The 230,686-nt window shown below is 36.7% G+C and carries 225 protein-coding genes, 2 tRNA genes, 1 other RNA gene and 7 pseudogenes (2 of these 235 only partly in view); 114 read left to right on the forward strand and 121 right to left on the reverse strand.

Translation table 11 applies throughout. The features are described 5' to 3' along the window. The 5 genes from pstS to ndhD1 form a co-directional block, all read left to right on the forward strand. On the forward strand, positions 1-695 hold the 3' portion of the coding sequence (gene pstS, locus EZY12_04425) for a phosphate ABC transporter substrate-binding protein PstS (protein ID QSX68933.1). The gene continues 463 nt to the left of window position 1, outside the view; only the last 695 of its 1,158 coding nucleotides appear in the window; its start codon lies beyond the left edge, outside the window; the stop codon is at positions 693-695. 115 nt (positions 696-810) lie between these two features. Next, entirely contained in the window at positions 811-1,761 is a 951-nt protein-coding gene (gene pstC, locus EZY12_04430; protein QSX68934.1) for a phosphate ABC transporter permease subunit PstC, read from the forward strand. 20 nt (positions 1,762-1,781) lie between these two features. Further along, positions 1,782-2,663 carry a phosphate ABC transporter permease PstA gene (gene pstA / locus EZY12_04435; protein QSX68935.1) on the forward strand — a complete coding sequence of 294 codons (882 nt, stop codon included), beginning with the start codon at positions 1,782-1,784 and terminating at the stop codon, positions 2,661-2,663. Positions 2,664-3,076: 413 nt separating this feature from the next. Next, the gene (gene pstB, locus EZY12_04440) at positions 3,077-3,883 is read left to right on the forward strand and encodes a phosphate ABC transporter ATP-binding protein (GenBank protein QSX68936.1); all 807 of its coding nucleotides are present in this window, start codon (positions 3,077-3,079) and stop codon (positions 3,881-3,883) included. Positions 3,884-3,967: 84 nt separating this feature from the next. Beyond that, on the forward strand, positions 3,968-5,542 hold the full coding sequence (gene ndhD1, locus EZY12_04445; GenBank protein ID QSX68937.1) for a photosynthetic/respiratory NAD(P)H-quinone oxidoreductase subunit D1: 1,575 nt from the start codon (positions 3,968-3,970) through the stop codon (positions 5,540-5,542). Between the two features lie 353 nt (positions 5,543-5,895). Here ndhD1 and EZY12_04450 read toward each other — a convergent pair. The 3 genes and pseudogenes from EZY12_04450 to EZY12_04460 all read right to left on the reverse strand — a co-directional run bounded on the left by EZY12_04450 (position 5,896) and on the right by EZY12_04460 (position 7,516). Further along, positions 5,896-5,966 (reverse strand) — tRNA-Gly (locus tag EZY12_04450). A gap of 604 nt (positions 5,967-6,570) precedes the next feature. Beyond that, positions 6,571-6,807, reverse strand: a complete 237-nt coding sequence (locus EZY12_04455) for a pentapeptide repeat-containing protein (GenBank protein ID QSX70510.1) — start codon at positions 6,805-6,807, stop codon at positions 6,571-6,573. A 475-nt stretch (positions 6,808-7,282) separates the two neighbouring features. After that, positions 7,283-7,516, reverse strand: a pseudogene (locus EZY12_04460) (adenylate/guanylate cyclase domain-containing protein). A 175-nt stretch (positions 7,517-7,691) separates the two neighbouring features. Between EZY12_04460 and EZY12_04465 the strand changes: the two are divergent. Then, a complete protein-coding gene (locus EZY12_04465; GenBank protein QSX68938.1) occupies positions 7,692-8,288 on the forward strand; it encodes a GNAT family N-acetyltransferase in 597 nt (198 codons plus the stop codon). Between the two features lie 330 nt (positions 8,289-8,618). Continuing rightward, entirely contained in the window at positions 8,619-9,170 is a 552-nt protein-coding gene (locus tag EZY12_04470; GenBank protein ID QSX68939.1) for a hypothetical protein, read from the forward strand. A gap of 13 nt (positions 9,171-9,183) precedes the next feature. Here the strand turns inward: EZY12_04470 and EZY12_04475 are convergent, their stop codons facing one another. The 4 genes from EZY12_04475 to dcm all read right to left on the reverse strand — a co-directional run bounded on the left by EZY12_04475 (position 9,184) and on the right by dcm (position 12,458). After that, a complete protein-coding gene (locus EZY12_04475) occupies positions 9,184-10,317 on the reverse strand; it encodes a histidinol-phosphate transaminase (GenBank protein QSX68940.1) in 1,134 nt (377 codons plus the stop codon). Positions 10,318-10,362: 45 nt separating this feature from the next. Beyond that, positions 10,363-10,995, reverse strand: a complete 633-nt coding sequence (locus tag EZY12_04480; GenBank protein ID QSX68941.1) for an alpha/beta hydrolase — start codon at positions 10,993-10,995, stop codon at positions 10,363-10,365. A 131-nt stretch (positions 10,996-11,126) separates the two neighbouring features. Continuing rightward, positions 11,127-11,324, reverse strand: a complete 198-nt coding sequence (locus tag EZY12_04485; protein ID QSX68942.1) for a type II toxin-antitoxin system HicB family antitoxin — start codon at positions 11,322-11,324, stop codon at positions 11,127-11,129. 195 nt (positions 11,325-11,519) lie between these two features. Continuing rightward, positions 11,520-12,458: a DNA (cytosine-5-)-methyltransferase gene (gene dcm, locus EZY12_04490; GenBank protein ID QSX68943.1), complete on the reverse strand. Its 939-nt coding sequence runs from the start codon at positions 12,456-12,458 to the stop codon at positions 11,520-11,522. Positions 12,459-12,749: 291 nt separating this feature from the next. Here dcm and EZY12_04495 point away from each other — a divergent pair, with 291 nt between their 5' ends. Further along, positions 12,750-13,193: a hypothetical protein gene (locus EZY12_04495; protein ID QSX68944.1), complete on the forward strand. Its 444-nt coding sequence runs from the start codon at positions 12,750-12,752 to the stop codon at positions 13,191-13,193. Beyond that, positions 13,190-13,795, forward strand: coding sequence for a DUF4935 domain-containing protein (locus EZY12_04500; GenBank protein QSX68945.1), 606 nt, complete (start codon positions 13,190-13,192; stop codon positions 13,793-13,795). The genes EZY12_04495 and EZY12_04500 overlap by 4 nt, the downstream gene beginning before the upstream one ends. 66 nt (positions 13,796-13,861) lie before the next feature. On the opposite strand, the gene gor is transcribed toward EZY12_04500, so the two are convergent. Both gor and EZY12_04510 read right to left on the reverse strand, forming a co-directional pair. After that, a complete protein-coding gene (gene gor, locus EZY12_04505) occupies positions 13,862-15,241 on the reverse strand; it encodes a glutathione-disulfide reductase (protein QSX68946.1) in 1,380 nt (459 codons plus the stop codon). Between the two features lie 79 nt (positions 15,242-15,320). Continuing rightward, on the reverse strand, positions 15,321-16,136 hold the full coding sequence (locus tag EZY12_04510; GenBank protein QSX68947.1) for a sulfurtransferase: 816 nt from the start codon (positions 16,134-16,136) through the stop codon (positions 15,321-15,323). Positions 16,137-16,202: 66 nt separating this feature from the next. On the opposite strand from EZY12_04510, the gene EZY12_04515 reads away from it, so the two are divergent. The 3 genes from EZY12_04515 (at position 16,203) to glmU (ending at position 19,595) form a co-directional block, all read left to right on the forward strand. After that, positions 16,203-17,087, forward strand: coding sequence for a hypothetical protein (locus EZY12_04515; protein ID QSX68948.1), 885 nt, complete (start codon positions 16,203-16,205; stop codon positions 17,085-17,087). A gap of 350 nt (positions 17,088-17,437) precedes the next feature. Continuing rightward, positions 17,438-18,121: an HD domain-containing protein gene (locus tag EZY12_04520; GenBank protein QSX70511.1), complete on the forward strand. Its 684-nt coding sequence runs from the start codon at positions 17,438-17,440 to the stop codon at positions 18,119-18,121. Between the two features lie 118 nt (positions 18,122-18,239). Beyond that, positions 18,240-19,595, forward strand: coding sequence for a bifunctional UDP-N-acetylglucosamine diphosphorylase/glucosamine-1-phosphate N-acetyltransferase GlmU (glmU, locus tag EZY12_04525; protein ID QSX68949.1), 1,356 nt, complete (start codon positions 18,240-18,242; stop codon positions 19,593-19,595). Between the two features lie 53 nt (positions 19,596-19,648). On the opposite strand, the gene EZY12_04530 is transcribed toward glmU, so the two are convergent. From EZY12_04530 to EZY12_04545, 4 genes and pseudogenes are all read right to left on the reverse strand, one after another. Then, complete coding sequence (locus EZY12_04530; GenBank protein QSX68950.1) at positions 19,649-19,984, reverse strand: DUF5615 family PIN-like protein; 336 nt, start codon at positions 19,982-19,984, stop codon at positions 19,649-19,651. Beyond that, positions 19,977-20,291, reverse strand: coding sequence for a DUF433 domain-containing protein (locus tag EZY12_04535; GenBank protein QSX68951.1), 315 nt, complete (start codon positions 20,289-20,291; stop codon positions 19,977-19,979). The genes EZY12_04530 and EZY12_04535 overlap by 8 nt, the downstream gene beginning before the upstream one ends. A 224-nt stretch (positions 20,292-20,515) precedes the next feature. Next, on the reverse strand, positions 20,516-21,022 hold the full coding sequence (locus EZY12_04540) for a hypothetical protein (GenBank protein ID QSX68952.1): 507 nt from the start codon (positions 21,020-21,022) through the stop codon (positions 20,516-20,518). 14 nt (positions 21,023-21,036) lie between these two features. Further along, a pseudogene (locus EZY12_04545) lies at positions 21,037-21,303 on the reverse strand (GNAT family N-acetyltransferase). 143 nt (positions 21,304-21,446) lie between these two features. Here EZY12_04545 and EZY12_04550 point away from each other — a divergent pair. The 3 genes from EZY12_04550 (at position 21,447) to EZY12_04560 (ending at position 24,420) form a co-directional block, all read left to right on the forward strand. Then, a complete protein-coding gene (locus tag EZY12_04550) occupies positions 21,447-22,382 on the forward strand; it encodes an AccI family restriction endonuclease (GenBank protein ID QSX68953.1) in 936 nt (311 codons plus the stop codon). Between the two features lie 6 nt (positions 22,383-22,388). Beyond that, positions 22,389-23,882 carry an N-6 DNA methylase gene (locus EZY12_04555; GenBank protein QSX68954.1) on the forward strand — a complete coding sequence of 498 codons (1,494 nt, stop codon included), beginning with the start codon at positions 22,389-22,391 and terminating at the stop codon, positions 23,880-23,882. 115 nt (positions 23,883-23,997) lie between these two features. Continuing rightward, a complete protein-coding gene (locus EZY12_04560; protein QSX68955.1) occupies positions 23,998-24,420 on the forward strand; it encodes a DUF29 family protein in 423 nt (140 codons plus the stop codon). Positions 24,421-24,449: 29 nt separating this feature from the next. On the opposite strand, the gene EZY12_04565 is transcribed toward EZY12_04560, so the two are convergent. The 4 genes from EZY12_04565 to EZY12_04580 form a co-directional block, all read right to left on the reverse strand. Then, a complete protein-coding gene (locus tag EZY12_04565) occupies positions 24,450-26,042 on the reverse strand; it encodes a 2-isopropylmalate synthase (GenBank protein QSX68956.1) in 1,593 nt (530 codons plus the stop codon). Positions 26,043-26,247: 205 nt separating this feature from the next. Then, a complete protein-coding gene (locus EZY12_04570; protein ID QSX68957.1) occupies positions 26,248-26,769 on the reverse strand; it encodes an NYN domain-containing protein in 522 nt (173 codons plus the stop codon). 1,171 nt (positions 26,770-27,940) lie between these two features. Continuing rightward, positions 27,941-28,729: a rod shape-determining protein MreC gene (mreC, locus tag EZY12_04575; protein ID QSX68958.1), complete on the reverse strand. Its 789-nt coding sequence runs from the start codon at positions 28,727-28,729 to the stop codon at positions 27,941-27,943. A gap of 341 nt (positions 28,730-29,070) precedes the next feature. Further along, positions 29,071-30,078: a rod shape-determining protein gene (locus tag EZY12_04580; protein ID QSX68959.1), complete on the reverse strand. Its 1,008-nt coding sequence runs from the start codon at positions 30,076-30,078 to the stop codon at positions 29,071-29,073. 370 nt (positions 30,079-30,448) lie between these two features. Between EZY12_04580 and EZY12_04585 the strand changes: the two genes are divergently transcribed. Continuing rightward, positions 30,449-30,811, forward strand: coding sequence for a single-stranded DNA-binding protein (locus EZY12_04585; GenBank protein ID QSX68960.1), 363 nt, complete (start codon positions 30,449-30,451; stop codon positions 30,809-30,811). A gap of 193 nt (positions 30,812-31,004) precedes the next feature. Here the strand turns inward: EZY12_04585 and EZY12_04590 are convergent, their stop codons facing one another. Together EZY12_04590 and EZY12_04595 are read right to left on the reverse strand one after the other, a co-directional pair. Further along, positions 31,005-32,435: a DUF4335 domain-containing protein gene (locus tag EZY12_04590; protein ID QSX68961.1), complete on the reverse strand. Its 1,431-nt coding sequence runs from the start codon at positions 32,433-32,435 to the stop codon at positions 31,005-31,007. A gap of 14 nt (positions 32,436-32,449) precedes the next feature. Continuing rightward, positions 32,450-33,076: a DUF3038 domain-containing protein gene (locus EZY12_04595; GenBank protein QSX68962.1), complete on the reverse strand. Its 627-nt coding sequence runs from the start codon at positions 33,074-33,076 to the stop codon at positions 32,450-32,452. Between the two features lie 723 nt (positions 33,077-33,799). Between EZY12_04595 and EZY12_04600 the strand changes: the two genes are divergently transcribed. The 8 genes from EZY12_04600 (at position 33,800) to EZY12_04635 (ending at position 43,437) form a co-directional block, all read left to right on the forward strand. Continuing rightward, positions 33,800-34,318 (forward strand): adenine phosphoribosyltransferase, encoded by a 519-nt coding sequence (locus EZY12_04600; protein QSX68963.1) that lies wholly within the window; start codon positions 33,800-33,802, stop codon positions 34,316-34,318. Between the two features lie 155 nt (positions 34,319-34,473). Next, positions 34,474-35,520, forward strand: coding sequence for an ABC transporter permease (locus tag EZY12_04605; protein QSX68964.1), 1,047 nt, complete (start codon positions 34,474-34,476; stop codon positions 35,518-35,520). A gap of 154 nt (positions 35,521-35,674) precedes the next feature. Then, the gene (locus EZY12_04610) at positions 35,675-35,950 is read left to right on the forward strand and encodes a hypothetical protein (protein ID QSX68965.1); all 276 of its coding nucleotides are present in this window, start codon (positions 35,675-35,677) and stop codon (positions 35,948-35,950) included. 29 nt (positions 35,951-35,979) lie between these two features. Then, the gene (locus EZY12_04615; GenBank protein QSX70512.1) at positions 35,980-36,405 is read left to right on the forward strand and encodes a hypothetical protein; all 426 of its coding nucleotides are present in this window, start codon (positions 35,980-35,982) and stop codon (positions 36,403-36,405) included. Between the two features lie 21 nt (positions 36,406-36,426). Next, complete coding sequence (locus tag EZY12_04620) at positions 36,427-39,012, forward strand: GAF domain-containing protein (protein ID QSX68966.1); 2,586 nt, start codon at positions 36,427-36,429, stop codon at positions 39,010-39,012. Between the two features lie 392 nt (positions 39,013-39,404). After that, positions 39,405-41,264, forward strand: a complete 1,860-nt coding sequence (locus EZY12_04625) for an AIPR family protein (GenBank protein ID QSX68967.1) — start codon at positions 39,405-39,407, stop codon at positions 41,262-41,264. Positions 41,265-41,478: 214 nt separating this feature from the next. Further along, complete coding sequence (locus tag EZY12_04630; GenBank protein QSX68968.1) at positions 41,479-41,964, forward strand: DUF4149 domain-containing protein; 486 nt, start codon at positions 41,479-41,481, stop codon at positions 41,962-41,964. A 366-nt stretch (positions 41,965-42,330) separates the two neighbouring features. Further along, a complete protein-coding gene (locus EZY12_04635) occupies positions 42,331-43,437 on the forward strand; it encodes a fatty acid desaturase (GenBank protein ID QSX70513.1) in 1,107 nt (368 codons plus the stop codon). Between the two features lie 34 nt (positions 43,438-43,471). On the opposite strand, the gene EZY12_04640 is transcribed toward EZY12_04635, so the two are convergent. Together EZY12_04640 and EZY12_04645 are read right to left on the reverse strand one after the other, a co-directional pair. Further along, a complete protein-coding gene (locus EZY12_04640) occupies positions 43,472-43,753 on the reverse strand; it encodes a TMEM165/GDT1 family protein (GenBank protein ID QSX68969.1) in 282 nt (93 codons plus the stop codon). A gap of 29 nt (positions 43,754-43,782) precedes the next feature. Beyond that, on the reverse strand, positions 43,783-44,154 hold the full coding sequence (locus tag EZY12_04645; protein QSX68970.1) for a TMEM165/GDT1 family protein: 372 nt from the start codon (positions 44,152-44,154) through the stop codon (positions 43,783-43,785). A 366-nt stretch (positions 44,155-44,520) separates the two neighbouring features. Between EZY12_04645 and EZY12_04650 the strand changes: the two genes are divergently transcribed. After that, complete coding sequence (locus EZY12_04650) at positions 44,521-45,702, forward strand: ATP-binding protein (protein QSX70514.1); 1,182 nt, start codon at positions 44,521-44,523, stop codon at positions 45,700-45,702. After that, positions 45,699-46,430: a hypothetical protein gene (locus EZY12_04655; protein QSX68971.1), complete on the forward strand. Its 732-nt coding sequence runs from the start codon at positions 45,699-45,701 to the stop codon at positions 46,428-46,430. Before EZY12_04650 ends, EZY12_04655 begins: the two co-directional genes overlap by 4 nt. An 89-nt stretch (positions 46,431-46,519) precedes the next feature. Here the strand turns inward: EZY12_04655 and EZY12_04660 are convergent, their stop codons facing one another. After that, on the reverse strand, positions 46,520-46,870 hold the full coding sequence (locus tag EZY12_04660) for a YkgJ family cysteine cluster protein (protein QSX68972.1): 351 nt from the start codon (positions 46,868-46,870) through the stop codon (positions 46,520-46,522). 167 nt (positions 46,871-47,037) lie between these two features. Between EZY12_04660 and EZY12_04665 the strand changes: the two genes are divergently transcribed. Then, the gene (locus EZY12_04665) at positions 47,038-47,157 is read left to right on the forward strand and encodes a photosystem II reaction center protein Ycf12 (protein ID QSX68973.1); all 120 of its coding nucleotides are present in this window, start codon (positions 47,038-47,040) and stop codon (positions 47,155-47,157) included. 131 nt (positions 47,158-47,288) lie between these two features. On the opposite strand, the gene recJ is transcribed toward EZY12_04665, so the two are convergent. After that, a complete protein-coding gene (recJ, locus tag EZY12_04670; GenBank protein ID QSX68974.1) occupies positions 47,289-49,322 on the reverse strand; it encodes a single-stranded-DNA-specific exonuclease RecJ in 2,034 nt (677 codons plus the stop codon). Positions 49,323-49,586: 264 nt separating this feature from the next. On the opposite strand from recJ, the gene EZY12_04675 reads away from it, so the two are divergent. Next, the gene (locus tag EZY12_04675) at positions 49,587-50,474 is read left to right on the forward strand and encodes a hypothetical protein (protein ID QSX68975.1); all 888 of its coding nucleotides are present in this window, start codon (positions 49,587-49,589) and stop codon (positions 50,472-50,474) included. A gap of 325 nt (positions 50,475-50,799) precedes the next feature. Here the strand turns inward: EZY12_04675 and EZY12_04680 are convergent, their stop codons facing one another. Next, positions 50,800-56,505, reverse strand: coding sequence for an alpha-2-macroglobulin family protein (locus EZY12_04680; GenBank protein QSX68976.1), 5,706 nt, complete (start codon positions 56,503-56,505; stop codon positions 50,800-50,802). Positions 56,506-56,617: 112 nt separating this feature from the next. Here EZY12_04680 and pbpC point away from each other — a divergent pair, with 112 nt between their 5' ends. Both pbpC and EZY12_04690 read left to right on the forward strand, forming a co-directional pair. Continuing rightward, on the forward strand, positions 56,618-58,948 hold the full coding sequence (pbpC, locus tag EZY12_04685; protein QSX68977.1) for a penicillin-binding protein 1C: 2,331 nt from the start codon (positions 56,618-56,620) through the stop codon (positions 58,946-58,948). 114 nt (positions 58,949-59,062) lie between these two features. Continuing rightward, positions 59,063-59,209, forward strand: a complete 147-nt coding sequence (locus EZY12_04690) for a hypothetical protein (GenBank protein ID QSX68978.1) — start codon at positions 59,063-59,065, stop codon at positions 59,207-59,209. Positions 59,210-59,275: 66 nt separating this feature from the next. Here the strand turns inward: EZY12_04690 and EZY12_04695 are convergent, their stop codons facing one another. From EZY12_04695 to EZY12_04705, 3 genes are all read right to left on the reverse strand, one after another. After that, a complete protein-coding gene (locus tag EZY12_04695; protein QSX68979.1) occupies positions 59,276-59,977 on the reverse strand; it encodes a DUF1345 domain-containing protein in 702 nt (233 codons plus the stop codon). 104 nt (positions 59,978-60,081) lie between these two features. After that, on the reverse strand, positions 60,082-60,354 hold the full coding sequence (locus tag EZY12_04700) for a hypothetical protein (GenBank protein QSX68980.1): 273 nt from the start codon (positions 60,352-60,354) through the stop codon (positions 60,082-60,084). Positions 60,355-60,514: 160 nt separating this feature from the next. Next, the gene (locus EZY12_04705; protein QSX68981.1) at positions 60,515-60,670 is read right to left on the reverse strand and encodes a lmo0937 family membrane protein; all 156 of its coding nucleotides are present in this window, start codon (positions 60,668-60,670) and stop codon (positions 60,515-60,517) included. 370 nt (positions 60,671-61,040) lie between these two features. On the opposite strand from EZY12_04705, the gene EZY12_04710 reads away from it, so the two are divergent. The 7 genes from EZY12_04710 (at position 61,041) to EZY12_04740 (ending at position 67,994) form a co-directional block, all read left to right on the forward strand. Next, on the forward strand, positions 61,041-61,439 hold the full coding sequence (locus tag EZY12_04710) for a GxxExxY protein (protein ID QSX68982.1): 399 nt from the start codon (positions 61,041-61,043) through the stop codon (positions 61,437-61,439). 1,725 nt (positions 61,440-63,164) lie between these two features. Further along, entirely contained in the window at positions 63,165-63,875 is a 711-nt protein-coding gene (locus EZY12_04715) for a hypothetical protein (protein ID QSX68983.1), read from the forward strand. 50 nt (positions 63,876-63,925) lie between these two features. Further along, positions 63,926-64,300: RNase P RNA component class A (gene rnpB, locus EZY12_04720), an RNA gene on the forward strand. Positions 64,301-64,312: 12 nt separating this feature from the next. Continuing rightward, positions 64,313-65,077, forward strand: a complete 765-nt coding sequence (locus tag EZY12_04725; GenBank protein ID QSX68984.1) for a hypothetical protein — start codon at positions 64,313-64,315, stop codon at positions 65,075-65,077. 104 nt (positions 65,078-65,181) lie between these two features. Further along, positions 65,182-65,907, forward strand: coding sequence for a ribonuclease III (rnc, locus tag EZY12_04730; protein ID QSX68985.1), 726 nt, complete (start codon positions 65,182-65,184; stop codon positions 65,905-65,907). A gap of 624 nt (positions 65,908-66,531) precedes the next feature. Beyond that, positions 66,532-67,830, forward strand: a complete 1,299-nt coding sequence (locus EZY12_04735; GenBank protein QSX70515.1) for a hypothetical protein — start codon at positions 66,532-66,534, stop codon at positions 67,828-67,830. Further along, positions 67,824-67,994 carry a hypothetical protein gene (locus EZY12_04740; protein QSX68986.1) on the forward strand — a complete coding sequence of 57 codons (171 nt, stop codon included), beginning with the start codon at positions 67,824-67,826 and terminating at the stop codon, positions 67,992-67,994. Before EZY12_04735 ends, EZY12_04740 begins: the two co-directional genes overlap by 7 nt. 285 nt (positions 67,995-68,279) lie before the next feature. Here the strand turns inward: EZY12_04740 and EZY12_04745 are convergent, their stop codons facing one another. Together EZY12_04745 and EZY12_04750 are read right to left on the reverse strand one after the other, a co-directional pair. Further along, positions 68,280-68,594 carry an RNA-binding protein gene (locus EZY12_04745; protein ID QSX68987.1) on the reverse strand — a complete coding sequence of 105 codons (315 nt, stop codon included), beginning with the start codon at positions 68,592-68,594 and terminating at the stop codon, positions 68,280-68,282. Between the two features lie 153 nt (positions 68,595-68,747). Continuing rightward, positions 68,748-69,617 carry a PD-(D/E)XK nuclease family protein gene (locus EZY12_04750; GenBank protein ID QSX68988.1) on the reverse strand — a complete coding sequence of 290 codons (870 nt, stop codon included), beginning with the start codon at positions 69,615-69,617 and terminating at the stop codon, positions 68,748-68,750. A 122-nt stretch (positions 69,618-69,739) separates the two neighbouring features. Between EZY12_04750 and EZY12_04755 the strand changes: the two genes are divergently transcribed. Both EZY12_04755 and EZY12_04760 read left to right on the forward strand, forming a co-directional pair. Then, entirely contained in the window at positions 69,740-71,167 is a 1,428-nt protein-coding gene (locus EZY12_04755) for a phosphoglucomutase/phosphomannomutase family protein (protein QSX68989.1), read from the forward strand. Between the two features lie 292 nt (positions 71,168-71,459). Then, entirely contained in the window at positions 71,460-71,735 is a 276-nt protein-coding gene (locus EZY12_04760; protein QSX68990.1) for a DUF1049 domain-containing protein, read from the forward strand. A 184-nt stretch (positions 71,736-71,919) separates the two neighbouring features. Here EZY12_04760 and EZY12_04765 read toward each other — a convergent pair whose 3' ends face one another. Next, on the reverse strand, positions 71,920-72,822 hold the full coding sequence (locus EZY12_04765) for a hypothetical protein (GenBank protein QSX68991.1): 903 nt from the start codon (positions 72,820-72,822) through the stop codon (positions 71,920-71,922). Between the two features lie 344 nt (positions 72,823-73,166). Between EZY12_04765 and EZY12_04770 the strand changes: the two genes are divergently transcribed. After that, positions 73,167-73,493, forward strand: a complete 327-nt coding sequence (locus tag EZY12_04770; protein QSX68992.1) for a DUF433 domain-containing protein — start codon at positions 73,167-73,169, stop codon at positions 73,491-73,493. Positions 73,494-73,496: 3 nt separating this feature from the next. Beyond that, positions 73,497-73,838, forward strand: a pseudogene (locus EZY12_04775) (DUF5615 family PIN-like protein). 166 nt (positions 73,839-74,004) lie between these two features. Here the strand turns inward: EZY12_04775 and EZY12_04780 are convergent. The 4 genes from EZY12_04780 to EZY12_04795 all read right to left on the reverse strand — a co-directional run bounded on the left by EZY12_04780 (position 74,005) and on the right by EZY12_04795 (position 77,217). Further along, a complete protein-coding gene (locus tag EZY12_04780) occupies positions 74,005-75,051 on the reverse strand; it encodes a Type 1 glutamine amidotransferase-like domain-containing protein (protein ID QSX68993.1) in 1,047 nt (348 codons plus the stop codon). A 164-nt stretch (positions 75,052-75,215) separates the two neighbouring features. Further along, entirely contained in the window at positions 75,216-76,403 is a 1,188-nt protein-coding gene (locus EZY12_04785) for a glycosyltransferase family 4 protein (protein ID QSX68994.1), read from the reverse strand. 221 nt (positions 76,404-76,624) lie between these two features. After that, positions 76,625-77,026, reverse strand: coding sequence for a type II toxin-antitoxin system VapC family toxin (locus EZY12_04790; GenBank protein QSX68995.1), 402 nt, complete (start codon positions 77,024-77,026; stop codon positions 76,625-76,627). Beyond that, a complete protein-coding gene (locus tag EZY12_04795) occupies positions 77,017-77,217 on the reverse strand; it encodes a hypothetical protein (GenBank protein ID QSX68996.1) in 201 nt (66 codons plus the stop codon). Before EZY12_04795 ends, EZY12_04790 begins: the two co-directional genes overlap by 10 nt. A 1,298-nt stretch (positions 77,218-78,515) precedes the next feature. Here EZY12_04795 and EZY12_04800 point away from each other — a divergent pair. Next, positions 78,516-85,547, forward strand: a complete 7,032-nt coding sequence (locus EZY12_04800; GenBank protein ID QSX68997.1) for an amino acid adenylation domain-containing protein — start codon at positions 78,516-78,518, stop codon at positions 85,545-85,547. A 259-nt stretch (positions 85,548-85,806) separates the two neighbouring features. On the opposite strand, the gene lepA is transcribed toward EZY12_04800, so the two are convergent. Next, positions 85,807-87,618, reverse strand: a complete 1,812-nt coding sequence (lepA, locus tag EZY12_04805) for an elongation factor 4 (GenBank protein QSX68998.1) — start codon at positions 87,616-87,618, stop codon at positions 85,807-85,809. A 532-nt stretch (positions 87,619-88,150) separates the two neighbouring features. Here lepA and EZY12_04810 point away from each other — a divergent pair. Together EZY12_04810 and EZY12_04815 are read left to right on the forward strand one after the other, a co-directional pair. Next, complete coding sequence (locus tag EZY12_04810; protein ID QSX68999.1) at positions 88,151-88,387, forward strand: hypothetical protein; 237 nt, start codon at positions 88,151-88,153, stop codon at positions 88,385-88,387. A 166-nt stretch (positions 88,388-88,553) separates the two neighbouring features. Beyond that, on the forward strand, positions 88,554-89,018 hold the full coding sequence (locus EZY12_04815) for a hypothetical protein (GenBank protein QSX69000.1): 465 nt from the start codon (positions 88,554-88,556) through the stop codon (positions 89,016-89,018). A 23-nt stretch (positions 89,019-89,041) separates the two neighbouring features. Here EZY12_04815 and EZY12_04820 read toward each other — a convergent pair whose 3' ends face one another. After that, on the reverse strand, positions 89,042-90,217 hold the full coding sequence (locus EZY12_04820; protein ID QSX70516.1) for a transposase: 1,176 nt from the start codon (positions 90,215-90,217) through the stop codon (positions 89,042-89,044). A gap of 76 nt (positions 90,218-90,293) precedes the next feature. Between EZY12_04820 and tnpA the strand changes: the two are divergent. After that, positions 90,294-90,708, forward strand: a pseudogene (gene tnpA / locus EZY12_04825) (IS200/IS605 family transposase). 107 nt (positions 90,709-90,815) lie between these two features. Beyond that, positions 90,816-91,451, forward strand: a complete 636-nt coding sequence (locus tag EZY12_04830) for a GAF domain-containing protein (GenBank protein ID QSX69001.1) — start codon at positions 90,816-90,818, stop codon at positions 91,449-91,451. A 19-nt stretch (positions 91,452-91,470) separates the two neighbouring features. Here EZY12_04830 and EZY12_04835 read toward each other — a convergent pair whose 3' ends face one another. Beyond that, positions 91,471-91,719 carry a TIGR02450 family Trp-rich protein gene (locus EZY12_04835; GenBank protein QSX69002.1) on the reverse strand — a complete coding sequence of 83 codons (249 nt, stop codon included), beginning with the start codon at positions 91,717-91,719 and terminating at the stop codon, positions 91,471-91,473. Between the two features lie 643 nt (positions 91,720-92,362). On the opposite strand from EZY12_04835, the gene bchL reads away from it, so the two are divergent. The 4 genes from bchL to EZY12_04855 all read left to right on the forward strand — a co-directional run bounded on the left by bchL (position 92,363) and on the right by EZY12_04855 (position 96,887). Then, entirely contained in the window at positions 92,363-93,229 is an 867-nt protein-coding gene (gene bchL, locus EZY12_04840) for a ferredoxin:protochlorophyllide reductase (ATP-dependent) iron-sulfur ATP-binding protein (GenBank protein ID QSX69003.1), read from the forward strand. A gap of 26 nt (positions 93,230-93,255) precedes the next feature. Then, positions 93,256-94,089 (forward strand): DUF5331 domain-containing protein, encoded by an 834-nt coding sequence (locus EZY12_04845; GenBank protein ID QSX69004.1) that lies wholly within the window; start codon positions 93,256-93,258, stop codon positions 94,087-94,089. Positions 94,090-94,454: 365 nt separating this feature from the next. Then, positions 94,455-95,858 (forward strand): ferredoxin:protochlorophyllide reductase (ATP-dependent) subunit N, encoded by a 1,404-nt coding sequence (locus tag EZY12_04850; protein ID QSX69005.1) that lies wholly within the window; start codon positions 94,455-94,457, stop codon positions 95,856-95,858. A gap of 552 nt (positions 95,859-96,410) precedes the next feature. Beyond that, complete coding sequence (locus EZY12_04855; GenBank protein ID QSX69006.1) at positions 96,411-96,887, forward strand: DUF29 domain-containing protein; 477 nt, start codon at positions 96,411-96,413, stop codon at positions 96,885-96,887. A 51-nt stretch (positions 96,888-96,938) separates the two neighbouring features. Here the strand turns inward: EZY12_04855 and EZY12_04860 are convergent, their stop codons facing one another. Continuing rightward, complete coding sequence (locus tag EZY12_04860) at positions 96,939-97,766, reverse strand: hypothetical protein (protein ID QSX69007.1); 828 nt, start codon at positions 97,764-97,766, stop codon at positions 96,939-96,941. Between the two features lie 505 nt (positions 97,767-98,271). On the opposite strand from EZY12_04860, the gene EZY12_04865 reads away from it, so the two are divergent. Both EZY12_04865 and EZY12_04870 read left to right on the forward strand, forming a co-directional pair. After that, positions 98,272-98,634: a hypothetical protein gene (locus tag EZY12_04865; GenBank protein ID QSX69008.1), complete on the forward strand. Its 363-nt coding sequence runs from the start codon at positions 98,272-98,274 to the stop codon at positions 98,632-98,634. 5 nt (positions 98,635-98,639) lie between these two features. Continuing rightward, positions 98,640-98,774 (forward strand): annotated as a pseudogene (locus EZY12_04870) (HNH endonuclease). Between the two features lie 103 nt (positions 98,775-98,877). Here EZY12_04870 and EZY12_04875 read toward each other — a convergent pair. The 11 genes from EZY12_04875 to EZY12_04925 all read right to left on the reverse strand — a co-directional run bounded on the left by EZY12_04875 (position 98,878) and on the right by EZY12_04925 (position 110,482). Continuing rightward, complete coding sequence (locus EZY12_04875; protein ID QSX69009.1) at positions 98,878-100,047, reverse strand: IscS subfamily cysteine desulfurase; 1,170 nt, start codon at positions 100,045-100,047, stop codon at positions 98,878-98,880. A gap of 13 nt (positions 100,048-100,060) precedes the next feature. Then, positions 100,061-100,687 carry a restriction endonuclease subunit R gene (locus EZY12_04880; GenBank protein QSX69010.1) on the reverse strand — a complete coding sequence of 209 codons (627 nt, stop codon included), beginning with the start codon at positions 100,685-100,687 and terminating at the stop codon, positions 100,061-100,063. Between the two features lie 781 nt (positions 100,688-101,468). After that, positions 101,469-101,945, reverse strand: a complete 477-nt coding sequence (locus tag EZY12_04885) for a peroxiredoxin (GenBank protein QSX69011.1) — start codon at positions 101,943-101,945, stop codon at positions 101,469-101,471. Between the two features lie 46 nt (positions 101,946-101,991). Beyond that, positions 101,992-102,948 carry a ribonuclease Z gene (locus EZY12_04890; GenBank protein QSX69012.1) on the reverse strand — a complete coding sequence of 319 codons (957 nt, stop codon included), beginning with the start codon at positions 102,946-102,948 and terminating at the stop codon, positions 101,992-101,994. 198 nt (positions 102,949-103,146) lie between these two features. Continuing rightward, on the reverse strand, positions 103,147-104,046 hold the full coding sequence (locus EZY12_04895) for a sensor histidine kinase (protein ID QSX69013.1): 900 nt from the start codon (positions 104,044-104,046) through the stop codon (positions 103,147-103,149). A 61-nt stretch (positions 104,047-104,107) separates the two neighbouring features. Beyond that, entirely contained in the window at positions 104,108-104,785 is a 678-nt protein-coding gene (locus EZY12_04900) for a response regulator transcription factor (protein QSX69014.1), read from the reverse strand. Between the two features lie 426 nt (positions 104,786-105,211). Next, positions 105,212-105,859 carry a hypothetical protein gene (locus tag EZY12_04905; GenBank protein ID QSX69015.1) on the reverse strand — a complete coding sequence of 216 codons (648 nt, stop codon included), beginning with the start codon at positions 105,857-105,859 and terminating at the stop codon, positions 105,212-105,214. Positions 105,860-105,925: 66 nt separating this feature from the next. Then, on the reverse strand, positions 105,926-107,323 hold the full coding sequence (locus tag EZY12_04910) for an HlyD family efflux transporter periplasmic adaptor subunit (protein ID QSX69016.1): 1,398 nt from the start codon (positions 107,321-107,323) through the stop codon (positions 105,926-105,928). A gap of 74 nt (positions 107,324-107,397) precedes the next feature. Continuing rightward, complete coding sequence (locus tag EZY12_04915) at positions 107,398-109,548, reverse strand: peptidase domain-containing ABC transporter (GenBank protein QSX69017.1); 2,151 nt, start codon at positions 109,546-109,548, stop codon at positions 107,398-107,400. A 148-nt stretch (positions 109,549-109,696) separates the two neighbouring features. Next, the gene (locus EZY12_04920; GenBank protein ID QSX69018.1) at positions 109,697-110,023 is read right to left on the reverse strand and encodes a hypothetical protein; all 327 of its coding nucleotides are present in this window, start codon (positions 110,021-110,023) and stop codon (positions 109,697-109,699) included. A 204-nt stretch (positions 110,024-110,227) separates the two neighbouring features. After that, the gene (locus EZY12_04925) at positions 110,228-110,482 is read right to left on the reverse strand and encodes a CTB family bacteriocin (GenBank protein ID QSX69019.1); all 255 of its coding nucleotides are present in this window, start codon (positions 110,480-110,482) and stop codon (positions 110,228-110,230) included. Positions 110,483-111,538: 1,056 nt separating this feature from the next. On the opposite strand from EZY12_04925, the gene EZY12_04930 reads away from it, so the two are divergent. The 6 genes from EZY12_04930 (at position 111,539) to EZY12_04955 (ending at position 117,731) form a co-directional block, all read left to right on the forward strand. Further along, positions 111,539-112,471, forward strand: a complete 933-nt coding sequence (locus EZY12_04930) for a DnaJ domain-containing protein (GenBank protein QSX69020.1) — start codon at positions 111,539-111,541, stop codon at positions 112,469-112,471. Then, positions 112,471-113,676 (forward strand): ATP phosphoribosyltransferase regulatory subunit, encoded by a 1,206-nt coding sequence (locus EZY12_04935; GenBank protein ID QSX69021.1) that lies wholly within the window; start codon positions 112,471-112,473, stop codon positions 113,674-113,676. The genes EZY12_04930 and EZY12_04935 overlap by 1 nt, the downstream gene beginning before the upstream one ends. A 609-nt stretch (positions 113,677-114,285) precedes the next feature. Continuing rightward, the gene (locus EZY12_04940; GenBank protein QSX69022.1) at positions 114,286-115,860 is read left to right on the forward strand and encodes a reverse transcriptase N-terminal domain-containing protein; all 1,575 of its coding nucleotides are present in this window, start codon (positions 114,286-114,288) and stop codon (positions 115,858-115,860) included. Between the two features lie 109 nt (positions 115,861-115,969). Beyond that, on the forward strand, positions 115,970-116,197 hold the full coding sequence (locus EZY12_04945) for a ferredoxin family protein (GenBank protein QSX69023.1): 228 nt from the start codon (positions 115,970-115,972) through the stop codon (positions 116,195-116,197). 81 nt (positions 116,198-116,278) lie between these two features. Further along, entirely contained in the window at positions 116,279-117,007 is a 729-nt protein-coding gene (locus tag EZY12_04950; GenBank protein QSX69024.1) for an ABC transporter ATP-binding protein, read from the forward strand. A gap of 67 nt (positions 117,008-117,074) precedes the next feature. Continuing rightward, entirely contained in the window at positions 117,075-117,731 is a 657-nt protein-coding gene (locus tag EZY12_04955; GenBank protein ID QSX69025.1) for a DUF2301 domain-containing membrane protein, read from the forward strand. Between the two features lie 46 nt (positions 117,732-117,777). Here the strand turns inward: EZY12_04955 and EZY12_04960 are convergent, their stop codons facing one another. The 4 genes from EZY12_04960 to EZY12_04975 form a co-directional block, all read right to left on the reverse strand. Beyond that, a complete protein-coding gene (locus EZY12_04960) occupies positions 117,778-118,158 on the reverse strand; it encodes a PIN domain-containing protein (protein QSX69026.1) in 381 nt (126 codons plus the stop codon). Between the two features lie 9 nt (positions 118,159-118,167). Further along, the gene (locus tag EZY12_04965) at positions 118,168-118,428 is read right to left on the reverse strand and encodes a hypothetical protein (protein QSX69027.1); all 261 of its coding nucleotides are present in this window, start codon (positions 118,426-118,428) and stop codon (positions 118,168-118,170) included. Between the two features lie 272 nt (positions 118,429-118,700). After that, the gene (locus EZY12_04970; GenBank protein QSX69028.1) at positions 118,701-119,141 is read right to left on the reverse strand and encodes a DUF29 domain-containing protein; all 441 of its coding nucleotides are present in this window, start codon (positions 119,139-119,141) and stop codon (positions 118,701-118,703) included. Positions 119,142-119,170: 29 nt separating this feature from the next. Then, entirely contained in the window at positions 119,171-119,380 is a 210-nt protein-coding gene (locus EZY12_04975; protein QSX69029.1) for a hypothetical protein, read from the reverse strand. 35 nt (positions 119,381-119,415) lie between these two features. Between EZY12_04975 and EZY12_04980 the strand changes: the two genes are divergently transcribed. The 3 genes from EZY12_04980 to dprA all read left to right on the forward strand — a co-directional run bounded on the left by EZY12_04980 (position 119,416) and on the right by dprA (position 121,050). Beyond that, positions 119,416-119,619, forward strand: a complete 204-nt coding sequence (locus EZY12_04980) for a hypothetical protein (protein QSX69030.1) — start codon at positions 119,416-119,418, stop codon at positions 119,617-119,619. Continuing rightward, positions 119,609-119,869: a type II toxin-antitoxin system RelE/ParE family toxin gene (locus tag EZY12_04985; protein QSX69031.1), complete on the forward strand. Its 261-nt coding sequence runs from the start codon at positions 119,609-119,611 to the stop codon at positions 119,867-119,869. The genes EZY12_04980 and EZY12_04985 overlap by 11 nt, the downstream gene beginning before the upstream one ends. Before the next feature lie 62 nt (positions 119,870-119,931). Then, on the forward strand, positions 119,932-121,050 hold the full coding sequence (dprA, locus tag EZY12_04990; GenBank protein ID QSX69032.1) for a DNA-processing protein DprA: 1,119 nt from the start codon (positions 119,932-119,934) through the stop codon (positions 121,048-121,050). Positions 121,051-121,075: 25 nt separating this feature from the next. Here the strand turns inward: dprA and EZY12_04995 are convergent, their stop codons facing one another. From EZY12_04995 to EZY12_05010, 4 genes are all read right to left on the reverse strand, one after another. Continuing rightward, positions 121,076-121,381 (reverse strand): type II toxin-antitoxin system RelE/ParE family toxin, encoded by a 306-nt coding sequence (locus tag EZY12_04995; protein ID QSX69033.1) that lies wholly within the window; start codon positions 121,379-121,381, stop codon positions 121,076-121,078. Between the two features lie 53 nt (positions 121,382-121,434). Further along, the gene (locus EZY12_05000) at positions 121,435-121,575 is read right to left on the reverse strand and encodes a hypothetical protein (protein QSX69034.1); all 141 of its coding nucleotides are present in this window, start codon (positions 121,573-121,575) and stop codon (positions 121,435-121,437) included. Then, positions 121,568-121,828 carry a type II toxin-antitoxin system ParD family antitoxin gene (locus tag EZY12_05005; protein ID QSX69035.1) on the reverse strand — a complete coding sequence of 87 codons (261 nt, stop codon included), beginning with the start codon at positions 121,826-121,828 and terminating at the stop codon, positions 121,568-121,570. Before EZY12_05005 ends, EZY12_05000 begins: the two co-directional genes overlap by 8 nt. 411 nt (positions 121,829-122,239) lie before the next feature. Further along, entirely contained in the window at positions 122,240-123,778 is a 1,539-nt protein-coding gene (locus tag EZY12_05010) for a serine hydrolase (protein ID QSX69036.1), read from the reverse strand. 645 nt (positions 123,779-124,423) lie between these two features. Between EZY12_05010 and EZY12_05015 the strand changes: the two genes are divergently transcribed. The 9 genes from EZY12_05015 (at position 124,424) to EZY12_05055 (ending at position 136,857) form a co-directional block, all read left to right on the forward strand. Then, entirely contained in the window at positions 124,424-125,341 is a 918-nt protein-coding gene (locus EZY12_05015; protein ID QSX70517.1) for a DMT family transporter, read from the forward strand. A gap of 258 nt (positions 125,342-125,599) precedes the next feature. Beyond that, positions 125,600-127,369: an alpha/beta hydrolase gene (locus EZY12_05020; protein ID QSX69037.1), complete on the forward strand. Its 1,770-nt coding sequence runs from the start codon at positions 125,600-125,602 to the stop codon at positions 127,367-127,369. 52 nt (positions 127,370-127,421) lie between these two features. Further along, the gene (gene truB, locus EZY12_05025; protein QSX69038.1) at positions 127,422-128,303 is read left to right on the forward strand and encodes a tRNA pseudouridine(55) synthase TruB; all 882 of its coding nucleotides are present in this window, start codon (positions 127,422-127,424) and stop codon (positions 128,301-128,303) included. A gap of 734 nt (positions 128,304-129,037) precedes the next feature. After that, positions 129,038-130,114, forward strand: coding sequence for a hypothetical protein (locus EZY12_05030; protein QSX69039.1), 1,077 nt, complete (start codon positions 129,038-129,040; stop codon positions 130,112-130,114). A 25-nt stretch (positions 130,115-130,139) separates the two neighbouring features. Next, complete coding sequence (locus EZY12_05035) at positions 130,140-131,000, forward strand: hypothetical protein (protein ID QSX69040.1); 861 nt, start codon at positions 130,140-130,142, stop codon at positions 130,998-131,000. Positions 131,001-131,930: 930 nt separating this feature from the next. Further along, positions 131,931-133,361: a dihydrolipoyl dehydrogenase gene (lpdA, locus tag EZY12_05040; GenBank protein ID QSX69041.1), complete on the forward strand. Its 1,431-nt coding sequence runs from the start codon at positions 131,931-131,933 to the stop codon at positions 133,359-133,361. Between the two features lie 146 nt (positions 133,362-133,507). Further along, positions 133,508-134,407: an indole-3-glycerol phosphate synthase TrpC gene (trpC, locus tag EZY12_05045; protein ID QSX69042.1), complete on the forward strand. Its 900-nt coding sequence runs from the start codon at positions 133,508-133,510 to the stop codon at positions 134,405-134,407. Between the two features lie 918 nt (positions 134,408-135,325). Next, positions 135,326-135,568, forward strand: coding sequence for a DUF5340 domain-containing protein (locus EZY12_05050; protein QSX69043.1), 243 nt, complete (start codon positions 135,326-135,328; stop codon positions 135,566-135,568). Positions 135,569-135,708: 140 nt separating this feature from the next. Continuing rightward, the gene (locus tag EZY12_05055; GenBank protein ID QSX69044.1) at positions 135,709-136,857 is read left to right on the forward strand and encodes an alanine--glyoxylate aminotransferase family protein; all 1,149 of its coding nucleotides are present in this window, start codon (positions 135,709-135,711) and stop codon (positions 136,855-136,857) included. Positions 136,858-136,951: 94 nt separating this feature from the next. Here the strand turns inward: EZY12_05055 and EZY12_05060 are convergent, their stop codons facing one another. From EZY12_05060 to EZY12_05100, 9 genes are all read right to left on the reverse strand, one after another. Beyond that, on the reverse strand, positions 136,952-137,143 hold the full coding sequence (locus EZY12_05060; protein ID QSX69045.1) for a DUF2949 domain-containing protein: 192 nt from the start codon (positions 137,141-137,143) through the stop codon (positions 136,952-136,954). A gap of 693 nt (positions 137,144-137,836) precedes the next feature. Further along, positions 137,837-138,364, reverse strand: a complete 528-nt coding sequence (locus EZY12_05065; protein QSX69046.1) for a DUF192 domain-containing protein — start codon at positions 138,362-138,364, stop codon at positions 137,837-137,839. Between the two features lie 175 nt (positions 138,365-138,539). Further along, positions 138,540-139,253, reverse strand: a complete 714-nt coding sequence (locus tag EZY12_05070; GenBank protein ID QSX69047.1) for a response regulator transcription factor — start codon at positions 139,251-139,253, stop codon at positions 138,540-138,542. Positions 139,254-139,387: 134 nt separating this feature from the next. After that, positions 139,388-140,050, reverse strand: coding sequence for a response regulator transcription factor (locus tag EZY12_05075; GenBank protein ID QSX69048.1), 663 nt, complete (start codon positions 140,048-140,050; stop codon positions 139,388-139,390). 113 nt (positions 140,051-140,163) lie between these two features. Next, on the reverse strand, positions 140,164-140,487 hold the full coding sequence (locus EZY12_05080; GenBank protein QSX69049.1) for an XRE family transcriptional regulator: 324 nt from the start codon (positions 140,485-140,487) through the stop codon (positions 140,164-140,166). A 4-nt stretch (positions 140,488-140,491) separates the two neighbouring features. Further along, a complete protein-coding gene (locus EZY12_05085; protein ID QSX69050.1) occupies positions 140,492-140,869 on the reverse strand; it encodes a type II toxin-antitoxin system RelE/ParE family toxin in 378 nt (125 codons plus the stop codon). 201 nt (positions 140,870-141,070) lie between these two features. Continuing rightward, complete coding sequence (locus EZY12_05090; protein QSX69051.1) at positions 141,071-141,514, reverse strand: type II toxin-antitoxin system VapC family toxin; 444 nt, start codon at positions 141,512-141,514, stop codon at positions 141,071-141,073. Continuing rightward, positions 141,511-141,747 carry a type II toxin-antitoxin system Phd/YefM family antitoxin gene (locus EZY12_05095; protein QSX69052.1) on the reverse strand — a complete coding sequence of 79 codons (237 nt, stop codon included), beginning with the start codon at positions 141,745-141,747 and terminating at the stop codon, positions 141,511-141,513. The genes EZY12_05090 and EZY12_05095 overlap by 4 nt, the downstream gene beginning before the upstream one ends. Before the next feature lie 321 nt (positions 141,748-142,068). Further along, positions 142,069-143,373, reverse strand: coding sequence for a transposase (locus tag EZY12_05100; GenBank protein ID QSX70518.1), 1,305 nt, complete (start codon positions 143,371-143,373; stop codon positions 142,069-142,071). An 830-nt stretch (positions 143,374-144,203) separates the two neighbouring features. Between EZY12_05100 and EZY12_05105 the strand changes: the two are divergent. Then, positions 144,204-144,461 (forward strand): annotated as a pseudogene (locus EZY12_05105) (hypothetical protein). A gap of 38 nt (positions 144,462-144,499) precedes the next feature. Beyond that, positions 144,500-145,150: a hypothetical protein gene (locus EZY12_05110; GenBank protein ID QSX69053.1), complete on the forward strand. Its 651-nt coding sequence runs from the start codon at positions 144,500-144,502 to the stop codon at positions 145,148-145,150. 145 nt (positions 145,151-145,295) lie between these two features. On the opposite strand, the gene EZY12_05115 is transcribed toward EZY12_05110, so the two are convergent. The 5 genes from EZY12_05115 to petM form a co-directional block, all read right to left on the reverse strand. Continuing rightward, positions 145,296-145,460, reverse strand: coding sequence for a hypothetical protein (locus EZY12_05115; protein QSX69054.1), 165 nt, complete (start codon positions 145,458-145,460; stop codon positions 145,296-145,298). A 20-nt stretch (positions 145,461-145,480) separates the two neighbouring features. Continuing rightward, positions 145,481-146,398 (reverse strand): NAD(+) kinase, encoded by a 918-nt coding sequence (locus tag EZY12_05120; protein ID QSX70519.1) that lies wholly within the window; start codon positions 146,396-146,398, stop codon positions 145,481-145,483. Positions 146,399-146,481: 83 nt separating this feature from the next. After that, complete coding sequence (locus EZY12_05125) at positions 146,482-147,483, reverse strand: SDR family oxidoreductase (GenBank protein ID QSX69055.1); 1,002 nt, start codon at positions 147,481-147,483, stop codon at positions 146,482-146,484. A gap of 78 nt (positions 147,484-147,561) precedes the next feature. After that, a complete protein-coding gene (locus EZY12_05130; protein ID QSX69056.1) occupies positions 147,562-147,756 on the reverse strand; it encodes a hypothetical protein in 195 nt (64 codons plus the stop codon). 31 nt (positions 147,757-147,787) lie between these two features. After that, the gene (gene petM / locus EZY12_05135) at positions 147,788-147,892 is read right to left on the reverse strand and encodes a cytochrome b6-f complex subunit PetM (protein ID QSX69057.1); all 105 of its coding nucleotides are present in this window, start codon (positions 147,890-147,892) and stop codon (positions 147,788-147,790) included. Between the two features lie 153 nt (positions 147,893-148,045). Between petM and pdxA the strand changes: the two genes are divergently transcribed. From pdxA to EZY12_05150, 3 genes are all read left to right on the forward strand, one after another. Beyond that, positions 148,046-149,080 carry a 4-hydroxythreonine-4-phosphate dehydrogenase PdxA gene (pdxA, locus tag EZY12_05140; protein ID QSX69058.1) on the forward strand — a complete coding sequence of 345 codons (1,035 nt, stop codon included), beginning with the start codon at positions 148,046-148,048 and terminating at the stop codon, positions 149,078-149,080. A 568-nt stretch (positions 149,081-149,648) separates the two neighbouring features. After that, entirely contained in the window at positions 149,649-149,939 is a 291-nt protein-coding gene (locus EZY12_05145; GenBank protein ID QSX69059.1) for a nucleotidyltransferase family protein, read from the forward strand. Further along, positions 149,936-150,271: a DUF86 domain-containing protein gene (locus EZY12_05150; protein ID QSX69060.1), complete on the forward strand. Its 336-nt coding sequence runs from the start codon at positions 149,936-149,938 to the stop codon at positions 150,269-150,271. The genes EZY12_05145 and EZY12_05150 overlap by 4 nt, the downstream gene beginning before the upstream one ends. A gap of 241 nt (positions 150,272-150,512) precedes the next feature. Here EZY12_05150 and EZY12_05155 read toward each other — a convergent pair whose 3' ends face one another. The 10 genes from EZY12_05155 to EZY12_05200 all read right to left on the reverse strand — a co-directional run bounded on the left by EZY12_05155 (position 150,513) and on the right by EZY12_05200 (position 161,536). After that, the gene (locus EZY12_05155) at positions 150,513-151,292 is read right to left on the reverse strand and encodes an endonuclease/exonuclease/phosphatase family protein (GenBank protein QSX69061.1); all 780 of its coding nucleotides are present in this window, start codon (positions 151,290-151,292) and stop codon (positions 150,513-150,515) included. A gap of 237 nt (positions 151,293-151,529) precedes the next feature. Further along, complete coding sequence (locus EZY12_05160; protein QSX70520.1) at positions 151,530-152,246, reverse strand: response regulator transcription factor; 717 nt, start codon at positions 152,244-152,246, stop codon at positions 151,530-151,532. Between the two features lie 478 nt (positions 152,247-152,724). Continuing rightward, on the reverse strand, positions 152,725-153,897 hold the full coding sequence (moeB, locus tag EZY12_05165) for a molybdopterin-synthase adenylyltransferase MoeB (GenBank protein QSX69062.1): 1,173 nt from the start codon (positions 153,895-153,897) through the stop codon (positions 152,725-152,727). 252 nt (positions 153,898-154,149) lie between these two features. Further along, positions 154,150-154,788: a TIGR02646 family protein gene (locus EZY12_05170; protein QSX69063.1), complete on the reverse strand. Its 639-nt coding sequence runs from the start codon at positions 154,786-154,788 to the stop codon at positions 154,150-154,152. Further along, complete coding sequence (locus EZY12_05175) at positions 154,785-156,155, reverse strand: AAA family ATPase (GenBank protein ID QSX69064.1); 1,371 nt, start codon at positions 156,153-156,155, stop codon at positions 154,785-154,787. Before EZY12_05175 ends, EZY12_05170 begins: the two co-directional genes overlap by 4 nt. 73 nt (positions 156,156-156,228) lie before the next feature. After that, positions 156,229-156,801, reverse strand: coding sequence for a 5-formyltetrahydrofolate cyclo-ligase (locus tag EZY12_05180; GenBank protein QSX69065.1), 573 nt, complete (start codon positions 156,799-156,801; stop codon positions 156,229-156,231). Positions 156,802-157,072: 271 nt separating this feature from the next. Then, positions 157,073-158,017, reverse strand: a complete 945-nt coding sequence (locus EZY12_05185) for a GDP-L-fucose synthase (GenBank protein QSX69066.1) — start codon at positions 158,015-158,017, stop codon at positions 157,073-157,075. Positions 158,018-158,037: 20 nt separating this feature from the next. Next, positions 158,038-159,117: a GDP-mannose 4,6-dehydratase gene (gmd, locus tag EZY12_05190; protein ID QSX69067.1), complete on the reverse strand. Its 1,080-nt coding sequence runs from the start codon at positions 159,115-159,117 to the stop codon at positions 158,038-158,040. Between the two features lie 405 nt (positions 159,118-159,522). Then, positions 159,523-160,281, reverse strand: a complete 759-nt coding sequence (locus tag EZY12_05195) for a sugar transferase (protein QSX70521.1) — start codon at positions 160,279-160,281, stop codon at positions 159,523-159,525. Positions 160,282-160,393: 112 nt separating this feature from the next. After that, positions 160,394-161,536, reverse strand: a complete 1,143-nt coding sequence (locus EZY12_05200; protein QSX69068.1) for a glycosyltransferase — start codon at positions 161,534-161,536, stop codon at positions 160,394-160,396. Positions 161,537-161,781: 245 nt separating this feature from the next. Between EZY12_05200 and EZY12_05205 the strand changes: the two genes are divergently transcribed. After that, positions 161,782-162,714, forward strand: a complete 933-nt coding sequence (locus tag EZY12_05205) for an NAD-dependent epimerase/dehydratase family protein (protein QSX69069.1) — start codon at positions 161,782-161,784, stop codon at positions 162,712-162,714. A 480-nt stretch (positions 162,715-163,194) separates the two neighbouring features. Here EZY12_05205 and EZY12_05210 read toward each other — a convergent pair whose 3' ends face one another. Together EZY12_05210 and EZY12_05215 are read right to left on the reverse strand one after the other, a co-directional pair. Continuing rightward, positions 163,195-164,580: a DUF3370 domain-containing protein gene (locus EZY12_05210; GenBank protein ID QSX69070.1), complete on the reverse strand. Its 1,386-nt coding sequence runs from the start codon at positions 164,578-164,580 to the stop codon at positions 163,195-163,197. Positions 164,581-164,618: 38 nt separating this feature from the next. After that, a complete protein-coding gene (locus EZY12_05215) occupies positions 164,619-165,401 on the reverse strand; it encodes a hypothetical protein (GenBank protein QSX69071.1) in 783 nt (260 codons plus the stop codon). A gap of 66 nt (positions 165,402-165,467) precedes the next feature. Here EZY12_05215 and hisH point away from each other — a divergent pair, with 66 nt between their 5' ends. Beyond that, positions 165,468-166,103, forward strand: a complete 636-nt coding sequence (gene hisH / locus EZY12_05220; protein ID QSX69072.1) for an imidazole glycerol phosphate synthase subunit HisH — start codon at positions 165,468-165,470, stop codon at positions 166,101-166,103. A 66-nt stretch (positions 166,104-166,169) separates the two neighbouring features. Further along, on the forward strand, positions 166,170-166,730 hold the full coding sequence (rsmD, locus tag EZY12_05225) for a 16S rRNA (guanine(966)-N(2))-methyltransferase RsmD (protein ID QSX69073.1): 561 nt from the start codon (positions 166,170-166,172) through the stop codon (positions 166,728-166,730). Positions 166,731-166,871: 141 nt separating this feature from the next. Here the strand turns inward: rsmD and petG are convergent, their stop codons facing one another. Then, complete coding sequence (petG, locus tag EZY12_05230) at positions 166,872-166,985, reverse strand: cytochrome b6-f complex subunit PetG (protein ID QSX69074.1); 114 nt, start codon at positions 166,983-166,985, stop codon at positions 166,872-166,874. 199 nt (positions 166,986-167,184) lie between these two features. On the opposite strand from petG, the gene EZY12_05235 reads away from it, so the two are divergent. From EZY12_05235 to EZY12_05260, 6 genes are all read left to right on the forward strand, one after another. After that, positions 167,185-167,559: a cytochrome c gene (locus EZY12_05235; protein ID QSX70522.1), complete on the forward strand. Its 375-nt coding sequence runs from the start codon at positions 167,185-167,187 to the stop codon at positions 167,557-167,559. 133 nt (positions 167,560-167,692) lie between these two features. Beyond that, the gene (locus EZY12_05240) at positions 167,693-167,920 is read left to right on the forward strand and encodes a hypothetical protein (protein ID QSX69075.1); all 228 of its coding nucleotides are present in this window, start codon (positions 167,693-167,695) and stop codon (positions 167,918-167,920) included. Between the two features lie 307 nt (positions 167,921-168,227). Next, positions 168,228-171,008, forward strand: coding sequence for a preprotein translocase subunit SecA (secA, locus tag EZY12_05245; protein QSX69076.1), 2,781 nt, complete (start codon positions 168,228-168,230; stop codon positions 171,006-171,008). 339 nt (positions 171,009-171,347) lie between these two features. Continuing rightward, positions 171,348-171,590: a type II toxin-antitoxin system Phd/YefM family antitoxin gene (locus EZY12_05250; protein QSX69077.1), complete on the forward strand. Its 243-nt coding sequence runs from the start codon at positions 171,348-171,350 to the stop codon at positions 171,588-171,590. A gap of 8 nt (positions 171,591-171,598) precedes the next feature. After that, entirely contained in the window at positions 171,599-171,838 is a 240-nt protein-coding gene (locus EZY12_05255; protein ID QSX70523.1) for a UPF0175 family protein, read from the forward strand. A gap of 5 nt (positions 171,839-171,843) precedes the next feature. Continuing rightward, entirely contained in the window at positions 171,844-172,329 is a 486-nt protein-coding gene (locus EZY12_05260; GenBank protein QSX69078.1) for a DUF3368 domain-containing protein, read from the forward strand. Between the two features lie 44 nt (positions 172,330-172,373). Here the strand turns inward: EZY12_05260 and EZY12_05265 are convergent, their stop codons facing one another. Then, entirely contained in the window at positions 172,374-172,634 is a 261-nt protein-coding gene (locus tag EZY12_05265; protein QSX69079.1) for an AbrB/MazE/SpoVT family DNA-binding domain-containing protein, read from the reverse strand. Positions 172,635-172,829: 195 nt separating this feature from the next. On the opposite strand from EZY12_05265, the gene EZY12_05270 reads away from it, so the two are divergent. Together EZY12_05270 and EZY12_05275 are read left to right on the forward strand one after the other, a co-directional pair. Then, a complete protein-coding gene (locus tag EZY12_05270; protein ID QSX69080.1) occupies positions 172,830-173,492 on the forward strand; it encodes a hypothetical protein in 663 nt (220 codons plus the stop codon). 135 nt (positions 173,493-173,627) lie between these two features. After that, positions 173,628-173,825, forward strand: coding sequence for a hypothetical protein (locus EZY12_05275; GenBank protein QSX69081.1), 198 nt, complete (start codon positions 173,628-173,630; stop codon positions 173,823-173,825). A gap of 9 nt (positions 173,826-173,834) precedes the next feature. Here the strand turns inward: EZY12_05275 and EZY12_05280 are convergent, their stop codons facing one another. Next, entirely contained in the window at positions 173,835-174,965 is a 1,131-nt protein-coding gene (locus tag EZY12_05280; protein QSX69082.1) for a radical SAM protein, read from the reverse strand. An 87-nt stretch (positions 174,966-175,052) separates the two neighbouring features. Beyond that, positions 175,053-175,706, reverse strand: coding sequence for a hypothetical protein (locus EZY12_05285; GenBank protein ID QSX69083.1), 654 nt, complete (start codon positions 175,704-175,706; stop codon positions 175,053-175,055). A gap of 436 nt (positions 175,707-176,142) precedes the next feature. Here EZY12_05285 and EZY12_05290 point away from each other — a divergent pair, with 436 nt between their 5' ends. Continuing rightward, positions 176,143-176,913: an RNA methyltransferase gene (locus EZY12_05290; GenBank protein ID QSX69084.1), complete on the forward strand. Its 771-nt coding sequence runs from the start codon at positions 176,143-176,145 to the stop codon at positions 176,911-176,913. A gap of 12 nt (positions 176,914-176,925) precedes the next feature. On the opposite strand, the gene EZY12_05295 is transcribed toward EZY12_05290, so the two are convergent. Continuing rightward, positions 176,926-176,998, reverse strand: a tRNA-Ile gene (locus EZY12_05295). Between the two features lie 562 nt (positions 176,999-177,560). Here EZY12_05295 and EZY12_05300 point away from each other — a divergent pair. Together EZY12_05300 and EZY12_05305 are read left to right on the forward strand one after the other, a co-directional pair. Continuing rightward, on the forward strand, positions 177,561-178,256 hold the full coding sequence (locus tag EZY12_05300; protein ID QSX69085.1) for a hypothetical protein: 696 nt from the start codon (positions 177,561-177,563) through the stop codon (positions 178,254-178,256). 54 nt (positions 178,257-178,310) lie between these two features. Then, positions 178,311-179,657, forward strand: coding sequence for an HlyC/CorC family transporter (locus EZY12_05305; GenBank protein QSX69086.1), 1,347 nt, complete (start codon positions 178,311-178,313; stop codon positions 179,655-179,657). A 117-nt stretch (positions 179,658-179,774) separates the two neighbouring features. Here EZY12_05305 and EZY12_05310 read toward each other — a convergent pair whose 3' ends face one another. The 9 genes from EZY12_05310 to queC all read right to left on the reverse strand — a co-directional run bounded on the left by EZY12_05310 (position 179,775) and on the right by queC (position 188,706). After that, on the reverse strand, positions 179,775-180,725 hold the full coding sequence (locus EZY12_05310) for a DUF4351 domain-containing protein (GenBank protein QSX69087.1): 951 nt from the start codon (positions 180,723-180,725) through the stop codon (positions 179,775-179,777). A 311-nt stretch (positions 180,726-181,036) separates the two neighbouring features. Further along, positions 181,037-181,459, reverse strand: a complete 423-nt coding sequence (locus tag EZY12_05315) for a type II toxin-antitoxin system VapC family toxin (GenBank protein QSX69088.1) — start codon at positions 181,457-181,459, stop codon at positions 181,037-181,039. Continuing rightward, positions 181,456-181,677: a hypothetical protein gene (locus EZY12_05320; protein ID QSX69089.1), complete on the reverse strand. Its 222-nt coding sequence runs from the start codon at positions 181,675-181,677 to the stop codon at positions 181,456-181,458. The genes EZY12_05315 and EZY12_05320 overlap by 4 nt, the downstream gene beginning before the upstream one ends. Positions 181,678-182,039: 362 nt before the next feature. Further along, complete coding sequence (locus EZY12_05325; protein QSX69090.1) at positions 182,040-182,966, reverse strand: DUF4351 domain-containing protein; 927 nt, start codon at positions 182,964-182,966, stop codon at positions 182,040-182,042. Positions 182,967-183,046: 80 nt separating this feature from the next. After that, positions 183,047-184,033, reverse strand: coding sequence for a DUF4351 domain-containing protein (locus tag EZY12_05330; GenBank protein QSX69091.1), 987 nt, complete (start codon positions 184,031-184,033; stop codon positions 183,047-183,049). Positions 184,034-184,098: 65 nt separating this feature from the next. Beyond that, entirely contained in the window at positions 184,099-184,656 is a 558-nt protein-coding gene (locus EZY12_05335) for a hypothetical protein (GenBank protein ID QSX70524.1), read from the reverse strand. A 27-nt stretch (positions 184,657-184,683) separates the two neighbouring features. Continuing rightward, a complete protein-coding gene (locus tag EZY12_05340; GenBank protein ID QSX69092.1) occupies positions 184,684-185,760 on the reverse strand; it encodes a 50S ribosome-binding GTPase in 1,077 nt (358 codons plus the stop codon). 21 nt (positions 185,761-185,781) lie between these two features. Further along, on the reverse strand, positions 185,782-187,905 hold the full coding sequence (locus EZY12_05345; protein ID QSX69093.1) for a 50S ribosome-binding GTPase: 2,124 nt from the start codon (positions 187,903-187,905) through the stop codon (positions 185,782-185,784). Positions 187,906-188,022: 117 nt separating this feature from the next. After that, the gene (gene queC / locus EZY12_05350; protein ID QSX69094.1) at positions 188,023-188,706 is read right to left on the reverse strand and encodes a 7-cyano-7-deazaguanine synthase QueC; all 684 of its coding nucleotides are present in this window, start codon (positions 188,704-188,706) and stop codon (positions 188,023-188,025) included. Positions 188,707-189,254: 548 nt separating this feature from the next. On the opposite strand from queC, the gene EZY12_05355 reads away from it, so the two are divergent. The 3 genes from EZY12_05355 (at position 189,255) to EZY12_05365 (ending at position 192,202) form a co-directional block, all read left to right on the forward strand. Next, positions 189,255-190,337: a Gfo/Idh/MocA family oxidoreductase gene (locus tag EZY12_05355; GenBank protein ID QSX69095.1), complete on the forward strand. Its 1,083-nt coding sequence runs from the start codon at positions 189,255-189,257 to the stop codon at positions 190,335-190,337. Between the two features lie 234 nt (positions 190,338-190,571). Beyond that, entirely contained in the window at positions 190,572-191,726 is a 1,155-nt protein-coding gene (locus EZY12_05360) for a ParM/StbA family protein (protein ID QSX69096.1), read from the forward strand. Positions 191,727-191,734: 8 nt separating this feature from the next. Beyond that, positions 191,735-192,202, forward strand: a complete 468-nt coding sequence (locus EZY12_05365; protein QSX69097.1) for a plasmid segregation centromere-binding protein ParR — start codon at positions 191,735-191,737, stop codon at positions 192,200-192,202. A 162-nt stretch (positions 192,203-192,364) separates the two neighbouring features. Here EZY12_05365 and EZY12_05370 read toward each other — a convergent pair whose 3' ends face one another. The 4 genes from EZY12_05370 to EZY12_05385 form a co-directional block, all read right to left on the reverse strand. Next, on the reverse strand, positions 192,365-192,946 hold the full coding sequence (locus EZY12_05370; protein QSX69098.1) for a CPBP family intramembrane metalloprotease: 582 nt from the start codon (positions 192,944-192,946) through the stop codon (positions 192,365-192,367). A gap of 57 nt (positions 192,947-193,003) precedes the next feature. Next, positions 193,004-194,044 (reverse strand): DUF3326 domain-containing protein, encoded by a 1,041-nt coding sequence (locus EZY12_05375; GenBank protein QSX70525.1) that lies wholly within the window; start codon positions 194,042-194,044, stop codon positions 193,004-193,006. Between the two features lie 48 nt (positions 194,045-194,092). Continuing rightward, entirely contained in the window at positions 194,093-194,263 is a 171-nt protein-coding gene (locus EZY12_05380; protein QSX69099.1) for a hypothetical protein, read from the reverse strand. A 75-nt stretch (positions 194,264-194,338) separates the two neighbouring features. Beyond that, complete coding sequence (locus EZY12_05385; GenBank protein ID QSX69100.1) at positions 194,339-194,656, reverse strand: 2Fe-2S iron-sulfur cluster binding domain-containing protein; 318 nt, start codon at positions 194,654-194,656, stop codon at positions 194,339-194,341. Positions 194,657-194,866: 210 nt separating this feature from the next. On the opposite strand from EZY12_05385, the gene EZY12_05390 reads away from it, so the two are divergent. The 3 genes from EZY12_05390 to EZY12_05400 are packed head-to-tail and all read left to right on the forward strand — an operon-like array spanning position 194,867 to position 195,854. Beyond that, positions 194,867-195,271, forward strand: a complete 405-nt coding sequence (locus EZY12_05390; GenBank protein ID QSX69101.1) for a hypothetical protein — start codon at positions 194,867-194,869, stop codon at positions 195,269-195,271. A gap of 48 nt (positions 195,272-195,319) precedes the next feature. Continuing rightward, complete coding sequence (locus EZY12_05395) at positions 195,320-195,589, forward strand: type II toxin-antitoxin system Phd/YefM family antitoxin (GenBank protein QSX70526.1); 270 nt, start codon at positions 195,320-195,322, stop codon at positions 195,587-195,589. Continuing rightward, entirely contained in the window at positions 195,576-195,854 is a 279-nt protein-coding gene (locus EZY12_05400) for a type II toxin-antitoxin system RelE/ParE family toxin (protein ID QSX69102.1), read from the forward strand. Before EZY12_05395 ends, EZY12_05400 begins: the two co-directional genes overlap by 14 nt. A 1,013-nt stretch (positions 195,855-196,867) precedes the next feature. On the opposite strand, the gene EZY12_05405 is transcribed toward EZY12_05400, so the two are convergent. The 6 genes from EZY12_05405 to EZY12_05430 all read right to left on the reverse strand — a co-directional run bounded on the left by EZY12_05405 (position 196,868) and on the right by EZY12_05430 (position 202,675). Beyond that, complete coding sequence (locus EZY12_05405; protein QSX70527.1) at positions 196,868-197,281, reverse strand: putative toxin-antitoxin system toxin component, PIN family; 414 nt, start codon at positions 197,279-197,281, stop codon at positions 196,868-196,870. Then, positions 197,271-197,495 carry a hypothetical protein gene (locus EZY12_05410; protein ID QSX69103.1) on the reverse strand — a complete coding sequence of 75 codons (225 nt, stop codon included), beginning with the start codon at positions 197,493-197,495 and terminating at the stop codon, positions 197,271-197,273. The genes EZY12_05405 and EZY12_05410 overlap by 11 nt, the downstream gene beginning before the upstream one ends. Before the next feature lie 194 nt (positions 197,496-197,689). Further along, a complete protein-coding gene (locus EZY12_05415; protein ID QSX69104.1) occupies positions 197,690-199,120 on the reverse strand; it encodes a deoxyribodipyrimidine photo-lyase in 1,431 nt (476 codons plus the stop codon). Between the two features lie 122 nt (positions 199,121-199,242). Further along, entirely contained in the window at positions 199,243-200,517 is a 1,275-nt protein-coding gene (locus EZY12_05420; protein QSX69105.1) for a dihydroorotase, read from the reverse strand. 205 nt (positions 200,518-200,722) lie between these two features. Then, on the reverse strand, positions 200,723-201,409 hold the full coding sequence (locus EZY12_05425; protein ID QSX69106.1) for a PHP domain-containing protein: 687 nt from the start codon (positions 201,407-201,409) through the stop codon (positions 200,723-200,725). Positions 201,410-201,649: 240 nt separating this feature from the next. Beyond that, entirely contained in the window at positions 201,650-202,675 is a 1,026-nt protein-coding gene (locus tag EZY12_05430) for a phosphoribosylformylglycinamidine cyclo-ligase (GenBank protein QSX69107.1), read from the reverse strand. A gap of 551 nt (positions 202,676-203,226) precedes the next feature. On the opposite strand from EZY12_05430, the gene EZY12_05435 reads away from it, so the two are divergent. Continuing rightward, positions 203,227-204,741, forward strand: coding sequence for a DUF4346 domain-containing protein (locus EZY12_05435; GenBank protein QSX69108.1), 1,515 nt, complete (start codon positions 203,227-203,229; stop codon positions 204,739-204,741). Positions 204,742-204,756: 15 nt separating this feature from the next. Here the strand turns inward: EZY12_05435 and EZY12_05440 are convergent, their stop codons facing one another. From EZY12_05440 to EZY12_05455, 4 genes are all read right to left on the reverse strand, one after another. Beyond that, positions 204,757-205,149, reverse strand: coding sequence for a hypothetical protein (locus EZY12_05440; GenBank protein ID QSX69109.1), 393 nt, complete (start codon positions 205,147-205,149; stop codon positions 204,757-204,759). Then, positions 205,142-205,489, reverse strand: coding sequence for a hypothetical protein (locus EZY12_05445; protein ID QSX69110.1), 348 nt, complete (start codon positions 205,487-205,489; stop codon positions 205,142-205,144). Before EZY12_05445 ends, EZY12_05440 begins: the two co-directional genes overlap by 8 nt. Positions 205,490-205,599: 110 nt before the next feature. Then, positions 205,600-206,199: a dCTP deaminase gene (locus EZY12_05450; protein ID QSX69111.1), complete on the reverse strand. Its 600-nt coding sequence runs from the start codon at positions 206,197-206,199 to the stop codon at positions 205,600-205,602. A 57-nt stretch (positions 206,200-206,256) separates the two neighbouring features. Further along, positions 206,257-206,793 (reverse strand): P-loop NTPase family protein, encoded by a 537-nt coding sequence (locus EZY12_05455; GenBank protein QSX69112.1) that lies wholly within the window; start codon positions 206,791-206,793, stop codon positions 206,257-206,259. A gap of 285 nt (positions 206,794-207,078) precedes the next feature. Between EZY12_05455 and rph the strand changes: the two genes are divergently transcribed. The 9 genes from rph (at position 207,079) to EZY12_05500 (ending at position 214,734) form a co-directional block, all read left to right on the forward strand. Continuing rightward, positions 207,079-207,822, forward strand: coding sequence for a ribonuclease PH (gene rph, locus EZY12_05460; GenBank protein QSX69113.1), 744 nt, complete (start codon positions 207,079-207,081; stop codon positions 207,820-207,822). A 46-nt stretch (positions 207,823-207,868) separates the two neighbouring features. Beyond that, entirely contained in the window at positions 207,869-208,642 is a 774-nt protein-coding gene (locus tag EZY12_05465) for an MlaE family lipid ABC transporter permease subunit (protein ID QSX70528.1), read from the forward strand. Between the two features lie 71 nt (positions 208,643-208,713). Then, the gene (locus EZY12_05470; GenBank protein QSX69114.1) at positions 208,714-209,076 is read left to right on the forward strand and encodes a type II toxin-antitoxin system RelE/ParE family toxin; all 363 of its coding nucleotides are present in this window, start codon (positions 208,714-208,716) and stop codon (positions 209,074-209,076) included. A gap of 5 nt (positions 209,077-209,081) precedes the next feature. Next, complete coding sequence (locus tag EZY12_05475; GenBank protein QSX69115.1) at positions 209,082-209,408, forward strand: transcriptional regulator; 327 nt, start codon at positions 209,082-209,084, stop codon at positions 209,406-209,408. An 815-nt stretch (positions 209,409-210,223) separates the two neighbouring features. Then, on the forward strand, positions 210,224-210,946 hold the full coding sequence (gene pgl, locus EZY12_05480; GenBank protein ID QSX70529.1) for a 6-phosphogluconolactonase: 723 nt from the start codon (positions 210,224-210,226) through the stop codon (positions 210,944-210,946). Positions 210,947-211,102: 156 nt separating this feature from the next. Next, positions 211,103-212,065 carry an FHA domain-containing protein gene (locus EZY12_05485; protein QSX69116.1) on the forward strand — a complete coding sequence of 321 codons (963 nt, stop codon included), beginning with the start codon at positions 211,103-211,105 and terminating at the stop codon, positions 212,063-212,065. Positions 212,066-212,194: 129 nt separating this feature from the next. Beyond that, positions 212,195-213,091: an acetylglutamate kinase gene (gene argB / locus EZY12_05490; protein ID QSX69117.1), complete on the forward strand. Its 897-nt coding sequence runs from the start codon at positions 212,195-212,197 to the stop codon at positions 213,089-213,091. Positions 213,092-213,411: 320 nt separating this feature from the next. Beyond that, complete coding sequence (locus EZY12_05495) at positions 213,412-213,933, forward strand: tetratricopeptide repeat protein (protein QSX69118.1); 522 nt, start codon at positions 213,412-213,414, stop codon at positions 213,931-213,933. A gap of 21 nt (positions 213,934-213,954) precedes the next feature. Next, positions 213,955-214,734: a DUF3153 domain-containing protein gene (locus tag EZY12_05500; GenBank protein ID QSX69119.1), complete on the forward strand. Its 780-nt coding sequence runs from the start codon at positions 213,955-213,957 to the stop codon at positions 214,732-214,734. Positions 214,735-214,969: 235 nt separating this feature from the next. Here EZY12_05500 and EZY12_05505 read toward each other — a convergent pair whose 3' ends face one another. From EZY12_05505 to EZY12_05540, 8 genes are all read right to left on the reverse strand, one after another. Further along, positions 214,970-215,485, reverse strand: coding sequence for an HNH endonuclease (locus EZY12_05505; protein ID QSX70530.1), 516 nt, complete (start codon positions 215,483-215,485; stop codon positions 214,970-214,972). A 399-nt stretch (positions 215,486-215,884) separates the two neighbouring features. Beyond that, entirely contained in the window at positions 215,885-216,589 is a 705-nt protein-coding gene (locus EZY12_05510; GenBank protein ID QSX69120.1) for an RloB domain-containing protein, read from the reverse strand. 2 nt (positions 216,590-216,591) lie between these two features. Then, positions 216,592-217,902, reverse strand: coding sequence for an ATP-binding protein (locus EZY12_05515; protein ID QSX69121.1), 1,311 nt, complete (start codon positions 217,900-217,902; stop codon positions 216,592-216,594). A gap of 147 nt (positions 217,903-218,049) precedes the next feature. Then, on the reverse strand, positions 218,050-218,262 hold the full coding sequence (locus tag EZY12_05520) for a hypothetical protein (GenBank protein ID QSX69122.1): 213 nt from the start codon (positions 218,260-218,262) through the stop codon (positions 218,050-218,052). A 164-nt stretch (positions 218,263-218,426) separates the two neighbouring features. Continuing rightward, complete coding sequence (locus EZY12_05525) at positions 218,427-219,188, reverse strand: HNH endonuclease (GenBank protein QSX69123.1); 762 nt, start codon at positions 219,186-219,188, stop codon at positions 218,427-218,429. A 116-nt stretch (positions 219,189-219,304) separates the two neighbouring features. Next, positions 219,305-219,520, reverse strand: coding sequence for a hypothetical protein (locus EZY12_05530; GenBank protein QSX69124.1), 216 nt, complete (start codon positions 219,518-219,520; stop codon positions 219,305-219,307). A gap of 149 nt (positions 219,521-219,669) precedes the next feature. Then, positions 219,670-220,005 (reverse strand): DUF5615 family PIN-like protein, encoded by a 336-nt coding sequence (locus EZY12_05535; GenBank protein ID QSX69125.1) that lies wholly within the window; start codon positions 220,003-220,005, stop codon positions 219,670-219,672. Further along, positions 220,002-220,226: a DUF433 domain-containing protein gene (locus EZY12_05540; GenBank protein ID QSX70531.1), complete on the reverse strand. Its 225-nt coding sequence runs from the start codon at positions 220,224-220,226 to the stop codon at positions 220,002-220,004. Before EZY12_05540 ends, EZY12_05535 begins: the two co-directional genes overlap by 4 nt. Before the next feature lie 170 nt (positions 220,227-220,396). On the opposite strand from EZY12_05540, the gene acnB reads away from it, so the two are divergent. The 8 genes and pseudogenes from acnB (at position 220,397) to EZY12_05580 (ending at position 229,114) form a co-directional block, all read left to right on the forward strand. After that, the gene (gene acnB / locus EZY12_05545) at positions 220,397-223,027 is read left to right on the forward strand and encodes a bifunctional aconitate hydratase 2/2-methylisocitrate dehydratase (GenBank protein ID QSX69126.1); all 2,631 of its coding nucleotides are present in this window, start codon (positions 220,397-220,399) and stop codon (positions 223,025-223,027) included. 329 nt (positions 223,028-223,356) lie between these two features. Next, positions 223,357-224,454, forward strand: a complete 1,098-nt coding sequence (locus EZY12_05550; protein QSX69127.1) for a DUF262 domain-containing protein — start codon at positions 223,357-223,359, stop codon at positions 224,452-224,454. After that, complete coding sequence (locus EZY12_05555; GenBank protein QSX69128.1) at positions 224,451-225,161, forward strand: hypothetical protein; 711 nt, start codon at positions 224,451-224,453, stop codon at positions 225,159-225,161. Before EZY12_05550 ends, EZY12_05555 begins: the two co-directional genes overlap by 4 nt. A 301-nt stretch (positions 225,162-225,462) precedes the next feature. Then, positions 225,463-225,606: pseudogene (locus tag EZY12_05560) on the forward strand (XisH protein). Then, on the forward strand, positions 225,594-225,935 hold the full coding sequence (locus EZY12_05565; protein QSX69129.1) for a XisI protein: 342 nt from the start codon (positions 225,594-225,596) through the stop codon (positions 225,933-225,935). The pseudogene EZY12_05560 and the gene EZY12_05565 overlap by 13 nt, the downstream one beginning before the upstream one ends. Positions 225,936-226,474: 539 nt before the next feature. Next, positions 226,475-228,088 carry a peptidoglycan-binding protein gene (locus tag EZY12_05570; protein QSX69130.1) on the forward strand — a complete coding sequence of 538 codons (1,614 nt, stop codon included), beginning with the start codon at positions 226,475-226,477 and terminating at the stop codon, positions 228,086-228,088. 236 nt (positions 228,089-228,324) lie between these two features. Beyond that, the gene (locus EZY12_05575; GenBank protein QSX69131.1) at positions 228,325-228,726 is read left to right on the forward strand and encodes a DUF559 domain-containing protein; all 402 of its coding nucleotides are present in this window, start codon (positions 228,325-228,327) and stop codon (positions 228,724-228,726) included. Between the two features lie 148 nt (positions 228,727-228,874). After that, entirely contained in the window at positions 228,875-229,114 is a 240-nt protein-coding gene (locus EZY12_05580; protein ID QSX69132.1) for a hypothetical protein, read from the forward strand. Positions 229,115-229,144: 30 nt separating this feature from the next. Here EZY12_05580 and EZY12_05585 read toward each other — a convergent pair whose 3' ends face one another. Then, complete coding sequence (locus EZY12_05585; GenBank protein ID QSX69133.1) at positions 229,145-229,351, reverse strand: hypothetical protein; 207 nt, start codon at positions 229,349-229,351, stop codon at positions 229,145-229,147. Positions 229,352-229,931: 580 nt separating this feature from the next. On the opposite strand from EZY12_05585, the gene EZY12_05590 reads away from it, so the two are divergent. Beyond that, positions 229,932-230,210 carry a hypothetical protein gene (locus EZY12_05590; protein QSX69134.1) on the forward strand — a complete coding sequence of 93 codons (279 nt, stop codon included), beginning with the start codon at positions 229,932-229,934 and terminating at the stop codon, positions 230,208-230,210. A gap of 91 nt (positions 230,211-230,301) precedes the next feature. Here the strand turns inward: EZY12_05590 and EZY12_05595 are convergent, their stop codons facing one another. Next, positions 230,302-230,686, reverse strand: the 3' end of a protein-coding gene (locus EZY12_05595; GenBank protein ID QSX69135.1) for a metallophosphoesterase. Its footprint extends 1,184 nt past the window's final position; only the last 385 of its 1,569 coding nucleotides appear in the window; the start codon falls outside the window, past its right edge — the gene reads right to left on this strand; the stop codon is at positions 230,302-230,304.

Below are 230,686 nucleotides of genomic sequence, written 5' to 3' on the forward strand. Positions count from 1 at the left end.
GAGCAGTTTACATTGATATTTTATTAGGTAAAATAAAATTTTGGGATGATCCGGCGATCGCTCAAGCTAATCCCGGTGCTAAATTGCCAAAAGAAGAAATTAAAGTTATTTATCGCGCTGATGGTAGCGGAACTACAGGCGTTTTCACCAAACACCTCAGCGCCATTAGTCCCGAATGGAAAACTAAAGTAGGTGACGGGAAAAATGTCAAATGGCCTGTAGGAATTGGTGCTAAAGGTAATGAAGGTATTACCGCCCAAATCCAACAAACTCCTGGTTCTATTGGTTATGTTGAATATGCCTACGCTAAAGAAAGTAAGCTCAAATTTGCATCTTTAGAAAATAAAGCCAAAAAGTTTGTTTCAGCTTCCCCAGAATCATCAGCTAAAACCTTAGAATCAGTAACTCTACCAGAAAATCTGCGCGCTTTTATTTCCGATCCTGAAGGTGCGGATTCTTACCCCATCGTCACTTACACTTGGATTCTGGCTTATAAAAAATATGCTGATGCTGCCAAAGCTAAAGCAATGGAAATAACCATTGAATACGGTTTGACAGATGGACAAAAGATGGCTAGTCAATTAGGGTATGTGCCTTTACCAGCTAATGTAATTGCCAAAGTCGCAGCAGCGGCTGATCAAATCAGTCCTGATTATAAAATTTCTGTTGGCACTACTCCTAAAACTGGCAACTAAATTCTTGATATTTCCTTCCTTCTTCCCTCTTCCTTCGTGTCCTTCGCTCCTATATCCCTCCGGTCTCGTAAGAGATACGTGGTTCATTAACTCCTAACTCGGTGACTCCTGATTTATGGCTACAAATTTTCCAGAAACACCATCACTGATGAAAAATCGCTCTGAAATAGATAGAAACTTAGATCGGAGCTTTATTTGGTTAACTCGAATTTTTGCCCTAGCGATCGCTGGTACTTTATTATGGATTGCTGTACAAGTTACTATTGCCGCTTGGCCTGCTATCCAAAAATTCGGGTTTAATTTCCTAATTACCAGCAGTTGGAATCCTGTCAAGAATGAATATGGGGTACTACCTGCGATTTATGGGACTCTCATGAGTTCTTTAATTGGACTAATTTTAGCAATCCCGATTGGTGTAGGAACAGCAATTTTATTGAGTGAGAATTTTCTCCCCTCTCAAGTGCAGTTAGTCCTAGTATTTTTAGTAGAGTTACTGGCTGCTATTCCCAGTGTTGTATATGGAGTCTGGGGAATTTTTGTTTTAATCCCGATTTTAACTAATTTGGGAAAATGGCTGCATAATTACCTGGGTTGGTTGCCAATTTTTAGTTCTGCACCCACAGGACCAGGAATGTTACCAGCAGGAGTGATCTTAGCAATTATGACTTTGCCAATTATCACAGCTATCTCTCGTGATGCTTTGGTTTCTCTACCTTCGAGTTTGCGTCAAGCGGCTTTGGGAGTCGGTGCAACCCGTTGGGAAACAATTTTTCAAGTTCTCATCCCCGCTGCTTTTTCCGGTATTGTCAGTGCAGTAATGTTGGCACTTGGTAGGGCAATGGGTGAAACAATGGCTGTGACAATGTTAATAGGTAATGCCAACAATATTAATATCTCTTTACTAGCGCCAGCAAATACGATTTCTTCTTTATTAGCAAATCAGTTTGCTGAAGCTAATGGTTTACAAGTTGCGGCTTTAATGTATGCAGCTTTAGTTTTATTTGTATTAACGATGATAGTCAATATTCTGGCGGAGTTTATTGTGACGCGAGTGCAGAGACTATAATTTAGTAATAGGTTAAATTTATGACTTCTTCTTTTCCTCAAAGGAGCTTAACTCATTCCCCTTCCTCTGGTCGAACATTGTTTAATACAGCAATGACTGTATTAGCTTTTATCTGTGGAGCATTGGCACTTATTCCTTTATTGGCAGTGCTTTATTATGTAGTTATTAGAGGATTTAGTAGTTTAAATCTCAATGTTTTTACCCAGTTGCCACCATCTCCTTTTGGTAAAAATGGCGGTTTTGGTAATGCCATTTTGGGAACATTATTGATGGTAGGAATTGCTGCTGTAATTAGCGTTCCTTTTGGTGTATTGGCAGCAATTTATTTAACTGAATTTAGTTCCCAAAAAATTGCTAGATGGATACGTTTTGCTACTGATGTTCTCAGTGGTGTACCCTCGATTATTGCTGGGGTGTTTGCCTACGGAATTGTGGTTTTAACCTTAGTCAAGCTGAATTTAGGCTCTTACTCAGCCCTGGGAGGTGGATTTGCCCTAGCAATTTTGATGTTACCCATTATTGTGAAAACCACAGAGGAAGCTTTGCAATTAGTATCTGAAGATTTGCGACAAGCATCTATTGGACTAGGTGCAAGTAATTTGCAAACTGTGACACTGGTGGTATTGCCGGCTGCATTACCCGCAATTGTAACTGGTTCTACTCTAGCGATCGCTCGTGCTGCTGGAGAAACAGCACCATTACTATTTACGGCTCTTTTCTCTTCTTTCTGGCCAGATAGCATTCTCAAACCGACTGCTTCTCTAGCAGTTTTAGTTTACAACTTTGCTACTTCTCCCTATCAAACCTGGCAATCTCTAGCTTGGGCTGCATCTTTAATTCTTGTACTGATGGTGTTAATTACGAGTATTATTGCTCGCTGGGTTACGAAACAAAAGGTTTAGTTAAAAACTGTCCACAAAACTGAAATTCATCCCGACAAACTTCTTCTTTAAGTAGGGTTTGCTAAAAAAATTAGTAGGGGCGTATTGCAATACGCCCCTACAAGAGTTAATGAACCACGTATCTCTTACGAGACCGGAGGGATATAGGGACGAAGGACACGAAGGAAGAAGTAAGAGAAGGGTTGGGTAATTAGTTCTCGAAGTTACGCGGTTATTTTTTGTGAAAGCTCTAAAACCCACATTCCGCACCCCCCAGTGTCACAATCGGTAATTTCGGATTTTTGAAGACCTGTGAGGATAATTTTGATACAAAATGGTCTAAATTTTAGGTAGCGATCGCCAATCTCAAATCCCCAAATGACCATTTTTCGTTGTGTGACAGTTTAGGGTGCGGAAGGTGGGCTAAAATATTTATGAATGCTGCAATTAGCACGAACAATGGGACGGAATCGGTTTTACGCACGGAAAACCTGAATATCTATTATGGCAATTTTCTGGCTCTACAAAATGTTTGGCTAGATATTCCCAAAAATCGGGTTACGGCTTTTATCGGACCTTCTGGTTGCGGTAAAAGTACATTATTGCGATGTTATAACCGTCTGAATGATTTAATTGAATCGTTTAGAGCCGAAGGTAAGGTTTATTTCTGTGACAAGAATCTCTATGCACCTGATATTGATGCTGTAGAGGTGCGAAGACGCATTGGCATGGTGTTTCAAAAGCCAAACCCATTCCCCAAGTCAATTTATGAAAATATTGCTTTTGGTGCCAGAATTAATGGCTATACAGGTGATATGAATGAGTTGGTGGAACGGAGTTTGCGACAAGCGGCTTTGTGGGATGAAGTCAAGGATAAATTAAAACAAAGTGGTTTATCTTTATCCGGTGGACAACAACAGCGTTTATGTATTGCTAGAGCGATCGCTGTCCAACCAGAAGTTATCCTCATGGATGAACCCTGTTCTGCTCTTGATCCTATCTCTACTGCGCGGGTGGAAGAACTAATTCACGAACTCAAACAGCAATATACCATCGTCATAGTTACTCACAATATGCAGCAAGCATCACGAGTATCTGACAAAACGGCATTTTTTAACGTCAAAGCCTCGGAAACAGGTGGCCGGAGTGGGTATTTAGTAGAGTACAACTCAACAGAATTAATTTTTAATCATCCTCAGCAGGAAGATACCAAAGCTTATATTAATGGTAGATTTGGTTGATGTTTTTTAAAGAATAAGTGGCAAAAATCGAACCCGCATTAAGATGGGATAGTGACTTATTGCCAAACATGATTTTAATAAAAGATGAATATAGCTAATTTCCCGTGGCTAACGACGATTATTTTATTCCCGATAGCTGCATCTCTGCTACTTCCCATCATCCCAGATAAAGACGGCAAAACGGTACGCTGGTATTCCCTTATTGTCGGGCTAATAGATTTCGCCCTGATTGTCTACGCTTTTTATACGGGTTACGATTTCTCTAATCCCGATTTGCAATTGGTGGAAAGTTATCCCTGGGTTCCCCAATTGGGTTTAAATTGGTCTTTAGGGGTTGATGGCTTATCTATGCCTCTGGTGCTTTTAACTGGATTTATTAGCACGCTGGCAATTTTAGCAGCTTGGCCTGTCACTCTCAAGCCGAAATTATTTTATTTCCTCATTTTGGCTATGTATGGTGGTCAAATTGCGGTTTTCGCTGTCCAGGATATGCTGTTATTTTTCCTGGTGTGGGAACTGGAACTTGTGCCAATCTACTTCCTGCTGTCAATTTGGGGAGGGAAAAAGCGTCAATATGCAGCGACTAAATTTATTTTATACACCGCTGGTGGTTCGCTGTTTATTTTGCTGTCTTCCTTGACAATGGGGTTCTATGGCGATACGGTAACTTTCGATATGCGATCGCTCGCCTTGAAAGACTACGGACTGAATTTACAACTTTTACTCTACGCTGGCTTCCTAATTGCCTACGCTGTTAAATTACCCATCATTCCCCTCCATACCTGGCTACCAGATGCCCACGGTGAGGCTACAGCGCCCGTGCATATGTTACTAGCAGGGATTTTGTTAAAAATGGGTGGTTATGCCTTAATTCGCATGAATGCCCAAATGCTGCCCGATGCTCACGCTTATGTTGCCCCTGCGTTGGTAGTTTTGGGGGTAGTAAATATCATCTATGCGGCTTTAACATCCTTTGCCCAGAGGAACTTAAAACGGAAAATTGCCTACTCTTCAATTTCTCACATGGGCTTTGTTCTCATTGGTATTGCCTCTTTCACTGATTTGGGGTTAAGTGGGGCAGTTTTACAAATGGTTTCTCATGGATTAATTGGGGCAAGTTTGTTCTTTTTAGTCGGTGCAACTTATGATCGCACACACACCCTGATGTTAGATGAAATGGGTGGTGTTGGTAAGAAGATGCCGAAGATTTTCGCCATGTTTACAACTTGTTCTATGGCTTCTTTAGCATTACCAGGAATGAGTGGTTTTGTGGCGGAGTTAATGGTATTTGTGGGCTTTGCCACTAGCGATGCTTATAACCCGACATTCAAAGTTATTGTCATTTTCTTAATGGCTGTTGGTGTGATTTTAACGCCAATTTATCTACTATCAATGTTGCGCGAGATTTTCTACGGACAAGAAAACGAAGAGTTAGTTTCTCACCAAGCTTTGATAGATGCTGAACCTCGTGAAGTATTTATCATTGCTTGTTTGTTGATACCTATTATTGGTGTTGGTTTTTATCCTAAGTTGCTAACGCAAATGTATGACGCGACGACTGTACAATTAACAGCCAGATTGCGTGATTCTGTAACAACTTTAGCAGCCAACAAAGCACTGCAAGATGTTTCTTTAAGTGCGCCGACAATTGGCAATTAATTCTTGATTAAGGGGTGGGTTTAATGCCTACCCTTTTTTTCGCGCAAAGATGCTAAGTAGCAAAGCCTAATCCACTAAAATAATCGTATGAGTTTTGTATTAATAAAATGTAACGCACCTTGTAGACGAACTGATAAGTCAGTGCTTACCCTATAGAACTATTCAGCATTTAAACTTTAGTAATACTATATTGCGATTAAACTAGTAGTATGCCTGTATATATTCTAACTTTTGTTTTATGTCCAGATAAGTACAATTTATTAATACTGTAGCCAAATTACGAGGGTTCAACGGCTGTAGAAGCATTATGAATAGGACCAAGACAGGTAACAGAGTAGTTTTTTTTATTCAAAAGCGGGTGGCGGGAATCGAACCCGCATGATCAGCTTGGAAGGCTGGAGTTTTACCACTAAACTACACCCGCGCTTTTGTAACTTAATCAAGATAACATAGCTTTTATAAAATTGCAAGTACCTATTGGGAATTTATTGGTTTAATTTTCAGACGTATATATAAATTGCTCAAATCAGGTTTTGAACCGTCTTGATTATATGCAGCGGCAAAACTCTCTTGTGCAAATATCTCATTAAGTGCTTGCTCATAAATATTCGTTTGGCTGTTGAGTGTGTCTGGTTCAATCGTTATGACTATTGCTTGTTGAAACTGTCCATTTTTATCAATGATTAAACTAGCCAGTATATTTGCTGGTTTAAGTACCTCGTCGCTAGGAAGTATACTAGCCTCTAATTCCTTTTCTGTACTTCCTTTGTATTCAGCTAGAACATCTGGTAAAGCATCTGCTATCAGTTGTTTTTGTTGTATTAGTTCACTAACTTCTTCTTTAAGTATAGGACTCACTGTAGCTATAGCACCCCCCCCATTGGCACTTGGAGAAGGTTCTGGGTTAGGATTTGCAGAAGCTTCTGCTGTGGGAGTCGGGGAATCAGTAGGAATATCCTGGGGGAGAAGAGTTCCTTCACCTAGTTTCACTTCTTGACGACGATTCCAGGGAAGTTCATTTTCTGGAATTATTGGTGTTGGTTCTGGTGTTGGGTTCGTGGGATAGAATTGTTGTCTAACTGGTGGTTTTTCAGGTTCAGGTTTTTCAACTTCAGATTTTCTAACTTCAGGTTTTTCAACTTCAGATTTTCTAACTTCAGGTTTTTCAACTTCAGGTTTTTCAACTTCAGGTTTTTCAACTTCAGATTTTCTAACTTCAGATTTTCTAACTTCAGGTTTTTGAGTTTTATCTTGTTCTGGTAAATTAATTCTAGAAGTTATTTCACCATCATCTTGATTGTTGGGTGTAACTGATGATGAGTTTGGTAAAGGTAAAAAAGAGGGTTCTGGTTTAATTTTTGAAGTTGTTGATTGGGGTTTAATTGTAGATTTTGGTTCAGATGGAATTTCGATAAAGTCAATGGGAATAGAACTTTGGTTAGATTGAGGAAACCAAGCCTTAAACTCATTAGATGAACGCATTAACCAAAATACTAACAAATGAAGCGACACTGAACCAATACATACAACAGTCCATAACCAAGGCGGATCAGTATGTCGTCTTAAATTATGAGATGTAATTGAATCATTATTTGAGTTATTACTTATTAGCGTTGGTATCATGTTAATTAAAAACTTAGATCTTATTCAAGAAGCAGTTTAGAAGTTTTGGGCGCAGGCCCTGCGCCCCTACGGAACTGCTGTATTCTTCTTTTTTTCCGCACCCTGATACCAAACCAATTATTTTATGGGTTCTGATGTCACCATGAAAGTTAGAACTGTTTCATCTATGCCTTTTAATTCTAAGGGACTACCTTTAGTAATTTCTGCTTCCTGTAAATAATCGGCTACAGCAGCAGAAACTAGAATAGTACCAGGAACAGCCGCGGCTTGTAAACGAGCAGCAATATTAACACTTGGACCAATGGCTGTATAGTCAGCACGCTGGGCGCTACCAAACATCCCGACAACGGCTCTCCAGATTCCCAATTAGAGAAATTTTTTAGCCCTAATCCGCTAAGATATTTTGTTTAGCTAGATTTTACTACCTTGATGATAAGTTACTCTAGCTACTTTCTAGGAATTTAGAATTTAGAATTTAGAATTTAGAATGAATACAGCTATAAATCAAATTAATCCCTAACTAGCTTTGAAATCCTGGTTTTTTAACCCTACCCAACCCCTACCCAACCCAGAAACCGGTACTTTACCTGTTGGAAAACTCCAAATTCGCGTAGCTACACCTGATGATTTTATAGATATTGCCCAAATTGTCGCTGAAAGCTTTCACTCCCAGGAAGGTTTATGGGGTTGGGCTTTCCCTTTGCTTCGTGTGGGTATTTACGAAGATATCAGGCATCGTCTCAAGTTTCCCACACCCCATCACATTTGTTTGGTTGCTGTTGATGCTACCACTGAAGATCAGAAAATTATGGGAACTATCGAAATGGGTGTCAGGGTTACTGATTCTTGGGCTATTGTCAATCCAGGTTTCCCTTATCTGTCTAATTTAGCTGTTCACCCAAGGTACCGCAGATTGGGTGTAGGTTCTAGTTTGTTGATTCGCTGTGAGCAAATCTCCCAGGACTGGGGATTTCAAGACTTGTATCTCCATGTTTTGGAAAATAATCATCATGCCCGTCAGCTTTATTTTAAGTTGGCATATCGAGTATATAAGGTTGAATCTCCTTGGGAAGCATTTTTCCTTAATCGCTCACGTCAGATATTACTACATAAACATATATAGAAGGAGTCACCGAGTCACCGAGTCACCGAGTTAAGAAGAAGGGAGGAAGGAAGGAAGGAAGATAGTGGGAGTTAAGAGTTTCTGGGTGTATGGCTTTTGACCTAATGTTTGTGCCTCATTTCAGTAGCTATCGCTATATACCAGGGAATAGGTGCTTTTTCTGGGTCAACTGCTTCATATTTTCTAGTTTATCTGCATAAAAACTTTATATAAAGATTACTCTGGGTTGAGTTAAATCCAGGCTTAATCCCATAGAATAATAGGTGTTTATTTCCTAAAATAAATTACGAAGAGTATATATTACTAAAAGCGTAAAAATTCTCACACAATATGGATAGCGCAAAGTGTAGACGCTATCAAACTACTATGGGGTCAAATTGTTACGCTTACAACAGTGTTATTAATCAAATTACCATACCAGATGGAACTGAGCAATACAATGGAGCGAAGATCCTCAAGCTGATTCATGGTGGCAAGATTTTCATGGTTAATAGTCGGAGAAAGAATGGGTTAATACTCTTTAAAGAATACTATGCGGAGTTTGCTGGACTTGGAGCAGCAATTGGTGGAGATTATGATAGTGATTGCCAAGGGGTTTTACCCATAGGCAATCTATCTTTGTTGACTCCTGAATCTCATGAAGATCGTCAAAAAGCTTACTTGATTCGAAGACAATGGATTCGCTTAATTAAGCAGATTACAGAGAGTCCAGTTGCTAAACAACGAGTACAAAAGATTCTTGATCAGTTTGACGTGTTTTTTCCTGCTGAAATAGTGGGTTATATCCCAGATGAAGCTTTTGCTATGTTGGTGGGGGTGCTAACACAAACTGTAACGATAGTTCGTCGTGCAGGTATTGAAGCAGGTGCTGATGAGTGGTAATTGCTCTCTATTCTTATAAAACTGATTGTATTCGTTCTAGAGTGCGCGTGTTTTCTGCTGGTGTACCGATAGTGATTCGTAAACCATTGGGCAGAAGTCTAATCAAAGTCCCCTGATTTCTAAGTTTTTGGTTGAGACTTGTTAAAAATGTAGCTGGTGTGTTAGAGACATCAGTTTTAATCCGCAAGTAAATAAAGTTGGTGGCACTGGGTGTGATTTCTAAGGTTGAGTGTGCTGATAAAGCTGTGATCATTTTGGTTCTTTCACTCAGGGTTTGGGCTATTGACTGGAGTAAAAGTTGCCGATTTTCTAAAGCCATGAGGGCAGCGGCAATGGAAAAGCTGGGAAGGTTATAAGGAAGACGGACTTTTTCTAAAATAGCGATCGCATCTGGATGTGCGATACAATAACCTACACGCATGGCAGCCAGACGGAAGGCTTTGGAAAAAGTCCGTAATATTATCCAGTTAGGACGTTGTAATAATTCTCCTGCTAGGGTAGTTTGACTAAATTCAAAGTAAGCTTCATCAATAACTACTAACATCTCTTCTGGTAAATTTTTTAACCATGTTAATTCTGCTGCTGTTAAACAATTGGCAGTGGGGGAATTGGGATGAACTACAAAAACAACCCGAATAGGAGGATTTTGTGTTTGTGTAATGGCAGATTTGGCTGCTTCTAAATCGGTTTCAAAGTTATTTTGATTTCTGCCTACTGTGACTACTGGAATCCCTAAAGTCTGCGCTAAAATTCCATACATGGAAAAGGTGGGATTGGCGACTAAAATAGAGCCTTCTCCTCCTAGACAGGTGGCAATTAATAGCGAACGAATTAGTTCATCTGAACCGTTACCGACGGAAATATTAGCAGCGGTGAAGGGGGAATTTGCCAGGTTTGCAGATTCATTGACATATTGGGCGATCGCATTTTTAAGACTTTCATGTCCACCATCAGGATAACGATTAGTTTCAATAACTTGTTGATATGTCCAAGCTAATTTTTCTTTAATTTCTGGTGGTAAATCTAAGGGACTTTCATTAGTATCTAATCGGTCAAATTGCATAGCTACAGGTTCGGCACTATCACTACCAGGATGAGCTTTATAAGCGTTAAGTTGAGATAAATCGGAACGAATAAATTTAAGCATTTGTTGTTAGTGGTCAGTGGTCAGTGGTCAGTGGTTAGTTGTTGGTTAAGGTAATTGACAGAATGAGGAAATTGCTTGCCAAATTTCGGGGGTGACATTGCCTAAGCTATGATCACTATTGAGTTCTATTAATTCTACCCAAGGACGGGAAATAGCGAAATGGCGACTAGCTTGGATAGGAATGACTTCATCATGTTTACCATGTAAAATTAAGGTAGGAAGGGGACGTTGTAATAAGTTTTCTGAATATTGGTGAGCATCGGTAACAAAATTATAATGTAATGGTAGTAATTGTTGATAGCCATAATGGTAAATCATCATATATTTTGTTAATTGCCATACTTTTAATCCTCTTCCTAATTTTGGCAACCAGTGGGATAAAAAACCAAAAGCGGGCGCTAGTAAGATTAAATTTTGGACTTGTAAATATTGTTGGGCTATGTGGGCTGCGGTTAGACCTCCTAAACTAGAACCAATGAGAGTAACGGGTTGAGAATCTGGAGGAAATTGAGTGGCAATTTGTTGGATTTGGCGCGTTATGGTTAAGTGAGAAAATCCGCCATTATTTAAATCAGGGACAGAAATGGGTATTTGTAATTGTGTTAATCTTTGTTGAATATCTTGGGATTTTGTTGATTTGGGACCAGAAGCGAAACCATGAAGGTAAAGGTAATTCATGATATGATTGAAAAATATAAATTATTACAGCATACTATATCTATTATTTATTGACATCAACTATATTGAAAATTGGAATTACCATCCTTCTCTAACTAATATTTCTGATAACTTTTTCCCCGATATTGCTTTCATATACTTAATTCTACTACTCTGTCAGAGGGGCTAATATTTAGGGGTTCATCATCTGCATATAAACTGATTACCTCTTTAAGGTTCTCCAATACTTCTTCAATAGTTTCTCCTTGAGTGTAACAGCCATGAAAAATTGGAACTTCAGCCCAATAACCACCTTCTTCGGCTGTATGAATTATTGCTTTTATTTTCATAAGGGTTTTCTTGAAAATATGAGTGTGATTAATATAATTATATACAAAAAATCATTTTATGTCGATAATAATTTTTATAATGTTACATGAACGCCGTTGATATAAATATTTGATTTAATTTAGGTTTTCATGGGCATTTCACACCCTAGTAGAAGCAAAACCATGAAGATAGAGATAATTCATAGTTAGAGAGTTTTATATTGCATTAATAACAGAATCAATAACAGTAGCTACACAAGGAATAGCGATCGCATTACCAGCTAATTTCCGCATGGTTTGATAACTTCCCACTATTTTATAAGATTCAGGGAAACCTTGCAATCTTAACATTTCTCTTTCAGTTAATCTTCTTTCTCCATTTACTAATAAATAATTATAAGATGCTCCTGCTCTCAATGCACAGGAATAAGGATATACACTAATATTACCAGATTTGTTTTCATGCCATATTGTTGGTTCCTCATATTTTTGCTCAGGTTTGACTTTTTGTAACCGATTCTGGCGAATTTTCTCAGACGCATAATAAAAGTCAGAAACAGACTTTTCTAATATTTCTGATAAAGGCTGCATGGGCATTTTGATTACTGGCCAATTAAAATTATGATGATGATTTTGATTTCTTAAGCCAACTATCAAAATTCTTTCTCGCTTTTGCGGTAAACCAAAATTAAGGGCATTCAGGATTTTATACTCTGTATAATATCCCAATTCTTTTAATGTATTAATAATTATTTTTAACGTTTTTCCTTCTTGATGCCCTTTTAATTGTTTGACATTTTCTAATATAAAAGCTGAAGGCTGTTTATTTTTAATAATTCTGGCAATATCAAAAAATAATGTTCCTCTTGTATCTTCAAAACCTTTAAGTTCCCCACAAATACTGAAAGGTTGACAAGGAAAACCACCTAATAATATATCATGGTCAGGAATATCATTTTCATCAATTTTCGTAATATCTCCTATGGGTGTTTCTCCAAAGTTTTCTGAATAGATTTTCTGGGCATTTATATCAATATCACTAGAAAAAACACATTGAGCCTGAATTTTATAATTATGACAAATCCTTTCAATTGCTAATCTAAATCCACCTGTACCGCTAAATAAGTCTATAAATTTTATGCTGTTATTTATCATGCTATTATTCTATTCAGGAAAATCTCATAGTATATTTTATCATTAAAGATTACTAATTTTGGAAATATTGAATATTATAAACAAACTTTACATATTGAGATAAACTTAGCCTATAAAAGTTAAAAATTACTTAATGGTATCTCCAGATTTAAAAACAAGTTTAATCAACTTTTAGTGGTGAGTTAATATCGAGACAGAACAAGATTTGAGAGTAAGCCTTATGCAAAACTAGATATTAATTGTGTTATAATAAAATAGTTTCAATTTTACTTAAATAACAGGTAAAATACCATGTTAAAAATACAACCACCAACCGTAATTGATTTTTATCCGGCAATTGTTGCTAAAGATAAAGATGATCACCCTATTTTAATGATAGATGTGAGATTTTCCGGTGTGTATTCTTCCCCGGATCTTGATATCTTAAAAATGGAAGCATATCAATATATTCCTTTCTTAATGTTTGTTAATTCTAATGTTATGAGAATCTTTAAAAGTCCAACTTTTACAGAAATAGGAAGATTTGATACCAAGCAAGTGTTATCATTCTATGATCCAGAGAGTATTGAAGCAATCATATATCAATCTACTTTAATCACTTTAATTCAAGCATGGTTACATGATTTATCATATCATTGGAAAAGTCAAAATCCTCCTTATATTGAGCAAATGAAAGAAATTGGCTTATTTGCTCTTTTGGTTGATGGAACTACAGAGGAGTTAGACTTATTATGATTATTATTTACTTAGAAACTAATTCAATTATGGCAATTGCCAAAGGAAGAAACAAAGAATTAGAAGATTTTGTTTATCATTCTTCAGACAATCTGAAATTCATTATTCCTAGTATTTGTTTAATGGAAACCTTAGTAGCAATAGAAAGAGAAGAAAAACGTAGTCAATCTTTTTCTCAAACTATTCAGATAGAAATGAATGAAGGTAAACGCAATAAAGAATTAACTAGCTCTCAATCTTTTGTTAATTATTTAGACCGCTCTTTAGTTGATCATCAAAAAATATTACGAGACTTTAGGAAACGTTTTTTGCATATTATCGAATATTTAAAAAATCATGGACAGTTAATTGAATCAAGCATTGAAATGTTAGAAACTACTTTAAATATTCCTTTACTTCCTGGGAAAAATCAAAGGAGAGATGATTTTATTTTACAGGTTATTCTAGCTCATGCTCAAAATAATTTATCACTTACCAAAGCTTTTTTTAGTGAGAATACCAAGGAATTTTGTAATACTAATATTCAACAGGTATTAGCTAGTTATCAAATTACTTATTTTAGTAAAATTTCTAATTTATCAGGATGGTTAAATGAAATATGACTACTTATTATTGATTCAGATATTCAGATCTCCGACTTCTTGAAGAAGTCGGGGATCTTGTTATTATTATCTCATCGTTACAAATTCCTCTGCTGCTGAGGGATGAATACCTACGGTTGCATCAAAGTCAGCTTTAGTTGCGCCCATTTTCACTGCAATAGCCACACCTTGAATTATCTCTGCGGCGCTATCTCCCACCATGTGAGCGCCTAAAATCTTATCAGTGTTAATATCTACTATTAACTTCATCATGGTTTTTTCTTGCTTACCTGGCAAAGTGTAGTACATGGGACGGAAGCTAGTCCGATAAATTTTGATACTATCATCACCGAATGTTGCTCTAGCTTGGGCTTCTGTCAAGCCGACTGTAGCTGCTTCTGGGGTAGTAAATACGGCTGTAGCTACGGTTTCGTGACTAAATTCGCGGCGATTGTTACCAAATTCAGTATCAGCAAAAGCCCGTCCTTCACCAATGGCGACAGGGGTTAAATTTAACCTGTCTGTGACATCACCAACGGCATAAATATGGGGTTGGCAAGTTTGACTATATTCATTGACAGATATAGCATCTGAGGTACTGTATCCTGGTTCTTCTTCAGAACTGGGAACACAATTAAGTTGGGCATTTTCTAAGCCTAATCCTTCAACATTGGGACTGCGACCGGTGGCTACTAAAAATACATCAGCAATAATTGGTTCTTGATTATCTCCAGATAAAGTTAATTTCAGTCCTTCTTCCACTTTTTCTATGGCTGTCACTTCAGTATTTTGGATAATGCGAATCCCATGATTAGTCATTCCTTCTTGGATACTGGTGCAGATATCTTGGTCAAAACCACTGAGAATTTGCTCTTTGCGGATAATTTGCGTAACTTCACAACCCAAACCGCGCATGATACAGGCAAACTCACTACCAATATAACCAGAACCAATAATAGCGATATGTTTGGGTTGGGTTTTTAGATGGAAGATTTCATTGGAGGTAATACCGTGTTCTATCCCTGGTATGTCTGGTTTAACGGGACGGCCGCCCACAGCAATTAAAATTTTCTCGGCTGTATATTTTTTGCCATCAACTTCTACGGTATGAGGGTCTATAAAAGTGGCCCGACCAGAAATTAGTGCGACTCCGGCTTTCTCTAAAAAGCTGATATGAAGTGCTGAGAGTCTGCGGACTTCGTTATCTATGGATGTAATAAAATGTTCCCAATCAAATTTTACATCGCCCACAGTCCAACCATAACCTGCGGCTTCTTGGAATTGGGCAGGAAAGTGAGAACCATAAACCATGAGTTTTTTAGGTACACAACCGCGAATTACGCAAGTACCACCTACTAAATCATATTCGGCGATCGCCACTTTTGCACCATAACTAGCCGCCCGTTTAGAAGCAGCCAAACCCCCAGAACCAGCACCAATCACAAACAGGTCGTAATCAAAAGTCATAATTTTCTACTTTTTAACTAAAAATAGGCTGTTGAACTATATATAGTCAGATTGCCCAGATTTAATCTAGCGTAACTGATTAATAACTAATCCAATCACTCCAACTACCAGCATAAAGTTTAGCGGGGGGAATTCCAGCTATGGCTAAAGAAAGTAAATTTACACAAGCTGTCACACCAGAACCACAATAAACTAAAATTTCTTTACTGGTATCTATGTTTTGCCAACGTTGAGATTGTTCTGACTGTGGAAGTACAGAACCAGAAGTATCAGTTACTTCTTGCCAAGGATAATTAACAGCACCGGGAATATGGCCAGCAATTTTATCAATTGGTTCTTTTTCGCCCCGATAGCGTTCCCCTTCCCTAGAGTCTATCAAAACTACATTTGGATTATCTTTGTGATTTTTTACATAAGTAAAATCTACAACTTGATCCTTTTGTAATTGGGGAATAAATATTCCTCTTGCAGCAGTAGGTATTACATCTGTCACAGAATAACCTGCTTTTTGCCAACCTGAAAAACCACCATTTAAAACAGCTACTTGCTTATGTCCTAAATACCGCAATAACCACCATAAACGAGATGCAAAAGCAAAGCGAGAATCATCATAAGCTACTACTAAAGTTTTTTGGGAGTTCACCCCAATGGCTGATAACTTTTCTACTAATTTTGTGGTATTTGGTAAGGGGTGTCTGCCCCCATGTTCTTCTACAGGACTAGATAAATCTTGATTTAAGTCTAAATAGTAAGCACCTGGGATATGATTAGTTTGATACTGTTGTTTTCCTAATTGAACATCAGCTAAAGAAAACCGACAATCAACAATCACAACTTGAGGATGATGAAGATTTTCAAATAGCCATTCTGAAGAAACAATAAATTGATTACTCATGGGTAATTGATAATTGGGGAAGATATTTTTCTTTCAACTGACAACTGACTACCGACAACTGACAAAATGTTTACACCTCAACAAACACAAGATGGTTCTTTTACTTTATTTTCCACAGAATTTAATGAAGCGTTTCATAGTCACTATGGAGCAAAACAGGAGAGTTTACTGAAGTTTGCTGTTCCGACTCGACTACCAATATTAGCAGAGACGGGATTTGTGCGGCTGCTAGATGTTTGTTATGGTCTAGGATACAATACAGCAGCAGCTTTACAGACAATTTGGCAAGTAAATCCTCGTTGTCATGTGGAGGTGATAGGTTTAGAACTAAATCCCGCAGTACCCATAGCAGCAATCAGTTATCATTTATTTGATAGTTGGGACGACAAGTATATAAAAATATTAACTCAAATAGCTTTTGAACATCAAATCCAAATAGATCATCTGCAAGCTACTTTACTAATTGGTGATGCTAGAAGCTTAATTTTACAAGTACATGAATCAGGCTTTCAAGCAGATGCAATTTTTCTTGATCCCTTTTCACCCCCACATTGTCCGCAATTATGGACTGTGGAATTTATCCAAAAAGTATCAGAATGTTTGCATTTAAATGGGTTGCTGGCTACTTATTCCTGTGCTGCGGCTGTACGAACTGCATTGTTAGCTGCTGGTTTGGTGGTCAGTTCAACTCCACCGATAGGAAGACGGACTTCGGGAACTATCGCTGGACATCCCCAATATACTGAAGAATCAAATATATTCTATTTGCCGCCTCTTTCCCAAGTTGAAGCAGAACATTTATTGACTCGTGCGGCTATTCCTTATCGAGATCCCAACTTAAGTGATACTGCTGAAGTGATACTCAACCGACGACAACAGGAAGCACAAGCATCTACTCTGGAATCAAGTTCACAATGGCATAAAAGATGGCATAAAAGATGGTTAAAATAGGGATTGAAGGCACATTATGTATATTTACTGAAAATTTAACGGATTGTTAAAGATAAGCTCTTTACTGAAATTAATATTGATGTAATAATTTTTAATATATTCAATATAATATGTAATCAAGATATAACAGCACAAGTCAACGAACTATTAAGTAGGTAGGCACAATTAAATATAACATGGGCAGGCAGGATGCCCACCCCACGAGAATATTATTGGGTATTTATTTCCGTCTATCTATTTATAAAGTTGACAAACTTCTTATAAAATCCGTTCTTTTAATTTTTAATTTCGCCCTGCGGTAAATTATCAAATAACTAGGAAGTAATTTCGTGACACAAGAAGTAAATTTAATGTTGGAAGTAGCAGCACTGTTATCTGCTGAAATTAAATATAATATGACTACAAATACTTACGATTCTATAAGTTCTAAAACATCAGATATTTTAGAAAAGTATCCAAATTTAGAATGTACTGATCAACTATTACTTTTCTTTGCTGTAGCTATTGGTAGTCGTGATCCTAATACAGGTAATCACTGTGAAAGGCTGGTGAAAATTGGTTCTGAATTTGGTGCATATTTGCAACTTTCACCTTTAGAAATTAGAAATTTGAATTGGGGTGCCTATCTTCATGATATTGGTAAGATAGCTACTCCTGATGCAGTTTTATTAAAAAATAGAAAACTTACTCCAGATGAATGGGAAATTATGAAGCAGCACGTTGTAATTGGGGAAAGAATTTGTCAGCCCCTGGTTAGCATAAAAGGTGTACTTCCTATTATCCGCCATCACCATGAACGCTGGGACGGTTCAGGTTATCCAGATGGAATCAAAGAACATGAAATACCCTATATAGTACAAGTATTTCAAATTATTGATATTTACGATGCTTTGATTAGTGAAAGACCTTATAAAAAAGGTTTGACTTCAGAAGTAGCAATTTCACTAATGAGGAAAGAAGCTGATGCTGGTTGGCGTAATCCTGAACTAACAGAAAAATTTGCCGCATTTATTCTTTCCAGCCAAACAATCTAATACAACATGGGAGATTTTGCCTTGACGACCAACAGTTAACGATAATTAACTGATATGATTTGACCTGGAAGGGAGTAAATCAAAAAAGTATTTATCGCAAATTTACTGATACATAATTATGGTTGTTGTAGCAATTCTCGCGGCAGGAAAAGGAACAAGAATGAAGTCTAATCTACCCAAAGTTTTACATTCTTTGGGTGGAAAATCTTTAGTTGAGCGTGTTATTGAAAGTGTCGAACCTCTTTCACCATTACGCAAATTAGTGATTGTTGGTTATCAGTCTCAGGAAGTAAAAAGGGCTATGGATTCAATTCAGGGCGTGGAGTTTGTAGAACAGACTGTACAATTAGGCACAGGTCATGCTATCCAACAATTACTTCCCCATTTAGAAGGTTACACTGGGGATTTATTGATTTTAAATGGTGATGCTCCCTTATTGCGGACAAAAACTTTAGAAAATCTCTTACAAATTCATCAAGAAAATCAAAATTCCTGTACTATTCTCACTGCACAATTAGCAAATCCTCAAGGTTACGGACGGGTTTTTCGGAACAGTGAAGGTATTGTTCAAAAAATAGTTGAGGAAAAAGATTGCACTCCTAACCAAAGAGAAAATGACCGGGTAAATGCTGGTATTTACTGTTTCCGTTGGCCAGATTTAGCGGAGTTTTTGCCTCAATTACAAGCTAATAATGCCCAAAAAGAATATTATCTGACTGACGCTGTAACTCAAGTTGGTAAAGTTATGGCTGTAGACGTGAAAGATAATCAAGAAATTTTGGGAATTAATGATAGATTGCAATTAGCGACAGCTAACGATATTTTACAAAGACGGATTAAGGAAAAATGGTTGTTAGCAGGTGTGACTTTAATTGATCCTGCTAGTATTACTATTGATGAAACGGTGGAATTGCAAGCAGATGTAATTATTGAACCGCAAACTCATTTGCGAGGAAAAACGGTGATCAAATCTGGTAGTCGGATTGGTCCGGGTAGTTTAATTGAAAATAGTGAATTAGCTGAAAATGTCACTGTTCAATATTCTGTAATTACAGATAGTTTGGTGCAAGCAGGAACTCGCATTGGTCCTTATGCACATTTGCGAGGTCATGCGAAAGTGGGTGCTAATTGTCGAATTGGTAATTTTGTGGAGTTGAAAAATACCCAATTAGGCGATCGCACTAATGTAGCACACTTATCATATTTGGGTGATACAACAACAGGAACTCAGGTCAATGTCGGTGCGGGGACAATTACCGCTAATTATGACGGTGTGAAGAAGCATAAAACAATTATAGGCGATCGCACTAAAACTGGTTCTAATAGTGTTTTAGTTGCACCTATAACGGTGGGAAATGATGTCTACATAGCCGCAGGTTCAACGGTGACGGAAGATGTCCCTGATGATTCTTTAGTAATTGCAAGAAGTCGTCAAGTAGTTAAACCTGGTTGGAAGATTAAAACTGAAAGTTAATGTTTTATGGGGTGCGTTTTTAACGCACCTTTTTACTACAGCTATTTAGTTGTTTAGAGATATTCAATTCTACCTTTCATCTCCTCAAGAGTAGCGACTTCATAAAGCAAGATCAGCATCCGAATAATGTAACCAATTGATTTTATATCTTTACGACAATAAACAATACCACTATGATCAATTCCTTGATGATTGAGAATCAGAAAATCATCATCGTGGGTAACTAGCACGCGAAACTGTTCCTTAGCAAAATTTAACTGCACTATATCACTCTTTGCTAAAAGATTTACACTCTGTGTAGTTGTCACATCAATACCAGCCTGTCTCAAAGATAAAGCAATATCAGGATCAACATTTTCATCAAGGTGAAATTGAATGCGTTTAGGCATATTTTTTCATCGCATTGAGTTTTTCCTGTAACAGCGAATGACTATTGAGACGTTCGGCTTCAGCATAAGCTTCTGCATCAGCAATTTGCTGGTCAATTTCTTGGCGATGTTCATAGTAAAATGCCATTGCTATATGAACTGATCCTAATGAAAGCTGATATTTACCAGCAATTTCTTCTAAGGAATGTCCCATGCGAAGATACATAATAGCCACATCTGCAACTGTAATTCTAGTACCAGTAATACATGGCTTACCACTACGAATCCCAGGAGTGACTTCAATATATTTATCCAAGTTGTTTTCCATAAATATCCTTATTTAGCAACTAGCTTTAGTTTAAACCAATCTTATACTTATTGCTACATTGGTTAATTTTTCGCCATTGAAAGTTTCGTGGATTAGGTTCTTAACGCACCTTTTTATAGCTATTTTCAGGTAAATGAACTACAGTTTTTGTTTCGCGCAATCTCTCTTAGAGATCCCGCAGGGTAGATGCAAAGGAGCAAAGACGCAAAGGAAGAAATACATTTTTATGCGGAAATTTGATTAATTCCTATTTGATAAAATATCTGTTCTTGTACTGAATTTGCAGCAGATACAGCTATTTCTTCCCAATCACTAGCTAATAATAAAATGCTCAAAAGTGACTTTAATAAATCCCGATTAGATATAAATTTTTCAACATTATATAATTCATCTTGCTTTAAAATATCTTGCAGTGCTGATAAAGCCACAGGTTGGGGTAATTGTAGTCTTTGAATCAAGCGTTTTTGTGCTACTTCTAAAGCCGTTTTTTCCCCTATACCCAAATTCCATTCTTTTATGAGTAACCGCAGTTCTCGGTTGAGTGATACGCGCAACTGTGTCATTCTTCCAAACATTCCAGGATTTTGTAATAAAGCGGGAATTGCTAAACCCCAATCTAATCCTGCTGTCACGTCGCAGTCGGTTTCATCTTCAATTTGAATTGCTTCTTGAAGGGATACTGGGTTAAAAAGTAAATTAATAGCTTCAGCTACATTTTGGTTATTATTCATAATTACTCCGTGGATCATTTTTGTAGTCGTAACATACCATATTCAAAATAGGTAAGATTCTCGTATTCTTCATCAATACCAAGATTGAGCATATTTTGGTTTTCATAAAATCGTTCCGCAGTTGGAAGTGAATGCAGTCCAATTCTTCCACCATAACCTAACTCTACACTTCTGAGTCGTGCATATCTCAATAATGCAGTACCTACACCTTTGTATCCTGGTGGACGTTGTATTTCTTTACGATTCCAAGGTGCAGAGGTAATGTACTGGATATATACTAAAAAATTATCTAAATTTTACAAAAGTTATTTACACAACTAAGTAAAGTATGGTAATAATCATATTTCTACTGGATTAAATTTTTATGAACAAAGATTTAGTGTAAAATCCAGTAAACATAATTTTTGAATTAAAGGTATAATTAATGCACCCCTTTGAAGAAGTTTTATCAGTATCGAAAGAAAATATTGAACTTGAATTAAAATGTATAAACGAAATTAGTTGGGCTGACTTTTGGTTAAATCCAAGACGTTTAAGGGGCAGTGATTTTTTGATGCGTTGGTCTCAAGGTGTTTGGAGTGAAAAACGCTTAACTGATGCCATTAATCAGACTAATGAGTTTTATGCAATTCCTTATGGACCAAGCGGAACAGCCCCTACAGATGACGTAAGGGCATTTGAACTTTACTTTGAAAGACTAGAAGCTGCTGGACTGGGGAAAATAAAACGTCCTGATTTATTGATTTTTAAAATAGAAGAAAAATCCTATGTTGATGATTTCTTAAAAGATATTGGTGGTAGTGAAGAATTACCTTTTATAGTTGAAAATGAACTACAACCTCTGATTAAAAAATCACTTATAGCTGTTGAATGTGAAAATTCACTTTGGGTTGCCGAAAAAATGCCTGATTATAATAAAGAAATGAAACCTCAAAAAAGACTTGGAGGTAAAATAGGATTGTCTAAAAGTGCTGTTTTACCAACAGTAATTATTAAAGAAGAAGATCGGATTCCATTACATAAATGGCAAATAGAAAATAAAATTCCTATCCACATTTGGCACGTTTTTTTTGATAAAGCTTATGGGTTATCTCTTGATCAGGCTGAACACCTTGTCAAAGAAGGTTTAATTGAGCCAACAATTCAAACCTTTCAAGCTCCAGGTGGAGCAACAACTAAAAAAGCCATTTACAAATTTTATTATCATTATGCTTATCCTCTAGGAATTTCAACAGAGCGACCCACTTTAGTACCTAATTATATCGAAGACAAAAATGGACATATTTTACCTTATGTAAAATTTGTAGGAGGATCACTTCAGATTAACGAAGATGCTTTAAAAATTCTCAATAACCTTTAATAAATTATGATTCATCAAAAACTACCTAATAACTGGCAAGAAAGAGAAAAATTACGTGATAAAGGTCAATTTTGGACACCAGAATGGGTGACAAAAGCAATGGTTTCCTATATAGTAAAAGATACAAATTTAGTGTTTGATCCCGCTGCTGGAAAAGGAGCTTTTTTAAATGCTTTATTACAAACAAATCCCTCTATTAATTATTATGGAATTGATATAGATGAATATGTTTTAGAAGATGAAATTTATCACAAAAATAATTGCTTTGTAGAAATACGTGATTTTATTAAAAATCCTCCACAGAAAAAGTTTAACGCAATTATAGCTAATCCACCTTACATCAGACATCACCGCATTGATGAAAAGATGAAACAATTTCTAAAAGAGCTTTTTATAAAAATTACAGGTTTTACAATTGATGGTAGAGCAGGTTATCATATTTACTTTTTTATCCAGGCATTAAATTTACTTGATAAAAATGGAAGATTAGCTTTTATCATGCCTGCTGATACTTGTGAAGGAATTTTTTCTCAAAAACTGTGGCAATGGATTACTAAAAATTATTGTCTTGAATGCGTTGTTACATTTCATGAAAATGCGACACCTTTTCCAAAGGTTGATACTAATGCGATTATTTTTTTTATTAAGAAATCTGAACCTGTCCAGACGATTAAATGGATAAAGGCTAATGAAGCTAATGAAGAACTTTTCAATTTTGTTAAATCGGATTTTACAGATACAAATTATATAACCCTAGAAATTGATAATCGAGATTTAAAAGAAGCATTAGCAACAGGTTTATCAAGACCTGAACACAATAATTCTAATTGTAAATATCACCTCAATGATTTTGCAAAAGTGATCCGTGGTATTGCTACAGGAGCGAATGATTTCTTTTTTTTAACAACACAACAGGTAGAAGAACTGGCAATTCCCAAAGAATTTCTTAAACTCGCAATTGGACGAACAAAAGATGTAACAGGAGATAAATTAACTATTGAAGATATCAAAAAACTACAAGAAAATAACCGTCCAACAATTTTACTTTCAATAAATAGTAATGATGATATCCCTGAATCAGTTGCTAAATATCTTCAAGAAGGTGAAAAATTAGGTCTTCCTAACCGTCCCCTGATTAAACAACGTAAATTGTGGTATAAAATGGAATATAGAGAAGTGCCACCGATATTATTTGCTTATCTTGGTAGGAGAAATTCCAGGTTTATTAAAAATGAGGCTGGTGTTGTACCATTAACAAGTTTTCTATGTATTTATCCTATTTATGATGATGAACTATATATCACTAATCTTTGTGAAGCTTTGAATGATCCTGAAACAATTCAAAATCTCAGACTTGTAGGCAAAAGCTATGGTTCTGGAGCAATTAAAGTTGAGCCTCGTAATCTTGATAAAGTTCCCATTCCAGAACACATAGTAGATAAATATAATTTAAACAGACAAAAATATAAAACTAAAAGTCAGCAACTTGAACTATTTTAATAATCGGTAAATAATGTATAATTAGAGAAATTAAATTTTGTATAAATCAAAGTTCTATAGGGTGTTTTAGGCTAGATAGATAAATCTCAATAAACCCAAAATTATCAAATTTAACATGGAAGAACTACTAGAAATTAAACAACTCCTAGAACAAGGAAAAATCAATGAAGCTTTACTGTTAGTGGATGAATTAGAAGAAATGAGCCTCAGTGATAAAATCAATAAAATTGATAGTTATGGCGTAATTCTCCTCATTCATTTAATCAAACAAAAAGCTGAAAAACGTTCCACCCGTTCTTGGGAACTTTCCATAGAAAATGCAATGCGGGAAATCAATAAAATTAACAAGCGCCGCAAATCTGGAGGTGTTTACTTGAATCAAACAGAATTAATGGAAATTCTCCAACAAGGATATCAAGTAGCACTAAAAAGAGCGGCGCTAGAAGCTTTTGAAGGACGTTATGAAACCGAAGAATTAGCAGCTATGGTTAATGAACAAGAAATTTTATCTCAGTCGCTGGAATTGATTCAAAAATAGAGACGTTTCATGAAACGTCTCTACATCCTCTATGCTGTTACTTTTTCTTTAACTTCCTTGTGCAAAGCTGCATACAATCTATTCAGTGCATTCACATAAGCCTGAGCCGATGCGACAATAATATCTGTATTGGCTGCATGACCTGAAAATACACGGGATTCATGACGTAAACGAATTGTCACTTCTCCCAAAGCATCAATTCCCCCGGTGACAGATTGCACAGAAAACTCAATCAACTCATTCGGTACATTAACTACTCGATTGATAGCTTTGTAAACTGCATCTACAGGACCTGTACCAATAGCTGCATCAGTTAATTCTTCCCCGTCGGGAGTGCGGAGTGTCACAGTAGCGGTAGGTTGGGTATTACTACCACAGGAAACCTGTACCAACTCAACTCGAAATAACTCTGGTGCTTGTTGGATTTCATCATTGACAATGGCTTCCAAATCCCAATCAGAGATTTCTTTCTTTTTATCGGCTACGTCTTTGAATTTGACAAAGGCTTTATTCAGTTCGGTTTCTGATAGTTCAAAACCCAATTCTTTCAAACGGGTACGAAAAGCATTTCTGCCAGAATGTTTACCCAATACTATTTGATTGTCTGATAAACCAATTATTTGGGCATCCATAATCTCATAAGTGAGTTTATTTTTCAAAACTCCATCTTGATGAATACCAGATTCATGTGCGAACGCATTTGCACCCACAATAGCCTTATTTGGTTGCACCAACATTCCTGTTAAATTGGAAACCAAACGGGAGGTTTTATAGATTTGTTTGGTGTCAATATTGGTGAGTGGTGCTTCCGAATTTTCAGCGCGTCCCAAGAAAGGATTGAAATATTGTCTGCGGACGTGCAAAGCCATGACTAATTCTTCTAAAGCTGCATTTCCGGCTCTTTCTCCAATCCCATTGATGGTGCATTCTAGTTGACGAGCGCCATTTTTCACAGCTTCTAAAAAGTTAGCAACTGCTAAACCCAAATCATTATGGCCGTGAACCGAAATAATGGCTTTATCAATGTTGGGGACATTGGCAATAATGCCTTTAATGATGGCCCCAAATTCGCTGGGAGTAGTGTAACCTACGGTATCAGGAATATTCACAGTTGTTGCCCCAGCCGCGATCGCTCTTTCCAAAACTTGATACAAAAATTCAGGATCAGATCGTCCGGCATCTTCAGGAGAAAATTCTACATCATCGGTGAAGGTTTTGGCATAAGCGACCATTTCTTCAGCGATCGCAATTACTTCTGGTCTGGTCTTTTTTAACTTATATTGCAGGTGAATATCAGAAGTAGCAATAAAAGTATGAATTCTGCCTTTAGCAGCAGGTTTAATGGCTGCTGCTGCGGCTTTAATATCATCATGTCTGGCTCTGGCCAAACTACAAATCACGGGACCATTTTCTGTTCCCACAGTTTGGGCAATTTTGCTAACTGCTTCAAAATCCCCAGGACTAGCGAAAGCAAATCCAGCCTCAATAATATCTACTCCTAAACGTGCTAGTTGTTTAGCAATAACTAGTTTTTCGTCTATGTTGAGAGTTGCTCCTGGACACTGTTCTCCATCACGCAATGTTGTGTCAAAGATGATAATTCTATCGGCTTGTTTGCTCATTAGCTTAACCTCGTTTAGTTTTGAGAGTGGGCTGAATAAAAGAAAATAACGGAATTAGAATTAATCAAATCTGGTTTGATTTGTCAGTCATATAAAACTTATGATCATGACTGACTGCTAATTCCTAAATTCTTTCTTGATAAAATAGTTAGAACTGTGAAGCTTATATTTTAACTTGGAGATTTGTAAATAAATACTCAGGTAATTAACCGTCAGTTTTTTCTATTCTCTCTCTAATATCGTTCAAATCTATATATCTATCAGTAGCATTACGTAATTCTCTAGCAATCATGCCTTCAGTTGATACTACCGTAATATGGGTATTTTTTGAGCGTAATAGTTCGATAGCTCTTTCAAAATCACCATCTCCGCTGAATAATACAACTCGGTCATATTGATCTACCGTATTAAACATATCAACGACAATTTCAATATCTAAATTCGCTTTTTGGGAGTAACGACCGGAAGCATCATCATAATACTCTTTGAGGATTTTGGTGCGGACTGTATATCCCAAACTGATGAGTGCATCTCGAAAACCCCTTTGGTCTTGTGGGTCTTTTAGTCCAGTGTACCAGAAAGCATTGATTAATGTAGTGTCTGACTGTTCGTATTTGAAGTATTCTAAAACGCGCCGGGGGTCAAAAAACCAACCATTTTTTTGTTGAGCATAGAACATATTGTTTCCGTCTACAAAAATAGACAGACGATTCATTGGAGAACCCATAAAAATTTACACCTAATAATAGATAAGAATGTTAGAGGGAATAATAGATTATAGCAATTATCAAGTAGTAATTTCGCTAATATCTTGAAAGTACATAATGATGTATAAACATTATCTTACCTCTTTTAAAGCCAAAATTTGGACAAAATATCCAAGTTAAGATCCGAATTATTTAACTTGTTTCACCTCCGGGACTTGTAAATATGTTGTCTGATCAAAATCTACCAATAAAATTGACCTAGTAACAGGATTCTGAAGTAGATGATATCCAATTTTACTCCTAAAGAGGTATGTATAGGATTTTGGTTAGGGAATAGGATAATCTCATCAATAGATTTTTTCATCAACTATAGGGATGATTTAAGAGAATTATCAATGCTTCAGGAGAGAGAAGACTATTGAGGATACGCATCTAGGATAGTCAAAACGAATACAGAATAGGCTTTTGGTGAGATTTGGAATGGTTAGTTTATTTACGCCGCAGTCTACTATTATTTGAATAATACTCTATTACACTAGTCTGAATAAGTTAATGACTCCAAATATAAATTTTTATGACAACTAACCTGATCTGCTATCACAGAGGCGGGTTCAGCTACATAAATATGGGGTTGTATCTGTATATAATTTTTGTCCGGCGAATATACCAGTATGAGTTGGATGGAAATTAAAAAATAGGCAAAAAACGGATAAGATGCTCATTTAAGTCATAAATTTGAAGTTTTTAGCAATCGAATAGGGTTCTGAATCAATAAAAGTATTGTACTTAAACTAATCAGTAACATAATCTTGAACAAGAGATAGTAGGGGCGTATTGCTATACGCCCCTACTTAAGTGACGGACTCCACAAACTCCCTCTCAAGTGAGTGTGGGTTTCTGGGCGACTCTTTTTTGAAGACATTTACTGAGTAGGGGCATATTGCTATACGCCCCTACTCCGTGCGCCCCAAGGTTCTTTGGTTTTAATATTTGTTTTTTCGTAGGCTGCATTTGGAGCATTTAATTGGGTTACACCTACCCTGTAATAATGACATAGAAATCAATATTTTGCACTCGCAGGGCGGGAAGCAAGCTATGCTTCGTGGTAACAGAGCTTGTCGAAGTATCGAAGTGTCGCTGTAGCCTTGATTGTTTTCGCTACAGCTTAAATACAATTCAATTCTAACTCCATTATTTAGACACAGTTGGAGTTTCTAAATCTTGTTTCTCTGGTTGAGGATAAACAGTTACCCAATCTAAATACCGAATTGGCGGAAATAACTCTATTTTCGCTATTGATGCGGGAAGTTTCTTTAAATCCAACGACTTAATTTTGCCTATGGCTAAACCAGCCGGGAACTTCTGACTATAAGTAGATGTAGATACCAAATCGCCTACTTTAACATTAGGAACTTTTTCATAAAACTCTAACACCCCTTCAGCAGAAGCATCACCTTGCAAAATTCCTTTAGCTGAGGTACGGCTGATAGTTACGCCCACTTGACTTTTTAAATCACTAATTAACAACACACTGCTAGTATTAGTGGTAACACTTTCTACTAAACCGACTAATCCACCATCAGCTTTAACAATAGAACCTTCTTGAATACCTGATGCAGTCCCCCGATTCAAAATCACCTGTTGCCACCAATGATCAGCACTACGTCCCACTACCCGGGCTATAATTGGCTTTTGTGGCAAGGTTTCTTTTTCTACGTAACTCAGTAAACTTTTTAATTTTTGGTTTTGACTTTCTAGATCGACGATGCGAGTCTGTAACTCCAAAAATCTTGCATCTCTAATACTTTGCTCAGGAATCGCTCCTGACTGTAGCATCTGTAATGGGCTGGTAATTCCTTGATAAATCTCGCGTAACAATGCCCCTTTAGTTTCTCTGAGTGTCCAAGCACTACCTAGGACTAGAGCTAATAAGCCTACTTGTAATCCTTTGTATTCCCACCAACGTTTAATAGCAAACATAATATACCTGTATATATTTTTATAAATTATTCAAGAGTTATAGAAATATAGCCTAGTACCGCAAGGCGAAAGTCAAAAGTCAAAAGTCAAAAGTCAAAAATAATATGGCGTAAGCTTTTTGGCGATTGAGAATGGTTGTTTTATTTACGCCGTGCTGTACTAGTTCCATTTTTTGCGACCTGACAAGTCAGCACTTACGCGATCTCTATCCGCAAATTTTCGACTCAACTTCCTTGTACTTCTGCTGAAAATAAAATAATGGATTCTATAGTTATCAATAAATAAAGAACCCACATATTTCTAACTTATAGCAAGGGACAAAGTGGTTAGAACAATTACTACTACATATTGCGAGAACGCCCGCTGAATACTCTCTCCAACTGCTTGAAGTTTTCTAATACACGACCTGTTCCTAACACTACACAGCTTAAAGGATCCGCCGCGATATGGGTAACAAGACCTGTCTCGTGACTAATTAATGTATCCATACCTTTAAGCAATGCACCACCCCCTGCCAACATAATACCCCGATCAATAATATCTGCTGCCAGTTCTGGTGGTGTCCGTTCTAGTGTCCGCCTCACTGCTTCGATGATTATGGCTAGAGGCTCTACCATACTTTCCCGAATTTCCGGGCCTTTGATAGTTACAGTCCTGGGTAAACCAGAAAGTAGATGCAAGCCGCGGACTTCCATTACACTATCATTATCATCTGCAGTGGGATAGGCAGAACCAATTTTAATTTTAATATCTTCGGCAGTCCGTTCACCAATGACCAGATTATGAACTTTCTTCATATACTGAGTAATCGCTTCGGTTAATTCATCTCCCGCAATGCGAACTGATTCGCTGATTACTGTACCTTGAAGACTTAATACCGCTACCTCTGTTGTTCCCCCACCGATATCAATAATCATGTTACCAGTAGGTTCGGCAACGGGCAATCCCGCACCAATTGCCGCTGCAACTGGTTCATCAATCAAAAATACTTCCCTAGCTCCGGCTTGGGTAGCTGCGTCCATGACAGCCCGTCTTTCTACTCCGGTGACACCACTGGGGATACCAATGACAATTCGGGGCGACATTAGGGATCTACCTTCGTTTACCCGGAGAATAAAGCTTTTTAGCATCAACTCAGCCGTATCAAAGTCAGCGATCACACCGTCCCGCAAGGGACGCAGGGCAACAACATTCCCTGGTGTGCGACCGAGCATTTTTTTTGCTTCTTCTCCTACTGCGATCGCCACTTTGAGATTTTGATCAATGGCCACGACGGAAGGTTCTTGCAGGACAATTCCTTTACCAGACACATAAACTAGGGTATTAGCTGTACCGAGGTCGATACCCATATCCCATGATGGACGAAAATTTAAATTGAAAAGACCCACGCTTCTCTATGCCCCTTATTTACGCTACTTATGACTAGAAAGATAAGATTTAATATTGATAGATTCTATGATGTTTGCTTGCCTGATTCGGTGTAAACTAGACTATTTTTTTAGCTAGTTTTTGTCAATCTTAATTTTAGGTTCAAGAATCTTAAGTTCTATCTTCTCAAGACAACTCAGTATAACTGTATATTTTTTTTAAATACCAAGTATTTTTTGAATTTTCGCGCGAGTTATTTGTGAGGATCATAACATATTTTTAATGCTTTCACAATTAGTTATTATAGAATTACTGAATAATACAATACAAAAATACTAAAAAATAAAAGCCATGAGCATTAATGTTGTCACTCTTGTTGGCCGTGTAGGCGGCGACCCAGATATGAAGTATTTCGAGTCTGGTACAGTTAAGTGTAGATTGACTCTAGCCGTAAATAGAAGATCAAAGAATAGGGATCAGCCCGACTGGTTTAATCTGGAACTCTGGGGCAAAACGGCCGAAGTTGCGGGTAATTATGTCCGTAAAGGCAGCTTGATTGGGGTTAAAGGTGCTTTGAAGTTTGATTCCTGGAGCGATCGCCAAAGCGGAGTAACCCGTTCTAGTCCAGTTATTCACGTAGATCAACTTGATTTACTAGGTTCTAAGCGTGATGGTGAAGGTGGGATGTCTGATATGTCTCCAGATAATTTTTAATTTAGTCAGTGGTCAGTAGTCAGTGGTCAGTGGTCAGTGGTCAGTAGTCAGTAGTCAGTGGTCAATTGTCAGTGGTCAGTAGTCAGTGGTCAGTGGTCAGTGGTCAGAAAAAAACAACGAACAACTAACAACGAACAACTAACAACTGACAACTGACAATTGACAACGAACAACTGACAACTGACAACTGACACTATTTATATCCTTTCCAAGGTGTGACTTCTAATTCACCTTTAGGGGTGAATATTACTTGAAAGTGAGCTAGAGCTTCTTTATTATCTGGTGCAGCTATATTTGAGCCATAAACTGATTGGAACATCTGGGGTAAAGGTGTTTCTCGAAAATAGTCAAAAGCAACTTGATTGAGTGGTTCATAGTCAGCAATCACACCTTCTTTATTCACAGCTACTCGATATTTCAAGTTTTTGGAAAAAGTAGGAGTAACACTCCAATTTTGACGAATTGTACTATACAGCTTTTGATTTAAATCCTTGATTTTACTGGTATCAGTAATTTTTTCGCCGGTTACTTCTGGTGTTTTAGCGTATCCTAGCCAGGGACTAATTTCTAGAACCCCTTTTTGGGTAAATACGACTTTAAATTGAGCAATAGGTTCATTCTGGACACGATTCGCCGGATTATAAAGGAGTTTAGGCAGTGGTGTTTTATCTATTGCGTCACTAGCTTTCTGATTTACCGCTTTATAACCAACGATGCTACCATCGGCAGCGATACCTAAACGATAGACTAAATCATCAGGCATTTCGGAGCGATTTGTCCAAGCTGGATGAATTTGATTATAAACTTGGCGACTTAATGCCCGTAACTTAGATGGATCTGTTATTTCTGGAACTGTCTTTAAAAGTGCCTCTAAATCACTGGTAACGGGGGTTGCTGATACTGTAGGTGTAGGTGTGCTTGTGGGAGTTACTGGGGCTGCGGGTGTAATGGAGGGTGATGCTGTGGGTGTAATTAAGGGTAGGTCAGTGCTGGACTGTGTTTCTGGTTTGACTTGAGGTGGACGAACTTGGGGTGCAGGAATTAAGCTAAAAGCTAATGCAGCTACAGCTAGGCTAGATACACCTACGGTAGCTGGTATTGCTTGTTTGAGTAAGGTTTGACTTGAACCACCATAACTGCGATTAACTGGGTGTAGTTCTAGGCATAATTCTGGTAAGGTCTGGCTATCAGCAAAAAACTGATCTACGGCTTCAACTAAATCAAATAATTGGACTGTGTTGAGGACGATTTGAATGGTTGATTGTGCTGCTTGGTTGGCGTTTCCTCCCAGGTTATCTCCTGTCATTTCGGAGCGCACTGTTAATCTGTGTTTGTTAGTATCAATTTTTTGTAATTCAACTAACTCTGAATTATGATTTTGGCTTTGGGGGTTGGGTATATTGCTTAAAACTTCTTGAGCATAGGCGCTGACTGCTCTAACTAGGCTTTCAAAAAATTCCCTTCCCCCAGCTATAGGTTGGTAACTGGATAAATAACATTCTGCATTCACTAATATAGACAGTTCGGGACGCAGTTCTTGAAAGTTAGCTGTCCTTGTCATGTCACTTAACCCTTCTAGGAGCAGGGTACAATTAGGCAAACTATATTTACGTTGGATATTCATTTTATTTTTTTAATCTACTCCACTTCACCGTCAAAAAGAGAAATCCAGTACCGCTGCATTCCTGCTGTACCTGTGCAGAATAGTAATTTTCCTAATAAGTCTATAGCTAATTCATCTAATTTTTCATCAGAAGTTAATGCTAGTACACCGGAGCGACGGGAATTCATCCGACTTTTAAAGTGCGTTCTAAACCTTTCTAGGTAATTAGCTAATCTTAAATTTTGTTCTGGGGGAATCTGCTTTTCGGCTAATTGTTGATATATGGTTAGTAGTTGCCGAATCACAACTGTTAACCGCCGAGCAATATAGCAAGCAATCACTACTAAGGCTTTGGCTTCTAAAATGTCTAAAGGTCGGCGACTATGCGCTCTCCGCATGGGGTTAGAGGCTCGCATCCGCCATAAGTTTACCCGATTTTTGATAATTCTTTGCAGGTCTAATTCTTCAGCAAAGGATAAAATGGCTTCAGAACCACCTAGTTCTAAGGCTTCAATGGCTAGTAACATTAAATCTATTTGCAATCTAGTTCTGGCTGGACATACCTGGCCAGCGATCGCTGGATCTGGTAAAGTATCCAAAATCATCGGCGTTCCCTGATCGTTGGGGATGTTTAAAGATGGGACACTAGCGGAGACATTCATTCTATAAAGTACCTTATGCGTTTCCAATAAAGTGATTGATATTAACCTCCCACTGCTAATTGCTGGGGCGACATAGCAGTTCAATTATATACATTACTTAGTTTTTCTACCCAAATGTTCCCATATACATTAAATTTTTAAATTTTTGGTAATCGTCAGCCAATTTTGGATTTGCGATTTTGGATTTTGGATTGACTCCACCCTCAAGTGTGGAGCTTGAGAATTTTAGATTGGCGTTAGCGAAGCGTACGCAGCGCAGCGAGTATTTTGGATTAATTCCGCCCTGAAGAGGCGGGGGAACCTGTACCGAAAATTCTAGGGTCCAAAATCTAAAATCCAAAATCTAAAATTTTTCGGTCAATTGATGATTCCTAGGTCGCGCTTTGCTATCAACTCAATACCCTAGTACCGCAGGGCGGAAGTCAAAAGTCAAAAGTCAAAAGTCAAAAGTAACATGGAGTAAGCTTTTTGGCGATTGAAAATGGTTCATTTACTTACGCCGCACTGTACTAGTACAGTAAGGCGTAAGTTAATTAACCATTCAGAATCTGTGAAAAGCTGATGCTGTATTCATTCTAAATTCTAAATTCTAAATTCTAAATTCATAAGAAAGCCGTACTAGTCTCCAGGGTATGACATTATAGGGTAGGATTTGGCAGGGATTGGAGAAAATTTTTGTCTCTTGTCCTTTGTTTCTTGGTTGAACACTAACTACTCACAAATATGGATTTAAAATCTCTAATTCGTGATATCCCCGATTTTCCTAAGCCGGGAATTTTATTTCGAGATGTCACTACTCTATTAAGCGACCCAGCCGGATTACGTTATACTATTGACCTTTTAGCACAAAAATGTTCGGAAATTGAACTTCAGGTGGATTATATTATCGGCATGGAGTCGCGGGGGTTTATTTTTGGTGCGCCGGTGGCTTATAAATTAGGTGCGGGTTTTATTCCTGTTCGCAAAAAAGGGAAATTACCGGCAGCAGTTCACTCAATTGAATATCAATTAGAGTATGGTACAGATACATTAGAAGTACATCAGGATGCTTTACAACCAGGTTGCAAGGTTTTAATTGTGGATGATTTGATTGCTACTGGTGGGACGGCAAGTGCTACAGCAAAGTTGGTACAAAGGATTGACTGCGAACTTGTGGGATTTGGGTTTATCATCGAACTACGGGATTTGCAAGGACGGAAAAATTTACCTGATGTCCCCATTATTTCATTGGTTGAATATTAAGTCGGAACTATGATTTGTTTGATTAATGTGATTGCCATGGGTGATAACTGATTAATTAAGTCGGAACTATGATTTATTTGATTAATGTGATTGCCATGAACGACCAATGACCAATGACCAATGACCAATGACCAATGACTAATGACTAATGACTAATGACTAATACAAAAATTTCCTTGGAGACAAGTCGAAACTGGCTGATCAGCCTAGTTACGAATGAAACTTTTATTTATGTGATGAAACGGCTATTGCAAGCGCTATTGACGATTTTTTTAGCGTCGGCTTTGTCTTTTTTTATTATGAAGTTTTCTCCGGGGGATTATGTAGATACCCTGCGGCAAAATCCGAAAATTTCCCCGGAACGAATTGAGGAAATTAGGCGACAATTTGGTTTGGATAAATCTTGGCCAAAACAGTTTGTCTTTTGGGTGCAGCAAATTGTCACCAGGGGAGATTTTGGGACAAGCTTTGTTTATCAACGTTCTGTATCATCGTTGTTGTGGGAACGAGTCCCAGCGACGTTATTGTTAGCGATCGCTTCTTTAATTATCACATGGGCGATCGCTATTCCTTTGGGTATTCTCGCTGCTGTGAAACAAAATCGCCGCACTGACCAGGTTTTACAAATAGTCAGTTATGCGGGTCAAGGTGTTCCCAGTTTTATCACCGTCTTATTTTTGCTCTTTTTTGCTCAACTGACTACTCCACTTTTTCCGGTGGGGAATATGACCAGTATTGATCATGCAGACCTGACATGGTTAGGTAAAATTCTGGATATCGCTTGGCATTCAGTTTTACCATTAATTGCTTTGAGTATTACCAGTTTTGCTGGTTTGCAACGCATTATGCGAGGTCAATTATTAGATGTCTTGCGCCAAGATTATATTCAAACTGCTCGCGCTAAAGGACTTCCAGAAAACCGGGTTATTTATGTTCATGCTTTGCGAAATGCTATTAACCCGTTAATTACTTTATTGGGTTTTGAATTAGCAGGTTTGTTAAGTGGGGCATTTATTACGGAAAATTTCTTTAATTGGCCGGGTTTAGGGAAATTAACCTTACAAGCTGTGTTAGCAAAAGACCAATATTTGGTAATGGCGAGTTTGGTAATGAGTGCAGTATTATTAATTGTTGGTAATTTAATTGCTGACTTGATTTTAAAAGCAGCCGATCCCCGAATTAAGTTGGAAGATTTGAATTAGTCAGTAGGGGCGCAGGGCCTGCGCCCAGTCATTATTCAATAAGGGCGCAAGTCCTGCACCCAGTCAGTAGGGGCGCAGGGCCTGCGCCCAGTCATTATTCAGTAGGGGCGCAGGGCCTGCGCCCAGTCATTATTCATTATTCATTAGTTATCCAATGGTTTATTATATTATTCGTTCTAGGACAGACGGTAAATATCTCACAGCCCGTGTTGATGATGATGCCACATCAGGATATCTATTATTGTTTAAAGAAGATTTTGAGGCTCTGAGTTATCTAAATACTCATGCTGCTGATTTAGCAAGCCGCTTGACTGTTGAATCTCTTGCTAGTACACAAATCGGCGGTTTGCTCAAACGTTGGGGTTTTGCTGGTGTGGGAATTGTTAATGATCCCTTATTACCGGAAATTGAATTTTTACAGCATATTTAAATAATAAACAAAAGTGCAAAAATATGAATATGAGATTTGCAATTTCTGCCACATTGTTAACTACAACTTTACTATTAATACCAATTAACTCTAAACTAACATTAGCAGGAACTTGTGCTTCCCGGTGTGGAACTGCTCCACTTCATTTTACCCCAGGACAATATATCCGGGTGAAAATTGTCAACCACAGTCATGGTGATGTGAAATTAGAACAGTTACCAGAATTGAGAAAAAAGACTTTAAGACCTGGAGAAAAATTACAATTTGACTTGCGAGGAGGAGAATTAGACGAATTTTCTCTGCTGTTTTGGGATGATGGGGGAAGATATCTCAAAGGTGTTGTGTCTAAACCTAATTTTGGGACTTTGGTTTTAGAAATTCGTCCTAATAGTCGGGATTATCCAGGAGATCGCTCTCTTTATATTCGCAATAATGGACAAGTCCATATATTTTAGTTTAAATATTGGATGATAGTTATGTCAGTGCATGAACCAAATACTGAAGTAAACACAGATATGATTATTGATGTTAATCCTCAACCAAATAATAGAGAGCAAAAAAGTTCTCCTAATGTGGTTTCTTTAACTACACAAAAAGGAACGATTTCTCAATTTCTTGCTCCCTTGACCAAAGACACTTTTAAACAAGTAGTTCAAGAAGTTGAGCAAAAATTACAGGTTGTTAACCAAACCTTATCCATGTTGGATTATCAAGGTTTTGAGACAATCCTTCAGGAAATGCTCCATTCGATTACTCTCAAAACTGCGGAATTATTGGGAGCAGATCGGACAACGATATTTTTATTAGATGAAGAGAAACAAGAACTTTGGTCTATTCTAGCTGAAGGAAAAAGTAAGCGCCCTTTAGAAATTAGGATTCCAGCCAATAAAGGTATTGCTGGTGAAGTTGCTACTTTCAAACAGGTGGTTAATATTCCCTTTGATTTTTATGATGATCCCCGATCAATATTTGCTCAAGAACAAGATAAAAGAAATGGCTACCACACTTATACAATGTTGGCATTGCCACTGTTAAATACAGAGGATAAATTGGTGGCCGTAGTACAATTACTAAATAAATTAAAACCTATTCATGATATTAATGATCCCCTCAACGAACGCATTGATACTAGAGGTTTTACTGAAGTTGATGAAAATGTATTTCTAGAATTTGCTCCTTCAATTCGCCTGATTTTAGAATCATCTCGCTCCTTCTATATTGCCACTCAAAAACAACGAGCTGCCGCTGCATTAATGAAGGCAATTAAATCCCTTAGTCAAAGTGGACTGGATTTAGAAGAAACTCTGAAAAGGGTAATGAATGAAGCGAAAAAATTGATGAATGCTGACCGGAGTACACTGTGGTTGATAGATAGAGATCGCCATGATTTATGGACAAAAATTTATCAAGATAATGGTGTTGCTAAAGAGTTGCGCGTACCTATGGGTCAAGGTTTTGTCGGTATTGTTGCCGCGTCTGGCAAAAAACTAAATATTCCCTTTGATTTATATGAGCATTCTGACTCGGGAACGGCTCAAAAAATGGATCAAAGTAATGGCTATCGCACCTGTAGTTTGCTGTGTATGCCAATATTTAATAGTGATCAAAAATTGATTGGTGTTACCCAATTAGTAAATAAAAAGAAAGTTGGGGATTACTCACCTGATAATCCAGCCTTTTGGCCTAATGCTCCTGATTGCTTCCAAGCTAGTTTTGATAGAAATGATGAAGAATTTATGGAAGCATTTAACATTCAAGCGGGTGTAGCTCTGCAAAATGCTCAGTTGTTTGCCAAACTTAAACAACAAGAAAAAATGCAGCGGGATATCTTGCGAAGTCTTTCCAATGGGGTGATTTCTACAGATAAAACTGGGATAATTATCACAGCTAATGAAAGTGCTAAACAATTATTAGGCTTTGGGGTAGAAGCAGCCTTGGAAGGTAAAATGGTGAGTGATATTGTCACTATTAAAGAGGGAGATTTTAGCAAATGGTTTCAAGATACTCTCCAGTCTAATAATGCTAAAAACAGTCAGCAATATTATCCTGATCAGACTCTATTAACTACAGGCACAGAACAACATAGCGTTAATTTATCATTAAATAGTATTTCTGATGTCGAAGACGAAAATAAAGTCTGTGGCGCATTGGTGGTCATGGAAGATATTAGTGATGAAAAGCGTCTCAAGAGTACAATGTACCGTTATATGACCCAGGAATTAGCAGAAGAATTACTGAAATTAGATGATGCTAAATTAGGGGGCGATCGCAAGGAAGTTACCATTTTATTCTCTGATATTCGCGGCTATACCACCCTCACAGAAAATATGGAAGCGGAAGAAGTGGTAAGAATGTTGAATGAATATTTTGAATCAATGGTGGAAGCAGTCTTTAAACATAAAGGCACTCTTGATAAATATATCGGTGATGCCATCATGGCTGTGTTTGGTTCTCCCTTACCTTTGGCAGAACACGCCGTTATGGCAGTACAAACAGCTTTAGAAATGCGCGATCGCTTGCTAGAATTAAATATCCTGCGTCAATCAACTAATCTTTGTGCCATTAAAATTGGGATTGGGATTAATTCTGATACCGTAATTAGTGGCAATATTGGTTCTAGTAAACGGATGGAATTTACCGCTATTGGTGATGGTGTCAATCTGGGTTCTCGATTAGAAAGCGTCAGTAAACAATATGGTTGCGATATTATTATCAGCGATAATACATATAAAATTTGCCAAGATAGTGTTTGGGCAAGAGAACTAGATTATATCCGCGTTAAAGGACGGAATGAACCAGTCGCTATTTATGAGTTAATTGGAACGCGGACGGATCACATTAATAGCGCCAAACTAGAACTAATTGAGCATTATCACAAAGGGCGTGAATATTATCTAAAACGTCAATTTACCCCAGCCCTTTCGGAGTTTGTGAAAGCTTTATCTGCTGACAATAATGATAAAGCCTCTATGTTATATATGAGTCGTTGTCAGCACTGGTTACAATCACCTCCATCTGATGCTACTTGGGATGAGGGTGTTTGGACATTTAAGGAAAAATAAGTAAGTATTTTTGGGTAATGTGGAGTTGTTTTACTGACGCTGTGTTGTCCTAGAAAGTTTCTGGATATTATTCTCTACAGGGGGAAATATACAGGAACTTTGAACTTTTTGTCCCGGAGAATTGGATAGAGAGAAAATGACGATATAATAAATAGTGAGGTTTTTCAATTTAATAGTCTAAGAGGATGTTTTAAAAGTATTAGATGAAACCGATAATCTCCAAAAACCTAACCCCCCTGCCCCCCTTCCCTCCTAGGGAAGGGGGGTTTCAAAGCCTCTCCCCGCTTCGGGGAGAGGTTTACAAGAGGGGTTTGTTTATACATTAAAAACTTTTCAAACACCCTCTAATAATTTCCCACTCAAAAATAATTTAGTTTCTATTGGTATTTTATATGCTGACACAAGAATTTTATAACGTAATTGATAGCAACCTTAATACACTTTTGGAGAAATATAAAGATGATGAATTCATAAAAAAACATAGCAAAAAAATAGAGAATCAAAAATCTTATGCCCTCTTAATTTGGTTTCTCGAATTTTACGGAAGAAAATCTAACTATAAAGATTTTATTACGGATGGTCATCAAGATCGTTCTTGTGACATTGTTTTTGATAATACAAATAATCAGGGAGAGAAAATTTTTTATGTCGTTCAGTCAAAATGGAATAATCCTAATAAATCAGGCAACGAACCTGATAAAAAGGAAATACTACAAGCACTTAATGATTTTGACACAATTTTGCGGGGAGAAAAACAAAATGTGAATGAAAAAGTAAAAGCGAAATTAGATGATCTAGATAATCACCTTAAAGCTAATGGAGAGGTTAGATTTCTATTTTTGACACTTTCTCAATATAAAGGAGGGGCGGATGAAAATATTAGTGCTTTTAAAAAAGGTGATGAAAAAATTAAATTTGAACTAATTGATATAAATCGGATAAAATTAGATTATATTGACAGAACATATAAAAAAATAGACCCTTTAAATCCTTTAGAAATTTATCATAACCCAGAAGAAAATCCTGTCACTATAGAAATAGTTCAAAAGAATGGAGTTGTTAAAATAGATAAGCCTTTTGAGGCATATATGTTTTTACTTCGCCCCAAAAGTATATATAATTTATTTGAAAAATATGGATTTGCTCTTTTTTATAAAAATGTGAGAAATCCTCTACTGCAATCACAATTTAATGAAGATATAGAAAGAACAGCACTGGACAATCCAGCCTATTTTTGGTATTACAATAATGGCATTACAGCAATTACTTATTTGTTGCCTACTATTGGAAAAAAAGCTGAACAAATAGAATTAACGGGATTGCAAATTATTAATGGCGCACAAACTGTTTATTCTATTTACCGAGCTTACAAAGATGCTACAGTAACGAAGCGCAGACAGATGGATAGTGAATCTTTGGTAACTTTACGCTTATTAAAATCAGGTGGAAAAGATTTTGATTTAAATGTTACGAGGTATACTAATTCCCAAAATCCCGTAGAGGATAGAGATTTTTGTGCTAATGATGATATACAGATAATGCTTCAAAACGCATCATATCAAACTAATATTTGGTATGAAAAAAGGCGTGATGAATTTAGAGAAACTCCAGAGAATGTAAAAAAAGTTCCAAATTATATTTTTGCAAACGTCTATTTAGCTTATCATTTGCAAGACCCTGTTAATGTTATCAAAAATTATGATCAAAGAAAAATGAATAAAAACTTGAATTTTATTTCTCATAAAGAACATAAAGATGGTCTTTATGAGAAAATATTCAATGATAAAACAACATTTGAAAATATGTTGTGTGCCTTTTATGTTTTTAACGTAATTTATAATGCTGCACCTTTTTCATATCAAGCTACTTTCAGAAGCTATTTATATCATTTATTAGCTTTATTTAAAGTAGCTTTTACAAAGTATTTAAAGGCAAAATTTAATAATGATATAAATGTAAATAAACATATCATCGAAATTTATGAAAAAAATGAAAAAGAAATTATTATCAAAACTTTCAAGTTTATTAATCAGTTTGTTAAAAACCAACTTAAAGTAAGCGACAATGAAGAAAAAACAACAGAAAAAATATTAAACTTCTTATTCAAACCTTTTCACTATGAGAAAATAAAAGAAGCCTTAGAAGATTTAGAACTTTTCGTTGAGGATATTGAAAATGTAATCATTAAAGATAATGAACAACTGATTGAGGGAGAAACCGATGAAGAAAATAATATCGAAAACAATGACTGATACACAATAGATTTGATAATTTTTAATTAACCAATACTTAATACAGTATTGGTTGGTTTGTGAAGATTTGTTAATTGAACTTCAAAGTTCTTTACAAAACCATCTGAAACCCCTTTAATAACTATATTTTCTTGTTTGTAACAGTTAGTTGATATTTGTTGTCAAAATTATTGTTTTAGTTAGACACTAGGAAGACAACAAAGCAATTATTTTTATGAACACTATTTCCAATCTGGAATTTAAACGGTCAACTTGGCAAACAGCTATTATGTTGACTTTGGGCTTCTGGCTCAGTGCTAGTCTATGTTTAGATTGGGTAATTATGCCTAGTCTTTACTTTGCTGGCATGATGAACGAAGCTAATTTTTCTACAGCAGGTTATGCTGTTTTTTGGACTTTTAATCGCTTAGAATTATTGTCTGCTGCTGTGGTTTTAACTGCTGTACTGGCCATTAGCAAGACTAAATCTAATTGGCGTTTGGGTAGTATTGCTTTATCTGGATTACTGTTAACAGTAGCATTACTAGATACTTATTTTTTAACTCCCCAAATGTGCGCTATAGGAAGTAATTTCAGCTTACTCGCTAGTCATCCAGTATCAGCAACAATGAATTTATTACACAGCGGTTATTTTTTGTTAGAAGCCTTAAAAGTATTAGCAGGAGGTATTCTTTTAAACTGGTACTGGCGAGAAGCTTAATTTTTAGAACCTAAGAGACTTCCAAATAAAAAAATATCCCAAAATTTCTTGTGGAGCAGGCATCTTGCCTGCTAATAATATCAGGAGGGAACCGGATGCCCATCCCACAAGATTGGATGACTAAAGCCATGCTCCGCGTTCACGAAGTTGACCGAATAGATACATCATGACAAGACAGGATAATTTATTTTATGACTTACTCATAGTAAAATATTATACCTGATGATTTCAATAAAATTGACAAAAAAAAGGTTACAATATTAAACATAAACATTAATATTCTTTAAGCTTTTGGCAATTCCTACAGCGTTCACGGAGGGTCTCGAAGAGAGCGTGGCGATCACTATGCAGTTAGAGACTTCCATAATGGTTAAAAAGTCAGATTTTGTCTTAGCTCCCTACATGAAGAGCAACGACTTACGTGCCACGTATCAAATCCTAAATACAGTTATTCCTTATATTCTGTTATGGATTTTAGCAGTAAAAGCAGCAAAAGTTTCCTTTTATTTGCTGCCACCGATCATGGTGATGATCACACTGTTTTCACTACGTTGTTTTTCTTTAATGCACGATTGTGGGCATTATTCACTCTTTAGATCGAAACGGGTAAATAGAGTCGTAGGATTTATTTTGGGAGTAATGAATGGAATTCCTCAATATCCTTGGTCAAGAGGTCATGCCTATCATCATAAAACAAATGGTGATTGGGAAAAATATCGAGGGCCAGTTGCATTAGTCTCCACGGAGGAATTTAGTAAACTTAGTCCTGCTGCCCAAAAGCGGTATGAATTGCTAAGGCATCCACTTATGCTTTTTCCGGGCGGTTTTTTCTACCTAGCAATTAAGCCAAGACTAGCACTAATCGCCGGATTATATGGTTTTATAGGTCATTTACTGAATTGCATACAAGAAGATCCAAGTATGGATATCAAGAAAATCATTTACTCTTATAAATCTAAAAATTGGTACACAACGGGGGAATTTTTTGATCTCCTTTTCAACAATATTTGTGTAGTTAGTAGTTGGATTTATCTGGGTTATTTACTAGGATTTGGATTCTTCTTGAGCATTTACTCAATTACCCTCACCTTTGCAGCAGCAATTTTCATCTGTGTTTTCTTTGTCCAACACAACTTTGAGGGATCTTACGCCCATAAAACCGAAGGCTGGGATTATACGCTAGGAGCATTAAAAGGCAGTAGTTACTTAGAATTACCCACTGTTTTGAAATGGTTTTCAGCAGATATAGGCTACCACAATATCCACCATCTTTCTGAAAGAATACCTAATTACAATCTGGAAGCTTGCCACAATCAAAATATTCATTTACTGACGGATTCAAAAAAGTTGAAAATGGCAGATATTCCTGATTGTTTCCAATTTATTTTGTGGGATCCCTCCACGAGTTGTCCTGTATCAATTGCCTCATTTCATCAATCAATCTCTTGTGAAATTAGTCTTATATCATCATAGATAATTGATCTAATTTTCGGTTGTTTGCTGTCTCTTATTCTTCGTCACTGTTGGGTAATAAGAGACGAATAGCCAGGATGGCAAAACCCACAGCAGCGATCGCTTTTAAAATTCTTGTAGGTAAAAATTGCGATACTGCACCACCAGCTAATGCTCCCAGGAGACTAGTTAATAATAATGCTCCGGCTGTACCAAAAAATACTGCCTTTCGAGATTGTCCCCTCCCAGAAAGAGCGATCGCTGCTAATTGACTTTTATCACCCAATTCTGATAAAAATACGGTGACAAAACTTAGTCCTAAAAGATGCCAGTCCATAATTCCCCAGTTCCAAATATTTAAAAGTATTAACCTTGGATTACATCCCATACCAACATCAGCGAAATTAGCAGCAACATGACCCCGGCTGATTTCTCGACAGTTTTAGGGCTGAGTTTTGTAGATATCCAACCACCTAATAATACTCCCAGTAAACTAGTAGTAATTAATGCTGCCCCTGAACCAGCAAAAACCACCCAAGGGGCATGGGATTCTGCACTCATTAACAGGGTAGAAAGTTGGGTTTTATCACCAATTTCTGCCAGAAAGATCGTAATAAAAGTTGTCCCAAAGACCATAAATACGGATTCTTGGGGTTTATCCTTAACTATAGGCTGATTTAAATTGGTTTCAGTTACAGACAAGTCAGAAACGCTGACAGGTGGGGTATCAAGTTTCACAGGTATTAGTTTTGTCTCTAAGTTGTTTTCATATTCTTTTCATTTTCTCATATTGTTGTCATAAATTGCAACTTTAGTGAATTAAAAACCGACAGCTTGATCAAAGCGGATAATTTCCAAACTGCGATCGCTCTGCTTGTACTCGTTAATAAACAATATCACGCAACTAGTAGTATTTATTTTTCATATAAAGATTGTTGATGAGAATATGCGCTTAATTAATGATATTAAAAAGTAATCTAAAACAAAATCTCTGATCACAACTTTGAATGCTAAAATAACCCGATATAGAGTGAATGGAAGATATTCATGTCAGAAGTTCTTTTAGATTCTCTATATAATTGCTTGTTAAGAAAAGTAAGAAATATGAAAATACAGAGTTTTAAATTCAGTAACAATAAGCAAAATTGGCATATTGAGGAAGTTAAATTTGAGAATCTAAATTTACTTGTCGGTGGTTCTGGCGTTGGAAAGACAAGAATTTTAAAGGCACTTGACTTAATTTGTGATGTTGCAAAAGGTAGAAATCGCAATTTAGATGATTTGGAATGGAGTATTAATTTCTCTCATTTAGGACAAAATTATAGGTGGGAGTTAAAAAGTTCCTCACTCAAAGACGAAGAAATTATTCTAAATGTAAATGAGTCAGAACAGACCGAGATTGTTTATGAAAAATTAGTTCGATATGATGATGATTATGAACTGGAGATAGTTCTCCGCAATGATTCAGATTCAAAATTCAATAACAAAGATTTGCCTAAATTTAAAAGAACTGAAAGTGCAATTACTCTTCTTTCAGAAGAAGATTTGATTATTCCAGTAGTTGAAGCATTTGGGCGATTAATATTTAACTTTGAAACTGCTCAGAGCCAGAAATATATATTTACAGTTGACGCTGATCATAGACTTACTACAGTGTTTAATAAACTGGAAGAACTTTATAATAAAAATATTTTAAAGCGTTTCAATAAAAAACTTTTTGTACAATATTATACTGGTACTCCATCAGTTATAAAGGCTTTTTATTTGCAGAAATTTTTTCCTGAAATTTTTAATGAAATTAAAGAGCTTTACATTGATGTTTTTCCAGAAGTGAAAGATGTGAGAGTTAGTAGAGAGAGAAATCCAGATGTTGATTTTTTGCTAGTCTTTGAAATTCAAGAGAATGGTTTAGAAAACTGGATTCCTCAACAGCAAATTTCATCGGGGATGTTTCGTACTTTAATTTTTTTGGTTGAAGTAACTGCTGCTCCTGAAGAATCCGTGATTTTAATTGATGAATTTGAGAACAGTTTAGGAATTAACTGTATGTCTGAACTAACAGACTTTATCCTTGATAAATCCCCAGATGTACAGTTTATACTTACTAGCCATCATCCATATATTATCAATAATATTCCTTGGGAAACTTGGCAGATAGTGAGTAAATATGGAAACAAAGTCAGAGTTAGAAAATCTTTAAATATTCCAGAACTTAACACAGCTTCTAGTTTGGATAAGTTTACTCAATTAGTTAATTTACTTGATAGTGAGGAAGTGTCTGAGTGAATCTTTTATTTTTAGTAGAGGGGGGAAAGACTGAACCAAAGGTATATAAAGCATGGTTAAAACATTTATTTCCTAGCTTAACTTTTGTTGTCCGTCCTGAAGATATGATAATCAATACTTGTCGTATTATCGCAGGTGACGGTTATCCAAATATGGTTAGTAAACCTAAGCAATATCCAGGAGTTTCTCGACTTGAGGCTTGTCTAATGGATATAGAAAAATTTGGCAATGTAAATCATTTTTTTATATGTATTGACTCAGAGGAAAATTCTTATATTGATCGTTTTAATGAAGTTAAAAATAAACTTGATGTTTTAAAATCAGGCTACAATATAGATAGTTCAAAAACAGAAATTCATTTAATAATTCAGCATTGCTGTTTTGAAACATGGGCATTAGGTAATGCCGAAATTCCTCACGAATATAGTTCAATTGTAAGTTCTCCAGTTTTATCGGCGTTTCAGGCATATTACGATATTTTGGTAAATGATCCTGAAGAAATGTCCTCCTTTCCACCTGGACATATTTTTAGAACAAAAGCGAAATTTCATGAACGTTATCTAAAAGAATATCTCCAACAATTTGGTTTGTCCTACAGTAAAAAAGATCCAAAGGTTGTAGAGGGTAAAAAGTATCTAGATGCGTTAAAAAAGCGATGCGAATCAATGAATCATTTATCTAGCTTGAAATTATTGTTAGATATATGGGATCGCATAGAAACTTTGTAAGCAGTAGCAAAATTTAGGTACATGAAGATGAATCTCCCATTGATTACTGCGCTCAAAAACACAATGAGAGAATACCTGTTTGAATTAAATCAAAAACCCACAGCTTGATCAAAGCGAATTTGTTCCAAACTGCGATCGCCATAAACCCCCTCAATTTGCTGACGACAGCAATCAATAGCAAAATCGTTTACGTCCTCCGCTTCAATTCCATACATCTCCTCAAAAGTCTCTGTTTCCACACGACAGAAACGGGGACGGGTAGAGTAAATTTTACATTCCCGCGTGGTTTGGTCATAATTCACACACCATCCCCCCTCGCCTACCATACTGAGATAGAGTTCTAATTCAGGTGGTGAAAGATACTCTTCTAAATCGGGACGATCTGCTGGTGTCAGGTTACAGCACGCCCCACAATTAGAGATACATTGCCAAGTAGCCATATTTTTTACCCTCTAGTCTTTCTGCTATTCTACTTTTTTATGACTTTTTCTATAATTTTGTGAACTAAATTAAATTTTAGATCCCCCGAACAGATATGATAAGTTGCAGGTTTTGCCATTGAATTATTAAATCTTTATTAAACCATTAAAATCATTAGGAGGAAAAAATGGACATTTTAGCTAACATCAATTGGGAAGTTGTCTTACAGTTGACTTGTGTGGGACTAATTGTGGTTTCAGGCCCTATAGTAATCTTCGTTCTAGCATTTCGCAACGGCAACCTGTAAATTGGGTAGTAGTAGTGGGCGAATATAATTCACACCTACACAGGCAAAACCCACCTGCGTGGGTTAAAATTTATACTAGTCCACGCAGGTGGACTTTGTTTGTGTAGTAGTGACTTCTAGTCGCCCTGTATCTAACTTGATAAGGCTTGAATTGCAGTTTGCACAATTCCCTCATATATGGGTTGAGATAAGTTTATCTGTTCAGCATTTTCACGGTTGAAACCTAACAGACCAAATTTATCTTCTGGCCGCATCACTAAAACTTTACCTTCAGAATTTTTAACTCTTAATTCCGTACTGACACCATTTTCATAGATTCCGCAAGTATATTGACGCTGTTTGTATTCAAAACTAGCGCGTGGTGTCTTTAATGAATTACTGAAAAGTTCAATAACGTGATTTGGTAATTTTGCACCGACTAACTCCATTTCAATGGTAGTTTTGCCATTAAAGTTATTTTCCCGCAATTTATACGCAATATCTAATCTTGATGGTAAGGGAAAATAATCACCCCAACGCCATGCTATCCCTTTAATTTCCTGACGCTGATTGTCTATAGTTTGGGATACAGTTAATTTAATGTGACCTTTACCAACAATTTTCTGTTCAATCACTTGAATATTAGGAGTCCAAAAAATGGGATCTGAATTATCAATACCGCAGGGGTGAAGAATATTTAACTGTTGGAAAAGATCCTGATTAATGTCATGAATATTAATTTGAGTATCAATTTTTAAAAGAGGTTTAAGGTGTTGCAGTTCTAAACACTGATTTGCAAATTCAGATAACCGCAACCGCAACGCTGGTAAGTTTTTTGATGGGAAAGAGAATCCCCCCGCAGCTTTGTGTCCTCCAAATTTACCTAATAAATCCCGACAAGCATCTAAAGCCGCAAATATATTAAATTCAGGAATTCCCCGCGCTGAACCCCGAATTATCGTTTCGTCTTCATAAGTACCAATAAAAACAGGCACACCGTAACGTTCTAATAAACGGGAAGCAACAATACCAATTACACCATGATGCCAATTATCTTTGATAACAACTAATACCCGGTCTTTTTGTAAAGAATTTACATATAAATCTTCAACAAGATCAATTGCTTCTTTTTCAATTTCCTCACACATTTGTTGACGTTGAGTATTAGTTTGTTCGCATTGGATAGCTTTAGCCAAAGCAATGCTAAAATCATCAGTTGTGAGCAAATCTATCACAATTTGTGGATCACCAATTCTACCTATGGCATTAATTCGCGGTCCTAAGCGAAAACCAATATCTTCCGGTTTTAAAGATTTGGAACTTTGAGTTTTTTCTCCTTCACTAGCTTGAACTCCAGCAATTTGAATTAATGCTTGAACACCTGGTAAAGTAGATTTTGGTAATATATTTAAACCCCGTTTTACCCACCGACGATTCACACCAGTTAAAGGTGCTAAATCGGCAATAGTTCCTAAAGTAAATAAAGCTAACAGCGGCTGAACTAAACCTTTAAGTTCCCCTAACTGTTGTGCTAAACAAACCGCTAAGATATAAGCCACACCCACACCAGCTACACCCCGATAGGGAGAAGATTCAGCTATTAGTTTGGGGTTGAGAATTGCGTTAGCTGGGGGTAATATTTGGGGAATATCATGATGATCTGTGATGATAACTTTTAAACCCAATTCTCTAGCTTTGGTAATTGGTTCAACAGCAGAAATTCCGTTATCTACAGTGAGAATCAGTTTCACCCCTTCATTGTGAAATTCTTCAACAATGCGGTTATTGATGCCATAACCATCGTGCATTCGACTAGGAATAGCATAATCAACATCAGCACCTAAAGCGCGAAGACTGCGAAGTAGTAATGCGGTGCTAGTCATACCATCTGCATCATAATCTCCACAGATAGCAATTTTATCTTTATTAGCGATCGCAATTTCTAATAATTCCACACTAGCAGCTAAATCAGGAAATTCTTCTAGGGGAGAAGGTAAATTCAGAGATTCAGGATCTAAAAATATCTTGGCATCTTCTGGGGTTTTCATGCCCCGATTAATTAACAATTGGCTGATAATGGGGGAAATCTTGATTAAATTTGCTAATGTTAAACAGGCATCTGGATTTGTTGCTGCAATTTGCCAACGTTGATTGGGTAAGCGTCTAATAGATTGGTGATTGGTCATTGCTAATTTCCTGCTTTTTCCTTCTTTCTACTTTCAAAAATCAAATATGATTCCTATATTTATAATACTTAATTAAGTATTGGTAGGGTGCGTTAGGCATAGCCGTAACGCACATTAAGTTCGATTAATGGTGCGTTAGTGCCAGCGTAACGCACCCTACGTTCTACTATATAATATTTTGTTAACAATTCTTACTAAAAAATAGATAGTATTTTCATGTAGAATCAGCTTTGGTATAAATTTCAAACTACCAAGTGATTAACCATGAAGAATTGGCAGCATAAACTATTTTTAGGCTTACTTTGTTGTGCTTTTTTAGTTTTTGGATGGCAAAATAGGGTATTAGCTGAAGGAATAATTGGTCATAATGACCCCATAGCAAAAACCCAATTAGCACAATTGGATGTAACTCCAAACGTCTATGATTATCTTTTGCAATATCAACCCGAAGTTTATAATTCTCTGACAAAGACATTAGCAGATAGTATTGAAGATGCTAAACAACCACTTGCAGATGAAGTTGTTAATAATCTTCAGGCTTTATCTCCAAATAATCCACAAGTTAAATTGAGAGAAAATAATGGCAAAATAGAATATTTGATGTCAACTTGGAAATATACAAGTAATCCAAGTGCAGATTGGCCAATAGGTGCAAAAAAACTTTTACCTTATCAAACTTGGTTTACAGCAGTTCCACAAGTTCAACAATTTTGTCAGAAATATCAAGCTGTTGATGCTAATATTCCTGATAATGTTGAACTATCTTTGCGGTTACAACAGTATTTGGGTTTAATACTAAACAAGTATTCTACTAAAACCCATTTTGTCGAAATGTGGGTAAAAGCAGAGGATTTAATGCGACCATGTATTGATGGAGAAATTAACGATTCTAGTTGTAATCTTTTACCTATTCCTGTTCCTGATAGTAGTCCTGTGGTCAAGGCAATATACACCAATTCCTACACCAATGCTAAAAAGGAATATTATCCTTGGTCTGGTTTAGGCTATACCTATGATTGGGGAAATCCTCAAAGACCTCATGTCGGACCGAGTGAGTTTATTATTAACCCGACTCCAGAAAAGCCTGTAGAAGTGGAAGTTGTTTCGGTGACACCGACGCAAGAATACTGTAAGAATCAGGTTGTCCAGTAAGGTTTTTTTGTTAATAGCAAATATGTCTTTTGTAGGTTGGGTTAAGAGGTTGTTTGATAGCGAAGCGTGGCGTTAGCCATAAAGTATTAGATGAAACCAGTAATTTCCAAGAACCTAACCCCCCTACCCCCCTTCCCTACAAGGGAATGGGGATTTTAAAGCCTCTCTCCTTATAGGGGAGAGGTTTACAAGAGGGGTTAATTTATACCTTGAAAACTTTTAAAACACCCTCTAAGCGACAGCGTAATCCGAAAAAAGGATTTATAATTTTGGTTAACATGAGCGTCAACCCAACCTACGAAATTAGTGTATTGACATATAAAACTCACTTTTCCAAGATATTTAATGTAGAATCTGCACTACGTCCGAACTCTTCCGGTGCATATTGTAGATGTACTTCTGCACCTGGCCAAATGAATGTTCCTGGAGTCACAGAACGGACTAAATAATGTAAACTATAAACTCCCGCTTCGAGATGATTTGCATAGGAAATAATCCGATCTTTATGGATAGTTTTATATCCTAATTGCCAATTATCGGCTTTTGCTTGTAATGCTGGTGTTGCAGTTTGAAAACTATCATCTACAGCTTCAAAACCTGCGGGTAAGGGGTCTTTAATGACTACATGATCTACAGGATGATCTGTAATTACTTCTAAACCAATATCAAAAACTTGTCCAGGTTGTAAAGTCAATGGTTTATCTAAAGCATACATTCCAGTTTTTTGGATAACTTTCTCTTCATTAACTTTGCTAATTTCTCGTGTTACTCGTAAACCGTTGAATCTTCCTGGTTGATTTCCTTGCAAACGATATTTGTAAGCAACTAAATAATGTAATCTGTCTCTTCCAGATTTTTGTAAGAATAAATTATGATTACCTTGAGGTAATTTATTCATCGGTATATTTATTTGAAAACTGGGATTTTGATAATCATTAAAACGAGTTTCTCCTAATTTATTATTATCTAGCTTGACTGTAGCTAGAAAATTAGGTGGTGTGGGTTGGATTTGGCTATATTCAACCAATGCTGTGAGGGCTTGGGCGTTATTATAACTAGATTCCCATGTGCCATTTTTGCGAAGATTGAGAAGACTTTGCAGTAATTTATCAATGATTTCTGGGTTAGTTTTTTGGTCAATAAATAACCGTAAAGCTAGAGCCTGATTGCTAGTATTGGAACTCATCCAACTCCAACTTTTTGGTAAGCTTACAACTGCATTACGTCCGGTTTCATAAATATTCTTTTGCAACTGCACGCGCATGATTTGTGCCTCATTTCGCCATTCAGGAAACTGATATAAATATCTGGCTAATTTGATTTGAGTAACGAGATCAAAATCATTGCGTTGTTGATAAATATCTGATAGAAAACTATTGCGTTTATCTCCTAATTGTGCTAAGGACATTAAAGCATTTAGTTGCAGTTGAGATTTGCAGAGTTTTTGTTTACAAAAGTCGTATTGTCCAGGGTTCGCAAGCACATTTTGTAAATAAGTTTTCAGATTAGAGATGATTTTACTATCCACTAAACCAGGAAAACTTTGATTAGCTGTAACTAAAGATTCCACCGCGTCACTAGAAACCCAAGGATCTGATTTTTCTTGTCCGGGAAATGCTGCAAAACCACCGTCTGCTATTTGCAGTTTTTGTAATTGTGCTATTGCTAGTTTTGCTTGTGCTTGAGGATTGAATTCTGCGAATGTCTGATTATATTTTTGGGTAAGAGTTTGCAGATTTGCAGCAATTAATAATTGACTTGCGGCTGGTTCTGCAAATGGTAAATCATGATCTTCTAAAACTTGTTTTACAGGGGCTTTAATTGCGGGAATTAAGGTACTCGCTAATTGAATATCTAAACCTCCGGCTTCACGGAAGGTATTTTTAGCAATATTCAGCGGAATTTTTACCTGTCTTTCACTCACACCAGTTTCTACAACTTGTTCTGTAATTTCTAAAGGTTTGATTTCCAAAGGTACAGTAAACGCGTCAGCGATATTATTTAACTGTGTGGTAAATGTCATTTTTCCTTCTCCCACATTTCCCGCTACCATTGGGAAGCGATAAGCTTGGGTTGCTGACTCAGCTTTTGGTTGTAATGTTGTGATTTTAGGGTTATTTTCCGCGAAGTTAAGAGAACCGCTAACTTCACCATTAATACTGAGATTTCCGGTGTTTGTGGTGGTGTTAGTAACGGATAAACCTGCCAAAATGCGATCGCCTACTCTAGCAAATTGTGGCAGAATAGCATTAGTTATTAATGGCTTTGTCGTGATAAATGTCGCGTCACTATTACCAAACCGCAAATTTCCATCTGTAGCCACCACCATTATCCGCCATGTTGTTAAATTATCGGGTAATTTAAAGGTGATTTTCGCCTTACCATTTTCATCACTAATTATAGAGCCATTGTAATAAGCTAAAGCTTGAAAATCTTCACGAATCCGAGTATTTGCTAAAGCATTTGATAAACCACCACCATAACCCCAACCCTTGGGTAAACTTGTCGGTAATGGTGCTAATCTAACGTTAGCACGATTATCAATAAACCGAGTAGAAATGGGTTGTTCTGCATAAACAGTATCTACTAAATTTGGCGGACGATAACCAGTTAGTTGTAACACCGCTTCATTTACCACCATAACAGTAAATTGTCCTGTGGTGGGATTTCCTTGATCATCTTTTAATTCTAGTTCTACAGTTTCTTCCTTTCCCGGTTCTAAAGATTTTTCAACTGGATTAACTTGTACTTTCAGATATTTATCTTCTGTATTAATTTTAAAACTTGCAAAACCAATTTTGGCTAAATTTTCTAAACTTCCTGGTTCGACTTGATTAAGTGGTTTACCTTGTCTGACTAATACTGCTTCTACTGCTGCATTAGGTAACATTTCTGGCGTAATTGTAAACTGAATTTGGGGCGCACCACCTTTAATTTTGATCACTTTTTGATAGAGAGGTTTATCTTTAATGACTGCAAAATATAATTCTCCTTCTGGGTAGGGAGATTGAATTAAAGCTGTAGCGGTTTCCCCTGGTTTAAACTCTTTTTTATTTAATTTAACTTCTAACTTATCTTTTTCCTCTCCACCCCAAAATACTTGATTTTCTCCTGTTACCCACATTTGTAAATCTGTAGCTGTAATCTCATCTCTACTATCACTAAAATTCGCCCGAATCCGATATGAACCGGATACCCTAGGTTTCAAATTCACTATTTTAGGACTATTCGCAGATGTAATTTCTGTTTGAGAAACTGTCTGATATTCAACTTGATTTTTGGGAGTTTTACTACCTTCAACAATTTTGGTGACACTACTATATTTCATCTGTTGTAATTCCAGATTTACCCGTTGATTTTCGAGAATTTTTCCAGTTGCGTCAGTGACAATCAATTCTAGAGGAAAATCCTGACCAGCGTCAGCCACAAAATTACTTTTTAAACCAATTAATCGGTTACTGGGTAAAGCGGTAAAAGTTTGGGAATTAGCAACAGATAAATTAGAAACATCACTAATTTGCACATCTACCCGGTAAGTCATAGGGTAAGGTAAATCTTTAGCAACGGTTAAAGTTTGACTACTTTTACCATTAGTATCTAATTTAGTGTTAGTTTGTAAGACATCATTAGGAACATTGGGACTTTCTTCTGGCCAAAACCATTGTCTCCCAAAATTAAATGCTTTCCAACCTTTAGGAATAAAATTAGCTTGTTGACGAGTGACAAAATATTTAGCTTCTCCCCCTTCTACAGGAGAACCAAATAAATAATTACTTCCTACTTGGGCATCAATTTTATCATCAATCAAGGCAAATTCTTTATTTAGTTTTAAATCAACTTTAAAATTAGGTGGTTTAAATTCGGCTACCCGAAACTCTCCAGAAATTTCCTGTCCATTTTTACCTTTAGCTTTGATAGTATAAAATCCTAAAGGCTGATTTTTAGAAATTGGCAACTCTAAAGAAAATGTACTAAATTCATTAGTTGTCTTTGTTCCTAAATCTGTATTTTGTTCATTAGGATTGACTAAGGTTATTTGATAAATTGAATTTTTATCCTCTTGAATTTTACCTTTATCTAAATAATCTGCAAAAGCAGTAAAAGCGGCTTTTTCTCCTGGTTGATATAACTTCCTGTCAGAAAAGATTATGCCTCTTGATTCTGGTTTATCAGTTACCCAACCTGCGTCAATTCCATAACCATAAGTGCCACTATATTCTTCCGTTCTTGCAAATGCCCAATCTTGATTTTCACTAGCAATTACTAATAATTGTGGTAGGCTGGAATTAGATTGAGGATAACATTGTTTTAATTGATTATTTTGAATTATCAAAGTTCCCTGTTCATCAGTTTTTCCGGTTGCACAAGGTACAGATTGAGGACGAGATTTTTCAGATAATTTTGATTGATAAATTTCAATATTTGCCGCTTTAACTGGGGAACCATTACTCAAATGATGAACCCGAATTAAACCTAACTCTGGAAACCATTGAGAAAAAACACCTAAATTGGTTAATTGTACCATGCCATAAGTTGTTGGTTCTCTCCATAATTGTTTACCGTCTTCTTGATATTTATGAGTCCGTGCTTGCACTCCATAAGCTAACATTCCCTGACTATTACCTAACTTTTCTTTCAGGGGAACATTGATATTGATTGACTGATTTTGCTTACCTCTAATTTGGAAATCTTGCCATTTAGCAGGTTGGGGTAATAAATCACTAGCATTATTTATATAAACTAAATCTGTAGGCTTAATAATCTGATAAGCTGCTTGGTATTTTGAATCTGGTAAATTAATTGCATCAATATTAATTTGCAAATCTTTATCCGTCGGAAAAATATTAAAATCTGATGGTGCAGAAATATTCCCAGCAATATCACCAGTATCATATTTAATTGTTATTGGTTTACCTAAAGTTTGTCCAAATTTATCTTGAAGATTTCTCTCAATATTAATTGTATAAGTAGTAGCTGGTTCTAAAGCATAAGGATTAATGCTAATAATTCTATCTGCTTCCGAAATTTGCAGGACATTATCAATATTTTTCGGTGTTGGCTTAATTTTAATATTTTCCTTAACCGAATCTGCTAATAAAATATTATTAAATTCTAATTGGGGACTACCTTTAATAAATCTGCCATAAGTACCTCCTGAATCTGGTTCTCCATAAGCTTTAATTCCCACAAATCCCAAGGGGGAATAGGTTGCTAATTTACTGATAAATTCTTTTTCACTGGGTAAATTGCCATTAGCAGGAAGAAGACCAGGAGAAAAAGTTAAACGGTAAGATGTGGCTTTTTCTAGATTTTGCCCAGGAGTAAGATTATAAACCCAATTTCGGACAGAAGCATCAAATTTTTTTAAAGGATCTAAACTTTCTGGTGTTTCTTCCTTCGCTAATTCCACCTTGAAACTTACACCTTGCTTTTTACCTTCAGGAATTAACTGTAAATGCTTTTGTACAGAATCTAAATCTAATTCTAAATTAGAGGTAAATTGTAACTTAGGTTGTAAATCAATCGGTTCAACTTCCGCTTTTTCAATCGGGTTAACACCTGGTAAATTAGTAATTTGAATAGCTTCAGTATTAAAAGTCCAAGCAAAATCTTGATTTAACCGATGATTTTTTAAATCAGCTAAACCCTTTTTAAGAGTAATCTTAACTCGCGTCGCTTTAGGTATAGCCTTATCAGCTTGAAACCCCACCATACGCGGAGTTAAAAACCGAAATTGTCCAGGCAAAGGAGGCCAAATGACAAATTTAGTTAATAAATTTTGCTGTTGGGGACTATCAAGACTTTCAACAGGAATTAAAGCCTCCTTAAAGCGAATACGAATTTGATTATTAGTTTTTGCATCTCCCAAAGGGCTAATCTGTTCTATCCAGTCTGGTAATTTTGGCGTTATTAGCGACTCCACAACTGGTAACTTTTCCTTACCTGATTGAATACCAATAAAATTACAACCTGATATTCCTAATATGAGAGTGGCAATAACAAGGAACTTAAAAACTTTTTTGATCTTCATAATATTAAATAAATGCAAAAAATATCAGCAGTAATTAGCTACTGTGTATATAGATAACCAATCTAATTTGACAATTTCCAAAAAAGTATACAATTCTTAACATTACATTGTTATGAAATTACCAACACGTCTCCTAAAATCTCTCACTCTCTGTGTCTTAGCTTCTCTGCGTCAGATAAAAGCATCTAAAATAAATAAAATTATTTTTTCTTTTATCTTGATCTCTTTCTTAGTGCGATTATGCCCTTATTTTGCACCTATTCATAGTATAGATATTGCCCAGCATCAATTAGCAATAGAGTTTACAGATCGTAATAATTTACCATTAGGAACTGTACTAACAAGTGATCAAGAAAGTACATCAGTTGTGAAATTAAATCAAGTTTCACCTCAATTTATCAAAGCAATATTAGCGGCTGAAGATGGTAGCTTTTATCAACATGGCGCATTAGATTTTAAAGCGATTTTCCGGGCTATAAAAACAGCTATTGAAACCAAAAAAATTGTTTCCGGTGCTTCCACAATTACGATGCAATTGGCGAGAATGTTAGATAATTCTCCGCGTACCGTAAATGCAAAATTAAAAGAAATTTGGTTATCTTGGCGATTAGCTGCGGGAATGACTAAAGATGAAATTCTCGCTGCTTATATTAATCGTCTCCCCATGGGGGGAAATATTTATGGAGTGGAAGCTGCGGCGCGAATTTACTTTTCTATTCCTGCAAGTGATTTAAACTTAGCTCAAGCTTCTATTTTAGCAGCAATTCCGAATAATCCCACTTATTTTAATCCTTATCAATATCAAGAAAGATTACAACAAAGACAGAAATATGTTTTAAACAGAATGGTACAAGAAAAATATATTTTTGAGGCAGACGCACAACTTATATTCAACGAGAAAATTATATTTAAACCCCGTCAACAGGGAATTATTGCTGCACCACATTTTTTATTTTGGTTAGCAACAAAAAACAATCCATTTAGCAAAGAATCATCACCTATTCGCACAACAATAAATCGCCCTTTACAGCAATTTGTGGAAGCACAAGTAAAACAAGTAATTGCTTCTTTAAAAGCTAATAATGTCCATGATGCAGCAGCGGTGATAATTGACAACTCCTCTGGGGAGGTTTTAAGTTATGTCGGTTCGCCTGATTATTTTAATGATGTGCAATTAGGAAGAAATGATGGAGTCCAAGCTTTGCGTCAACCAGGTTCTACTTTAAAGCCATTTGTTTATGAATTAGCTTTAGAAAAAGGAGTAATTAGTCCTCATAGTATTTTGCCAGATGTGCCTACTCATTATGCAATTCCAGGAGCAAAATTATATAGTCCCACAGATTATACTAACAGCTTTCTTGGTCCTGTTAGAGTCAGAGTTGCCTTAGCAAATTCTTTAAATGTACCTGCTGTAAAAGTATTAGAAAAAGTGGGTGTAGAAACTTTTCTGAATCGGTTGCATGAGTTAGGATTTGCACATCTCAATCAAGGTGCTGAATATTACGGTTTAGGTTTGATTTTGGGAAGTGGTGAAGTGAATTTATGGGAACTCGCTAGGGCTTATTTAACTATGGCTAATGTGGGAAAAAATATACCATTAGTAACTGTCTTGAATAGTTCTCAAATTTCCGGTTCTCAAATTTCAGTTTCCAGTCATTGGCAATTAATTATTGATATGTTAAGCGATCGCTATGCCAGATCAACAGCTTTTGGTGTAGACTCAGTGTTAAATTTGCCCTTTCCCGTCGCTGTTAAAACTGGCACTTCTTCAAATTATCGTGATACCTGGACAGTTGGCTTTAGCAGTGATTATACAGTAGCTACTTGGGTAGGTAATTTCAATGGTGAAGCCATGCGTCAGGTTTCCGGTGTCACAGGGGCTGCACCCTTGTGGAACAGAATCATGTTACATTTGCATGAACATCAAACACCCGCTGATTTTTTACTTCCAGAGGGCATGGTAAAATTACCAATCTGTGCGACTACAGGGTTAAAACCTACACCTAATTGTACTTCAGTAGTCCAGGAATACTTCTCTTTAAAAGATAAAAATGCTTATGGAAAATCTACGGATTTCCATTTATCACCTGTGTATGATGAATGGTTAGCAAAACAACCACAATTGCATTTTAATCCTGATAAGTTCCAAATTATATCTCCTCATGATGGGGATTTATTCCTGTTGTATCCCGGTGAAAAAGAACAGCAAAAACTAGAATTTAAAACTAGTGGAACATTAAATCAGCCTGTGGACTGGTGGCTAAATGGTCAGCATTTATCTACAAAATCAACTAATGGAATATTTTGGCATTTACGCCCTGGTAATTGGAAGTTAGAAGCTAGAAGTGGTAAGCTACACAACCAAATAAACTTTCAAGTCAAGTTAGGAAAAATTCAACCTAAAAAAACAGGCTTTTCTGTAGCAAATCCCACCAAAGAATAGAATATTATGGGTTGATGAATTTTCAATAATAACTTCAATTTTTTGTCCGGAATTTTAGAAATCAACTTCGATAATGTAAATAGGATTGAAAGTTTCAAGAAAGTGAAAATGGACATGAAGAATACACAAGAAACCAAGTCTGCTAAAAAGAAACAGTCGTTTCCTCTTGTTGATATTGGGACTGCTAAAGTACCAGTCCGCAAATCCAAAGTTAAAAATAAACAGTCTGAATCACTCAGCGACTGGGAACACGCGAGTTAATTAAATAGTAAATTGCTGTGCAATTTAACTTGAATTTTTACTAGATCTTTAATGCCTTCGTTATGGTTACTGAATTAAACCCGCAATGATATTAATACTCATGGCAACAATTACAGTATTAAAGAAAAAGGAGAGGATACTATGGAGTAAAGCTAATCTTCTCAGCGATTGCGAGGTAATTTGGACATCGGAAACTTGACTAGTCATCCCAATCACAAAAGAAAAATATAAAAAATCCCAGTAGTCAGGTTCAATATCTTCAGGAAAATCTAGTCCTCCAGCGTGAGAATTAATTTGGGTTTTGTGATCCTGATAATATTGGTAAGCATAGTGTAGGGCAAAAATAGTGTGAACTAGTAACCATGATCCAATAATCGTTATTACTACTAGAATCAGATGGGGAATTACTATATTTGCATCCTTGCCTTTTGTGTCTTTTAAGATAAAAATAATCGCTAATATGCTGGCACAAGCAGCAGCAGTAATTAAACTCAAAATTACTAAACGTCCTTGGTCTTGACTTTGAGCGTGACGGCGCATTTTTTTGGGGTTTGCTTGCACCATAAGCACCCAAGTTGAGCCTAAAAAACAGATCATTCCCGCATTCCAGATGCAAAGAATCCGAGTGAATAAATTAAGCCAAGATGGCAGCAAAAACGATAATATTAAAGCAAATATGCCAGATAAAATTAGTCGGAAGTGAACTCTCCATCGGTGAGGAAGTTTACTTTTAACCGGAGTTTGTGTAGACTTTTGAGGTGAAGTCATTATCGCTAGATTTGACAAAATGCCAGTGAAGAGTGGATATTAATCTCACACTGGTTATATAGCTATTTTCGATTTCTATTTTGAGTTTATTTATGCTTATCTACTTATTGAATTTTCCACGCCATTAGACCAAAAAGCACAAGCAGACCTAATCCTCTCCGAAAGTAATTAACGCCTTGAAATAATTCTTCCCAAGCCCAAGTGAACAAAGAACCAAAAGCTATTAGATCTAATCCTAGATTAATTCTACCTGTTGTCACAACTATCTTTAATAAACTAGCCACAATCCAGACAATGAGGGGTAGATTGGGCATCTGAGCTAGAACAATGTTGCCTTCACTATCCCGAAATGCTTGATCAAACAATGTATTTTCCATGAAATTCATCTCATCTAAAATGTGGCTAGAGACTAAGTTTATCTCTAATTTTATGATAGTTGTCTCCTAAGAGGGTTTGCAGATCACTAATTTAAGCTAAACATCGTGGCTTGTTTATGAGTTAAAGTTTTTCTGCTGACTAACTAATGCACAATCGTGATTATACGATACGTCGTCCTATAAGTAAGTTGTAGACAATGCCAATTAGTGCCAAAACCAGAAGTAGGTGAATTAAGCTACCACCAATGTGAATCGAGAATCCTAACAACCAGAGAACGAAAAGTACAACAACAGCAGTCCAAATAAGATTCAACATATTTTCCTTTTCTATTTAGATAAAATAGACTTTTTTGAAAAAGCCATTTGATTTTTAGGCTCCTCTATCAGAATAAGATAGAGGTATTAAAATATCATCTATAATTGGACATATATAAATAAATTGTAAATAATGACAAGTATGAAGATTAACCTACTTAAAGCTAATTATTTTGGCTACGCTTTACTTGTAATCACAAATTTTAATACTAGTATACATTACGAAGTAAAATTCAGTATTTTTCCAGCTATGCGTTACCCAGGTAACATTGAATAAATTATTGTCTGAACTATGATTTTAGGTGATTTTTTTGATTTTGATGATTTAATTGTAGTAAACATTTAATTAAATCAAGTAAGGTGAACAAAAGATGATAAATGAGAAGTATAAATACTCGGAACTTACCTCTAAAATTATTGGATGTGCTATGATTGTGCATAAAACATTGGGTAATGGTTTTCAAGAAGTAATTTATCAAAGAGCATTAGCAATTGAAATGCAGTTATCAGGTATTTCCTTTGCAAGAGAATTTGAAATGCCTATTTTTTACAAAAAAGAACAAATAGGAACAAGACGAGTAGATTTTTTAGTAGAAAGTATTATTTCGGTTGAATTAAAAGCAATAACTAAATTAGAAGACGTTCATTTTGCACAAGCAATTAACTATTTAGAGACATACAACCTTGAAATTGGGTTATTAATTAATTTTGGTGAAACCAGTTTGAACTTTAAAAGACTAACTCACAAGAAATATCAGTCTGAACTATGATTCTTGTGATAAAGATGATTTTGATGATTTATTTTAAAACACAATCTAATCATCTTTATCACCAAAATCAAACAAATCACAGTTCAGACAATTTCATCATCTCACTCACAAGAAATATCAGTCTGAACTATGATTCTTGTGATAAAGATGATTTTGATGATTTATTTTAAAACAAAATCTAATCATCTTTATCACCAAAATCAAACAAATCACAGTTCAGACAATTTCATCATCTCACTCACAAGAAATATCAGTCTGAACTATGATTCTTGTGATAAAGATGATTTTGATGATTTATTTTAAAACAAAATCTAATCATCTTTATCACCAAAATCAAACAAATCACAGTTCAGACAATTTCATCATCTCACTCACAAGAAATATCAGTCTGAACTATGATTCTTGTGATAAAGATGATTTTGATGATTTATTTTAAAACACAATCTAATCATCTTTATCACCAAAATCAAACAAATCACAGTTCAGACAATTTCATCATCTCACTCACAAGAAATATCAGTCTGAACTATGATTCTTGTGATAAAGATGATTTTGATGATTTATTTTAAAACAGAATCTAATCATCTTTATCACCAAAATCAAACAAATCACAGTTCAGACAATTTCATCATCTCACTCACAAGAAATATCAGTCTGAACTATGATTCTTGTGATAAAGATGATTTTGATGATTTATTTTAAAACACAATCTAATCATCTTTATCACCAAAATCAAACAAATCACAGTTCAGACAATTTCATCATCTCACTCACAAGAAATATCAGTCTGAACTATGATTCTTGTGATAAAGATGATTTTGATGATTTATTTTAAAACAAAATCTAATCATCTTTATCACCAAAATCAAACAAATCACAGTTCAGACAATTTCATCATCTCACTAATAAGAAATATCAGTCTGAACTATGATTCTTGTGATAAAGATGATTTTGATGATTTATTTTAAAACACAATCTAATCATCTTTATCACCAAAATCAAACAAATCACAGTTCAGACAATTTCATCATCTCACTCACAAGAAATATCAGTCTGAACTATGATTCTTGTGATAAAGATGATTTTGATGATTTATTTTAAAACACAATCTAATCATCTTTATCACCAAAATCAAACAAATCACAGTTCAGACAATTTCATCATCTCACTCACAAGAAATATCAGTCTGAACTATGATTCTTGTGATAAAGATGATTTTGATGATTTATTTTAAAACAGAATCTAATCATCTTTATCACCAAAATCAAACAAATCACAGTTCAGACAATTTCATCATCTCACTCACAAGAAATATCAGTCTGAACTATGATTCTTGTGATAAAGATGATTTTGATGATTTATTTTAAAACACAATCTAATCATCTTTATCACCAAAATCAAACAAATCACAGTTCAGACAATTTCATCATCTCACTCACAAGAAATATCAGTCTGAACTATGATTCTTGTGATAAAGATGATTTTGATGATTTATTTTAAAACAGAATCTAATCATCTTTATCACCAAAATCAAACAAATCACAGTTCAGACAATTTCATCATCTCACTAATAAGAAATATCAGTCTGAACTATGATTCTTGTGATAAAGATGATTTTGATGATTTATTTTAAAACAAAATCTAATCATCTTTATCACCAAAATCAAACAAATCACAGTTCAGATGTTATAATTGGCGAGTGGGTAGAAAATCAGGGTTATAAAAATGCAAAATGGCGACCAAAATCTGATTATTTTGATGATTTATATACTTGTTGTCTATTGGACAATCAATCGGATGATTGAATCTATAGACGATATAGTAAAAGTTGATTTCCAAAAAGGTGCTATTGATGATCAATTGAAAGAACAAAATCTGCAAGATACAGTAGGTATTTCTTTTAAAACAAATACTTATGGTTTGGATAAAGTGGAAGATGATCTGAAAGAATTATCAATGAGTATTGAAAATAAATCAGAGAGTATTGCTATATATGTTGACTGGGATAATAGTTCCTTCGTCGTTGAACATACCCAGCAGTCGCGTCGAGTGATTCGCAAATCTCCAGATTTAACCCGCGATTTAGCCATATCCCAAGTTCCAACAATTATTGCTCCTAAAAAGACAATTTCTGAAAATGTCACCGCAGAAGATGTTTTTCAAAGAGATAAAGATTCAGGTATTTATAAACCAGCTTCACCTTTAATTAATATTGCTGCTGTTAAAAAGGATGATAAGAAAAAGAAGTTATACAAAGACTTTATAGATGGTAAAAAAGATTTGGAATTTTCATTACAACTGGTGCTGCGAATTTCCGAAATGAGAGTCGGTATTGCGCCGGGGATAAATGTTCCCCCAGTATCAATTATTAATTGTCCTTTTACTATTAAAAAGCTCCCTTGGACCTATGCTCTACCTTGGAATAAGAAAAAGTGATTTGCACGTAACACTACACAGAATCCAATTAAAGGTAAACTAGGAAAGGAGAGAGTAGGCGTAGGCAGTTGCAGATTAGTCATTAAGACTAGTTTGAGGAAAGTCCGGGCCCCCGAAAGACCAGACTTGCTGGATAACGTCCAGTGCGAGTGATCGTGAGGATAGTGCCACAGAAAGATACCGCCAATCAATTCAGCATATTGAATGGTTTGGTAAGGGTGCAAAGGTGCGGTAAGAGCGCACCAGCAACGTCGAGAGGCGTTGGCTCGGTAAACCCCGGTTGGGAGCAAGGCCGGAGGAACTATGGTTGGTCTTTTACCAGTTCCGCTGAAAAAGAGCCGCTAGAGGTGTTTGGTAACAAGCATCCCAGATAGATAACTGCCCTCGTAAGAGAACAGAACCCGGCTTACTACCAACTCTCTCTTTTTAAACGGATTATGGATTTTTTATGTTCCATAGTTCGTTTTTTCAGTAAATATAAAACAATAGAAATTGAACCTGAAAGTCTGACTTGCATTCTACCTGCACACCCAAGACATCAAATTATTAGGGAATTACAAGAAATTCAAGATAAAATTATTTTCCACAAATATCAAGAAGCTAAAAATCAAGTTTTGACACTCCTGGGAAAAGACTTGTACAATTTTAGATCGTTAGATTTGTATTGTGAAATTATTGCTAAACTAAAACTTTCTAATGAACTTTATCATTTTCTGGAAACAAAAAAACTAGATTTTTATCTAGTTAATCCCAGCACACTCATAAATATTGCTGATATCCTAGCTTTTGATAAAGATAATATTCAATATCAAAATATAGCAAATAGAGCCTTGTCTGTGGCTATGTCAGGTAAAATTGAAGAAGGTCAAATTGCCAAAGCTGTTGTTAATCTTAACAAAATAGGCGAACCAGAAGATATGATCAAATTTGTGAGTGAATCTATAGTGAAATATCCTAATCTTGCTCAAAATTCCCCACTTTTGGAAAAACGGGCAACAGCTAAGATGGATATGGCAAAAAAGTCTATAAAGACAGCAAGAGACTACAAAAGCAAGCCAAAAACAAAAGCAAGGGCATGGGAAATGTGTCGAGAATTGTTGGTAGAAGCAGAAAGAGATTTAAATTTGGCGTTAGAAAATGCAGAAAATACTAATAAAAAATTTTTTATTGAAAAAGATATTAATTTCTGGAACGAATTATAAAATACTTCCAGAAAACCATCAAATAAATAGTTTGCCTGGTATTTATACACTATAATTTAATGCTAAGTTAAGAGTTATTAGCCCTTTTTTCCCTACTTATCCTAATGTCCAGCGTTTATCCCCGCCGTCAACGGCAGCTTGAAAGTTTAGTCCAAAAGTTCGGTTTGCCACTAGATGCACCTATAAAGTGGGAATTGTTAGATTTGGCACTGACTCATCCTACCGTCTCTGATTCTGCAAATTATGAACAACTAGAGTTTGTTGGCGATGCGGTGGTACGTCTAGTAGCGGCTGTGATATTATGGGAACATTATGCCGATTGCTCAGTTGGCGATTTCGCCGCTATTCGTTCAGTTTTAGTCAGCGATCGCATTCTTGCCCAATTAGCAAGAGAATATGGTTTAGAATTATACTTATTAGTGGCTGGTAGTGCCACCGCTGATCATGTTGGCCAAGAGTCACGATTAGCAGACTCTTTTGAAGCAGTTCTAGGGGCGCTTTACCTTAGCACTAACAACCTCAACCTAATTCGTCCTTGGTTAGATTCCCATTTTCAACAGCTAACCACAGAAATTCGGCTTGATCCTGCCAGACTAAACTATAAAGCAGCTTTACAAGAGTGGACTCAAGCGCAATTCAAAGTTCTCCCAGAATATCGAGTTTTGGAAGTCAGTCAACCCCACCGCACGCATGAACGCTTCTTTGCTGAAGTTTGGCTACATGAAAAAATGTTAGGACAAGGCAAGGGACGCTCCATTAAAGCTGCTGAACAAGCCGCTGCGAAAGTTGCCTATTTAGCAATTAACGCCCAGGTGACAGATGAGTCATAATAAACACTTAGATTGTTGTTATTAAGACATTAATAGATAACCTGTTACGCAGCTAAATTTTATAATTATAATTTAGTTTAACTCTGTGGTGCGGGCAAAATGCCCGCAACCATTATACAAACTAAATGCACAACAGCTTAAGGAAACTTTCTCCACAATAAGATTTTATTCCGCTCGGACGTTCACATCAGAAGCCTGACTAGTCACAAAATTGGCGGATACCCTGAACAGCTTATGTCAGCTTTCGCTGCTGACTCTTGAGTGCAGACTGTGGGTTATAAGGGATTGTTCAATTTATACTAGACTTTATGATTACTATTTCTTAGTGATCATAGTCACTGTTGTTTCTTCATTAAAAGTTTAAGATTACACAGTAAAGATTTATGTTCACTTCATATTTGGCTCTCCGTAAAGTCCTATCTAGTGTGGTAAAATATTTATAACAGTATTTGACTAACTCGTCCAAACTAGACAATATTCCTCAAATCGGGTTTGTATGGTTAATCATTTTCAAAAAACATATAAAAAATTACATTTACTCCAGGTTGTAGGTAATGAAAAGTGAGAAACATAATTGATCCTAACCCAGAGAAAGCAATTCTCCAAAAACATTCGACGAACATAATCGGGCGGAAATTGGACTATGATCATTGTTATCATGACTGTTATCATCAAGAACAGTTAATCTATCAGCACTTATTACACTTGGTGCAAAAAGAATCTGCTGACCAAATGCTTAATAGATTTCGGTCGCTATTTATTGAAAGAGCGAATTATCCCGAACCAGAAATTCTGTCAATTTTAGATAAAATTACCGCATCTAAGAGCGCACCTGAAGAATTTAAATTTTTCCTCAATCGCTGTTGTCATATTCTCATCAACTACTGGCACATGAACTCCCTACTTCATAGTGCAATTGCTGATTTAATCAGTTTATTTTCTGCTATACCTACTACTTATAAAGTTAATAATTTACGTTCCCGCGAAATTAACCGTCTACGTGAATTGGTTAAACAGTTTGTTGACAGTGAACAGTATTTAATTTTATTACGATTTACTCAGGTAGTAAATGAAAATCAACCTGTAGCAAAGAGGCAAGATAATCAGCCACTGATGACCTTAATTCGCCGTTATCCTTATCTATATGAACATTGTTTAATGAGCGACGACTCTACTCAGGAGCAAAAAGAAACTGTTAGACATTTTCAATCACAGGTACAGAAAAAATTTGAAATTGACTTATCACAATATGTAACTTATAAAATGCGGCGAATTCAGATGTTGAAAAACACTTCAATTGCTGAAGCCAATCGAATTTTGCGCCCTATAAATAATCCTACATTGTTAACTGATGGTGAATTATACACCACCTTAAAGCATTTTGTTGGTAAAGTCGAACATGGCAATACATATCATGAATCAGCCCAACAGTTCATAAAATATGGCGGACAAGCTGCGAATTTCCGCAATTTTAAAGATGATTTATATAAATATTTGATATCTTCTGTAGATGCACAATACGGGAAAAAACAATTTAATCAAAAACTATATAAATATTTACAAAATATTTTGCCTCAAGCCGATGAGCAAAAAGTTAATGATCTATTATTAGTGAGAACTTGTAGTAATTTATTAAACTTTCTAGTTGTTAATAATCAATCATCACCACAGCACTTTGTTTTCTTAGATTTAATTAGTAATCAAGGAACAGTACCCACAATGGGCTTATTATTAAAAATTGTCCTGATTTGTGGAAAAGTTAAACCATATCTAGAAAGAAAATTTGCAATTTTATTTAATCACTATGAAGCTTCCAATACTAATACTGTTGGCTGGTTAGTAGGAACTTTGGAACAATTGAATATTGCTTTTAGTATTAATTTTGGTGGTATTGATTTATCATTCTTTAAGAGATTTTGTTAAAAATAAACGTCAGGAGTCAGGAGAAAGAAAGGAGTCAGGAGTCAGGAGTCAGGAGAAAGAAAGAAAGAAGAAAGAAGAAAGAAGAAGGAAGGAAGGAAGAAGGAAGAAGGAAGAAGGAAGAAGGAAAGTTCGTCAATGATTACTCAAATTTACCCGGTTATTGAAGAGTAAAAATGCAAGGGTTTTCAACATTTATTGTCAATAATCTTGTACTTGTTTGTGTTTGCTGATAAAACTCTGTAAGCCTGTATCTATCAACGCTTTTGCTTTCTTTTATGCAATAGCGTAGCACTTCAACCATGGGGTCAGCTCTGTTACCAGTCAGGAATCTTCTGGAAAATTTGAGAGTCAGCACAATTTCATGAATTAAAGCGGTAATATATCCATTAAAAAAGACAGAGATTTCCTCTGTCCTAAAAATATGATAATTGGAGTCTTAATGGTAAAACTTAGTAACGGTCGCGTCCACCGCCACCACCACCATATCCACCTCGTCCACCACCACCACCACCACCACGATCTTCTTTGGGTTTAGCTTTGTTAACTTTTAAGTTACGTCCCATCCATTCAGCGCCGTCAAGGGCTTCAATTGCTACTGCCTCTTCTGCGTCTGAACCCATTTCTACAAAGGCAAAACCTCTTTTACGACCAGTTTCCCGGTCAGTAGGTAGTTGGACTCTTTTAACATTCCCATATTCTGCGAAAACCCCAGTAAGGTCGTTTTCAGCAACGTCATAGGACAAATTACCAACGTAAATTGACATTAAATAGCTCCAGAAATTAAAAAGTGAATTTTTGCAATACGAACATGAGGAACGCCTCAAGTATATAATACCCGTAATTAAGCTTTATTTTTTAATTTAGGATAAAATTTTTTTCCCAGCAGCGTAACCGCAGCCTAGATCACCAAATACGACTCACGAAGATGTTGGGGAAGGGTGAGATTTTGTAATGGGCATTGCATAAGACTTTGGTTGTTTTAACTGGGCGAATTCACAGATAGAACTAAAAGCACAAAACCGACAATGATTACCGGGATTCGGGGGAAATATTTGACTGAAGTTGCTATTTTTAGCTTCATATTGTTGCAGATCTTCTTGATGTTGATGGGCAATATTAGCCAATTGAGATTCTAAAGATTTAAACTCACTATTAGTAATAGTAATTAATTCCGATTTTTTGCAAATTTCCAAATTATAAAAAGATGCAACTGCGGTTTTCCCAGGATAAAGATAACGGGCTGCAAGTAAGTAAACAAAGGCTTGTCTGTGATCAAAGGCAGATCTACCAGTTTTAAAATCTAAAATATGTAAGGTGCTATCAGACTCGATAAATATACAGTCCATAGCTGCATATAACCGAAAGCAATAATCTTGTTTTTCAATCAAAATCGGCTTGGGAAAACCTTCATCACCCGCCGTCAATTCCAGAATCCGCTTCCCTAATAATAAAGGGGCATTTTGATATTTTCGTAAAATTTGTAATACCCGATATTTAACTGTTTCATGAGTCTGACTCAATCCCAATAACCGGGCAACTTTTTCCACACCATCAACCTGAGTTAACCATTGCAGGTGATGATGAAACTCATATACACCCTTTTGGGCAAGAATGCCAATGCGCTGCGGTGGGGTAGCGGTTGCCAACAAAGCTTTGACTTGTGGTTCATGTTGTCGCGCTTTAATAAATCCTCTTCTCATTTGGCAATGCCAATGTTCCTGTCCCCGGCTGGGGGCAAATAAAGACCAAAGGTGGTAACTAACAAAGGGTCTATCGGGGGTTGACATTGCTCATGTAGAGTGAGAGAAATTACCTTGGGGATACTTGCGGCTTAGTGGCTATTCCACGGCCTTGCGGGATGCTTCCTAATCGTAAATAGCAATAATCATGCACGGGAGAGAGTGGCAATATGAGTAACCCTAGCAATTCCGGTGAGATCAAGTTTGGTACTGATGGATGGCGCGGAATTATTGCTGATGATTTTACTTTCCCAAATGTGCGGAAAGTAACCAGGGCGATCGCTAGTTATCTGGAAACTGCCTATAGTAAAGACAAACCTGTTTTAATTGCCTACGATACGCGGTTTTTAGCTGACGAGTTTGCCCGGACATCTGCCGCTGTTTTGGCGGATTTGGGCTGGAATGTAAAAATTACTGATCGGGATTGTCCCACTCCAGTAATTGCCTACAATGCCCGGCTCCTGAATTCCGCAGGGGCTTTGATGTTTACTGCTAGTCATAATCCTGCACCTTATTGTGGGATTAAATATATTCCTGATTATGCGGGACCCGCGACTCCAGAAATTACTGATACTATTGTGGCCAATATCGAAACGTCATCGGACGAGTTACCTGGAAGTAACCCATCTGGGACAATTTCTACTTTTGATCCTAAGCCCGATTATCTGAATTTTATCTACACCTTATTGGATGTGGAAAAAATTAAAAGTGCAAATTTAAAGGTCAAGTACGATGCCCTTTATTCTACCTCGCGTGGCTATTTAGATGAAGTCTTGCAACACTGTGGTTGTCAATTAGAAAGTTTCCACGATTGGCGGGATGTGCTTTTTGGCGGTGGTATGCCTGAACCCAAAGGGGAACAGTTAGTTGAGTTGGTGGCAGCGGTGAAGGCTGATCAGGCGGATTTGGGTTTGGCTACCGATGGTGATAGCGATCGCTTTGGTATTGTTGATGAACAAGGTAATGTCCTGACTCCCAATACAGTGCTGTTAGTTCTAGCACGGCATTTGATTAAAAACAAGGGTAAGAGCGGTGCAATTGTTAGGACTGTGGCAACTACGCATTTATTAGATAATTTTGCTGCTAAGTATGGCTTGCAAATTTATGAAACTGCGGTAGGTTTTAAATACATTGGTGAGAAAATGCGGGAAACCGCTGTTTTGATTGGTGGAGAAGAATCCGGTGGTTTAAGTATCATTGGCCATATTCCTGAAAAAGATGGGGTTTTAGCAGATATGCTAGTAGCTGAGGCGATCGCTTATGAAGGTAAGCCTTTAAGTCAGTTGGTACAGGAAGCGATCACCGAAGCTGATGGGCCTTTGTATAACAATCGCTTAGATTTACACCTAACTGAAGCTCACAAGGTGGCTGTGATTAATTCCTACACCCAAAATCCACCTTCTGTCGTGGCAGGAATCAAGGTGAAAGAGGTGGGCAGGAAAGATGGTATTAAACTGTATTTAGAAGAGGGTAGCTGGGTGTTGCTGCGCCCTTCTGGAACAGAACCTTTGGTGAGAGTGTATATGGAAACTAACTCACCAGAAAAACTTAGTCAGATTGCTAAATTCATGGAAGGTGAAATTGCTAAGTTAGGATAGAACCCCACCCCTAACCCCCTGACAGGTGTAGGTTTTTTACAATTGGGTGAGGACAGGACTTGGAAGACAAGGCAGACAAGGTGACAAGGGAGGAAAACCGGACAAGAAATGGATGATTGGTCATAAAACAAACCATAAATTGGGTATTTTATGGATAAAATCTTCCTTGTCTACTATCCCTCCTTGTCTTCCTGGTCTTGCCTTTACAGAGAATATTAAAAACCTACACCTGTCAGCCCCTAACCCCTCCCCGCAAGCGAGGAGGGGAACTAAATTTTAAAATTTTAAAGTTATGGTTTTCAAAATATTGGTAAATTTCTTGATATCGCTAATTTTAGCTGTTTGGGTAGTGGCGATCGCTCTAATTTCTGTCCAAAATGCCACTCCTGTATCTTTGCGGTTTTTGGGTTTTCAATCAATCCAAATTCCCTTTGGATTAATGTTAGCTTTTAGTGTGGCTGTGGGTTTGTTAGGTACAGCAGTTTTGCAGCCGCTTTGGGGATTAGGAGAATCGCAATTTAAGGGAGATGAAGATGCAGAATTTTTTATTGATGATGAAGATTTTTAAACAAAGACGCAAAAACGCAAATTTATGACTAGTCGGTTTTAACCGACTTTTGCTATTAGACAGGGAATTTATTCCCTGGCTATTCTTTATCTCGCATTATATTATAGCGGTTATCGTTCGGATGCAATACAATTTAGGGCGGGGAAACCCCTACAGGTTTTGAAATTTAATCACTGTATCTCATTCAAGAGAATTTATTCCCTGAATACTTTTCTAAAATAATGGCGGTGCTAGGGTCTATTTTGCCTTCACTACTTAAAACTGGAGTCTCAATAATTTCTCTCAATACTTTGATTAGAAGATTACCTTGCTCCCAAATATTACTATCTAATGGCTGTGATTCAAGTTGGTTAAGTGTTGTAGTTGCACAATTATTTAATTCATTGATTAGATAAGTTAAATCTCTTATTATTTGACGCAATTGTTTCAGAAAATCCATAACTTGTTTAATTTCGTGAACTGCTTTGCTTACCTGTTCCTTATACTTTTTAGCTTGTTTTAAAGCCTTTTTTCCTTCCCCAACCAACATCAAACTACCAACTGTCAAAGCTGCGGTAATACTAATACCTCCCAGTAGTAAAGTTCCCAGTGCCATACCACCCCCTCCAGAAGCAAGAGAACCACCCCCTAGCCATGCTAAAGTTGCACTCCAACCTGCTGCACCACTGAGTTCAGAAATTGCTGTTCCTGTACTCGCTACTCCTACTGATGAAATTAAACCTGTAAGAATTTGACTAGTTGTTACTCCGGCAATTACTATTGTTAAGCTGCTAGTTACTAATTTTTCTGATTTAATATCTTGAGATTTATAATTTTTTAATGTCCCAGCCGAAATATTCACAGGTTCTAAAAAATCCATATTTTCCTGAGAAGATAGCTTAATTAAATTATTTGTTAACTTGATAAACTTACTAATTGTGTGGTTTTGGATAACAGTTTGGATTTGAGCATAGGATTCTGCTACTTTCTCAGTTTTTTCCCAATCCCTTTTTAATTCTTTGCAATAATGTTTATATCGTTGTTCAGCTTTATTCCCAATATCTTTTGCTTTATTTAAGTTAACAATATCGTCAACAATTGAAAACATAAAATACTCCTGATCTTGATTAGCTGTAGCTTGTTAAGTATTTAAATATAGGGCTACTATTTGATTTTTGAACAAGCTGTAAACCGTAAACCCCATCGAATCAACGATTGAGTCTCAGTATAATGAACAACAATCAAACCGGATTCATATATTAAATTAACATAGCCTAGCCAAAAGTCGTAACCGTAAAAATACTGTTTTGTCGCAATATTAAACTACATATAAACACGAATTTAAAGGTAACATACATCAATAGTATTGATTAAAATAGAAAAACCAACCAACCTTTAACTACAGTAAAATAATTACAAAGCCCTATTTACACCAGCTTAACATTTATCACTATGACAAACCAAGAATTAGAAACCCAACTCCTAGCATTAACCCCAACAGAAAAAGCCCAAGCCATACAAATATTAACTCAAACCTTAAATCAAAGCTCATATCGCATTACTAAAACCCCTGGTGTTTGTGGTGGTGAAGCCTGTATTGCTAATACTCGCATTCCTATTTGGTTGTTAGTAGAATCTCGGCGTTTAGGAATTAGTGAAGCACAAATTTTAGATGATTATCCTCATTTAACTGCTGCTGATTTAGTGAATGCTTGGGCTTATGCAAATGCACATCCAGAAGAAATTGAAACAGCAATTCAAAAAAATGAGGCGGCTTAAATTGTGGTACGTCTTTATGCAGATGAACAATTTCCTCGCATATTCAGCGAATTATTACGCAATTTTGGTCATGATGTGTTGACAGTGCAAGAAGCAGGAAAAGGAAATCAAGGTATTCCTGATGAAGAAGTATTAAATTTTGCTATTCAAGAATAACGAGCAATTTTAACACTAAATCGCTATGATTTTATTCAATTACACCGCTTACAACCAAATCATTCAGGTATTATTGTTTGTACAAATGATAGTAATAGAAATAGAATGTCAGAACGCCTTCATGAAGCTATTTGTAAAGAAGGAAATTTAGTAGGAAAACTCATTAGAGTGGTTCGTCCTTCTATGTAAATCCTTACTTTCCTTTTTTGTGTCTTTGCACCTTTGCGTGAAACAAAAAAAAGAGCGATTACTAGGTTGTACTTCATAACACCGGGAAGTTCTGTATCCCTATTCCTGAATATCATAAAGCCCACCTGAGTGGGCTAATGAGGATGATTTGTGCAGAGAAATGGTATTAATAAGGATCTGAATCAAATTTTCCGCGCTTCACACTCCTGAAATAATAACCTCGTGACGGTGGTTTATTTAAGTCGAATGTGTCACCTTTGGGAACTCTCCAAATTTTGTAGTCGTGATAGGTGAGAGGAATTCCCTTTTGGCAAATTTCTGGGGAATGATCTCCTAAAACAAAATAGGCTGAACCTTTACCCATAACCTTGGCAATACCGTATTTATCAACTAGTAAAGATGTCTGTTCACTAATTGCTATACCTAAGGCTTTTGTAGAGACACCATCTTGAATTTGTCGGGCAATAAAAACCATAATTCTTCCCATTCTTTTGCGTTCATCAAAGTGGGTATCAATGATAGTTCCGCGCAAATGTTTCCACTGGAAAAAGTTATAGGTAAAGGTAATATTACCGTAGGGATCATCAAGGGCTTCATGAGTTTCAATGCTATCTTCACAAGCACAAGAATCATAAACATATTCACTTTGAATCATTGCCCCAGCACTTGTACCCCCAATAGCGCCGCCCCGATCATAAACTGACTTGATAGCAACTTCTAATTTAGTGTTTTTCCAGTGGCGAATATATTCACATTGATCACCACCAGCAAAGAAAATTACGCCAGCATTTCTGACTTTATCAAAAATATCTGTTCTGTTGGCTTCTTGACGGTTACGAATAATGAGAGTTTCTACATATTTAACACCTCTCATGCGATAGATTAGCTGATTATAATCATCGTTACCAGCAGCCCGAATGACTAAAACATTAACTTTATTGTCACTGTTACTACTGCCTCTAACTTGATTAATCATCCATTGAATAGCGTCATCAACATCAGGACCACCACCACCTAAGTTATGAACAGGACCAGCTAATTTAGGTAATTGATAAGCTGGTTTAGAGGTGGGAGTCTGGCTATCGGCGATGATATCCTGAAAGAACCGCCTTAACTTGGCTGTTATCCGGTCTATGATTCGGTTTACCATCTTCAACAAGCTGTTTTTTGCATTCTGCAAACGCCTGGATGTATTTAGGAATGCCTTTGTCATATTAAAATCTTGTCAAGCAAACAGCAATCATTTCTAACTTTCGCATTTCCCAGGGCTAAATTCCCAGCGTACAGGGTTTGTACTGTTTTTTTACGGCAATCATCGGAGTATTCTTTAATTCTCATTATTACTCTAGGAAAATCTCCTGTTTATGCCGTTTTTTACTACCAAACAATTTCTACTCGCTCGTTAACTACTCTTTCATAAACCATTTCTGTTTGCTTACTTAATTTTGGCCAGCTAAATCTTTTTTCTAAATCTGCATAAGCGTTATCTACCAACCATTGACAGTAATTTGGGTTTTGCAAAACTTCTAAAATTCCCCAAGCTACAGAGTCAGCGTTGTTTACTAAAGTGGTAATTCCCGTTCTTGTATGTTGAACTACTTCAGGAAAACCACCAGTATCGGAAACTATCACTGGCACGCGAGAGGCAAAACTCTCTAAGGCAACAATACCAAAGGGTTCATAAAAACTGGGGAAAACTGCACAGTCCGCGATGGTTTGAAATTTATCCAAGTATTCATCAGCAAGGAAACCAGTAAAGTAACACTTGTCCCAAATTCCTAAATCCCAAGCTTGACGTTGGAGATGGTCAGTATTACCACCACCGACTATGACAAACTTAACATTACCCCCCATTTCCGAAAGCACCTTGGGAGCAGCATTAAGTAATACTGGTACGCCTTTTTCATAGGTCATACGACCAAGATAATAAACAATTTTTTCATAATCTGCGGCAAATTGACGGCGAAAATCTTGAGCATGAAAATTCCCATGATGGATTTTCTTTTCTGGGCGAATACCATTATAAATTACGTCAATTTTATCACCAGGAAGATTTAGCGATCGCTGCAATTCTTGACGCATATATTCACTGCAAACAATCACCCGCCAAGCATTTTCGGCTAGTGTATATTCTTTATCATGAATATAGCGTTGGGTATCATTGTGAATACCGTTATAACGTCCATGTTCTGTGGCGTGAATTGTGGTAATTAAGGGAATTTTAAAGGTATGCTTGAGAGCGATCGCCGCATCACCAACTAACCAATCATGGGCATGAATCAGATCAAATGGCCCCTTTTCTGCTAATAACTTACCGCCATACTCTCCCATCTTCTCATTTAAGTTCACCACCCAATGAAAAAAATCGTTACTGGCAGGTACTTCTACACGGTGGATATGAATTCCTTCCACCACTTCATACAAGGATGCTGGCCCAAATTCTGGTGTAATCAGATGGATATCATGGCCTAACTTAATTAATTCCGGGTACAACTCAGCAACGTGACGAGCAATTCCGCCAACTATCCTCGGTGGAAATTCCCAACTCAGCACTAATATCTTCATTGACTTGACTCCCCGATGATTGACAAAAAGTTAAAATATATAAAAACTATATTTATAGCAGGTAACAGGGAATTAAAAATTAAAAATTCCAGAAAACTCTTAGCAATACTACTCGCGGCTTATTTGCGAGAGAGTAAAACATAGCATCAACTTTTGGTGGCTAAACTTTTTCAGGAAACCCTAAGTATATAAGTAATCAGACAAAATTAATGTCCAGGTACTTACTTACTTTCAGGAATAATCTGAATTAGCCCCGTCTGAAAGGCTTTATCATAAGTAATCAGAGGTAATATTTCCAACTCAGCTTGAGCCATAATCATCCGATCAAAGGGATCTCTATGGGCAATTGGTAGATTTCCTGCTCTGAGTGCATGGGCTGAAGTAATATTAAGTTCGATAAATCTTGCTTGATGTAATATCTGTGAATATTGCTCCACAATTTCTTTTGCTTCTGGTAGTTTTCTGATGCGGTATTTAGTGGCAATTTCCCAAGCAGAAACACTACTAACAAAAATACGATGATCTGGGTTACTAATAATTTTTCGACAGGTGTTGTCAAGTTTTGGATCATCAAAAAGCCACCATAATAGTATATGAGTGTCAATTAGGTAGCTTATTCCCATTGCTGGAGTTCCTCTTCCGGTAATGGTTCAAAAAAAGCTTCGCTGAGTTTTCCTTTTAATAACCCAGGGGTTCGGGGTTGCCTACGTTCTTGATTTAAACCGAGTCGAAAGTAGTGAATAATATTGTATAGTTCTGTTAATTTTTCTTCGGGTATATCTTGCAGTTCTTCAACGATTTTCTGAATCAGCATAAGTCAAACTTTTTGGTAGTTGGTAGTTCATAGAGTTTTGGCTTCATTCATTATGGCTCATCTTGGGAGTATAGTGGTTAGCGGCTGACTGTAGCGATAGCGAAGCGCGACCTAGCGATCGCTCTCTTGACATTCTGTTAGTAATATTTGTGTGAAATCAATATATAAGTTAAATCTATTACCATGCCATTACTGTTTAAGCATATCTGGATTAGAATTGGTAAAGATTTGGTAGGGGTAAAGCATGAGCTTATTGGTGTCAACTTATATTAGAAATGGCTTATCTGTTTGCTTCCACACCCGCCCGGAACTCAAGTTCCGGTCTAAAAGCTTAAGTGCGTTAAAACGCACTCTGGTTAACTCAAAATCAAAAATTATCCTATTTATGCTGAAATCAGCAATTCTCATTTTGAAACGAGTTTGCATCATTCCAGTAATCTCCAGATTTGTTAAGAATTGTAAACTCCTTGTACTGTAAGGGTTTAAATGTCATGAAACCTTAAAATGAGAATTGCTGTGCTGAAATAGTCGGTTTTAACCGACTTTAGCTTTTAGACAGGGAATAAATTCCCTGGCTGGCTGGCTTGAAGGGACATCAATTTACGTTAAGTTGACTTTCTTGTTCAGTTAATCAGCAATAACAATATCATAAGACCTAAGATCCCCGACTTCTTAAAGAAGTCGGGGATCTTAGGTCTTAGGTGTTGACAACAAGTTTTAAATATGTTATGCTAAAGTTGACAAGGAAGAACTATCTTGCAATAATTAAATATTGATAATTAGGGATAAAACAATCATCTTCATCCTGGAAATCCTTAAATCCTGGAAATCCTGATTCAGACAAAATATTGATTTATCTATCTAGATTAGATTTGGTAGAGGTTTTGATGGCGGGGAATTAGTTCTTTGAGTGTTTCTGCCATAGCTCATCCATCACCCGGAAATAAACAATTATACCTCGGTAACTATCATAGTAACTATCAAAAATTAATATCCATTACCCACAAATTTCTTAACATAAACATTGACAAAAGCCAGAAATTGTGATTATATATACTAATATCCAAAAATAGAATGATAGTACGTTCGCTCATTTTTAATTGGAAAGCTCAGACTTCAGCCCCAAGCAAGTCTAAGTAGTTTACACAATAGTTGTGAATAATTTATAAAATTTATGTCAATAAATCCTAAATATGAACTGCATAAAAAATTGTATTTCTGGGAATAATTTATCACAGTTAAACCCATCCTCACAATTCATTTAGTTTATTATCATCAACCAACACTAACAAGTTATAATGGAAGCTATAAAAATTAAAGGGTACCTGAATATTGATGCTTTAGAACAAGCCTTAACCACAATTATAGAACGGCATGAGTCTCTGCGTACCCAGTTTATTGTTAATAACGAAGTTCCAATTCAGGTAATTACTCAAGAATGGGTTTTTAAAATGCCCTTGATCAACCTGAGTAATTTATCAAATCAAGAACAGTCTGTCGCTTTACAATCTATTTTACAAGAAGAATCAAAACACACCTTTAAACTAACATTAGATTTGATGTTACGGGCTAGTTTGATTAAGTTAAATGAATCTGAGCATATTTTGCTGATAGTGATACACCATACTACCTTTGATGGTTGGTCAATGGGAGTATTTTACAGTGAATTATCTACTCTTTATCAAGACTTTAATAATGGTAAATCTTCTTCATTACCACCTTTAGCAATTCAATATGCAGACTTTGCCCAATGGCAACGGAATTGGTTACAGGGTGCAGTTTTAGAATCTCAACTATCTTATTGGCAAGAACAATTAGGCGGTATTCTTCCCGTTTTACAACTAGCTACAGATTATCCCCGTCCACCAATTCAAACTTATAATGGTGCGTCTGTATCTGTAGAAATTTCCCCGGTTCTAACCACTCAACTTAACGCTTTGAGTCAGCAAGAAGGGGTGACATTATTTATGACTCTACTGGCGGCATTTCAAATATTATTATATCGCTACAGTGGGCAGGAAGATATTATTGTGGGAACAGCGATCGCTAATCGTAATCGCCAAGAAATCGAGTCTTTAATTGGTTTCTTTGTCAATACCTTAGCACTGAGAATCAATTTTTCTAATCATCCCAGTTTTCAAGAATTATTAGTAAAAGTGAAAGAAATATGTTTGGATGCCTATAGTCATCAAGATATACCATTTGAAAAATTAGTGGAGGAACTACAACCAGAAAGAAATTTCAGTCATAATCCAATATTTCAAGTGATGTTTGTCTTGCAAAATACACCGCAAGAAACCATAAAAATTCCAAATTTAACCATTGAACAAATTAATTTAAAAAGTCAAACTACTAAGGTTGATCTAACTCTATCACTAACAGAAACCACCAATGGATTAATTGGAACGTGGAAATATAATACAGATTTATTTGCAGATGCCACGATTAACAGAATGAGTGGACATTTTCAACAATTATTAACAGAAATTGTAGCTAATCTTCAAATTCCGGTAACAAAGTTATCAATTCTCACAGCTAGAGAGAGACATCAATTATTAATAGAATGGAATCAAACTCAAACAAATTATCAAAATGATAAATGTATTCATCAGTTATTTGAAGAACAGGCAGAAAGAACACCGAATCAGGTTGCTGTTGTTTTTGAAGAGCAAGAACTAACTTATTTAGAACTTAATCAACGTGCTAATCAACTAGCCCACTATTTGCAAAAACTGGGAGTAAAACCAGACGTATTGGTGGGAATTTGTGTAGAGCGATCGCTGGAAATGATTATTGGGTTATTAGGAATATTAAAAGCCGGAGGTGCTTATGTTCCTTTAGATCCTAACTATCCTCAAGAGCGTCTTGCCTTCATGTTAGATGACTCTCAAATATCCATCTTATTAACTCAAACATCACTAATTGAGAAACTACCATCAAATAAAGCTCATGTAATTTTCCTTAATACTGATTGGAAAAAAATTAATTGTGAGAGCAAGAAAAACCTCAATAGCGAGGCAAAGCCAAACAACTTAGCATACCTGATATACACATCCGGTTCTACAGGCAAACCCAAGGGAATCCTCTTGAATCACAAACCCCTGGTAAATCTTTTGGAATGGCAATTGCAAAACTCCAGTATAGGTTTAGGAGGCAAAACACTGCAATTTACACCAATTAGTTTTGATGTGTCGTTTCAAGAAATATTTTCAACCTGTTTAGCTGGTGGCACTCTCATATTGATTTCTGACGAAACGCGCAAAGACGCAGTTGCATTATTACAGTTCTTGCATGATCAAGAGATAGAACGACTATTTTTACCTTTCATTGCACTACAAAACCTTGCAGAAATTGCTAAAAGTCAGGAGCAATCATGCCCATCTCTAAGAGAAATAATTACCGCAGGAGAGCAATTGCAGATTACACCATCCATTGCTAATTGGTTTACCCAACATCCCAAATGTATATTGCATAATCACTATGGACCATCGGAAAGTCATGTGGTTACAGCTTATACATTGATTGGCAATCCTCAAACTTGGAAAACCTTACCTCCCATTGGTCATGCTATTCAAAATGTTCAGATTTTTATCCTAGATATCCATCTTCAGCCCTTACCTATTGGGGTTATCGGCGAATTATTTATTGGTGTTGATGATCCAATTCGAGGATATATAAATCGTCCAGATTTGACGAGTACCCGATTTATTTCTAATCCATTCAGTTCTGATCCTAATGCACGCCTTTATAAAACAGGAGACTTGGCTCGCTACCTAGCAGATGGCAATATTGAATATATTGGACGTATTGATCATCAAGTCAAAATTCGGGGTTTTCGCATTGAGTTAGGAGAAATTGAAGCTATTTTAAATCAACATCCCGATATTTCAAATGCAGTAGCTATAGTTCGTGAAGACAATCCGGGAGACAAAAGAATAATTGCCTACATTACTTCTGAAAACCAAGCAAAATTAACTCAATCAGAATTACGTCAATTTGTTAAACAGAAATTACCAGATTACATGATTCCATCGGTATTTGTCACACTGGAAATTTTTCCCATCACACCCAATGGAAAAGTAGATCGTCGCGCTCTGCCAAAACCAGAATTATTGAGAGAAACAAAATTTATTCCTCCCAGTAGTCTCACCGAAGAAATCATCATCTTAATTTGGAGTAATATACTCAGAATTTCCGCAATCAGTCGAGAAGATAATTTCTTTGAAATAGGAGGACATTCAATTTTAGCTACCCAAGTTATTTCCCGTTTACAAGAAGCCTTTAAACAAGAAATTCCCATAAAAACTTTATTGAAATATCCTACTCCTGCTGAATTAGCTAAAGTAATTGAGCAAAAATATTATCCAGAAAAAAATTTAACAATTATAGAAACTCTCAAAAAAAGAGAAAATCTGCCGTTATCTTTTGCCCAACTGAGGATGTGGTTTCTCTATCAATTAGAAGGAAAAAGTGCCACATATAATGTAGCATTCGCTTTGCAACTAGAAGGTAAACTAAACCAAAGTTCTCTCGAAAAAGCTTTCCAGAAGATTATAGAAAGGCACGAAATTTTACGAACAAGTTTTATTGCAATTGATGGTTCACCTGTACAAGTTATTACTCCAGCTTTAAATTTTGCTCTATCTGTAGTTGATTTAGAGGCACAAAAACAAATAGAAGAGTTAGTCAAAACAGAAGTAAATTTGCCATTTGATTTAACCGTTAGTCCGTTGTTTAGAGCTAAAATATTACGGCTGACAAAAACCAGTCATATTTTATTAATAACCTTTCATCATATCATTATTGATGGTTGGTCAATGGGAGTATTTCACAGTGAATTATCTACTCTTTATCAAGACTTTAATAATGGTAAATCGTCTTCATTACCACCTTTAGCAATTCAATATGCAGACTTTGCTCAATGGCAACGGAATTGGTTACAGGGTGCAGTTTTAGAATCTCAACTATCTTATTGGCAAGAACAATTAGGCGGTATTCTTCCCGTTTTACAACTAGCTACAGATTATCCCCGTCCACCAATTCAAACTTATAGTGGTGCGTCTGTATCTGTAGAAATTTCCCCGGTTCTCACCAATCAACTAAAAGCCTTGAGTCAGCAAGAAGGGGTGACATTGTTTATGACTCTACTGGCGGCATTTCAAATATTATTATATCGCTACACTGGGCAGGAAGATATTATTGTAGGAACAGCTATTGCTAATCGTAATCGCCAAGAAATCGAGTCTTTAATTGGTTTCTTTGTCAATACCTTAGCACTGAGAATCAATTTTTCTAATCATCCCAGTTTTCAGGAATTATTAATAAAAGTGAAAGAAATATGTTTGGATGCCTATAGTCATCAAGATATACCATTTGAAAAATTAGTGGAGGAACTACAACCAGAAAGAAATTTCAGTCATAATCCAATATTTCAAGTGATGTTTGTCTTGCAAAATACACCGCAAGAAACCATAAAAATTCCAGATTTAACCATTGAATCAATTAATTTAAACAACCAAACAAGCAAATTTGATCTAACTCTATCATTAACAGAAACCACTAATGGATTAATTGGAACGTGGGAATATAATACAGATTTATTTGCAGATGCCACGATTAACAGAATAAGTGGACATTTTCAACAATTATTAACAGGAATTGTAGCTAATCCTGAAATTTCGATAACAAATTTATCAATTCTCACAACTAGAGAGAGGCATCAATTATTAATAGAATGGAATCAAACTCAAGCAAATTATCCAAATGATAAATGTATTCATCAGTTATTTGAAGAACAGGTAGAAAGAACACCGAATCAGGTTGCTGTTGTTTTTGAAGAGCAAGAATTAACTTATTTAGAACTTAATCAACGTGCTAATCAACTAGCCCATTATTTGCAAAAACTGGGAGTAAAACCAGAAGTATTGGTAGGAATTTGTGTAGAGCGATCTCTGGAAATGATCATTGGATTATTAGGAATATTAAAAGCCGGAGGTGCTTATGTTCCTTTAGATCCTAACTATCCTCAAGAGCGTCTTGCTTTTATGTTAGATGACTCTCAAATATCCATCTTATTAACTCAAACATCACTAATTGAGAAACTACCATCAAATAAAGCTCATATCCTTTGTTTAAAATCTAATACCCAAATCATTAGCTGTGAGAGTAATGATAACCCCATTTGTCATGGCAATGCTGATAATCTTGCTTACATCACCTATACCTCTGGTTCAACAGGTCAGCCTAAAGGGGTTTGCATCATCCATCAGGGAGTTGTGCGGTTAGTAAAAAACAATAATTACGCCAACTTAAATTCAGAACAAACTTTTCTCCAATTAGCTCCTATTTCCTTTGATGCCTCAACTTTTGAAATTTGGGGTAGTTTACTCAACGGAGCAAAATTAGTTATTTTTTCGGCATATACTCCCTCATTAATAGAACTAGGACAAGCTATCCGACGTTACCAAATTACGACTCTGTGGCTGACGGCCGGACTATTCCATCTGATGGTAGATGAGCGAGTAGACGATTTAAAGTCTTTACATCAACTGTTAGCAGGTGGTGATGTTTTATCTATTTCTCATGTGCAGAAGCTTCATCAAATTGCCGAGAATTGCCAAATTATTAACGGTTATGGTCCAACGGAAAATACCACTTTTACCTGTTGTTACCCGATCCCAGAATTAGCACAACTGGATAACTCTGTCCCTATCGGTAGACCAATTAATAACACCCAAGTTTACATTCTTGATCAACATCTTAATCCCGTTCCCATTGCTGTACCAGGTGAACTTTATATTAGCGGTGATGGATTGGCAAGAGGTTATCTTAACCAACCAGAATTAACCAAAGAAAAATTTATTACTAATCCATTTAGAGAAGGAAAATTATATAAAACAGGGGACTTGGCTCGCTACTTACCCGATGGCAATATTGAATATATTGGACGCATTGATCATCAAGTCAAAATTCGGGGCTTTCGCATTGAGTTAGGGGAAATTGAAGCTATTTTAAATCAACATCCTGATATCTCAAATGCAGTAGCTATAGTTCGTGAAGACAATCCGGGAGACAAAAGAATAATTGCCTACATTACTTCTGAAAACCAAGCAAAATTAACTCAATCAGAATTACGTCAATTTGTTAAACCGAAATTACCAGAGTACATGATTCCATCGGTATTTGTCACACTGGAAACATTACCCCTTACACCCAATGGCAAAGTAGATCGTCGCGCTCTGCCCATTCCTGAGCAAATTCGGCATGAAACAGAGGAAACCTTTGTTACCCCGCGCAATGAATTAGAACAGCAACTGACAAAAATTTGGGAAGTAATTTTGGGGATTCAACCAATTAGCATCAAAGATAATTTCTTTGACCTGGGGGGACACTCACTCTTAGCTGTCAGGTTACTTGCCCAAATTGAAAAAACATTCAGCATAAATTTACCCCTAGCTGCGATCTTCCAGTCACCAACGATTGAGGAACTAGCCAATATTCTTGATTCCCAAGGATGGTCATCACCCTGGTATTCTCTTGTGCCTCTGCAACCAAAAGGTTCTCGTCCCCTTTTATTTGGCATCCATCATTTTTATTCCCAAGACTTAATCCGTCATTTGGGAGAAGAACAGCCCATTTATTCGCTCCATTATGGTATGGCAGCACCAGTAAATCAGCCACTGACTTTACCTAAAATGGAAGACTTGGCAGCCCATTATATTCAAGAAATGCGATCGCTTCAACCACAAGGTCCTTACTTTTTAATGGGTTCTTCTTTCGGTGGTGTACTTGCTTACGAAATGGCTCAACAGCTTTTCGCTCAAGGTCAACAGGTATCCCTACTAGCGTTGTTTGACAGTTCTATACAGAAGAGTAATCTCAAACTCTTATCCTTCTCCCATTGGCTAACTTTACTATGGAATCTAGGATTTTCAGAATTTTGGAAAAAAGCCAAATTTCGCATGAAAAGTAAATTCAGTCAACTTATTTCTCGATATCTTTCCCCGATGAACAGGACAAACCCCTTTGATTCTCAGTATTTTCCTCATATTTTTAATGAGGATCTAATAAAGGCGACTTGGAATGATTACACCCCCAAATCTTATTCAGGTCGAGTGGTTTTGTTTAAGGCAATTAATATTGTTGATGTTAGTACTTCTATTATCTATAGCGTTGAGCCACCGGAAGTGGTATGGAGAAAATTTGTCAATGGAGAGTTAGTAGTTCATGAAGTTCCTGGTAATCACACTACTATTTTAGAAGATCCTAATGTTCAGATAATAGCTGAAACATTAACCCAGTATATTGATGAAGCCAAGGTTTCATCATGAGCTATATAATCGCCAAAGGACAGGTTTAGCTTAAACAGTAGAAGCCTCTCACCTACCCGATAGGGAGGTGATGAGATGAATACGCCTGAGTGAAGAATTGACCAACGAGCAAAATTGAGCATAGCGAAATCAGCAATGTTGGTCAATGTGTGGACTTTGTTTATGTAAATGTGTATCGCTAAAGCGAAAACTCTGCTAAGGCGGAGCGTGCCGGAGGCATCTTTCTAATCGTCACAGCTTGTTTCTCAAAATATGGTAATTAGTCTTTATCTAACCGCAACACAGCCATAAAAGCCTCCTGGGGTACATCTACAGTACCTATAGACTTCATCCGTTTTTTACCTTTGGCTTGCTTTTTCAACAGTTTCTTCTTCCGGCTGATGTCGCCCCCGTAGCATTTAGCCAGGACATCTTTCCGCATCGCCGATATACTTTCACTGGCAATAACTTTTGAGCCAATAGAAGCTTGAATGGGGACTTTAAATTGATGGCGGGGAATTAGTTCTTTGAGTTTTTCCGCCATAGCTCTACCGACATTGTAAGCCTTATCCCTATGGACAATCATGGCTAGGGAATCCACTGGATCACCGTTAATCAGAATATCCAATTTCACCAAAGGATTTTCTCGGTAGCCAATCAGATGATATTCCATACTGGCGTAACCACGAGAACGAGATTTCATTTGATCAAAAAAGTCGGTGACAACTTCAGCCAAAGGTAACTCATAAGTTAGTGTAGTCCGTCCTTGGGTGAGATATTTCATATCTTTGAAGACTCCCCGGCGATTTTGCGACAACTCCATTAAAGAACCGACGTAGGTTTCTGGAGTAATCATTTCGACTTTGACATAGGGTTCTTCGATTCTGTCGCGCTCATTCGGTTCAGGTAAGCGGCTAGGATTATCAATGTATAGTTCTTCACCCTTATTGGTGACAACTTTGTAAACTACGGATGGTGCGGTAATGATTAAATCTAGGTTATACTCGCGCTCCAAGCGTTCCTGAACAATTTCCATGTGCAGTAACCCCAAAAACCCGCACCGGAAACCAAAACCCATAGCACTAGAGGTTTCTGGTTCATAATGTAATGCGGCATCATTGAGTTCCAGTTTTTCTAAAGCTTCCCGCAAGTCTTCAAACTGATCTGCATCTATGGGGAACATCCCACAAAATACCATGGGATTTGCTTCTGCGTAGCCAGGTAAGGCTTCGGTAGCTTTGTTTTTACACAGTGTAAGGGTATCACCTACCCGGGCATCAGCCACAGCCCTAATTGATGCTCCTAAATAACCTACTTCTCCAGCATGAAGTTCTTCAACTTGCTTTTGACTAGGAGAGAGAACGCCTAATTCTTCAATGACATATTCTTTACCGGATGCCATCAAGTAAATGCGATCGCCTTTTTTAACAGTGCCATCCATCACTCGGAAATAAACAATTACACCTCGGTAACTATCATAGTAACTATCAAAAATTAACGCCCTAAGCTTCTCATTTACAGTATCAGCAGGTGGTGGAACTCGTTCGACAATTGTTTCTAAAATTTCAGCAATGCCAATTCCCTCTTTAGCTGAAGCCAAAATTGCCCGACTGCAATCTAAACCAATAATTTCTTCAATTTCGCCAATTACTCGTTCTGGTTCTGCCCCTGGTAAATCAATTTTATTTAAAACAGGGATAATTTCTAGATTACTCTCTAGGGCTAAATAGACATTTGCTAATGTTTGCGCTTCTACACCTTGGGACGCATCCACAACCAATAATGCCCCTTCACAAGCAACAAGAGAACGTGAAACTTCATAGGAAAAATCCACGTGTCCAGGAGTATCAATTAAATTGAGAACGTACTGCTGACCATCCTTAGCAGTATAATTCATCCGGGCAGCTTGCAGCTTAATTGTAATGCCGCGCTCCCGTTCCAAATCCATGTTATCAAGAAACTGCTCTTTCATCTGTCTATTTTCTACAGTTCCAGTAGCCTGTAGTAAACGATCAGCGAGAGTAGATTTTCCGTGATCAATGTGAGCAATAATACAAAAATTGCGAATGCGAGATGCGGGAACGTCAGTCATATACTATTTTTGCTTAAAGCAAACCAAAGTGAAAGCTATTTACTTCATGTATTTTAATGCTTTCTGAGGTAATAAGGCAAAAGGTAAAAGGCAAGAAGCCAGATGTACGGAACATGAAAAAAATTTTCTTCTTTCTTCTGACTCCTGTATAGCATCGCTTCTAGGACGACTTTATCTTGTGTTTTAACCCCCTCAGAGAACTCCACAAAAAAAATGAACTGCTTGCAGCAGCGCTAGTTCCCTCCGGGACGCTCTCGCGTTCGCTATCCAATGGTATCTGGTCCCTCCTTGTATTATTAGGGGACTTTTCGGCCCGCACTACAAGAAATTTTGGGATATTTTTTAAATTGGAAGTCTCTAATCAGTTCTCTTAGCACGTCCGACTTAGTTCTGCCGACTTTCTGCAATCCCTGCTTGATTCCAGAATCCCCACGCCTTTAGGCTGGGAAGTATGTCAAAATTAAATAGACAAAAATTATAAATAACAGCTTGACAACGGTTTCATATAAACAACTTCAGAGTATTTAAAACCATGATTATGCAAGAACAACCTAACGGTGCAGATGATAAACGCGCTGAAAAAACAGAAATCGCGCTCAATCTAGATTCTGAATTAATCGAGCAAATTCAACATCTCACTAATGACCCGAGTAAAGTGATTGAGGTGGCTATTCGTCAATGGTTGCGTGGTGATTTTACCAGAGATGATGACTTAACACGTTCCCCTCTCCGTACACCTGTTCCACCTCGTGGTGAATGGAATGATTAGTATCAGCTAATGATAAGAAATGTAAAATTTAATGCTTTGAATGTCAGTAAACTCAAAAATCCACAATAGAAAAAGGTGAAAGTTATAAAAGTTTATGCAAGAATTTAATTAGCTTTAGCTTGAGTATAAGCACGGTAGAAAGCTCTTTGTCTATCCAACTCGATTAATGCGTATTACTGCCAATACCCAATTTCCCAATATAATTGCTCAAAATCTGGAATTTCTTACCCTCATGAGGGATAGTTCATCAGCAACTCTGGGGGCGGAGTTAGTATATACACAAGATGGTTCCGGGCGCTATCTGACTTTTTATTGGCAGCACAGCGAATACTTAGGTTGTGATCCTGAGAAAATAGTTGATGTCCTCAATGAAAATGATAGCTTTGCTCCTGTAGATAAGGTTGTTTATCTAGAACATTTACACCGGATTTTGAGCAGTTCTGTGCCAGAAAGGGTGAAATGTTGGTTTAAATGCCCCAATATTGAGTTATTAGAGTTGGAATTGACAATTACGCCGATTCTGCCGCGATTTGGTTACCCGACAACTACAGTTTTGGTAATAGGTAGGCTGTTACCATCAAAAATTAATCCTCAAGAAGGTGACATACTCCACACACTCCCCTTCGGGTGAGTGTGGGCTTCTCAGCGACTCTTCTATGAAGACATTGACTGAGCTTTAAGACCGTGTGTCCCACGGTTCTTGATATTAATTGAAGCATTTAGATCACGGCACAAACTGACCTTACAGTTAGGGCAATTGTGCGTTCTTTCTGATAGCGGCTTTTTAACTTTGTGACCACAACTAGAACATTCTTGGCTTGTCCCGCTGGGATTTACAGCGATTACTTTGAGTCCAGCATTTTCGGCTTTGACTGTTAGTATCGAAATAAATTGTCCCCAGCCGGCATCATGAATACTTTTTGCCAACCATGTTCTAGCGAGTCCTTTTATGTTCAACTTTTCAACAGCAATTACATCATACTTTTTGAGTAGATTGTTTGCTGTTTTAAAGTGAAAATCTTTGCGGGTATCCGATACTTTTTTATGTTGAATACCCAGTTTTTTAATAGCTTTTTTACGACGATTAGATCCTTTCTTCCTACGAGATACGCGACGCTGTGCAGATTTTAATTTGCGTTCAGCCTTGCGTAAAAACTTAGGGGCTGCAATTCTTTCATCGTCTGAGGTGACAATAAAATCAATTAAACCTACATCAATACCAACGATATTATTAGCATTAAAATCAGGTTTAACCGTTGGAACTGTTTTGTCGTCAAGGCTTAGGGTTACATAGTAGCCATCGGCTTTCTTGGTGACAGACACAGTTTTAATCTCAAATCCATCGGGTATTTGACGATGAACAATTACCTTAATATCACCTATTTTTGATAACGTAATTCTGTTATTAGTAAAGTGATGTTGCTTGAATTGGGGGAAAGTAAATGTTTTATATTGCCCCGCACCTTTAAATCTAGGCTTACCTGATTTTTTACCATTAACATCACCTTTTAGCCATCGGTCAAAGGCTAATTCAACTTTTTTTGGGACTTCTTGTAGCACCTGAGAGTGTATATCTTTGTACCAAGGGCGGTCTTTTTTAAGTTGGGTTAATGATGCTTTCTGGCTGTAATAATTCGGTTTATCCTTGAGTTCTGGTAAATGACAAACGAAAATGGAACATCTATCAATAGGAGAACGGCACTGTTCGTACCAATTAAACCGTTGAGCAAGCAAATAATTGTATTGATAACGCAATTTTTCTAGCGTTTCATCAATCTTTTCAGCTTGCTCTTTCGTCGGTTTCAATTTGTATTGGTAGGATGTCCGCACCTGATTATTGCCTTTTTCTGGTGTTGGTGTTACTATTTTAGTATACACCAATTACTAGAGATATGGCAAGAGGCTTATGAAAAATGATTTTGTGTCTAAGGGAAGGTCGGTCAGTGACTTAAAAGTACATCTAGTTTTAACGACAAAATATAGACGCAAAGCCTTTACTGGAGAGATGTTACAGCGGCTGCACGTCATTTGAGAAGAACTATTGGTTAAATGGGATTGCAAACTTGTGGAGTTCAACTCCAGAAGAAGATCATATCCATTGCCTGTTCCAGTACCACCCGGACTTAGAATTAAGCAAACTGATAAATAATCTTAAATCAGTTTCTTCTAGGAAATTACGCCAAGAATTTTCAGAACATTTAGCCAAAATTTACTGGAAAGATGTTTTTTGGAACGGGTCTTATTTTGTTGCTAGTTGTGGCGGGGTAACTATCTCAACGTTACGAAAATATATTGAAAATCAAAATTCACCGGAAGAATAAGAAAGTGTTCGTTTCCGACCTGTTCCCTTCTTTCGTGCTACGCACATTAGTCAGGGAACTGTCGTCAACTCACGCGCCATTCATCCCACGCTCCGGTATAGTGAGACGTGGGGCTTCTGTCGGTTAAGCTAAAACCGCCGACAGCACTTGAGTTAGCTTTGCGGTTGCAGCGACACCAGAAATTATTAAACAGAATCACCAGAAATATTCGCCGAACCCTAGACTTAGATATTATTTGGCAGCAAACAGTTGATAGTTTGGGAAAAAAACTCAACCTAGAACGCTGTATTATCTGCCCTTATCAACCGTCTAGTAACAAGGTTTGGGTAATTGCTGAGTATCGTCGGCCAGAACAAAGTTCTATCCTTGGCTCAGAAATAGATATATCTTCTGAGCCAAGTTTTGCTGAGGCATTAGCTACTTTAGAGCCTGTCATCATGACAGTTTCATCTAATCAGCAATCTTCTGGATCCAAGGTTCTGGTTGTTGCTACTTGTTATAAAGATCAAGCTAATAGTTTAGTTGCTCTTAGTTTTGTTAATCCATGTCATCCATTAACTCAAGCAGAATTAGAATTAGCTAAGGAAGTAGCAGATCAGTTAGGAACAGTAACAATATCCCAAAAGCTGATAGAAGCAATGGGTGGTGAGGTACATTTCTATAGTCTTGGTGAAGGACTGGGTTCAACGGTGACTTTTACTGTGCCACTATATCAACAACCATTGATGGTTATTGGTCATTAGTTAGTTGTCAGTTGTCAGATTATTTGTTTTCGATAGCATTTATTTCTTGTAAAGTTTGCCACCCAGCGTACCATTGAGAATTATCTTGTAATAATTTAGCATTTAACCAAAAGCGGACTTGGGGATCACAGGCTGCTACCATTTCCGCATATACCCATTTACCCTGATTTTTTCGGTTCACAACCTGAAAATGTCGCCAACCATCAACTTTCTGCTGTGCTGTCCATTTAGAACCCAGTAAGTAAGGAAATTTTTGTTTTTTAGTCATTTGTTTCTTAGTCAGTTGTCAGTTGTCAGTGGGTAAGAACTTTTTTCCTCATACCAATTACTAATTACCCATGACTTATTAAGTTTTATATCAGATATTTTCTAATTTAATAAATATTTACTAATCCATTATTGATGCTAATTATCAGAGAAGCGATCGCTGATAAAATTTCTGCATTGTCAATTTTACTCCTGAATCAGAACTCCTGATGAATCTCATCTCAACATCTCGCCTTTATTTACAACGTAGTGCTGACAATGCTTTTCTGGTTGCACACACCGTAAATACTTGCAATATAGTCAATAGCAACAAGAATAAGCAGATATTATGGAATTCATAGATTTTTATCTATTATATTTTTTTTGTTTTTTGAAACTATTTTTATAAAAATAATTAATAAAAATATTAAAAATATTCTTTTTAGAGTTTTTTAGAGCAATTAAAGTCTTAATAGTTCAAAAATAATATATTTATTTCCTTAAATGGCTGATATCAGTATTTTTCAGACTCCAGACCCCCTTTCCTTTTCAGAGGATTTGCATAATAATGGCATTCACATCCCTCAAACATCCCCGAATCAATGTAGATACAGGCAAATGTTTGAGCTAAGAGTTGATTAAAAAACTATAAGAGAGGCAAAAAAATGAAACTAGCAGTTTATGGAAAAGGTGGAATCGGCAAATCTACAACCAGTTGTAATATCTCTGTCGCTCTAGCTAAACGGGGTAAGAAGGTACTACAAATTGGCTGTGATCCTAAACATGACAGCACCTTTACCCTGACTGGGTTTTTGATTCCTACCATTATTGACACCTTGAAAGAAAAAAATTATCACTATGAAGATGTTTGGTCAGAGGATGTAATTTACAAAGGATATGGCGGTGTTGATTGCGTTGAAGCAGGTGGACCTCCAGCTGGTGCTGGTTGTGGTGGCTATGTAGTTGGGGAAACAGTTAAATTATTAAAAGAACTTAATGCTTTTGATGAGTACGACATAATTTTATTTGATGTCCTGGGTGACGTTGTTTGTGGTGGTTTTGCCGCACCGTTAAATTATGCAGATTATTGTCTAATTGTTACAGATAATGGCTTTGATGCCTTATTTGCTGCTAACCGGATTGCAGCTTCCGTCCGTGAAAAAGCCCGGACTCATCCCTTACGTCTAGCGGGGTTAATTGGTAATCGAACTTCTAAGCGTGACTTAATTGAGAAATATATAGAAGCCGTACCCATGCCTGTTTTAGAGGTATTACCTTTAATTGAAGATATCCGCGTTTCTCGCGTCAAAGGCAAAACTCTGTTTGAAATGGCAGAGTCAGATCCTTCTCTGCTCTATGTTTGCGACTATTACCTAAGTATTGCCGATCAAATTCTCGCTCAACCTGAAGGTGTCGTTCCTAACGATGTTCCTGATCGTGAACTTTTTTCTCTATTGTCAGATTTTTATCTCAATCCAGTAAAAGTACAACCCAGAAATGCAGAAGAGGAATTAGACTTGATGATTGTATAAAACTTTGTACCTCTGGGGATAGACTTATGGCTTTCTTTGATAGTTTTACCGATTCGATCAAACAAAAGTGGTTGCAATTCTTTCAAGCAAATCGTGAATGGATTACGCTCCAGATGACAGTTGAATCAGTTTATACTCCTGATGGCGGCAAGCGTCCGTCTTCTTACCTTATCCTGGGAGTCATCAATGCTCTAGAACCGAAATTAGCCCAGCTAATGTTTCCCTTTGCCAAGCTGAATCCAGATGCGGATGCTTTAATTGAAGTTCTGGATTTACATTTTGACCCCGATATTGCCCTTGGTAATCGTCTTAGTCCCACAGTAGAACCAGAAATGTACTTCCGTCAACCGGCTGTGGTCATGGCAGATATTTCTGAACCAGAAACACAGTCTTTCCCTGTCTCTGGTATCGGTTTTAATGACTTGGGAAACGAGACACAAGCAACTTGGGCTAGAGAGAGAGATGATGATGGCTTTGGTGATATTTCCTTATCTGATGAAGATATTGCCCAGGATTCAGAAAGATTATCCAGTTTAGAAGCAATGGATAATTTCGGTCATGCCTCCTTTGCTCCCATTTCTTTGACTGATGAAAGCGATGATCAGAAATTTAATCTCCTCGCTTCAGTTGATGAAAATGCCTTTGGGGAAATACCTGATGATGCTTTTACTGGGCTAGATCTATCGGAAGAAAGTTCATTTAATGAACTGAATACATCTGAAGAAAATGGATTTAATGATGTAGTTTCGGACATCTGGGGTGATGAAACTTCGTTGCTCAATGGTGACGACAATTTGGAAGAACTGCCATCTGAGGTTTTTAATGAATCAGAAATGGCTCGTCTCTTCCCTAACAATTAATTGTTGAAAGCGTGTGAGAGGGGGCAGGAGGAGCCTGACAGGTGTAGGTTTTTAATATTCTCTGTAAAGGCCAGACCGGGAAGACAAGGAAGGATAGTAGACAAGGAGGATTTTATCCACAAAATACTCAATTCATGGGTTGTTTTGTTACTAATCATCCATTCATTTGTCCGGTTTTCCTCCCTTGTCACCTTGTCCACCTTGTCCACCAAGTCTTGTCCTCAAGACAATGTAAAAAACCTACACTTGTCAGGCAGGAGGGGCAGGGAGCAGGGAAAGAAATGTATATAATTCTTACCCATTACCTATTACCTATCCCCAATCATCTATTTTCCAATTTAAAAAATTAACGGGAGAATATGAATATGACTGTTGCTCAACAGCCCGAAGCTTTAAATTTTGAATGTGAAACCGGAAATTATCATACTTTTTGCCCGATTAGCTGCGTTGCGTGGTTATATCAAAAAATTGAAGATAGTTTCTTTTTGGTAATTGGCACAAAAACCTGCGGTTACTTCCTGCAAAATGCTATGGGGGTGATGATTTTTGCTGAACCCCGCTATGCCATGGCTGAGTTGGAAGAAGGGGATATTTCCGCACAGTTGAATGATTATGAAGAATTAAAACGGTTATGTGAACAAATTAAACGCGATCGCAATCCTAGTGTAATTGTCTGGATTGGTACTTGCACCACGGAAATTATTAAAACCGATTTGGAAGGTTTAGCACCTAAATTAGAAGCTGAGTTGGGTATTCCCATTGTCGTCGCTCGTGCTAACGGACTCGACTACGCATTTACCCAAGGAGAGGATACTGTATTGGCTGCTATGGCTCATCGTTGTCCTGAAAAGTCTCCGGTATCGGAAACTGAAAAAGGCGAGCGTAATGCCATTCAGAAGCTGATGAATTTCGGGAAGAAAAAAGAAGACATCGCTCAAGATGAATCTGAGTATGTAGAACATACACCTTTAGTTCTATTTGGTTCTTTACCTGACCCTGTAGTTACCCAATTAACCTTGGAATTGAAAAAGCAAGGTGTTAAAGTTTCGGGTTGGCTACCTGCAAAACGGTTTACAGAATTACCTGTGATTGAAGAAGGGTATTATGTCGCTGGTGTGAATCCTTTCCTCAGCCGCACTGCTTCAACTTTAATGCGTCGCCGTAAGTGTAAACTGATTGGCGCACCTTTCCCCATTGGTCCCGACGGAACTCGCGCTTGGGTGGAAAAAATCTGTTCTGTCTTGGGAATTACCCCCCAAGGTTTGAATGAAAGAGAAGCGCAGATATGGGAAAATTTAGAAGAATACGTGCAGTTAATTCGCGGTAAATCTGTGTTTTTCATGGGTGATAATTTGTTAGAAATCTCCCTAGCGCGGTTCTTAGTTCGTTGCGGAATGACTGTGCAGGAAATCGGGATTCCTTACATGGATAAACGCTATCAAGCTGCTGAGTTGGCTTTGTTAGAAAAAACTTGTCGGGAAATGAATTCTCCTCTACCAACGATTGTGGAGAAGCCAGATAATTACAATCAAGTTCAACGGATTTATGAGTTGAAACCTGATTTGGTTATTACTGGTATGGCTCATGCTAATCCTCTGGAAGCAAGGGGTATTAATACTAAGTGGTCTGTGGAGTTTACTTTTGCTCAAATTCACGGTTTTGGTAATGCGCGTGATGTTTTGGAGTTGGTAACTCGTCCTTTAAGAAGGAATAATAATTTGCAGGATTTGGGTTGGGATAAGTTGGTAAGAGAAGAAGCGAAGATTTAGGTTTTTTCGTAGTTTTAAGGACGGGCTTTCGGGTTCGTCCTTTTTTTTGGACGCAGAGACGCAAAGAGAAGAGGAATGTTATAATTGGTAAGTTATGCTTTTGATTTAGTGGATAGAGCTATGTCAGTAACTCAGCCCTAAAGGGACTGAGCTTGTAAGAAATTGCCAGCTGTACTGACCAGTCTAAGTCTTCACTGACTACGTTTTTTGAGTCACGACACCCCGGAATGCGTAGCTAGTTCCCTGCTCTGTCATTTGCAATTAAACAGTTTTAAAGTCACTGAAACAGTGTTGCAAGTTTAAAAAGCTCTTAAAACATTGACGAAGCTAACATCACCCCGAAAGGGAGGCACATCGCGTGCAACACATTATGCGTACAGAGTTGGGAATTTTGAATCGGTAATTGTCCCGTTGAAAGTACATTACAAAAGTACACCGAATTTACCAACTCCAAGGCGGTAATGAAAAAATATTCAAGGCGGTTAAAACCGCACGAGTCGTTTCCCTCTCAGCACGCTTTGTGTCTGAGTTTCCCACTTACCGGGTATTTTTATGAATCATCAACTATATGAACAAGATTTTAATCTTTGGCGAGAAACAATCATTACACAAATCAAAGAAAAACATTTTAATGATATTGATTGGGAACATTTACTATTAGAACTGGATGATATGGGTAAATCGGAAAAACGGTCTTTCTTGAGTAATTTAACAATTTTAATTGCTCACTTACTCAAGTTAACTGTTCAAGCTGATGCTCCTGAAATGATGAAAGGAAGTTGGTACAGTTCTATTACTGAACATCGTTTTAGAATTAAAAAAGATTTACAAGAAAATCCTTCTTTTAGAAATTATTTTTATGAAGTAATTTTCATAGCTTATGCTGATGCTAGAAAACTGGCAATTAAAGAAAGCAAAAATGCTAAGTTAGGAGTGAGAAAACCAGATGAATCAGAATATCCTCTTGATTTACCTTTTACTTTAGAGCAGTTATTAGATGAAGATTTTTATGGAGATATAGTTGAATAGTTGGTTGGTTTGAGGAAATGTGGCATGATTGCAATTGATACAAATATATTTTTATTTTTTTGTCATATCAATGTACATTTGACGTATAAACCAATTGACTGCTTCTAATATTCCATCATAATTATTTTCTACATTATTCTCTTTTATATATCGGTTGTTTCGCAGTTTTTTAAGTTCGTTTTGTTGTCTTTCTTTATTAGTCTTGTTATGTACAATAATATTACGAAATTTTTGAGCAGCATCTATAAGAAAATAAAAATCCTTTCTCAAAGGTTCAACGGAAGAAGCTATTCTAGGACTTGGTTTCTTTAATGCTTTAGAAGATGTTAGAGAATTAACATTATGAGATATGTGATAACGGTTATTATGACAACAAATTTGTGCTAAAACTGTTGAAACTTCAGGGTTTAAAGCATACGGTAATGCCATGAACATTCCTCTTACTCTGCCAAAATTAATAGAAACAAAAAAATCTTTTAGATCAAAATTCAGTACATAACGCTTACCAACATGAGCTTTTGCATTAGTTACAATATTTTTACCTTTTACAAATCCATGAACTGAAGGCTTGACTTGATAGACACACTGTAAAACTTGATTAAGTTTTTTTTGAATTAATTTCAAAGATGTTGCAGGAGTTGATATGATACGTTCTCCTCCCAATTTTTTCTTTATAGCGAAAGTTATATATCTAAATTTATAAGGAATTACATACAAATAATAGACTAAATCTCCATAGGGAATTTCCAGAAGTCTTGCTACATCTCTTCCACTTCTTAAAGAGTAAAATTTTTTAATTAATTCATCACAATTTTTATCCAAACTGGGACTAAGAGCCTTTTTTATAAATAGACTCGTTGTTTCGCCATTTTCAGACATTGTTCAAACCCTTATATTTAATAATAAATAATGTATATTATTATGGTTATTTACGACCTAATTTAATTAGGAATAAACTACTCTGAAAAAAATTGTGGAGATATTTAGGGCATTATTCCCACTTTCTCGAAAAAACACGTCTAATACGTCTAATATGTGTAAAGCTGACTTTACGGCTGACCGTCGCAGGATCAACAACGGCAATCAATAAGGCTCGCTAAATATCTCCTTGTATAAAAATATATGTTTTAGGCTTTACTGTCAAGCTAGTTATAAAAACTTCAGTAGCTTCATAGCTAACTATAAATTTTTACATTGAAACACATAACAATGCTTAGTTAATTATCCTGATTGTGTTGTATCTTGACAACATGGTGAAATATTTTGTAACGTTTGCGTAGCGTGTTGGATAAATATCGAAAAGGACATAAAAGAGCGATCGCTCTTTACTTATCTATTAATATTTTATAGTTACAATAGAAGATAAAACTCTCATTTTTGCAAAATGTCTCAAATGATCACCCTCCAATTACCTGATACACTGGCACAAAAAGCCAAAGCAATCGCTGCTTTTAGCGATCGCCGCCTAGAAGATGTATTATTAGAATGGATTGACCGCGCTAGTAGTGAAATACCTGTAGAATCGCTACCAAATGAGCAAGTTTTGACCTTGTGTGATTTGCAAATGGAAACTCAACAGCAAGAAGTTTTTAGTGACTTGTTAGCACGTCAGCGAGAAGGACAGCTAAACGATACAGAAAATAGCCAACTAGATGAACTCATGCAAGTTTACCGACGTGGTTTAGTCCGTAAAGCCAAAGCCTTAAAAGTGGCTGTTGAACGTGGTTTAAAACCAGCACTAAATTAACAGTCATGGCTCGTTTTTACATTCCTGTTGAAATAGAACGTCGTGTTCGGAAAGATGCTCAAAATCGTTGTGGCTATTGTTTAAGTCCTCAACGGTTAGTAATGGCACGTTTGGAAATTGAACATATTATTCCTATAGCCAATGAAAAAATTCCAGTTAACCCAGAATTTTTTCAAGAAACCGAAAATTTATTAACTCTTAAAAACCCTTTTCCAGCAACTAAATTAAAAGAAATAACTACTACTAACAACTCACAACTGCCGCACTTCTTAACCCTTGAACAGTAGAAATTACCTGTTTGGCAACTTGATCAATTTCTTCAACTGTATTAAATCTGCCAATGCCAAACCGGACCGAAGCATAAGCTAATTTATCTGAATGTCCCAAAGCTTTCAACACATAAGAAGGGGCAACATTATTAGAAGAACAAGCAGAACCAGAAGATACAGCTACTACTGATTGTAAACCTAAAGAAAGTGCCGCACCATCAACACCTTCAACACTAATATTTAAGTTTCCTGCTAATCGGTTTTGAGGATGTCCATTTAAATAAATTCCTCCTAAACTAGATAACTGTTGCCACAATCTTGCTCTTAATTCTATTAATCGTTGATTTTCTGTTTCTTGTTCGGCTATTGCAATTTCTACAGCTTTCCCAAAACCAACAATTTGCGGTGTATATAACGTCCCCGAACGCATTCCTCTTTCATGTCCTCCCCCATGTTGTTGGCAAGCCAGTTTGACTCTAGGGTTACGTCTGCGGACATATAAAGCCCCAATTCCTTTTGGCCCATAGACTTTATGTGCGGTTAAAGACATTAAATCAATATTCATCTCTTCCACATCTAAAGGTATTTTACCAATAGCTTGGGCTGCGTCTGTATGCAAAATAATTTGTCTTTGCCGGCACATTTCCCCAATTTTGGCTATTGGTTGTAAAACCCCAATTTCGTTATTTGCAGTCATGATTGATACTAAAATTGTATCATGACGCAAAGCTTTTTCTAACTGATCTAAATCAATTAATCCATCTTTTTGCACAGGTAAAACTGTGATTTCAAAACCGAGACTTTTTAAATATTCACAAGGATCTAAAACTGCTTTATGTTCCGTAGTAATAGTAACAATATGTTGACCTTTTTGGAAATAAGCTTCGGCAATACCTTTAATAGCTAAATTATTGGCTTCCGTTGCCCCACTGGTAAAAACAATTTCTTCGGGTGTAGCATTGATTGCGTCTGCTAAAATTTCCCGTGTTTGTTTAACAGCAGCTTCAGATTCCCAGCCGTAAACGTGACTAATACTAGCTGCATTACCAAACTTTTCTGTAAAGTAGGGAATCATTGCAGCCATTACCCTTTCATCAACGGGGGTGGTAGAATGACAATCGAGGTAGATAGGACGAATGGACATAATTAATTCAGAGTTAATTTAAAATTTGACCTAGTTTTTTTAAGATGCGGAAAACTTGATAAAGTTCGTTTTCTCGCTTCCAAAGTGTAAATTGATTAGATAAACTATATTGGGGTTGATTGATTTGTGATATTTTTAGAAAAATAAAATCACTTCCATTCATTACCAATCCAAACACAGGTTTTGTAGGATGAGGATTACTCAGCATATAAGTAAGTGCTTGAGGTATGGCTTCTGAAAGCGAAAAAGCACTTCGTTTAGATTCAATTACTAATAACCATAATTGTTGCTGAATTACTAAAACATCAATTCTGCCTCTGATAATTGTTTCTTTATCTTCTACGGTAATTTCTGTTGATGATTCACTTCTAATAAAGAAAGGTTCATCATAAAATCCAGCTAAACTGAGTAAGGGAGATAAAACTACTAATTTTACTGTTTCTTCCGATAAAGGAGGATATTTAACTAACCGGAGAAAATGAGATTTCACTTTATCTAGATACTGTTTTTCTAAATCAGAGATTTCTGGTAAATTTTCCCACCATTCAGTAAAGAACGCTTCATTATCAGTTTGTTCTAAACTGAATCTTTCTTCTAAATAGGCAATACCTACATTTTGCGCTTGGATGACTTGAACCATAATACAAATAATAGAATTGATATTTCTATTGTATAAGAGGATGAATGAACAATTCACTTATATTGTATCAAATATTGTTTTACCCCTCCCTAACCCTCTGACAGGTGTAGGTTTTTAATATTCTCTGTAAAGGCAAGACCAACTGATGACAAGGAAGGAAAGTAGACAAGGAGGATTTTATCCACAAAATACTCAATTCATGGGTTGTTTTGTTACTAATTATACATTCATTTGTCCGGTTTTCCTCCCTTGTCACCTTGTCTACCTTGTCCACCAAGTCTTGTCCTCAAGACAATGTAAAAAACCTACACTTGTCAGTCCCTAACCCTCCCCTTAGAAAGGGGAGGGGACTTGATTTTCTGTTATCCCCCCTTTCTAAGCTATCCATTACCGGGATCTTTCTTAACATTCGATAAGAGCGATCGCTCTCAAACCCCAAACCTTAATCCTCCGTTGATGATTCTCAGTAAAATAAGGGTTTTATCAAGAAGAATAAGGTACATTTTGTCAAGATTAGGGAAATTTTCAAGCGTTGAAACCGTTGCCACATAAATGTTTCAAGATTGTTAAGAAAGATGTGGGTAATGGATAGCTTAAAAAGGGGGGGTAAACAATCATACCTGATATTACTTTATGGCTTCGCTTCGCTATCAAACATCCTCTAAGGTTTGAATGGTAATACTATTTCATTAACAGAATTCGGTAAAGGAAACTTTAAATTAATTAACATTTAGAAAATTGCAGTTATATCCAGATAGTCCGATTATCGGACTATCAAAGGTTAAATAGCGGCTAATTCCTGGATTTTCTTATATACAGATTCAGCATGACCTTTAGTTTTGACATTAGGCCAAACGTGAGCGATGATTTTATCAGGTGAAATCAGAAAAGTTGAACGAGCAACTCCCATATATTCCTTACCCATAAACTTCTTTAAACGCCATGCACCATAGGCTGCTATTAATTGATGTTCAGGATCTGTTAATAGAGTAATTGATAAATTATATTTGTCTATAAATTTGCAATGAGATGTGGCAGAATCAGGACTAACACCGATGATATTTGCTCCCAATGTGATAAATTCCGAGGACAATTCTGTAAAGTCTTGAGCTTCAGTGGTGCAACCAGGTGTATTATCTTTAGGATAAAAATAGAGAACTATCCACTGATTTAGATCAGTAAGGTTGACTAAATTATTATTTTGGTCTGGGGTGGAAAAACCCGGTGCAGGTTGTCCAATTTGGGGAATATTGCTCATAATTTAGATTGGCAGAAATTAGGAATAAGTCAAAATTATAGCAAATTTAAGCGCTCACACTTAACTCAATTTCCCGTCTCCTAGGGACATCATAAACCATAAAATCATGAGCCATAATTGTTTTCGGAAAAATCGCTCGTGCTTCTTTGAGTAAATCTTTTAATTCGATAGTATTACCTGGAGCATAACGAGGACTGAAATGGGTCATAATCAGCTTGCGAACTCCTGCCCTGTAAGCTGTTTGCGCGGCCATTGTGGTTGTGGAATGTAGCCGCTGAAAAGCCATTTCTGAATCTTGATGAGCAAAAGTTGCTTCATGAATTAATACATCTGCATCTTCTGCTAATTGCACCGCACCATCACAATAAACCGTATCTGTGCAATAGGCAATTTTGCGCCCAATTTCTATTGGTCCACATAATTCACTCCCATTAATTACTCTTCCGTCTTCGAGGGTGACAGTTTCACCCCGCTTGAGTTGTCCATAAACTGGACCTGAAGGAATTTCTAAGGTTTTAGCTTTGTCTATATCAAAACGTCCGGTTCTATCTTTTTCGGCTATTCGGTAGCCAAAAGCCGGAATTCGGTGATGTAAAAGACCACAACTAACAGTAAATTCATCATTTTCATAAATTACCCCCGGTTGAACAGTATGCACTTTTATGGGGTAAGAAAAATGGGTATGAGAGTAACGGGAAGCGGCTTGTAAGTATTCGTTTAATCCTGATGGACCATAAATATCAATTTTGTCTACATTACCTGCTAAACCGCAACTAGCAAGCAATCCCATTAAGCCAAAAATATGATCACCGTGCATATGGGTGACAAAAATTCGGGATAGTTGGCTAACTTTTAAGTCACTCCGTAAAATTTGATGCTGAGTTCCCTCACCACAGTCAAACAACCACAATTCCGCCCGTTGTGGCAACCTCAGTGCCACGCTGGAAACATTGCGTGATCTTGTCGGTACACCGGAACTCGTCCCTAAAAATGTAATCTGCACGGCGTTTTTTAGCTTTCCTTTTGCTCAATATAATCCTTGATTCTCTATCTTGGCACAGTATTGGTACTGTCAGCTATTTGAGCATAATATGGGCAGGCTAGAAGCCCAGCCCACAATCAGTATAATATTCTTGTGGGGTGGGCGTTTGGACCCCCAAGAGTCAATAATATTATTTTGATATTATTTTAGTTTATCTAGTTATTGCCACCAGAAAGAATTTGACAAAGGCCAGGATAACTCACAAAGAGTACCTTGGGGATAAAGGGAAACTCGCCGAAATTTACCTTTAATTTGTTGTGCTACATTTTTAAATTGTTTTGTTCCCCAACCTTCTCTTAATGAATGAATTCCTAAACCATTATCTATAATACTCAGAGTGTAAATTCTTTCACCTTCAGACAAAGAATAAGTAACTTGTAGACAAGTTATGCCGGTGGCGTGTTTACCAATATTGCATAAAGCTTCTTCTAAAAATCGGCATAATCCTCGCTTATTTTCAATACTTAAACTATTTTCATTTATAGGTTCAAAATTATGGATTTTCAGTTTAAGGCTTTTAAAGCAGGGAAAATCCCGTTCTAAGGTGTGGCTATAAACTTGATAAAGAATTTCATGCAAAGGGTTTCGCAAATCTATAACTACGTTATTTCCTAGGTAAAGGCTAGTATCTTGAGCCAGAGTTTCTTGTTGCCAAAAATCACACATTCCCCGTAGATCTTGATTCAACTCTTCAAGTTCTTGTTCAATTAAAGGGAGTAATTTATGACTTGGTAGATCTTGCCCTTTAATTAAACGTAAAACTTTTGCCAAACTTTGCAAAGGACCATTATGAATTGTTTCAAAAGTAGTTTCAATCATGATTTTACGAATTTCAATTCTAGATTCAATAGTTTGGTTATATTGATACAAGCCTATAAGAAAGATGCAATTAATCGCTACCAGGATAATTGTTGGTATGACAATTATTGGCAAATTCCCAATTAATAAGAAATGACTAGCTAAGACTATTCCTAATAAAGTAATGATGATTTCTAATAACTTTTCAACAGAAACAAAATAAATTTCTCTTGGCAGTTTTTTCCAAAATTTAGTTTGCATAAGCTTTGATTTTAGTCTCAACATCTTAATTATGGAAAACACATTATTGATTTTAAGTTTATTAATCAATTAATCCTTCGGCTCTAGCTTTGATTTCTGTTTTAATACGAATGTTTTTACCTTCTTCCGGGTAAACATTTAAAACGTCTTGTAATTTACTCCAATAATGACGCACCATGCGTTCAGATATGCACATATTTTCAGCAATTGCTTTATCTTGTAATCCTTCTTCAAAGGCTAAGTTCAGGACTTTCAACCACTTTGGTTTCACATCTAAACCTGAATGAATTCCTTTGATATCTTTTGTGTGAGTTAATCCCTGTAATGCCCAATCAACTCTAGTTAACATTTCTTGGGTAGAAAGACTTTTATCAGCGATAGTAAAGCCTCCTTGATGATTATCAATATAAGGACGAATCCGTACTAATGTTTTCACGTGGACACTTTGAATAACAAGATTTAAATGGGAATAATTTTCCATCAAAGCCTTAAGAAGTTGAATACCTGTATCAACTCGTGCTGTCATTTCTGATTTTTCTGGTATGGAAAGATCCATCACTAATAAATTAGGTTGATAACTAATAATTTGCTCAAAAGCATAACTAGCATTTGTAGCAATATTAAAATCAGCACTAGGATAGGTTTTCCTTAATATTTCCACTGTTCCGTTTAAAACTGATTCGTGATCATCAATAATCATGAATTTTAAAATTGATTTTTCTGATGAAACTTGTTGCATATCTAATAACTGTCCTAATAGTTATACACCTGATAAATTTTGTATAGAACTCCGGTTTCATTCCTAATAGCTTATTTAGAGTAAATGCGCGTATGGCTACACTTACTGTAGTAGTGTACTGGAGGCATCAGGAATAACTTAGAGCATTAAGATGTAAATTTTTAAGCACAAACTACGCTCACAAAAATCAAATAAGCGTCCTATATATACTGCTATTAATTAGTTTTTCTAGATGCTATTAGTTATAACTTATTTACCATGAAAGATATCACCCTCATTCCCTGAAGTTTATTAGAAAATACTGATATTATGAAGTTTGTATATAACAATAATAAATATGTTTATTTCCCAATAATTTAGGATTAATCGGAGTTTTAACAGATATAGTGCTTGGTACTATAGGAGATATTAAGTAATAGAAAATACTCACCAATAAAAGTGCCAGATTGACATAAGGTTTTTGTTAAAGTAGGAGCATTTACCTGAGATTAAGAACTTAAAGCTATTGTAAAGATGCTCTAATTCTGGCAAATGAGAATAAAAAATCAGAGTAGATATATCAGGATAAGAAATTTTTACGGACAATAGCCCGATACTGTGTATTTGTTTGAGAGTAATATGAATATAAATAGGGAGTAAAATTTCTGTTTCTGGCAAGGTTAGTATCAGTAATTCTTCTAAAATTCTGATAATTATCCAACTCTGTTCAGGTGGTTCAATTCGCCAATAAATTGGCATATTAATCTGAAAATCTAAATGGGGATGGGAATTAGACCAAGGTTCTAATAAACACTCAATAGATAAAGGTAAGCTGTCTTGAATAGATATCGGACACAAGCGATCGCTTAATTGTCCCAAGGAGTGATGAAATCTATCAATTTTTTGGATATATGCCTGAATTTTCGTCACCGATAAACTCAGATTATCTCTAGTTAATAAATCTAAATTACGCCGGATTGTAAAAGATTCTTGTAATAGATCATCACGGATTTTTTCGGACTCCAGAAATAATTTCCAGAATTCTCTATAAAACCACCACTGCAATGCTTGCTGAATTCTTTGGTCAGATGTCATAAACGGTATTATAGTTATGACGTTAATAAATTAGATATAGCAGAGAATATTATATTCAATGACTATTCATAAATCACTAATTAGTCTAGCTTTTCTTAACATAAATTGCAATGCTGTTTCTTCCCTGGAAATAATTTCGGCTGTAGCGTTCATTCCTACTTGTAATAGACATTGATGATGATTATTTCCAAATGAATTGTTTTCGGGTTGAATCGTGACTTCAAAGTAGCCAACACCAGAAGAATTTGTAGCAGCATCTTTACTTTGAGATGTAATCGCATCTGGAGCGATGGTTTTAACAATGCCTTTTGCAATTCCATAATCAGGATAGGGACAAGCATCAATACGAAGTTGGACTTTTTGTCCAATGGCAATTTTATTAATTTCCGCACTGGGAATCATGGCTTTAGTTACTAGAGAAGCACCATTAGGTACAACCTCAGCAACAGATTCACCAGCCCGTAAAAATTGACCAGAATTTCGTAAATTGAGTTTAAAGATAATGCCATTACTAGTGGCAAGAATTATACTAATTTTTCGTTGATTTTCGACTTGTTGAAGTTCTTTTTGTGATTGTTTGATTTGGGTTCGTATTTCCACTAATCGCTGAATTAAGCCTTGTCTTTCTTTATTTAGAGCCGCTATAGTGGCTTCACCTTTAGCAATTTCTTGAGCAATACGTTCTTCTGCCATTTTCACTATTGCGGTAGTGGGATTAACCGCAGCTTGATTAGATTTAATTTTTATTCTAGCGATATCAACTGCTTTTTTTGCAGATTTTAGTGTTAAGGTTGTCTGCTGAACAACTAGCTTTTTTTGCTCAAATTCTCGATTGCTAATTGCGCCAATTTTAGATAACTGTTCATAACGATCTCTATCTACTTTGGCAAATTCTAAATCAGCTTGAGCTTTTTCTAAATCTACTAATTCTTTTTGGATATTTATTTCTGCTGTCATTAATTCACTTTCAGTATTGATTTTTCGCTCTTCATATTCCCTTTTGGTTTTTAATAAGTCTTCTTTAGCAGCAATAACAATCCTTTCTAGAACTCTTTTTTCCGCCATAATTTGATTATTTAAAGTCTGGTTTTGAGCATAGATTTGGAATATTTGTAATTTACTTTGTTGAATATTTTCTTCTAGTTGGCTTTTTCTAATTAGCAATGCTTCAGTATCTAAAAGAGCGATTATATCTCCTTGTTTAACAACTTGATTTTCTTTCACTTCGATAGTTTTAACAGTCCCTTCTATCTTTGATTGAACTATACGAGTTTCACCTATGGGACGAATAATAGCAGCAGCTTTTACAGTGACATTATATTTCACCCATGAGGATAAAGAAATACTAGCAATCACAGTTCCAATCAGAAATACACCTACTAAAGATGTCCAAATACTTATAGGTGGAAGTGAATTATCATTTTCAATTATAGAATTCAATTCTTGATTATGAATGTAAAACATAATTTTCTTAACAATGAATATAGGACAAATATTTAATTTTTAAAATATACTTTTGGTGGGCATTGTCCACCCTACTAAGGAATTATAAAATCTAAATGATCTCCTGATTTAGTGCGTAAATCTTCTAAAGATCCTGCTAATTTCAACCTACCTTGATCTATCAAAACAATCCAGTCAGCACGATTAATTACTTTAGGTCTATGACTAATAAAAATAGTTGTTTTCCCTTGACGATGTTGAAATAATTGGTCTAAAACTTGGGTTTCACTAACTGGATCAAGTCCACTGGTGGATTCATCTAAAATCAGGATTGCTGGATCCATAATAAGCGCTCTAGCTATGGCTAATCTTTGTCTTTGTCCACCGGAAATATTCGCTCCAAATTCACCTAAGATAGTTTGATATGTTTCTGGAAATTTACTGATAAATTCATCAGCACCAGCAATTTGACAAGCTTGCACAATCTGCTCAAAGGTAGCATAAGGTGATCCTAAGCGGAAGTTTTCCACAATAGAACGATTCCAAAAATGAGCATCTTGAGGAACAAGAACAATCTGTTGCCGGAGAGATTCTAAAGAAAGGTCTTGAAGATTATAAAGCCCAATTCTAATATTACCAGATTGGAGTTGATATAAACCAGAAATTAATTTAGCTAAGGTGCTTTTACCACATCCAGATTTACCAATAAGAGCAATATTTTTACTTCCAGGAATTGTTAAAGAAAAATCTTCTAATAAGTCAACACGACCAGGATAATGAAAGGTTAAATTTGTACAAATAATATCGGCATGATCGGAAATTGTGGCAAAAGGCTTTTTACCATCATCTTCCTCTTCAGGAGTGGCATCAATAACTTCTGTTAAGCGTCTGGTAGCAGTTTTAGCACGGGTAAATTCATCAACAAAATGAATAACTGTACTAATTAAAGATATAAAGTTACCATTCATGGAATTAAAAGCTAGTAATTGCCCAATACTCAAGTTTTCAGCCGGATTAATTACTAAATAGCCACCAAACCAGAGCAAAGTTACACTACCAATTCCAGAAATAAAGCCAGAAAATGTATTATTAATAATTCCGATTTGTATTGTCCGAAATGTTAACGCAGCTAGACGATTAAACCGACTGTCTAATTCATCTTTAAATTGTCTACCTGATGCTGTTGTTTTGAGGGTTAATGCACCTTTGAATGTTTCGACTAAAACCCCTTGTGTTTCCGCTTCTGTAATTAATAATTCATTGGTTTTTTGTTGTAATGTGGGTTGAAAAATAAATGTAGATATGGTCATTACCATAGAAATTAATAAAGCAGTTAAGCTGAGTTTCCAGCTATAAAAAAACATGAAGCCTAAAGAAATAATCGCAATAAAAAATTGACTGGGTAAACCGACAACAACTTGAGCAACTAATTGATTAATTTGGTCAATATCTCGCAGCCGACTCACAATTTCACCACTGCGACGAGTTTCATAATAGGTTAATGGTAAACGCAGAATTTGTCTCCCGAATTCTAGAACTAGACCTAATTGCAGTCGTTGAGCAAAATGAGCAATTAAGTTAGACTGAACAAATGAAAGACTATTAGAAATAATATTCATGACTACTACAGAAATAACTACTGTAGTCAGTAATTTTGTATCACCTCTGAGCAATACATCATCAGTGAGAATTTGCAACAGGAATGGAGAAGTTAAGGACAATAAACCCAAGACTAAATTAAGTGGTAAAGCTTGGAATAAAATGCCACGATAAATCCAAACCCGTTTAAAAAAACGCCAAAAACCACCTTCTTTATCTTGCTTTTGAGCAAAAAACCGGATAGGGTCTGGTTCTACTAATAATAATAACCAATCTGTCCAAGCTGCTTCTACATCTTTTTGAGAAAGATAACGCATTCCAATTGCGGGGTCTGCAATCAGAAAGTTTTTCCCTTTTTTACCATATAAAACTACCCAATGATTTCCCTGCCAATGAATGATTGCTGGTAAGGGGGCTTCATTGATTTTTTCAAATATTTGTGGAGAAGTCTTGACTGGATTGGCTTTAAAACCCAGAATTTCTGCTCCTCGTTTTAATCCTAATAATGTAGTTCCAAATTGTCCGGTTCCGACGGCTTCCCGAATTCGACTAATAGTAAAGGTCTGACCGTAATGTTTGGCAATTGCAGCTAAACAAGCTGCACCACAATCTTCTTCACTATGTTGTTTAACGAATTGGTATTTCATAGGTAAAACCCGGTAGAAAAGAAGAGAAATAAAAATTATCTGTCAATAGATTAATATGTTTTTTTATTTTTTTGATTGCTGTTAAACACTGGAAATATCATCCAAATAGTGATATAAAAAATGATGTGATACTTATTCTGATTTAGTGCTAGAAGAAACTAAATAATCTCCCTAAGAAGCTATTACTTCGTCTTCGTTTATTGCGACTGCTACCACCACCACCACCGAACATTGAAGCTAGAATAAAGGTGGTTTGAGAAAAACGATATTCAGTTTCATTTCTCACAGAGCCGCTAGAATTTCCTTGAGAAATATTCATTTCACTCATTCCCCTAGTGTATATATCTGTAGTTTGGAAGAACATATAAGACATTCCAAAGGGTAAAGATAATCCGCCCCCAGATACAGACTCTTGTTCCTTTTCTGGTATACCTATAAATAGGTCAGAGTTTTTGATTTTTATTTTTTCAGACATGGTAAAACTTCTTTTTTCTAAAAAATAAGATTTATGTATCATTTTTTGTGATACATAAATCTTTTCCTAACTTGTTACTAAAAGTGGTAAGTCTAAAACATTGATAATCATCTCATAATGTTTGATGGCTTGATGTTTTTATTCTCTTTGACCACTTCTATTCAACAGGTAGAATATTTTAACTACCTACTTAATTAAATGGGTTTATAATACCCCTACGAATGGTAATGGGGTGAATGTAATTGCTGGAGCATTATTGAAATTCACTTGCTGACCAGCAGTATTAACTCTCAGAGAACCTTGCCTACCTGTAGTAGTGCTACCTGGGAAGCCTGAGGTGGAAGTCCCTGTTTGCCCAAGTTGTTGACCACTAAAGAAAGTATTATTTAATGTACCATCAACTCCACCAGTTACGATTTCTTGTTGCTCAACAGATACTGCGGTAAATAAGTTAGACATGACTGAATTCTCCTTGATTTGTGTTAGGGCTGGGAGTTGTGGGCTGCTTGTGTGCCGCTTTCCCCCTCCCTTGTTAATAGAATATCGAGAAGTCATTAGATAATTCATTCTCATTTTCTGCAAACTTAATTACCAGATTTAGAACTAGCTATTTCCGAAAAATACACGCCAATTTGGCTCAATTATTTTTACGAAATCGAAAATATCTGCTATCTTTATTCATTACATATTCTTAATACCTCAATGTATGTTATTCAGAAATATTGTAGAGACGTTCTATGGAACATCCCTACATTTTTACAAGTAAGTCGAGATTATGCAGCACTTCCTGCTGTTATGAGGTACGTCATAGCCCCCTCCTTGCTTGCTACAGTGTACACACAAGTCTTCTAGAGTTGCCCCACAACGTTTAGATCCCCCCAACCCCCCTTAAAAAGGGGGGCTAAATTCTTCAAAGTCCCCCTTTTTAAGGGGGATTTAGGGGGATCGGATCACGTTTAGCATTCTGTCTAGAGATGTGTGTACACCGTAGCCTTAAAAAGGGGGGCTAAATTCTTCAAAGTCCCCCTTTTTAAGGGAGATTTAGGGGGATCGGATCACGTTTAGCATCCTGTCTAGAGATGTGTGTACACCGTAGGCTTGCGGGGAGGGGGTTGGGGGTGGGGTTCATGTACCTCATTCAATCAAGAACCGCTGTATCCACCGATTAAAGGATGAACAGGATAAAAACATGGATTTCATCACCAATTACCAACCTCAATTAGAGGATGTTTGATAGTGAAGCGTGGCGTAGCCATAAAGTAATACGTTGTGATTTTTTACCCCTCTTAATCCCCCTTATGAATTCTATGGTCTTGAGGGGAGGGGAGATTTTGCTCCTTCAAAAGCGGGGTGGGATTCTTCTAAATTGATGGGTACATGAGAAAGTTTGATTTAATATCATTAAAAGGCCTTTATATTAGACATTGCCAATTTGACACTGGAGGTCTTTCAAACTTCCCGTGATTGCCTGTAAACTAAAAAGAATATGCTATGGTGCAAATACTGATAAGAAATATGTCGTTAAAAATAGATGGTGGATTATTTACCTATGATTTCATAGATCATCACGCAATCTTATGTGTGCCAGTTGATGCTGACTTTAAAGAAATCCGTAAACGTTATTTGCAAATTGCTCGAAGATTGCACCCAGATAGTTCTAATCTAGGGGACGAATCGGACAAACAAAAAGCTAATAAATTGTTATCAAGGCTAGTTAATCCAGCTTATGAGAAATTTTCTGCAGAACAGAATCGGGCTGAATATGCGTTTATTTTGTTGCAAATGGGCAAGCGATTTGCACAAGAGCCAGGAGAAGTCAGACTCAAGACAGAAATGGCCAGACAACTGTTATCTGCACCTAATTTTAGTCTATTCTACAGGGAAGCGATCGCTAAAATCGCCGAAACTCAATATGCAGATTTGCAACAAGCACAAATAATCATTGCTGAAGTTAGTGAGCTAAATCTAGTTTACCTGATGCGGATGGCAGGACAGTCAATAAATCAGCCCCCATCTCATCAACCTCAAAATTCCCCCCCCAATTCACCAACCACCCCACCTCCAGTGCCGAAAGAAGAATCGGTAGTAGAGCAATACCTACATCGCGCTCAAAATTTACTGGAAAAAAACCAATTGTCCCTAGCCAAAGTAGAATTACAGGATGCCTTAAAGTTAGAACCTAGAAATAGTCATTGCCATAGTTTGATTGCAATGGTATATTTACGGCAAAATCAACTGAAAATGGCAAAAGTTCACTTTGATAACGCCCTCAAGTTAAATCCCGATGAAAAAATCGCTTTGGAATGGAAATCCAAGGTAGACAAAGCTTTAGGAATTACGAGTAGTGCTTCTCAAGTGAGTTCCTCTTCTAAAACGGAAGAGAATCTTCCAGATAAGTCTGGAAAAAGTGGTTTGTTTGGCGGTTTGTTTGGTGGGAAGAAAAAATAATGGTGTATCAACCAGCAGCGGGAGCAAGGGATCTATTACCTTTAGATGTGGCGCAAAAACGCTGGATTGAAGATAGATTAGAGCAGGTATTTCACCGTTGGGGATATCACAGGATTATCACCTCAACTCTGGAAAGAATGGATACCTTAATGGCGGGTGAAGCAATTCAGCGTCACATGGTGATTCAACTCCAAAATGGTCAAAATGAAGAATTGGGTTTGCGTCCAGAATTGACGGCTTCTATCGCCCGGACAGTGGTAACTCGCATGGCAGATGCGACCTATCCCCAGCGACTATATTACAATGCTAATGTTTTTCGCCGCAATTGGGAAGGTCGCCATAATCGCCAACAAGAGTATTATCAAGCTGGAGTCGAGTTATTGGGTGCGGGGGGATTATTAGCCAATGCGGAAGTATTGCTGTTGGTAGCAGATTGTTTAGCAGCATTGGGTTTACAAGGTTGGCGGTTAATTTTAGGAGAAGCGGGAATTACTCGTTCTCTACTGAATGCTTTTCCCCCAGACATCAGAAATCAAGTCAGAACAGCGATCGCTCACTTAGATTATATCACTCTTGATACCTTACCCTTGAGCGAAGAACTACGCCAACGCGCTAAAATCATGTTGGATTTGCGGGGTGATAGTCAAGAAGTTCTCCAAAAAGTCAGCAGTTTACATCTAGAACCAGACCAGGATGAGGCAATAAATAACCTCAAATCCCTAGTAGAATTATTAGATGGTAAATTCCCTCTCATCCTTGATCTGAGCTTAATTCAAACCATTGACTATTACACAGGTCTTGTTTTTGAAGTAGTCAGTGAGACAAACTCCCAAGCACAGATTTTAGGAAGTGGTGGTCGTTATGACCAATTACTCGGTTTATATCATCCCCAAAAGGAAAATATTCCCGGTATCGGCTTTGAATTGAATATTGATGGTTTATACGAAATTCTCCTATTAAATCAGCAATTACCCCAGGATATCCCCGCCAGTAATTGGTTAGTAGTCCCAGAAACCCCCGGTGCTGAAGCTGCGGCTTTTGCCTATGCTGAGAAATTACGTCATTCTCCTAATTTAGTGAGAGTAGAAATAGACCTGGGAGGTAGGGACATAGACGCGATTCGTCAATATGCAAGCGATCGCTCAATAACCCAAATTGCTTGGATTAAATCTGATGGTACACACACCATCGAAGCGGGATGTTAAAAAGGAGTAGTAGAGGTTTAGCAATGCTAAACCCCTACAGGAGTGGAACAAGTGATACCGTGCGATTCGTTGTGAGTGAATCACGGTATACAAGTCCGTAAATAACCTCACCAACTTAACCCGACAACGGGGAAAGTTGAACTCTCGGTCTGATATGGGTGTAAGTCCCATCTACCAGACTCAGGTATGACTCCCTATCTGCCTACGATGACCCGACTCGGTTTCGGGAGGTCGAAGCTAGGAACAGGGCGCAATCAGACATCCGTTGTGGGGTGACACTGGTGCTAACGGGGAGTTCCTATGGTGAAACAGAGCCTAGAAAAGCAACCTACTTGTAAGCAGGACACAACATCAAAAACTTGACTTCATTGGAGTTAATTCCCGCCGCATATTGGTCTCAATAGCGGCAAGAGTCCAGGGAATCCAGTAGTTGAATTGGCTACACCTAACGGAACTAACAATCAACCGAGGGAACGAATAAAAACGGACTGAGGGTCTGAGGGCGGTCGAACCCTAAGTAGGCTGGACGAGCAGCGGAATCCCTTCAATCCGGGTAGGACAGACCGTAATTGGTCTGAGGTGTTCAGAATACACAAACGGTCGCAGAGCATGATTAGACACAGAGACAACTCTAGTGAATCCTGGAAGAAGTTACCTTGGAAGAAATTCCGCCGTAACCTATTTCGCCTACAAAAGCGCGTGTACAAAGCGGTTCAAGTTGGCGACAAGCGCAAAGCTAAGTCCCTGCAAAAGCTGATTCTGAAATCTACCGCAGCGAGATTACTGGCAATCCGTCAAGTATCACAGCTAAATGCTGGGAAAAAGACTGCAGGAATTGATGGCAAAAAGTCTCTTACCTTTAAGGAACGCTTCGAGCTTAATGAACTGCTAAAAGCATCCGTTAGCAACTGGAAACACCAGGAACTAAGAGAAATACCAATCCCCAAAAAGGACGGTACTATGAGGATGCTGAAAATCCCCACTATTGCTGATAGGGCTTACCAATGCCTTATCAAATACGCATTAGAACCAGCGCACGAGGCAACCTTCCACGCCAGGAGCTACGGGTTTAGGACGGGGCGTTCAGCGCATGACGCGCAGAAAATGCTGTTCCTGAATCTAAACTCTCAAGCCAACGGAATAGATAAAAGAGTTATAGAACTCGATATCGAAAAATGCTTTGACAGGATAAACCACACCGCCATCATGGATAAACTCATTGCTCCTTATAGCATAAGACAGGGAATATTCCGATGTCTCAAAGCCGGAGTTAATCCAGAATTTCCAGAACAAGGAACACCGCAAGGCGGGGTGGTAAGTCCACTACTAGCTAACATCGCCTTAAATGGGATTGAAAGTATTCATAGATATCATGTGATACCTAGCTACAGAATTACAGACAAAACCCCAAGGAAAAATATTGTTGAACCATCTATCCGTTACGCGGATGATATGGTAATAATACTCCGTCCTCAAGACGATGCCACAGATATACTTGACAAAATCAGTCAGTTCCTAGCAGAGCGGGGAATGAAAGTCAGTGAGAAAAAGACAAAGCTAACCGCCACGACAGATGGATTTGACTTCCTGGGCTGGAATTTCAAAGTCCAGAATAACGGAAAATTTAAAAGCGTTCCATCAGTGGACAACTTTAAATCTTTTCGCAAGAAAGTAAAACACATCGTCAACAACTCGAATTATGGTGCTACCACAAAGGCTGAGAAATTAGCCCCTGTAGTTAGAGGTTGGAGGAACTACCACCGCTTCTGCAAGATGGACGGGTCAAGAAACTCGTTATTCCACATCGAAACAAGAGCTTTCAGGGTATTCAATAAGGAAACAAAACAGAATCGCCATACCAGTAAACAATTACTAGATAAAGCGTTTCCATCAGTTCCTTACTCCGAAAACAAACATATCAATGTTAAAGGTGAGAAATCACCCTATGACGGAGATTTGAGTTATTGGAGCGAGCGTAACAGCAAGCTCTATAACAACGATACCTCTAAAGCCCTCAAACGGCAAAACCATAAATGTGGTCATTGTGGACTGAAATTGGTTAGTGATGAGAAGGTACACTTACATCATATAGATGGAAACCACCAAAACTGGAAACCTAAAAACCTTCTAGCCATTCATGAAAGCTGCCACGATTATATCCATAAGAGCAAAAGCGAAAGCTAAGAACGTCGGAAGCTGGGTGCAGTGAAAGCTGCACGCCCAGATTTAACAGAGAGGGGCGGGAAATAATATTCCCCCTCGACTCTACCAACAAAAGAGGGGAAATCGGAAAATGCCACATACCATAGTTACAGACGTTTGTGAAGGTGTTGCTGACTGCGTAAATGCTTGTCCTGTAGCTTGCATTCATGAAGGTCCAGGAAAAAATGTCAAAGGTACAGATTGGTACTGGATTGATTTTGCTACCTGTATTGATTGTGGCATCTGTCTCCAAGTTTGCCCCGTAGAAAATGCGATTTTGGCAGAAGAAAGACCAGAATTGCAGAAAATAAGAGTTTAGTCATTGGTCATTAGTCCTTGGTCATTAGACAACGGACTAATAACTAATAACTAATAACTAATAACTAATAACTAATAACTAATGACTAATAATTATTTATTAAAAGTAGAAAATGTCCACGCTGGATATATTAAAGATGTAGATATTTTGCAAGGTGTCAACTTTCACATTGCACCAGGGGAATTAGTCACAGTAATTGGTCCTAATGGTGCGGGTAAATCCACCTTAGTAAAAACTATTTTTGGACTTTTAACACCCCATACCGGAATAATTACATTTAAAGATAAAAATCTGATTGGTTTAAAATCAAATCAAATTGTGGAAAAAGGAATGTCCTATGTTCCCCAAATTGCCAATGTTTTTCCATCTTTAACCATAGATGAAAACTTAGAAATGGGAGCTTTTGTGAGGAATATCCCCTTAAAACCGCTTAAAGATAAAATATATACTATGTTTCCCAGATTGAGCGAGCGTCGTCGTCAACGTGCGGGGACACTTTCCGGTGGAGAAAGGCAAATGTTAGCAATGGGGAAAGCATTAATGTTAGAACCCAGTTTACTGCTTTTAGATGAACCTTCAGCCGCATTATCTCCCATTTTAGTAACTCAAGTATTTGAACAAATTAAACAAATTAAAGAATCAGGAACTGCGATAGTTTTAGTCGAACAAAATGCCCGGAAAGCTTTAGAAATGGCAGATCGTGGTTATGTGTTAGAATCAGGAAAAGATGCTATATCTGGACCCGGTAGAGAACTATTAAATGATCCAAAGGTGGGAGAATTATATTTAGGCGCTGGGAAAGGACATTAATCAAAAATCAGATCCCCGACTTCTTTAAAAAGTCGGGGATCTAAAACATACTAGGAATATAATATTTATGACTACACAAACGATATCATCACCGGAAGTATATCAAGGTCAATTTGGAAAGTTTTCAATTACCCAAAGCGATCGCCAAAGTGTGATAATTTATCGCACAGGATTAATGATAGCAGCCCTATGTTTTGCCATAGGTAGCGGTTTAGTCCTATTTTATCCCCAAACTACTACAATTCAAGCTATTACTCCTCTCTACACCTGTTTTAGTCTTGCACTTGGTGTCAGTTTATTAACTATTCACATTTATATGGCATCTTTGCACCAAATTCTCCAACTTTTTTGGATAATTGGTAGTATTTCCGCCTTTATTTTTGGACATGGTGATAGTCAAGCTTTTGCAATTACTGTTTATGATCAACCATTGACTATATTAGGAATTGGTTTCACATTTGCAGCATTGACAGGAATTTTTTTCAAAGAAGGTTTTTGTTTCCATCGTTTAGAAACTAAAATCTTAACTCCTCTCGTTCCTTTATTATTATTAGGACATTTAACAGGAATTTTATCAACCCAAGCAGAACGGGTTTTATTAGGACTTTGGGCAATTTTGTTTCTAGTCTTTGCTATTCGCAAAGTCATTCAAGCTATTCCTCCTGACATTGGAGATAAATCTGTATTTGATTATTTGAAAAATCAACATTTAGCAAAAGGTTAAATCTTTTGTAAGGGTTTAGGTTACTCGCTTATATAATTCAGCGCGGTTAACGTGCGTAAGGCTGCGCCATCCTAAGGTTGGGAACAACTCGATAATGTTTCACGTTAAATGTACATAGTGTTAGACCCCGCCCTACAGCACAAGCAGCAATCAAAGCATCCATTAATCCTAGACTATTAGACAAATGATAAGCTGTGAAATCCGACAGAGCGCGGATACAGTCAGCTTCAGTTGCCCACACTACAGGTAATGGAGCAACCAGTTGTAGTGCTTTACGAACTTGTTGCGTATTCTGAGAGTCTTGGACTAGTTCCATGACAACAAAGCCGGGAACGCTGGGTAAATCGGTCAGGCTAGAAAACCAAGTGATCGCAGGTGAATGCCCCCGTTGAATATCAATCAAAACATCAGTATCTAACAAATACATAAACGTTTCTTATGTCCGTGTTCGTGTTTCAGCCTCATGGCGCAGATGTCGAGCATGGACTTGACTATCCGTGATTTCAGGTCTTGAATTGATAATACCTTCGCTTTGCCAGTAAGCAACAAGTTCTGCTCCAGTTTTGGGTGGGTTGCTCAAAACTTGTCTGATTGATAGAACCCGTAGAATGTACTCAGATAAAGGCAGATTTAGCTGCAAGGCTTCGGTGGACAGTTCATTCTCTAACTCCGGTGGTAAGTCTAGGCGAATGTTCATTTCTGCTGTTCCTCATTAATTGAGATTCTAGATCGATAGTAACTAACATTAAGTAGGTGAACACAATAAAACCAATCTGTGTAAAGAAAAGTAAAATCGCCCAAACCCTCTTCACTCTTGCCTCTTGCCTCTTGCCTTGCCATAACGACAATTTTTAATGCTAACCTACTTATTTTGAGGGTATTGGTTTTTCTTCCGTCAACCCAACCTACCAGATTAGCGATCAGCTTGCAGCAGTGCTTCGCTATCGCACTGATTAGAATATGACATTATTAAATCAGAAAATTATCCACAAAATCAGCCGATAATAAATCCGTTAACGAATAGGGACAAGTCTCTGGCAATTCAAGCTCATAATCTAACAAAAGCTGGCGTTTAGCTCGAAAATAAAGTTCATCTAAATCAATTTTATTTTTAAGAGAAGCTGTCAAAGTATCCGACAATTGATCTTGAAAATTGAAAATTTCCTTGCACCAATGTTTACGCGGTTCTCGATCAGGCAGATAATTCAATTTTAAACGGTGCATAATAATTTGCTTAATTAAACTGTTAACTGTTCTCAGGTCGGTTCTTCCCAAGCTTGTTAACTCCTCAATTAAATTTTGACAGTCTATTGTTGATAGATCATAAGCTCGAAGTGCCTCAATTGTTTGCTCTAACCAAAGATGATAATCAGCTTCATAAAGGGTTGCTTTAGATTTTAGGGTTATCATCGCTACTACTCCTGGGTGTTTTTCTTTTATTATATTCCTAATAATCTGGCACTTCTACCTATTTTTGGTTTACTACCTTGCTCTGCCATGCCACGATATATGAACGATACCGACTGATTTGGCATACATTCAAAAAGTCTCCTTGATGTCTCAAATCTCAGGTACAATACAAATAGTTTTCCTTGTTGCAAATTTCTGATTCCAGCACCAGACAAGAGCCGTAAAATTTTCAATCGCATAAAATTAAAGACAAAGCTACTAGATCCATAATGATATGCAAATTAAAGAATTGACAGTAGAGCAATTTCGGACCTTAATGCGCGAGGTGGTAATTGAGGTTTTGGAAGAATATATTGACTTAGATGAAGGAAAAAAGCTCAAATCTTCTGTTGTAGAGCGGTTACTCAATCAACCAGTTAATAGTATTCCTGCACATCAAGCCATGCAGTCAATCGGAATTAACTGGGATGAGCTATAGTATCGAATTTACCTCAGAAGCGATCGCTGATATTGCTAAACTCGATCCCACTAATCAAATACGGATAGCCCGCAAAATCAAGTGGTTAGGAGAAAACTTGGAGCAGATCACACCTTTACCTCTTACTGGCAATTTATCAGGATTCTTTAAATTAAGAATAGGAGACTATAGGGTGATCTATACGATTGATCAAGCCCAACAAACTACTATCATTCATCAAATTGGGCATCGTAGAGAAATCTATGATTAGAGGATGTTTGAAAAGTCATATAGCCTTTCTTATTGCAAATTATTCTCCTAAACCCTGATAAAATGTCATCTACAGAAGAACGAAAATATTGGTTAGCTTGGTCGCAAATTTACGGTATTGGACCAATATTATTACAACGATTACAACAGCATTTTGGTAACTTAGAAACAGCTTGGAAAGCCAGTCCAGGAGAATTACGAAAAGTTGAAGGTTTCGGATTTCAAACCTTAGAAAAAGTTGTTCAACAAAAAACCCGTTTAAACCCAGAACAACTACTTCAGCAACACCAACAAATAAACCCCCATTTCTGGACACCAGCAGACCCAGAATATCCCCAATTATTGCGAGAAATCCCCAGTCCACCCCCATTATTATATTATCGGGGAGAAGTTGACTTACAGGAAAATTCAGGACAAAAACCCCTAGTAGGAATTGTGGGAACTCGTCAACCCACAGAATATGGAATTAAATGGACTCGACAAATTAGTACCGCATTAGCCAAAAATGGTTTTACCATTGTTTCTGGTATGGCCCAAGGAATAGACACCGAAAGTCATGCAGCAGCAATGAAAGCTGGAGGTAGAACAATCGCAGTTGTGGGAACAGGAGTAGATGTTATTTATCCCCATAAAAACCGAGATTTATATAAAGAGATATTGACATCGGGCATAGTAATCAGTGAATATCCTGCCAAAACCACACCCAATCGCACCCATTTTCCCCGTCGAAATCGCATCATTGCCGGTTTAAGTCGTGCAGTATTAGTAATAGAAGCAGGAATAAAATCTGGTGCTTTAATTACAGCTACTTATGCTAATGAATTTTGTCGAGATGTTTACGCATTACCGGGAAGAGTTGATGATCAACCATCACAAGGTTGTTTAAAATTAATTAGTCAAGGTGCAGGTTTAATTAATCAAGAACTCAGTCAATTATTAACTCTATTGGGAGCAATTCCCCAAATAGATATAGAAATACCTATAGTTAAATCTCCTCCTCTACCTGATTTATCACCAGAATTACAACAGGTAATAGACACCTTAACTATTGATGCTTTATCTTTTGATTCTATTATTCAAAAAACAGGGATGAATGCGGCTTTAGTTTCCAGTTCTTTATTACATTTGGAACTCATGGGTTTAGTTACCCAACTCCCAGGAATGCGATATCAAAAATGTTAAGGGAATATTTATAACCTTATAAAATTTACTCAAATAGTGACTCTAAATCTCGATAACCACTAGCAATACGAGTAATATTAATTCCTATTTCCTCTTCTTGAGGATAGTAAAATATAATGTAGTCATCTATAATAAAACCACGAAGATTTTTTGCTAGTCTTCCATAACTTTTACCCATACTTGGAAAACTAGCAACTAATTTACACTTACTTCTAATTTTATCAAAAAGTTGACTAGCGGCTTTTGGATTACTTTCAGAGGGAACAGGGAACGGGCAACTTTCTAACAGGAAAAACTCATGTTTAAAAACATGAGATTGAAATAATGACACTGTTTTTTTCGGGCTACGCATCTTGTAAAAACATCTTTTTTTTGACTGAAGCTCTAAACTGGTGCAAATGAGTGTTTCTTATCTGTTCCCTGTTCCCTGTTCCCAGTTAAGAGTTCCCTTCTTCTGTTACCAAGATATTCACAAATTTCTTCTAAATCTTGAATAGCTTCATCAGAAAATGAGTATTTACCCATTGTGTAATTCCTCTTCTATTTGTTTAATTTTCGCTTGTAGTCTAGCAAAAACCACCTCACCATCTGTTACTTGTCCATTATTAATCTGTTCAGTCCCCACCGCTATTTTTTCCTTTAGTTCCTCCAGTCTTCTTTCTCTACCTAACAGTAAATTAAAAGCCTCATTCACTGCATCTTCTATATTTTCAAATCGCCCAGTGGCAATATAAGCTTGTATTAACTCCTCTGTTTCCGGTTTCAGTTGAATATTCATAAAACCTCGCGGTATGCGGGAAACTCAGTGGCTTTAGCCGGTGAGAGGGAAGCGACACGAGTGAATTTATTCACTGTGGTATTTAAATGCTGATTTTTGAATGGATATAATCCCGGGAACCAGCAAACCCGTTCAAGTCCCCTCGCCCAACTAATCCAAAATGTCTTGTCTTTAACCAACGACTTAACAAACAGTCTTGCAGATAATCCAAACTGGGGAAGTATTCGGAAGTGCGGATCAGGATTAGTCTCAATGGGCTAGTCGCTGCTTGCGTTGTAAAGTTTGTTCTTTACAAGCTCAATCCCTTTAGGGTTGAGTCAGTGACGATATATTTGACCTCTGATTGATAGCCTTAATGCTGTTTTAACAACAAATTCACCTTTTCTGCAACAGAGTTAAATTTTGAATTGTTTATTGTTGTGGATAATATGGTTGAGTGATCACAGGAGGTGGATAACTACCTACAGGCATATTATTAACCATCCCATTAGGCATATTTGGATTGATCATTGGTGGTTGAATCGGTTGCTGAATAAAGGGTTGAACAGGTGGTTGATAATTAGGAATTGGTTGAGTAACTGGTTGAGTAACTGGTTGATTATTTGTCGGATTACTGGGTGTAACTGTAGTTTGGCTAAAGTGTTGGTAAGCAGCACTAGAAATAGAACTGATTAATTTTGCCGCCCGAGGATCATTATTAGGACGTTTTACCATAATAGCGATGATGTAACGCTTACCCGTAGGAACTTCTATTAAACCCGCATCTGCTAACATTGTGCTAATATCACCTGTTTTGTGATAAGCATTTGCGCCCTTTCCTAAGCCCGCAGGGAGGAGATTATCTCTTTCGGTGCGACCCATAATATTAAGCATTAAATCACGCGATCGCATACTCACAATATTACCTTGATTCACCATTGAGATTAAATTTCCCAATTCTCTGGGACTAGTAGTATTATTTCCTTCTAAATCCGGGAGAGGATTACGAATCATCGTCGTTGTCATTCCCCAACTGCGAAAACGTCCATTTAATGCCTCTTGTCCACCCAATTTAGCAATAAGTATATTTGTAGCTGTGTTGTCGCTAATTGTAATCATCTTCGTAGCCAGATCAAGAGCCGTATATTTGCTGCCCGGGGTTTGATACTGCATATTTCCAGAACCCCCGACAATCATCTCTTTTTGCAAAGTCAACATTTCATCCAGGCGGATTTTACCCGCATCTACATCCTGGAAAAAAGCAATCAAAATTGGGATCTTAATCGTACTAGCCGCAGCAAAACTTGTATTACTATTAATATCTACATAACCACCATTATCTAAATCTAATAAAAACACCCCTGGTATTAGATCAGAATTAGCTGTGGTGAGAGTTTGCAAAGAATTTTTTAAAGATATAATTTCCTGGGACAGATATAGGCTCGGATTAGAATTTTGAGGTGATTTTTGAGGTGCTGTAATTTGAGATACCGACACAACTGAACCAATGCGATTAGCAGGGTCTAGAACTGACAACAATGTACCGACAATCGCACCGACACCGACACCGACAATCAACAACCGCAAGGCATATAACATGGTTCTGGCCATGGGTTTTAACCTTGTCTTGCGAGATCCTTTTCTTTCTATCTTCGGTTTATCCATGCGTACAGTCTTTAACCTCACATTTCCCTGTGGAGAAATTTGAGTATTTTTCTTGACTGTAGTGACAGGTTTAACACCAGGGGGCATCATTATCCGTGATGCTGGTCTTCGCCCCCCAGCCGAGATCGGAGCAGGACTGATATGATGATTGAGACGAGCTAATGTGGCAGTTTCTCTTGGGCTAGAAACTGGCTGCTGATTGATAACTTTTTTCTGTCCTGTCTTGGGGATTGGACGTTTGCGCCGGCGACGCTGTACAGGTTGCCTTTGTAATATAGGTATGAGTTTGTCACTTGTTTCTGACATAGCTACTCCTGGTCACCTTCGACCCAGATTATGAATTTATGCACCTTGATACTTAGTTGACCTTGTGGGACTAAGTAGTATTTTTGTCTCTAGTTTACTTTATATTTATGTTTTTGGGTAATTATTTAGATATATAATAACCCAAATTAGCGTTTTTAATATTGCGGTTAATCAACGGTGAGAAGGTTTATCTGACATTGTGTAACTTAAAATTGCTGTGGAGACAGTTGGCATAATCAAAGTTCCCTTCAAGCCTGACCACAGATATATTTAGTCATTTTTAATTTTTAATTGCTGATATATAATTCCCATAAGTAGGTAGGTGAACAGAAAAATTTAAATGTATGTGAAGAAAAGTAAAATCGCCCAAAACTCTCTTCCTGTTCCCAGTTAAGAGTTCCCTGTTCCCTTGCCCCAACGACAATTTTTAACGCCAACCTACTTATTTGATTTTCGAGATATTACGTAGGGTGGGCATTGCCCACGCACTCACACTACTTAAAATTTTACAAATATTATTGATAATTTCTGTATATCCAAAATTAATATTATCCGGACTCATAGGCAATAGGCAGAAGTAATTAAATATTCCTGGTACGTGATTATGATGTAAAAATGATTTGTCCCCTGTAGTCATTATTAATGATGCATCAAAGTTCTGGTCATTGGCGTTTGGGTCTAGGTTTATCATTGGTAACTGTCTTTTTGTGGGGAGTTTTACCTCTAGCTTTAACGATAACGCTACAAGAGTTAGATGTTTTTACCGTTGTTTGGTTTCGCTTTTCAACCGCATTTATTTGTCTAGCAACTTATTTGTTGTTTCAGAAAAAATTACCAACATTAGCAGAATTACGTGCTACTTCTTGGCAATTATTAGTAGTTGCTACCTTATGTTTGGCTGCTAACTATTTTCTGTTTACACAAGGTTTAGGATTAACATCCCCAGGCAATGCTGAAGTTATAATTCAATTATCTGGTGTATTATTAGGTTGCGGAGGATTAGTAATTTTTCATGAACGTTATACATTAAATCAATGGCTGGGTGTAGCTGTTCTCACTGTGGGTTTTACATTATTTTTTCATAGTCAATTAGCTAATCTAATGACATCGAAAGGTGAATATTTATTAGGTAGTGGCTTGATTGTTTTTGCTTCAATAGCCTGGGCTATCTATGCCTTATCACAAAAACAGTTATTACAATCTTTGTCTTCAGCAAAAATCATGTTGATTATTTACGGTGGCTGTGCTTTATTATTTACACCATTTGCAAAAATCAATACTATTTTTACTTTGGATAGGTTTCATTTTTCAATTTTGGTATTCTGTGCTTTAAATACCTTTATTGCCTATGGTGCTTTTGCAGAATCTTTAGAACATTGGCAAGCATCACGGGTGAGTTCTGTATTAGCTTTAGCTCCGATTATTACTTTAATTTCCGGTTGGCTTATGTCAGTAATTGCTCCTAATATTATCTCTCCAGAAAATATTTCTCTCATGGGAATTATTGGAGCATTTCTAGTTGTTGCTGGTTCAATATCTATTGCTTTGGGTAAATCTAATTAATAGGAATTATTAGCATTATTTAGATTTCATTCATGAGGAAGAATACATAATAAATACTGATGTAGATCATTAATATATTTATTATCATCTTAAAAGAACTCCTAGTAATTAACAGCAAACTCATCGGAAACAGCCTTCAATTTCGTTTCCTTGGCTTGTTGTAGGAAATATTTTGAATTTTTGAATTTTTCAACAGGGTGTTTAAATAACTACCAAAATTTGAGCCTCGCTCAACAACATCACCACACAAGTTAAGCGATGAATATTTTTGGTAATTGGGGCAGCACCCTGAGAAAAAATTCTCTATTACTGGTTTTATCAATATTGCTGCCAACATTTGGGATAACTAACTCTGTTATGGCAGCAGAACAAGTTCATGCTTCTTATTCAGCACTAGAAATTTCCATCCCTATTAGTGCCTTAGAAAGCTATGCTAAATATGGAATAATTAATGCAGATTTAGCAGGGTATTATCAATATATTCCTACAAGTAAACTGCAAGAATTAAAGAAAATTTTAATTCAACCGCTGAAAATTAGTCCGGCTGTAGCTGCTCAATTTCTTGACACCCAACAAGGAGAATTTATATTACAAAGGTTAGCAGAATTAATTAAAACTAAATCTGATTATCCAAAATTTGTATCTGGGTCTTTACGCACAGCTTTAATTGCCGCAGCGGCTGAACCAGAAGGGTTAAATCTATTAAATTTATTACGTAAATATCCTCAAAATAATATTCATATTGATGTGGCTTCTAGTATGAAAATTGCTGATGAGTTAGAGAAAATGATCAGCGACACTGAAACAACTATTTCCACATTAATCCAAACATCAAAATTAGAAGCTGCTAAAATCTCTCAAACTAATTTTTCTCAATTACCAAAATTGCCAAATCCAGCAAATTTATCAATTCAAAAACAAACAATAAACTTCTTTGATTCCATTCGTAATCGGCATTTATTTACAGATATATATATTCCTAATACCCAAAGTCCTGCACCTGTTATTGTTATTTCTCATGGATTAGGTTTAGACAGTAGTAACTTTCGTTATTTAGCAAATCATTTAGCTAAATATGGTTTTGCTGTAATTATTCCCAATCATCCAGGTAGTGATGTTCAACAATTACAATCTTTAATTCAGGGTAGTAGTAATCAAGTTGCACATCCCAATGAATTTAAAGATAGACCTTTAGATATAAAATATATTTTAGATCAATTAGAGTCAGATTCACAATTTCAGCATCGGTTGAACTTAGAACAAGTAGGAATATTTGGTCAGTCTTTAGGGGGTTATACTGCCTTAGCTTTAGCGGGGGCAAAAATTAACTTTCAGCAATTACAAAAAGACTGTCATGGCGACAAATTGCGAAATACTTGGAATATGTCTTTAATGTTGCAATGTCGAGCGTTAGAATTGCCAAACCAGTCACGAGAAGAATATAATTTACAAGATCCTAGGATCAAAGCTGCGATCGCTGTTAATCCTATCACCAGTTCTATTTTCGGACAAGTTGGTTTAAGCCAAATTCACACCCCAATCATGATGATTGGTAGCAGTGAAGATACTGTTGCCCCAGCCTTATATGAGCAAATTGTCCCTTTTTCGTGGATTACTCATCCTCAAAAATATTTAGTTATGCTACTTGGTGGTACTCATTTTTCCACCATTGGTAATAGCAATCCTGATAGTACACAAATGGCACTATCAACAGATATGGTAGGTGATGCTGAACAGGCATACAATTACATGAATGCTTTGAGTTTACCTTTCTTTCAAACTTATATAGCCGGAAAATCAGAATATCTTTCCTATCTTAATGCCGCCTATGCTCAAAGTATTTCTAGTCAGTCTCTCGGTTTAAATCTTGTCCAGTCCCTTAATCATCTCAAATTAGCACCAGTTTTAGGTGATAATCTCCAAGAAACCAACCCCGTCAAAAAAGAATTTTCTCATACCATCATCCGCTTTGGATTTTGGATGCTGGGTATCGGTATTTCTCTCCTAGATTTGTTGGCGTTTTCCTAGTTTTAACAATTTGTGTAAAAATACAAAAATCTCAACTATAAAATCTAAAATTGTGCAAGGCTTTCTTAATTTAAACAAACCATTTGACTGGACTTCTCATGACTGCGTAGCCAAAGTCCGAAAACTACTGAACATGAAACGAGTCGGACACGCAGGAACTTTAGATCCCAAAGCTACTGGAGTATTACCGATGGCTCTGGGTAGAGCCACCAGATTATTACAATATTTACCGGGAGAAAAGGCTTATCAAGCCACTATTCGGCTAGGGGTACAAACTACTACTGATGATTTAGAAGGGGAAATTATTGCCTCCGCACCTTGTCCAGGGTTGGATTTGGAACATATAAAAACTGCACTTGACCAGTTTATCGGTAAAATTGAGCAAATTCCCCCCAGTTACAGCGCCATTCAAGTTGATGGCAAACGCCTGTATGATTTAGCGCGGAAAGGGGAAATAGTCGAAGTTCCCGTGCGAACAGTAGAAATTTCCCAAATTCAGGTATTAGATTGGCGAGACGGAGATTTTCCAGAATTAGATGTAGCCATAGCTTGTGGTACGGGAACATATATTCGCGCCATCGCCCGTGATTTAGGTACAATATTAAATACAGGTGGCACTCTGTCCGCCCTAATCCGCACAGAAAGCAGCAGTTTTCAGATTCCCACCAGTCTCACCTTCACAGATTTAGCAACCCAAATCGAAAACGGCACATTTCAACCCATATCCCCAGACACCCCATTACAACATCTCAAATCTCTAAATTTGCCAGCAGAATCTGCAAAAAAATGGTGTCAAGGTCAAAAAATTCCCCTCAATCTTGCTATTGGCGAGTTTGTCCGAGTTTATGAAACAGAAACTAATTTTTTAGGAATCGGGAAATTACAAGATGATTTATTAATTCCCCAGATGGTATTTTATGAATATACAAAATGAACTACCCCATCTTTCTTCGTTGAAGATGGGGTTTCTACATCCCCTTAAAAAATAAAGCTGATTTTAGGCAGAGATTTAGACCGAGACTACAGTAATATCACCTCAAGCAATTGGAGTAAAATGCAAACATAGAAATCCTAGATTATTTAATCTACAATCTAGGATTCAATTACAGCGGTTCTTGATTGAGTGAGGTACACGAACCCCACCCCCAACCCCAACCCGCTCTTCGAGAGGGGGCTATGATGTACCTCATAACAGCAGGAAATGCTGTATCGTTAATACCACGTCCATAAACTTCTGTATTTTTGTTAAGTTAATTAACTATTGAGAAAAATACATTTTGTATCTAGACATTTTTATTATAACTGGTATAATTTTGATAGTTTCACAAAAGTAAAATTATTTAGAGATTTCCAATTAAAAAAATATCCCAAAATTTCTTGTGGTGCGGGCATCTTGCCCGCTAATAATACAAGGACGGGCAAGATGCCCATCCCACAAAATTGGATAATCTTTTTTGTGGAGTTCTCTTATCTTGTGAGTGTGATGGGTAGCTTAGTTACAGTTTGTGAAAACGTTAGCTTATCATCAAGCTATTAGCACACTGCTAACTTATTTTTTACAAAAAGCTGTGTAAAAGTTGCACTCAAAATGATATTGGATGATTTTTTTTGTGAAATTAACTTTGGACACGTTTTTAATCGCATATCAACTTTGTGGGGAGTAGAACTTTGAAAAAAGCAAAATTTTTATGTATGTTGTTACGGCCCAATTGGGTGCAATTTATAGGCACAACCTGTTTGAGTTATATGTGGTTGACTACTGCTCTTTCAGTTACTCCTGCTTCTGCGGCTGGTGAAGTAGCTTCTAGAAACCATAGCAGTGAAGACTTAATCACTAATCAAACCGCTTTAGAGACTAACTTACCGGATCTCAAACAAGTACTAGCGGAAAAAATAAAATTGGGAAAAAAGGCAGCATCTATTGTTGCTCAAAAACAACCACAGTTAATTGCCCAAACAAACTCTCCTGGAACTAGTGATAACAGTCCAATTGATGTTGACAACTTACGCCAGCAATTATTAATTGAACCCCTCGTTAAACCACCACTGCCAGCATCGGCAGCCAAGCGTACATATGCACCTGGACTTAGCTTTGGCGGACCCAGTGCTTTCGGCGCTGGTTGGGGTGATGTATTCGTAGGAGCATCAGGGGCAACCAGGAGCTCTAAGAGCGGCGATAATCCTCTTGATGGGAGTACCAGCTTAGGTTTTGGTTTAGGAAATTCCCAAAAACTCGTTGGTCTAGAATTTGCCTATACTAACGGTAGTATCAAAAAGTTCGGAGCAAATGGAACTTTTGACCTCAAAGTTCACCGGATTGCTTATGCTAAAGGAACAAATCAAGTTGGTGTAGCTGCTGGCTGGAAGACCTTTGCTCAGTATGGTAATGAAGGTGTTAGAGATTCCAGTGCTTATGGTGTAGTTACAACTTACTCTCTCTTACGGCCTAACGATTCTGTTAATCCAATGCCCATCTCCTTTTCCGCAGGAGCAGGTGGTGGAGACTTCCGACAAGGTAATGCCAGCACTGGTGTATTTGGTGGAGTAGGTGTGCAAGTTCATCCCCAGGTTGGTGTAGGTTTTGGTTGGAGTGGAGTTGGTTTAAACATCGGGGCTTCCTTTGTTCCCGTGCCTACTATACCCTTAACAATTACAGCCCAGGGTGCGGATCTCACAGATAACAGCAGCGGTGGCAGAGTATTTGTGTTGAGCGTAGGTTATGGTTTCAACTTCTTACCTAAGTAAATACTTTTTTATCTAGATAATCATCATGTTAAAAATCAGAAATCTCATTTTGGCTCTCAGTCTTAGTCCCTTAATGTCCGTTGCTTGGCAATTACCAAACCAAGCGCAAATTATCGGTCCAAGTAAGGGTACCGCTGGCACTCCAAGTGGTGCTGCAACTAGTGGGTCAACAACTACCATTTTTTCCGCACCGGCTGATGGAGGTGGCGCGGCTGCTGGAGGTGGCGGTGGAGGTGGCGGTGCTGCTCCAGTAGCAGCATCACCTAATGTCAGTGTGGGACCAGGTGGTACTATTACCGTTTCACCTGCCGCAGCCGCAGAAGTTACTGCTGCTGCGGCTGCTGCTATACAGAGTGCAGCGGCTGATGGAGGTGGCACGACTGGTGGAGGTGGCACGACTGATGGAGGTGGCACTGCTGGTGGAGGTGGCACGACTGATGGAGGTGGCGCTCCTGGTGTCGCGGTTGTTGGACGTGGTGATGCTACTGCTGCTGCTATTCTTGGCGGTGGTGCAGTCGGGCAGGCAACAGAAGCAGCAGTAACCGCAAATTTGGGTGGCGCAGGTGTTAGTTTAGCATTAGCAGGTGCGCTGACAGAAGCTCTTGGTGGTATTGTGGAATCGCCCAACGGTTCTATTCCATCAAGTTTTCCTTCAGCTCAGTTACCACAAGAGCAGCTAGTAGCTAGTAATAAAGCACTAAAAGGTTTAATCATCGCTCAGGGTGCAGCACCAACTGTAAACATTAATAAACTGAGTGATGCTATCAATGCATATAACCAAATTGTTGTAACAAGCAGTCCGGTAACTTTGCAAAAAATTTCACAAGACAAAGATTTCGTAGCCATTGGTACATTGCTCAAAAAATTAAGAGCGGCTATTGGTTAAGAACAAACTTGATCAAACGCTTTGAAAAAATAACGGGGAGACACAAGAGCTTCTCCGTTATTTTTTGTAAAGAAAGACACAAAAGTTAAGTTACAGCAAATTGTCATCAAACCCGGAACAAGAACCCCACCCCCAACCCCCCTGACAGGTGTAGGTTTTTTACAATTGGGTGAGGACAGGACTTGGAAGACAAGGCAGACAAGGTGACAAGGGAGGAAAACCGGACAAGAAATGGATGATTGGTCATAAAACAAACCATAAATTGGGTATTTTATGGATAAAATCTTCCTTGTCTACTATCCCTCCTTGTCTTCCTGGTCTTGCCTTTACAGAGAATATTAAAAACCTACACCTGTCAGCCCCCAACCCCCTCCCCGCAAGCGATGAGGGGGCTAAGATGTACCTTATATGATTGGAAATCGCTGTAAGAGTTAGTCAAAAGGGTTTTATAAGCAAACAAGTGCAAGATTATTGACAATAAATGTTTAAAACTCTTGCATTTTCACCTCTTCCTTCTGCCTTTTTCCTTCGTGTCCTTGGTCTCTATATCCCTCCGGTCTCGTCAGAGATACGTGGTTCATTAACTCCTGTACCGGCGAATGGCCATTCGCCCCTACCTACTAACTTGATTCGGCAAGCCCTACTTGTGTTGACAAAAGCCCTGATGTTTTAGTTGAGAAAATCAAATACTTGAGATATAATTGCCAAGATATCAAGTATTGAATAAGACTATTGCTGATGCAAAAACCAAGCAATGATAGTGATAGTCTTTTTGAACTCTGAAGTATTAGAAAGATTGCGTTGGGCTACAGCGTGTAAGTCTACACCAGGGATAACCGCTCCCATGCTCCTGTTGAAGTAGAAAATAAAGTCTAGCTTTGTCTAGGTTTTATATAGTAGAAAATAGGTGAAGACAACGGGGAAATAAAAGTGAGTCCTGGATTTGATTACGATTTAGTGATTATCGGCGCTGGTGTAGGTGGACATGGTGCTGCCTTACACGCTATCAGTTGCGGTCAGAAAACAGCGATTATTGAAGCTGGGGATATGGGAGGAACCTGTGTAAACAGGGGCTGTATTCCTTCTAAGGCATTGCTGGCAGCTTCCGGAAAAGTTAGAGAATTACGCAATGCCCATCACCTCAAGTCTTTGGGAATACAAATTGGTAATGTCGAATTTGAACGGCAAGCGATCGCTGATCATGCTAACAATCTCGTCTCCAAAATTCAAGGAGACTTAACCAACAGTCTCAAACGCTTGGGAGTTGATATTATTCGGGGTTGGGGTAAGGTATCTGGCATACAAAAAGTTACCATCGTTACAGAAAGTGGTGAAAAAACCATTACTGCCCAAAATATCATCCTTTCCCCCGGTTCTGTCCCCTTCGTTCCCCCCGGAATTGAAGTAGATGGCAAAACTGTATTTACCAGTGATCAAGGCGTTAAATTAGAAACTCTACCCAAGTGGGTAGCGATTATTGGTAGTGGTTACATAGGGTTAGAATTTTCTGATGTTTACTCGGCTTTGGGTTGTGAAATTACCTTGATTGAAGCTTTGAGTGAGTTAATGCCAGGGTTTGACCGCGATATCGCTAAATTGGCAGAACGGGTCTTAATTAACCCCCGTGATATTGAAACCAAAGTTGGTATTTATGCCAAAAAAGTCATCCCTGGTTCACCAGTAGTGATTGAGTTGGCTGACTTTGAAACAAAAGAAGATTTAGAAGTTCTGGAAGTTGATGCTTGCTTAGTCGCTACAGGTCGTGTTCCCGCTACTCAAAATCTCGGTTTAGAATCTGTTGGCGTGGAACTTGACCGCCGCAATTTTATCCCTGTAAATGATAATATGGCGGTATTATTAGCCGGGGAAGTTGTCCCCTATCTCTGGGCTATTGGTGATGCTACCGGAAAAATGATGTTAGCTCATACGGCATCGGCTCAAGGTATCATTGCTGTAGAAAATATGATGGGTCGTCACAAAACAGTTGACTATCGCAGCATTCCTGCGGCCGCTTTTACCCATCCAGAAGTTAGTTATGTGGGCTTGACAGAAACAGCCGCCCATGCTTTAGGTTTAACTGAAGGTTTTGAAATTGCCACCAGTAAGAGTTACTTTAAAGGTAATTCCAAAGCTTTGGCTGAAAATGATACTGATGGCATGACGAAGGTAATTTATCGTAAAGATACTGGCGAGGTCTTAGGTGTACACATCTTTGGTCCCCACGCCTCGGATCTAATTCACGAAGCCGCAGCCGCTATTGCTAATCGTCAATCTATCCAAACTCTCGCTTACCTGGTTCATGCTCACCCAACGCTTTCAGAAGTTCTGGATGAAGCTTATAAACGGGCGTTAGTTAGTTAATTGAAAATTATTCAGTTCTCAATTAGACATTTCCTGTGAAAGATGTAGAGACGTTCCATGGAACGTCTCTACAAAGATTCTAGAAAATACGCGTTTCTGAAGATGTCTATTATTAATTCCCAATCCAAAATCTAAAATTAAAAAATATGCAAATCCGTCGTCGTTCACCCGGCACAGTTATTAATATTTCTATACTTCAATATCGATCCGCTATAGAAGGGGCTGCACCGAATAACATTTTAGAAGAAATTGTTTGGCAAAAAGAAACAGAAGTTGAAAAAATGCGGGAAAGGCTACCTTTGCGGGAATTGCAAACACAAGCCCTATCTGCACCACCAACTTGTGATTTTGTAGCCGCTTTACGTCAAGGCAAAACTAATCCGGCTTTAATTGCAGAAGTAAAAAAAGCTTCTCCCAGTAAAGGGGTATTTAGGGCAGATTTTGACCCAGTAGCGATCGCTCAATCTTATCAAGCAGGTGGTGCTAGTTGTCTCTCTGTGCTGACAGATGTGAAATTTTTTCAAGGTAGTTTTGAAAATCTATTGCGTGTCCGTGCTGCGGTAGATTTACCATTGCTATGTAAAGATTTTATCATCTATCCCTACCAAATGTATTGGGCGCGAATTCATGGAGCAGATGCAGTTTTATTAATAGCAGCAATTCTCAATGATCAAGATTTGCAATACTTTATCAAAATTGCCAATAACCTAAAAATGGCAGCTTTAATAGAAGTCCATAATTTAGAAGAATTAGATCGGGTTTTAGCTTTAGATGGTGTTTCTTTAATTGGGATTAATAATCGCAATTTAGAAGATTTTTCTGTTGACTTGCAAACTACTTGTCAGTTAATGACAGCTAGAGGTGAACAATTACAAGCCAAGAACATTCTTGTAGTCAGTGAATCAGGATTACATCACCCAGAGGATTTAAGTGTAGTTAAAAAAGCAGGTGCATCTGCTGTACTGATTGGTGAATCCTTGGTCAAACAGCCAGATCCTCAGTTAGCAATCACCAATCTGTTTGGTTATACTGCAAACGGTTCATAGTTTAACCAAGTATGAAACCCCTCTTGTAAACCTCTCCCCGCACCCCTCCCTGACCCTCCCCTACAAGCTACGGTGTACACACAAGTCTTCTAGAGTTGCCCCACAACGTTTAGATCCCCCCAACCCCCCTTAAAAAGGGGGGCTAAATTCTTCAAAGTCCCCCTTTTTAAGGGGGATTTAGGGGGATCGGATCACGTTTAGCATCCTGTCTAGAGATGTGTATACACCGTAGCCTTTATAAGGGGGGCTAAATTCTTCAAAGTCCCCCTTTTTAAGGGGGATTTAGGGGGATCGGATCACGTTTAGCATCCTGTCTAGAGATGTGTATACACCGTAGCCTTTATAAGGGGGGCTAAATTCTTCAAAGTCCCCCTTTTTAAGGGGGATTTAGGGGGATCGGATCACGTTTAGCATCCTGTCTAGAGATGTGTGTACACCGTAGCCTTAAAAAGGGGGGCTAAATTCTTCAAAGTCCCCCTTTTTAAGGGGGATTTAGGGGGATCGGATCACGTTTAGCATCCTGTCTAGAGATGTGTGTACACCGTAGCCCCTACAAGGGAGGGAAAAGGAGCAGCTTTTATGATTGGAGAAGCTTTGAACTTGGTTCTTTGGATGATAAAAAAGTCCAGCTTCTAGCCGTTTTGAGTATAAGAGACTTCCAATTTAAAAAATATCCCAAAACTTCTTGTAGTGCGGGCCGAAAAGTCCCCTAATAATACAAGGAGGGACCAGATACCATTGGATAGCGAAGCGCTGCTGCAAGCAGTTCATTTTTTTGTGGAGTTCTCTAATCATAATCTTTTGCCCCTTGCCTAAAGGCAATTAGTTATTTCCTGTGTAACAATTAACTGAGGGTTAGTTAAAACTTAACTAATTGAAAATTAAAAATCCCTAAGTTGTAATTTTACAATAAATTCCATGAAGCCAATTCCTTTACCCTCTCCTATCCATTACGAACTTATACTTCAACTTTTAGAAAAGCAAACAATGACTTCTATCGGTCTGGACAAAGAACTCCGAAATCAAGTCAATCAACTAATTATTACCCTGCGAAAAGCTGCATCCCAACAAAAGCGACTCGAAGAAACTTTTCAATCTTCCTCTTTACTAATTGATCACCGTTGGTCTATTAATCATTTCGGTGATAAAGTAGATTGCTGATAAAGTGTCAACAGGCAGACAGTGGCAAAAAATATGGTGTAGCAAAACCCACAATAGATTTTAGTGGGTTGTTTTTTGGATTTTTATCCCCTAGAGGGGTTAATTTATATTGTATTGAAATTTTCAACTAGGACACAAACATGGACGATAAATTGATGCTGATGATTCCTGGTCCTACCCCAGTCCCAGAAGCGGCTTTACTAGCATTAGCCAAACACCCCATTGGCCACCGCAGCAGTGAATTTAGTAGCATGATGGCAGAGGTGACAGAAAACCTCAAATGGCTACATCAAACGGACAGTGATGTATTAATGCTAAATGTTAGCGGTACTGGTGCTGTAGAAGCGGGAATGATTAATTTCCTTTCTGCAGGCGATCGCATTTTAGTTGGTTCTAATGGTAAATTTGGTGAACGTTGGGTAGAAGTTGGTCAAGCCTTTGGACTAAGTGTAGAAACTGTCACCGCAGAATGGGGACAACCCTTGGATCCAGCCGAATTTGCTGCCAAACTGCAAGCTGATACCAACAAAGAAATCAAAGCTGTGATTATCACCCACAGCGAAACCTCAACAGGCGTTATTAACGACCTAGAAGCTATCAACCGCCACGTTAAAGAACATGGAGAGGCTTTAATCATTGTTGATGCTGTCACCAGTTTAGGGGCTTATAACGTCCCTGTAGACGCTTGGGGTTTGGATGTAGTCGCTTCCGGTTCTCAAAAAGGCTATATGATTCCTCCCGGTTTAGGATTTGTCTCCGTCAGTCCTAAAGCTTGGGAAGCTTACAAAACTGCAAAATTGCCTAAGTATTATTTAGATTTAGGTAAATATCGTAAAGCTACCGCTAAAAATACCACTCCCTTTACTCCTCCTGTCAACTTAATGGTGGCGCTACATACCACCTTGGGAATGATGAAAAAGGAAGGATTGGAAGCCATTTTTACCCGTCATGACCGCCAAAAAAATGCTACTCGTGCGGCTATGAAGGCGTTAAATTTATCGTTGTTTGCTGCTGATGAATGTGCAAGTCCTGCTATTACCGCTGTAGCTACCCCAGGCATCGAAACAGATAAAATTCGTTCTTTGATGAAAAAACGGTTTGATATTGCTTTAGCCGGTGGTCAAGACCATCTGAGTAATAAAATTTTCCGCATAGGTCACTTGGGTTTTGTCAGCGATAGAGATATCCTTAGCTGTATTGCTTCTTTAGAAGTTGTCCTGCCCCAAGTTGGTCATGAAAACTTCACCCCCGGTGCTGGTATAGCAGCAGCAGCAAAAGTTTTTGCATAATTGGTAATTGGTAATGGGTAATTGGTAATGGGTAATTGGTAATTGATCTTCCCTTTTGCCTCTTCCCTCTTAACTGTTACCTGTCACCTCTTTCCTATGCCGTTTCTAGCCAATCATAAATTTGTTCTAACTGTTCTAGGGTAATTAACCCATATTGCCAAAGTGTCATGGTTAAAGAACCAGGATCTTGATCACGATTACGTAATGCTACAGCTAGGGAAGCGGCGGAAATTGCCAAATCTTCCTGGAGAAAATTAATTAGCCGAGAATATCTTGATGGTGCCATTTGTATCTTAGATTCTTGGGTAGAATTGATGATTTTAGATTGGTTATCTAATTTTGTGGGTACTCTATAGCCAGTATTTTATGTGTCACTTTGTGGGAGGTAGATTGAAAATTACAGGTTGTATAAAAAAATATTATATTCTTCTAAATAACCCTTTTTTAAAGCATTAATCTCACAGGATGTACTACCAGCCCAAGGTACTTATAATCACGGTGTAAATCCCTAGTACGGTGACTTATGTATCCCATCAGGATAATATTTAGGTAATATTTTAACCATGATGTTAGTGTTACCATTAACATCCTCCAGTTCTTTTGTCCTGGTTTAAGTAACAAAGAGTTTATAGAATATAATCCTCTATTGGCGACCATTTACACTTGCGTCAAAAGGGAGATTTTTGTTACCAAACTCTGAAGTTATAATTTTACAGTGGTAAACAAGGAGGTTATAACATTATTAAAAGCTCAAACTCAGTGACGATGAAGCTTTGACTTTTGCCTCTTGCCTTCTGCTATAACTAGGAAAACTTAGAATTTGATGTTATTCAGGCTACTGCTAAATATTAACCTTTTTACCACTATTTATGCCAGGTTAGGTAATATTTTTGCAAAAAAATCTGTATCATATCCGAATTTAGAATCAAAACCCATGCTATTTTTGCATAGGCTCATGATGAATAAATGTTGATACTGTCTACTGAATAGCTTTAGGAGTTAAAAAATCAATTTTCACCTGATTTCCTGGCTGTAAACCTAGTTCTTTGGCTCGTCCTGACCTCAGTTCAATTACTTGATCTATAAGTACATCAGGACCATAAGTAGCACAAGGTTCTCTACTGCAACCAGGAGCAGATACTTGTATATATTTAACTATACCTTTCTGGAGAAATACCATATCTAAAGCAACAGGTACATTCTTCATCCAAAATTTTACTGGTTGTGGGTTCGGAAAAATAAACAGCATTCCTCGGTTATCTGGTAAAGCCGGTCTATACATTAAACCCATCTGTTGCTGTTTTTGTGTTCGTGCTACTTCTAACTGAATTTTTGTACCTTTAGGAAGAGTAGCAAAAGCCGAAATTGGCAAATTTTGACCAGCATTTACTGATGTTTGGGTTGATGATTCTGGTGTCACTGCTGGAGATTTAGCTGTGGTTGGGGATGAACAGCCCATCAATAAGATACTAAGTAATATTGAACATAAACTAAGCCAAGAAATCATAAGTGATAAAGGGAATAGGGAATAGGGAAAAAGTGATAATTTTACCAATTACCTCTTACCAAATTAGCAATTGAATTATTTACTGCAATTTAGATTCCGACTATCTTACTTAATTTATGCAAAATTGCCCACAATTTTCGATTGTATTCGTGATTATTTCTTATTTTATGGATTTTCACGAATCTCTGAGGACGTAACCTACACCGCGTACAGTTTGAATCAGGCGTTTTTGACCTTCTTCTTCGATTTTGAGACGGAGATAACGAATATACACTTCAATGACATTAGACTCACCCATAAAGTCGTAACCCCAAACATTTTCTAAAATTTTGTCGCGGGTTAATACTTCACGGGGATGTTCCATTAAGAATTTTAATAGTTCAAATTCTTTCATGGTTAAGTCAATGGCTTTACTGTTATAAATAGCCCGACGTGTTCCTAGATCCAAAACCAAGTCCCCAAAGCGTAATTGCTCTGTGGTATCAATATCAGGTTTGAGATAGAGACGAATCAGCCTTAAAAAATCTTCCGAACGGTAAGGTTTCAGGATGTAATCATCAGCGCCAGCATCTAAACAGGCTATGCGATCATCTACTGTATCTCTAGCCATTAAAATCAGTACAGGGGAACGATTACCAATATTTCTGAGATGTTTACAGAAAGATAGTCCTGATTCGCCGACAAGCATTCGATCTACAACAATTAAAGCAGGTTGGCGATGGCTTTGTTCGGCGGACCCATCACGACAGTATTGTAATCCATTAGCTGCATCATGAGTCACAATTGCATCATAGCCAGCTTCTTGTAAATCAGAAGCTAACTGATTAGCTAAAGTTTCATCTGGTTCAATTACCAAAACAAAAACAGCGGGATTGTGGGTAGCTATCATAGCAGTTGGGGATTGGTAATTGGTAATTGGTAATATGAGTTATAACCTGTTACCGTGTTACTGATATTTCACACAATACTAACTCAAATTACTAATTTTCCGGTTGTACCTCTAGACAAAGTGCTGTAACTCAATTATAAAAATAATAATTTACGCTTAAGTGCTATCATACATAGTGCAACACGAGAATTAATGTCTTTTTGCTCAAATTCATCAATACCTAATTTGACTTTCAGATGTTGGACATGATTCTGTACAACCCTTAGTGATATATGAAGACGTTCCGCTATTGCTTGATCTGTTAAGGATTCATGACATAATAGCCTGAGAATTTCCAATTCTTTCTTGTTCAAATTTAATTCTTGACGTAATTCTCTAGGCAGTTTCAATTCTCCATTCAGCGCATTTTCAACTCCTGCTAAAAAATATTTGCGTCGTTCCATTTTATTCACAACCACAAACCCACCGCAGTGATGATTAATGAATTTGACAAGTTTTATCATCCAACTGGGTTCGCTGCTATAGATGAGGATATTTAAAGAGGAATAAGTATCAAAAATTAATTCTAACAGTTCTAAAGAAGATTTAGCTGACTGAGAGCCAGAAGGTAAAGCAAATTGTAAATCAAGGACTATTAAATTTGGTGTTTCTATTTTTAGACGTTGTAGTGCTTCTTGAGGAGTAGAAGCGATGACACAAATAGCAGAAGAATCGAACTTTCTCAAAAAATCACAATTATTTTGCGCTACTTCTGGATGATCTTCTACAACGAGAAACCGCAGTGGCTTGACATTCATATTCTGGGTGATGATTAGATACGTATAGTTTACATCAAGTACGTATATTTAATCAAGACCTAGATCCCCGACTTCTTAAAGAAGTCGGGGATCTGAATAATGAATAATAATTATCAGACTACAATTATCTGAGCAAACTTGCGATTTTCAGGTTTAGGTTTAACTGTAATCTCTACATCACTACCTAACTTATTTAGATAGTCCATCAATCTATCAGTTGAAAAACCACTTAATCTACCTCTAATTAGTAGAGAAACTTTTGGTTGATCTATGCCTAGAATTTCGGCTGCTTGAACTTGTGTTAAATTTAGATTAGTAATGATTTCACTGATTTTACGGACTAACTCGGCTTTCAATAATCTTTCTTCAGGATTAGATAAACATAAGTCAGCAAATACATTTCCGCTACTAACCTCAACTTGATTTTCTTCTGACATTTTTTTACTCCATTTTTTCGGTAGTTTGCTGTAAATAATTTTCTTGAGCGATTTTCAATCTTTTTTTAACTAATTCTATATCTTGTTTTGGTGTAGCAATACCATGTTTTGATTTCTTTTGAAATGAATGTAGTAAGTAGATAACACCCTCGAATTTAACAGTATAAATTGCCCTATACGTATCCCCATCAAAATCATCTACAATTTCTAAAACACCTGCTCCAGAGAACCCGCATAAAGGTTTTGCATCAGGGTGTTTTTGGCCATGTTGTGCCAAATCAAGAGCGTAACCCATGACATCCTGTACATCTTCAGGAAACTTCTTTAAATCATTAAGGGCGCTTGCAATCCATCTGAGAGGCTTTTCTTGTTTTTCATTCATGTAATGTTAAGTATGCTAAAACTAGCATATTATGTCAATAAGTAATTATATGGTATTAAATATCATCTTGGTAAACTAGATCCCCGACTTCTTAGAGAAGTCAGGGATCTGAATGAATACTAGGATCGCACAAAATCATCCTTTTCTCAAAAAAGCGATAGCGAAGCGCGACCCAGGAATTGCTCTGAAGGAATCGTATATCTAACTAAAATTGAGATTGGAAGTTAATAAAAGAATATCTATCTCTAAAATAGTAGCAGATTGAGCTAATTTATCATCTGCTGTCACCAGAGAAAAATTATTAATGCTACACACTGCTAAATGTAAAGCATCCAAAGTTCTTAAAGGCAGATCAAACCTGGATATCCAATCTCTAGCTAAACGATAATGTTGATTTTCCAATAAAACAAGACGATATAAACTTTCATTAAGGTGATTCTCAAACAATTCTGTAATCCGTCTAGCGTCATTTTGGGAAACTTCACCCATTCTTACCCTACGAGATAAAGCAGAAAATAATTCTACCTCAACTAATTGACTAATGATTGGTTTATCTTCTTGTTTTTGTAATAGTTGTTCAACAACATTACTTAATTTTTCAGGCACATAATAAGGAACAATGGCGCTAGTATCTAAATAAATCAATATCTTTCGTTCTCTCTTGCTTCTAATATCGTGGTACTCATTGCACTTCCTTTTAAAACTATTGATTTTCTAAAAGAGTTTAAACTAGGAAATACTTTTTTTTCCTGTTGAGGAGGAAGAAGACGAGCAATTTCTTTTCCTTCTTTCATTAAAACAAATTGCTCACCTTTAGCGACTTGTTCTAGAAGTTTATATAAATTTTGAGTAGCTTCTTCAATTGTAATCTGAGTCATAAGTTTCTCAATATTTTACAAATGTATTACAATTATATAACAGAGATAGATGTTTTGTAAATAGGGAAACTAGATCCCCGACTTCTTGGAGAAGTCGAGGATCTGAAATATCAGAATCATCCTGTTATCAAAAAAAGCGATAGCGAAGCGCGACCTAGGAATCGCCTAAAATTATCCTTCTATTGGAAGAGCGACTGTAAATTAGGGTATAATGTGGAGGGATATTGCAGACTAAAGCAATTGTGGGTCACTATTAATGACTATTAACTCAGGAGGGTTCAACAATGCAGGTTGATACAATACTAGTTGACACTCTCAGGTCTAAAGACACTGAGATTCTGCGGACAGAGTAAGCTTAGGGCTTAATACCCAAAGTCTAATTCTCGCTGCGTTCGTCAAACAACGCCTACCCAGTAAGCCCAAGTCTAAGCTTAGATTGCTGGCTACTTTTCTTAGAATGTTCGCTGCACCATTTAAATCAGCGTTAACAATTGAACCATTAGCTGACTGATACAATCCACGTTTAACGCGCTTACCCGATGCTTTCCACCCTTCTGGTTTTTGACCATAAACGGGTAGGGAGTCTCCATCCAAGAAAGATGCTTTTGACGTATAAGATTCTTCAGTTTCTTGAAATCTAATTCCGTGTAAATCACATAATTGTTTTAGTCGGTCTTTGAGTTTACCTAACGGCATTTGGACAAACTTTTGATTATTAATTCGCCCCATGTTAGCGTTAGATTTAAATCCGTCATTCCAGCCGATTACTAATGTACCAATGCCGTATTTTAAGCAATGATCAATAATTAGTTTTGCAGCTTTATTAACCCCATCTTTCATTTGATGGTTGCGTTTACGGGTCACACGGTCTAGCCAATTATCCCAATAAGCCTCCGGTTTTCCTTCTTTTCGTGTTGATACTTTTTTGTTCCAAATCTGGTTCATCGCCTTCATTGCACGGGCATCAATCAATAAAGAATTGCCCAAAGTATCAACACAAGCCGCTAAATTTTCAGCCGTTCCCAGGTCAATAGACAATGCCTGATGGATGTCTAAAACGTGGTTTTGTCTTTCAACTTCATAAGACATTTCCAGATAAAAAACACCGTTTTTAGGTAAGATGGTGAACTCTTTAACCTTTGATATATCTATGTTTGACGGCATTGGTAGGAAAAATTCAGAAATTCCAAACCATCTTTTAACTGTTAGTCCCAACGAAAATCTGATCTGTCCATTGACTAGAGTTAGCTTTTGTGTCCCACTATTAGGATAAGTAACTTTAAAAAGTTTAGAGCCTGTTAGATAGCCGGGAGCTTTGGGCTTAAAGTGTAATTGACCTTTGATGAATAAAGAACGTAATTCTTTAAAAGATTTAAAAGCCTCAGCTACAGACAATAAAGTTTGTTGTGCGGGGACGGATGGCATTGATTGAGCGACCATAGTTTTAGAAACTGAAGGCTCATAAATCAAATCAAACTTACCCGTTAAAAGTTTTCCAGTTTTAAAAAATGTTTGTCTAGCAAAATAAACACCACTGTTATAGAGCCTACCCGACTGTTGACAAAGATATTCTAAAATTGCCTTTATCTCATTGTCGGGAGACAACAAAACCTGTTGTACTCCCATTGATTTACTAACTTTAGACATTGTTCGGGTTGCAATGTTATGATATTATTATCATAGCATACTAATATTCAATTGTCATCATGTCTAGAAAAAAAGGTACTGTTATTTATTTGTCGGAAGAAGACAAAGCAAAGTTAGAACAGATTGCTGCAAGCTGGGGGGTGTCTCAGTCATCGGCCACACAAAGACTAATTAGAGAATACAAGTTAGCTTAGGAAGGCACACGGCGGTTAAAACCGCCCGTGTCACTTATATCTCAGGTCTAAAGACGCTGAGTTTTACGTTTACCGGATGCTCTTATAAAAGGTTACTTGAAAAAATCCGTCAGCTAGTTCCTGAACAAATTGTACTAGTTGAAAACTTTATTGATTCTCTATACCAACATAACAGAGAAAATAGTCTGACTCTAGCTGCGGTCAAGCTTTCTGAGCCAACTCTACAAAAAATCTGGGATAACCCTGATGATGCTGAGTATGACAAATTATAAATTTGGGGATGTTATTTTAGTACCCTTTCCTTTCACTAATCAGACTACTACTAAAAAACGTCCAGCAGTGATTGTTAGTTCCAAATCCTAACAGAGTGCTGAAAGTAGTCAAAACAGCAGCACGGGCAATCTTAAGCATTTGAATGAATCCTTCTTTGATGGCTAACTTGTTGCTTTCACCGATAGTATTTTTCCCCACAAAAAAAATCAATGTGTATCCCCGCAGAAAAATGTGCGAACTCCCGCAAATAAAATTGCGAACTTACGAACCCATCTAAAAACCCAAATCTGATTTTCCAAACAGGGAAAGAATTAGGAATCAGCTTGTCTCAAAATAATCCCTGATGATCAGGAGTTGATTATGAAATTATCAGAAATGTATCAACAACAATTAGCAGAAATTAAAAAACAAGAACGAGAAGAAGGTGTATTAAGAGAACGTCGAGCTATGATTGAAAGTATCCTACAAGTACGTTTTGGAGAACTTGATTCAGAATTAGCCACAATTATTGATCAAGTAATTGCTATGACTAGGGAAGAATTTACTCCTTTGCTTTTACAATTATCTCGTGAAGAGTTATTAGCAAGATTTACAAATTAAACTAGAACCCCGACTTTTCTAAGAAGTCGGGGTTCTGAATGAATACAGAGGTAATGGACAGAATTGAATTAGAATCTGATTTAGATATAGATTTAATTTTAGATAAATTGACAGCTTTAGGACAGGAAATTAGAAATAAATTAAGCAATATTCGAGATTTAACTGAGAAAATGGCAGTAACTCCCATACTTCAAAAAGGATTAGATATAGGCATAAAAACCACAATACAAGAATTAGTAAATTCTGGAAAATTAACTCTACAAGTAATTACAGAAATTCAGCCTCTTCAAGAACCACAATTCAACAGTATTTGGATTGAACAAAGAGAGGAAATTTACCGCTTTTTCCGTGAAGCATTGAATAATGTCATCCAACACGCTCAACCACCTCACGGTACGGCTACCCAAGTATTTGTTAGTTTAGAGCAACAGGGAGATAAATGTACTTTAGTAATAGCAAATGATGCAGCTATTTTATCATCTACTTATACACCCAAAAAAGGCGGCTATGGTACTAAAATCATGGATACTATAGCCAATGAACTTTTGACACTCCCCGGTCTAAAGACGCGGGGATTCTATAGAGAGTTTCAGTCTATATCTCTCAGTTATCCCAGCTTCAGGCATTGCCTTAAATATTTGGGTTCTTGCCCTGATCCTGTTTGCCATTACTGGCAGAATCATCTCTGACAAGCGTAACTTTCCGAGAGTCCCCCGGTAGGTTTTTAATGTCTTTGCTGACAATTTAATTGTCTCACGAATATGGATTAAAATTTGAAATAATTTCAAATTTTTAAATTAATGTCAATGCAGGATAAAGGAAAGCCTCTAGCCTTCATCCCTTGTCTAAAGCACAGATGTAGCTTCCTAAGTCAGCTACATCTTCAAGGGTTTTCGGCATTTCCCTTATAAATGGTGTATGGGAAATATCAGTTTTACCCAATGGAGAAGTGCAAGTTACGCTAAGTTGGCGTTTACCGCCCAAAATTGCACTAAGCATTGATTACTAACTACCAATAATTAAGGTAATTCCACAGAATTGGGTTTAGCAATATGTGGTAAACCCCAACCGAGTTTTTCCCGCAGAACACGGAAAAATTCCGGTGACTGGAGACGAATAAATCGGGCGCTATAGGGCGATCGCTCTAAATATACCCGATCTTCTGACATTACATAACATCCACCATTGCCATCTACCACCATCACCAATCGCTGAATGTTGACAGGATAGATATTAACTGGTTCACTATCAGGGAATACCAAAGCCCTAGAAGCTAGGGAATGGGGACAAATGGGGACTAACTGCAATACAGGAACACCAGGAGTAATCACTGGACCACCTGCGCTTAATGAATAAGCTGTAGAACCCGTTGGGGTAGAAACAATAATCCCGTCAGCCGCAATATCCACAGGTGAATGTCGTCCTACCGCAATTTCAAAATGGCACATACAAGTTAAAGGTTCTCGATGTAGCACCATTTCATTTAAGCAGAGGGCTTCCCACATCACAGTATCTCCTCGGAGAACTTTGACGGTGAGCATGGCTCTATCTTCAACTTCATATTCACCAGCCATTGCTTGTTCTATGGCTTGGGGCAATTGGTTGAGATAAGTTTCTGTCAAAAATCCCATGTGACCAGTATTAACTGTCAGCATGGGGATACCAGAGGGGGCGACTAGGCGTGATGCTGCTAACACAGTTCCATCTCCCCCTAACACCACGGCAAATTTCATGTCTGAGTCAAAGCCAGGGGGCGTAAGACCTTCAATGGGGGTGTGAAAGACAGGACTATCTGGTTGAGAATAGCCCAATATACCACCGATGCTCGCTGTGATGTACACATCCCAACCAGCAGCAGTAAGTTTGTCTTTTAGTTCAATAGCGACACTACTCGCTATTGGTTTAATATCGTTGTAGATAATGCCTACTTTCGGCACACTCAAATATCCAAGTTTAAGGGATGATTTTTCTGTATCTAATAGTTGCACATTTTTGATTCATGTCACCATTAGTCTTACATTTATTGACTATTGGCTTTGGAAGATGGTTTAAAAGGAGTTTTTTTACTTTTCAGCTTTTTATTTTTGGCTTTCTCATAATCTAACTGTTTCAGCTTGTTCATAATTCGGCTGAAATATTCTTGTAGATATGCTTCCAGGGTGGTAGTTTCTTGTTTATCTAACCCAAAAACAGTATATACTTCGTCCATATTTTCGGCATTTAGAGCTTTACCACCTGCTAAAACTTCTGTAAAGGCTAATCTATCAGCAACATTCCATCCCCATTGAAAGCAGCGCAGTAAACTTTGTACAGTTCGTAGTAAAGCAATGGGCATTCTGGTAACTTTTGCGTCTCTATCAGATAAGCGTTCACAAAGATTAATAATTTCCTCAGCACTCCAAGCGCGAGTTCCCACTAGAGGAAAGGCTTGTTTTTCTGTTGCTGGCACAGTCAAAGCCCGAACAGCAAATTTAGCAATATCCTGAGTGTCCATGTAGCCAATAGGTGAAGATGTCCCTGTCACCCATACTGGTTGTTTTTCTAAAATAGGTACGCCATACTGACCAATTAACCCTTGCATAAATCCAGCTAAACGTAAAATTGTATAGTTTAAACCAGATTCTGCTAAAAATGCTTCTGTACATCGCTTAATTTCCATTAGCGGTACATTGGGGTATTTGTCAGCATCGAGAATTGAAAAGAAGATAAACCTTTCTACACCAGCGGCTTTGGCTGCTTGAATTAATGCTACTTTACCATCCCAATCTACCTCTTTAATAGTCAGGGAATCTGTAGCCCGGGATGTAGAAGCATCAATAACTGCGGTTACATCTGTTAACGCGTCCGTTAGGGTTTGTGGATTACACAAGTTTCCCCGGACCAGTTCTGCACCCCATTCTTTGAGAAAAGCAGCTTTTTTAGGACTGCGAACTAAACAGCGAACTTTGTAACCTTCATCAATTGCCCGACGAGCTACTTGTCTTCCCAAAGTGCCAGTTGCACCAACTATTAATAATGTCATGGGGTTGGTTATATATCTTAATGTTTATGAGAAGAATCTTAACAGAATTAGTTATCTAAATAAAACTTTACATTTTTTTCATAAAATTTGGTAATGGGTAATGGGTAATGGGTAATGGGTAATGGGTAATGGGTAATGGGTAATGGGTAATGGGTAATGGGTAATGGGTAATGGGTAATGGGTAATGGGTAATGGGTAATGGGTAATGGGTAATGGGTAATGGGTAATGGGTAATGGGTAATGGGTAAGAAATAATATATAGTCTTCCCCCATTTCTCCCATCTCCCGTACCCCTAGTATCCTTCTATTCTTCTGCGCCTTGAATTTTGAGTAACAAAGCACCGATTGCCCAACCTACGAAGATTAGACCGAAAGATAGCATCGCTGCATTTAAGATTTCGCCACCCATTTGCTGTAATTCTCCTTATTCTTTGTACACTAGGTCTATAAGAACTCTTGATTAGACCTTTATGAATAATTTTAAACTAATTTAGCCAGGCCAGGCAGATCCCCGAAAGAAGTCGGTGATCTAGTTCCATCCATTCTATCAGGTATAAATTTTATGTATCAAATAAATAAACGTCCCCGTTTGGCACTGACCCTAGGAGATCCTGCCGGTATTGGTTCTGAGGTGATTTTGAAGGCTTTAGCAGATCCAGAAGTTACTCAAAACTGCGATCTGGTGGTGGTAGGTAATAGAAATTTACTCACTAGCAGTTATGAAAATATTAGTAAAAATATTGATAATTCCCTAGCTTTGGTAAATCCTGCTGAGTTGTCTATTGTTGATGTGCCGAATGTTGGTGAAATTATTATTGGTGTAGGTAATGCAGCTAGTGGTGCGGCGAGTTTTGCTTATATGGAATATGCGATCGCTCAAACTTTGGCAGGTGAGTTTGATGGAATTGTTACCGGACCCATTGCTAAATCGGCTTGGAAGGCGGCAGGTTACAATTATCCAGGACAAACGGAACTTTTAGCCGCAAGGGCTGGTGTAGACCGTTTTGGGATGTTGTTTGTAGGGCGATCGCCTTTTACTGGTTGGACACTGCGAGCAATACTAGCCACCACACATATTCCTTTATGTCAAGTAGCTGCTACGTTAACACCGCAGTTATTAACTCAGAAATTAGATTTGTTGATGGAATGTTTAGAGGATGATTTTGGGATTAAAAATGGGAGAATTGCGATCTCCGGTTTAAATCCCCATAGCGGTGAAATGGGACAACTAGGAACAGAAGAAATAGATTGGTTAATTCCCTGGTTGGAGTTAGAACGCCAAAAACGTCCGCATTTCCAGCTAGAAGGACCTATACCCCCAGATACAATGTGGGTTAAACCGGGAATGGCTTGGTATGGTAATTCTCCCATTCAAAATCCGGCTGATGCTTACTTGGCACTTTATCATGATCAAGGTTTAATTCCGGTGAAGTTGATGGCTTTTGATCGGGCTGTCAATACTACTATTGGTTTACCGTTTGTGCGAACTTCTCCAGATCATGGAACAGCTTTTGATATTGCGGGAAAAGGGATTGCTGATGCTACAAGTATGAAAGCAGCAATACAGTTAGCGATGGAGTTGGTGAAGCAGAGATGAAGCTAATATCTATATTAGTTACTTACGAAACATTATTGATAATTTCCTTGACTAATTCTGTCCGATTTGCTCATTGTTGTAATACTTGAATAAATTCATGATCAAAGTAATTTCGATATTTAGCAATGACTAAACATACTTCTTGAGGATCATCATTATGGTTATATTCTACTTGGATTAGTGCTGGTAAAATCTATTTGGTTATCGCGTTGGGGTGGGGGAATTATGCAATTTTGTCAGAATCATGATATCCAGGATTTAAGGATGTACAAAATGGCTTATTAGTGGGTATGAGGATTTTTGGGATTTGAGGAAGGATGTGGGTTGATAGAAGGAAATGATAATGATTTATGACATTTTGGTAATATAATAGAGAGAGTGAACAGGAAAATCTTGAATTTCATTAAGATTGAATAATTCATCAATAACAATCCTGAAAATCCTCAAATCCTGAAAATCCTGATTCTGACAATTAAAACCTGTAACTCACAGATAATTCATCAATAACAATCCTGAAAATCCTCAAATCCTGAAAATCCTGATTCTGACAAAAGGAGAAAAATAAATTATGGGAATTGAAGAATTATTATTACCATTTCGTGAAGAAATATTAAAACTTGCCACTAAATATGGTGCTTATAATTTGCGGGTGTTTGGTTCAGTTGCTAGAGGTGAAGCAACACCAGATAGTGATGTAGATTTTTTAGTAGAATTAAACCCCCAAACCAGTTTATTTGACTATATCAGCTTACAGCAAGATTTAGCATCATTATTAGGAAGAAAAATTGATATTGCTGAACCTGATAATTTACATGAATTAATTAAAGATCAAATATTAAAAGAGGCTGTAATTTTATGAAAAATGAGCGTTTATATCTAAGTAACATTCAGGAATGTATTGAACGTATAGAGGAATATACAAAAGGTGGTAAAGAAGAATTTATGCAAACTAAGATGATTCAAGATGCTGTAATTCGCAATTTTGAAATCATCGGCGAAGCAACAAAAAGATTATCACCTGAGTTAAGAAATAATTATGTTAACGTTCCTTGGCAGCAAATGGCAGGTTTAAGAGATGTTTTAATTCATGACTATTTAAAAGTAAATGTTAATTTAGTTTGGCAAATTATTGAGCAGAATTTATCTGATTTAAAAATCCAAATTATAGCTATTTTAAATGATTTACCTTAACCTTAAATTTCAAGTAAAAAGCTTGATGAATAACAATCCTAAAAATCCTTAAATCCTGATTCTGACAAAAAAAGGGTTTAGCATTGCTAAACCCCTACTACGATATTGTCTTAAATGATTCGGGTTATTCTAATCTTCCAAAGATGACTTAATTACTCATCTTCTCTCAACCCTTCAGGTAAACGAGTGCGAATAATGTTACAAATAGGACGGTCAGAACTATCTATATAAGCAGCTTCAATTATATAGTTGTTGTTAATTTAACAATCACCGGGAAATGGTCAGAAGGCCATACCCCTTCCCACTGTTGACGATCAATAATTACTTCTTCTATCTGAAAAGAGCTATCGCAATATATAGTATCAATAGCATCCCAGGCTTCACCCGTAAAATCGTGAAAAGTTTTCTGTTGTTCTAGGGGAAGTGTAGCTAGAGGATCTTGTAATTTTTTACCATTTTCCAGAGGTAATAGGAAATTTTGCCGTTCTGGACTGTCAGGATTAGCATTAAAATCTCCCATTACCAAAAAATAGTTTTCCGGTGTAAATTTACCTAATCGTTGATGAATTAAATTTGCACTTAACTCTCTAGATTGGGGATTTTCATGATCTAAATGGGTATTTAATATTGTTAAAGAAACACCAGGATTACTAACTGCAAAATTAGCCCAAGTAGCCATCCGTGGTAAACGAGTTCCCCAAGTAATACTACCAGGAATTTCTGGAGTATCACTGAGGTAAAAATCTTCAGTTTGTTGAAGTTTTAAATATTGTGGTTGATAAAAAATTGCACAGTGTTCACTTGTTCCTGTACCAGTGCGATCGCCCCCAATAATGTTATATTCCGGTAACAGGGCTTGTAAATCAGCCAGTTGATGAGATTTACCCTCCTGTGTACCTAGTAAATCCGGTTTGTAGTGTTGGATTAAAGAAGCGATCGCCCCCACACGCTTTTGCCACTGACGCACCCCTGGATCTGGTTTGTCATAGCGGAGATTAAAAGTCATAACAGTAATTTGCATAAATATTTTTTAGAGCAGATAGTGTAATGAGAAATATTAAAAGAATATCCTGTAGCCGGAAAAAATTAAAGCTTTTATCCGAGGCTTGAGTAGACACGAATCTCAAAAAAGGCTTTGGCTTCAATATCTACCGATTAATAACCTTGATCATCTAATCAAGCCCCAATATCATCACTTGGGTAATGGACGGATGCGACTAAGTTGTTAAGCTATCACAGCAATTATATTTTTCAAAGTTTAAATCGTGGTGTTTTCTGGTGGATCAAACTTATAGCCATAACCCCGCACCGTCTTAATAAACTCCGGCATACTAGAATCAGCTTCCATTTTCTTGCGTAATTGACCAATATGCACATCAACAACCCGGCCATCTCCCACATACTCACAACCCCAAATCTTTTGGATTAGTTGAGTACGACTCCAGGCTTGTCCAGGATGGGTAGCGAGGAAATACAAAATATTAAACTCCAAAGCGGTTAAGGCCAAAACTTTATTATTGAGTGTTACCTCTCGCGCTTCTGAGTTAATAGCTAACTGGTTAAAAGTGAGGCGTTGTGAGACACCAGGTTGGATATAACGAACCCGTCTTAATAGGGCTTCTACCCTAACTTCCACCTCAGCTAGACTAAATGGTTTAGTTAAAAAATCATCTGCCCCAGCAGCCAAAACTTTAATTTTATCAGCTTCATCATTGCGACTGGTAAGCATCATGACTAAGACATTGGTACGACTTTGCATTTCCTGGCAAAGTTTATAGCCATTTGCATCTGGTAAATTCCAATCGAGAATCACTAAAGCCGGATTTAATTTTTCAAAGGATATAAGCGCAGTTTTACCATCTGGGGCTGATTCTATTTCATATTTCCGACTCAAAAAACGCTGGATGAGATTGCGGACACTGGCATCATCATCTACAATGAGAATCTTGGATTTGGTTGTGGAAAGCGTATCCATCATAATGCGATCTATTATTGTTTTGGCAATTTGCTGTGATGATAGATGCTGCTGAAATTGGGTTTTTGAAAGTAATTTTACTCTCAATCCCTGGTTACTCATAGCAGGAATGTTAAAAGTCTTTTCGTATCTGATAACGCAGCAGGGATCTGTAGATAAAGCCAAGCTCCGCTAAAGCCATATTTTATAATTACTGAATCTCATCTCCTAGCTAGAAACTGCTATAGCTAAATATTCCATGAAGTTTATGCAAACTTTAGACATCTTACCCTTTAACAGAAGTATAAGTAATGGACAATTTTGGTATTTTTTTAAGATTTTTTTGTATCAATTATATCCAAGAATAAACCAAAGTTCTATATATTCAAAATATTAGATACCCGACTTTTCTAAAAATCGGGTATCTTTTTATTCAGATCAGATTAAGGATTGCTAGAGGAATTTCTGTGAGCATCATCAACAATCCCGCACAAAACTATTAATACTGAGGAACGGAAGCATCTACTTCTTGACTCCAAGCATTAATTCCCCCTTTGACATTTGTACCATTAATACCCGCTTCTTTGAGGATACCCAAGGCTTTGGCTGAACGTCCACCCAGTTTACAATGAGCAATTAAGCGGTGTCCATTGAGTAATTCTTTCACTTTAGCCACACCATCACCATTTTCAATATCTGGTAAAGGGACTAAAACTGAACCAGGAATTTTTGCAATTTCATACTCATGAGGATTACGCACATCTAGCAGCACAAAGTCCTTTGCACCACTATCTAATAATGCCTTCAATTCCTTGACAGTCATTTCTTTAATTTCCATCTGCTGTTTCGCTTCTTCGGCTTTAGCTTGGGGAATACCACAGAATTGTTCGTAATCTATGAGTTTGTCAATAACTGGACGGATAGGGTTAGGACGCAGTTTCAACTCCCGGAATTTCATATCCAAGGCGTTATAAAGCACCAGTCTACCGCTCAGGGTAGTACCATTACCCAAAATAATTTTGACTGTTTCTGTGGCTTGAATAATCCCAATCATTCCTGGTAGAATTCCTAAAACTCCACCTTCTGCACAGGAAGGAACCATTCCTGGTGGTGGTGGTTCGGGATATAAGTCACGATAGTTGGGACCACCTTCGTAGTTAAAGACGGTTGCTTGTCCTTCAAACCGGAAGATAGAACCATAAACGTTGGGTTTATCTAACAAGACGCAAGCATCATTCACTAAATACCGTGTAGGGAAATTATCAGTTCCATCCACAACGATATCGTAAGGACGAATAATATCGAGGGCGTTTTCTGCACTCAGCCGAGTTTCATACAAATCAACCTGACAATGGGGGTTAATTTCATGAATCCGGTTTTTTGCTGATTCGATTTTGGGTTTACCTACCCAGGATGTCCCATGAATAACTTGACGTTGCAAGTTGGAGGTATCCACAATATCAAAATCAACAATACCAATGCGGCCAATACCTGCGGCTGCAAGATATAGCAGCAGTGGTGAACCTAGTCCACCGGTACCGATACACAGGACACTAGCGGCTTTGAGGCGTTTTTGTCCTTCTACTCCCACTTCTGGTAAAATCAAGTGGCGGGAGTAGCGTTCGTAGTCGTCTTTTGTCAACTGGATTTCATCCAGATTGGGATTTAGCATAGCAGTTGTAGAAGTCAGCGCGGAGTATTAATGTTAACTTAAATTTGATAAATTTATTCAGTTCAATTGTCTCGGCTGGAAATTGGTGGTTCTCATTAAAAGTCTAGTTTTACAGTTTACCAGCTTGAACATTTTGTAGGGATAATATCACACAAGACTATTCTAGACAAGTACATATTTTATGCCATTCTGATGGTATAGCGGGATGATCGGAATGGGAATGATAGATCCCAATAATATTTAACTTACTGTTTAAGGGTTATTTAATCTTTTACTTAAATACCAAAAAATATATTGGCAATATGGACTATATTTGCCTTCTGCATCTTTGCTACTCAGTTCTTCTAGTGTCTTTTTGATGGCTTCTTTTGACCAAGTTTTTTTAGTAAACTTTTTATTCAACGCATTAATCACAGTAAATAATTCGGTTTGACGATTATCCTTGAGAGTTTGAAGGTTAAGATTTAAAATTTCATTTAAATCAGAATTGATATTTTCATCATCAGAAGAAATTTTTCCAGTAGAACTATATCTAATCTGATTTTCACAATTTTTACTAGAATCGGCTGGATTAATAGTTATTTCTGCATCACCTTTTCTTGGATTACAATGCTGATTATCCTTTTTGCTACCACGATTACCTGAACAAGAAGCAAGGAGATTTTTATAATTTATTTGTAATTCTGGATATTTACTTTGTGGTTCCCAATGCTCAATTTCCATATTTTCTTCAGATATTCGTCGCATACAATAGCAACAAATATAACCTTGTTCAGTTAGCAATGCCTTTTTTAAAGGTTCTTTTGGATGATATCCGTCATAATTTGCCCCGTCTATTTGTCGGTATTTTAGAAGGCAAGGAGGTTCTATTCCTTTGATAATGCGTTTCATTCTACCCTGTTTAAAAAGTCAATAAGTGTATGAGCTTTGACTATATCTAAATCATTTTCTCCCAATGATTCAGATAACTTTTGCAGTTCTAGTTTAGCTCCTTCTAAGTTATCATTATCTATCATTTCAAAACATTTGTCTATTCTTTCCTGCATTTTTACAGGTCTTTTTTCTACACCCATAACTTCAAACAGAATTGAATTACTGTCTCTCCCAAAAGTGTGGGGTGTAAAGTCTACAATTTTTGAATCTTCTAAAATAAATACGTTTTCTCGGTTCACTTCACTCAAGACTTGGGGTGAATGAGTTGTAACAATAAACTGACAATTTGGGAATGTTTTTCTAAAACTGGGAATGACAATTCTTTGCCATTGAGGATGTAAATGTAAATCTATTTCGTCAATTAATATTATTCCTGTTCCTTTTTCTAGTAATTCTGAAGGATTTGTAATACTAGGATTCAATATTGCTAACCTTCGTGCAATGTCGACTACTATCATTAGTAATGTTTTTTCACCATCGGAAAGTTGATCTAATTTAAAGTTTTCACCATTTTTTTTAATAACTAATGCAGGTTTACTTAAACGACGAATACCACCTTCTCTGTTAGAATTTGCACGCACTATGTGTAAATCGGAAAATTCGGCATTAGGAAAGCCTGCTAGAAATGTTTCTAATGCTTTTCTTATGATTTGAAGACGTGGATTTCTAAAGTCATTATCCTGTGTTAATCTAACTTCATTTTCATATTCTTCTTCTTCTTTAAACCAATATAAGAAATCTCTAAAATCATTTATATTTTCTGAAAAGGCTTTTTGATAACCAATAAGCCGACTTCCATAAGTATTTTCTCTCTCTTCTTCACTCATCTCATTGATGGCTGAAGATTTTATAAATATTCGGTTTGTTTGATAATAAACTATAATTGACAAAGGATAATTATTATTATTATCGGTTTCCATGATCGAATTTTCAATCAAAAAATTGGTTAAATTATCACTATCATCTGTTAGTTTTAAAATTATTTCTTTAATATAATTATCTACTTCTTTATTGTTTGGTTTAAATTGAGTTTTATCTCTATTTTTACCAACTTCCCAGTAGAGCTGATTCTGTAAGTCAACTTTAACACGAGTAGATATAAAAGTCTTATTGAAATTTATGTTAATATCATCGTCTTGCAGATAAAACTCATCACCTGATCTTAATCTAGATACATATTCATATAAAAGTATAGCAATACTATCTAAAATAGATGATTTACCAGAACCATTAGATCCAATGAACACAGTCAAATCAGGAGGAAGCATTAATTTAAGTTCTCGAAAACCTCGAAAGTTTTGTAAATGTAGTTCTTCAATACGCATAATTATAAATAGAAAACAATTGTAAATTTACAATACCAAGAAAATATTAGTTATTCTTCCACCTTTAGATAATTTAATAATTACCTAATCCATTTTCTGTAACCACGGTTTTCAAGGGTTTGTCCCAAGTATCAATAGGTAATTTAGATAAATAAGCAAAGTCAAAAACTACTCCGATTGTTGGTTTTTTAGCCCAATCTGGAGAATTTAACAACCTGTCATAATATCCCCCACCATAACCTAAGCGGTATCCTTGGATATCACAACCCACGCAGGGAACGAGAATTAAATCTACTGACTCGATTTCAATTATTGGCGCTTCGGGGTGTGGTTCTGTAATACCATAACTACCTATATTCATAACGTCTTCAGGTTGCCAAGAATGCCAAACTAGGGATTTATCAACACAACGGGGAAAACCCCAACGTTTGTCAGTGTTGGTATATAGCGAGCTAATATCAGGCTCTTGGCGAAAGCTGAAAAAAGCTAGAATTGTATTTGCTTGATTAAATATAACTGAGTTTTGGATGTTAGTAGTGAGGCGATCGCTCTTTTCTCTCCATTCTAATAATGTCATTGATTGGCGTTTTTTGAGTAGCGTCCGTCGCAGTTCTTTTTTATTTAGTTGTGAATTTATTTTCTGCAAGGCGATTCAATTATTTTGAATTTTAATTAAATTGGCGCTTAGAAACCGCGTCTACACAGGCAAAACCCAGATAGTGCGTGGGTTCAAATTTTTTATCTTTGTTTAGGGACTTCCAAATAAAAAAATGTCCCAAAACAGACGCAAAAATTCTCTCTCTGTGTTCTCTGTGCCTCTGTGGTTCGTTTATTGGGATAATTTATTTCTTGGAAGTCCCTTAGTCCGCGAAGGCGGACTTTGTTTGTGTAGCCGCGAATTCTATTCGCCGGGACTATTATGCAGCGTTTTTGCGCCACCAATCAATGGTATTTTTCAAGCCTTCTCTAAATTCTACCTGAGCAGTAAAGCCAAAAGCCTGTTTTGCTCTTTCGGTATCTAAACAACGTCGAGGTTGGCCATTAGGTTTGTCGGTTTCCCACACAAGTTCACCTTCATATTCCATCAATTCGCATATTAAGGTAATTAAATCTTTGATAGAGATTTCATAACCAGTTCCTAAATTCACTGGTTCAGCATCATTATAAAACTGAGTTCCCATGACTATTCCCCGGGCTGCATCTGTAGAATACAAAAACTCACGAGTAGGAGAACCATCACCCCAAACAGGAAGTTGTTTTTCTCCTCTAGTTTGGGCTTCTTGCACTTTGCGAATTAAAGCCGGAATCACATGAGAACTGCTGGGGTTGAAATTATCTTCTGGTCCATACAGGTTCACTGGTAGGAGATAAATCCCATTAAAGTCATACTGCTGACGATAGGATTGCAGTTGCACTAAGAGGGCTTTTTTCGCTACTCCATAGGGAGCGTTAGTTTCTTCTGGATAACCATTCCAGATGTCATCTTCTTTAAAGGGTACAGGAGTAAATTTAGGATAAGCGCAGATAGTTCCTACACAAACAAACTTTTCTATTCCCTGTTGATAAGCTGCATGGATTAGCTGAGTCCCCATGATCAAGTTATCGTAAAACAACTCACCTGGTTTTTCTCGGTTCAGACCAATACCACCGACATGAGCGGCTAGGTGAATGATAATATCCTGTTGGTCTGCTGCGCGTTGGCAATTTTCCCAAACACGTAAATCACAATCATGCGATCGCGTGACTGTAATTTTCTCACGATTAGCACCATTTTGACACAGTTGGTCTATTACCTGACGACCGAGGAAACCCGCACCACCAGTAACAAGAATCCGTTTATTTTCTAATTCTAAAGCAGTCATATTATTATCCTTGATCTGAATTAAAAGTGCAGAGATCCTAGTTCTTGACGGGTAGTAGCAATATCCTGAGGTGGTTTTGATCCATTACCATTGGCAGCAATGCAACCCAAAGCTTGTAAATCAGATTCCACCATGAGAGAAACAAGTTCGGGAAATGTTATAGATGGTTTCCAACCTAGCTTTTGCTGTGCCTTAGCTGGATCACCAATGAGCAAATCCACTTCCGCAGGACGCAAATAACGTTCATCGAACTCTACGTATTTTTGCCAATCGAGATTAACATAACTAAATGCTAACTCTAGAAACTCTTTGACTGAATGGGTTTCACCAGTAGCTACTACATAATCATCTGGTTGTTCTTGTTGCAACATTAACCACATGGCTTTTACATAATCTTTGGCATAACCCCAATCTCGCTTAGAGTCCAAATTACCCATGAAGATATTTTTTTGTTTACCAGCGACAATGCGGGCTACGGCTCTAGTTATTTTGCGGGTAACAAAGGTTTCACCTCTTCTGGGAGATTCATGATTAAAAAGAATACCATTACAAGCAAATAAATTGTAAGATTCACGGTAATTTATTGTTTGCCAGTGGGCGTATACCTTAGCACAAGCGTAGGGACTGCGGGGATAGAAGGGTGTGGTTTCACTTTGGGGGACTGCTTGTACTAAACCATACATTTCCGATGAACCAGCTTGATAGAAACGGACTTCAATCCCCGTCCGATGTTGATAGTCGCGGATTGCTTCTAACAAACGCAATGTACCCATACCTACAGCATCTACTGTATATTCTGGAGAATCGAAACTCACTCTGACGTGGGATTGGGCGCCCAAGTTATAAATTTCTGTAGGCTTAACTTCTTCTAAAATCCGTCGCAGTGTAGTTCCATCCGTCAAGTCCCCATAGTGGAGAAACAGTCTTGCATCCTCATTATGGGGATCTTCGTACATATGATCAATCCGGTCTGTATTAAAGGTGGAAGTCCGACGAATAATCCCGTGGACTTCATAACCTTGTTCTAGTAATAACTCTGTTAAATAGGAACCATCTTGACCAGTAATACCAGTAATTAAAGCCCGTTTTCTTTGTGTCATGCTTGGTGATACCTCGTTGTTTTTAGTTAAAAATCACAAACTGTCTGATATAAATTAGCAGTTAATTGGCAGAACCGCGTGATAGGATAGTTATTAGTCGCTATCAAAAGTTAACGGTCAGCAAATATTTGTGCTAGAAAACACTTTAACAAATAATTATCAGTTTAGTTTAGTTAAAATTTCACATTCTTGATTCTACGTATATTAATTATTGTCTGTGCTAAAAAAATATTTGCTAGTGGATATATACTTAACACGGCTTAATTATTTAATTCGTCGGGTAGGGGTAAAGCAATACTTAACCCAACCGTTTTGAGTATATGTAAAAAAAAATTTATACTTTTGCCATGAAAAATAGTTTTTGGGGCATAATATTGCCCCATAACAGGTAATTTGCGTACTTACTTAGTAAGCTCCTTTATTTTTGGGCATAATGACAACATTAACTGTTTTCAGGATGATCCACAAATCAAGCCAAAAATTCCTAAAATTGACATAGTGTAAGTCTATTTGCACCCGTCGGGGATAAGGAATATCATTACGTCCAGACACTTGCCATAAACCAGTAATTCCGGGACGAATCGTTAAAACATGATTGATATAATCACCATATTTTATTAATTCTTCCGCTACTAAAGGTCGTGGACCAACTACACTCATATCTCCTTTGAGAACATTCCAAAATTGGGGAAACTCATCTAAGCTGGTAATTCGCAAAAAATGTCCAATTTTAGTGATTCTAGGGTCTATTTTTAGCTTAAAATTGTCTTCAAATTCTTCTCGCAGGTTGGGTGATGTTGCCATCATTTCGACGAGAATTTCGTCGGCATTGTTGACCATGGTGCGAAATTTAATACAATTAAAGCTATGGTAGTTTTTGCCTACCCGTTCTTGAACATAAAAAATCGGACCTTTTGAGCTTAGGGCTATTAATAAGGCCAATATTATGTAAAGGGGAGAACACAAGATCAAGACCGACAATGAAAAAACTATATCAAATAGTCGTTTAAAAAACTCTCCGTATAAACCCTGAAAAGATAAACTTCTGGATTTCACCTTTGGCTGTTTAACTTTTTGACCACGTTTTGATAAAACAGCCATAGATGTACTGTTTTCCTTACGCGGGTATCGCTTGCCGGAGAGGAGTGAACTCTGGGCAGTCATCATACTCCTTTATAATCCACACCACACATAGTCCCAATCTTAAAGCTAAAAGACAGTAATTTTGAGGAAAAATTCCTTGTCTTCTGACAAGATAAATACAAAAGGCTGATGTTTACTTTAGGTAAACTCTTTTTTCACGACATTCATTCACAAAACCTAGATAACGTTCTGCAAAAACCTGGCGAGAGAATTGATTAGCGTGTGTTTGTATATACTCGTAATTGTATAAATGCTGATAAGCTACAAATTTTTCTACGGCATCTACTAAAGCTCCTACTGTTTGGATTTTAAATAATATACCAGTTCCTGTATCAGGATGAGTACGAATATCTCTAACTGTTTCTAATGCACCACCTACACCTAATGCAATTACAGGAGTGCCACAAGCTTGGGCTTCAACTAAGGCAATCCCAAAATCTTCGCAAGCCGCATAAACAAAGGCTTTGGCACGAGCCATATATTCTTTGACAATATGATCGGGTTGCCATCCTAAAATTTGAATATGTGGTTGGGCTATTTCCCGGATTTTGTTCACTTCGGGACCTGTGCCAATAATAATCAAAGGTTTTTTTAGGTGGTTAAAAGCCTCGACAATTAAGGAAACTTGTTTATAACTCACTAATCGGGAAACTATCAGGTAAAAATCCTCTTTTTCTGGAGAAAATAAACATTCATCAAGGTTAACTGGGGGATAGATCACGGTTGCTTCCCGCCGATAGCAACGCCAAATCCGTCTGGCTGTGTGTTGGGAGTTGGCAATGAAATAATCTACCCGGTTAGCACTAATTACGTCCCATTGCCGTAAGTTATGGAGGATGTAGCGTGTAATCCAGCCAATTCCTCCTTTGCCTAGTTTACTTTGGTTGAGATAATCAAAGGTTAAGTCCCATGCGTAGCGCATAGGGCTATGGCAATAACAAATATGCAATTGATTAGGCGTGGTTAAGACTCCTTTAGCTACAGCATGAGATGAAGATAAAATGATTTCATATTCTCGCAAATCCAATTGCTCAATGGCCAAGGGTAATAAGGGTAAATATTTTTGGACTCCTTGACGCGCTTGAGGAAAGTTCTGTAAAAACGTTGTGCCAATTTGACGTTTGTACAAATAACTTTCTGGATTGGTGGATTCAAAATCTATCAAGGCATACAAATCAGCATCTATGTGATTTAATATTTCCTGAACTACGAGTTCTGAACCACCTGTAGCTTGTGGGGTTAACCACTCATGAACTAAAGCATATTTTAAAGACACAGTTAACTTGAATGGGTGGAAGGTAATTAAACAAATTTAATGAGGTGATCTTCAGTATTCCTGATTCTCATAAGAATACCCGGTAAGTGGGAAACTCAGCGGCTTGACCTAGAAATGGGAAAAGACCCAGATTGAATATAAGATACAATCCTACCAAAAGATGTTCCATCAGAGATACTCCAACCTGATAACCTCAGAGATAAGGGTGATTTTCCCACTTTTAGTTATTGAGGAATTAGGAAGTTATGCGGATTCTGGTGATTGGTGGAACTCGTTTCATTGGTGTGTACTTAACTCAACTACTGATGAAGGCTGGACACGAGGTGGTTTTGTTCAATCGTGGTAATCATTCTGCACCTTCAGGAGTAGGACAAATTATAGGCGATCGCACTGACTCAATACAACTTAAAGAAAAGTTAGCACAAGAAACTTTTGATGTCGTTTTTGATAATAATGGTAGAGAATTAACAGATACTCAACCCCTGGCAGATATTTTCCAAGGACGAGTAAAACACTTTGTCTACATGAGTTCGGCTGGGGTATATCTCAAATCTGAGCAAATGCCCCATATAGAAGGGGATACTGTTGATCCTCAGAGTCGTCACAAGGGTAAGCATGAAACGGAAGCTTACTTGCAACAATTAGGCATTCCCTTTACTTCTATTCGTCCTACTTATATCTACGGGCCGCAAAATTATAATCCTTTGGAAAGTTGGTTTTTTGATAGAATTGTGCGCGATCGCCCGATTCCGATTCCTGGTAATGGTATGCACATCACCCAGCTAGGCCATATTCAGGATTTGGCTCAAGCGATGACCCAGATAATTGGTAATGAAAAGGCAATTGGGGAGATTTATAATATATCAGGCGATCGCTTTGTCACTTTCGACGGTTTAGCTCGCGCTTGTGCTGTGGCTGCTGGTAAGTCTGCCAATGATCTGAAAATCGTCCATTATGACCCCAAAAAGTTTGATTTTGGTAAACGCAAATCTTTTCCTATGCGGGTTCAGCATTTCTTTGCATCGGTGAATAAGGCACAAATAGAATTAAATTGGCAACCTCAATATGATTTAATTTCTGGTTTACAAGATTCTTGGAAAAATGATTATTTACTCAATGGACAAGATCAATTAGAAGTTGATTTTTCTGTAGATGATGAGATTTTGAAGGGCGGTTAAAAACCGCGTCTACACAGGCAAAACCCACCTGCGTGGGTTCTAAGTTTTTAATTTTTTCTTGATCTTTGTAAATCCTTAATTGTCTGATAGCGGAGCGTGGCGCAAGCCATATCAGGATGCCCAGGATTAGAGGATTTTCAGGATTTTGTTTGCCTATTTATCTGCATATATTTTGGATTTTTCCAGATGAGTTTTTTCTTCATCCTGAAAATCCTTAAATCCTGTAAATCCTGATTCAGACAATTGACATTTTCTGGCTTTGAATTTTTTCCATAATGACCGAAAAATTTTAGATTTTAGATTTTAGATTTTAGATTGGGAATTTTCGGTACAGGTTCCCCGCCCCTTCAGGGCGGAATTCATCCAAAATACTCGCTGCGCTGCGTACGCTTCGCTAACGCCAATCTAAAATCCTCAAGCTCCACATTTTAGGGTGGAGTAAATCCAAAATCCAAAATCGTAAATCCAAAATTGACTGACCTATTTAACTTGAGTTGAAACTGTTAAAACTTGTGGTGGTGTCGCATCAGGTGGATAAATAAGGTCAACTTGTAATAAAGAAGTATTACCTGGTTTTATATTCAATGTTGCCAAAGGTTCTCCTATTTCACCACGCTTTTGCACTAAATGGATAAATTTATTTTGCCATTTTCCTTGTTCTTTATAGCGTAAGCGCACAGTTCCCCTGAAGAAGACTTGACGCGCTGGCAGCTTGAAAAAGCGTAGTCCGGACTTACTTAACTCGTTCTCTTTTATGGGAGTTTGGATCGCAATACTCACAGTTTGTTGCTTTTGAGTATTGTTGTATAAAGGTAGCTTGAGACTATATTGAATCCCATAATTACCATGAGCGTAATAAGCGGTGTCAGGATAGCGCACTAACATAGGTGCAGTTTGAATTTGATTTGTTCCCAACATTCCCCCATGTAATGTACTTAAACCGTAGGAAAACGCTGCACCAGGTTGAGGAATGGTTAAATAATTGCTTTTAGGTTCATCTACTAGATCTGCTACCCATCGAGAACCTTTAGATACTCCAGCTACACGTCCGTAAACTCCTGGTTTATTGTTTCCTACTATGGGAGTAGGAACTTTATCTCTAGGGGTAGATAATTCACCATTATCTAATAAATTTTGCCATTCTGCTAAATTGGGCGATCTCTCACTACCATCAGTATTTATCCGGGCAAACATTGCCAAACTGGCGGCATAAACATTACCATTACTTCGCAATCGCAGATATGTAGAACGACCATTAATGGGTGGCGTAAGTCCTTGTACGGGAATTGGTAAATTTAATAACATCTGACTTTTCCCTGGAGGAATGACAATTTGTGGGGGAACAATATCTTGTCTTTTTCCTCTCAAAATATCAGACATGACTCGACTACCAGGCCCAGAAAAAACTGTTCCTAAGTCATTGGCAAGTAAAGATGGTATTTCCTTAAATGGGGCATCTGGTTGACTTAAATAACTCGCACCTTGCAATATATTTACTGTCACTGGTTGAGAACCAGGATTATGTAAGATGATGCCCAAATACAAAGAACGTAAATTGTCTGGTGCAATGACTCCTTTGTCGTCACGCAGGCTATCAGCTTTCGCAATATGATGGGCAAAAATATCAAACTGTCCGCGCAAGGGAAAATCTAAATGGGCTGATGTGACTTTTTTCCCTGCTGCTGGAAAGGTAGAAAGTAAAATTCCTTCTTTTAATACCAGTTCTGGACTATTGCTATTAAAGACCGGTACTAAATCCAATTTTCCTGGCAAAGGACGTACTGATTGTATTTGTAATATTTCTTCTGGTGGTGGTGTCACAGGAACAGCTTGAGCAAGAGTGAAAGCAAGTAATAGTGGCAACATAATACTGAGTAAATTTCTTGAAACAGACGTGAATATTTCTAGAGAAGTGCCAAGTTGTTCATGATCAAAACGAAATCAGCAATTATTTCCAGCAAATTTTCTGGATTTAAAATGGGAACATGAACAAAAATACACTTAATTGACAGTTGGGACTGGTGTAAATAGTCCAAGATTGAATAATAAAGTCCCTCGCAAACAAACTTACCACAGTCGTAGCTAATCTCAACTGCTGCTGTTTGGACTAATAATTTTTCGATATCAACGGTGGTTTGTAAGATATTTTCGGGAGAATTTATAGACTCTTGGGGCAAGATGCCTGTGTTACTGGCAAAGACTTCTACAGTTAATTGTGAACGACTTGCAGCCATGCCACAACAAATAATATAGTCGGGTTGGATGTCATGAATTTTGGCAATGACGCGAGAACTAGATTGTTGCACGTCTACCGGCAAACGGTGCAAAAAATTTAAATCATGGGGGAGTGATGCCATTTTGGCTAGTGCGAGTAACAAGTCATCGGATGAATTTGACTTTTGTTGACTTAACCAAATGTCAGTGTTACTGGCAAAGACTTCTACAGTTAATTGTGAACGACTTGCAGCCATGCCACAACAAATAATATAGTCGGGTTGGATGTCATGAATTTTGGCAATGACGCGAGAACTAGATTGTTGCACGTCTACCGGCAAACGGTGCAAAAAATTTAAATCATGGGGGAGTGATGCCATTTTGGCTAGTGCGAGTAACAAGTCATCGGATGAATTTGACTTTTGTTGACTTAACCAAATGTCAAAAGAAGTTAATAGTATTTTTTTGTGCATAATAAATATTATTTAGAATTAGAATAATAGAATGCCCTCCCTCATAAATTTACAAGGAGCAGCTAAATGCCAGTGATTGCAGTTGTTGATTACGATATGGGAAATTTGCACTCTGTCTGCAAAGGATTAGAAAAAGCTGGTGCAACTCCTCACGTTACTTATTGTTCTCAAGAGTTGGCAAAAGCAGATGCTATAGTTTTGCCAGGAGTGGGAGCATTTGATCCGGCTGTACAACATTTGCGAGCGCGTGGTTTGGAAAAACCTATTAAAGATGCGATTGCTTCTGGTAAACCTTTTTTGGGTATTTGTCTAGGATTACAAATTTTGTTTGAATCCAGCGCCGAAGGAACTTTACCAGGGTTAGGAATTGTGCCGGGAAAAGTCCGCCGTTTTCGTTCTCAACCGGGAATGACAATTCCCCACATGGGTTGGAATCAACTCCAACTCAACCAACCAAAAAGTCTTTTGTGGGAACATTTGCCTATCGATCCTTGGGTTTATTTTGTTCATTCCTTCTATGTTGAACCAACAAATCCCCAAATTCGGGCTGCAACTGTTACTCATGGTGATCAAACTTTTACGGCGGCGATCGCTCATGAAAATATCATGGCGGTTCAATTCCATCCTGAAAAATCATCAAATGTGGGGTTGCAAATTCTATCTAATTTTGTGGCTCAAGTCCGCGAAAAAGTTTTTGCTTAATAAAAGTTTGCAATATTTTCAGGTGTTTATTTACTCAAATTTCAAGCATTTAATGATCAATAACTAATGAGTCTGAGAATTTACGGGAATCGTCTGCTTAAAACCTTACCAGGTGAACATACCAGACCTACCAGTGCGCGAGTACGGGAGGCATTATTTAATATTTGGCAGGGAACAATCGCTGGTTGTCGCTGGTTAGATTTGTGCGCCGGTAGTGGTTCTATTGGTGCGGAAGCTTTATGTCGGGAAGCCAGCGTTGTGATCGGTATTGAAGAATCAAGTCTTGCCTGTGCCATAATTCAAGAAAATTGGCAACAGGTAGCCAAGCCAGAACAGAAATTTCAGTTATTACGGGGAAACGTCACCCAACAGTTAAAAAAATTATCAGGTCAAAAATTTGACAGAATATATTTTGATCCACCTTATACTAGTGGATTATATGAACCAGTATTAGAAGCGATCGCTCAATATCAGCTTTTAGATTCCCAAGGAGAAATAGCCGTCGAACATCGTTACCGAAATTGGCAACCATCAAACATTTCCAACTGGGAAATCTGCCGTCAAAAAAGTTATGGTAAAACAACTTTGACATTTTATCAGGAACAGGGAACAGAGAACAGAGAATAGGGGGAAGAATTTTCTTCTTCTTGATAGCACCGCGTGGTGTAAGCCATACTCCTGAATCATAACTGTAGGGGCGTATTGCTATACGCCCCTATTGATTTCTATACGGGCGTATTGCTATACGCCCCTACTCCTTAATTAATATCAGCCGCCTAGTTCGTTAGGACGCTTGTATTGTCTATAGGCAGCGTAGAATAAACCGCTTAAAGTTACAAAAACCAAACCAAGCACAATGCCAGATAGTAGGGGTTCAACCACTGTAAGTCTCCTTGTTGTAATTATTGAAAGATTCGTTCCCTGTTTTCTATTTTACCAAATTTGGCATGAATCCCGCATCTCATATCCCTTTTAAATCTAAATAATAGATAAAAATCATCATTTGTACTTGCGAACACAATCAAGAAATTTTAAGATATGTGTAGGAAATTAAAACTTGCACATTGTCAAAGCAACCCTTTTGGATAACCAGCTAATCAAACCTGAAACTCTGATTCAACAGATCGTTATCTTTGCCGTAGCGATGCTGATAGCCACGCCTTTAATCCTTTTTGGCATTGAGATGGTAAAAGCCTCTGATCCTTATGTCAAAAGTGTTCTCTCCCATCAGGGAAACCCTGTACAGGGAAAAGCTATTTTCCAAATTAACTGTGCTGGCTGTCATGGTTTAGAAGCAAACGGCCTAGTCGGTCCAAGCTTGCATGAAATCTCCAAATATAAATCCCGCTATGGGCTGATTCATCAAGTAACTAGCGGTGAAACTCCTCCCATGCCCAAATTCCAGCCCAGTGTCCAAGAAATGGCAGACCTTTTAAGCTACTTAGAAAGCCTGTAAATTTTTGTGCATAATGACTATAAATATCCTAAAAATACTGATATTTTAAATGTCGAGATGGTTCATAGAACATCTTTATAGGATTTCTCTTATAAAAAACCGTTTCTCAACGCAAAAATAAATTGAGAACCCTATGTCAAATCTAGTTAAAGGTAAATCCCATCGTCGACTAAAACGCCAACTACTCATCGTCATGTTGGTGATTTTCGCTTGGAGTGTGGCTATGGGCTGGATATTGGGATTAGCCACTAGTGCCCACAGTGCAAATTCTGCGGACTCAGTTGGTACTATTAATGTCGGATCCGCACAACACCAACTAGGACTTGATAAGTATAATTTTCGCAGCCTCACTCCAGAGTGAGAGTAGGGAGGCAGGGGAAAAGATTTTTCCTACCCATTACCCATTACCCATTACCTATTACCTATGATCTCTTTTAACTTCTTCCTGGTTCTAAGGGCAAAATGATACGATAAAGCAGTTCACCCATTAAAATAATAATTAAAACCAATCCTTCTTTAAAATGATTGGGTTATTTTCATTATGTTTTTGAGTAAATGCTCATTTTCCACCCATCCATCCACAAAACGGCTGGGTTGCATTAAATGTCTATAATCATATAGCCAAAGCTTAAATATCCATCCTCCTTGATTTAATTCTATAAACTGCCATGCTAAAACTTTTGTTGGGCGATCCCAACGCTCGTAAACTTAAAAAATACCAACCTTACATTACAGAAATTAACCTCTTAGAGGAAGACATTAAGCCACTGTCTGATGAACAGTTAAAAGCTAAAACCGTCGAGTTTAAACAAAGGTTAGCCAATGGCGAAACACTAGATGATATTTTACCTGAAGCCTTTGCTGTTGTTAGAGAATCAGGGCGGCGGGTGCTAGGGTTGCGGCACTTTGATGTTCAATTACAGGGTGGTATAATTCTGCATACTGGGCAAATTGCAGAAATGAAAACCGGTGAAGGGAAAACTTTAGTAGCTACTTTACCAAGTTATTTAAATGCCCTGACAGGTAAAGGTGTTCACGTAATTACCGTTAATGATTACCTGGCACGTCGGGACGCGGAATGGATGGGTCAGGTACATCGGTTCTTGGGGTTAAGTGTGGGGCTAATTCAGTCCACTATGACCCCCAGTGAACGCCAAAAAAACTATCAGTGTGATATTACCTATGTCACCAACAGCGAGATTGGCTTTGATTATCTCCGGGATAATATGTCTACTTCCATGGCTGAGGTGGTGCAACGTCCCTTTAATTTCTGTGTTATTGACGAGGTAGACTCGATTTTAGTTGATGAGGCACGGACTCCATTAATTATTTCTGGTCAGGTGGAAAGACCGACAGAAAAATACTTACAAGCAGCGGAAATTGCGTTTGCGCTCAAAAATGAGGAGCATTACGAAGTTAATGAGAAGGATCGTAACGTTCTTTTGACGGATGAGGGTTTTGCCGAATCGGAAAATCAGTTGGGTGTAACAGATTTATTTGACCCGGAAGACCCTTGGGCGCATTTTATGTTTAATGCGATTAAAGCCAAGGAATTGTTCCTCAAGGATGTGAATTATATTGTCCGCAATGATGAAGTTGTGATTGTGGATGAATTTACAGGTCGGGTATTACCTGGACGACGTTGGAGTGATGGTTTACACCAAGCTATTGAAGCCAAGGAACACGTAGAAATTCAGCCAGAAACCCAAACTTTGGCAACAATTACCTATCAAAACTTGTTTTTGCTTTATCCCAAGTTAGGGGGAATGACAGGAACTGCAAAAACGGAAGAGGTAGAGTTTGAGAAGATATACAAACGGGAAGTGACGATTATTCCCACTAATCAGGTTAGAAGACGGGAAGACTTGTCTGATATGGTGTTTAAGACTGAACCAGGTAAGTGGGGAGCGATCGCTAAAGAATGTGCCGAAATGCACGAAAATGGTAGACCTGTGTTAGTGGGTACAACTAGCGTCGAAAAATCTGAACTTCTTAGCCGACTCCTCAAGGAAATGAACATTCCCCACGAGTTACTGAACGCTAGACCAGAAAACGTGGAACGGGAAGCGGAAATTATTGCTCAAGCTGGACGCAGTGGTGCTGTAACTATCGCTACCAATATGGCAGGACGGGGTACAGATATCATTCTCGGTGGTAACTCTGAGTATATGGCGCGGTTAAAACTCCGGGAATATTTTATGCCCCGCATTGTTAGCCCTGAAGATGATGAATTTGGTGTACAACGGGCTTCTGGACTACCTATGGCTGGTAGTGGTGGTGGTCAAGGTTTTGTTCCTGGGAAAAAGGTAAAAACTTGGCGGGCTTCTCCAGAAATTTTCCCCACCAACTTAAAAAAAGAGACAGAACAGTTGTTGAAAGAATCCGTAGAAGTAGCTGTAAAGGCTTATGGTGAGCGGAGTTTATCAGAACTGGATGCAGAGGAAAAGGTAGCGGTAGCCGCAGAAAAAGCCCCTACTGATGACCCGGTAATTCAGAAATTGCGGTCAGCCTACCAGCAAGTTAAGCATGAATATGAAGAATTTACGACCACTGAACATGATGATGTGGTAGGTAGAGGTGGTTTGCACGTTATTGGTACAGAACGTCACGAATCACGACGGATTGACAACCAGTTGCGCGGACGGGCGGGCAGACAAGGCGACCCCGGAACGACAAGATTCTTCCTCAGTTTAGAGGATAACCTATTACGCATATTTGGGGGCGATCGCGTTGCGGGCTTGATGAATGCTTTCCAAGTGGAAGAAGATATGCCCATTGAGTCGGGGATGTTAACCCGCAGTTTGGAAGGCGCACAGAAGAAGGTAGAAACCTATTACTACGACATCCGTAAACAGGTGTTTGAGTATGACGAGGTGATGAATAACCAACGTCGGGCTATCTATGCAGAACGTCGCCGGGTGTTGGAAGGTCAAGACTTGAAGGAACAGGTAATTAAATACGCGGAAAAAACGATGGACGACATCGTTGATTATTACATTAACCCTGATTTACCTTCGGAAGAATGGGAGTTAGAAAAGTTGGTGGATAAGGTGAAGGAGTTTGTTTACCTGTTGGCTGATATGCAGTCTGTCCAGTTGGAGGACATGGTAATGATGGAGATTAAAGCTTTCCTCCATGAACAAGCGCGAATTGCCTACGATATGAAGGAAGCGCAAATTGACCAAATTCAACCGGGTTTAATGCGTCAAGCGGAACGGTTCTTTATTCTCCAACGCATAGATACTTTGTGGCGGGAACATTTGCAACAAATGGATGCTTTGCGTGAGTCGGTTGGTTTGCGTGGTTATGGTCAAAAGGACCCGCTGATTGAGTATAAGAGTGAGGGTTATGAGTTGTTCCTGGATATGATGGTGAATATCCGCCGTGATGTGGTTTATTCTCTGTTTATGTTCCAGCCTCAAGCGCAGCAAACTGCTGAGATGGTTTAAGGATTTTTTCTCGCTACAGACGCAGAGAGGGTTTTCTGCGTCTTTGTTTTATGTTCATGAAAAGCTCACCCAATCTCTCTTAGAGGATGTTTGAAAAGTTTTTAATGTATAAATAAACCCCTCTTGTAAACCTCTCCCCGAAGCGGGGAGAGGCTTTGAAACCCCCCTTCCCAGCCTTCGGCACGCTGCGCTAACGTAGGGAAGGGGGGCAGGGGGGTTAGGTTTTTGGAGATTATCGGTTTCATCTAATACTTTTCAAACAACCTCTTAGAGATCCCGTAGGGTAGGCGCAAAGGAAGAAAGATATTTGAGTTAGGATAAGAGGAAAGGGGATATTTTATGATTTATCTTTCTGCTACTGAAGTTAAACAAAATTTTGCCGAATTTTTAGATCAAGCTCAGAAAGAACCTGTTACTATTCAAGGTCAAGAGCAAGATTTAGTGGTTGTGCTGTCTGTTGTGGAATATCAAAAAATTAAGGGGTTATTAAAGGCAGAGTTTCAGCATTTTTGTGATCAAGTTGGGAAAGCTGCTGAAGCTAAAGATATGACTGAAGAAATGCTTAATGAGATTCTTAAATGAGTAAATTTGTGAGTTCGATTAATTTACAATTATCACCTGATTCTTTAAGTCAGGGTGAGTCGGCTATTCGTCAGGATTTAGCTTTACAGTTATATGCACAGAATATTTTTACTTTTGGTCAAGCGCGACGTTTGGCTAATTTATCTGTTTGGGAATTTCAGCAGCTTTTAGGACAAAGGAAAATTGAACGACATTATAATGAATTTGATTTATTGGAAGATGTTAAGACTATTCAAGAAGGTTTTTAATAATTGTGACTGTTATTTGTAATGCTACACCTCTAATTAACTTTGCTGCTATCAATCGTCTAGATATTTTGAAGGAGGTGTTTGGACAAGTTATAATTCCCCAAGCTGTTTATGATGAAACAACAGTTTCAGGATTTTTTTGGTCACAATTTATTTTACAAGCAGTTACTTCTGAATGGCTACAAGTTCGCACTATCTCAAATATAGACCCTATTATTTCCCCCGAACTAGATGATGGAGAACGAGAAGCTATTGCTTTAACTCTTGAAATGGGTATACATAAAATTCTCTTAGATGAACGGGATGCTCGTAAAGTAGCTCAAAGTATAGGATTACGATTAATTGGTACTCTTGGTATTCTTTTATTAGCCAAAGAAAAACATATTATTCCTGAAATAAAACCGTTACTTGATGCGATGATTGATGTGGCTCAATATTGGGTAAATCAGAATCTGTATGAACAAGTTCTAAGGCAGACAGGAGAGCTATAAAATAATAATATCAAGATTAACTAAATAAACATCAAATCTGTTAATTACCATTGCCATTCAGCTTTATCCCATTCTGTTGTATTGATCTTATCTAATAGGACATCATCTTGTTTTTCTGCCATTTCTGTAAATGCTTTTTCCCAACCTTTTCTTATTTGTGTAACTGGGCGAATAATCAGATGATTTCCTTTAACTTCTATTTCTACTTCTGAGTTAATTCCGCTTTGTTCTAATAGGGTTTTGGGAATGCGTAAACCTTGAGAATTGCCGATTTTGACTATTCGGGTTTTAATTGCTTTACCCATTTTATTTTTTGGGGATAGTTTGGTAGTTACATTGTAATTACAAGAATAGGAATAGTCAAGTATACGGGTATAAGTGATGGTATAAAACTCAGAAATGGGTTAAGATTTTATTAATCTTCTAGACGTGGAAATACGGAGAGTTTTTTGGCTGTTTATGTTATACTACTTTCAAAAACTACCTTATCTAATCAAATAATGGAAATTATACTCAGCACTAACCAACGATTGTTGTATGAAAAAATAATAACTAGAAAAGTATTGCGGTCAATTAAATTTCTTATAAACAAGAGGGATAGGATAAATACCATCAGCGATATATATGATTTTGTGGACAATATAACCAACCATCCAACACAGGATTTAAAGGCATTTGAAGTTAATCTTAACCTTGTCAGTTTGAAAATAGCAGAAATTTTGTGGATCAAAGAAATCTTTATTAGCAGAAATATTATTGAATCATTATTATTTTCATTAATCAAAGATCCTCATGTTAATAATCCTATTGAAAAATTTTTGTACCTCATTGAAGATTATGGTTTACATAGACCAGGACTTGTTATTTATCCTATTCATTCATTTGGTATACTCGGTTTAGGTTATGCTCGTTTTTTCACAAAAAGTAAAGCATATTTTTTATTGGAGGATGCAGGTATAGCAATTACGCCTCAGTCAAATTCTAAAGAAGTTGTTTATTCATTACTAGAAGAAATTCCCTTTAAAATGGGAATTCAAGAAAAAGTGCCTATAGATTCCATAGAACATTATACAAGAAGTCGTTCTCTAGGATGGTTAACTAACAATCCATTGTTATTTGTCAGGGTGAACATTTTTAAGGGAGGATACTATGAAAATCAGTGATTATAAACTAGATATATTATAATTAAATTATCAGTCAAGAGTCCTGACTTTTTCAAATCATGTTAGCAATGTCTACCCTTGACTGACTTTTATTTTCCAATAACATAGTATTTAACAATGCTAGGAAAAAATATTATGACTACATCTATTGCTGACCAAGTTATTGAACAATTAAAAATCATGCCTCAAGACTTGCAATATCAAGTCCTAGAATTTGCCCGCAATTTGACAAGTTCAAAAATCAAAGGTGTTCCCGGTAAACAATTACTGCGTTTTGCAGGTTCAATACCCAAAGAAGACTTACAGCTAATGAGTGAAGCAATAGAAGATTAATCAATAAACTTATCCCACCAAAACTGGTGATTTATACAGTTCAAATATTGATTGACTATCAGGTGAATTCCTGATTTCATCTATCATAAATTCAATCATCGTTTTAGCAATTGAGCATTGCAAAATACCCGCAGAATCGTAAACTCTCTCACTAGGAATTGCTTCAGTAATTGCAATCTGATTGCACTTGCGATCAAATTGACAACTGCGACAAACTTCTCCTCTTTGTATCCGATTATTGGTAACATTGGCAAAAGCCAGAGATTGAAAAATTTCGCTCACTGTTTGTTGAAAAATATTACCCATTAAACCTTCTGGTAAATAAGCATCACCATGAGGATAAACATCACCATTAGTATTCACAATCCAAGCCCAATCATGAATGTAGGGATTATAAATGTCAATTGTAGAGTTGACTAAATATCTCACTGCTGCTTGAAAATACTCATTAAGTGGTTGCACAGTAATATTAGAAATTTGGTTAAATTGAGCTTTTGCAACTAGTTTCAAAGCATTAATTGTTTGCTGATAAGTTAATAATAAATGACTCATTCTTGCAGGAACAATTTCCCGACTGCTATGAATAGGTAAAATTCGATAATCTATTCCTAATTCATTATAAAACTGATAAGTTTGCACTGCTTTATCTACATTTAGCGCGTGCAGAACAGAAATTCCACCAACGGGAATTTTTCGATCTAATAAAATTTGTAAATTATCTAAAACCTGATCTTGAGAAACTTTACCAGCAATATCAAGTCGCTGTTCTCCAAATACATCTAAGGAAAATCCTAGATGTATTTCTAGTTCTTCCAATAAATCTAAGGTTTTAGAGGATATTTTAAATAAATTACTCTGAACAGTAGTTCTCGTATCAATCCCATTATTAGTAAAATATTTATCTCTGAGTTGACAAATTGCTCGAAGGTAATTATGGGGTAATAAAAGTGCTTCACCTCCATGAAAAATGAGAGATAAGGGAAAGTTTTTTTGTTGCTTAATTATATAAGCTGCCATATTTTTGAAAAAAAACTCTATTTCCTCTAAAGACATCCGATCTTTATTTGCTAGTTCATCATATTCATAGCAATATGTACATCTTAAATTACATAATTTGCTCAATTTCATAATTAGGTGCATTATTTTAAATTCCTTAATTTCGTAATATATAGTGGGTTTTATATAATCGTTATAGAGACATTATAGGGAACGTCTCTACATAATTTTTTATCGTTGAATTTGTTGAATTTGTTGAAGTTTTAGTTCTTGTTGATTAATCTTTTGTAAGGTGTCACGCACTACTGAATTAGGTAAGGTACGTTGCACATTAGTAAATCTAGAATCTATTGCACTACCGCGTGACCAATCTTTCCAACCTCCTTGGTCTGTCCATGAAGATTGATCCCATGAACCATCAGCAGCAGCAGGATTTTTCTTCCCTAAATCAAATATAGCCTGATTGATGACTTTGCCTTGAGCGACTTCAATAATTAAATTGTTGGAAAGTTTGTATTGACCATCAGGTGCAATTGTTTTTTTGCCATTTTTATCAACAACAAATATCTGTTTACTATCAATTAGAATTGTTTCTGCACCTAATTGATTAGCTAATTTTTGATCTTTAACAACAATCAAATCATATTGCTTAGTTGTACGCAATTGACGGATTTGTCTCAATTTTACGGAATTTTGGGCTATTGGATTGGGACTTGCTGACGCTACGGGAATTAAGTATTGATCTAAGCTGCTTAATAGTTGGTTTGCTAAACCACTTTGAGTAGTTAATGGGATAAAAGCAGTTAAAATTAGGGCTGTTTGTCCTAATTTTTGTCTAGTTATATGGTGATCTTTTTTGTTGCTATTATTATCTTGAATAGACATGGTATATCTCCTCAGTGTGTTAAAGTAAATACAAGGATAAAAGAGATCAATGAAAATACTAAATTCAGAAATTATGAACTGTTTTACATCTATTATCAGCACAAAATATTCGTATTCACAGATATATTCATGCTGAAAATAGCCGTACAAAAATACAGCGTTTACGTAAGATTCAAGTCAACTTGATACTAAGAAAATGCTTATGCAGTAGGGGTTTTGCTAAACCTTGGTGACAGGACTAGTGGACTTTTGAAAAAGTTCCCATGTAAAAGTTAAAATGGTTTTTGAACCGGGTTAAAAAAGTTAAGTATGACTATACTATGGCAAAAATCACTCTAAAAGTATCAGAGAAACTATCTCAACCACTAGCAGAAATAGATAATAAACGGATTAAATATTGAATTATGATGATTAAAGCCAGTAAAAATAAATAAGTATGACAGAAAATATTGATATAAAAGCCAGTTGTAACAACGTAATTATAGTATTGGTAGAACCAGCCGGTCCATTGAATGTCGGTTCAGTGGCCAGAGTTATGAAAAATTTTGGCTTATCTAAATTAATATTAGTCAATCCTCAATGCGATCGCTCATCTTCTGATGCTATAAAAATGGCAGTTCATGGCAAAGACATTTTAGAATCTGCGGTCATAGTAAACACATTACCAGAAGCATTGCAGGGGTGTGTCCGGGCCATTGCTACCTTTGGCCGTGAATACAGTGGACAAAAACCCCTAGAAACACCCCGCATGGCTTTACCCTGGTTATTAGCAGAAACCCAAAAGCCCGTAGCTTTAATTTTTGGTAGGGAAGATAGAGGATTAACCAATGAAGAATTAAATTATGCCCACAAATTAGTTTTTATTCCCACCAATCCAGAATATCCATCTTTGAATTTAGCGACTGCGGTTTCTATTTGTTGTTATGAATTGTCACAATCTACGGATTTATTTATAGATAAAAATATACCTGCTTCAGAAGTTGCTCCTTTAGATGCTATGGAAGCTTATTATCAACAATTGGAATCTCTATTGCTTTCCATTGGTTATCTTTATCCCCATACCGCAGCTAGTCGCATGGAAAAGTTTCGCCACCTGTATAATCGGGCTTATTTACAAACTGATGAAGTAGGAATGTTACGAGGGATTTTACGGCAGGTAGAATGGGCAATTAATAGGCAAAAACCTGAAAAGGGTGATCATAGCTAGAATTTGGCAAAGTGCGCCCTGCTGGAATCGAACCAGCCTGAAGACGAATTATGAGTTCGTTGCCTCCCCAATCGGCCAAAGGCGCTTATTTACTTGGATTTTAACCTTGTATTTCCAGTTTAGTCATTGATTTATGACTTTACTTTAACTACAGTACACTATTGTACCATAATTTGGCAACCTATAAACAATTATCAAGAACATTTCTAGAACTTTATCCCCTATCACGGGTATGGGTGGTAAATTTTGCTAGGATTAACAAGGCCAAATTCAAAAATCCCTAGTAGCATATATAGTAACTAAATCTAAATTTCTATTCCCTAGTCACTGACTCAACCCTAAAGGGATTGAGCTTGCAAAGAACAAACTTTGCAACGTAAGCAGCGACTAGCTCACTGAGACTAATCCTGATACGCACTTCCAAATACTTCCCCAGTTTGGATTATCTGCAAGGCTGTTTGTTCAGTCGTTGGTTAAAGACAAGACATTTTGGATTAGTTGGGCGAGGGGACTTAAACGGGTTTGCTGATTCCTGGGATTATATCCATTCAAAAATCAGCATTTAAATACCACAGTGAATAAATTCACTCGTGTTGCTTCCCTCTCAGAGCTAAAGCCACTGAGTTTCCCACATACCGCGAGGTCTTATGAAAATAAATACTACTGTACTACTAACCTTAATTTTGTTAACTCTGATGTTGGGAGCCGGTTCTGCGAGTGGTTTTTTAGGCTTTACCTTAGGAAGTATGGCACTTAAGGGTGTCACTACACCAGATGGTCGTCCTGCAACTAAATTTAAAAGCAGCAAGGCTAATAACCCCCAGGAGGAAAGTGTAGCTTTTTTAAAAGAAGAAGATATTCTCAAAGTTGTGAAATCACGAATTAACGACAAAAACAAAGGTAATAAACCAGACAAATCAGAAGAAGAAGAGATTAAAATTACCAAGCCCCAGCCAAAGGAAAAACCCGTAGTAGAAGAAACTTCTCAACCAGGATTTCCTGTGACTGCTGAAAGTGAAGGTGTAACTATGTCTGTAAAATCTATTCGCTATTCTGGTGGTGATTTACTACTAAAAGTGAATATGCAGAATAAAGGTAGTGATTCTGTGCGGTTTCTCTATAGCTTTTTAGATATTACCGACGATAAAGGCCGAACCTTGAGCGCAATTACAGAAGGTTTACCCGCAGAACTTCCCGCAAAAGGTGCGGAATTTAAAGGTACAATCAGCATTCCTACCGCTTTACTTGATGATGTTAAACAGATATCTCTGTCTTTGACTGATTATCCTGCTCAAAAACTCAAGTTACAATTGTCTGATATTCCTGTAGAAAAAGGTAATTAAGATTCGCTTCTGGATTTTCTTCTCCCGGTATCAAATTCTAAACTATCTTAGACAGTGAGTGCTTTTTCTACCTTAAGTTGGACAGATACGGGACTACGATTGTGTAGCGTGCTAGTGTTGATTGCTATCAATGCTTTTTTTGTGACGGCGGAGTTTTCAATGGTGACAGTGCGACGAACTCGGATCCAACAGTTAGTGCAAGCTGGGGATATTCGAGCGATCGCTGTGGAAACATTACAACGTAGTATTGATAGACTACTATCTACAGCCCAACTAGGTATCACCCTTTCTAGTTTGGCACTGGGTTGGATTGGAGAAGGGACAATTGCTGTATTAGTAGAAAAATGGCTGCATTCCTGGCCTTTACCGTTGAGAATGAATTACTTACTAGCTCATTCTTTATCAGTCCCTATTGCCTTTTTTGCCATTGCTTACTTACAAATTGTCTTAGGAGAATTGTGTCCAAAATCGGTAGCAATGTTGTATTCAGAACATCTAGCTAGGCTTTTGGGTCCATCAGTTAAATCAATAGTCCGTTTTTTCAGTCCTTTTATCTGGGTTCTTAACCAGTCAACCCACTGGCTTTTACGATTGTTTGGAGTTGAATATACAGGTCAAAGTTGGCGGCCGCCAGTGACACCCGAAGAATTACAATTAATTATCTCTACAGAACGGGAATCTTCAGGTTTAGAAAATGCCGAACGAGAATTATTAAATAATGTTTTTGAGTTTGGGGATATTACCGCTGAAGACATCATGATTCCTCGGACTAGTATTATTGGTATTCCCATAACTGCCAGTTTTCATACATTACTTGAGGAAATAGCATCTACTGGCCACTCTCGGTATCCTATCATTGGCGAATCGTTAGACGATATTCGGGGAATAGTTTATTTTCAAGATTTAGCACCACCTTTAGCTTTAGGAAAAATCACCCCAGAGACAGAAATTCAACCGTGGATGCGTCCGCCCCGATTTGTACCAGAACAAACTCTTTTAAGTGAACTTTTGCCAATGATGCAGCAAGAGAAACCCGCTATGGTGATGGTAGTTAATGAATTTGGGGGAACTGTAGGACTGGTAACTATTCAAGATATTATTGCTGAGATTATTGGTCATGCAGGTGAACTTGACAGCAGCAATGATTTACTGATCCAAATGGTAGACCAACAGACGTTTTTAATTCAAGCGCAAATTAATTTAGAAGAAGTTAATCAAGTCTTACATCTCAATTTACCCTTAACTAGAGAATATCAAACTTTGGGGGGATTTTTGCTTTATCAATGTCAAAAAATTCCGAATAAGGGTGAAATATTTAATTATGACAATCTTGAATTTACTGTTATATCGGTTTTTGGTCCACGTCTTCACCAAATTCAAATTAGGGTTTTAGATTCTTAGAGTTAAGTGAAAAATTAATTTTTTTTGTCAGAATCAGGATTTACAGGATTTTAAGATTTACAGGATGTTTATTGGGTATACTGTTCAAGTGATAAAAAGTTGTTTAGACAATAATTTTCATACATCTTCTAACCACTTTTGCAAATCGTCTATAGTATCTAAATCGAATATTTCCTCTCCTAAAGATTCAATTATTTCTAAATTTAAACTTCTAATTCTGGTTTCTAATTCCATCCCAATGCTGCCAAATTTTCTATTAATTTGACGGATAATTAAATTTTTTTCTCTTTCAATTCCTCTTTCAATTCCCCTTTCGATTCCTTGTTCAATTCCTTGTTCAATTCCTTGTTCCATCCAAGTAGTAACTATTTGCATAACTTTTTCCTTTTCTTTTGGTATAAATGAACTTACTTCGGCTTCAAATGTCTGTTCTTCTATTTTATTCAATCTCAAATATGTGTCAATAAACCCTGATATCAATTGCATTTTTGCTGGGTTTAGTTTTAATGTCACTAATAACCTTAAACATTCTGCTTTTACTTTTGGCCTATCTGCTGGTTCTATGTTCATTTTTGACATTAACGCAGATGCTACTGGATTTTGACTATTTAAAAAATCTCTCCAGTTGAGACGATTTAGTTGTACTACTTGATAATTAAATTTTAGCACTTCTAAATCAGGAAAGTTAATTTCATAGTTATTAACTGCTACTTTTTTCGGTACATCATAAGAAAATATAACGATAGGATATACTGGTAAGTCAAATTTTTGGTGTAATTTAGCAAAGTAGTTAAATAGCCTTTTATTGAATTTTGATTTTGCACCAGATTCTGCTTCAATATGAACTAGAAAGTAAAAAGGTTTACCTAAAAATTTTACTTTAGCTACTAAATCGGCTTCATGTTTATCTCCTGTTGTCACATCGGTAAATAGTTCTTTATCTAATAATGTAACTGAGTTGGTGTCTAGATATGTCAGAACTTGGGGAAAGAAGAGTTCTATAAATTCTATAAAAAACGTGGATATTAATTCTTTAAATAAGCGATCATGATCTATACTTTCGGTCATGTTTTTGTCAGAATTAGGATTCACGGGATGTTTATTAGTGACGATATTCTGTATTTTGTCTGATAGCGTAGCGTGGCGCAAGCCATATCAGGATTTACAGGATTTTAAGATTTACAGGATGTTTATTGGGTATACTGTTCAAATGATAAAATCTTGAGAATAAAAGTCTATTAATCACCTATTTTTAATATATAGGAATCATAACTGATATTTGAAAAATTTTAAGTAGTGTAGCAACGCCCACCGGATAAGGATTTTGGTGGGCATTGCCCACCCTACGTATATTTCATAAATTGCTTTGAAAATAATTTTCAGTTTTCAAAAGGATTAAAAACTAAAATGTCTATTCCTTTAAAATCTTTTGTATTACGAGTAACTAAAGTATAGCTATGATATTTGGTTGTAGCAGCAATCAGAGAATCTAATGGTGGTAACTTTCTGCCTTTTTTCTCTAATTCTCCTAGTAATTCTCCCCATAATAAAATTACTGATAAGTCTATGGTTAAAATTCTTTCCTCAAATCCCATCAATAATTCATTCTCAAACCATGCTTGAATATTCTTTTTTCGTAAAGATTCAGGAAGTTTTTCAATTCCTTTTCTAATTTCTCCCATAGTGATTACACTCAGAAAAAGATTTTCGGGATCTAATCTTTGAAGCCACTCAATTACTTGTTTATTAGGTTGTTTAGCGATCAATTCAGAGACAATATTTGTATCTAAAATATATTTCATAACTCTATGTTGCGGTTATCAAAGTCTTTTTGACGTTCTAAATCTAAATCCGCACCAACCAGAGGAGAATTCTGTAAGCATTCTACTAAGTTTTTTGATTTGGTTTTCCGTGGCTGATTTTCTATTTGTCTGCTTAAATAAGAGATTAATTCAATCTTTTCCTCTGTGGTTAAATTATCCACTTCTTTTAAGAATATCTCCAAAGTTAAATTGCTCATTTTAATTTCCCTTTTGTAACAGCATCAAAATTGATTTCCTCTTTCTCTCTATTATAATATATTTCTATGATTAATACCTTTAAAGGATCAAGAATACGTCTTATTTCTTTTTCATGAGCAGTCAGTAGGGCTGGATATACAAATCAACTCATAATAATACCAATATTAAATTTCATGATCTTCAATGTCTGATGATCAATTAAAAAATTAATTTTTTTTGTCAGAAATGGCCATAGCTTGCGTGACGACGTAGGAGTCATACGCCTCCCGTCAGGAATACGAGATTTACAGAATGTGAAGATTGACAGAATGTTTGTTGGGTATACTGTTCAAATGATAAAAAGTTATTTAGCCAATAATTTTCACACATCTTCTAACCACTTTTGCAAATCGTCTATAGTATCTAAATCGAATATTTCCTCTCCTAAAGATTCAATTATTTCTAAATTTAAACTTCTAATTCTGGTTTCTAATTCCATACCAATGTTGCCAAATTTTCTATTAATTTGACGGAGAATTAAATTTTTTTCTCTTTCAATTCCTCTTTCAATTCCTTGTTCAATTCCTTGTTCCATCCAACTAGTCACTATTTGCATAACCTTCTCCTTTTCTTTGGGTATAAATGAACTTACTTCGGCTGCAAATGTCTGTTCTTCTATTTTATTCAATCTCAAATATGTGTCAATAAACCCTGATATCAATTGCATTTTTGCTGGGTTGAGTTTTAATGTCACTAATAACCTTAAACATTCTGCTTTTACTTTTGGTCTATCTGCTGGTTCTATGTTCATTTTTGACATTAACGCAGATGCTACTGGATTTTGACTATTTAAAAAATCTCTCCAGTTGAGACGATTTAGTTGTACTACTTGATAATTAAATTTTAGCACTTCTAAATCAGGAAAGTTAATTTCATAGTTATTAACTGCTACTTTTTTCGGTACATCATAAGAAAATATAACGATAGGATATACTGGTAAGTCAAATTTTTGGTGTAATTTAGCAAAGTAGTTAAATAGCCTTTTATTGAATTTTGATTTGGCACCAGATTCTGCTTCAATATGAACTAGAAAGTAAAAAGGTTTACCTAAAAATTTTACTTTAGCTACTAAATCGGCTTCATGTTTATCTCCTGTTGTCACATCGGTAAATAGTTCTTTATCTAATAATGTAACTGAGTTGGTATCCAGATATTTCAGAACTTGGGGAAAGAAGAGTTCTATAAATTCTATGAAAAACGTGGATATTAATTCTTTAAATAAGCGATCATGATCTATGTTTTGAATCATTTTGTTGTCTACATCAGGATTTACAGGATGTTTATTGCATATATTTTTCAAGTGATAAAAAGTTGTTTAGTTAATAATTTTTACACATCTTCTAACCACTTTTGCAAATCGTCTATAGTATCTAAATCAAATATTTCTTCTCCTAAAGATTCAATTATTTCTAAATTTAAACTTCTAATTCTGGTTTCTAATTCCATCCCAATGTTGCCAAATTTTCTATTAATTTGACGGAGAATTAATTTTTTTTCTCTTTCAATTCCTCTTTCAATTCCTCTTTCAATTCCTTGTTCAATTCCTCTTTCAATTCCTTGTTCAATTCCTCTTTCAATTCCTTGTTCAATTCCTTGTTCCATCCAACTAGTCACTATTTGCATAACTTTCTCCTTTTCCTTGGGTATAAATGAACTTACTTCGGCTGCAAATGTCTGTTCTTCTATTTTATTCAATCTCAAATATGTGTCAATGAACCCTGATATCAATTGCATTTTTGCTGGGTTGAGTTTTAAGGTCACTAATAACCTTAAACATTCTGCTTTTACTTTTGGCCTATCTGCTGGTTCTATGTTCATTTTTGACATTAATGCAGATGCTACTGGATTTTGACTATTTAAAAAATCTCTCCAGTTGAGACGATTTAGTTGTACTACTTGATAATTAAATTTTAGCACTTCTAAATCAGGAAAGTTAATTTCATAGTTATTAACTGCTACTTTTTTGGGTGTATGGTATGAAAATATAACGATAGGATATACTGGTAAGTCAAATTTTTGGTGTAATTTAGCAAAGTAGTTAAATAGCCTTTTATTGAATTTTGATTTGGCACCAGATTCTGCTTCAATATGAACTAAAAAGTAAAAAGATTTACCTAAAAATTTTACTTTAGCTACTAAGTCGGCTTCATGTTTATCTCCTGTTGTCACATCGGTAAATAGTTCTTTATCTAATAATGTAACTGAGTTGGTATCCAGATATTTCAGAACTTGGGGAAAGAAGAGTTCTATAAATTCTATGAAAAACGTGGATATTAATTCTTTAAATAAGCGATCATGATCTATACTTTCGGTCATGTTTTTGTCTGAATCAGGATTTAAGGATTTATAGGATGTTTATTGTCAATATTACTTGAAAGTCACTACTTGAGCAATCTCTTAATCTCCTGCTTTATCTCCTGACGTTTATTTTCAATTTGAGTTAATATCTCATGTTTAGACTGGTCAAAATTTCTCAATTCTTGCTGATTATTTTCAATATCATTTAATTCCTTATTATAGAAACTTATAGCTTCTTCAATGTTTAATTCATACTCTTTTAGCATTTCTTCAGCTACCTTGGCAAACTCTTTTCTTACATGGTTTCTAGCATTACGTAGCTGACGTTGATTTTCTTGATCATCGTATTCTTCTTTTGCTGTCATAGCTGCATCAAATAAGACACCAGCACCAGCAATAAATGGTCCTAAACCTTTAATGAATTTAGCACCATTAACAGCACCCCAAGGTTTAAATTTAAAACCCAGAAATTTTCCTATATTATAAACTAAATCTCTGGATACTTTGGATGATAATTTCCCAAGTTCTTCCAAGATTTTACCACCTTGTTTTTCTAATATTGATTTTCCAAATTTATCAACAATATTTGGATCATTAATCCTCTTACCATCTACTAAATTAATAGTTATTTCCCTATCAATAGTTTTACCTAATGGAGAGTTTTGTAATTATTCTAATTTATATTGAAGGGTTGTTAATTCTTCTTCTAAAGCAGCTTGAATTTTTCCTATAGTTTTCTCTGACAAAGTAGTAATTTCTTGTGTGACTTTTTCTATTTCTACTTTAATTTCTTCCTTCGTATGGTATCCATCAATCATACTAGCTATTTTTTCACCTAGCATGATCACTTCATATTTAAGTTTAGCTAATTCAGAACGATAAGCGTTTCTCGCTCTAGTTTGAGATGCTTGTATTATGTTTTTTTTGCGTCGTAATATCTCTAATAAATCACGAGTTGTTTTATCACCTGTACTTAAAAAGTTTAGTGATTTCTCTAGAGTATCAACAGCACGATGTAAAGGAGTAACTAATTTAGCAGAAAGTTCATTTTTTTGAATTAGCTTTTGCAGAGAATCAAGAAAATCATTAAAATTAGATTTAGTTTGTAAAGATTGCTGATATTTAATATATTTAGGATCTTTGGATTTGAGGTAGGAATCAGCATCAATAAAACAGGTGTAAAATTGTTGAGGATAAAATGATTCTATAACTTGTGTAATTGTTGATAATAAATCTTGGGGACTTCCTGATTCACGACTCATTTTATTAACTACTAACACCATTTGGCAAACTCTTTGCATTTGGTTAGCTACTGTTTGGAAAAATGCTGCACCTTGGGGATTAAATAGTTCATTGGGAACGACAAACACCAATAAATCACATTTAGAAATTCTTTCTAGAGTAATATCATCATGTTCTGTATTACCTGCATAAATTCCTGGTGTATCTAATAGTAATACATCTTGCCAAGCATATTCTGTAACTTTATCAGTACATATTTCTGCACTAATTCTCACACTTCCATCTCCAGTTAAGGCTTTAATTAAGGTAGATTTACCAGCATTGTACTGTCCAATAAAAGCAATAGATAGTTTTTTCTGTTGTTGATATTCTTCCCAGAAGTCTTGAAAATTATCAACTAATTTTTTAACTTCATCTTCTGTCCGAACTTCTAAAATATCTATTGTTTCTTGGCAAAGTTGGCTAACTTTTTGGGATTTAGCATTAAATTGAAAACTTGACATTGTTTTATTCTCCTTGGGTAATTATTTCAATTTTTCAACATCTTTTTGCATTTGTTGCTTTATTTTTGCAATTTCATGGCAACTCTCATCTAATTTTTGAATTATTTCCGACAATCCCTGATTATATATTGTCATTGGAGAAACTACTTTAGTCTCATATTCAATTATATTCTTAAACAATGAATCTTGATAGGCTTTTATAGTTATCTCTCTTTTTTGTTTCACCTGTTGTTTCAGTGAATATTTTTCTTCTTTAATATCCTTTTTGTTATTTTTATCCTCATCTGCTTTTTTCCTGTCACCAGCAACACTCGTACCTATACTAGCAACAGTAGTAACTATCCCTGCTCCAACAACCCACCCTCCTGGATTCCACCAATTTGCTGCTACAAAAAGTGCTGCACCCACAGCACCAATACCTACACCAACCCATTTTATTAACTTTCCTGTATCATCTTTGGTAATGTTACTAAAATTCATTTCCATATCAATCTGAATATTTTTCAAATCATATTCATATTCCTGTTCAAATTCCTGAAATTTTTCTCCTAAATCTGAAAATATTGACTCTATGCAAGATTTCATAATTTCTTCAATATTTTTTTCATTAACTATTCCTTTCCATGCTCTCTGTCTTCCATTGATATCTATATCTGAATAATTATCAACAAAATTACCTATTTGATTTTCAATCAGATCATATAAAGAGTCACATTTATCTTTGATTTTTCTATCACCTTCTTTTTTGACTTCTGCAAATATCTCTTCTATCTCTCCTTGTTTCTGTTTCATGAATTTCAACTGAACAGATAACAGAGATTTGTGAACAGTTAATTTTTGATTAGTTAAATCTATAAAATATTCCAAGCTACCAGCAAAACTTGATAAGCGTAAATCTCGACCATTTGTATAAATTTGATAGGCAATTAAAGAATATAATTCCTCTATTTTACTTAACTCCCAAAGCTGACTACTATACTCTTGATATTCTGCTTGCGTACTTAAAAAACCAGATTGAGCATGAATAGGAACTATATCTACATTATCTAAATTCAAATGTTCCTTAATGTGACTTTGAATATGATTTTTATGTTGTGATAACCTATTTTCATCAAATACCATTTCTGGAATATCAAGGAACATTTCTAAATCTTCTAAGTTATTAGCAATATCATGTTTAATATTGAGAATCACAGCAAAATATTTATTGATTTGTTGCAATTGTGCCATTGCTTGAAATTCACCAGGTTGTACAGAATCATCACTGGTTAAAAACAAAACGATATCAGACTGATCAATAATATCATTAGCTTTTTGTGTATCATCATCACCTTGATAAGCCTCAATTCCAGGTGTATCCAGTAACCGTAAACCTTGCCAAGAATATTCTGTTACATCTCTGGTTGTACGTTGTGAACCTTTACCAATTGTGCTACCATTACCGCGAGTTAGTGTTTCTCGTAAGGTACTTTTACCAGCTTTAGTTCTGCCAAATAAAGCAACTGTAAAATTTTTTAGCTGTTTTCTTTTCTTATCTAAAGAAATAACTAAATCTTCTAAACTATCTTCCGATATTTTTTTAATATCAGATTGAATTTTTTTGAGAGTCTCTGCAAATTGGAATTGTTCAGAACCTTTGATTTTCAAAATTTCATGGCTAACAGCTTCAAGGTCGTTATTAAGTTGTGTAATTACTATTTCTATTTTCTTTGTATATCTAATACTGAGATTATAAGTAGATTTAGCTGTCTTTGAACAGTTTTTTAATGCCTCTTCAAATTCAGCTTGAGATACTTTAACTTTTGGGATTTCTACTTGATAATTAGATGTATTTCCGTGATTTTCATATTTGTTAGATTGAGAATAATTATAGTTATTTTTTGGAAATAAATCAAAACTATGATACCAATTTGGATCAAAAGTTTTGATTTGTTTTCCGTAAATTTTTACACTCTTAATAGGTGTTAGGTTTAAATGGGCTATTTCTCTCATGATAACTGGTAACAGTTGATCTTTTTTTGTAACTGCTACTGACTCCAGGGCTATTTTGAGACAATCATTTTTAACAGAGACTTTGGCAATAATGCCGTCAAAAGTTAAGGATTGGTTAAGACTATGAGCAATATCATCTGGATTAATCTGCATAAATCAGTGATTTTTATACTAAGCAACTGAGTGGTAATCATAATATAATTACTTAGTCAAAGCAAGTAGATTTCATAAAACGAATAGGTGCGTTAACACCTAATACTTTTAAATCCCCTAACCCACTTCAGCATAAGCAACAGGATCTTTTAACCCCAATTCAGCAAAAGCTGCTAACCGCAACTGACAAGAATCACAGACACCACAAGCCACATCATCACCAGCATAACAAGACCAAGTGAGATGCCAAGGCACACCTAATTGATTACCAAGTTGGATAATTTCTGTCTTCTTCAAATTAATTAAAGGGGCAATAATTTCAATTGCTTGTCCCTCACGTCCTTGTTTTGTTCCCAGACGGAAAACTTCCTGCATAGCTTCAATATAATCAGGACGACAATCTGGATAGCCAGAATAATCTAGGGCATTAACACCAATGTATACTCTTTCCGCTGCGATCGCTTCCGCATAGCCCAAAGCAAAACTTAAAAAGATCGTATTCCGCGCTGGAACATAGGTAACAGGTATATTATCTGCCATTTCATCTAAAGAGCGCTCTTGCGGCAAATCAATCTGATCATCTGTCAGCGCAGAACCACCCCACTGTCGTAAATCAAAATTAACTACTTGATGTTGAACAACCCCAGCCACTTTTCCAACCATCAAAGCAGAATTTAATTCTTTTTGATGTCGCTGTTGATAATCAAAAGAGATAGCATAACATTCACAGCCCTCAGCCTTTGCTTGATAAAGAACAGTTGAAGAGTCTAAGCCACCAGATAAGAGAATTACAGCTTTCATATCAAAATCGGAAATGAAAAGGAATTTTAGCAATTAGCAATTCTTCACAAATTACATCCAAAAGATGGGAAAATCAACAAAATGACCCAAACAAAAATTAAATATATCTAAAAACTCTTAGAAATGAGAACATTAATTGTATAAATCGTCCAAAACATTATACTCTGAGTATTAACTATGTGATAACTTGTAATTTTACTTATAGAAAGGGTAATTGATTTACCACTATAAAAACCAGGTATTGATTAGATTTAGTTAATTCCCTAAATACGTACCTGATAATTCCTACTAAAAAGTTATCAAAGTTACAAAGTCAACCTAAGAAAACACATAATTTTTCTCATAAATGAATAAAACAGGATAATTAATAACTATTGACCGAAAAGATAATCCAGATGGGGGGAACAGAACCCAAACTTTGAAATTCTTCATAAAGATAATCACTATGTTACCATCTGGATGGTTTAAGACAAATCAAACCTGGCGTTTAAGTATAAAGGCCAACGACCTTAGCGTCTCTAAATTTGGTGGTTGAGGAGAGAACAATAGTGCAAGATAGCATATCAGTGTCAGAACCAAATCTATATTCACAGCGCAGCCAGCCGCACCTTATCCGTATCGGCGTGATTGGTGTTGGTAATATGGGACAACATCATACCCGCATCCTGAGTTCCATGAAAGATGTGGAACTAGTCGGCGTTTCCGATATTAACGTCGAACGTGGTTTAGAAACTGCCAGCAAATACAAAGTCCGGTTTTTTGAAGACTACTGCGACTTACTACCCCATGTAGATGCAATTTGTGTTGCAGTACCTACACGGCTACACTATGCAGTGGGTATCAACTGTTTGTTAGCAGGAATCCATGTTTTAATTGAAAAACCGATAGCGGCTAGTATTTCTGAAGCAGAATCTTTAGTTAATGCCGCGGCAGAATCCCAGTGTATTTTGCAAGTTGGTCACATTGAGCGATTCAATCCCGCTTTTAGGGAACTTACCCAAGTTCTCAAAACCGAGGAAGTCTTGGCTTTAGAATCTCACCGCATGAGTCCTTATTCAGCGCGGGCGAATGATGTTTCCGTAGTGCTGGATTTAATGATCCATGACATTGATTTGCTGCTAGAATTAGCTGCCTCACCAGTGGTAAAGTTGACTGCTAGTGGGACTCGTTCTTTAGACTCAGGTTATTTAGATTATGTAACTGCGACCCTGGGCTTTGCCAATGGTGTTGTTGCCACACTGACAGCCAGCAAAGTTACTCACCGGAAAATTCGTCGCTTAGTTGCTCATTGTAAAAATTCATTTACAGAAGCAGATTTTCTCACTAATGAGATTTTTGTACATCGCCAAACCCCTGTTAATCCGCTCATTGACCATCAAAAAGTCTTATATAGACAAGATGGTTTAATCGAAAAGGTTTATACAACTAATGTTCAACCTCTCAGTGCAGAGTTAGAGCATTTTGTCAACTGCGTCCGTGGTGGCAATCAACCTTCTGTAGGTGGTGAACAAGCTCTCAAAGCCCTGCGCTTGGCAAGTTTAATTGAGCAAATGGCTTTAGAAGAAAGAGTTTGGAATCCCTTGGAATGGTCTTCCGAATCCAGAGTCCAATCTTTGACATCAACCATTTAGCAAAAACTGACAGTGAGGGAAATTAATGGTTTTTCCCCACTATTAAAAATAGTAATTGGTGATTAGTGATTTTTCTACTATTCTGATTCCTGAACTCCTAACCTTAACCAAAAAACTTTTTCAGTCAGTCTTATGAATTTTGACGTATTTCTAGTTACACTTAACCCAACCTAAAATTTTTGTAGCTCACCTTTTTATAAGATGAGCATAATAACTTGTTACAGAGGAGCTTTCATGACAGATCAACCCCCCGTCGCTAATCCAATGAATGCCGCTGCCATTCCCATGAACCGAAACCCAGCAGCTTCCGCAGCCACACCCATGAATTCTGGAAATTCTGGAAAACCAAGCAATATTGGCGGTAAAGTTATTCTCAGTGTTGATCTAGGCAGAACATCTACAAAGACTTGTGTAAGCCGTGAACCCAATAATGTGGCTTTCATCCCTTCTAATGTTAAGCAAACATCAATTGAGCAAATTCGCGGTGGTGTCTTTGAAGCTAAGGCTACTGACCCACTAATGGATTTGTGGCTAGAGTATCAAGGTAGTGGCTATGCTGTAGGGCAACTAGCCGCCGATTTTGGGGCAAATCTTGGCGTTGGTCAATCTAAAGTAGAAGATGCCCTGGTAAAAGTATTATCATCTGCCGGGTATTTTAAGCTTAAAGATGAAATTTTTGTGGTTCTAGGTCTGCCTTTCTTATCTTTGGAACAATTTGAAAAAGAAAAGGCACAGTTAACTAGCTTGGTAACTGGACCCCATGTATTGAATTTTCGAGGTGAATCCATAACTTTGAACATTGCCAAAGTCTGGATAATGCCCGAAGGATATGGTAGTTTACTGTGGTCAGAAACTCAACCTAACAAAGCAGTAACAGCTCCCGATTTTACGAAAATATCTGTAGGGATTGTTGATATCGGTCATCAAACCATTGATATGATCATGGTGGATAATTTCCGCTTTGCCAGAGCCGCTTCTAAGAGTGAAGACTTTGGGATGAGCAAATTTTATGAAATGGTAGCTAAGGAAATAGATGGCGCTGATAGTCAATCTTTAGCATTAATTTCTGCGGTTAATAAACCCAAAGGCGAACGCTTTTACCGTCCTAAAGGCGCTAGTAAGCCGACTAATTTAGATGATTTTCTCCCTAATCTGACAGAGCAGTTTTCACGGGACATTTGCTCTCGCGTGTTAGCGTGGTTGCCAGAGCGGGTAACTGATGTGATTATTACAGGTGGTGGTGGAGAGTTTTTCTGGGAAGATGTTCAACGTCTCCTCAAAGAAGCTAAAATCAACGCTTACTTAGCTGTACCTTCTCGACAGGCTAATGCTTTGGGGCAGTATATTTACGGAGAAGCGCAATTATCTGCTGCTGTTCGTGCTAGGTAATAAAACTGATGTTCCAATGGTCAAAGAAGGTAGTCAAATCCGTTACGTTCAATCCAGACATTGCTGATGAAAGCTTGTTAGCGCAGGTGGAAAACTATTTGGAGGAACAGCCAGATAAAACTTTCAGTGATCTGTGTAAAGAGTCTCTCTGGAAACTCTTGTGTGTTCCAGAACCCGTACAACTAGCTTCTAAGACAGCAAATATAACTATGGTTGAACAAAGAATCGGTGAGATACAAAATCAAATGGTTGGGTTTGAGGAACGTCTTTTTGCTAGGGAGTCTCATCGTTTGGAAGCGATAGAAAGTCAAATGTTGCAACTTACTCAACAAGTTGCAAAGTTAGCAATCATTCTCAATCAGCAACCACTTACCTATATTCCTCCTGATAGCGTAGTGCAAGCTATACCAGAACCAGAACCTCAAGAAATAGACCCTATAATTGATCGTATTGGTCAGTTTCTTGATGATTTCTAAGAAAAAACTCGGTTTTTCTGTGTTTTTACTTTGAATAAAGTACCCTAAATCCCACCCATAACCCATTTCGGCGTTATTGGTGGGATATTTTGTTTAAAATTCAAAAAAATCTCCCCCTGTCTAGGAATTGCTAATCTAACTTTCTGATTTCCTGACTTCTATCTAAAATTTTTGGATTTTCCATAAATAGCTGGATAGCAAATTTGTCACGATATGAGCAATAATAGGTACTAATAAGTTGCCACTGAATAGGGCGCTGTAACCTAAAATAATTCCAATAATAGTTGCCCAAATTACATAAGGCCATTGTTGGGGACTGCTAAGATGTAGGACTCCAAAACAAAGACTTGATACTATCACAGCGGTATGATCTCCACCTAAAGCGGGTAGCATTACACCTCGAAATAATAATTCTTCACTTAAACCTGGTAGTAATCCTAACCAAATTAAATCTGGTAAGGCTAGAGGTTTGAGAACCATTTCTAAATAATAATCAGCACTTTTGCGATAGGAAGGGGAAAGGCGATAAGCTAAACCACTTAATATAGTAATGATTAGACCTAAACCAATTCCTAGTAATAAATCTTGTTCGTGCCATTGCCACTTAAAGAGGATAATATTACCCCAGCGTAACCATAGTTTGGCAACTATCCAGAGAATAATTGCTGTTACACCCATTGCTACTAAGACTTGGGTGCGTGTTAGGTAAGGAATTTCTGGTTCTTGATTTCGTTGTTGAATCACTGGATTTTAAATAATGTAATGGGTAATTGGTAATTGGTAATGACTAATGACCACTGACTAATGACTAATGACCAATGACGAAGGATTAATACCTGCTTTGTGAGCGACTAGTACGCCTACTGCTTCTAAGTATGAGTTTACTTGCAAGGTTTGAATTCTTAACATGGGGGCAGAAACTTGGATCAAAGTTTTATTTTCTGCAACGGTAATGATTTGACATTGTTTCTGGCTTAAACTTAATAAAGCACTGTTTCCACAAGCTGTGGCGGGAATAATTAAAGCATCAACTTGATCTGCCCAGATATCAGTTGATAAAGAACTATAATTTTCTGTATTAATGATAAATTGCGGAGCGTTACTCAAGCCAACTAAAACACAAGGTAAGAATGTGTAGCCGATTTCTTCAGCCGCTGCACGGGGGGATAAATTGGCAGCTGGTGGTGCGGGAGAAAGGGCGGGAGCATGGGCGCAGGGAATTTTAAAGGTGCGGACTAATAAATGGCTAATGACGGCTTCTGCACCTGCTAGAGGGTCTACTCCTTGACCTTGGCGATAGTTTTCGACTGCGGTTTCGTCCATGTCGTCGGGGAAACGGGCAACAACAGCGATCGCTTCGGCTTTTTCTTCTATAATTAATTTCTCAGCAGCCCGTAATAAACTATCAGGATTCCCTATTGTTCCCCAACTTGTACCTGATGGAGAAGTCCGTAACTCTACGTTTAATGGGGCATCGGTAATAACATGATTTGTAATATTTAATCCCAGGGTTGCTCTAGCTGCGTCGGCTACCTGCAAGTGTCGCAGCATTAATTCCGGTTCGATACCTTGGTCTAAAAGTAACCCGACTCTGTTACTACGAACGGGACGTAAACCCCATTCTCCAGCCGCAAATTTATCTAAACCATAACCTTCAACGTAGAAGGCATTAGGGATATTCCAGTATAAACTTGCACCGTTCATGACATTGGGGTGAGTAATCAAGCGATCGCACACCTGTGATATAAGTTTAGCTACTGGTAAGGCATCACCAGCATAACCGCCAATCGCTGCCCCAATGCCGGTGGGTATAATTAAAATTACTGTGTATGGTTTTTGGATGGGTATCACAGGGTTTTTTTGTTTCGCGTTAAAACGCAAAGAAGAAATTTAAACAGTAACTACAGCTTCTACTGTGGCTGTTTGTTGTTTCTCGTCAACAGCAGTAATAGCCCAACGGAGGGGTTCACCTTGTTTTTGTAATTCTGCTGTAATGGCTTTTTCTAATTCTGTAGGAGTTTCTTCTAATTCAATTTCAGCGGTAATAAAGTGAGTTGTCATAATTCTAAATCCTTTGCTATTGATGATTTTGAGAATAAAGAAACTGTTGGGGAATAGGTAATTATTAATTATTACCTATGCTTTACCAAATTGTGCTTGATAAACGATGTCTTCTTTTTCGGTTTCAATTTTTAAATTAGAAAGAGGTTTAGCAACACAAAGTAAGGCATAGCCTTGTTTTTGCAAATCTGGACTTACACCCATACCCTCCGATTGCTCTACAGTTCCTTCTGTAACTAAAGCAGCACAAGTTGTACAAACACCAGCACCGCAAGAGGTGGGTAAGTCTAAACCCGTAGATGAAGCGGCTGTGAGAATAGTTTCATTTTCAGGAACTTGGATAGTATATGTTGTCCCTTGGTGGTTAATTTCTACGGTGTAAGTTTTAGACATATATAACAGCAGTATTTGGCAACGGACAAATATCTTATTGTACCTGATAATATATAGCAATTTTGTCTGATTTACGAAAATTTCTCTTTTTAACGTTGCTCAATTCTTATAGGATACCGCGCCATTAACCAATTGATTTATATCCATATATGTGTATAGTATCTTATAATTAATTTAGTAGCTCTTGTATCAAAATAGGTTAATTGACAGATGACTGATAAACGCGAACTTTCAGAACAGGATATTTGTACAAAGTATATTTTACCTGCTTTATTGCGTTCAGGGTGGGATATCACCAAGCAAGTCCAAGAACAGGTATATTTTACTGATGGTCGGATTTATGTTCAAGGGAATCAAACACGCCGGGGAAAGGCGAAAAAAGCCGATTATATTCTTTATTATAAACCGAATATTCCGATTGCTGTTATTGAAGCTAAAAAAAATATTTATCCTGTTGGTGCTGGTATGCAACAGGCTTTAAATTATGCAGAAATTTTAGATTTACCTGTGGCTTTTAGTTCTAATGGAGATGGTTTTTTAGAACATGATAAATCAGGTTTTTCTCATTTAATTGAACGAGAATTAAAATCTGAGTTATATCAGGTAGCAGCATGATTAAAATTTGTGTTATAATGCAGTGAAAATGTTTAAACTATGGAAACTATGCAGACTTATAATCTTATAGATGCTCCCAATAAACATGGTGAAATTTTTGATCAAGCAGCTATTGAACCAGTATTACTTACTCAAGAATCACAACCTAGTTATGTTATTTTTTCCGTAGAATTATACGAAAAAATGATTAATCAGATACAAGAATTAGAAGATCGGCTTTTGCTAGAAAAAGCTAAAACTGCTATTAATGAATCACAAATGGTTGGTACGGAGGCTTTTACATCTGCGCTGGAGAGTTTAGCTAATGGCGAAACTTGATGGTTTATCAACTGTTATGGATTTTTTGAACGGATTACAACCTAAAATAGCGGCGCAAATATCAAAAAAGGTTTTATCTTTAAATGTTGAACCTTTACCAAATGATAGTGAACAACTATCTGGTTATCAGGGTTTTTATCGAGTAGATAGTGGTGAATATCGAATTGTTTATAGATATTTTCCAGATCAAGATTTAGTCGAAGTGATTTTAGTAGGTAAGCGTAATGATGATGTTTATAAAAGATTAAAAAGGTTGCTAGGATAAACTTCAAAAATATCCAAAACAAAAATATATCCTAAAAATATATAAATATTTTCATGAATTTGTTGGGGTTCTCTCAGGTTATTAATAGAATTTGTCTGAATCAGGATGTCCACCGATTAAAGGATTTACAGGATGGAATGTAGAATGATTTTGATAATCTCAGTTCAGAAGATGATTAACATAATAATATTATTCAACAATGGATAATTAGTAAATAACATCCTGTAAATCCTCAAATCCTGTAAATCCTGATTCAGACAAATAAAATTATTTTGATAATCTCAGTTCAGAAGATGATTAACATAATAATATTATTCAACAATGGATAATTTATAAATAACATCCTGTAAATCCTCAAATCCTGGATATCCTGATTCAGACAAATAAAATTATTTTGAAAATCTCAATTCAGAAGATGATTAACATAATAATATTATTCAACAATGGATAATTTATAAATAACATCCTGTAAATCCTCAAATCCTGGATATCCTGATGCAGACAAATAAAATTATTTTGATAATCTCAGTTCAGAAGATGATTAACATAATATTTTTATTCAAAAATGGATAATTAGTAAATAACATCCTGTAAATCCTCAAATCCTGGATATCCTGATTCTGACAAATAAAATGATTTTGATAATCTTAATTCAGAAGATGATTAACATAATATTATTCAAAAATGGATAATTGGTAAATAACATCCTGTAAATCCTCAAATCCTGGATATCCTGATTCTGACAAATAAAATGATTTTGATAATCTTAATTCAGGAGATGATTAACATAATATTATTCAAAAATAGATAATTGGTAAATAACATCCTGTACATCCTTAAATCCTGAAAATCCTGATTCTGACAAATAAAATGATTTTGATAATCTTAATTCAGAAGATGATTAACATAATATTATTCAAAAATGGATAATTGGTAAATAACATCCTGTACATCCTTAAATCCTGAAAATCCTGATATGGCTTACGCCACGCTACGCCATCAGACAAATAAAATTAATTAAACCTACTCAAAAATTCATTAGCAGTAATAATTTCAATATTCCTAAAAGGATTTAATACCAATAAATCTTGATCACCAGTAATAATAAAGTCAGCATTACCGCTAATTGCTAACTCCAAAAACTTATCATCTTTGGAATCACGACAAATAGTAATAGATTCTTTTATTTCTATCAATTCTGACATCTCTACTAGTTTAAGAATAAATTCTTGCTTTTCCTCTACGGTAAAATATTTGTTAAATTTCTTGCGACTTAAAACTCGATTAAGTTCTAATAATGTTGGTTCTGAATATAAAGTTAATCCCTGTGCTTCTATTTTTTTAATTATCTGAAAAGGAGGAGAGTTTTTAATCAGCAATGCACTGACTAAAATATTATTATCTAAGACAAAACGGTTATTCTTCATCATCATCTAAAATCGCCTGTAATATCTCTGGTGTCAAACCTCTCTTTTCAGCTTTATCAGCAATTTCGTCCATCACTTGACTAAGAGTTTTATTAGCCAAATCAGGTTGAAAAAACAACTTAATTATGACACTTAGTTTTTGTTGTTTGTTAACTTCTGCCTCTCGATAAGCTTTCGCTACTTCATTATCAACATTAATAGTAATTGTTTCCATCTCAAACTCCTAGATTTGATACAAAAGACAATTGCCTTTATATTCCTATTTTACCATGATCTTGCAAACACCACGCACAACTGGATAAAAATCTTATATAGCTTGCTTCCTAAAGGATATTACCCCTACAGCATCACTAAAAATCAATATCCTGTAAATCCTCAAATCCTGGATATCCTGATTCTGACAAATAATTAACTAACAGCTTTTTGTTGCTGATATATTTGCTTAAATAAAGCTTGCTGTTTTTGATGATCAACAATAGGTTGAGGGTAATTTCCAATATATAATGGGGGAATTTTCCCAGTTACTAAATATCCCGTATCTACAGAACGCAATTCTGGTACCCATTGACGAATATATTCAGCTTCTGCATCAAATTTTTGCGTTTGACTCGCTGGGTTAAAGATGCGTAATGGTTGGGGGTCCATACCACTAGAGGCACTCCATTGCCAACCTCCATTATTAGCAGATAAATCACCATCAATGAGTTTCTGCATAAAATATTTTTCTCCCCATTGAGGATTAATCATTAAATCTTTAGTCAAAAAACTGGCAACTATCATTCTACATCTATTGTGCATCCAGCCAGTTTCATTTAATTGACGCATGGCAGCATCAACTATAGGATAACCTGTTTTCCCCTCACACCAAGCTTGAAAATATGTTTCATTATTTCGCCAAGGGAATGTTTTAAAAGTATCTCTATATGCACCATCAGCTAATGCTGGAAAATGGTACATACAGTGCTGATAAAATTCCCGCCATGCTAATTCTTTTTGCCATGTTTGGATACTGGCATTTACTTCATCACTATTACTATTTACTAAGGCTTCTATGGTAGTTTGCCAAATATTTCTAATCCCAATAACACCAAATTTCAAAGCTGCACTTAATTGAGATGTCCCATCAATTGCGGGAAAATTCCGCTGTTCTTCATATTCATTAATAGCAGATGTTGTAAAGTTCTCTAATCGTTCTTGTGCTGCTAATTCTCCAGGAGAAATTATTAATTCTGCATCCCAAATAAAACCTAAATCTTCAGCAGAAGGTAAATTAATTGTTCCTGCTTGTTGAGCAATTTCTTGTTCTTTCTCTGTTAAACCTGCAATATTTTCTAAAATTTGTACTGGTTTAGCCTTTGGTTTAGTAATCCAATTTTTCCAGAAAGGAGTATAAATCGTGTATGGAGTTTTTGCCCCGGTAAAAATTTCTTGTGGTGAGTGAAGTAATTGATCCCAATTTTGATTAAGAAACTCAATTCCGATAGTTTTTAAAGCTTCAATTACTGCTAAATCTCGTGTTTGTGAATAAGGTTCAACATCCCAATTCCAAAATACTGCTTTTGCTGTTAATGCTGCTGCTAATTGGGGAATTGCAATCACAGGATCATTTTGCAAAATCAATAATTGACTACCTGCTTGCTGATATCTTTTCTGGAGTGCTTGCAAACAGCCAATCATATATTTTACCCTAGCTGGGGCAATATCATCATGTTGGAGAATCTGAGGATCTAGACAAAATACACCCACAATTTTTGCACTTTTTTCTCTGGCCGCAGCTAGTCCTGTATGATCAGAAATGCGTAAATCTCGACGATGCCAAAACAGAATTAGATCAGACATGGAATATTAATATAGTTCTTATGTACTAAATTAGATTATACCAATTTTATGTAAGGCTGCACAAAATAATCATCAACCGTATTCATCTGCGTTTATTTGCGTTTATCTGCGGTCAAATATTCTTAAAATGTTACAGGATTACACCAAGTTTCCACCACCCGACCTGTAATTTCTTGTCCAAACCAAGGTGTATTATAGGAAAGTGTGTGGAGATTTGCTTTGTTTACATTCCAGATTTTTTGAGGATCAAATAATGTTAATTCGGCTTTTTCACCGGGTTGAATTGGTTTAATTTCTTGTTGTAAACAAGCTGCTGGTTGATGACTCAAAACGCGCCATAATTCTAAAGCTGTAAATTCGCCGGTGGTGACAAGATTTTGCCATAGTAGGGGTAATGCTAATTCTAAACCAATTGCTCCCGGTGGTGATTCTGCAAAGGCTTGAACTTTTTCTTCATAAGTATAGGGTGCGTGATCAATTGCGATCGCATTTATTACCCCGGTTCTTACAGCGTCCCGCAAGCATATCATATCTTGGTGATTTCCCAAAGGCGGATCTAAATGTAAGGATGTATGATAACTTCTCATAGATGTTGTATCGAGTAAAACGTGCATCCAAGTGGTACTAGCAGTAATCGGCACACCTTGAGATTTTGCCTGAGCAATTAATTCTACACTACGAGCAGTAGAAACACGCATAATATGGACTGGTGTACCAATATCAGCGACCAATTCTAATAATGCGGCAATAGCAGTTGTTTCTGCACTATAGGGTAGAGGGGATAATCCAATCCGCAAGGCTTCTGCACCTTCTCTTATTGTCCCATTAGCCGCTAAATGGCGATCGCATGGCCAAAAAGCCACCGGTTTGCCAAAGGGTTGAAGATACTCTAAAACCCGTCTAACTATCCCCAAATTGTCCCAAGGTTTAGCATCAGTAAAACCCACAACCCCCGCTGCGGCTAAATCGGCTACTTCTGTTAATTGTTTACCTGCTAAATCTAAGGTAATTGCCCCCCAAATATGCAGATGGGGACAAGGTTTTTGCCGATCTCTGTGTTGCTGTAACTGTGTGACTAGCGCAGGTTTATCAATGGCTGGTAATGTATCTGGCAAAACACCAACTCTAGTAAAACCACCAGCAGCAGCGGATTGGAGGAAAGAACTTAAAGTTTCTCGTTCTTCAAATCCAGGTTCGCCGGAATGACTATATAAATCAACCAATCCAGCCCCAAGAACTAAGCCTTGACAATCACGAATAGAGGTATCAGCACTAATATCTGTAATTTGTGGAGCGATAGCTTGAATATAACCGTCAATAATTAATACATCTGCTATTGTGTCAGTATGCTGGACAGGATCAATTACTCTTACTTGTTTTAATAGTTCTTTAGTCATGAAAAATATTACTTACCGATGCTATTTAGCCGTTCTCCATCTTACAGTAGATAAGTAGTTGGACAAAATTAAATTCACTCCTGGGGAGAGGGAAATGTTAACTCGGAACAGGAAGACAATCCGTTTAATTCATTTTATCTGGTTCAATGAAAATAGTAACTCCCTGGCTACGTAAACCAGGAGTTAAAAGGAGATAAATACAGATTTATAGCCTTTGCAGTAAATTTGCACCGTGTGTATCAGTACCACAGGTGTTCAATAAATCGAATTTTTCCGCTAACTGTTGTACTTCCTCTGTTTCCACAACACTAGGTTTCCAAGGTTTGGGGTTAGTGTAAGCGTAGAACGTCTCAACACCATCAATAGCAACATCCGCAGCCGCAGGAATCAGGTCAAAATGCGATCGCCTGTACCGGGCTGGGTGAGCAAGTACCGCTAGTCCTCCCGCTTCGTGAATAGCTGTAATCACGTTAACTGCTTGATAAGCCTTACCTACACTAGGTATTTTTTGTAAATAAGGCTTCATGCTGGGGTGTTCTGACTCAAAAGCATAAGCCAGAATGTGGACTTCAATATCTAGCAAATTGGCATTAATTTCTACACCACTCCACAGATGAGGAGGATGAGTATCAGGATTACTCCTTTTCCAATCTTCTAGCCAAACCAGGGCTGACTGGTAGCCACTGATACTATGATGATCAGTGATTGCTAGACCTCTTAAGCCAATTGCGATCGCTTGACTCATCAACTCACTCGGTTCTAGTTTGCCATCCGAGTGAACCGTGTGCATATGAAAATTAAATAACTTGGGACAACTTTGGGCATCAATGCGTTGGAATACTTGCTTTAGTAGTTCCTTAGAAACAGTAGTCCGGGCAAAATTTATAACCATAACCCTCTACACAAAAATTACATTCTTCTCAAAACACCAACACGCCACACTTATTAATGAGATATAACCAATACCACTAACTAGTAACTACAGATACTTCCTCAACTGCACTAATTGATTTTTGCAATATGTTAAGACTACGTTAGCAAATATTAACGCTGATGGCGATGAGTATTTTTGATTACTTCCATCAAGGGAATATAAATTTTGCGTATGGGTTCTATCTATTTACCATTATTATCACAACAAACCGACTAATTCACCGGCTCCAGTCACAACTTCACCAATCACATTAGCGGAGATATCCTGGGATTGAAAATGACTAATTACCTGTGCTGCTTCCTGGGGTGGAACTAATAACACAAAGCCGATACCCATATTGAATGTATTATACATAGCTTCAGCACTAACAGAACCAGCAGCAGCTAACCAATGGAATACAGGCGGAATAGTCCAACTATCAGGTATCATTTTAATTGATTGACCTGTACTTAAACATCTAGGTAAATTTTCTGGTAAACCCCCACCAGTAATGTGAGCCATGCCATGAATTTCCAAACCTGATTGCAACGCTGCTAAAACAGATTTTACATAAATGCGTGTAGGTGTGAGGCAAGTTTCTCCAATAGATTCACCATTTAATAAATCTGGGGTATCAGTCCAAGCAAAACCACCATCAGATACAATTTTTCTGACCAAACTCAAACCATTACTATGAACACCCGTACTAGCTAGACCAATAGCTACATCACCCACCTGCACCTGAGAACCATCGAGCATTCGGCTTTTTTCCACAATTCCCACACAAAAACCAGCCAAGTCATATTCACCAACTTGGTAAAAACCGGGCATTTCTGCCGTTTCTCCCCCCAATAAGGCCGAACCTGCCAATTTACAACCGGTAGCTATCCCCGCAACTACCTGAGTTAATTGTTCCTTATCTAATTTACCCGTAGCCACATAATCTAGAAAAAATAGCGGTTCTGCACCTGATGTCAACACATCATTAACGCACATCCCCACTAAATCTATACCAACAGTGTCATGACGGTTGAGAATTTGGGCTATTTTTAGTTTTGTCCCCACACCATCTGTTCCCGAAACCAAAACTGGTTCTTTATAACCTGTGGGGAGTTGAAAGCAGCCTCCAAAGCCACCCAGCCCCCCCAAGACCTCTTTTCTAAAGGTGCTTTGAACCAAATTGCGAATTTGATCTACAAAAGCTCTACCCGCTTCTACATCAACGCCTGCATCCCGATAATCCATGCCTAACTACACCGTTATCAATTCATAATTCAGGTTATTATTATCACACAATTTAGGTTTTAAAGACCTTCTTTGATAATTTGTGACAAATTCAAGTCAACCATTGTAATCTAAATTATAGCAAGAACATTATATACTTATTGTGGGGTGGGCATCCTGCCTGCCCATGTTATATTTAATTATGCCTACTTACTTGTAATAAATAGGTCAGATATTAAGAAGGAATAATTACTAATTATTTTCATTAATCTGGAGCTTCTTTGTGATTATTCATCGTTTTGATCATAATCCTATCTCTTCCCTCCTGTTTCGCTTGATATAGAGCTTTATCTGCCGCAATTAAAAGTTTATATAAATATTTGTAATTAATAGTTAATTTTTGTAAATAAAAAAATTTGCTACACTAGTACAGCACGGCGTAAATAAAACAACCATTCTCAATCGCCAAAAAGCTTACGCCATATTATTTTTGACTTTTGACTTTTGACTTTTGACTTTCGCCTTGCGGTACTAGTGCTATAATGATTAAGTTTTATTTTTAATCGCTAAAAATGACAAAAATTGGTCAACTCACCCAATTTTATTATACAGCACAGCACAAGCCCAACCAGTTAATTTATGGCAGTGGGCAAACCGCAGTGATTACAGGGTGGATGGTGAAGCAAGCGATCGCTAAACATCTACAATCAAATGAATATGCTGTAATTGGACAGTTATACTCACCAACCAGGGGTATAAATTTACTAATTCGCAATTTATTACTAAATCCTCATGTTCACTATTTAGTTATTCTCAATGCCACCAAAGAAGATAAAAATGCTGGTGCTTGTCAATGTTTAGGCGATTTTTTCCGTCATGGTGTGGAAGAAAATATTAGTGATGCTGGGCGAAAATCTTGGGTAATTCGTTCTGATATTCCTGGTTATATTGATATTGATATTGATATAAATGCCTTGGAAAAATTACGAAGTTCTGTAGAAATTCAAGACGCAATATCAATTTCTGATGCTGTCGAAAAAATTCAATATTACGCCCAAAAAGAAACAGTTGTACCTTGGGGAATACCTGAAGAATTTCCCATGATTACAGTTGAACCGACAGTTTTTCCAGGAACACGCTATGGACATAGAATAGAAGGGAAAACCATAGCAGAAACTTGGGTAAAAATCATTCACAGGATTAAAACAACGGGAACAATTAGACCAACTGGTTATGATGGTAAATGGCAAGAATTGATAGATTTAATGGCAGTTGTTACTGATGAACCTGAAGATTTCTATTTTCCTGAACCCAATTATTTACCCATAGATAGAGGCTTTTTAGAGGAATATATTTCGCAAATTTTAGATGACGCACCTAATCAAGAAGGAGTAAAATACACTTATGGGCAACGTTTGCGTTCTTGGTTTGGACGTGATCAAATTGAAAAAGTTATAAATAAATTAGCAAATGATATAGATTCCGCTAGGGCTGTGATGTCTTTATGGGATGCTAGTCAAGATGATAATGATAACCCACCTTGTCTGAATCATATTTGGGTGAGAATAGTTGATCATGAATTATCTTTAACAGCAACTTTTCGTAGTAATGATATGTTCTCAGCTTGGCCAGCAAATGCAATGGGATTAAGGGCTTTACAAAAATATATTTATAATTCTTTAGTTAAAAAAACTGATCATACATTGAAAATGGGGGCATTAATAACCATTAGTCAAAGCGCCCATATTTATGATGATTGTTTTGAAAATGTAGAAAATGTGATTAAATCCCAATATACTAAAATTGCCCAGAGAAAAGATTATTTTGATCCTGCTGGTAGTTTTATTATTACTGTACAGAATAATAGTATTATTGTAGAACATACAACGCCTGGTTCTGGAGAAGTAGTTAATTGTTATTCAGGCAAATCCGCACATAAACTTTCCCAGCAAATCTTTACAGATTGTCCTGGTTTACAAGTTTCCCATGCAATGTATTTAGGTGTGGAATTGCAAAAAGCGGAAGTTGCTTTGGTAATGAAAGAACAGTTTATTTATGAACAGGATAGACCTTTTAAAAGAATCTAACCTAATTTTTAAATTTTAAACAGATTGCAAATATTCTAACAATAGTAAGCGCAAGTAATCCAACATTCTAATATAACTCTTCATTTGTTCATACTTACCATTATTGTTAAAGTAAAATTCACCAATTTGGGAAACACTAAAAACTCGCATTCCTTGTAATTGAGAAATTACCTGATCTTTGTTAATTATTTGACTATTAGCTGCAATTTGACTAGCATAACCTCTTAAATTTACTGTTAAAAGTTCAATTTCTTCTAACAGTGAAAACTCTTCATTTTCTGGGAAAAACTGAGTAGCAATTTCTTTTCTTTCGCTGCGGGTATTTTGATAAGTATTAGTCAATTGTGACAATAATTGACTAATATTTTTCTTTGTCACTTCTTGCTGATTTAAAACTGCTTCAGTCATCATTAACTCCATAAGTAACTATCTTTTCGCTACCATATTTGTCTGGTCTGACAATCAGATATTCATCACCTTTACGATATACCGCTGAACTATCTCCACGATATCCAATTTTTGGAACTCTGACTGCTCCTCTTTTATTAAAGTTATGAGCTTTACGTAGATACTTTAAAGGGTCAATTTGTTTTCTATCAGCATGGTCTAATATACTCTGAGCAACACTGCTATAAGTAGCAGCATCCCATTCAGTCATATATCTTTCAATCTCAGCCACCTCTGTTAAAGTATAACCTTCTAATAGCTGTATTAGAAATGGGTCTAAGATTGATTCTTCTTCTGGCATGATTATTTAATTGGACGCTTGCAAAAGTTAAATGATAGCTATTTAGTTTTTCAAAACATAATTTCCAAGATACTATATTTAGAATAAAACTATTTTTTCTAAATATTGGACTATATCCGAGCCAGTGTAACAATCTCTAGCTGATCTTGATATTTACCCTGACGAGTATCGTAACTAACGGCACAAGGCTCACCTTCTAAAAATAGCAACTGTACCACACCTTCATTAGCATAAATACGACAGTCAGCGCTGGAAGAATTAGAGAATTCTAAGGTAAGATGACCACGCCAAGCCGCTTCAGCAGGTGTAAGATTAGCAATTATGCCACACCTTGCATAAGTAGATTTACCAATACAAATTACTGTAATATTTTCGGGAACTTCCAGTTTTTCTAATGCAACACCTAAACCATAAGAATGAGCAGGTAAGATAAAGTAACTACCACTAGCATCAGTATGTAGTGAAGCTGGTTCTAGATTGTGAGGATTAAAGTTTTTGGGATCTACTACAGTTCCAGGAATGTGGCGGAAAATCCGAAACTCAGCCCCAGAAAGGCGGATATCATAACCATAGGAAGACAAGCCATAGCTGATGACAGGTTGAACTGCTACAGATGGTTCTTTTTGTACTTTTCGGACTAAATTAGGCTCAAAAGGCGAAATTAGACCCTGTTGAGCCATTTCAGTAATCCAGATATCATTCTTAATCACAACTTCACGGGTAATTCAAACAGAATTACTAGCATACCGTAAACAAGGCTTTATATCTTAAGGTTGATGACTACGACGAATTTCCGTAATTTGATCTGCCACATCTAAAAGAGACGTTGGCATCTGAGAACCTGTGAGAATAATATCCAGATGAGAAGGACGTTGAGAAAGAAACTCTAAAACCTCAGTTTCCGGAATTAAACCCAAATTAATCGCCAAACTCAACTCATCTAATACCAGCAAAGAATATTTACCTTCACTAACTACCTTTTGAGTATGTTGCCAGAGTTGTTGTAAGGCTTGGTTTTCCGCTTCGTCCAAATCTGAACTATCAATACAACGGGGCAAATCACAGCGAATCCAATCTAAATGTTGTCCCATTTGGGTAGGTCGTTCATGTCCTTGACGAATACCACCTTTGAGGAACTGGACTATTAATACTGGTGTACCTTGTCCAGCAATTCTCAGTGCTTGTGCCATCACGCTCGTAAAAAAGCTCCGTTCAGGACTAGTAAAGACTTGGACTAGTCCTTTTACAGAATATGGTAAGCTTAGAGTCGAATTTAGACCTGGGGTTTCTAGTTGGGCAACCATAAGGCAAAGTTTAAAAACTCACTATAAATTTATTGACTGACAATTAAATGTAAATTTTCGCTGATATAGCCATTCTAAATGATTCGGTGAAAAATAGTAAATATTGTGGGGTGAGCATTGCCCACTAAAACCCTCCCACGGTGGGTATTGCCCACCCTACGTATAGTTTAAAAATCAAATAGAAGTCCCATAACAAAACATATAGTTATTTTTGAATTTTGAATTGTTCCCCTGCATCCTGGGGTAATCTACAAGGCAGTAAGCAAACATTTTGAGGCAATTTCAATGACTTGGCAACGTCCTGACGGTAGAACCCCCGGTGAACTCCGTCCCCATAGTTTTTACCCTAATTTCACCCGCTTTGCTCCTGGTTCGGTTTTGGCTAAATGTGGTGATACTCAGGTTCTGTGTACTGTCAGTGTCGCGGAAGGAGTACCCAGATTTTTGACTGGTAGTGGTAAAGGTTGGTTAACGGCTGAATATAGAATGTTGCCTTCTGCTACCCAGAAACGCAACGAACGGGAATTAATGAAATTGTCGGGAAGAACCCAGGAAATTCAACGGTTAATCGGGCGGAGTTTGAGAGGGGCGTTAGATTTTGAGGCTTTAGGAGAACGGACTCTAACCGTAGACGCAGACGTATTACAAGCCGACGCAGGAACGAGGACAATGGCCATTACAGGCGGTTTTGTCGCCTTGGCTCATGCTATTTCTGAATTATTACAGCAGGGAGTATTAGAGCGATCGCCTTTATGTGGACAAATAGCCGCAGTTTCTGTAGGCTTGTTGCAGGGTGAACCATTTTTGGATCTTAACTACCTTGAAGATGTAGCCGCAGATGTGGATTTTAATGTAGTCATGAATCAGAAAATGGGAATTATTGAAGTTCAAGGAACAGCAGAAGCCGGAAGTTTTAGCCGTCACCAATTGAATCAAATGTTAGATTTTTCTGAACAAGGTATCCAGCAATTATTAACTGCTCAAAGAAATGCAATTAGTGATTGGAATACCTTGTTTGTAGAAAATTAAGTTGTCATAATTCTCAAGTACAAAAATTCAATTAGTGGCCCTAAACTTGCAACCAAAAAGAAATTTAGAGCAATCTTGGCTAATTCGCTGTTTGTCAGCATTCCTGTTGTTCGGTCAAATTTTACTGCATTTCCTGCGCGGAAAAACCTACTATCGCAAGATATTAGAACATACTGTTACCGCAGGACCGGCTTCCCTCCCTCCAGTCTTGCTAGTTAGTGGTTTTGCTGGGATGATTTTCACTATTCAAACCGCTAGAGAATTAGTGAGATTTGGGGCTGTAGATTCTGTTGGTGGTGCATTTGCTTTAGCATTTTGTCGAGAATTAGCCCCGATTTTAACTGCTAGTATTATCGCTGGACAAGTTGGTTCAGCTTTTGCCGCAGAATTAGGAGCAATGCGAGTGACAGAGCAGATTGACGCTTTATATATGCTCAGAACAGATCCTATTGATTATCTAGTTTTGCCTAGAGTCATTGCTTGCTGTTTAATGCTGCCTGTAATGATGATTTTTGCTGTTGTCACAGGTATCATGGGAGGGGCTTTTGCTGCGGCACAATTTTATCAAGTCGTTCCTGAAATATTTTTAGAATCAGTGAGAACTTTTTTATTACCATCAGATATTTTTATTATTTTACTTAAGGGGATAATTTTTGGGATGATAGTCTCTGTGAATGGCTGTAGTTGGGGACTGACAACCCAAGGGGGAGCAAAGGAAGTAGGAGAATCAGCAACAACGGCTGTTGTTACTACTTGGGTAGCAATTTTTATTATGGATTTTATCTTGGCTTTGCTACTTTTTGAAAAACCTATATTGTAATTTTAAGTTTATTGAGAATAATACCGCTTGACACATGGTAACATATAAGTTACCATAAAAGTGTCTCTATTATGAAAGTTGAAGAATATCTTAAAGAAAATGGTTCAAGTCCCTATCAAGAATGGTTTGATGGATTGGATGCTCAAGCTGCTGCGAAGGTTACTGTTGCTAAGTTTCGTCTGGAGTCAGGTAATATATCAAATGTTAAATGGTTTGAGGGAATTGGTGAATATAAAATTGATTGGGGTCCAGGATATCGGATTTATCTGGCTCAGGACGGTAAGCAACTTATAGTATTATTTGGTGGGGGAACAAAGAAAAATCAGCAATCTGATATTAGTCATGCTAAAGAGTTGCACCAAGAGTACAAAAAGCGGAAAAAAGAACTTACTGAAAACCAAGAAACTGACAACAAAAATAGAGATAAAAGGTAGTTATTATGGCACTTACTAGAGATTTCAAAGAAACTGTTAATGCCCGAGTGCAAAAAGATTCTCAGTTTACAATAGCTCTACTTGATGAAGCTATTTTCCTCTTCCTGAATGGTGAACCAGAAACAGCAAGATTGATTTTGAGAGATATTGTTAATGCAACGGTAGGTTTTGAACAATTGGCAATTGAAACGTCTAAACCTAGCAAGAGTTTACACCGGATGTTATCGGCAAAAGGTAATCCGACAATGGATAATTTGACTGCTATTTTGAATGTTTTGCGGAAAAAGCTGAATGTTGATATTAATGTTCAAACGACTCTTATTTGCTCTTAAAGATTTTATTTATTGTTTTTGTCTAGTAACTTTTGAGGAAATATGAATAAGAAAACACAAAAAGAAACAGAACTCCAAAAGATAGCCAGCAATGGCTTTAACCTTCAAGAAAGCAGCGAGGGAGATATTGATTTAGCATTTATTTCTCTAAAAATTGCTTTTTAAAAGAGTTAGGTAGAGCAGCTTATACAGCACTTCCCGATGTTATGAGGTACATGAACCCCACCCCCAACCCCCTCCCCGCTTGCGGGGAGGGGGCTAAGATGTACCTCATAAGAGCGCAAACCGCTGTAATGCCAAATTATATTGGTATTGGCTATATAATAACGCAAAGGAAATAATTGAAAAAAAGGCTATTGTTGTTTCTCAAGACAATAATGGTTCTGAAATATGCAAATGTCCAGTCTGTGGGGTTAATTCTCTAGTAATTTATATTTATGAAGATGATGATTCTTCTTGGCCTTTTATTGCCAGGTGTGAATGTTGCTCATGTGAGATAAATTTAGATGATGATATCAAGAACGCTAGTGAATATGGAATTGAAGGAATAAGAGATTACTGGATGTAGCAAAAGAATATTTCTGTTTTGTTTATTTACCGATGTATTCTTTATTCTCTCAACAATCCGCTGCGGTGATGATCAGCGATTAGTACAACTGACTACTGACAACTAACCAAAAATAATGATAAAGAAGGTGGAGGCCGATAATTTATGGCTTAACTTGATGATATTAAAAGTTTCTTGAGTTAAACCGGAAAATTGTCAGAAGTTCGCTATGGTATTGCAAAGAAACAGGCTATGTATTGATAATGCCATGAACAAAACTGTTGAAGTCCTACCGGATGTATCGGCGCTCGTCCAACGGGCGCTAGAATTGATTCTGTCGAAAGTGGAAACTGCTATTAGCGAACGGGGGCAATTTACAATTGCTTTATCAGGTGGCAGCACGCCAAAACCTTTGTATGAAGCCCTAGCTAATCAAAAGTTGCCCTGGGATAAAATTCATGTATTCTGGGGAGATGAGCGTTATGTTCGGGCAGATCATCCTGATAGCAATGAACTGATGGCGCGACGTGCATGGTTAGATCAGGTGGCACTTCCCCAGGCTAATATTCATGCTATTCCTACTTTATCTGCTAACCCAGAAGTGGATGCAGCTAAGTATAACCAGCATCTACAAGCATTTTTTAATTCTGGTTCGGGAGAGTTCCCTGCATTAGATGTAGTTTTACTAGGAATGGGTGATGATGCCCATACTGCATCTTTGTTTCCCCACACAGCGGCTCTCAAGGTGAGCGATCGCCTAATCACTGTCGGTAATAAAGATGACAATCAACGCATCACCTTTACTTACCCATTTATTAACGCGGCTCGCAGTGTAATTTTTCTGGCTGCTGGTGCTAACAAAAGACCAGCCTTAGCCCAAATTTTCGCGCCTGTGGCAGATGATTTCGCCTATCCATCTCGGCTAATTCAACCCCAAGGAGAACTTTACTGGTTGCTAGATGCAGCGGCTGGTTTAGAACTCAACCACTAACTATGATTTTTGAGATTTGGATGATTTAGATGATTAAGAATAATCACCAATGATCAATGTGTTCTCACTCTAAGTAATTTTTAGCATCACCAGCTAAAGTTGCTTATGTGCTTGCCAGTAATATTTTTACAATGACCTTCACTAAGGCTTAAATCCATGATCGTCTGCCCTAATTGCAATCATCCCAACCCAGACGGCGCTGTTCAATGTGAAGCTTGCTATACGCCGTTACCAGCTACAGCTAATTGTCCTAATTGCGGAGCAACTGTCCAGTCAGATGCCGCTTTCTGTGGTCAGTGCGGTTATAATCTCCATTTTAACGCTACTCCCGCAGTTGCCCCAACTATTGCTCTTAAACCTGTACAACCAGCCCCAGTGGTCGCTCCTGACCTCATGATGCAACTGTTACAGCCCGATATTTTGGAAATTGCGCCCGCAGCCAATCCTCCTGCACCTGTAGCTGTAGTTCAGGAACAAGCTATTTATGTTCCTTCTGTACCTGCACCTGTAGTATCAGAACCGGAAATATATATTCCTCCTGTTCTGACACCTGCACCCGCACCTGTAGCTGTTCAGGAACAAGCTGTTTATATTCCTTCTGTACCTGCACCTGTAGTACCAGAACCAGAAATATATATTCCTCCTGTTCTTACCCCTCCACCCGCACCTGTAGCACCAGAACCAGAAGCTTATATTCCCCCTCCTTATGTACCCCAGATAGATCCCATCGCTATTCCTGAAGCAGCCCCAGCCGCACCTCAAGGAAAGGTGGCAAATACCCAATTACAACAGGTAGTAGCCCGGTTATTTCATGTTCAAGCTAACCAAGAAATAGAATTACCACAAAATCTCTCGGTTGTGCATATTGGTAAGCCTAATGATCGAATTCCGCCAGATATAGATGTTTCTGGATTCCCAAATTCGGAGATTGTCTCGCGGATTCACGCAGATATTCGGATTGAGGGAGATGCTTGTTATCTAGAAGATGGAGGTAGTTCCAATGGTACTTACGTTAACAACTTACCTCTGTTACCAGGAAACAGACATCGCCTCCGTCCAGGCGATCGCATCAGCTTAGGTAAGGGAGATTTAGTTACTTTCTTGTTTCAACTCTCTTAGGAATAGGTAATGGGTAATGGGTAATGGGTAGTCAATCTTCCTCTACCCCCCTGTTATCATGACAATAGCTTATTAGCTCTATTTGCTAGTTATCTCATAAACTAGATAACTAGCATCTTGGGTAAAAACATGATTAATGATACGGAATATATCAGGCAAGCTGAAGCTAATCGCGTAGAAATTCTCAGCGAAGCATTACCTTACATTCAACAATTCGCTGGTCGTACCGTTGTTGTTAAATACGGTGGCGCAGCAATGAAGGATAGTGACCTCAAAGATAAAGTGATCCGTGATGTGGTCTTTTTATCTTGCGTTGGCTTACGTCCCATTCTAGTCCATGGTGGTGGGCCAGAAATTAACAGTTGGTTAGGTAAGCTGGGAATTGAACCACAGTTTAAAAATGGTTTGCGCGTCACTGATGCAGCTACGATGGATGTAGTGGAGATGGTATTAGTTGGACGCGTAAATAAAGAAATTGTGGAACTGATTAATCAAGCTGGGGGGATGGCTGTAGGGCTTTGTGGTAAGGATGGTAATTTAATTACGGCTCGTCCTCAAGGGGACGAAGGAATTGGTTTTGTTGGAGAAGTTAGTAATGTCAATATCAAAATTTTAGAAACACTTTCTAGTAATGGTTATATTCCCGTTGTTTCTAGCGTTGCGGCTGATGAAACTGGACAGGCTTATAATATTAACGCTGATACCGTAGCGGGAGAAATAGCCGCAGCTTTGGGAGCAGAAAAATTAATTTTGCTGACTGATACCAGAGGAATTTTAAAAGATTATAAAGACCCTTCTACCTTAATTCCAAAAGTGGATATTCGGGAAGCGCGTCAATTAATTACCGATGGTATAGTCAGTGGGGGGATGATTCCTAAAGTGAATTGTTGCGTGCGATCGCTTGCTCAAGGAGTCAAAGCTTCGCATATTATTGATGGCCGCATTCCTCACGCTTTATTATTAGAAGTGTTTACAGATGTGGGGATTGGGACAATGATTCTGGGTTCTCATCAGTCGAAACAATAATCGGGATTGGGGATAAATTACAAGTTACAGCAAAATTAATTCAGTAAAACCCATAGCCCGCCAGGGAATGAATTCCCAGTCTAATAGCTCAAGTCATCTAAAGATGACTAAACATAACCCAAAAAATTTTAAAATTGTTTAGTAAACTTTAGTTTACTTCAGCTATTAGCCCGGAACTTAAGTTCTGGGCGGATATGGAAGCCAACAAATCAGCCATTTCTAGCTTAATTAAACACTCATGAGCATTGCTAAAATTCATTTACCGGAAATCTGCTTTAAGTTAAAATCCAAGCTATTGAATAACAACTGACAATTTACTAATGACTACAGAAAGTTTAGAACTCGCTAAATCTCGTTATCAAATGGGGACAACTGCTTTTGAAAATGGTCAATATCGGGAAGCTGTAGAAAATTTAGAAAAAGCCAGCGCCCTATTAGGAAAAAATAGCCGTTTTGCTGGTGAAGTCCAAATCTGGTTGGTGAATGCTTATGAAGCTGCGGAACGTTCCGAAGAAGCGATCGCTCTTTGTCAAGAACTCAGCCGTCATCCCCATTATGAAATTCGTCAACAGTCAAAGCGTCTACTCTATATTTTAAAAGCCCCCAAACTAAATCGGCCAAAAGAGTGGATGACAGAAATTCCTGATCTTGACGTAATTTCTGACAACAAATCTAAAATCTTTGTTACTTCTCAATCTCACAAATCTACATCTAAACCAAAACCTGTAGAACCAGAATATATTGACCTTAGTACAGTCAATACTACAGATAATCGCTTTATTTGGGTAGCTTTAATTGCTGTTGGTTTGACAATTTCCTATTTAGTTTGGTTGAGTTTTTAGCAAATCAGGAGAAATTTAGTCATGAATGTATTCACTCTAATTAAGATTAGATCACAGTTAATGAAATCTGTATCTTTGGCAATTACCAAAATCAAACCTATTGTATTTATGGTAATGCTTTCTTCATTACTTTTATCAGGTTGTATGAAGTATGATTTAGGAGTAAATTTTAACAGCACAAATAATGGTGAATTAGTCCAGCATATTCAGTTATCGGAAAAAATCACGATTTTTAGTAGTGATTATCTATCGCAATGGTTAAAGACTTTAGAAAATCGAGCGCGAACATTAGCAGGTTCGATAGAAAGAGTTTCCCCAACAGAAATTCTTGTTAAAATTCCCTTTACTAGTGCGAAGGAATTACAAGAAAAATTTACTGGCTTTTTCAATACGCGCACATCTGAAGATAGTGATGGTTCAGAAATATCAAATATTACCTCAACTTTAGTTGCAGAAGATACAAATTTTTTCATATTATCTAGAAATCATCTAGTCTATGATTTAGATTTACGTTCTTTGGCTATGTTGACTACTAAAGATGATAGTTCTATTGTCAATTTGGACTTTAGCTTACAAACACCTTGGGGAATAAAGAACATTGATAATAGTGAAAATGCTATTCAACCAGAAAAGCATGATAATCAACTAATATGGACAATTAAACCAGGGGCTATAAATCATATTGATGTAGTTTTTTGGTTACCTAATTTTCTGGGAATTGGGACTTTGTTAATTATTGGATTTGTTTGGTTGGGATTATATCTGAGATATACATTCTTACCAAGTCCCATTGTTCAGTAATCTAGTAGGGTGCGTTAATGAAATGTAACGCACCGTTATATTGTTAGAATCAGGATGTCCAGGATTTAAGGATTTTCAGGATTGAGTTATTTTTGCTAAAATAGCGATTGCTCTTAAAATTCACTATATCATTTTGTCAGAATCAGGATATCCAGGATTTGAGGATTTACAGGATAGGGTTATTTTAGAGGATAAAAGATTAAGCGATACCTTCGGTCAGCTTCGCGATCGCTAACTAATTTTGATTGAATATATTCAGATATTTAACCATATTTTTAATTTGTTCTATGGTATATGGAGGATTTTTTTGATGTATCATTGTATGGCAATTAGGACATACTGGACGTAAATCTTCAATGGGATTAACTTCATATTCTTGATTAATTTCAGATAAAGGAATTAAATGATGAACATGAATAAAACTTTTACCTATTTCTCCAAAAGCTTTTTCAAAATTAAATCCACAGACATAGCAATTTGTTCCATAATGTTGAATACACTGTTTTCGAGCTTGATTATTTCTTTCATAACGATTTACAGTTATTATTTGTTTTGAACCTTCATAAAGATTAATAATTTCATCTTTATCTGCTAATTCTTCAGCTAATTTAAAAGATACTTCATTGAAATCATAATTTGATTTTTTATTAACCCAACCTAATTCTTCTAAAGCCATTGCAACTTCTTCATACATTTGCCACAAAACCTTATTTGGATTATTTTTATCAATATAGCCACCACTGGATAACATAGTCCAATACTTATAACTAGGTTCTATTCCAATTGCATCTGATAATAAATGTCCTAAACGACCATAAATAATATTAACACGTGCAAAACCTCCCTTGATTTCTGCTAATTCTGCAAGTTGTGTTGCTGTAACTATTTTATTAGGAGAATAATATTGTTTTTGAAGTAAGCATCGTTGCTGATCATTTATAGGTGGTTTAATATCTTTAAATCCCTGAACATATTGTTCTTTTGATGGTAAATTATCAAGTTTATGTATTTTCATGCTTTTCTAAAAGCTCACTTTTTTTAAAAATTTTAGTCTTCACTTGCATCTCTATTTAAACTAATAGCAATTTGTATATTAAAAAGCATTAAACAAATATAACATACTTCTAATTGACTATATCACAAAAAGCGATTATTCATTCTTCTTTTCTGATGTAAAAATGACTTGATTAAGTTTTTCCACTAATTTATAAACAGTTGTTGATGGATTGATATTGTGTCTTTTAATTCTTTCCTCTATGGTTAATTTATCATCATCTACTTCCCTCTCATTACCATAGCTTAACCAAAGTTTTCTAGCAAATTTAATAGCATTAGATTGTTTATCTTTTAATTTTTCATACATATCTTCAGAATTTTTCTCGTATTTTTCACCCAATCTTGTTTTTGCACTTAGCATATTTTCATAATTACTTCGATGAGTTTCACTTTGATAATATTCATAATGCAATAAATACCATAATTCAAAAGCATCATTAGAAACCGCTAAATTTAATTGATTTTCTATTGCTAATCTAATCGCTTCATTAAAATTTTGCTGATTATTATTTTCACGCTTTAAGTCTCTATCAAATACACACCAAACTTCATCATCTTCATAATTACCTTGTTCTTTTAACTTTTTAGCTATTGTAACAACTGTTATTCCTACCGCACCCAATCCTTTAATAGTAATATATAGAGTTTTATTAGCGTGTGCTATTTTTTGAAACCCTTCAAAATAATTTGGTTCAGTTTCTTCCCCTTCACAAACAATCAAAAATGTTTTTCCTTTTGATCTACCACTTACTTTCCTTTGAGAATACATTGAATTATTTCTTGAATTTTGTCTTGCCATTTTTAATCATTAGATAATAGATTTTTAAAATTACCAATAAAGGGAATTGCTCCATATCTTCCGCGAATATAATCTGCTTCCAAAGGATCATCTTCTGCAATATCATCATATTCAGCTAAAGAATATAAATCGGTTGCTCCTTGTTGATTTTTTTCGGTAAACCAGATTTGATCTCTTCTTAATAATCTACCACCAAATAAATTAGGATTGAGTAAATTAGTATCATGAGTCATAAAAATAAGCTGTGCAGATTTTGAATTATATTTTTTTGAATTAAACAACTCAATAATTTTATGAGTAATGATAGGATGTAATTTTGCATCCAATTCATCTATAATTAAAATTTGACTAAACCTCAAAGCGTGTAAAAGTAAGGCTGAAAAATAAAATAGCTTTTTCGTTCCTTCAGATTCATTTTCTTCCAAGTCAAATTTCTCAACTCCAATTGCTTCACCATTTTCATTATATTTTTCGTGAGACGTTTGGATACTAGATAATTCACCCGAAGATGAGCGGAGAATTATACTTTTTAATTCATCTGGTATGGATAATGGCAAATTTTCTAAAGATATTTTTTCTTTGGTAATATTGATATCTTGAATTGATAAATCTAAATCTTTAATTAATTTAATACTATCTTTTTTGATTAAAGGAGACTCAAGCAATTTTAAAGTAACTGTTTTATAAAAGTTATCATGTATTCCTGAACCAGATATAACTTGACAATTAGCAAACCATTTTATTATTTCAGCAGAAATTTTACCATTAAACTGTGCTACAACAGAAAGAAAAAGAGAATTATGTTTAGTCTTATCTTCTAATTTTAATCCTTCTTGAAAAGATTTTTGATTGATTTTAAATCTGTTGCCATTTCTTTGAAATAATTGATACTCTTGAACTTTACCCTTGAAAAATAGCCATTCCTGAACAACTTTATCTTTAGATACTTTAAAACCATATTTATATATTTTTTTGTTTAGATACAAAGTTGCTTGAAAAAAAGATGGTTTATCTTCTGTTTCTGTACTAAGTCTGAAAGGTTCAACTGCAATATCATCTGTGAATTGCATTTCTTTAGAAGAATTAATCACGAAGTCTTTCATAAAACCAAATGCTTTAGCAAGATTGCTTTTTCCACTAGCATTAGCACCATAAATAGCCGTTGTTTTCAGTAATTTCAATTCTTCATTAACTGAAAATACATTATTTTCATCTAATTCTGCATTTTGACTCTGAATATCAGAAGCAACCATACTAAAAGTAACTGTATCTTTAAAAGACAGAAAATTCCCCACTTGAAATTCAATTAGCATGAATTTAATTTACTCCTTTGTTTATATTTTTATCTACTAGTAAGTTAGAATTAGAACATATTTTGGCGAAAGTAACATATTACCACCGTTCATTTGCTTCTTCTCTAGTCAGTGGTTGAAAATTCTTTTAAAAATTTCTTTGTATATTCAACTTTCCACATTTCTATTTTTCAGCATTTGTAAATATTGTATAGCTTCATTTTTAGATAAAACTTGATCAGTTTCTACTTCTTCCATTAGTTTTGCTAATCCATAATTTTCTAATATTTCTTCTATTTGTTCAAATTCAGTAATAGGAATTTGTACAGCAATTGGTTTTTGATTTTGATCTAAAACATAATTTTTATTGATTTGTAGCATTGAATTAACTCCTAAATCATTAGGAATATTATAGCATATTGTCTGATAGCGTAGCGTGGCGCAAGCCATATCAGGATATCCAGGATTTGAGGATTTACAGGATGGAGTTATTTTTGAGGATGAGACATTAAGTAATCAATCTCTCTTCTTATTCACTATATCAGCTATTGAAGCATATTTTTAATTTCTTCTATAGTATATGGTGGATTTTTTCGATGTATCATGGCATGACAATTAGGACATACTGGACGTAAATCTTGAATTGGATCAATTTCATATTCTTGATTAATTTCAGATAAAGGAATTAAATGATGAACATGAATAAATTCTTGACCAATTTCACCATAAATTTTTTCAAAGTTCACCCCACATACATAACAATTTATATCATAGTATTTAATACATATTTTTCGACCTTGATTATTTCTTTCATAAGCATTAACTGTTACTTGTCTAACAGATCCTTCTGTTAAAATTTGTGTGTCGTTTACTTCATCAGGAAATAGTGTGATATTATCTATTTCAGTGGTTAATTGATCAGAATAAAAAAAGTCTTTAAAATCTTGTTTTGGATTACTTAAAATTTTACATACTAACTCATATAATTCATTTTCAGAATATGTTTTAAATGCGTTATAAATTTCTTTAACAACACCAGTAAATGGCATTTTATCATAGCCTTTGCGACGATTATTATGATAAGGATCAAATTTATCTCTACACTGTTTAAATGTAGTATCTTTGATTTCAAATATAGAGGATATTCTCATATGTGTTTCCCCTTTATTTCCAAAACATAAATTCCTAAATTTGGTATAAGCATATTCATCAAATCTGGAAATATAATAACCTACTATATACGAATAGGGACAATTACAGTTACTAAATGAATCTATAAGAGTATTCCAACTATCAGGTTTCTTCATAATCAAAAATTTGTGATTTCTATTTTGTGATAATCTAAATTATAAATATCATCTTCTGGATCATTCCACTCCGCAAGTCCTGTTTCTGCTAATTCTATAAAGTAGCAACAAAAATTTTATTCTTCACTTACATCTCTCCCCAAACTAATCGCAAGTTTAACCGAAAAATCTTCAGGAGCATCAATAGATATTTCTCTTAATTTAGACATTAAGCTCGGCTTTTTCACTGGCTTTTCTGCACTACTTAATTGTTCAATTAATCCATAAACTTGATTAAGTTCTTCTTGTGTTAAATTTTCTAATTTTTCTTGAATTATTTGTTTTGTAACCATAGTAAATTACCTAGAATAAAGATTCTATTCAAAATTATAATCTATAAATTGTTTGTTTCTGACAAATTCGTTTACCAGTAACTCCTGTAACAATTCCTTTACAACTAAACGCTAAAACTTGCTCAAAGCTGTAAAATTTAACTTATATTTTACCTATACAAAGCCAGAATACCAGTATTTTGATCTTCAGCAAAAGATAAAATAATTTCGTAGTTATTTCTAAGCATTAATTCTATGGTTTTAGTTGAACAATTTCCTGAACGAATCCAAATTACTTTAGGCGGAAAACCTCTCAGAATTGATAATTCATTAAAATCCGCATCTTTGGTAACAATAATATAGTCTTGATTTTTGGCAATCTCCCACACTGTATAATCTGATTCTTGATCTAATTGCATTAAATAAAGATGATTAGAATTAGGATAAAGATCAGCCAAAGAATTAACTAAACTGGGTGATAAATTATGATCAAAAAGTAGTTTCATGAATTAACTAAAATGGTTTGACGTTCACGATCTGCTGCATAACTTAAACAGGCTAAAATATCTTCTTTAGTTAAATAAGGAAAATCGGCTAATATTTCTTCAAAAGTCATTCCTGATGCTAAATAAGAAAGAACATCATAAACAGTAATTCTCATACCTCTAATACAAGGTTTTCCGCTTCTCTTTCCAGGTTCTATGGTAATAATATTTTTGTATGACATCATGAACTCCTTATCAACATTATTACTTAGTCAATGTAAACTTTACTTCTTAAATTATAACCCATAAACTGTCTAATTCTGACAAATTCGTTTACCAGTAACTCCTGTAACAATTCCCTTACAATAAAATAATAATCAAAGCAAGACATTACAGGAGAAAAATCTAAACCATGCTACAAGAATATCGTCAACAGGTTGCCGAACGCGCCCAACTGGGTATTCCCCCTTTACCATTAGACGCACAACAAACATCAGTATTGTGTGAATTACTGAAAAATCCCCCTACAGGCGAAGAAGAGTTATTATTAAATTTATTACGCGATCGCATTCCCCCTGGAGTAGATCAAGCTGCTTATGTAAAAGCTGGATTTCTGACTGGAATTGCTAAAGGAGAAATTACCAGTCCTTTAGTTTCTCCAATTGACGCAGTAGAATTACTGGGAACGATGATTGGTGGTTACAATGTTCAATCCTTAATTGATCTACTGCAAGTTTCCAGCAGTTCTGTATCAGAATCTTCAGAAACACCGTTGGTAATGGGAGGAGAAGGAAGAGAACAAATCGCCGCTTATGCAGCCAACGCCCTCAGCAAAATTATGTTGGTGTATGATGCGTTTCATGATGTTTTGGAATTGTCGAAAACCAACCCCTACGCCAAACAAGTGGTAAACTCATGGGCAGAAGCAGAATGGTTTACTTTGCGTCCCACATTACCAGAATTTATCACCGTTACCGTTTTCAAAGTTCCCGGAGAAACTAACACCGACGACTTATCACCCGCAACCCACGCTACAACCAGACCGGATATTCCTTTACACGCTTTGGCGATGTTGGAAACTCGTCAACCCGGAAGTTTAGACACCATTGCAGAGTTAAAGAAAAAAGGTTATCCGATTGCTTACGTCGGTGATGTCGTTGGTACAGGTTCTTCTCGTAAGTCTGCAATCAATTCTGTATTATGGCATTTGGGCAATGATATTCCCTTTGTGCCAAACAAACGGGCTGGAGGTTATGTATTAGGAAGTGCGATCGCTCCTATCTTTTTTAACACAGCCGAAGATGCCGGTGCATTACCCATTCAATGCGATGTCAGCAAAATGGCAACCGGCGACGTAATCACTATTTATCCCTACAAAGGAAGTATTCTCAATGCCGCAGGAGAAGTAGTTTCCACCTTCAGCCTCAAACCTGACACTATTTTAGACGAAGTTCGCGCCGGTGGACGGATTCCTTTATTAATTGGGCGTACCCTCACCGATAAAACCCGTCAAGCATTAGGTTTAGCACCCAGCAAATTATTTATTCGTCCTCAAGCCCCAGCGGACACCGGCAAAGGCTACACATTGGCACAGAAAATGGTCGGGAAAGCCAGTGGTTTACCGGGAGTACGTCCAGGGACATCTTGCGAACCAATCATGACTACAGTGGGTTCTCAGGATACTACAGGCCCAATGACAAGGGATGAATTAAAAGAACTCGCTTGTCTCGGTTTCAGTGCAGACTTGGTAATGCAAAGTTTCTGTCACACAGCCGCATATCCTAAACCTGTGGACATTAAAACCCACCAAGAACTACCCGACTTCATTTCCTCTCGTGGTGGTGTGGCGTTGCGTCCTGGAGATGGTATCATTCACTCCTGGTTAAACCGGATGTTATTACCCGACACCGTGGGAACCGGTGGAGATTCCCATACCCGTTTCCCGTTAGGAATATCCTTCCCTGCTGGTTCTGGGTTAGTGGCGTTTGCGGGGGCTTTGGGTGTCATGCCTTTGGATATGCCCGAATCAGTTTTGGTCAGATTTACAGGGGAATTACAACCAGGAATAACTCTCCGAGATATTGTTAACGCCATACCTTATGTTGCCATGCAAAAAGGTTTGTTAACAGCAGATAAGCAGAACAAGAAAAATGTTTTCTCTGGCAAGATTTTGGAAATTGAAGGTTTACCAAATTTGAAAGTTGAACAAGCTTTTGAATTAACCGACGCTTCCGCAGAACGTTCTTGTGCTGGTTGTACAATTAAGTTGAGTGAAGAAACAATTGCGGAATATTTGCGTTCCAATATTGCTTTGTTGAAAAATATGGTAGCACGGGGTTATAGTGATGCCAGAACCATGATGCGTCGAGTAGCCAAAATGCAAGAATGGTTGGACAATCCTGTATTATTATCGGCTGACGCTGATGCGGAATATGCAGAAATAATTGAAATTGATTTAAGCCAAATCAAAGAACCAATTGTGGCTGCTCCCAATGACCCAGATAATGTTAAGTTATTATCGGAAGTTGCCAATGATCCTGTACAAGAAGTATTTGTGGGTTCTTGTATGACAAATATCGGACATTATCGAGCAACTGCGAAGGTTTTGGAAGGTGCAGGGGAAGTGAAAGCGCGGTTGTGGATAGCGCCGCCAACTCGCATGGATGAACACCAATTAAAGGCAGAAGGTGTTTATAATGTTTTCGTAGCTGCAAATGCCAGAACTGAGATTCCCGGATGCAGTTTATGTATGGGAAATCAGGCGCGAGTTGATGATAATACAACGGTGTTTTCTACCTCGACTCGTAATTTCAATAATCGCATGGGTAAAGGCGCTCAAGTTTATTTAGGTTCGGCGGAATTAGCAGCAGTTTGTGCGTTGTTGGGACGTATTCCTAATGTGCAGGAATATATGGATATTGTCGCGGAGAGAATTCATCCTTTTGCTGATGATTTGTATCGCTATTTGAACTTTGATCAAATTGTTGGTTTTGAGGATGAAGGTAGGGTGATTTCTCAGGAGGAACAAGCTTTGTTGGTATAATGTAGTTTAGGGTGGGTCTTGATGGACTCACCTGAATTTTAGGAAGTTAGAGACTTCCAAATAAAAAAATACCCCAAAATTTCTTGTGGTGCAGGCATAAAAAGCCTGCTAATAATATTAGGACGGGCAAGATGCCCATCCCACAAGATTGGATAGCGAAGTGCTGCTGCAAGCAGTTCATCTTTTTTATGGAGTTCTCTTAATACAATTATTAAGATTCTTTACACTCCACATTAATTTATTCCTGTGGTAAAATACAATTAATTATTCTATGTCACTTAATCAACAAATCTCTGATTGTAAACATTAACGAAAATAAATTGTCAACTATGGTAAATCAATTAGAAATTACAGATCAACGCAAAGAAAATGCTGAAGCGGAAATTCGTGAAAATACAAAACGTGTTGACTACAACACCTTAGAATACCCTATAGAAGTAATTGTTCAAAAATATTTAGATGGAATAGATGAAGATGAAAATGAATTATTTATTCCAGACTATCAACGAGAAATGGCTTGGGATGAAGATAGACAATCAAAATTTATTGAATCTGTAATATTAGGTTTACCAATACCTTATATTTTTGTTGCTGATATATCAGGTTCTGAAGATTTAGCACGATTAGAAATTATAGATGGAACACAACGTATTCGCACTTTAATTAGATTTATTAACAATAAACTTAAATTAAAAAATCTTGAGAAATTAAAAACTCTAAATGGGTTTATTTTTGAAAATTTACCCTTACCACGTCAAAGACGTTTTAAGAGAACTAGTATTAGGATGATTGTATTAACAAAAGAAGCAGATGAAGAAATTAGAAGGGATCTTTTTCAAAGAATTAATAGTGGTAGTCTTGAATTAAATGAAATGGAAAAACGGAGAGGAGGTCAACCAGGAAAGTGTCTTGATTTAATTGAGACACTATCGAAAGAACAACGATTTTTAAATTTATGCTCTTTTAGTAAAACTGAAATTGACAAAAGAGATCCACAAGAATTTGTCTTACGGTTTTTTGCATTTTTAAATAATTATCAAAATTATGGTTTGTCTGATAACAAAGTTCATCAATTTTTGGATGAATATTTAAAGCAAGAAAATAAATCTGATTTACTCAAGATAGATGTTATGAGAAATGACTTCTATTCAATGTTAGAATTTATAGAAAGATATTGTCCTAATTCTTTACATATTTATCGAAAAATTAAGAATTTGTATGAACCTACCACTAGAATTAAGTTTGAATCTATTACGGTAGGAGTTACTCTAGCATTAAGACAAAATCAAACATTAATACCAAAATCTACTTCTTTTTTAGATTCTGAGGAATTTAAAAAACTAACGAAATCTGATGCTAGTAGTTCTCAAAATAAAGTTATTCGTCGTATTGAGTATGTCCGTGATCAGCTTTTAGGTAATTCATGAGAAGTACATTATTTGAAGATTTTGATAACCGCGCTCAAGAAGTAAGACGATATTTTATATTCTTGAAAAATTTAGAGAAAGGTTCAATTCAATTAAGTCTGGGAAATGCAAACAATCCCAAAATTAAACCTATTAATGAGGATCTAGAAAAAACTCTTAAAGCAACAGGATATTTGCTACTTTACAACCTAGTAGAATCTACAATGCGTAATGCAATTGTAACAATTTTTGATGAATTAAAAACTCAAAGAGTTTCTTTCGATGATGTAAGAGACGAAATTAAAAAGATTGTTATTGATAATCTAAAAGATAAAGATAATAAATCTACTAAAGATATTTTGGTTACAGTTCAAAATATTTCTGTTGATATCATATCAGCTACTTTTAATAGAGATAGATTATTTTCAGGAAATATTGATGGAAAAAGAATCAAAGATACAGCCAAAATGTATGGATTTTCATATACTACTAATGCTAGAAAAACTGGAAATGGTAGTAATTTAGAAAAGATTAAAAATCATAGAAAAGACTTAGCACATGGTTTTAAGTCTTTTGAAGAAATTGGTAAAGATGCGACTGCTGATGAGTTATTTAAAATTCAAAAAAGAGTTATTTGTTATTTAAGGGAAATATTAGAAAATATAGAAATGTATATATCAAATCAAGAATATTTACAGAGAAATGAGCAAAATAGTGAAAATAATTAGTGTATGGAAATTATAAAAAGGTGAACAAATAATGTTAAAAACTTTTAAAGCTATTTTGAAAAATAATTCTATTCAATGGGTTGATGAGACTCCCAAAATAGAATTAGACAATTCCATAAAAGTGCATATTACTGTCTATTTTGAGGAATTTTTTAATGCTTCTCAAATCTTACCAGTTTCTCAAGTGGTAATTGAGCAAGGAGTAAGACTAAAACAAATTAAAAAAATATCTCTAGGAGATGCTATTATTGCCGGAACAGCGTTAGTTTATGATCTAACTGTTGTCACTAGAAATATTGATGATTTTCGTTTTTACTTAGCACTTGGTCAACTTGTTTATAAAGCTAATTTTGATGAAACAATTCAAGTTGTTGTTGATGAAAACCAACTTAAATTAATCATTATAGATACAGATAAAGAGGTTATTACCAAATGGATAAGTTAGAAAATTACCGATTTTTAATCAAAAAAATCTTAACAGAATATCATCAACTTTTTTCCTCTGCATCTCCTGATAATATAGAAATGCTCTTAGCTTTTGATGAGCAAAGAGATCAATATTTATGGTTTCAAGTTGGTTGGACAACTGAGGAAAGAATTAAGGGAATTTCTGTCCATATTCGCATTAAAAATGAGAAGATTTACATTGAGGAAGATTGGACTGAGGAAGGAATTGCAACTGAGTTATTAAGGGAAGGTGTACCAAAAGAGGATATTGTTTTGGCTTTTCATGATCCAGAAACTCGAAAACTGACGGAGTTTGCTGTGGCTTAATAAGAACAGGCTTCTTTGATATTATGTAGGTTGAGGTGGGTCTGGATGAACTCACCTGAAATATATAGTAAAATCTTGTGGAACAGGCATCTTGCCTGTTATCTTTTTATAAGAATTAAATTTAATCATTTCACAGGACTGATTTTTACACTTTCACAGGCTTCCAGCCTGTGCTACTTAAACTTGTCATCGAAGAATATCAAATTTTACTGATTGTAATTAATATTGTTCAATAACCAATTGTCCAATGGATAAATTATTAATTAGTTTGCATAAAGCAACCAAAATTATGGAAGTGGATACAGAAATGTTTTGGCAAGTTTTAGAATTGATGTGGATAAATGTTTCATGCTCAGAATATCCCTATAGAGAAATCAACTATCAATTAACTATGATAATACATAAAAAAAGCTGATTGTTTTTTGAGGGGGATATGTTATTACTTATATCTGTGAATTTTGAGGATGTTTTAGGAAACAATTAAAACATAGCTTTTGTCAGCTAAAAATAATCACATTGTATTCAAAGGAGCAAATCAAATGGTACAATTCAATGCAGCACTAAGAACAGAATATGAACAACTCTACAGAGATTGTCAAATCAAATCTGATAAACTAAGTCAAGTTGATACGATTGTTAATCGTCTTATGGACAATCGCTCTCGCTATAAAAAAGTAGAAAGACTGACTGATGTTCCTTGGTTTATTGTTGCAGTAATTCATCAACTAGAAGCTAGTGGAAATTTTAATACGCATTTACATAATGGTGATCCATTAAGTGCTAAAACAACTCAAGTTCCTAAAAATCGTCCACCTGGAAAGCCACCTTTTACATGGGAAGAATCGGCACAAGATGCTTTAACTTTTGATGGCTTAAATAATTGGACTGATTGGAGTATTGTCGGAAGTTGTTGGAAACTTGAAGGCTACAATGGACTAGGTCATCGTCTATTTCATCCTAGCGTAAAATCTCCTTATTTATGGAGTTTTTCTAATCACTATACTAAAGGAAAATATGCTTCAGATGGAAAATTTGATCCTAATTTAGTGAGTCAACAATGCGGTGCTGTTGTTCTTCTCAAAAGAATGGAAGAAAAAGGATTTATTTCCTTATCACCAGAAAGTGGAGTGGGTGACGATATTGATACAAAAACAAAACAAAAAGAGGTGACATGGTTTGAACTTTTTCGTAAGGAAGAAGATGGCATATCTTATCCAGTTATCGCTGCTAATGCAGGTTCAGAACCTATTGAAGTAGTAGAATTAAAAACCAAACTAACGGATGAATTTGTAGATTTTTTAGGCAAATATCCTACAGCAAAAACCTTTTTAATTGCTCCCTCTAGTAAGGCTATTCCTTCTGTTACCGCACCTGATATTATCATTACTCCTACCACTGATTTACCAACCTTAACTCGTATTCTGCGTTGGGGTAGTAAAGGAGATGATGTTAAAGCCTTACAACAAGCACTTAATGATTTAGGATTTAATGCTGGCGAAGTAAATGGTGAATTTGAAAATAACACAGAAAATGCTGTTAAAGCTTTTCAGTTAAAAGCAGGTTTAATGGCTGATGGGGAAGTTGGTCCCATGACATGGGGTAAACTTGGCGGTAAATATGATGAGGGCTTTTCTGATGATCCATCTGATCCTATTTATTTACGATTGGCTGGTTTTGCTGAAATTGAAGCCGCTAAAGGACTTACTTGGAGTAATGCAAGTAGTGAAGCGGAAAAATACCTCAAACCTTTCCGTAAACCTATGCAAAGTATAGGTCATATCGGAAGTGATCCAGTTTTTTATAATTGGTGTGCGGCTTTTGTTGCTTATTGTTGTCGTAACGTAGGAATTGATATACCAGATCAACCTGAAGGTTTTTGGGCAACAATGGCTTTAGTTGAATCTTGGAAATTTTGGGCAAAACAAAACGATTTTTGGTGTCCTAAAGGTTCGGTAACTCCTATGCGTGGAGATATTGTTACTTTTGATTGGCCTGATAAGGATGCTCCGGGTGAATTTAATCATATTGGCATTATCAGAGCATATTCTCAAGGAAGTTCTGTAATCAAAACTTCTGAAGGAAATAAAGATAATACCAGTGGTAACTTTACTCGTAATTTATCTTCTGTCTCAGGATTTATCAGAATCCGTTAACTGAGTAGAGTAGGAACTATAACAAAGCGATCGCTGTTTTTAGGGATAACCAAAGAGCGATCGCTTTTTAGTATACAGGAAGTTTGAAGAGCGATCGCATTCCTCCAACATCCCAAACCGACCTAACCCCCCAACCCCCTTCCCTGCAAGGGAAGGGGGAGAAATCTTGCTCCCCTCTCCTTGTAGGAGAGGGGCTGGGGGAGAGGTCAAACACGATATAAAAACACACCCCACAAATGAACAACCAACCACCGAAAAAAGACGGACTTCGTAACATAGTCATTGGACAAAAAATAGAACCCGTAAAACTCGAACGCGCCAAAGAAATGCGTCGCCAAATGACACCAGCAGAAAAAATTCTGTGGGAACATCTTCGCGCAAACCGCTTGCATGGTTTACATTTTCGCCGACAACAAGTTATAGATGGTTTTATAGTAGATTTTTATTGTCATGCTGCTAGTTTAGTCATAGAAGTAGATGGAAAAATTCATGAACAACAAATTGAATATGATATAGAAAGAGATAAAATTTTATCAGATAGAGGTTTGCGTTTATTGAGATTTAAAAATGAAGAAATAACAGAGAAAATTGATCAAGTTTTGATGCGAATTTATCAAACTTGTTCTGAAAAGACCTAACCCCCCAGCCCCCTTCCCTACCAGGGAAGGGGGAGCAAGATTTACTCCCCTCTCCTGCAAGGAGAGGGGTTGGGGGAGAGGTCAATATTGCTTTACCATTTGATATAATTATAAAAATAGACTTAATCCATGAACCAGTATCAAATAAATGAATCACCCAACTACCTTTCAAGAAATTGCTTCTCAAGTGCAATTATTCCAGAGTATAGAACAGAAAGAAACATTTATATTTGTACTTGGTGCTTTAACATCTCGGTTGATTAGTTTACATAAAGCAGCCGAAATCATGGAAATGGATACAGAAGTATTTTTGAAAATTTTAGAATTAATGGGGATAGATTTTTCATATCTTACCGTTGAAGATATCGCTGAATTTGCTATTGGTTAAGTTATAATTATAATTCAGTTTGGTAGATAACTAACCAATTCCACTTTCTACAGAACCTGCCCATTCCTTAGCTAAATCATAAGCAGAAACTTCTTTATTTTCTGGTAATCTAGTTTTTTCTCTGTATATAAATTCCACAAAATCTAAAATAGTTTGTTGTTGTTCACTGGTGAGATTTCTAAATTTATCTAATAGAATATTTTCTTGAATTATATGTTTATCAATTGCTTGAGTCATAGTTTTTACCTTTGATTAATTTGACCTGAATATTTATATTGGTATTATATCAATTTTTTAAATTTTCGGCAACATACTTATAGCTGTTTATAATTATCACTACTCGACGTAAAACGTTTGACTAACTTTACTCCAGAATATCGTCTGAGAGTAGGTGATTATCGAGTTTTGTTTGAATTAGAAGAACAGCTATACTAACCCACATTCCGCACCCTGGGGTGTCACATAGTATTATCACTTGATTTTCTCTTGATTTTTGGATATAAATTATGCCTTGTCGGCATCATGTATCCGTTAATTCATTGAGATTCGGTATATAATACATCCTCATTTCATCATAAAAAACAGTAAAAACCGATTGTGACAGTTGAGGGTGCGGAAGATAGGATACTAAATATTATATCAACAAAATCATAAAATTAGTAATTTTTGCGATCGCGCAAGTGCTGACCAGTCAGTTCGCTATTTTGGTTATGGGTATGGATCATCCTGTTTCCCTTCACACAGCTAGAGGACTGTACCTTTATGACCCCGATAGGTTTATGATGGAAATTTCTTGCCATCCTCATTAAATCCAAACATGGAAAAAATCTTAAAAGCTATTGCAGACGTAATTACTAACCCCCCAATTCCCCACGAACCCCAGAAACAATCCTTAAAAAATTGGGCAATGTATTGCTTACGGGATAGAGGTTTTATAGTTGTTTTTGCCCAAAATGCTGATTTTGCAGTGCAGTTTAAAAACGGCGATAAATTCTATTTTAAAGTTACCAATAATGCCGATGATTTAGCCAATGATATCAACTGGATATTGTGGGATAGTGTGAATAAAACCACCAGTTTGATTCCTCAAGCATAGAATTATCATCAATAACCGCAGGTCTCAATTAATCTGCGGTTTTGCAAATAGGAAATGAGTAATATTTCCCAATTATCCACAAATACCAAGATTAAATTATAAAAGGTTGTAATTGACGATCGCACCATTTACCCTCAACTAACTCTGTAACTAAAGGTGTGATCATAAACTTAGCAGGAAAACCTCCCTTCACATCCACCCGCACACAAGAATAAGGTTTTTTCCTCTCAAGACCACTACCACTCCGTCCCACATACAACAACGAATCTGCAACTTTGCGAATAGAAAGATCATGATTACTGATAAAAGTTTCCTGCAATTCTCCTTCTTCCTGGCGTTGACGACGAGGACGATGACCACCACCACCAGAAATAATATAATTAATATGAGAATCTGCGTGTCCTGTATCAACCGTCCGCAAATGCTCTAAACAATGAGCGTGTCCGCTAAATACTATATCTACTACCGAGCGTTCC

It is taken from the genome of Dolichospermum sp. DET69 (assembly GCA_017355425.1).
Lineage (GTDB): Bacteria > Cyanobacteriota > Cyanobacteriia > Cyanobacteriales > Nostocaceae > Dolichospermum.

Bases quoted from the DNA above. Each gene is read 5' to 3' on its own strand.
- EZY12_05395 (QSX70526.1), top strand. From the start codon at position 195,320: ATGCAGACTTATAATCTTATAGATGCTCCCAATAAACATGGTGAAATT.
- EZY12_05060 (QSX69045.1), bottom strand. From the start codon at position 137,143: ATGGCACCATCAAGATATTCTCGGCTAATTAATTTTCTCCAGGAAGAT.
- EZY12_04480 (QSX68941.1), bottom strand. From the start codon at position 10,995: ATGAATTACCTTTACCTTCATGGTTTCGCTTCTGGTCCCAAATCAACA.
- pstA (QSX68935.1), top strand. From the start codon at position 1,782: ATGACTTCTTCTTTTCCTCAAAGGAGCTTAACTCATTCCCCTTCCTCT.
- EZY12_04770 (QSX68992.1), top strand. From the start codon at position 73,167: ATGACAAACCAAGAATTAGAAACCCAACTCCTAGCATTAACCCCAACA.
- EZY12_04835 (QSX69002.1), bottom strand. From the start codon at position 91,719: ATGACTAAAAAACAAAAATTTCCTTACTTACTGGGTTCTAAATGGACA.
- EZY12_05210 (QSX69070.1), bottom strand. From the start codon at position 164,580: ATGTTGCCACTATTACTTGCTTTCACTCTTGCTCAAGCTGTTCCTGTG.
- EZY12_05130 (QSX69056.1), bottom strand. From the start codon at position 147,756: ATGGGGGAAGACTATATATTATTTCTTACCCATTACCCATTACCCATT.
- EZY12_04555 (QSX68954.1), top strand. From the start codon at position 22,389: ATGATTCATCAAAAACTACCTAATAACTGGCAAGAAAGAGAAAAATTA.
- EZY12_04850 (QSX69005.1), top strand. From the start codon at position 94,455: ATGACTGTTGCTCAACAGCCCGAAGCTTTAAATTTTGAATGTGAAACC.
- EZY12_04675 (QSX68975.1), top strand. From the start codon at position 49,587: ATGAAGAATTGGCAGCATAAACTATTTTTAGGCTTACTTTGTTGTGCT.
- EZY12_05435 (QSX69108.1), top strand. From the start codon at position 203,227: ATGACAAAAATTGGTCAACTCACCCAATTTTATTATACAGCACAGCAC.
- EZY12_04625 (QSX68967.1), top strand. From the start codon at position 39,405: ATGCTGACACAAGAATTTTATAACGTAATTGATAGCAACCTTAATACA.
- EZY12_04725 (QSX68984.1), top strand. From the start codon at position 64,313: ATGGATTTTTTATGTTCCATAGTTCGTTTTTTCAGTAAATATAAAACA.
- EZY12_05385 (QSX69100.1), bottom strand. From the start codon at position 194,656: ATGTCTAAAACTTACACCGTAGAAATTAACCACCAAGGGACAACATAT.
- EZY12_04595 (QSX68962.1), bottom strand. From the start codon at position 33,076: ATGAATGTCTCCGCTAGTGTCCCATCTTTAAACATCCCCAACGATCAG.
- queC (QSX69094.1), bottom strand. From the start codon at position 188,706: ATGAAAGCTGTAATTCTCTTATCTGGTGGCTTAGACTCTTCAACTGTT.
- EZY12_05285 (QSX69083.1), bottom strand. From the start codon at position 175,706: ATGTCTATTCAAGATAATAATAGCAACAAAAAAGATCACCATATAACT.
- EZY12_04695 (QSX68979.1), bottom strand. From the start codon at position 59,977: ATGACTTCACCTCAAAAGTCTACACAAACTCCGGTTAAAAGTAAACTT.
- EZY12_04965 (QSX69027.1), bottom strand. From the start codon at position 118,428: ATGAACATTCGCCTAGACTTACCACCGGAGTTAGAGAATGAACTGTCC.
- EZY12_04620 (QSX68966.1), top strand. From the start codon at position 36,427: ATGTCAGTGCATGAACCAAATACTGAAGTAAACACAGATATGATTATT.
- EZY12_05345 (QSX69093.1), bottom strand. From the start codon at position 187,905: ATGCAGATTAATCCAGATGATATTGCTCATAGTCTTAACCAATCCTTA.
- EZY12_04795 (QSX68996.1), bottom strand. From the start codon at position 77,217: ATGCTGATTCAGAAAATCGTTGAAGAACTGCAAGATATACCCGAAGAA.
- EZY12_05155 (QSX69061.1), bottom strand. From the start codon at position 151,292: ATGCAAATTACTGTTATGACTTTTAATCTCCGCTATGACAAACCAGAT.
- EZY12_04945 (QSX69023.1), top strand. From the start codon at position 115,970: ATGCCACATACCATAGTTACAGACGTTTGTGAAGGTGTTGCTGACTGC.
- ndhD1 (QSX68937.1), top strand. From the start codon at position 3,968: ATGAATATAGCTAATTTCCCGTGGCTAACGACGATTATTTTATTCCCG.
- EZY12_04750 (QSX68988.1), bottom strand. From the start codon at position 69,617: ATGTCAACCCCCGATAGACCCTTTGTTAGTTACCACCTTTGGTCTTTA.
- EZY12_05430 (QSX69107.1), bottom strand. From the start codon at position 202,675: ATGGATTATCGGGATGCAGGCGTTGATGTAGAAGCGGGTAGAGCTTTT.
- EZY12_05170 (QSX69063.1), bottom strand. From the start codon at position 154,788: ATGAAACGCATTATCAAAGGAATAGAACCTCCTTGCCTTCTAAAATAC.
- EZY12_04665 (QSX68973.1), top strand. From the start codon at position 47,038: ATGGACATTTTAGCTAACATCAATTGGGAAGTTGTCTTACAGTTGACT.
- EZY12_05110 (QSX69053.1), top strand. From the start codon at position 144,500: ATGAATACAGAGGTAATGGACAGAATTGAATTAGAATCTGATTTAGAT.
- pgl (QSX70529.1), top strand. From the start codon at position 210,224: ATGAACAAAACTGTTGAAGTCCTACCGGATGTATCGGCGCTCGTCCAA.
- EZY12_04580 (QSX68959.1), bottom strand. From the start codon at position 30,078: ATGGGTATCGACCTCGGTACAGCTAATACCCTAGTTTATGTGTCTGGT.
- EZY12_05415 (QSX69104.1), bottom strand. From the start codon at position 199,120: ATGTCTGATCTAATTCTGTTTTGGCATCGTCGAGATTTACGCATTTCT.
- EZY12_04900 (QSX69014.1), bottom strand. From the start codon at position 104,785: ATGCAACAAGTTTCATCAGAAAAATCAATTTTAAAATTCATGATTATT.
- rph (QSX69113.1), top strand. From the start codon at position 207,079: ATGACTTGGCAACGTCCTGACGGTAGAACCCCCGGTGAACTCCGTCCC.
- mreC (QSX68958.1), bottom strand. From the start codon at position 28,729: ATGTTTGCTATTAAACGTTGGTGGGAATACAAAGGATTACAAGTAGGC.
- EZY12_05195 (QSX70521.1), bottom strand. From the start codon at position 160,281: ATGACTGCCCAGAGTTCACTCCTCTCCGGCAAGCGATACCCGCGTAAG.
- EZY12_05175 (QSX69064.1), bottom strand. From the start codon at position 156,155: ATGCGTATTGAAGAACTACATTTACAAAACTTTCGAGGTTTTCGAGAA.
- EZY12_04905 (QSX69015.1), bottom strand. From the start codon at position 105,859: ATGACATCTGACCAAAGAATTCAGCAAGCATTGCAGTGGTGGTTTTAT.
- EZY12_05400 (QSX69102.1), top strand. From the start codon at position 195,576: ATGGCGAAACTTGATGGTTTATCAACTGTTATGGATTTTTTGAACGGA.
- secA (QSX69076.1), top strand. From the start codon at position 168,228: ATGCTAAAACTTTTGTTGGGCGATCCCAACGCTCGTAAACTTAAAAAA.
- EZY12_04985 (QSX69031.1), top strand. From the start codon at position 119,609: ATGAGCTATAGTATCGAATTTACCTCAGAAGCGATCGCTGATATTGCT.
- EZY12_04485 (QSX68942.1), bottom strand. From the start codon at position 11,324: ATGAAAATAAAAGCAATAATTCATACAGCCGAAGAAGGTGGTTATTGG.
- rnc (QSX68985.1), top strand. From the start codon at position 65,182: ATGTCCAGCGTTTATCCCCGCCGTCAACGGCAGCTTGAAAGTTTAGTC.
- EZY12_05525 (QSX69123.1), bottom strand. From the start codon at position 219,188: ATGAAGAAACCTGATAGTTGGAATACTCTTATAGATTCATTTAGTAAC.
- EZY12_05160 (QSX70520.1), bottom strand. From the start codon at position 152,246: ATGGATACGCTTTCCACAACCAAATCCAAGATTCTCATTGTAGATGAT.
- EZY12_04780 (QSX68993.1), bottom strand. From the start codon at position 75,051: ATGACAAAGGCATTCCTAAATACATCCAGGCGTTTGCAGAATGCAAAA.
- pbpC (QSX68977.1), top strand. From the start codon at position 56,618: ATGAAATTACCAACACGTCTCCTAAAATCTCTCACTCTCTGTGTCTTA.
- dprA (QSX69032.1), top strand. From the start codon at position 119,932: ATGTCATCTACAGAAGAACGAAAATATTGGTTAGCTTGGTCGCAAATT.
- EZY12_05080 (QSX69049.1), bottom strand. From the start codon at position 140,487: ATGTCAGAAGAAAATCAAGTTGAGGTTAGTAGCGGAAATGTATTTGCT.
- EZY12_05475 (QSX69115.1), top strand. From the start codon at position 209,082: ATGGCACTTACTAGAGATTTCAAAGAAACTGTTAATGCCCGAGTGCAA.
- EZY12_05550 (QSX69127.1), top strand. From the start codon at position 223,357: ATGGTAAATCAATTAGAAATTACAGATCAACGCAAAGAAAATGCTGAA.
- EZY12_05310 (QSX69087.1), bottom strand. From the start codon at position 180,725: ATGACCGAAAGTATAGATCATGATCGCTTATTTAAAGAATTAATATCC.
- EZY12_04920 (QSX69018.1), bottom strand. From the start codon at position 110,023: ATGTCTGAAAAAATAAAAATCAAAAACTCTGACCTATTTATAGGTATA.
- EZY12_04590 (QSX68961.1), bottom strand. From the start codon at position 32,435: ATGAATATCCAACGTAAATATAGTTTGCCTAATTGTACCCTGCTCCTA.
- EZY12_05265 (QSX69079.1), bottom strand. From the start codon at position 172,634: ATGGGTAAAGCAATTAAAACCCGAATAGTCAAAATCGGCAATTCTCAA.
- EZY12_05580 (QSX69132.1), top strand. From the start codon at position 228,875: ATGAATCACCCAACTACCTTTCAAGAAATTGCTTCTCAAGTGCAATTA.
- EZY12_04510 (QSX68947.1), bottom strand. From the start codon at position 16,136: ATGAGTAATCAATTTATTGTTTCTTCAGAATGGCTATTTGAAAATCTT.
- EZY12_04885 (QSX69011.1), bottom strand. From the start codon at position 101,945: ATGAGCAATATTCCCCAAATTGGACAACCTGCACCGGGTTTTTCCACC.
- EZY12_04860 (QSX69007.1), bottom strand. From the start codon at position 97,766: ATGTCTGAAAATGGCGAAACAACGAGTCTATTTATAAAAAAGGCTCTT.
- EZY12_04980 (QSX69030.1), top strand. From the start codon at position 119,416: ATGCAAATTAAAGAATTGACAGTAGAGCAATTTCGGACCTTAATGCGC.
- EZY12_05405 (QSX70527.1), bottom strand. From the start codon at position 197,281: ATGAAGAATAACCGTTTTGTCTTAGATAATAATATTTTAGTCAGTGCA.
- EZY12_04660 (QSX68972.1), bottom strand. From the start codon at position 46,870: ATGGCTACTTGGCAATGTATCTCTAATTGTGGGGCGTGCTGTAACCTG.
- EZY12_05340 (QSX69092.1), bottom strand. From the start codon at position 185,760: ATGTCAAGTTTTCAATTTAATGCTAAATCCCAAAAAGTTAGCCAACTT.
- EZY12_04970 (QSX69028.1), bottom strand. From the start codon at position 119,141: ATGATAACCCTAAAATCTAAAGCAACCCTTTATGAAGCTGATTATCAT.
- EZY12_05455 (QSX69112.1), bottom strand. From the start codon at position 206,793: ATGGTTGCCCAACTAGAAACCCCAGGTCTAAATTCGACTCTAAGCTTA.
- EZY12_04635 (QSX70513.1), top strand. From the start codon at position 42,331: ATGGTTAAAAAGTCAGATTTTGTCTTAGCTCCCTACATGAAGAGCAAC.
- glmU (QSX68949.1), top strand. From the start codon at position 18,240: ATGGTTGTTGTAGCAATTCTCGCGGCAGGAAAAGGAACAAGAATGAAG.
- EZY12_05510 (QSX69120.1), bottom strand. From the start codon at position 216,589: ATGGCAAGACAAAATTCAAGAAATAATTCAATGTATTCTCAAAGGAAA.
- EZY12_05055 (QSX69044.1), top strand. From the start codon at position 135,709: ATGGACGATAAATTGATGCTGATGATTCCTGGTCCTACCCCAGTCCCA.
- EZY12_04570 (QSX68957.1), bottom strand. From the start codon at position 26,769: ATGGGTTCTCCAATGAATCGTCTGTCTATTTTTGTAGACGGAAACAAT.
- EZY12_05585 (QSX69133.1), bottom strand. From the start codon at position 229,351: ATGACTCAAGCAATTGATAAACATATAATTCAAGAAAATATTCTATTA.
- EZY12_05050 (QSX69043.1), top strand. From the start codon at position 135,326: ATGAAGCCAATTCCTTTACCCTCTCCTATCCATTACGAACTTATACTT.
- EZY12_04630 (QSX68968.1), top strand. From the start codon at position 41,479: ATGAACACTATTTCCAATCTGGAATTTAAACGGTCAACTTGGCAAACA.
- EZY12_05500 (QSX69119.1), top strand. From the start codon at position 213,955: ATGAATGTATTCACTCTAATTAAGATTAGATCACAGTTAATGAAATCT.
- lepA (QSX68998.1), bottom strand. From the start codon at position 87,618: ATGACTGACGTTCCCGCATCTCGCATTCGCAATTTTTGTATTATTGCT.
- EZY12_05325 (QSX69090.1), bottom strand. From the start codon at position 182,966: ATGATTCAAAACATAGATCATGATCGCTTATTTAAAGAATTAATATCC.
- EZY12_05380 (QSX69099.1), bottom strand. From the start codon at position 194,263: ATGACAACTCACTTTATTACCGCTGAAATTGAATTAGAAGAAACTCCT.
- EZY12_04930 (QSX69020.1), top strand. From the start codon at position 111,539: ATGTCGTTAAAAATAGATGGTGGATTATTTACCTATGATTTCATAGAT.
- EZY12_04640 (QSX68969.1), bottom strand. From the start codon at position 43,753: ATGGACTGGCATCTTTTAGGACTAAGTTTTGTCACCGTATTTTTATCA.
- EZY12_05590 (QSX69134.1), top strand. From the start codon at position 229,932: ATGGAAAAAATCTTAAAAGCTATTGCAGACGTAATTACTAACCCCCCA.
- EZY12_04560 (QSX68955.1), top strand. From the start codon at position 23,998: ATGGAAGAACTACTAGAAATTAAACAACTCCTAGAACAAGGAAAAATC.
- acnB (QSX69126.1), top strand. From the start codon at position 220,397: ATGCTACAAGAATATCGTCAACAGGTTGCCGAACGCGCCCAACTGGGT.
- EZY12_04950 (QSX69024.1), top strand. From the start codon at position 116,279: ATGACTAATAATTATTTATTAAAAGTAGAAAATGTCCACGCTGGATAT.
- EZY12_04815 (QSX69000.1), top strand. From the start codon at position 88,554: ATGCGTATTACTGCCAATACCCAATTTCCCAATATAATTGCTCAAAAT.
- recJ (QSX68974.1), bottom strand. From the start codon at position 49,322: ATGACCAATCACCAATCTATTAGACGCTTACCCAATCAACGTTGGCAA.
- EZY12_05470 (QSX69114.1), top strand. From the start codon at position 208,714: ATGAAAGTTGAAGAATATCTTAAAGAAAATGGTTCAAGTCCCTATCAA.
- EZY12_04680 (QSX68976.1), bottom strand. From the start codon at position 56,505: ATGAAGATCAAAAAAGTTTTTAAGTTCCTTGTTATTGCCACTCTCATA.
- EZY12_04875 (QSX69009.1), bottom strand. From the start codon at position 100,047: ATGTCCATTCGTCCTATCTACCTCGATTGTCATTCTACCACCCCCGTT.
- EZY12_05035 (QSX69040.1), top strand. From the start codon at position 130,140: ATGTTAAAAATCAGAAATCTCATTTTGGCTCTCAGTCTTAGTCCCTTA.
- EZY12_05185 (QSX69066.1), bottom strand. From the start codon at position 158,017: ATGACTGCTTTAGAATTAGAAAATAAACGGATTCTTGTTACTGGTGGT.
- EZY12_04600 (QSX68963.1), top strand. From the start codon at position 33,800: ATGGATTTAAAATCTCTAATTCGTGATATCCCCGATTTTCCTAAGCCG.
- EZY12_05085 (QSX69050.1), bottom strand. From the start codon at position 140,869: ATGAATGAAAAACAAGAAAAGCCTCTCAGATGGATTGCAAGCGCCCTT.
- petM (QSX69057.1), bottom strand. From the start codon at position 147,892: ATGGGTGGCGAAATCTTAAATGCAGCGATGCTATCTTTCGGTCTAATC.
- EZY12_04865 (QSX69008.1), top strand. From the start codon at position 98,272: ATGTCTCAAATGATCACCCTCCAATTACCTGATACACTGGCACAAAAA.
- EZY12_04475 (QSX68940.1), bottom strand. From the start codon at position 10,317: ATGCTTAAATTTATTCGTTCCGATTTATCTCAACTTAACGCTTATAAA.
- EZY12_04550 (QSX68953.1), top strand. From the start codon at position 21,447: ATGCACCCCTTTGAAGAAGTTTTATCAGTATCGAAAGAAAATATTGAA.
- EZY12_04940 (QSX69022.1), top strand. From the start codon at position 114,286: ATGATTAGACACAGAGACAACTCTAGTGAATCCTGGAAGAAGTTACCT.
- EZY12_04690 (QSX68978.1), top strand. From the start codon at position 59,063: ATGAAGAATACACAAGAAACCAAGTCTGCTAAAAAGAAACAGTCGTTT.
- EZY12_05445 (QSX69110.1), bottom strand. From the start codon at position 205,489: ATGCCAGAAGAAGAATCAATCTTAGACCCATTTCTAATACAGCTATTA.
- EZY12_05515 (QSX69121.1), bottom strand. From the start codon at position 217,902: ATGCTAATTGAATTTCAAGTGGGGAATTTTCTGTCTTTTAAAGATACA.
- EZY12_05410 (QSX69103.1), bottom strand. From the start codon at position 197,495: ATGGAAACAATTACTATTAATGTTGATAATGAAGTAGCGAAAGCTTAT.
- EZY12_04540 (QSX68952.1), bottom strand. From the start codon at position 21,022: ATGAATAATAACCAAAATGTAGCTGAAGCTATTAATTTACTTTTTAAC.
- EZY12_05420 (QSX69105.1), bottom strand. From the start codon at position 200,517: ATGACTAAAGAACTATTAAAACAAGTAAGAGTAATTGATCCTGTCCAG.
- EZY12_05555 (QSX69128.1), top strand. From the start codon at position 224,451: ATGAGAAGTACATTATTTGAAGATTTTGATAACCGCGCTCAAGAAGTA.
- EZY12_05520 (QSX69122.1), bottom strand. From the start codon at position 218,262: ATGCTACAAATCAATAAAAATTATGTTTTAGATCAAAATCAAAAACCA.
- EZY12_05495 (QSX69118.1), top strand. From the start codon at position 213,412: ATGACTACAGAAAGTTTAGAACTCGCTAAATCTCGTTATCAAATGGGG.
- EZY12_05540 (QSX70531.1), bottom strand. From the start codon at position 220,226: ATGTCATACAAAAATATTATTACCATAGAACCTGGAAAGAGAAGCGGA.
- hisH (QSX69072.1), top strand. From the start codon at position 165,468: ATGCCAGTGATTGCAGTTGTTGATTACGATATGGGAAATTTGCACTCT.
- EZY12_04535 (QSX68951.1), bottom strand. From the start codon at position 20,291: ATGGAAAACAACTTGGATAAATATATTGAAGTCACTCCTGGGATTCGT.
- pstB (QSX68936.1), top strand. From the start codon at position 3,077: ATGAATGCTGCAATTAGCACGAACAATGGGACGGAATCGGTTTTACGC.
- EZY12_05330 (QSX69091.1), bottom strand. From the start codon at position 184,033: ATGACCGAAAGTATAGATCATGATCGCTTATTTAAAGAATTAATATCC.
- EZY12_05000 (QSX69034.1), bottom strand. From the start codon at position 121,575: ATGGGTAAATACTCATTTTCTGATGAAGCTATTCAAGATTTAGAAGAA.
- EZY12_05205 (QSX69069.1), top strand. From the start codon at position 161,782: ATGCGGATTCTGGTGATTGGTGGAACTCGTTTCATTGGTGTGTACTTA.
- EZY12_04605 (QSX68964.1), top strand. From the start codon at position 34,474: ATGACTAATACAAAAATTTCCTTGGAGACAAGTCGAAACTGGCTGATC.
- EZY12_04705 (QSX68981.1), bottom strand. From the start codon at position 60,670: ATGTTGAATCTTATTTGGACTGCTGTTGTTGTACTTTTCGTTCTCTGG.
- EZY12_05010 (QSX69036.1), bottom strand. From the start codon at position 123,778: ATGTCAGAAACAAGTGACAAACTCATACCTATATTACAAAGGCAACCT.
- bchL (QSX69003.1), top strand. From the start codon at position 92,363: ATGAAACTAGCAGTTTATGGAAAAGGTGGAATCGGCAAATCTACAACC.
- EZY12_04745 (QSX68987.1), bottom strand. From the start codon at position 68,594: ATGTCAATTTACGTTGGTAATTTGTCCTATGACGTTGCTGAAAACGAC.
- EZY12_04710 (QSX68982.1), top strand. From the start codon at position 61,041: ATGATAAATGAGAAGTATAAATACTCGGAACTTACCTCTAAAATTATT.
- EZY12_04800 (QSX68997.1), top strand. From the start codon at position 78,516: ATGGAAGCTATAAAAATTAAAGGGTACCTGAATATTGATGCTTTAGAA.
- EZY12_04975 (QSX69029.1), bottom strand. From the start codon at position 119,380: ATGCGATTGAAAATTTTACGGCTCTTGTCTGGTGCTGGAATCAGAAAT.
- EZY12_04960 (QSX69026.1), bottom strand. From the start codon at position 118,158: ATGTATTTGTTAGATACTGATGTTTTGATTGATATTCAACGGGGGCAT.
- EZY12_05250 (QSX69077.1), top strand. From the start codon at position 171,348: ATGATTTATCTTTCTGCTACTGAAGTTAAACAAAATTTTGCCGAATTT.
- EZY12_05565 (QSX69129.1), top strand. From the start codon at position 225,594: ATGGATAAGTTAGAAAATTACCGATTTTTAATCAAAAAAATCTTAACA.
- EZY12_05020 (QSX69037.1), top strand. From the start codon at position 125,600: ATGAATATTTTTGGTAATTGGGGCAGCACCCTGAGAAAAAATTCTCTA.
- dcm (QSX68943.1), bottom strand. From the start codon at position 12,458: ATGATAAATAACAGCATAAAATTTATAGACTTATTTAGCGGTACAGGT.
- EZY12_05070 (QSX69047.1), bottom strand. From the start codon at position 139,253: ATGATAGCTACCCACAATCCCGCTGTTTTTGTTTTGGTAATTGAACCA.
- EZY12_04880 (QSX69010.1), bottom strand. From the start codon at position 100,687: ATGGTTCAAGTCATCCAAGCGCAAAATGTAGGTATTGCCTATTTAGAA.
- pstC (QSX68934.1), top strand. From the start codon at position 811: ATGGCTACAAATTTTCCAGAAACACCATCACTGATGAAAAATCGCTCT.
- EZY12_04615 (QSX70512.1), top strand. From the start codon at position 35,980: ATGAGATTTGCAATTTCTGCCACATTGTTAACTACAACTTTACTATTA.
- EZY12_04855 (QSX69006.1), top strand. From the start codon at position 96,411: ATGAATCATCAACTATATGAACAAGATTTTAATCTTTGGCGAGAAACA.
- EZY12_04565 (QSX68956.1), bottom strand. From the start codon at position 26,042: ATGAGCAAACAAGCCGATAGAATTATCATCTTTGACACAACATTGCGT.
- EZY12_05005 (QSX69035.1), bottom strand. From the start codon at position 121,828: ATGAATATTCAACTGAAACCGGAAACAGAGGAGTTAATACAAGCTTAT.
- EZY12_04910 (QSX69016.1), bottom strand. From the start codon at position 107,323: ATGTTTTACATTCATAATCAAGAATTGAATTCTATAATTGAAAATGAT.
- EZY12_05215 (QSX69071.1), bottom strand. From the start codon at position 165,401: ATGCACAAAAAAATACTATTAACTTCTTTTGACATTTGGTTAAGTCAA.
- EZY12_05145 (QSX69059.1), top strand. From the start codon at position 149,649: ATGGGAATTGAAGAATTATTATTACCATTTCGTGAAGAAATATTAAAA.
- EZY12_04715 (QSX68983.1), top strand. From the start codon at position 63,165: ATGCAAAATGGCGACCAAAATCTGATTATTTTGATGATTTATATACTT.
- EZY12_05015 (QSX70517.1), top strand. From the start codon at position 124,424: ATGCATCAAAGTTCTGGTCATTGGCGTTTGGGTCTAGGTTTATCATTG.
- EZY12_05275 (QSX69081.1), top strand. From the start codon at position 173,628: ATGACTACATCTATTGCTGACCAAGTTATTGAACAATTAAAAATCATG.
- EZY12_05360 (QSX69096.1), top strand. From the start codon at position 190,572: ATGACAGATCAACCCCCCGTCGCTAATCCAATGAATGCCGCTGCCATT.
- EZY12_05320 (QSX69089.1), bottom strand. From the start codon at position 181,677: ATGAGCAATTTAACTTTGGAGATATTCTTAAAAGAAGTGGATAATTTA.
- EZY12_05270 (QSX69080.1), top strand. From the start codon at position 172,830: ATGGAAATTATACTCAGCACTAACCAACGATTGTTGTATGAAAAAATA.
- EZY12_04700 (QSX68980.1), bottom strand. From the start codon at position 60,354: ATGGAAAATACATTGTTTGATCAAGCATTTCGGGATAGTGAAGGCAAC.
- EZY12_04650 (QSX70514.1), top strand. From the start codon at position 44,521: ATGAAAATACAGAGTTTTAAATTCAGTAACAATAAGCAAAATTGGCAT.
- EZY12_05575 (QSX69131.1), top strand. From the start codon at position 228,325: ATGAACAACCAACCACCGAAAAAAGACGGACTTCGTAACATAGTCATT.
- pdxA (QSX69058.1), top strand. From the start codon at position 148,046: ATGTATCAAATAAATAAACGTCCCCGTTTGGCACTGACCCTAGGAGAT.
- argB (QSX69117.1), top strand. From the start codon at position 212,195: ATGATTAATGATACGGAATATATCAGGCAAGCTGAAGCTAATCGCGTA.
- EZY12_05115 (QSX69054.1), bottom strand. From the start codon at position 145,460: ATGCTTAGTGCAATTTTGGGCGGTAAACGCCAACTTAGCGTAACTTGC.
- EZY12_04790 (QSX68995.1), bottom strand. From the start codon at position 77,026: ATGGGAATAAGCTACCTAATTGACACTCATATACTATTATGGTGGCTT.
- EZY12_05440 (QSX69109.1), bottom strand. From the start codon at position 205,149: ATGACTGAAGCAGTTTTAAATCAGCAAGAAGTGACAAAGAAAAATATT.
- EZY12_04845 (QSX69004.1), top strand. From the start codon at position 93,256: ATGGCTTTCTTTGATAGTTTTACCGATTCGATCAAACAAAAGTGGTTG.
- EZY12_05100 (QSX70518.1), bottom strand. From the start codon at position 143,373: ATGGGAGTACAACAGGTTTTGTTGTCTCCCGACAATGAGATAAAGGCA.
- EZY12_04530 (QSX68950.1), bottom strand. From the start codon at position 19,984: ATGCCTAAACGCATTCAATTTCACCTTGATGAAAATGTTGATCCTGAT.
- rsmD (QSX69073.1), top strand. From the start codon at position 166,170: ATGAGTCTGAGAATTTACGGGAATCGTCTGCTTAAAACCTTACCAGGT.
- EZY12_05125 (QSX69055.1), bottom strand. From the start codon at position 147,483: ATGACATTATTAATAGTTGGTGCAACTGGCACTTTGGGAAGACAAGTA.
- EZY12_04495 (QSX68944.1), top strand. From the start codon at position 12,750: ATGTTAAAAATACAACCACCAACCGTAATTGATTTTTATCCGGCAATT.
- EZY12_04785 (QSX68994.1), bottom strand. From the start codon at position 76,403: ATGAAGATATTAGTGCTGAGTTGGGAATTTCCACCGAGGATAGTTGGC.
- EZY12_04925 (QSX69019.1), bottom strand. From the start codon at position 110,482: ATGTCTAACTTATTTACCGCAGTATCTGTTGAGCAACAAGAAATCGTA.
- EZY12_05530 (QSX69124.1), bottom strand. From the start codon at position 219,520: ATGGTTACAAAACAAATAATTCAAGAAAAATTAGAAAATTTAACACAA.
- EZY12_05365 (QSX69097.1), top strand. From the start codon at position 191,735: ATGTTCCAATGGTCAAAGAAGGTAGTCAAATCCGTTACGTTCAATCCA.
- trpC (QSX69042.1), top strand. From the start codon at position 133,508: ATGCAAATCCGTCGTCGTTCACCCGGCACAGTTATTAATATTTCTATA.
- EZY12_04935 (QSX69021.1), top strand. From the start codon at position 112,471: ATGGTGTATCAACCAGCAGCGGGAGCAAGGGATCTATTACCTTTAGAT.
- EZY12_04760 (QSX68990.1), top strand. From the start codon at position 71,460: ATGGTTTTCAAAATATTGGTAAATTTCTTGATATCGCTAATTTTAGCT.
- EZY12_05065 (QSX69046.1), bottom strand. From the start codon at position 138,364: ATGATTTCTTGGCTTAGTTTATGTTCAATATTACTTAGTATCTTATTG.
- EZY12_04470 (QSX68939.1), top strand. From the start codon at position 8,619: ATGGATAGCGCAAAGTGTAGACGCTATCAAACTACTATGGGGTCAAAT.
- EZY12_05315 (QSX69088.1), bottom strand. From the start codon at position 181,459: ATGAAATATATTTTAGATACAAATATTGTCTCTGAATTGATCGCTAAA.
- EZY12_04585 (QSX68960.1), top strand. From the start codon at position 30,449: ATGAGCATTAATGTTGTCACTCTTGTTGGCCGTGTAGGCGGCGACCCA.
- EZY12_04755 (QSX68989.1), top strand. From the start codon at position 69,740: ATGAGTAACCCTAGCAATTCCGGTGAGATCAAGTTTGGTACTGATGGA.
- EZY12_04500 (QSX68945.1), top strand. From the start codon at position 13,190: ATGATTATTATTTACTTAGAAACTAATTCAATTATGGCAATTGCCAAA.
- EZY12_04810 (QSX68999.1), top strand. From the start codon at position 88,151: ATGATTATGCAAGAACAACCTAACGGTGCAGATGATAAACGCGCTGAA.
- EZY12_05150 (QSX69060.1), top strand. From the start codon at position 149,936: ATGAAAAATGAGCGTTTATATCTAAGTAACATTCAGGAATGTATTGAA.
- EZY12_04915 (QSX69017.1), bottom strand. From the start codon at position 109,548: ATGAAATACCAATTCGTTAAACAACATAGTGAAGAAGATTGTGGTGCA.
- EZY12_05280 (QSX69082.1), bottom strand. From the start codon at position 174,965: ATGCACCTAATTATGAAATTGAGCAAATTATGTAATTTAAGATGTACA.
- EZY12_05095 (QSX69052.1), bottom strand. From the start codon at position 141,747: ATGACTCAGATTACAATTGAAGAAGCTACTCAAAATTTATATAAACTT.
- EZY12_05300 (QSX69085.1), top strand. From the start codon at position 177,561: ATGAAAATAAATACTACTGTACTACTAACCTTAATTTTGTTAACTCTG.
- EZY12_04765 (QSX68991.1), bottom strand. From the start codon at position 72,822: ATGTTTTCAATTGTTGACGATATTGTTAACTTAAATAAAGCAAAAGAT.
- EZY12_05505 (QSX70530.1), bottom strand. From the start codon at position 215,485: ATGTTATCCAGTGGTGGCTATATTGATAAAAATAATCCAAATAAGGTT.
- EZY12_05390 (QSX69101.1), top strand. From the start codon at position 194,867: ATGACTGATAAACGCGAACTTTCAGAACAGGATATTTGTACAAAGTAT.
- EZY12_04520 (QSX70511.1), top strand. From the start codon at position 17,438: ATGTTGGAAGTAGCAGCACTGTTATCTGCTGAAATTAAATATAATATG.
- EZY12_04610 (QSX68965.1), top strand. From the start codon at position 35,675: ATGGTTTATTATATTATTCGTTCTAGGACAGACGGTAAATATCTCACA.
- EZY12_05485 (QSX69116.1), top strand. From the start codon at position 211,103: ATGATCGTCTGCCCTAATTGCAATCATCCCAACCCAGACGGCGCTGTT.
- EZY12_05425 (QSX69106.1), bottom strand. From the start codon at position 201,409: ATGGTTATAAATTTTGCCCGGACTACTGTTTCTAAGGAACTACTAAAG.
- EZY12_04955 (QSX69025.1), top strand. From the start codon at position 117,075: ATGACTACACAAACGATATCATCACCGGAAGTATATCAAGGTCAATTT.
- EZY12_05240 (QSX69075.1), top strand. From the start codon at position 167,693: ATGTCAAATCTAGTTAAAGGTAAATCCCATCGTCGACTAAAACGCCAA.
- EZY12_05075 (QSX69048.1), bottom strand. From the start codon at position 140,050: ATGAATGTCAAGCCACTGCGGTTTCTCGTTGTAGAAGATCATCCAGAA.
- EZY12_05570 (QSX69130.1), top strand. From the start codon at position 226,475: ATGGTACAATTCAATGCAGCACTAAGAACAGAATATGAACAACTCTAC.
- EZY12_04895 (QSX69013.1), bottom strand. From the start codon at position 104,046: ATGCAAACTAAATTTTGGAAAAAACTGCCAAGAGAAATTTATTTTGTT.
- gor (QSX68946.1), bottom strand. From the start codon at position 15,241: ATGACTTTTGATTACGACCTGTTTGTGATTGGTGCTGGTTCTGGGGGT.
- EZY12_04515 (QSX68948.1), top strand. From the start codon at position 16,203: ATGTTTACACCTCAACAAACACAAGATGGTTCTTTTACTTTATTTTCC.
- moeB (QSX69062.1), bottom strand. From the start codon at position 153,897: ATGCTAAATCCCAATCTGGATGAAATCCAGTTGACAAAAGACGACTAC.
- EZY12_05535 (QSX69125.1), bottom strand. From the start codon at position 220,005: ATGAAACTACTTTTTGATCATAATTTATCACCCAGTTTAGTTAATTCT.
- EZY12_05290 (QSX69084.1), top strand. From the start codon at position 176,143: ATGACAGAAAATATTGATATAAAAGCCAGTTGTAACAACGTAATTATA.
- gmd (QSX69067.1), bottom strand. From the start codon at position 159,117: ATGACACAAAGAAAACGGGCTTTAATTACTGGTATTACTGGTCAAGAT.